Source organism: Neobacillus bataviensis (assembly GCF_019969725.1).
Window position 1 is genome coordinate 1 of sequence record NZ_JAHXYW010000011.1, and the last position, 212,826, is coordinate 212,826.

The 212,826-nt window shown below is 40.8% G+C and carries 172 protein-coding genes and 1 riboswitch; of the genes, 33 read left to right on the plus strand and 139 right to left on the minus strand.

From position 1 onward, the window contains the following. Window positions 1-471: 471 nt before the first annotated feature. On the minus strand, window positions 472-912 hold the full coding sequence (locus tag LC455_RS22740) for an SRPBCC family protein (RefSeq protein WP_223594287.1): 441 nt from the start codon (window positions 910-912) through the stop codon (window positions 472-474). A gap of 23 nt (window positions 913-935) precedes the next feature. Continuing rightward, a complete protein-coding gene (locus tag LC455_RS22745) occupies window positions 936-1,733 on the minus strand; it encodes an SRPBCC domain-containing protein (protein WP_223594289.1) in 798 nt (265 codons plus the stop codon). Between the two features lie 241 nt (window positions 1,734-1,974). On the opposite strand from LC455_RS22745, the gene LC455_RS22750 reads away from it, so the two are divergent. After that, window positions 1,975-2,169 (plus strand): hypothetical protein, encoded by a 195-nt coding sequence (locus tag LC455_RS22750; RefSeq protein ID WP_223594291.1) that lies wholly within the window; start codon window positions 1,975-1,977, stop codon window positions 2,167-2,169. A 363-nt stretch (window positions 2,170-2,532) separates the two neighbouring features. Here LC455_RS22750 and LC455_RS22755 read toward each other — a convergent pair whose 3' ends face one another. The 5 genes from LC455_RS22755 to LC455_RS22775 all read right to left on the minus strand — a co-directional run bounded on the left by LC455_RS22755 (window position 2,533) and on the right by LC455_RS22775 (window position 8,923). After that, the gene (locus LC455_RS22755) at window positions 2,533-3,585 is read right to left on the minus strand and encodes a flavin-containing monooxygenase (protein WP_263297876.1); all 1,053 of its coding nucleotides are present in this window, start codon (window positions 3,583-3,585) and stop codon (window positions 2,533-2,535) included. 100 nt (window positions 3,586-3,685) lie between these two features. Beyond that, window positions 3,686-4,555 (minus strand): hypothetical protein, encoded by an 870-nt coding sequence (locus LC455_RS22760; protein WP_223594293.1) that lies wholly within the window; start codon window positions 4,553-4,555, stop codon window positions 3,686-3,688. A gap of 150 nt (window positions 4,556-4,705) precedes the next feature. Continuing rightward, on the minus strand, window positions 4,706-5,215 hold the full coding sequence (locus tag LC455_RS22765; protein ID WP_223594295.1) for a hypothetical protein: 510 nt from the start codon (window positions 5,213-5,215) through the stop codon (window positions 4,706-4,708). Between the two features lie 872 nt (window positions 5,216-6,087). Then, the gene (locus tag LC455_RS22770; RefSeq protein ID WP_223594297.1) at window positions 6,088-6,735 is read right to left on the minus strand and encodes a response regulator transcription factor; all 648 of its coding nucleotides are present in this window, start codon (window positions 6,733-6,735) and stop codon (window positions 6,088-6,090) included. Beyond that, window positions 6,716-8,923, minus strand: a complete 2,208-nt coding sequence (locus tag LC455_RS22775; protein ID WP_223594299.1) for a sensor histidine kinase — start codon at window positions 8,921-8,923, stop codon at window positions 6,716-6,718. The genes LC455_RS22770 and LC455_RS22775 overlap by 20 nt, the downstream gene beginning before the upstream one ends. A 177-nt stretch (window positions 8,924-9,100) precedes the next feature. On the opposite strand from LC455_RS22775, the gene LC455_RS22780 reads away from it, so the two are divergent. From LC455_RS22780 to LC455_RS22795, 4 genes are all read left to right on the plus strand, one after another. After that, window positions 9,101-10,774 (plus strand): ribonuclease J, encoded by a 1,674-nt coding sequence (locus tag LC455_RS22780; RefSeq protein ID WP_223594301.1) that lies wholly within the window; start codon window positions 9,101-9,103, stop codon window positions 10,772-10,774. 199 nt (window positions 10,775-10,973) lie between these two features. Beyond that, the gene (locus LC455_RS22785; protein ID WP_223594302.1) at window positions 10,974-12,047 is read left to right on the plus strand and encodes a BMP family lipoprotein; all 1,074 of its coding nucleotides are present in this window, start codon (window positions 10,974-10,976) and stop codon (window positions 12,045-12,047) included. A gap of 45 nt (window positions 12,048-12,092) precedes the next feature. Then, entirely contained in the window at window positions 12,093-13,184 is a 1,092-nt protein-coding gene (locus LC455_RS22790) for a carbohydrate kinase (protein WP_223594577.1), read from the plus strand. Window positions 13,185-13,186: 2 nt separating this feature from the next. Next, on the plus strand, window positions 13,187-14,101 hold the full coding sequence (locus tag LC455_RS22795; RefSeq protein ID WP_223594304.1) for a pseudouridine-5'-phosphate glycosidase: 915 nt from the start codon (window positions 13,187-13,189) through the stop codon (window positions 14,099-14,101). A 32-nt stretch (window positions 14,102-14,133) separates the two neighbouring features. Here the strand turns inward: LC455_RS22795 and add are convergent, their stop codons facing one another. Next, on the minus strand, window positions 14,134-15,126 hold the full coding sequence (add, locus tag LC455_RS22800; protein WP_223594306.1) for an adenosine deaminase: 993 nt from the start codon (window positions 15,124-15,126) through the stop codon (window positions 14,134-14,136). A 58-nt stretch (window positions 15,127-15,184) separates the two neighbouring features. Next, window positions 15,185-15,284: riboswitch (purine riboswitch) on the minus strand. Between the two features lie 117 nt (window positions 15,285-15,401). Between add and LC455_RS22805 the strand changes: the two genes are divergently transcribed. The 3 genes from LC455_RS22805 (at window position 15,402) to LC455_RS22815 (ending at window position 18,052) form a co-directional block, all read left to right on the plus strand. Beyond that, window positions 15,402-16,109 carry a polysaccharide deacetylase family protein gene (locus tag LC455_RS22805; protein WP_223594309.1) on the plus strand — a complete coding sequence of 236 codons (708 nt, stop codon included), beginning with the start codon at window positions 15,402-15,404 and terminating at the stop codon, window positions 16,107-16,109. 18 nt (window positions 16,110-16,127) lie between these two features. Then, window positions 16,128-17,093, plus strand: coding sequence for a LacI family DNA-binding transcriptional regulator (locus LC455_RS22810; protein ID WP_223594311.1), 966 nt, complete (start codon window positions 16,128-16,130; stop codon window positions 17,091-17,093). A 167-nt stretch (window positions 17,094-17,260) separates the two neighbouring features. Next, entirely contained in the window at window positions 17,261-18,052 is a 792-nt protein-coding gene (locus LC455_RS22815) for a Cof-type HAD-IIB family hydrolase (protein ID WP_223594313.1), read from the plus strand. 42 nt (window positions 18,053-18,094) lie between these two features. On the opposite strand, the gene LC455_RS22820 is transcribed toward LC455_RS22815, so the two are convergent. The 3 genes from LC455_RS22820 to LC455_RS22830 form a co-directional block, all read right to left on the minus strand. After that, the gene (locus LC455_RS22820; RefSeq protein ID WP_223594579.1) at window positions 18,095-19,168 is read right to left on the minus strand and encodes an LLM class flavin-dependent oxidoreductase; all 1,074 of its coding nucleotides are present in this window, start codon (window positions 19,166-19,168) and stop codon (window positions 18,095-18,097) included. A gap of 23 nt (window positions 19,169-19,191) precedes the next feature. Further along, entirely contained in the window at window positions 19,192-20,037 is an 846-nt protein-coding gene (locus LC455_RS22825) for a VOC family protein (protein ID WP_223594315.1), read from the minus strand. A gap of 212 nt (window positions 20,038-20,249) precedes the next feature. After that, on the minus strand, window positions 20,250-21,572 hold the full coding sequence (locus LC455_RS22830; RefSeq protein WP_223594317.1) for a S8 family peptidase: 1,323 nt from the start codon (window positions 21,570-21,572) through the stop codon (window positions 20,250-20,252). Window positions 21,573-21,724: 152 nt separating this feature from the next. On the opposite strand from LC455_RS22830, the gene LC455_RS22835 reads away from it, so the two are divergent. Continuing rightward, entirely contained in the window at window positions 21,725-21,916 is a 192-nt protein-coding gene (locus tag LC455_RS22835; protein ID WP_223594319.1) for a hypothetical protein, read from the plus strand. 39 nt (window positions 21,917-21,955) lie between these two features. Continuing rightward, window positions 21,956-23,191, plus strand: coding sequence for a M20/M25/M40 family metallo-hydrolase (locus LC455_RS22840; protein ID WP_369075765.1), 1,236 nt, complete (start codon window positions 21,956-21,958; stop codon window positions 23,189-23,191). 104 nt (window positions 23,192-23,295) lie between these two features. Here LC455_RS22840 and LC455_RS22845 read toward each other — a convergent pair whose 3' ends face one another. Then, the gene (locus LC455_RS22845) at window positions 23,296-25,017 is read right to left on the minus strand and encodes an alkaline phosphatase D family protein (RefSeq protein ID WP_223594583.1); all 1,722 of its coding nucleotides are present in this window, start codon (window positions 25,015-25,017) and stop codon (window positions 23,296-23,298) included. 380 nt (window positions 25,018-25,397) lie between these two features. On the opposite strand from LC455_RS22845, the gene LC455_RS22850 reads away from it, so the two are divergent. Genes LC455_RS22850 through LC455_RS22860 form a run of 3 tightly spaced genes read left to right on the plus strand, consistent with a single transcriptional unit; the run spans window position 25,398 to window position 28,453 of the window. Further along, on the plus strand, window positions 25,398-26,741 hold the full coding sequence (locus LC455_RS22850) for a UDP-glucose dehydrogenase family protein (protein WP_223594323.1): 1,344 nt from the start codon (window positions 25,398-25,400) through the stop codon (window positions 26,739-26,741). Between the two features lie 12 nt (window positions 26,742-26,753). Next, window positions 26,754-27,284, plus strand: a complete 531-nt coding sequence (locus tag LC455_RS22855; RefSeq protein WP_223594325.1) for a phosphatase PAP2 family protein — start codon at window positions 26,754-26,756, stop codon at window positions 27,282-27,284. A gap of 23 nt (window positions 27,285-27,307) precedes the next feature. Beyond that, on the plus strand, window positions 27,308-28,453 hold the full coding sequence (locus LC455_RS22860; protein ID WP_223594327.1) for a glycosyltransferase family 4 protein: 1,146 nt from the start codon (window positions 27,308-27,310) through the stop codon (window positions 28,451-28,453). Window positions 28,454-28,524: 71 nt separating this feature from the next. Here the strand turns inward: LC455_RS22860 and ebgA are convergent, their stop codons facing one another. From ebgA to LC455_RS22945, 17 genes are all read right to left on the minus strand, one after another. Continuing rightward, window positions 28,525-31,578, minus strand: coding sequence for a beta-galactosidase subunit alpha (gene ebgA / locus LC455_RS22865; protein WP_223594329.1), 3,054 nt, complete (start codon window positions 31,576-31,578; stop codon window positions 28,525-28,527). A 19-nt stretch (window positions 31,579-31,597) separates the two neighbouring features. Next, window positions 31,598-32,416, minus strand: coding sequence for a carbohydrate ABC transporter permease (locus LC455_RS22870; protein WP_223594330.1), 819 nt, complete (start codon window positions 32,414-32,416; stop codon window positions 31,598-31,600). Further along, entirely contained in the window at window positions 32,413-33,270 is an 858-nt protein-coding gene (locus LC455_RS22875; RefSeq protein ID WP_223594585.1) for a carbohydrate ABC transporter permease, read from the minus strand. The genes LC455_RS22870 and LC455_RS22875 overlap by 4 nt, the downstream gene beginning before the upstream one ends. A 140-nt stretch (window positions 33,271-33,410) precedes the next feature. Then, window positions 33,411-34,706 carry an ABC transporter substrate-binding protein gene (locus LC455_RS22880; RefSeq protein WP_223594331.1) on the minus strand — a complete coding sequence of 432 codons (1,296 nt, stop codon included), beginning with the start codon at window positions 34,704-34,706 and terminating at the stop codon, window positions 33,411-33,413. 35 nt (window positions 34,707-34,741) lie between these two features. Beyond that, window positions 34,742-36,316, minus strand: coding sequence for an aminomethyl-transferring glycine dehydrogenase subunit GcvPB (gene gcvPB, locus LC455_RS22885; RefSeq protein ID WP_223594332.1), 1,575 nt, complete (start codon window positions 36,314-36,316; stop codon window positions 34,742-34,744). Between the two features lie 16 nt (window positions 36,317-36,332). After that, window positions 36,333-37,721, minus strand: a complete 1,389-nt coding sequence (gene gcvPA / locus LC455_RS22890) for an aminomethyl-transferring glycine dehydrogenase subunit GcvPA (RefSeq protein WP_223594333.1) — start codon at window positions 37,719-37,721, stop codon at window positions 36,333-36,335. Between the two features lie 46 nt (window positions 37,722-37,767). Beyond that, complete coding sequence (locus LC455_RS22895; RefSeq protein WP_223594334.1) at window positions 37,768-38,547, minus strand: SDR family NAD(P)-dependent oxidoreductase; 780 nt, start codon at window positions 38,545-38,547, stop codon at window positions 37,768-37,770. Window positions 38,548-38,562: 15 nt separating this feature from the next. Further along, a complete protein-coding gene (locus LC455_RS22900; RefSeq protein WP_223594336.1) occupies window positions 38,563-40,245 on the minus strand; it encodes an amylo-alpha-1,6-glucosidase in 1,683 nt (560 codons plus the stop codon). Between the two features lie 15 nt (window positions 40,246-40,260). Continuing rightward, window positions 40,261-41,091 (minus strand): carbohydrate ABC transporter permease, encoded by an 831-nt coding sequence (locus LC455_RS22905; protein WP_223594340.1) that lies wholly within the window; start codon window positions 41,089-41,091, stop codon window positions 40,261-40,263. A 33-nt stretch (window positions 41,092-41,124) separates the two neighbouring features. After that, the gene (locus tag LC455_RS22910; protein WP_223594587.1) at window positions 41,125-42,024 is read right to left on the minus strand and encodes a carbohydrate ABC transporter permease; all 900 of its coding nucleotides are present in this window, start codon (window positions 42,022-42,024) and stop codon (window positions 41,125-41,127) included. 61 nt (window positions 42,025-42,085) lie between these two features. Further along, window positions 42,086-43,351, minus strand: coding sequence for an ABC transporter substrate-binding protein (locus LC455_RS22915; RefSeq protein WP_223594342.1), 1,266 nt, complete (start codon window positions 43,349-43,351; stop codon window positions 42,086-42,088). Window positions 43,352-43,488: 137 nt separating this feature from the next. Continuing rightward, window positions 43,489-44,613, minus strand: a complete 1,125-nt coding sequence (locus LC455_RS22920) for a response regulator (RefSeq protein ID WP_223594343.1) — start codon at window positions 44,611-44,613, stop codon at window positions 43,489-43,491. Continuing rightward, the gene (locus LC455_RS22925; protein WP_223594345.1) at window positions 44,613-46,325 is read right to left on the minus strand and encodes a sensor histidine kinase; all 1,713 of its coding nucleotides are present in this window, start codon (window positions 46,323-46,325) and stop codon (window positions 44,613-44,615) included. Before LC455_RS22925 ends, LC455_RS22920 begins: the two co-directional genes overlap by 1 nt. A gap of 141 nt (window positions 46,326-46,466) precedes the next feature. After that, window positions 46,467-47,639, minus strand: a complete 1,173-nt coding sequence (locus LC455_RS22930; protein WP_223594347.1) for an ABC transporter substrate-binding protein — start codon at window positions 47,637-47,639, stop codon at window positions 46,467-46,469. Between the two features lie 381 nt (window positions 47,640-48,020). Continuing rightward, window positions 48,021-48,833 carry a VOC family protein gene (locus tag LC455_RS22935; RefSeq protein WP_223594349.1) on the minus strand — a complete coding sequence of 271 codons (813 nt, stop codon included), beginning with the start codon at window positions 48,831-48,833 and terminating at the stop codon, window positions 48,021-48,023. Between the two features lie 46 nt (window positions 48,834-48,879). Beyond that, window positions 48,880-49,278, minus strand: coding sequence for a hypothetical protein (locus LC455_RS22940; RefSeq protein WP_223594352.1), 399 nt, complete (start codon window positions 49,276-49,278; stop codon window positions 48,880-48,882). 113 nt (window positions 49,279-49,391) lie between these two features. Continuing rightward, window positions 49,392-51,578 carry an alpha-galactosidase gene (locus LC455_RS22945; protein WP_223594354.1) on the minus strand — a complete coding sequence of 729 codons (2,187 nt, stop codon included), beginning with the start codon at window positions 51,576-51,578 and terminating at the stop codon, window positions 49,392-49,394. A gap of 112 nt (window positions 51,579-51,690) precedes the next feature. On the opposite strand from LC455_RS22945, the gene LC455_RS22950 reads away from it, so the two are divergent. After that, entirely contained in the window at window positions 51,691-51,933 is a 243-nt protein-coding gene (locus LC455_RS22950; RefSeq protein ID WP_223594356.1) for a hypothetical protein, read from the plus strand. A gap of 98 nt (window positions 51,934-52,031) precedes the next feature. On the opposite strand, the gene LC455_RS22955 is transcribed toward LC455_RS22950, so the two are convergent. The 15 genes from LC455_RS22955 to LC455_RS23025 all read right to left on the minus strand — a co-directional run bounded on the left by LC455_RS22955 (window position 52,032) and on the right by LC455_RS23025 (window position 69,514). Beyond that, window positions 52,032-52,787, minus strand: coding sequence for an NRDE family protein (locus tag LC455_RS22955; RefSeq protein WP_223594358.1), 756 nt, complete (start codon window positions 52,785-52,787; stop codon window positions 52,032-52,034). A gap of 38 nt (window positions 52,788-52,825) precedes the next feature. Further along, on the minus strand, window positions 52,826-54,451 hold the full coding sequence (locus tag LC455_RS22960; protein ID WP_223594360.1) for an ATP-binding protein: 1,626 nt from the start codon (window positions 54,449-54,451) through the stop codon (window positions 52,826-52,828). A 153-nt stretch (window positions 54,452-54,604) separates the two neighbouring features. Next, the gene (locus tag LC455_RS22965) at window positions 54,605-55,126 is read right to left on the minus strand and encodes an RNA polymerase sigma factor (protein ID WP_223594362.1); all 522 of its coding nucleotides are present in this window, start codon (window positions 55,124-55,126) and stop codon (window positions 54,605-54,607) included. 12 nt (window positions 55,127-55,138) lie between these two features. Next, window positions 55,139-57,103: a multidrug ABC transporter permease gene (locus LC455_RS22970; RefSeq protein ID WP_223594364.1), complete on the minus strand. Its 1,965-nt coding sequence runs from the start codon at window positions 57,101-57,103 to the stop codon at window positions 55,139-55,141. Continuing rightward, complete coding sequence (locus LC455_RS22975; RefSeq protein ID WP_223594366.1) at window positions 57,078-57,980, minus strand: ABC transporter ATP-binding protein; 903 nt, start codon at window positions 57,978-57,980, stop codon at window positions 57,078-57,080. Before LC455_RS22975 ends, LC455_RS22970 begins: the two co-directional genes overlap by 26 nt. Next, window positions 57,973-58,362: a GntR family transcriptional regulator gene (locus LC455_RS22980; protein WP_223594368.1), complete on the minus strand. Its 390-nt coding sequence runs from the start codon at window positions 58,360-58,362 to the stop codon at window positions 57,973-57,975. The genes LC455_RS22975 and LC455_RS22980 overlap by 8 nt, the downstream gene beginning before the upstream one ends. A 365-nt stretch (window positions 58,363-58,727) precedes the next feature. Continuing rightward, window positions 58,728-59,411 carry a beta-phosphoglucomutase gene (gene pgmB, locus LC455_RS22985; protein ID WP_223594589.1) on the minus strand — a complete coding sequence of 228 codons (684 nt, stop codon included), beginning with the start codon at window positions 59,409-59,411 and terminating at the stop codon, window positions 58,728-58,730. Window positions 59,412-59,482: 71 nt separating this feature from the next. Then, window positions 59,483-61,711 carry a glycoside hydrolase family 65 protein gene (locus LC455_RS22990; protein ID WP_223594370.1) on the minus strand — a complete coding sequence of 743 codons (2,229 nt, stop codon included), beginning with the start codon at window positions 61,709-61,711 and terminating at the stop codon, window positions 59,483-59,485. Further along, the gene (locus LC455_RS22995) at window positions 61,708-62,745 is read right to left on the minus strand and encodes a Gfo/Idh/MocA family protein (protein ID WP_223594372.1); all 1,038 of its coding nucleotides are present in this window, start codon (window positions 62,743-62,745) and stop codon (window positions 61,708-61,710) included. Before LC455_RS22995 ends, LC455_RS22990 begins: the two co-directional genes overlap by 4 nt. A gap of 13 nt (window positions 62,746-62,758) precedes the next feature. Beyond that, the gene (locus LC455_RS23000; RefSeq protein ID WP_223594374.1) at window positions 62,759-63,553 is read right to left on the minus strand and encodes a sugar phosphate isomerase/epimerase family protein; all 795 of its coding nucleotides are present in this window, start codon (window positions 63,551-63,553) and stop codon (window positions 62,759-62,761) included. A gap of 89 nt (window positions 63,554-63,642) precedes the next feature. After that, on the minus strand, window positions 63,643-64,698 hold the full coding sequence (locus tag LC455_RS23005) for a zinc-dependent alcohol dehydrogenase (RefSeq protein ID WP_223594376.1): 1,056 nt from the start codon (window positions 64,696-64,698) through the stop codon (window positions 63,643-63,645). Window positions 64,699-64,732: 34 nt separating this feature from the next. Next, window positions 64,733-65,581 (minus strand): carbohydrate ABC transporter permease, encoded by an 849-nt coding sequence (locus tag LC455_RS23010; RefSeq protein ID WP_440446419.1) that lies wholly within the window; start codon window positions 65,579-65,581, stop codon window positions 64,733-64,735. Then, the gene (locus tag LC455_RS23015; protein WP_223594379.1) at window positions 65,574-66,455 is read right to left on the minus strand and encodes a carbohydrate ABC transporter permease; all 882 of its coding nucleotides are present in this window, start codon (window positions 66,453-66,455) and stop codon (window positions 65,574-65,576) included. Before LC455_RS23015 ends, LC455_RS23010 begins: the two co-directional genes overlap by 8 nt. Window positions 66,456-66,521: 66 nt before the next feature. Then, a complete protein-coding gene (locus LC455_RS23020) occupies window positions 66,522-67,817 on the minus strand; it encodes an ABC transporter substrate-binding protein (protein WP_223594380.1) in 1,296 nt (431 codons plus the stop codon). An 11-nt stretch (window positions 67,818-67,828) separates the two neighbouring features. Next, on the minus strand, window positions 67,829-69,514 hold the full coding sequence (locus LC455_RS23025) for an alpha-amylase family glycosyl hydrolase (RefSeq protein ID WP_223594382.1): 1,686 nt from the start codon (window positions 69,512-69,514) through the stop codon (window positions 67,829-67,831). Window positions 69,515-69,971: 457 nt separating this feature from the next. Between LC455_RS23025 and LC455_RS23030 the strand changes: the two genes are divergently transcribed. Next, window positions 69,972-70,994, plus strand: coding sequence for a LacI family DNA-binding transcriptional regulator (locus LC455_RS23030; RefSeq protein ID WP_223594384.1), 1,023 nt, complete (start codon window positions 69,972-69,974; stop codon window positions 70,992-70,994). A gap of 93 nt (window positions 70,995-71,087) precedes the next feature. Here the strand turns inward: LC455_RS23030 and mglC are convergent, their stop codons facing one another. The 7 genes from mglC to LC455_RS23065 all read right to left on the minus strand — a co-directional run bounded on the left by mglC (window position 71,088) and on the right by LC455_RS23065 (window position 81,736). Continuing rightward, window positions 71,088-72,110: a galactose/methyl galactoside ABC transporter permease MglC gene (mglC, locus tag LC455_RS23035; RefSeq protein ID WP_223594386.1), complete on the minus strand. Its 1,023-nt coding sequence runs from the start codon at window positions 72,108-72,110 to the stop codon at window positions 71,088-71,090. A 12-nt stretch (window positions 72,111-72,122) separates the two neighbouring features. Continuing rightward, on the minus strand, window positions 72,123-73,625 hold the full coding sequence (gene mglA / locus LC455_RS23040) for a galactose/methyl galactoside ABC transporter ATP-binding protein MglA (RefSeq protein ID WP_223594388.1): 1,503 nt from the start codon (window positions 73,623-73,625) through the stop codon (window positions 72,123-72,125). A gap of 221 nt (window positions 73,626-73,846) precedes the next feature. Continuing rightward, window positions 73,847-74,911, minus strand: a complete 1,065-nt coding sequence (gene mglB / locus LC455_RS23045) for a galactose/glucose ABC transporter substrate-binding protein MglB (RefSeq protein WP_223594390.1) — start codon at window positions 74,909-74,911, stop codon at window positions 73,847-73,849. Window positions 74,912-75,134: 223 nt separating this feature from the next. Beyond that, a complete protein-coding gene (locus LC455_RS23050) occupies window positions 75,135-76,715 on the minus strand; it encodes a response regulator (protein WP_223594391.1) in 1,581 nt (526 codons plus the stop codon). Further along, window positions 76,687-78,171, minus strand: coding sequence for a sensor histidine kinase (locus LC455_RS23055; protein ID WP_223594591.1), 1,485 nt, complete (start codon window positions 78,169-78,171; stop codon window positions 76,687-76,689). The genes LC455_RS23050 and LC455_RS23055 overlap by 29 nt, the downstream gene beginning before the upstream one ends. Then, a complete protein-coding gene (locus tag LC455_RS23060) occupies window positions 78,171-79,172 on the minus strand; it encodes a sugar-binding protein (RefSeq protein ID WP_223594392.1) in 1,002 nt (333 codons plus the stop codon). The genes LC455_RS23055 and LC455_RS23060 overlap by 1 nt, the downstream gene beginning before the upstream one ends. A 149-nt stretch (window positions 79,173-79,321) precedes the next feature. Further along, entirely contained in the window at window positions 79,322-81,736 is a 2,415-nt protein-coding gene (locus tag LC455_RS23065) for a beta-glucosidase (protein WP_223594394.1), read from the minus strand. Window positions 81,737-82,109: 373 nt separating this feature from the next. Between LC455_RS23065 and LC455_RS23070 the strand changes: the two genes are divergently transcribed. Together LC455_RS23070 and LC455_RS23075 are read left to right on the plus strand one after the other, a co-directional pair. Next, window positions 82,110-84,473 (plus strand): glycoside hydrolase family 3 N-terminal domain-containing protein, encoded by a 2,364-nt coding sequence (locus LC455_RS23070; RefSeq protein ID WP_223594395.1) that lies wholly within the window; start codon window positions 82,110-82,112, stop codon window positions 84,471-84,473. Window positions 84,474-84,529: 56 nt separating this feature from the next. Next, window positions 84,530-85,852, plus strand: coding sequence for a prolyl oligopeptidase family serine peptidase (locus tag LC455_RS23075; RefSeq protein ID WP_223594396.1), 1,323 nt, complete (start codon window positions 84,530-84,532; stop codon window positions 85,850-85,852). A gap of 81 nt (window positions 85,853-85,933) precedes the next feature. Here LC455_RS23075 and LC455_RS23080 read toward each other — a convergent pair whose 3' ends face one another. From LC455_RS23080 to LC455_RS23145, 14 genes are all read right to left on the minus strand, one after another. After that, window positions 85,934-86,926 (minus strand): LacI family DNA-binding transcriptional regulator, encoded by a 993-nt coding sequence (locus tag LC455_RS23080; RefSeq protein ID WP_223594398.1) that lies wholly within the window; start codon window positions 86,924-86,926, stop codon window positions 85,934-85,936. 3 nt (window positions 86,927-86,929) lie between these two features. Next, window positions 86,930-87,988, minus strand: coding sequence for an aldose epimerase family protein (locus tag LC455_RS23085; protein WP_223594399.1), 1,059 nt, complete (start codon window positions 87,986-87,988; stop codon window positions 86,930-86,932). A gap of 30 nt (window positions 87,989-88,018) precedes the next feature. After that, entirely contained in the window at window positions 88,019-89,500 is a 1,482-nt protein-coding gene (galT, locus tag LC455_RS23090; RefSeq protein WP_223594400.1) for a UDP-glucose--hexose-1-phosphate uridylyltransferase, read from the minus strand. 4 nt (window positions 89,501-89,504) lie between these two features. Next, window positions 89,505-90,494 carry a UDP-glucose 4-epimerase GalE gene (gene galE, locus LC455_RS23095; RefSeq protein ID WP_223594401.1) on the minus strand — a complete coding sequence of 330 codons (990 nt, stop codon included), beginning with the start codon at window positions 90,492-90,494 and terminating at the stop codon, window positions 89,505-89,507. Next, on the minus strand, window positions 90,494-91,675 hold the full coding sequence (locus tag LC455_RS23100; protein ID WP_223594402.1) for a galactokinase: 1,182 nt from the start codon (window positions 91,673-91,675) through the stop codon (window positions 90,494-90,496). Before LC455_RS23100 ends, galE begins: the two co-directional genes overlap by 1 nt. A gap of 154 nt (window positions 91,676-91,829) precedes the next feature. Beyond that, a complete protein-coding gene (locus LC455_RS23105; RefSeq protein ID WP_223594405.1) occupies window positions 91,830-92,666 on the minus strand; it encodes a DMT family transporter in 837 nt (278 codons plus the stop codon). Window positions 92,667-92,743: 77 nt separating this feature from the next. Then, window positions 92,744-94,984, minus strand: coding sequence for an alpha-galactosidase (locus tag LC455_RS23110; protein WP_223594407.1), 2,241 nt, complete (start codon window positions 94,982-94,984; stop codon window positions 92,744-92,746). Between the two features lie 79 nt (window positions 94,985-95,063). Further along, window positions 95,064-98,282: a glycoside hydrolase gene (locus tag LC455_RS23115; RefSeq protein ID WP_223594414.1), complete on the minus strand. Its 3,219-nt coding sequence runs from the start codon at window positions 98,280-98,282 to the stop codon at window positions 95,064-95,066. Window positions 98,283-98,618: 336 nt separating this feature from the next. Next, window positions 98,619-101,663 carry a glycoside hydrolase family 2 TIM barrel-domain containing protein gene (locus tag LC455_RS23120; RefSeq protein ID WP_223594416.1) on the minus strand — a complete coding sequence of 1,015 codons (3,045 nt, stop codon included), beginning with the start codon at window positions 101,661-101,663 and terminating at the stop codon, window positions 98,619-98,621. A 33-nt stretch (window positions 101,664-101,696) separates the two neighbouring features. Further along, window positions 101,697-102,515, minus strand: a complete 819-nt coding sequence (locus LC455_RS23125) for a carbohydrate ABC transporter permease (RefSeq protein ID WP_223594418.1) — start codon at window positions 102,513-102,515, stop codon at window positions 101,697-101,699. Next, the gene (locus tag LC455_RS23130; protein ID WP_223594421.1) at window positions 102,508-103,437 is read right to left on the minus strand and encodes a carbohydrate ABC transporter permease; all 930 of its coding nucleotides are present in this window, start codon (window positions 103,435-103,437) and stop codon (window positions 102,508-102,510) included. The genes LC455_RS23125 and LC455_RS23130 overlap by 8 nt, the downstream gene beginning before the upstream one ends. A gap of 147 nt (window positions 103,438-103,584) precedes the next feature. Continuing rightward, window positions 103,585-104,874 (minus strand): ABC transporter substrate-binding protein, encoded by a 1,290-nt coding sequence (locus LC455_RS23135; RefSeq protein ID WP_223594422.1) that lies wholly within the window; start codon window positions 104,872-104,874, stop codon window positions 103,585-103,587. Window positions 104,875-105,058: 184 nt separating this feature from the next. Next, window positions 105,059-106,831 (minus strand): sensor histidine kinase, encoded by a 1,773-nt coding sequence (locus LC455_RS23140; protein ID WP_223594424.1) that lies wholly within the window; start codon window positions 106,829-106,831, stop codon window positions 105,059-105,061. Between the two features lie 12 nt (window positions 106,832-106,843). Continuing rightward, window positions 106,844-108,376 carry a response regulator transcription factor gene (locus tag LC455_RS23145; protein WP_223594426.1) on the minus strand — a complete coding sequence of 511 codons (1,533 nt, stop codon included), beginning with the start codon at window positions 108,374-108,376 and terminating at the stop codon, window positions 106,844-106,846. Window positions 108,377-108,550: 174 nt separating this feature from the next. Between LC455_RS23145 and LC455_RS23150 the strand changes: the two genes are divergently transcribed. After that, on the plus strand, window positions 108,551-109,774 hold the full coding sequence (locus LC455_RS23150; protein WP_223594427.1) for an ROK family transcriptional regulator: 1,224 nt from the start codon (window positions 108,551-108,553) through the stop codon (window positions 109,772-109,774). A 45-nt stretch (window positions 109,775-109,819) separates the two neighbouring features. On the opposite strand, the gene LC455_RS23155 is transcribed toward LC455_RS23150, so the two are convergent. From LC455_RS23155 to LC455_RS23280, 26 genes are all read right to left on the minus strand, one after another. After that, on the minus strand, window positions 109,820-111,628 hold the full coding sequence (locus LC455_RS23155) for a glycoside hydrolase family 2 protein (protein WP_223594432.1): 1,809 nt from the start codon (window positions 111,626-111,628) through the stop codon (window positions 109,820-109,822). Between the two features lie 24 nt (window positions 111,629-111,652). Next, a complete protein-coding gene (locus LC455_RS23160) occupies window positions 111,653-112,483 on the minus strand; it encodes a carbohydrate ABC transporter permease (protein ID WP_223594433.1) in 831 nt (276 codons plus the stop codon). A 6-nt stretch (window positions 112,484-112,489) separates the two neighbouring features. Next, the gene (locus tag LC455_RS23165; RefSeq protein WP_223594434.1) at window positions 112,490-113,380 is read right to left on the minus strand and encodes a carbohydrate ABC transporter permease; all 891 of its coding nucleotides are present in this window, start codon (window positions 113,378-113,380) and stop codon (window positions 112,490-112,492) included. A 98-nt stretch (window positions 113,381-113,478) separates the two neighbouring features. Then, a complete protein-coding gene (locus tag LC455_RS23170; RefSeq protein WP_223594436.1) occupies window positions 113,479-114,747 on the minus strand; it encodes an ABC transporter substrate-binding protein in 1,269 nt (422 codons plus the stop codon). A gap of 227 nt (window positions 114,748-114,974) precedes the next feature. Then, window positions 114,975-115,337, minus strand: coding sequence for a VOC family protein (locus tag LC455_RS23175; RefSeq protein WP_223594437.1), 363 nt, complete (start codon window positions 115,335-115,337; stop codon window positions 114,975-114,977). A 208-nt stretch (window positions 115,338-115,545) separates the two neighbouring features. Further along, entirely contained in the window at window positions 115,546-116,694 is a 1,149-nt protein-coding gene (gene dgoD / locus LC455_RS23180) for a galactonate dehydratase (protein WP_223594439.1), read from the minus strand. Window positions 116,695-116,719: 25 nt separating this feature from the next. Beyond that, window positions 116,720-117,346, minus strand: coding sequence for a bifunctional 4-hydroxy-2-oxoglutarate aldolase/2-dehydro-3-deoxy-phosphogluconate aldolase (locus LC455_RS23185; RefSeq protein WP_223594441.1), 627 nt, complete (start codon window positions 117,344-117,346; stop codon window positions 116,720-116,722). 21 nt (window positions 117,347-117,367) lie between these two features. Then, complete coding sequence (locus LC455_RS23190; protein WP_223594443.1) at window positions 117,368-118,315, minus strand: sugar kinase; 948 nt, start codon at window positions 118,313-118,315, stop codon at window positions 117,368-117,370. A 143-nt stretch (window positions 118,316-118,458) separates the two neighbouring features. Beyond that, window positions 118,459-119,376, minus strand: coding sequence for an NAD-dependent epimerase/dehydratase family protein (locus LC455_RS23195; protein ID WP_223594445.1), 918 nt, complete (start codon window positions 119,374-119,376; stop codon window positions 118,459-118,461). Between the two features lie 66 nt (window positions 119,377-119,442). After that, window positions 119,443-122,187, minus strand: coding sequence for a glycoside hydrolase family 2 protein (locus tag LC455_RS23200; protein ID WP_223594448.1), 2,745 nt, complete (start codon window positions 122,185-122,187; stop codon window positions 119,443-119,445). Window positions 122,188-122,206: 19 nt separating this feature from the next. Further along, window positions 122,207-123,040 carry a carbohydrate ABC transporter permease gene (locus tag LC455_RS23205; RefSeq protein WP_223594449.1) on the minus strand — a complete coding sequence of 278 codons (834 nt, stop codon included), beginning with the start codon at window positions 123,038-123,040 and terminating at the stop codon, window positions 122,207-122,209. Between the two features lie 18 nt (window positions 123,041-123,058). After that, window positions 123,059-124,012, minus strand: coding sequence for a carbohydrate ABC transporter permease (locus LC455_RS23210; protein ID WP_223594451.1), 954 nt, complete (start codon window positions 124,010-124,012; stop codon window positions 123,059-123,061). 82 nt (window positions 124,013-124,094) lie between these two features. Next, window positions 124,095-125,378 carry an ABC transporter substrate-binding protein gene (locus LC455_RS23215; RefSeq protein WP_223594453.1) on the minus strand — a complete coding sequence of 428 codons (1,284 nt, stop codon included), beginning with the start codon at window positions 125,376-125,378 and terminating at the stop codon, window positions 124,095-124,097. A gap of 129 nt (window positions 125,379-125,507) precedes the next feature. Beyond that, the gene (locus tag LC455_RS23220; RefSeq protein WP_223594455.1) at window positions 125,508-126,425 is read right to left on the minus strand and encodes an ArsR/SmtB family transcription factor; all 918 of its coding nucleotides are present in this window, start codon (window positions 126,423-126,425) and stop codon (window positions 125,508-125,510) included. A gap of 734 nt (window positions 126,426-127,159) precedes the next feature. Next, the gene (locus tag LC455_RS23225) at window positions 127,160-128,548 is read right to left on the minus strand and encodes a sensor histidine kinase (RefSeq protein WP_223594457.1); all 1,389 of its coding nucleotides are present in this window, start codon (window positions 128,546-128,548) and stop codon (window positions 127,160-127,162) included. After that, window positions 128,538-129,212 (minus strand): response regulator transcription factor, encoded by a 675-nt coding sequence (locus LC455_RS23230; RefSeq protein ID WP_223594459.1) that lies wholly within the window; start codon window positions 129,210-129,212, stop codon window positions 128,538-128,540. The genes LC455_RS23225 and LC455_RS23230 overlap by 11 nt, the downstream gene beginning before the upstream one ends. 105 nt (window positions 129,213-129,317) lie before the next feature. Next, the gene (locus tag LC455_RS23235) at window positions 129,318-129,986 is read right to left on the minus strand and encodes a PspA/IM30 family protein (RefSeq protein ID WP_223594463.1); all 669 of its coding nucleotides are present in this window, start codon (window positions 129,984-129,986) and stop codon (window positions 129,318-129,320) included. A gap of 1 nt (window position 129,987) precedes the next feature. Beyond that, window positions 129,988-130,386: a hypothetical protein gene (locus tag LC455_RS23240; RefSeq protein ID WP_223594465.1), complete on the minus strand. Its 399-nt coding sequence runs from the start codon at window positions 130,384-130,386 to the stop codon at window positions 129,988-129,990. Window positions 130,387-130,656: 270 nt separating this feature from the next. Continuing rightward, a complete protein-coding gene (dmpG, locus tag LC455_RS23245; protein ID WP_223594467.1) occupies window positions 130,657-131,685 on the minus strand; it encodes a 4-hydroxy-2-oxovalerate aldolase in 1,029 nt (342 codons plus the stop codon). A 21-nt stretch (window positions 131,686-131,706) separates the two neighbouring features. Beyond that, entirely contained in the window at window positions 131,707-132,591 is an 885-nt protein-coding gene (locus tag LC455_RS23250; RefSeq protein WP_223594469.1) for an acetaldehyde dehydrogenase (acetylating), read from the minus strand. A gap of 47 nt (window positions 132,592-132,638) precedes the next feature. Beyond that, window positions 132,639-133,418, minus strand: coding sequence for an IclR family transcriptional regulator (locus LC455_RS23255; RefSeq protein ID WP_223594471.1), 780 nt, complete (start codon window positions 133,416-133,418; stop codon window positions 132,639-132,641). Between the two features lie 161 nt (window positions 133,419-133,579). Then, window positions 133,580-134,812: a Zn-dependent hydrolase gene (locus LC455_RS23260; RefSeq protein WP_223594473.1), complete on the minus strand. Its 1,233-nt coding sequence runs from the start codon at window positions 134,810-134,812 to the stop codon at window positions 133,580-133,582. Between the two features lie 266 nt (window positions 134,813-135,078). After that, a complete protein-coding gene (locus tag LC455_RS23265; RefSeq protein WP_223594476.1) occupies window positions 135,079-136,371 on the minus strand; it encodes an AAA family ATPase in 1,293 nt (430 codons plus the stop codon). A gap of 77 nt (window positions 136,372-136,448) precedes the next feature. Then, complete coding sequence (locus tag LC455_RS23270) at window positions 136,449-137,075, minus strand: histidine phosphatase family protein (protein WP_223594477.1); 627 nt, start codon at window positions 137,073-137,075, stop codon at window positions 136,449-136,451. A gap of 198 nt (window positions 137,076-137,273) precedes the next feature. Then, window positions 137,274-138,656 (minus strand): L-cystine transporter, encoded by a 1,383-nt coding sequence (locus LC455_RS23275; protein ID WP_223594478.1) that lies wholly within the window; start codon window positions 138,654-138,656, stop codon window positions 137,274-137,276. An 844-nt stretch (window positions 138,657-139,500) separates the two neighbouring features. After that, the gene (locus LC455_RS23280; RefSeq protein WP_223594480.1) at window positions 139,501-140,550 is read right to left on the minus strand and encodes a LacI family DNA-binding transcriptional regulator; all 1,050 of its coding nucleotides are present in this window, start codon (window positions 140,548-140,550) and stop codon (window positions 139,501-139,503) included. Window positions 140,551-140,791: 241 nt separating this feature from the next. On the opposite strand from LC455_RS23280, the gene LC455_RS23285 reads away from it, so the two are divergent. Then, complete coding sequence (locus LC455_RS23285; protein ID WP_223594482.1) at window positions 140,792-142,552, plus strand: DUF4185 domain-containing protein; 1,761 nt, start codon at window positions 140,792-140,794, stop codon at window positions 142,550-142,552. 47 nt (window positions 142,553-142,599) lie between these two features. Here the strand turns inward: LC455_RS23285 and LC455_RS23290 are convergent, their stop codons facing one another. From LC455_RS23290 to LC455_RS23360, 15 genes are all read right to left on the minus strand, one after another. After that, complete coding sequence (locus tag LC455_RS23290) at window positions 142,600-143,691, minus strand: glycoside hydrolase family 172 protein (RefSeq protein WP_223594483.1); 1,092 nt, start codon at window positions 143,689-143,691, stop codon at window positions 142,600-142,602. Between the two features lie 46 nt (window positions 143,692-143,737). After that, on the minus strand, window positions 143,738-144,814 hold the full coding sequence (locus tag LC455_RS23295; protein ID WP_223594485.1) for a glycoside hydrolase family 172 protein: 1,077 nt from the start codon (window positions 144,812-144,814) through the stop codon (window positions 143,738-143,740). A 22-nt stretch (window positions 144,815-144,836) separates the two neighbouring features. Continuing rightward, window positions 144,837-146,015, minus strand: a complete 1,179-nt coding sequence (locus LC455_RS23300; RefSeq protein WP_223594487.1) for a DUF4185 domain-containing protein — start codon at window positions 146,013-146,015, stop codon at window positions 144,837-144,839. 209 nt (window positions 146,016-146,224) lie between these two features. Continuing rightward, entirely contained in the window at window positions 146,225-147,031 is an 807-nt protein-coding gene (locus tag LC455_RS23305) for a carbohydrate ABC transporter permease (protein WP_223594489.1), read from the minus strand. Window positions 147,032-147,047: 16 nt separating this feature from the next. Continuing rightward, the gene (locus LC455_RS23310; protein ID WP_223594491.1) at window positions 147,048-147,932 is read right to left on the minus strand and encodes a carbohydrate ABC transporter permease; all 885 of its coding nucleotides are present in this window, start codon (window positions 147,930-147,932) and stop codon (window positions 147,048-147,050) included. Between the two features lie 84 nt (window positions 147,933-148,016). After that, the gene (locus LC455_RS23315; protein ID WP_223594493.1) at window positions 148,017-149,294 is read right to left on the minus strand and encodes an ABC transporter substrate-binding protein; all 1,278 of its coding nucleotides are present in this window, start codon (window positions 149,292-149,294) and stop codon (window positions 148,017-148,019) included. Window positions 149,295-149,417: 123 nt separating this feature from the next. Continuing rightward, a complete protein-coding gene (rbsK, locus tag LC455_RS23320) occupies window positions 149,418-150,359 on the minus strand; it encodes a ribokinase (protein WP_223594494.1) in 942 nt (313 codons plus the stop codon). Between the two features lie 21 nt (window positions 150,360-150,380). Further along, window positions 150,381-150,971 (minus strand): KpsF/GutQ family sugar-phosphate isomerase, encoded by a 591-nt coding sequence (locus tag LC455_RS23325; protein WP_223594495.1) that lies wholly within the window; start codon window positions 150,969-150,971, stop codon window positions 150,381-150,383. Window positions 150,972-151,271: 300 nt separating this feature from the next. Beyond that, window positions 151,272-152,267, minus strand: a complete 996-nt coding sequence (locus LC455_RS23330) for a LacI family DNA-binding transcriptional regulator (protein ID WP_223594496.1) — start codon at window positions 152,265-152,267, stop codon at window positions 151,272-151,274. Between the two features lie 92 nt (window positions 152,268-152,359). After that, on the minus strand, window positions 152,360-153,652 hold the full coding sequence (locus LC455_RS23335; protein ID WP_223594497.1) for an ABC transporter substrate-binding protein: 1,293 nt from the start codon (window positions 153,650-153,652) through the stop codon (window positions 152,360-152,362). Window positions 153,653-153,796: 144 nt separating this feature from the next. After that, the gene (locus tag LC455_RS23340; RefSeq protein ID WP_223594498.1) at window positions 153,797-154,657 is read right to left on the minus strand and encodes a 6-phosphofructokinase; all 861 of its coding nucleotides are present in this window, start codon (window positions 154,655-154,657) and stop codon (window positions 153,797-153,799) included. A 120-nt stretch (window positions 154,658-154,777) separates the two neighbouring features. After that, window positions 154,778-156,397 carry a M20/M25/M40 family metallo-hydrolase gene (locus LC455_RS23345; protein ID WP_223594499.1) on the minus strand — a complete coding sequence of 540 codons (1,620 nt, stop codon included), beginning with the start codon at window positions 156,395-156,397 and terminating at the stop codon, window positions 154,778-154,780. A gap of 37 nt (window positions 156,398-156,434) precedes the next feature. Then, the gene (locus LC455_RS23350; RefSeq protein WP_223594593.1) at window positions 156,435-157,835 is read right to left on the minus strand and encodes an amino acid permease; all 1,401 of its coding nucleotides are present in this window, start codon (window positions 157,833-157,835) and stop codon (window positions 156,435-156,437) included. A 270-nt stretch (window positions 157,836-158,105) separates the two neighbouring features. Further along, window positions 158,106-158,867, minus strand: a complete 762-nt coding sequence (locus LC455_RS23355; protein WP_223594504.1) for a dimethylarginine dimethylaminohydrolase family protein — start codon at window positions 158,865-158,867, stop codon at window positions 158,106-158,108. Between the two features lie 18 nt (window positions 158,868-158,885). Continuing rightward, window positions 158,886-159,752 carry a dimethylarginine dimethylaminohydrolase family protein gene (locus tag LC455_RS23360; RefSeq protein WP_223594506.1) on the minus strand — a complete coding sequence of 289 codons (867 nt, stop codon included), beginning with the start codon at window positions 159,750-159,752 and terminating at the stop codon, window positions 158,886-158,888. 147 nt (window positions 159,753-159,899) lie between these two features. On the opposite strand from LC455_RS23360, the gene LC455_RS23365 reads away from it, so the two are divergent. Continuing rightward, the gene (locus LC455_RS23365; RefSeq protein ID WP_223594595.1) at window positions 159,900-160,643 is read left to right on the plus strand and encodes an IclR family transcriptional regulator; all 744 of its coding nucleotides are present in this window, start codon (window positions 159,900-159,902) and stop codon (window positions 160,641-160,643) included. A 23-nt stretch (window positions 160,644-160,666) separates the two neighbouring features. Here the strand turns inward: LC455_RS23365 and LC455_RS23370 are convergent, their stop codons facing one another. Both LC455_RS23370 and LC455_RS23375 read right to left on the minus strand, forming a co-directional pair. Beyond that, window positions 160,667-161,320, minus strand: coding sequence for a DUF4352 domain-containing protein (locus tag LC455_RS23370; protein WP_223594508.1), 654 nt, complete (start codon window positions 161,318-161,320; stop codon window positions 160,667-160,669). 84 nt (window positions 161,321-161,404) lie between these two features. After that, entirely contained in the window at window positions 161,405-162,754 is a 1,350-nt protein-coding gene (locus tag LC455_RS23375) for an alkaline phosphatase (RefSeq protein ID WP_223594597.1), read from the minus strand. A 351-nt stretch (window positions 162,755-163,105) separates the two neighbouring features. On the opposite strand from LC455_RS23375, the gene LC455_RS23380 reads away from it, so the two are divergent. After that, window positions 163,106-164,314, plus strand: a complete 1,209-nt coding sequence (locus LC455_RS23380; RefSeq protein ID WP_223594510.1) for an MFS transporter — start codon at window positions 163,106-163,108, stop codon at window positions 164,312-164,314. A 46-nt stretch (window positions 164,315-164,360) separates the two neighbouring features. On the opposite strand, the gene LC455_RS23385 is transcribed toward LC455_RS23380, so the two are convergent. Genes LC455_RS23385 through LC455_RS23400 form a run of 4 tightly spaced genes read right to left on the minus strand, consistent with a single transcriptional unit; the run spans window position 164,361 to window position 168,233 of the window. After that, window positions 164,361-165,344, minus strand: coding sequence for an NAD(P)/FAD-dependent oxidoreductase (locus tag LC455_RS23385; RefSeq protein WP_223594512.1), 984 nt, complete (start codon window positions 165,342-165,344; stop codon window positions 164,361-164,363). 26 nt (window positions 165,345-165,370) lie between these two features. Further along, entirely contained in the window at window positions 165,371-166,195 is an 825-nt protein-coding gene (locus tag LC455_RS23390) for an ABC transporter ATP-binding protein (protein WP_223594514.1), read from the minus strand. 14 nt (window positions 166,196-166,209) lie between these two features. Further along, on the minus strand, window positions 166,210-167,220 hold the full coding sequence (locus LC455_RS23395) for a FecCD family ABC transporter permease (protein ID WP_223594599.1): 1,011 nt from the start codon (window positions 167,218-167,220) through the stop codon (window positions 166,210-166,212). Between the two features lie 8 nt (window positions 167,221-167,228). Then, complete coding sequence (locus LC455_RS23400; protein WP_223594601.1) at window positions 167,229-168,233, minus strand: FecCD family ABC transporter permease; 1,005 nt, start codon at window positions 168,231-168,233, stop codon at window positions 167,229-167,231. A 298-nt stretch (window positions 168,234-168,531) separates the two neighbouring features. On the opposite strand from LC455_RS23400, the gene LC455_RS23405 reads away from it, so the two are divergent. Next, complete coding sequence (locus LC455_RS23405; protein WP_223594516.1) at window positions 168,532-169,479, plus strand: iron-hydroxamate ABC transporter substrate-binding protein; 948 nt, start codon at window positions 168,532-168,534, stop codon at window positions 169,477-169,479. Window positions 169,480-169,591: 112 nt separating this feature from the next. Here the strand turns inward: LC455_RS23405 and LC455_RS23410 are convergent, their stop codons facing one another. The 3 genes from LC455_RS23410 to LC455_RS23420 all read right to left on the minus strand — a co-directional run bounded on the left by LC455_RS23410 (window position 169,592) and on the right by LC455_RS23420 (window position 172,225). After that, window positions 169,592-171,046, minus strand: coding sequence for a phospholipase D-like domain-containing protein (locus tag LC455_RS23410; protein WP_223594518.1), 1,455 nt, complete (start codon window positions 171,044-171,046; stop codon window positions 169,592-169,594). A gap of 184 nt (window positions 171,047-171,230) precedes the next feature. Beyond that, window positions 171,231-171,701 carry a nucleoside deaminase gene (locus tag LC455_RS23415; protein WP_223594519.1) on the minus strand — a complete coding sequence of 157 codons (471 nt, stop codon included), beginning with the start codon at window positions 171,699-171,701 and terminating at the stop codon, window positions 171,231-171,233. Window positions 171,702-171,853: 152 nt separating this feature from the next. Further along, a complete protein-coding gene (locus LC455_RS23420; protein ID WP_223594521.1) occupies window positions 171,854-172,225 on the minus strand; it encodes a TfoX/Sxy family protein in 372 nt (123 codons plus the stop codon). Window positions 172,226-172,715: 490 nt separating this feature from the next. Here LC455_RS23420 and LC455_RS23425 point away from each other — a divergent pair, with 490 nt between their 5' ends. After that, window positions 172,716-173,729, plus strand: coding sequence for a GGDEF domain-containing protein (locus LC455_RS23425; protein ID WP_223594523.1), 1,014 nt, complete (start codon window positions 172,716-172,718; stop codon window positions 173,727-173,729). A 116-nt stretch (window positions 173,730-173,845) separates the two neighbouring features. Here LC455_RS23425 and LC455_RS23430 read toward each other — a convergent pair whose 3' ends face one another. Both LC455_RS23430 and LC455_RS23435 read right to left on the minus strand, forming a co-directional pair. Then, window positions 173,846-174,772, minus strand: a complete 927-nt coding sequence (locus LC455_RS23430) for a phosphotransferase family protein (RefSeq protein ID WP_223594525.1) — start codon at window positions 174,770-174,772, stop codon at window positions 173,846-173,848. Window positions 174,773-175,297: 525 nt separating this feature from the next. Continuing rightward, on the minus strand, window positions 175,298-175,684 hold the full coding sequence (locus LC455_RS23435) for a DoxX family membrane protein (protein ID WP_223594527.1): 387 nt from the start codon (window positions 175,682-175,684) through the stop codon (window positions 175,298-175,300). Between the two features lie 407 nt (window positions 175,685-176,091). Here LC455_RS23435 and LC455_RS23440 point away from each other — a divergent pair, with 407 nt between their 5' ends. After that, on the plus strand, window positions 176,092-178,488 hold the full coding sequence (locus LC455_RS23440; RefSeq protein ID WP_223594528.1) for a M14 family metallopeptidase: 2,397 nt from the start codon (window positions 176,092-176,094) through the stop codon (window positions 178,486-178,488). 103 nt (window positions 178,489-178,591) lie between these two features. On the opposite strand, the gene LC455_RS23445 is transcribed toward LC455_RS23440, so the two are convergent. Further along, window positions 178,592-180,979, minus strand: a complete 2,388-nt coding sequence (locus LC455_RS23445; RefSeq protein WP_223594529.1) for a M14 family zinc carboxypeptidase — start codon at window positions 180,977-180,979, stop codon at window positions 178,592-178,594. A 308-nt stretch (window positions 180,980-181,287) separates the two neighbouring features. On the opposite strand from LC455_RS23445, the gene LC455_RS23450 reads away from it, so the two are divergent. After that, window positions 181,288-181,791: a DinB family protein gene (locus LC455_RS23450; protein ID WP_223594530.1), complete on the plus strand. Its 504-nt coding sequence runs from the start codon at window positions 181,288-181,290 to the stop codon at window positions 181,789-181,791. A 103-nt stretch (window positions 181,792-181,894) separates the two neighbouring features. Further along, window positions 181,895-182,431, plus strand: coding sequence for a ribonuclease H-like YkuK family protein (locus tag LC455_RS23455; protein ID WP_223594531.1), 537 nt, complete (start codon window positions 181,895-181,897; stop codon window positions 182,429-182,431). 55 nt (window positions 182,432-182,486) lie between these two features. On the opposite strand, the gene LC455_RS23460 is transcribed toward LC455_RS23455, so the two are convergent. After that, window positions 182,487-183,947 (minus strand): PAS domain-containing sensor histidine kinase, encoded by a 1,461-nt coding sequence (locus LC455_RS23460; protein WP_223594532.1) that lies wholly within the window; start codon window positions 183,945-183,947, stop codon window positions 182,487-182,489. Window positions 183,948-184,186: 239 nt separating this feature from the next. Between LC455_RS23460 and LC455_RS23465 the strand changes: the two genes are divergently transcribed. Then, on the plus strand, window positions 184,187-185,443 hold the full coding sequence (locus LC455_RS23465; RefSeq protein ID WP_223594533.1) for an ATP-binding protein: 1,257 nt from the start codon (window positions 184,187-184,189) through the stop codon (window positions 185,441-185,443). Window positions 185,444-185,466: 23 nt separating this feature from the next. Here the strand turns inward: LC455_RS23465 and LC455_RS23470 are convergent, their stop codons facing one another. The 4 genes from LC455_RS23470 to LC455_RS23485 are packed head-to-tail and all read right to left on the minus strand — an operon-like array spanning window position 185,467 to window position 189,827. Continuing rightward, window positions 185,467-186,480 carry a DUF418 domain-containing protein gene (locus tag LC455_RS23470; protein WP_440446420.1) on the minus strand — a complete coding sequence of 338 codons (1,014 nt, stop codon included), beginning with the start codon at window positions 186,478-186,480 and terminating at the stop codon, window positions 185,467-185,469. Continuing rightward, entirely contained in the window at window positions 186,477-187,031 is a 555-nt protein-coding gene (locus LC455_RS23475) for a histidine phosphatase family protein (RefSeq protein WP_223594535.1), read from the minus strand. The genes LC455_RS23470 and LC455_RS23475 overlap by 4 nt, the downstream gene beginning before the upstream one ends. A 13-nt stretch (window positions 187,032-187,044) precedes the next feature. Beyond that, window positions 187,045-187,713 (minus strand): response regulator, encoded by a 669-nt coding sequence (locus LC455_RS23480; RefSeq protein ID WP_223594536.1) that lies wholly within the window; start codon window positions 187,711-187,713, stop codon window positions 187,045-187,047. Then, window positions 187,710-189,827, minus strand: a complete 2,118-nt coding sequence (locus LC455_RS23485; RefSeq protein WP_223594538.1) for a GAF domain-containing sensor histidine kinase — start codon at window positions 189,825-189,827, stop codon at window positions 187,710-187,712. Before LC455_RS23485 ends, LC455_RS23480 begins: the two co-directional genes overlap by 4 nt. A gap of 186 nt (window positions 189,828-190,013) precedes the next feature. Here LC455_RS23485 and LC455_RS23490 point away from each other — a divergent pair, with 186 nt between their 5' ends. Then, window positions 190,014-190,589, plus strand: a complete 576-nt coding sequence (locus tag LC455_RS23490; protein ID WP_223594540.1) for a hypothetical protein — start codon at window positions 190,014-190,016, stop codon at window positions 190,587-190,589. Window positions 190,590-190,619: 30 nt separating this feature from the next. Here the strand turns inward: LC455_RS23490 and LC455_RS23495 are convergent, their stop codons facing one another. The 6 genes from LC455_RS23495 to LC455_RS23520 form a co-directional block, all read right to left on the minus strand. Then, window positions 190,620-191,225, minus strand: a complete 606-nt coding sequence (locus LC455_RS23495) for a methyltransferase (protein WP_223594541.1) — start codon at window positions 191,223-191,225, stop codon at window positions 190,620-190,622. A gap of 178 nt (window positions 191,226-191,403) precedes the next feature. Continuing rightward, a complete protein-coding gene (locus LC455_RS23500; RefSeq protein WP_223594543.1) occupies window positions 191,404-192,849 on the minus strand; it encodes an HD-GYP domain-containing protein in 1,446 nt (481 codons plus the stop codon). 111 nt (window positions 192,850-192,960) lie between these two features. Continuing rightward, on the minus strand, window positions 192,961-193,689 hold the full coding sequence (locus LC455_RS23505; protein WP_263297880.1) for an amino acid ABC transporter ATP-binding protein: 729 nt from the start codon (window positions 193,687-193,689) through the stop codon (window positions 192,961-192,963). Beyond that, entirely contained in the window at window positions 193,686-194,330 is a 645-nt protein-coding gene (locus LC455_RS23510; RefSeq protein ID WP_223594544.1) for an amino acid ABC transporter permease, read from the minus strand. Before LC455_RS23510 ends, LC455_RS23505 begins: the two co-directional genes overlap by 4 nt. Before the next feature lie 63 nt (window positions 194,331-194,393). Then, window positions 194,394-195,170: a transporter substrate-binding domain-containing protein gene (locus LC455_RS23515; protein ID WP_223594545.1), complete on the minus strand. Its 777-nt coding sequence runs from the start codon at window positions 195,168-195,170 to the stop codon at window positions 194,394-194,396. Between the two features lie 278 nt (window positions 195,171-195,448). Further along, on the minus strand, window positions 195,449-196,030 hold the full coding sequence (locus LC455_RS23520) for a vWA domain-containing protein (RefSeq protein WP_223594546.1): 582 nt from the start codon (window positions 196,028-196,030) through the stop codon (window positions 195,449-195,451). A gap of 94 nt (window positions 196,031-196,124) precedes the next feature. Between LC455_RS23520 and LC455_RS23525 the strand changes: the two genes are divergently transcribed. Then, on the plus strand, window positions 196,125-196,625 hold the full coding sequence (locus LC455_RS23525; RefSeq protein ID WP_223594547.1) for a hypothetical protein: 501 nt from the start codon (window positions 196,125-196,127) through the stop codon (window positions 196,623-196,625). 26 nt (window positions 196,626-196,651) lie between these two features. On the opposite strand, the gene LC455_RS23530 is transcribed toward LC455_RS23525, so the two are convergent. From LC455_RS23530 to LC455_RS23565, 8 genes are all read right to left on the minus strand, one after another. Continuing rightward, complete coding sequence (locus LC455_RS23530; protein ID WP_223594548.1) at window positions 196,652-197,359, minus strand: M48 family metallopeptidase; 708 nt, start codon at window positions 197,357-197,359, stop codon at window positions 196,652-196,654. A gap of 13 nt (window positions 197,360-197,372) precedes the next feature. Beyond that, window positions 197,373-197,870: a DUF1456 family protein gene (locus LC455_RS23535; protein ID WP_223594549.1), complete on the minus strand. Its 498-nt coding sequence runs from the start codon at window positions 197,868-197,870 to the stop codon at window positions 197,373-197,375. 113 nt (window positions 197,871-197,983) lie between these two features. Beyond that, complete coding sequence (locus LC455_RS23540) at window positions 197,984-198,379, minus strand: VOC family protein (protein ID WP_223594551.1); 396 nt, start codon at window positions 198,377-198,379, stop codon at window positions 197,984-197,986. A gap of 157 nt (window positions 198,380-198,536) precedes the next feature. Beyond that, entirely contained in the window at window positions 198,537-200,609 is a 2,073-nt protein-coding gene (locus LC455_RS23545) for a sigma-70 family RNA polymerase sigma factor (RefSeq protein WP_223594557.1), read from the minus strand. A 135-nt stretch (window positions 200,610-200,744) separates the two neighbouring features. Next, entirely contained in the window at window positions 200,745-203,915 is a 3,171-nt protein-coding gene (locus LC455_RS23550; protein WP_223594562.1) for an ATP-binding cassette domain-containing protein, read from the minus strand. A 143-nt stretch (window positions 203,916-204,058) separates the two neighbouring features. Beyond that, window positions 204,059-204,526: a phage tail protein gene (locus tag LC455_RS23555; protein WP_223594563.1), complete on the minus strand. Its 468-nt coding sequence runs from the start codon at window positions 204,524-204,526 to the stop codon at window positions 204,059-204,061. A gap of 50 nt (window positions 204,527-204,576) precedes the next feature. Beyond that, entirely contained in the window at window positions 204,577-204,963 is a 387-nt protein-coding gene (locus tag LC455_RS23560; RefSeq protein ID WP_223594564.1) for an SRPBCC family protein, read from the minus strand. A 2-nt stretch (window positions 204,964-204,965) separates the two neighbouring features. Continuing rightward, window positions 204,966-205,289: an ArsR/SmtB family transcription factor gene (locus LC455_RS23565; protein ID WP_223594565.1), complete on the minus strand. Its 324-nt coding sequence runs from the start codon at window positions 205,287-205,289 to the stop codon at window positions 204,966-204,968. 246 nt (window positions 205,290-205,535) lie between these two features. Here LC455_RS23565 and LC455_RS23570 point away from each other — a divergent pair, with 246 nt between their 5' ends. Then, on the plus strand, window positions 205,536-205,673 hold the full coding sequence (locus LC455_RS23570; protein WP_223594566.1) for a hypothetical protein: 138 nt from the start codon (window positions 205,536-205,538) through the stop codon (window positions 205,671-205,673). A gap of 718 nt (window positions 205,674-206,391) precedes the next feature. Continuing rightward, window positions 206,392-206,589: a hypothetical protein gene (locus LC455_RS23575; protein ID WP_223594569.1), complete on the plus strand. Its 198-nt coding sequence runs from the start codon at window positions 206,392-206,394 to the stop codon at window positions 206,587-206,589. Between the two features lie 400 nt (window positions 206,590-206,989). Here LC455_RS23575 and LC455_RS23580 read toward each other — a convergent pair whose 3' ends face one another. Continuing rightward, window positions 206,990-211,609: a S8 family serine peptidase gene (locus LC455_RS23580; protein WP_223594570.1), complete on the minus strand. Its 4,620-nt coding sequence runs from the start codon at window positions 211,607-211,609 to the stop codon at window positions 206,990-206,992. Window positions 211,610-211,947: 338 nt separating this feature from the next. On the opposite strand from LC455_RS23580, the gene LC455_RS23585 reads away from it, so the two are divergent. Further along, window positions 211,948-212,403 (plus strand): recombinase zinc beta ribbon domain-containing protein, encoded by a 456-nt coding sequence (locus tag LC455_RS23585; protein ID WP_369075766.1) that lies wholly within the window; start codon window positions 211,948-211,950, stop codon window positions 212,401-212,403. A 25-nt stretch (window positions 212,404-212,428) separates the two neighbouring features. Then, entirely contained in the window at window positions 212,429-212,680 is a 252-nt protein-coding gene (locus LC455_RS23590; RefSeq protein WP_223594574.1) for a hypothetical protein, read from the plus strand. Between the two features lie 57 nt (window positions 212,681-212,737). Here the strand turns inward: LC455_RS23590 and LC455_RS23595 are convergent. Continuing rightward, window positions 212,738-212,826 (minus strand): IS3 family transposase (locus LC455_RS23595; protein WP_223588723.1); only part of this gene is annotated, 89 nt, incomplete at its 5' end.

The window sequence follows — 212,826 nt, forward strand, 5'->3', positions numbered from 1 at the left end:
GTATTAGGCACGCCGCCAGCGTTCGTCCTGAGCCAGGATCAAACTCTCCAAGAAAGTTGATTAGCTCATAAAATAAAACGTTGGCTTCGTTTCAAAAGAAACGAATATTATTGTTTGTTGACGTTTTGTTTGTTTAGTTTTCAAAGAACAATTTTTCGAGACAGGATATTAATATATCATCTCGTCTTCGTTGTGTCAATCTTTTTTTAAAAAACTTTCAAATCAACTCAGCGACAGTTATTAATATTATACTAGAATATTAATCTAGTCAAGAGTTTTTTTGAAACCTGAAATAAGAAACATTTAATGCGGCGTTTCCCTCTCAGGGATTACTATATTACTATCATGCCACGGCAATGTCAACAACAGTTTTAAATTTTTTAAAATAAACTTCTAAGCTACCAATTTGTCCAATAGTCTATCCATAAAAAAACCTGACCACCATTAAGGGGCCAGGCACTACTTTAATAATCAATTTTGATTTTCAAGAATGTCCTTTATTTTCTGGAGATCTTTGTTGTTTGCTCTTTTCATCATGGTGGACATGAAGGGGGCAGCTATTTTTGAAAAGCCGGTCGGATTTCCTTTGTTCCTTAATTTCATTAAAGTACTGTTGTCAGAAAGAGTTTCCCACGTATAGGTGGTCTCCATTGGAAAAGGACCATCCGCTGTTCTCATTACAAGCTTCTTCCCAGGAATATACTCAGTAACTTCATAAACATAAGCTAATTCACGTCCAAGAAATTGAGCTTTAAAGGCAACTTTTGATCCAACTTTCAAGGGCTTAGGAGTTTGCCATTCCGCTGATTGGATATTTACATACCACTCTGGTGCATTGTCCGGATTCGTTGCGTATGCTGATACGTGATCAACTGAGCGCTTAATTTTTATTTCTGTAAAAACATCTACCAAGTATGTTCCCCCCTAAGTTCCTCTTATGATTGTTCACAATATTTTTTAAGCAAAGTTCCAAGCAGGTATTTCCAACCCTCTGCATGGTCTTGTTTCCAGCTATCTCTAAGGACTCCCGATGCAGTATGAGAAAGCTGCAGTAAAGTTGCTCCTTCTTTTTCTAGAAGTCGATAGGTATAGGAACTGTTTACAGCCCCTTGCATTCCTAAGTGGCCATGCAAACGGATTTCTTCCGGGGCGTTCACATAATAAACATTTCCCCAGACAGCCCCCTCATTTTCACGCCATCTCTCGATAAATTGACCGCCAGGGACTGGATCGAATGTAAAATGTGATGGTACTCCTTTGGGAGCGATACGGAATTCCCACCAATCACCCGCATTTTCAGTTAATGCCTTGAAAACTTGTTCACGTGGGGCATTGATAAGCACCTCTTGCTCGATACGAAAAGCTTTGCTTTGTTCTTGATTGGTTATTTCCACGGCTGACTCTCCTTCTATTTTATTAGTTTCAACTACTGTACGCAGATTTAGTAATGAAGTGGCCGTTGTCTGCATATATTTCCCAACCCAGCGGTTATGCACTTCCTGAAGCGGGACCGCGTTAAGAAAATTCCGCCGGTATTTCCCCTCACGCCTGACGATGACCAAATTTCCTTCTTCCAAAATTGATAAATGCTTCATAATCGCAAATCTTGTGACTTCTGGAAAATATTCAATTAGTTCGCCTGTTGTTTTGGCTGATTGTTTAAGGATATCCAATATCTGTCTTCGTATGGGGTGTCCTAAAGCTTTGAATAAAGTTGAAAGTTCGTCACTCATTACAACGATCCTTTCTATACTAACTCCAAATTTATTATATGTGAATAAATGGTCACATATAATATGTGACCAAATAGTAACATGTAAAATATAATGAGTCAAGTTGCAAAACAGATAGCTTTATCATATTTTAATTTACCCATTTATTATTTGAATCACAGTGAAACTTGGATGGCCTGCATAAGTTCGGCTTCCTGAAAATATGATTAAAATAAGAATCTCCAATAAAGGGGTTGTACGAATGAACATTTTTAATAAAATCGCTTTATTTTTCGTTCTTCTATATTCAGTTTTCATTATTATCAATACTTACTTAGGAGAAACCGAACGGATCCAATCCAATGTTGTTTACCTCTTTATGAATGGATTTGCCTATATTGTCTCAGCTTTAGAACTTGAAAAAGAAAAGCAGAAAATTGAAGTGAATTTGCTTTAGTTTCTATTGGAATATCTATAACGAAATGAAAAAACTAATCAAACGTTTGATTAGTTTTTTCAAATTTCGCCATTATGACCCCACCGCCCATTTCAATTCGTCCTTCGAAGTATTTTGTTTCGAATAAAGCTCTTTATAATAACCATTCCGTTTTAACTGACCCAAAAGTGGGGGAAGCACGCGGTTCGGTCACGTAGGCGGTGTCTACGTGACCCAAAAGTGGAGGAAGCTCGCGTTTCAGTCACGTAGGCGATATCTACGTGACCCAAAAGTGGGAGAGGCAAGCATTTCAGTCACGTAGACTCCCCATTAAACAATTTAAATACATAAAGCCCCAAAAAAGATTCTACCGTTTTGATAGAATCACAATTTCTTCATTAATAAGTTTTTCGCAATGTAGGCCGCATCCTCTCCTACTCCCAAAAGAAGAGCAGAGCCCCGGCGATGCTGCCATGGCAACCCAAGGAAGTAGAGTCCATCAATCTCCGTTATACCTCTATGATGCTTAACACCCCCATTAGCAGCCACAAGATTCTTAACATCAATCCATGAATAATCTCGAAGGAAACCAGTAGCCCATATCACATTCTCTACTCTAATGGTTGAAAGATCATCAAATTCAATCTCATTCTCATTTTGTACAATTGATTTTGTTCTGCTCTTTAACTTAACCGTATGATTTTTTATTTTCTCCTTCAGTTCATACCCAAATATCGGATCAGGTTGACTTTGCACCTTTTTTCCGATCCAAGAGTCCCGACCGGCCTGTAAAATCCCCAGTTTATCAAACCACCAAAAGATACTCCTGCCAGCAATGGTTAAAGGAAGAAATCGAATTTTTTGGCCAATAGATAAGTACGTTTCATGATGTTGTGATACTTCTACTGCTATTTGCGCGCCAGAATTCCCGCCCCCGACAACTAAGACGGATCCTTGGTTAAGTTGGGCTGGATTTTTATATTCAGATGAATGAATCTGAACAACGTGATTGGGCAGCTTTTTTGCAAACGGGGGAATATTAGGGGTTTGAAAAGGCCCTGAGGCAACGACCACTTTCTTTGTTCTTATAACAGAGTTACTAGTGAATATAGTAAAGGAATCATTTTCTTTCTGTACTTTTTGAACATGACAGTTCAAATGAATCAGTAAATCAAATGTTTTGGCATATCGCTCCAAGTAATCAGCAATTTCATCTTTAGTTGGAAACCCGGCTGGGTCCCCTTCTAATGCCAAACCTGGCAAAGAACTATAAGCACGTGGTGTGAACAATACAAGGGAGTCATACCTTTTTCGCCACACTTCCCCTATCGCAGCATGGTTTTCGAGAATGATAAAAGATAAAGAGGTTTGCATAAGGTAATACCCCATAGATAATCCCGCTTGGCCGGCACCAATAACCACCACATCATAGATCATAAATATCTCTCCCCTACAAGATTACATAAAAAACTACTGGCAGTTTCCCAGTAGCAGGTGTTAATACTATTCATACATACTAATTTCCATTTTTCCATGCTTATTCTTTTATTTCGATTACAAACGGGAAGGCTCTTACTTTCCCCTTTTGCTTGAATTCTGCCCAAATTTTGTAGATGCCTGGCTTTTCAAACTGTGTTTCAAAAATTGGTTCCTTTTCATTTGATGGATGAACATGGAGAAACTTTTTACCATATTCATCAAGAATTACAACATGCCCCATTGCTCCTAAATATGGTGTCAAATTTGTTTGATCTAAATCAAAGGATAGTGTTACGGGTTCTCCTGCCTTAAAGGAGTTCACACTTAATGTTACCGTTTCATCATCTATCGTTTTGCTAAAATTAGTGTCAAGCACCAGCGCATGACCGTGTACTGAAGCGCTCGGATTGCCCACGATAAATGGAACTGGCTCTACCTCATATGCTAGATTCTTTGGTTTAATATCGATAAAAGCTTTGTAGAATCCTTCAGGGAGATTCTTTTCTATTGTAAATTCGCCTTTTCCTGTTCGTTCTGGGTGTACGTGGTAATACTTCTGCAATTGTTCATCTACGATAATTAGATGCAAAATCTTCTCATGATTTACTTCTAATTCATCAACCGGGCTTCCTGCTTTATCTTTTAAGAAAATCTTGATCTTTCCTTGATTGTTTTGCACAAATGCATTGACTTGGCTGCCTTGCTGGTGTGCATTGCCTTCATGTGCATGGCTGCTTCCAGTTTCATCACCGTTATGTTTTCCATTCTCTTCTTCCTCGGTACCATGCCCTGCTTTTTGAGCCATTGATCCGTGGCTGTCTGCCTCGGCAGCCATTCCTTTATCATCTGCAATCCATTTATCATAAGCACCGAATCCAAGCACGACTAAAGTAACGTAAAGAATTCCTGCAATTGCCCATTTTCTCATCCTTTTCACTCCTAAAGGTTTTCACCTGTATTAGATGATTACATTGTACGTCGTTTTTGTTTCTTTCAAACCGCAGATATTTTGAGTGAAACCGCAGAATTTTGTGGTAGGTGCCGCACTGTGATTATTATTTAGAAACCATGATAAACCTTAACTGGATGTGTTAAGGTCATTAATGATGGTTTTTTTACTTCTTTTTTGAAAGGTAAAAAATACGATTCCCATAGAAATTATTACTGCAATTAGGGTGATTTTCAAAAACAAAGGCAGAATCAGAAATGCTATGGCAAACCATGCAAACAGAAGTGCAATCGGGCTGGTTGACCTGAGTATTGTATATATAACCTTACCCAAACCTGAACGAATGATTGACGTTGCTTCTAATAACAATATCGTCGGATTCATGATCGCCCCAAAGACCAACGGGATAACAACATATAGGGAAAACTCAGTTTTTAAGGCTAGCTCCAAAATATACGCAAAGCCCAATGCAAAAGCTTGCATGAAATAGTCGAGGTGTGCTGATTTAAGTTTCCTTGCATTGGTAAACAGCTTTGTCATTGGAGTATTCCTTTGATAATGGACCGCTGCAACCGGGAGGGATAAAACAATCCCGAGCATAAAAGTGAATAATCCCCACTGTAATAGGTGAACATTCATTTAACTTCATCCTTTCCATCTTTTTTTAATTAGCTTAAAATTAATAAACCTGCTCTTATCAACCGTCACCACACTTTTTCCGGTCTAACGGGCTTTATGAATCGCTCTTATCGACTGCATTACATTTTTTCCGGTCTGCCGGGCTTTATGAACCGTTTTAATCGACCGGCACTACACTATTTCCAGTCTATCGGGCTTTATGAACCGTTTTTATCGACTAGCACTACACTTTTTCCAGTCTGTCGAGCTTTATGAATCGCTCTTATCGACCGGCACCGCACTTGTTCTAATTTGACTGGCACTCTGAACCCCTCAGAGTGACCGGGACTCTTCTTCTTCAACCTTGACGAGCACTCTGAATCTCTCAGAGTGACTGCGGCACTTCTTTTTCAACCTACATGGTCACTCTGGGCCCATCTGAGTGACCACGATTCTTCTTTTTCAACCATGACGGTCACTCTGAACCTCTCAGAGCGACCGCAACTCTTCTTTTTCAACCTTGACGAGCACTCTGAACCCCTCAGAGTGACCACGGCACTTCTTTTTTAATCCTGATGGGCACTGTCCAAAAAAGTACTAGTCTATTTAAAACCGCGTGAATAGCACTACTGAAATAATTGTGGCTGCTAAAAGTCCAACGATCGACCAAATGACAATCTTCTTTTTACCCTTCTTTTTTTGTTTTGTATTCATTTCCTTACCTCCATTAATTGATGTTCATCAGAATAATTTCATTTTATTTCCAATTGATATTTTCAAATCCGCACACTTTTGGAGAACTGCCGCAGATTTTTGCGGTAGCCCCCCCAGCAATTTGCATCTCAAAGGGTTTTTGCTCGAAAAAAAAGACCGGTACATTGTACCGGTCCCGCCTAATATAAATCTTCTGCTGGCAGAATCCCCAGGCTTTTCGCTTTTTTGATGGCTTCCACCCGTGAATTCACATTTAGTTTTTGAAAAAGCTCTGTCAGGCTATATTCCAATGATCGCTGGCTGATCAGCAAGGTCTTGGAAATTTCCTTATTGCTATGTCCCTTCGCCAATTCCCGCAGGAGTTTTTCTTCTTTTTTTCTGATGGTGGTCTTTTCAGTTGTGTTCTCGCCTTGGACCACAATTTCTTGGCGTCTCAACTGTTTCAGCAGCTGCATCGGGATGATAGCCTCTTTCCTAGCTGCACTTCTTATTGCCTGAACCAATTGCTCCCGGGTGGAGGTTTTGGAAATAAAGCCGGAAACACCTGAATCCATGAGCAAATTAAAATGCGGTGCAATATCGAATCCGGAATAAATCAATATGATGGCATCCGGGGCATCGGCAAGCACCTTTCGTGCCAAATCGGCTCCGTTAATATTCGGCATATATAAGTCAAACAGAATCACATCAAAATTCTTCAGACGCACAAGGTCAGAAACCAGATAGACATCTGTCTCAATTGTGACCTTCATATCCGGCTCTGCTTCAATTAACATTTTGGTTCCTTCGACAACCGACCTATGATCATCAACCAATAGTATTTCCATAGTAATCACCTTTTTGCTGCATAGTTGTTGGGATATAGATATTTACATGAAACCCTTTTTGAGGAGCAGAATTAAGTTCCACTTTTCCTTCTAAACTAAGAACTCTGTTTTCAATACCGGCAATCCCCATATGTTTAAATGAACCCCCAAAGCCGGATAAATCCATTCCTATCCCATTATCAGCATAAGAAAAATGAATGATTTCCTCATTGCTGGTCAAATTCACCGTTACTTTCGTCGCCTTTGAATGCTTATTCGCATTATTTAACAGCTCTTGTACAATCCGATACAACCCCAGTATCTGATCTTCCGTCAGCGGATTTTGTAAGTCCGTTACTGAAAAATCAATTTCATAATTGGAAAACATTCGAGCGTATGAAAAAAGACTTTTTAACGATTCGACCAGACCCATTTTCAGGAGAAACGGAGGCCGCAATTCATTACAAGTAATTCTAATTTGGTGAATCGCATCCAGCAGGCCTTCTTCTATTTGCATCAGTTCACCCTGTGTTTCCTCATTAAAATAAGATGAGGAGCGTAATGATTCAAGCTTGCGGTACCAGATGATTAAATCCTGCAAAACAGAATCATGCAAGTCGCTCGAAAGCGATGCCCGTTCCTTTTCCGATAACCTATACAAAAGTTTTAATATCCATTTTGGGGTAGTGCTATAGGTGACCATATCCTCTAGACGTTTCATCAAATCTTCAGTCCGCTGCAAATTATCATAAAGGATGGTGACATAATGAACGGCAGTTTCAAGCCACTCTTCCTCCATTTTTAGCAACGGTTGCTTGATGCCAATCCTTAAATAAATCCATTGCTCTTTTTCAGTAATCTTAACCCATTTTTCATTCTTGCTGCTCGGAACCCCTTCATGGTCTCTCGGTACTTCTTCAATAGATACTTCAGTAACTGGGAGTACCTGCTTTACTTCATCCATTAGCCGATTCTCAAGATCTGTTACTTTCATGACGTTGGCAAGGTCGTTAGAGAAACGGTTGATGCTTTCTGTGAGTGACTTATATCTTTCTTCACTTTGGATTAACTCCTGCTCTTCCTTTTTTCGCTGGGTAATGTCTTTTACGATTCCATGTACACCATTGAGTTGTCCAGAAAGGAAGATAGGAACAAAGGTAATATTAACGATGCGCTGATCAGCATGCCTTGACCGAAGGATCCGACATTCGACATCCTTTGGCTCCCTCTTTTTCATAACCTCTGAAAGAACTTGATAAACATCGATATGGTCCTCATCATAAATCAACCCAAGAAAGCACCGGTCAGTAAGATTAGCAAACTCGATACCTGAAATTTTTTCAAATGACCGATTAGCGTTGACAAAATCCCCATTTAAATCAATGGAAAAAACCCCATCCAAATTATTTTCAAATAAGGACTTATATCGCTGTTCGCTCTCTTCTAATGCCAGCTCAGACCGTTTTTTCTCGGTAATATCCAAGCTTATGCCATCAAGGCGTTCAATCTCGCCCACATTATTCATATAAGGTTGGATGATCATTTGATTCCACCTTGTTTCTCCTTCTACATGGATGAATCGGATTTCGCTATTGACCGCCATACCTTGATCTAGTTTATTCTTCGCTTCTCCCATGAGCATCTCATTATCATCCGGATGGATATGGTCATGCATACGTATCGGACTATTGACAATCTCATGTCTTGGGAGGCCAGCTAATTTTTCCATGCTTCCCGAGCAGAAGGTTAAGCGGGAAAAATCCTTATCCGTTGACCAGACAGCTGCGTTTACACTTTCCAAAATATTTTCGAGTAATTGCTCCGTCTTTTTTCTCTCCGTTATATCTCTCACAACGGCTACAACATATTTTACATTCCCAAAACTATCGAAAACAGGCTTAACCTTTGTTTCAACATAAACGGTTGTACCCTGTGGGTGCAGCAAGCGATATTCCAAATCCATTGGCATTTTAGTTTGAACCACTTGAACGTGTAAGGAGCGGACGCGTTCTCGGTCCTCGGGATGAATAATTTCGAAGGCATCCATACCCACATATTGTTGAACGGTAAAACCTGAAATTTGTTGAATCGATGGTGATACATAACGAACAATTGCCTGATTATCAACAAGAACTATACCGTCAGATGTGTGATCAGCCACAATTTTGTACCTTATTTCTTCATTAAGAAGATCCGATTCACTTTTCATTCTCTCTCCCCTTTGCTCTCCGTCTCTATTCTTTAATAATTATTATAATAGAAGAAAAATATCGAAAACACGCAAAATTATGGGGAAGGAACGCAATTTATTAAAAGAACTTCCTAAATAAAGAAATTCTATAAGGGGATACTAATGTTAATCAATGGGAATTAGGAGGGTATCAACTTGCAAAACAATGAAAACACATTATCCATTTTCGCCTTGGGCGGCATCAATGAAATCGGTAAAAACATGTACGTGGTTCAATATGGTGACGATATTATTGTCGTCGACTGCGGCGGTAAGTTTCCCGATGAAAGCTTGTTAGGTATCGATTTGATCATCCCTGATTTAACCTACTTAGAAGAGAATCAGGAAAAAATAAGAGCCTTAATTGTGACGCATGGACACGAAGACCATATCGGCGGGATCCCTTACTTTTTAAAAAAATTAAATGTACCCATTTATGCGACCCAATTTACTTTAGGGTTAATCGAATTAAAAGTGGATGAGCATCGCCTTAAAGGGGATAGCAAACTGATCCCAATTGACTCGGAGTCCAGGCTTGAGCTGGGGCAGATAGATGTTTCCTTTTTCCGTGTCAGTCACAGTATTCCTGACTGCCTGGGCATTGTTTTTCATACACCTGAAGGAAACGTTGTCCATACCGGGGATTTCAAATTTGATTTAACACCAGCTAATAACCAATTTTCAGATATTCATAAAATGGCCGATATCGGCAGCAAGGGTGTATTAGTTTTAATTTCGGAAAGTACCAATGCCGAACGAACTGGACTATCCCCATCAGAACAAATGGTAGGACACCATATGGAAGAGGCATTTATGGATGCGCCAGGAAAAATAATCGTATCGACCTTTGCATCTAATGTGAATCGAGTTCAGCAAGTCGTCCAGGCAGCTATCAAAACAAACCGGAAGCTGGCACTTTTAGGCCGGAGCATGGTGAATGTGGTTTCCGTCGCCATTGAACGGGGATATCTCGATGTGCCGGAAGGAATGCTGATCGAGGCAATGGAAGTTGATAAACTTGCTCCTGAAAAGGTCGCGATTCTCTGTACCGGAAGTCAGGGGGAACCAATGGCCGCCCTAGCCCGCCTTGCAAGCGGCAACTATCGTGATGTAGCGATTTACCCTGGAGATACGGTTATTTTAGCGGCATCCCCGATACCCGGTAATGAAAAGGATGTTTCAAAGATCATCGACAACTTATTTCAACTGGGGGCAAAAGTGATTTATGGTTCTGGCAGTACCACCGGAATGCATGTTTCCGGACATGGCTATCAGGAGGACTTGAAGCTGATGCTTACCTTTATGAAACCAACCTATTTTATCCCGATCCATGGTGAGTATCGAATGCTGCACCATCACCGACTCCTCGCCGAAGCGATTGGAGTGGAGAAAGGAAATACCTTCATTATTAAAAATGGAGATGTCGTCGATATTGAAAACGGGGTGGCCAGGCAGACTAGGAGAATACCTGCTGGAGATACGTATGTAGACGGAATGGGTGTCGGTGATATTGGAGAAATTGTGCTGCGCGACCGGAGGCAGCTTTCTGAGGACGGAATGCTTGTGATTGTTGTAACCATTAGTAAAGCAGACCGGAAAATTATTTCAGGTCCTGACACCATTACCCGCGGTTTCGTTTATGCGAGAAATTCCGATGAGCTCCTGAAAGAAGTGAATCGTCTTGTAAAGAAAACCGTCACCGACCTGCAGGAAGAAAACAGACATCAATGGAATGTCATGAAACAAAGCATCAAAAAATCTGTCGGACAATATTTATTCACCCAAACAAAACGCAAACCAATGATCCTCCCCATCATTATCGAAATTTGATACGGTACCCCCGTATAGCGGTGTCAGGCACCACCCGTGGACAAATGTCCACGGAGGGTGCCTGACACCTTTTTTAATTCCAAAGTGGTTGACCGAAATAATAATTCGCAGTATAATCTAAACATAAGTTTAATACTTAAACAAAAGTTTAAAACGAATTACCGCATCATAAATCAATCATCCTAAGGGGGAACATAAAGTGAAAAAACGTAAAATTGGAATAGCATTATCACTTGTTCTTGCAGCCGGCACGCTATTAGGTGCTTGCGGTAAAAGTAATGATAGTAAAGGTAACGGAGCAGATAATAAAAAGACTTTCTCTGTAGGTATGGTAACTGACATCGGCGGTGTTGATGACAAATCCTTTAACCAATCTTCTTGGGAAGGTCTCAAAAATTTTGGTAAAGAAAATAGCTTAAAGAAAGGCAAGGGCGGCTATGATTACCTTCAATCCAAATCGGATGCCGATTATACAACAAACTTAAATACACTTGTCCGCCAAGGATTTGATTTAGTTTATGCGATCGGATTCTTAATGCCATCAGCAGTTGAGGAAATTGCTAAACAACAAAAAGATTCTAAATTTGCGATTGTCGATGCCGAAGTAAAACTGCCAAACGTTGCAAGTATTTTATTTAAAGAGCAAGAAGCAGGATTCCTTGCGGGTATAGCAGCCGCTAAAACAACAAAATCCGATCATATCGGTTTTATTGGCGGGATGGAGATTCCTGTTGTCGAGCGCTTCGAAACTGGATTTTTAGCCGGAGTAAAAGCGGCTAAACCAGAGGTAAAAGTTGATGTTCAATATGCAGGAGCATTTGACAAGGCGGAGGTTGGTCAAGCGATCGCTTCTAAAATGTATTCTTCTGGAGCGGACGTAATCTTCCACGCAGCAGGAGCATCCGGTGTCGGTCTATTCAAAGAAGCCAATGACCGCAAGAAAAAAGATCCGAGTAAAGACATTTGGGCCATTGGTGTAGACCGTGACCAAGCAGACATGGGTCAGGATGTTGTCCTTACCTCCGCTTTAAAACGTGTTGACGTAGCCGTTAAAGATCTTGCAACCAAAACAAAAGCTGGCAATTTTCCTGGTGGAGAAGTCGCGTTATACGGTTTAACAGAAGATGGTGTAGGCTTAGCACCAATCAATGCAAAAGCTGCTAACAAAGCTGAAATTGAAGCTGTAGTTAAAGAATGGATTGAAAAGATTAAGTCTGGTGCAGTAAAAGTTCCTGAAACACAGGAAGAATTAAAAGCCTTCAATCCAAAGTAATAGCTTATTTACAAGATAAATGGGGTGATTTCTGTGCCTGAAAGTATGACAGAAAAAGAACAAACGATTTTGGATTTAATACGCAAGAACCCCTATGTTTCACAGCAAGAGCTTGCTCAAATATTAGGATTATCCCGGCCTTCTATTGCCAATATTATTTCTGGTTTAATTAAGAAAGGAAATATTTTAGGCAGAGCTTATATTTTAAATGAATCACAGCACGTAATCTGTATCGGCGGGGCTAATATTGACCGTAAATTCCACGTCAAGGAAAAAGCCCAGTTAGGTACCTCGAATCCGATTTATGCTACACAAAATGCAGGCGGGGTTGCTCGGAATATCGCCGAAAACCTTGGACGGCTTGGGTTAGAAGTGTCACTTATCTCTACAAGCGGCGCCGATAAGGACTGGTCAATTATTGAGGAAGCATCCTCTCTTTACATGAACTTAGAAACGGTGACCCAATTCCCTGAAAAATCAACTGGCTCCTACACGGCTGTATTGGACTCGACCGGAGAATTAATTATTGCGTTAGCGGATATGGAAGTATATGAGGCGATTACACCGGATCTGCTGCTTAAGCATGATGTCATCCTGAGTAGATCGAAATGTATTATGGTCGATTTAAATTGTCCGAAAGAAACGGTCCAATTCTTGTGTCATTTCGCCAAAAGCCATGACATTCCGATCGTTTTAATTCCCGTTTCTTCTCCAAAGATGAATCGGTTACCTGATGATTTAGACGGTGTTACATGGCTTATTACGAACCGGGATGAATCAGAATCCTACTTCCATATGGAAATTAATAATGAAGAAGATTGGAAAAATGCTGTAGGAAAGTGGTTATCACTTGGGATAGCCAACGTGGTCATAACCAATGGAAAAAAAGGATCAATGATTGGGAATAAAACTGAGGGGATTTTTCAGGTACCTTCTATTGAAACGAAGGAAATTGTCGACGTAACAGGGGCAGGGGATGCTTTTTCCTCCGCAGTTATTTACTCCTGGTTAGAAGGTAAATCTCTAATTGAAATTGCTAAAGCCGGAAGCATTAATGCATCGAAAACACTGCAATCATCTTATACCGTAAGACAGGATTTATCCGCAGAAAAATTACAAAAAGACATGGAGGAATAATCATGAAACAATATATTACATTATCAGAAGAAGTACGTGCTGCTAAGGAACAAGGAAAACCAATCGTTGCCCTGGAGTCTACGATTATCTCTCACGGTATGCCTTATCCACAGAATGTGCAAACTGCCCGCGAAGTGGAACAAATTGTCCGTGATCATGGAGCCGTACCAGCTACTATTGCGATTATTGATGGGAAAATTAAAATCGGTCTATCCGATGAAGAGCTTGAAATGTTCGGTAAAAGTTCAGATGTTGCCAAAGCATCACGACGCGATTTAGCCTATTTAATCGCGACTAAAAAACTTGGGGCTACAACGGTTGCCGCAACCATGATTTGCGCAGAAGCAGCAGGAATTAACATCTTCGTAACGGGTGGTATTGGCGGTGCGCACCGCGGTGCTGAGACTACGATGGATATCTCTGCAGACCTTGAAGAGCTTGGTCAAACAAACGTCGCGGTTATTTGTGCGGGTGCCAAATCAATTTTAGATTTAGGTTTAACCATGGAATATCTTGAAACAAAAGGTGTGCCTGTTATTGGCTATCAAACTGATGTGCTCCCTGCTTTCTATACACGCAGTAGTGAATTCGCGCTAAACTTACGTGCTGATGATGTCGACACAATCGCCTCTACGTTAAAAGTAAAATGGGATTTAAACCTTAAAGGCGGAGCCGTTATCGCCAACCCAATTCCTGAAGAATTTGCTATGGATGAAAAAGTCATTAATGGTGTCATTGAAGCAGCCTTAAAAGAGGCTGAAGAAAAGCATATTTCTGGTAAAGATGTAACACCATTCTTACTAGGCAAAGTCAAAGACTTAACAGAAGGCAAAAGCTTGGATGCCAACATTGCTTTAGTGAAAAACAATGCCGTTGTCGGAGCTAAAATAGCAGTTAGTTTCAATGCAATGAAATAATTTATTTTGGGGAGCGGATCGCTCCCCATTTTTTATAGATACTTTCTGAGCTTTTCCTTAGTTTCTTGGTCAGCAAAGGATGCTTCAACACTGTTGATGTAGATTTGTCTATATTCCTCGTAATTAGCCTTAAATTCTTCAAAAACGATATTGCATTCATTCGTCATCGTTGTATTGGAAACGGTTCTGTTGTCTGTATTTACGGTGACTTTGATGCCATCCTTGTGGAAATCATAGATGGGATGATCGCTATATTGATTCACTGCTTTTGTTTGGACATTGCTTGTCGGGCACATTTCCAGCACGACTTGTTTTTCCTTAACGATGTTATAGGCCGCCTCGCAGTCTCTGATAAAAACCCCATGGCCGATTCTTTCAGCACCTAAAAGCTCAACGGCTTCCAGCACATTTTCGCCGATTCCCGTTTCACCTGCATGAATGGTGACTCTGTAGCCATATTCTCTGGCAAGAGCGATTGGTTCTACGAATTTTCTAGAGAATCCAGCCTCTTCAGAAGCACATAAGTCGATCGCCACTACCCCTTTACCTAGGAATCTCTTTCCTTTTTCAACAACCTCAAAAGCACTTACTGGAGACATCGTTCTCATGCATGACAGGATTAGGTTTCCCTTAATATCGAATTGGGCTTCTGCATCCTTCATTCCCTCTATCACACTTTGGATGATTTCTTCAACGTCTAATCCTTTTTTCGTATGAAGTAAAGGTGCATACCGAACCTCCATATATTTCACATTTTCCTTTGCCGCATCTTCAAACAGCTCAAACGTAATTCTTTTTAGATTTTCCTTTGACTGCATGACCAAATTGGGGATTGCAAATTTCTCCAAATATTCATCGAGTGATTCGCATTCCAATGGTGCAATGAGATCCCTTTGGAGTTTTTCCGCTTCAAAAGACGGAAGTTGTATGCCCTCTTTCTTTGCAATATCAATAATCGTTTCCGGTCTAAGACTGCCATCTAAATGGCAATGTAGTTCTATTTTAGGTAAAGTTTCGAAGTTCATTGTGGACCTCCTTAAATTTTTTTAAAATAAAAAAAATTCCTGATTACGAAGAAAATACAGTTACGTGTACCTTCTTCGTAATCAGGAATTATTGGTTCCTGGTAGAAACCTCCAAACCATATTATTGGAGTTATACGAAATTTTTTTCATCAATTTTTATAAAGGATAATAGAATTTATTTTTATTGTCAAGCAGCTCACTCAAACAAGTAATGTTTACTAGAGCATTCTGCTATAATTTTTATAACAATATTAAGAATAAGAAAGGCTGACTTTATGAAAAAAATAATACTCTCTTTCGGAGTAGCAATTTTTATTATTTTCCTATTATTATTTGGTACCTATAAATTAATGAATGCTAGAACATTCCAGCTATTCGGCGGCTTAACCAATCAAGTGGTGACCAATCAAAAAGTGGTTGCCCTAACGTTTGATGATGGTCCTACCAAAAATGTTGAGCAAATCCTTCCTTTATTAAAAAAATACAATGCGAAGGCTACCTTTTTTCTAATTGGTAACGAGATCGAGAAATCTCCTGAAGAGGCAGCAATGATTGTGAAAGCTGGCCACCAGGTTGGCAATCATACTTATTCCCATAATCGAATGGTCTTTAAGTCTCCTTCTTATATCAAAGAAGAAATTGAAAAAACCGATCGATTATTACGGAAGGCTGGGTATAAGGGAGAAATCGATTTTCGACCGCCAAACGGAAAAAAATTATTCGGGCTTCCCTTTTACTTAAGCAAACATGATCGAGATACGATTACTTGGAATCTGGAGCCAGATACCTACTACACCACTGCCTCTGATAAAGTAAAGTATGTAGCGGATCGTATCAAACCAGGTTCGATTATCCTCATGCATCCGATGTATGATAACACTGGCAGCGAGCTGGAGGCTATCGAAGGGATAATTAAGTCCCTGACGGAAAAAGGATATACGTTTGTAACTGTTAATGAACTTCAGAATATGGGAAGCAAATGATTTTAAAAAGGTGATACCATGACAAATATTAGAGATTTAGCAAAAATGGCCGGCGTATCTGTAACGACTGTATCCCGTGTGCTAAATAATCATCCATATGTGAGCGAGGAAAAACGGAATGCTGTTTTTGATGCCATCAAGCAAAGTAACTACCAGCAAAATATTAATGCCGTCCATTTAAGTATGGGTAAGACTTTCCTAATTGGCGTGGTAGTTCCTTTTATTGAGCATCCTTATTTTTACTTGCTTATAAAAGGAATGTCAGTTGAAGCCTTAGAAAACAATTATAAACTGGTTTTAATTCAGACGAACTACATGGAATCCAGAGAACTGGAAGCCATGCAAATGTTAAAACAAAAGCAAATTGATGCGTTAATTATTTGTTCAAGAAAATGCGATTGGCAAACTGTCGAAGAATACCTGCCATATGGACCCATTATTTTATGTGAAGATACACGAGGGAAAAACGTCCCTTCCACCTTTGTGGATCATTACAAAACCTTCCTGTTTGCTTTCGACTATTTATTTCAAAAAGGGCATAGAAAAATTGGCTACTGTATTGGCCGGCGATCTGGTACAAATAGCAAACATAGAGAAATGGCGTTTAAGGAATTTACAGCGAACCATCATTTTCCTTATGAACCTGATTATATTTTTAATCATTGCCTTCATTTTGAAGATGGGGAACAAGTCATTCATCGAATAACACAAATGATTGATCCTCCTACTGCCTTATTGGTGACCAATGATGATGTCGCTGCCGGCATTGTCATGTGCGCCCAAAACCGAAACATTTCTATTCCTGGTGACCTTGCCATCATTGGCTTCAATAACCAGCCTATCGCGAAAATGATGAATATCACGACAATCGAGATCCCACTAGTGGATATTGGGAGAAAACTGTTTCAACAAGCGATAAGACAAAACAGCAAGCTTGTCTATGATGAAATACCCGTGAAACTAATTGAGCGTAAAACTGTTTAGACTTGCAGCCATAAGTGGCTGCAAGTCTTTTTTTCCTCAAAAACGCTTGACCTGAAACGCGTTTCATAAATTATTCTCTAAATTGTAAGACATGCAACACCAAGCCGGCGTGATCAGGAATCCCTGAGCGTAACGGCGGTGTTGTATTTTTCCCGGAGGTGTATGAAATGCAAAAACCAATTGTGTTTTTTGATATTGATGGAACATTATTAACCGAAGAAAAAACCATTCCCGATACCACAAAAAAAGCCGTTCGCTTGCTTCAGGAAAAAGGAATTCACACCGTTATTGCCACTGGGCGTGTGCCAAAGATGTTTTATTGGATTCAAAAGGAATTAAATATTGATTCCTATGTATCTATGAATGGACAATATGTTGTCTTTGAAGGGAAAGAAATTTACGCAAACCCAATTGATCCGGAAAGACTGCAATCACTATCGGAAATGACTGAAAGCAACGGTCATGCATTGGCTTACTGCAGCCATAACGATTTTAAAGCAAGCGTTAAAAATCATCCGTTTATCGAATCTGGTTTTGATGCCTTAATGATGTCCTATCCTGAGGTAAACTCCGAGTTCTATAAGAATACTTCCATTTATCAAGGACATCTATACTGCGAAGGTCATGATGAGAAAATGTATGCCGACAACTTCCCTGATTTTAATTTCGTAAAATGGCATGATTGTGCTTACGATATTCTCCCTAAAGGTGCATCAAAAGCAGTTGGCATCCGAAAAATGCTTGAAGTATTGGATATGAAGATTGAAGACAGTTTTGCCTTTGGGGATGGGTTGAACGATTTGGAGATGCTGACAGAGATCGGGACGGGAATCGCGATGGGAAACGCTGTACCTGAAGCTAAGGCTGTCGCCGATATCATCACCACTTCCTCCTCCAATAACGGCATTCTCAATGGTCTTATTCATGTTGGATTATTAGAGAGAAATCTTGTTTTATAAATAAGTAAAGGGTACCCACGGATCAAGCAGGTACCCTTTTCATTATTTTGCTCCAATTTCCCGGCGGACGACTGGCACTACTTTTGTGGCCAAAAGCTCGATGCTCTTCGCCACTTTTTCAAAAGGAAGACCTCCTATATCCATTTGGGCGATAAACCGTTTATGTCCAAATAACTCATATTGTCTGAGGACCTTTTCTATAATCTGCTGCGGACTTCCTACAAACAGCGCGGTTTCTGGACTCGCCAACTGTTCAAAATCAGCTCTCGACATGCTGGCGTCCCTGCCTAGTTGAAAATTGAAGTATTCCCAGTAGTTAGCGTAATAAGGAAAAAATTCTTCTTTCGCCTTTTGAGTTGTTTCCGCTATATAGGTATGACCTGTCACACCCACCTTTAACACCTCAGGAGCATGACCTGCTTCACTTGCGGCCTGTCGGTATGCATCGACTAAAGGCTTAAACCGAATTGGATCACCGCCGAGGATTGCTAATGCTAAGCCCGTTCCTAATCTGCCAGCTCTTGCAGCACTTTCAGGGGTCCCGCCAACTCCAACCCATAATGGGATATTCTTTTGAGCTGGCCGGGGGGCAATTTCGGCATTGTACAATGGTGACCGAAAACGTCCTTTCCATGTAACCCTTTCGTTTGCGCTCAACTCTTGAAACAACTTAATGTTTTCTTCAAACAAATCATCATAATTTTCAAGGTCATATCCAAAAAGTGGGAAGGACTCAATAAAAGCCCCACGCCCGGCCATAATTTCTGCCCGCCCATTGGACAAGAGATCGAGTGTTGCAAAATCTTCGAATAAACGAACGGGATCTACGGTACTTAATACTGTTGTCGTACTTATCAATCTAATTCTTTTTGTAACTTGAGAAATAGCAGACAAGACCACCGGCGGTGCTGATACTGCATAGTCTAGCCGGTGATGTTCACCAACACCGAATAAGTCGAGACCTGCCTGATCAGCGATTTTTGCTGCTTCGATGATTTCTTCGAGACGCTTTTGGGCACTTATTGTTTTACCTGTATGTGGGTCAGGACCTAAATCAGCTAATGTATAAATGCCAAATTCTATTCCAGAATGTTCGTCCTGTTGCTTAACGTCCATCATTTGTTATCCCCCAAAATATGTTAAATCACTAATCGAATTTGGTTTCCGGATGGATCACTTGTTACATAATAGTCGGCTTCTTTGGTAATTGGGACACCTATATGCATCAATTGGTTTATGATTCCCTCCCTAGTATATTCGTTCGGAAAAACAAGTGTGTACCAATTTAAACCGACACTGTTTTGCGGCGGAGCCTCTACACCCACCCCCTGCCACGTATTGATGGCTATATGGTGATGGTAGCCGCCAGTAGAAAGGAACGCAGCCTGTGGATAGTAGCTAACAACCTTAAATCCAAGGCCTTTTGTATAGAACTCTTCTGCCTTTTGCAAATCACCTACGTGCAGGTGAATATGCCCCATAAGCGTCCCAGCCGGAAGGCCCTTCCATTCTGCATCGCTTTCGGCAAGGATTCCTTGCCCGTCAAGTTCTTCAGTAGCCATTGAGACGAATCCGTTGTTCCAGGTCCACACTGATGAAGGGCGGTCGCGGTAAACCTCAATCCCATTTCCGTCTGGATCGTTCAGGTACAACGCTTCACTAACATAATGGTCTGCAGCTCCTAATGGGTAGCCTGTTTGGAGCAAGTGCCGTAAGAAAACGGATAAATCCACACGGGATGGCAGCAAAATCGCAAAATGATAAAGCCCGGATGTGCGTCCTGCTTTTGGAATGACATCTGCGGGCTGTTCCAGCGTCAATAACGGTGTTTTCCCGTCGGTCGTTAGGACTGCTTTCCGCTCCGTTTTCTCCAAGACTTGAAAACCGATAATATTTTGATAAAAATTTAGCGAGTAATCTAAGTTTTTCACCTTAATATTGACCTCGCCAACATATATATTTGGTGATTGATGAAATTTCTCCATAATCGTCACACCTCTTCCTATATTTTCATCCATATGGATATTTTTCTTTTTCCACATTATTCATATTCATTATACCTTGTATTTATCTCGAATTCAATTATTTAAAATTCAAGATAAACTACGAACTACTGATAGAAAATCGAAAAGACCTGAAGGCCGTAATGAGTAGAGCGGCCTCCAAGTCCTTGTTTATTTATATTCGCTCAATCCACCTATGAAGGAATTGAGTTATCTGCGTCGATATAACCTGCACCAAATGTATTGTAAGGATAGACTTTCTTGTCTTTCCATAAAACCGTTCCACCTGTTAATAATGTTTTTATATCCTTTGGTTTTAATTCGGGATTGTGCTGTTTCATTAATGCGATGATTCCGGCACAAATTGGTGTTGCCATCGAGGTACCGGATAGAACAAAGTAATCATTCTCCACACGGCTTGATTTTTGCAGCTTGTCTAAATAGGAATTAGGCGACCGTAAAGAGACAATATTTACCCCCGGTGCTAAAATATCTGGTTTTTCCAGTCCATAAATCGTTGGTCCCCGACTTGAAAAATCAGGTACAACATCATTACCTCTATCCAAAGTATTCCCGTCGTCTAGAGCCCCTACTGTTATGACTTCACTGCTGACACCGGGACTTGCAATCGTTCTGCTATTTGGGCCTTCATTTCCAGCTGCCACACAGACAACAATTCCCGCTGTCCATGCTGCTTCTACTATTTTCACCATAGGATCAGCATCATCACTGCCAAAGTTCTCTGCCTTACTGCCCAATGACATACTTATGATGTCTATTTTTTGAGGTGGATTAGCTTCATTGTATTGAATACACCACTCTACCCCGTCCATGACTGTCTCTAAAGAACCTGAGCCCATTTTATCCAGGACCTTTACACCAATTAGAAAAGCATCCGGTGCTGGACCCTTGTATCTTGCTCCCGATGCCGCTGCATCTCCAGCGCAGTGCGTCCCATGGCCATTATCATCATAAGGAACCTCTCGATTATTGATAAAATCCTTAAAATCAATAATTCTATCACCCAAATCCTTGTGTGGATATATACCTGTATCTACAATTGCAATGGTAATTCCTTGTCCTGTTAATTTAGTATTATTTCTTATCACATTATGGGCATTCGCGGAAGGTACGGCCACATCAAGCAGTGCATTAACTTCTTTGTTTAAGTATATTTTTTTAATATGATTACAGCTTGAGAGCATTTCTTCTAACCCTTTTGGAGTGACGTGAGCACTTGCACAGGAAACTCTAGAGTATTCCCGTCTAAAACTATTTCGGAAGTGTTTTCCCAAAATATTTTTTACTTCATCACATCCAGCCACATGGCACTCCTGTTCAAATTCGATAATAACTGAGAGTTTTTTTCCATGTTTAAGGGTTCCTTCAAACATGTTATGCAAAAAACACGGTGTCCATTTAAAAGGGCGATAAAGATTCAAAAGCTTTTCACGTAAAGGCTTTTCCAACTTACCAGCATGGGCCCGGACCATTTGAACCATAGAAAAACCAAACAACCAAACATCTCTTCCTTTCATTTTTTTAATAGACTATGAAAGATTGAAAAAATAGTAAGGGTGCTTGTCCTCTTTTTCAAAAAAAGAGGCTTCTGCCTCTATTGAAACAAGGTTACTATTAAAGTAATGTTGTCCTAAAAGGGGGCTTTATAGTGAAAAAAAGAAATCTAGCATTGCTTGTATTTGGCGGCATAGTTTTGTTATTCATAATTGTAACCGGTTACAAAACATTGGCCATTAAATCGAAACAACCTTTGCCACATTCTTCGAATGCGACAATAAACCAAGATGAAGCGGTTCAACATTTATCCAAAGCGATCACATTTAAAACCGTTTCTTATTAAGACCGCAGTAAATTTGATTTTAAGGAGTTTAATAGGTTTATTACTTTTTTACAAGAAAGTTTTCCAGAGGTTCATCAGAAGCTTTCGTTTGAAAAAGTAAATGGCTATGCCCTAGTCTATAAATGGAAAGGTTCCGATGCTAGTAAAAACCCTATCGGCCTGACGAGCCATTATGATGTTGTCCCTGTATTAAAAGGAACGGAAGCCAATTGGGAGCAGGATCCCTTCAGCGGTGCAGTTGTTGACGGCCGAATTTGGGGACGGGGAACCTTAGATGACAAAATTGGCGTTATTGGCATTCTGCAAGCTGTTGATTATCTATTAAAAGAAGGTTATGAGCCCGACCGGGATATGTATTTAATGTTTGGCTTCGACGAAGAAATCGGCGGTGACGAAGGGGCAAGCAAAATCGTCGATACTCTTAAGGCTAGAGGAATTACGTTTGAATATGTTTTAGACGAAGGCGGAGCAATTGTTGAAAATATGGTACCAGGTGTGACTCAGCCAGTTGGTGTGGTCGGTATTTCTGAGAAGGGATCTGCAACGGCCGAATTATCGATTGAAAGCAGCGGCGGTCACTCCTCCCAGCCAAAGGATCACACTAATATTGGAAGAATAGCCAGTGCGATTGCTAAATTAGAGGATACCCAGTTTAAAGGCGACCTTAGAGGTCCTGGGGAAGACATGTTTGAATTCGTTGCTCCTGAAATGAGCTTCGGAATGAAATATGTATTTGCCAACAAAGCGATTTTTGAGCCGGTTATTGAAAAAATTTTACTTGGTCAGCCTGCATCTGCCGCTTTAATTCGGACTACAATTGCTCCAACGATTTTTCAAGCTGGAGAGCAATACAATGCCTTGCCTGAAAAGGCCACTGCCATTATCAACCTTCGGCTTATGCCTGGGGATTCTTTGAATGAAGTAAAACGATTCATTGAAGATACGATTGAAGATGATGATATAAAGGTAACAGTGACTGGGAGCGAAGCCTCAAAGGTATCCTCTGTTAACAGCTGGCAATTCAAGTCGATTCAGCAGGCGGCTAGAAATGTTTACAGTGATGCTGTTATTGCACCCTATTTAATGTTTGCTGGCTCTGATGCGCGCCAATATGATCCTGTCTCCAAAAATACCTACCGGTTTCTCCCTGTGCAAATTACCTCCGAGGACCTGAACCGGATGCATGGTACGAACGAACATGTTTCTATTGAAAATTACATCAACGCGATTAAGTTTTATGTGGAAGTGATTAGGGAAAGTAATAAAGGACTGTAAAGAAATTTTTGTTATTGAGGACACGAGGCTTTTGTTTTTAGCTGGCCGTGTCCTCTATCGCTTTTATTACAGACTCGGCTCTCCCTTTTTGGGATCCAGTGTCCTTAATGATTCGGAACTTTAGCTCCTTTTTTCTCTAACTGCTTTTGATGGGCACGGCTATGCGCTTTACTTCGATCCTCCTCCACTTCCGTTGAAAGCTGAATGCCCAAAGGAACTTTTGTTGTAGATACCTGCTTGAGTCCCTGCTCATCTTTTTCAAAAATAAACGAGGCTCTTGTTGAAACATCTGCTCCTGTTGAGGATACATACGGAACCACGCGGTAGTCTGCCTGCCAGCGCTTAGGTGTCACCCGGCAGCGAACGTAGCCGCGATAATCGTTAAAGAATTTAATATGCGGGTTAAGGCCTAAAATTTTGTCGGTATCTGCCCGCTTATCGGCACCGTTCCCACCTGAAGTGATGGAGCTACCTACGAATTCAGCACCAAAGATTCTTGAGTTTAAATCATTAAAATCTTCTATTAAGTTAGATGCCCAATTTGCATGAACATCCCCCGTTAACACAATCATGTTATTTAACCGGTTGGCTTTGGCATAATCGAGCACATGCTGGCGTGCCGCCGGATAACCATCCCATGAATCCATGCTGTATTTTGGTGAAGTGGCTGTTCCGTAATTGCGCTGGGCAAAGAAGATTTGCTGTGCCAATACATTCCAGTCTGTGTTGGAGCTATCGAGTTTGTTAAACAGCCACTCTTCTTGTTCCGCTCCCATTAATGTCCGTTTCGGATCTAGAGATTCCGCAGTCTGCGGCGAGCTCGTATCTCCGTTTGCCTGGTCATCACGGTATTGGCGTGTATCCAGTACGAAGAAGGAAGCGAGATCGCCGTATTCAAAATTGCGATAGATTTTCATATCTGCCCCATGTGGAAGTGACGACCTGCGAAGCGGCATATGTTCATAATAGGCTTGGTACGCAGCAGCTCTGCGGATAATGAATTCCTCAACCGACTGCCCCTTTTCAGGAATGACATTCGCATAATTGTTTTCCACCTCATGGTCATCCCAAGTAACAACCCATGGGAATGCCGCATGTGCCGCCTTTAAATGTTCATCAGAACGGTACTGGGCATATCGGTTTCGGTAATCCTCAATGGTCTTAATTTCAGGTCCGCTGTGGGTACGGACATTTCCTGTTGATGCAACATATTCATTTGGTCCGTATTCATATATGTAATCGCCAAGGTGAAAGACAAGGTCAAGTTCCTCTTTCGCAAGATGCTGGTAAGCAGTATAGTACCCATGCTCAAATTGCTGGCAGGAAACAAAGGCAAAGTTGAGATGCGAAACGCTTGTCCCCGCTTTTGGAAGTGTTTTTGTTCTTCCAACTGGACTTAGTTCATTGCCACTTTTAAAACGGTAAAAGTACACTTGGTTTGCCTTCAGTCCACTCACTTCGACATGGATGGAGTGGCCGAGCTCAGGCCGCGCAAGTTCTGTTCCCCTTTGAACGATATTACGAAAATACTGATCTGTAGCGATTTCCCATTTTACTGGAACACTATGCGGCGGCATCCCCCCACCATTTAATGGATCCGGAGCGAGCCTTGTCCAAAGCACTACGCCATCAGGAAGCGGGTCGCCGGAAGCAACGCCAAGTGTAAAGGGATAGCCACTAAAGCTTGGGGCCGCATTAACCTCAAATCCTCCCATTGATTGAGCTATGGCTAATCCTAGTGAAATGCCGGCGATTTTGCTTGCTCCCTGTAAAAAACTGCGGCGGTCAATATTCTTTTGCAGACCTTCCGTATTAAAGTTCTTCATCCATTCGTTCAAAGGTATCTCACGCAACATGTTTTATCCCCTCTCAGAATCAATTATTACTACGGTTTTCATTATAGAGGGGGAATTTTAAGCACATGTAAAGATTTGTAAAGCAAGTGGGCTTTACCATTGCTAAAATTAGGTATTTTTTAACAGATCATAAATTCATGAAACTGGATTAAACTGATTTTTATGTCATTCTATGACTCTGTACATAATGCTAAATTCCTAGTTTTCTTTATCATTTCTTCATAAAAATCGAACAAAACACTTTTGTTCATCCTTCTATACATAGACTTTACACTCTCTTAACACCGGGTTAAGAAAAAATTCATCATTACCTAATAAAATGGAATTATCAAACTCATTGGAGGGATTGGATGAAGATTACCGTTGCTGGAGCAGGATATGTAGGACTTGTCACAAGTGCAGGTTTAGCAGATATAGGACATAACGTAACATGCATAGACATTGAAAAAGACAAAATTGACATGCTTCAAAACGGCCGTTCTCCGATTTATGAGCCTGGACTGGAATCACTCATTGAAAAAAATCTGCTTAACGGACAGCTGCAATTTACCATGAATCCCGAGCAGGCCTATTCAGGAGCTGATATCATTTTCATTGCGGTTGGTACTCCTGAACAGCAGGATGGTTCAGTAGATTTAAAATACATTCATGTGGTTTCACATACGATTGCTCATTATATCGATAAGGATGTAATTGTCTGTACAAAAAGCACAGTCCCGGTTGGAACGAATGAGTTAATTAAACAAATTATTCACAGCCGCAAGTCTTCTGCTATAAAAGCCGAGGTGGTCGTAAGTCCTGAGTTTCTCCGCGAGGGATCTGCTGTCCTTGATTTTTTTCAAGGAGACCGGATCGTGATTGGTGCTGATGATCCTGATGCAGCATCGATTATGGAGCAAATTTATCTGCCATTGAAGATTCCCATAATGAAAACGGATATTCGAAGTGCAGAAATGATTAAGTACGCCTCTAATGCCTTTTTAGCTGCAAAGATAAGCTTTATCAATGAAATTGCTAATCTATGTGAAAAAGTTGGCGCCAATATCGAGGAAGTAGCATTTGGAATTGGTCAAGATAAACGGATCGGCCATGATTTTCTTAAGGCCGGCATTGGGTATGGGGGCTCTTGTTTTCCAAAAGATACGAGAGCACTTGTGCAGCTTGCGGGAAATGCTAAGCATCAATTCGAATTGCTCGAGGCCGTCATAAAAGTAAATAATCGGCAGCAAACCCTTCCGGTTATAAAAGCGAAGGAAATGCTTGGCTCGTTAAAAAATAAAAAAGTAGCTGTGCTAGGTTTAGCCTTTAAACCTGATACCGATGATGTTCGGGAAGCTGCTTCGTTGAAAATTATCAAAGAACTCCTTGAGGAGGGCGCTAATGTTAGAGCATATGACCCGATTGCAATCCCGAATGCTAAAAAGGTTTTAGGGGATAGCATCGAATATGCATACAATATTCACTACGCTCTTTATGAAGCCGACATAGCTATGATTCTGACAGAGTGGGAACAAATAAAGCATGTACGGCTGAATATGTTTCAAACTTATATGAAAGAACCTATTGTTATCGATGGGAGAAATTGTTACTCACTTGAGGAAATACAAAAGTATCCAATAACGTATCTTTCGATTGGAAGACCTGATGTTTATAGAGATAGACCAAAAGATGAGTTGCGTATTATTAATTTATAAGGGGAATTGGCGATGATGAGATGGATCAATGTGTTTTATGGCTTCGACTGCCGTGTGTTTCAAACGGTGAATCGGCATTTTGATAAAAAGCTGTTAAATCTATTTTTCCGTGTAGTCACACATTTTGGCGGAGCGGACATTACCATCGCTGCATCCTTCGTTCTGCTTCTCATCTCACCAGGGGAAACTAGATTGATTGCCATTGCCAGTGCTCTCGCTTTATCGGCCAGCCATATTCCTGTACAGCTTGCTAAGCGGCTGCTGCCAAGAAAAAGACCCTATTTGATAATCGAAAAAACAAAGTTCTCATCCAATCCATTACAGGATCATTCGTTCCCTTCGGGACATACAACGGCGTTTTTTGCCGTTGTGACCCCTTATATATTATTCCTGCCGCAGCTTTCTTTTTTCCTCATCCCTCTAGGGCTGTGTGTTGGAATATCAAGAATTTACTTAGGTCTCCACTATCCTTCTGATGTTCTTGCAGGCAGTATTCTTGGAATTGGCTCGGGAATTTTATGCTTCTGTTTATTATGGTTGTGAGAGATTCGGTGAGGAGGGATTTTATGAAGATTGCTATTTTCACTGATACCTTTTATCCCGATGTCAATGGGGTTGCCAGGACACTTAAGCGGCTGACGGATTATTTTGAAACGAAGGGGATTACTTTTAAAATTTTTGCACCTGATTCGAATGGCAGAGATTATGTCTCTAACAATTTTCATCGCTTAAGGAGCCTCTCTTTTTTCCTTTATCCTGAATGCCGTTTGGCTTTTCCAAATCCTTTTTCCCTCAAATCAGAATTACAACGTTTTTCGCCAGATTTAATTCACGTGGCTACTCCGTTTAGTGCCGGGCTCTGTGGCGTCTATTATGCAAAAAAATTAAACATCCCCCTCGTTGGTTCCTATCACACCAATTTCGATGATTATTTGAAATACTATGGCCTTCAATTTCTTACCACTATCGTCTGGAAATATATGCATTGGTTTCATCGATCATGTGAAAAGCTTTTCGTTCCCTCTAGTGAAACATTAAGGCTTCTCAAGCACCGTGGATTTTCAAACTTAGAAATATGGCCTCGCGGCGTGGATTGCCAGCTTTTCCATCCTCATTATAATAAAACTGCAGTTTATGAACGCTACGGCCTAAATCAAAAATACCTGCTGACTTTTGTTGGCAGATTGGCCCCAGAGAAAGATATCGAAACACTACTTGCTATTGCAAAGTCAATGCCTGCAGACTTTAATGAAAAAATACATTGGCTGATTGTCGGGGATGGTCCGTTACGCGAGGAAATGGAGGCTCGTCAAACATCCTCCAACATGACGTTTACGGGATACCTAAGCGGAAGTCGTTTAGCTGAAGTCTACGCAGCTTCCGATTTATTTGTATTTCCCTCCCCTACGGAAACATTCGGGAATGTTGTTCTTGAAGCGCTCGCAAGTGGAACCCCCGTAATCGGGGCGAATGCTGGAGGTGTGAAGAACATTATTCAAACTGGGGTTACTGGCCATCTATGCCCAGCGGGGAATGTGGAGGAATTCAATAAATCCATAATCCATCTATTAATAAATAACGAGCAAAGGAAACAAATGGGGATTGAAGGAAGAAACTACGCCCTAAAACAAAGTTGGGATCAAATATTCGAAAACCTAACCACGCACTACACCAAAACACTCAAAGAACATAACCAACAAAAATATGCCTAAAAAGTGAGTAATGGTGTCAGGCACCACTTGTGGACAAATGTTCGCGAGTGGTGCACACCATTGAAACTATATTAATATTCGCGTCCTAGTTCTATTGCGGCTCCTTTTTCACTGTTAAAGTGGGAAATCCGGAATGCAAGGGTGAAGTCTTCGAATTTGCAGCGGTATTTTTCTAGTTGGTTTTGGCCGCAGGAGTTGCTGCCGAGTCCATTTTGTTTGTAGTCCAAATTCAAAACAAGATAATCCCTAGGCTTCAAATCGATCGTGTGCTTTGCTTTCTCAAGGTCACCAATTTCAAAATAAGAAGCACTAAAGTTGAACGTTTCATCTGCGATAAAAATGAGCCCATTTTTTTCTTGATCCGTAAAGCTTACCCAGTCACAATCTGAACGGTTGCCGTTTTCTTGCGGCTTAACATAATTAGTAAACAACCTATCCACAGATGAACTGAAAACTCCTAAATGGTTTGCCTCCTTTGAATCGGGATAACTCTCACCCGGACCTCTGCCGCGCCATTGTGCTTGAACAAAATCTCGATTTAGATGCATGTGTACACCTAAACGCGGGATCATAACCGGAGCATTTTCCTTCAGACCGGAGGCAGCCCCATTAATACGGCAAACAATATCGCCGTCAGGATAAATACTATAATGATATTGAATTTGATAATACCAAGAGCTGTTTGTAGTACCGTAAAGGGCATCCGTATGCCACTCAAATACTCCGTCTTTCCATTCACATCGGATATCCTCAACGATTTCATGGCCTAAGTGCAAAAAATACTTCTGGCGATAATCATCAAGAAGATACATATCATTATCAATTGGCGCCCGCCAAAAATTAAACTGCGGTCCCTTTTCAATCACTACCACACCATTACGGATCACTTTTTTTAAAGTTCCTTTGACACAATCAAATGTTGCTGTAAAGTCGGAACCGCTGACATTTAGAAAGGCGCCTTCCCTTATAACCTGAAGCTCTCCATCTAAATGCACTTTAGGCATTTTCGCTTTCCCTGGGAGCACGAAGGAAGCATTTGCTAATTCGTGGCCCTTCGCTGCCCATGGTGTATCCTGATTTAGTTTATATGAAAATACTAAATAATAATGGGCACCGCTGATTTTCTCCATATCCTTCCCCACAGTCAGCTGAATCTCTGCTGTTTTGCGCCCAGCCAGCCTCGGAAGCTCTACTAGAAAGCTTTCTAATAACCTATCATCCTCATACAGTGAACAAGTTAATTCCAAATGATCTAATGAGAGAAAATCATATCTATTAATGAGACGGAACACACCATTTTCTCTATCGATACATTCCGTTTGAACAGGCTCAATCACCTTCTTATATTCAAATAAGCTTGGTGACGGCGTTCCATCAGGCATAATCAATCCATCAATACAAAAGTTGCCATTCGTCGGATCATCGCCAAAATCTCCGCCATACCTGTAGTAAACCGAACCATCCTCCGCCACGGTTTCAATTCCGTGATCAAACCATTCCCAAATAAATCCGCCTTGCAGTTTATCATGTTTATAAAATAAATCCTGATATTCTTTAAGATTGCCAGGTCCGTTCCCCATCGCATGGGCGTACTCACAGAGAATATGCGGTTTTGTTGATTTTTCAATCACCTGATCCATGGTCAGCCTTTGCTTAAAAGGCTCGAGCCACGTATACATCGTGCTGTATACATCAGTCACTTCTGCCTCAAAATCTCCTTCATAATGGACAAGACGAGTCGGATCCATTGCCTTCGCCCGTTTGGCCATCGCACGGAAGTTACAGCCAAATGAGGATTCATTGCCAAGCGACCACATAATAATACACGGATGGTTTTTATCACGTGCAATCATCCTCTCAAGCCTTAAAACATAAGCCGCTTCCCAAGCAGGGTCATCGCTGATCCAATCAAATTTTCCAGTCAATTCAAAGCCGTGGCATTCTAAATCCGTTTCATCAATAACATACATGCCATAAAAATCGCATAGGTCATAAAGATAAGAAGCATTCGGGTAGTGTGCTGTTCGGATGGCATTAATATTGTTCTGCTTCATCTTCTTGATGTCCCGCTCAATCTCCTCTATCGTCACCACACGCCCGGTCTTGGGATTATAGTCATGGCGGTTTACCCCCTTTAACTTGATCGCCACCCCATTGACGAGGAATGTATCCCCGGACATCACAATCGAGCGGAATCCTACAGGCTGGTGAATCACTTCTATTATTTTTCCATTTGCCTTGACTGTCATATAAATATGATAGAGAGCCGGCTGTTCCGCACTCCACTTTAAAGGTGCAGTAATATTTTTACTTAAAGCTTCATCCGCCCTTTGTTCCTCAATAAAAACTTGATTCCCTTCCGGGTCAATTAATTCATAAACAATCGTTTGCTCCTGCAGTTCAGTCAATTGAACAGACACGGATAGTGTTGCATCCTCCCATTCCCGATCAAAATCCGTTTTTACGGTATAGTCATAGAGTCCGAGAATTGGTCTAGAATACAATTCAACATCCCTGAAAATCCCACTTAACCACCACATATCCTGGTCCTCTAAATACGTCCCATCTGACCACTGGAATACCCTTACAGTCAAGGAGTTCGCGCCTTCACGGCATAATTCGGAAATATTAAATTCAGATTGAATCCGTGCACCTTTACTGTAGCCGGCGAATTCCCCGTTGACATACAATTCGAAGGCAGAATCAACGCCATTAAAGCGAAGGATCAATTGCTCTGTGCAAAAGCTGCGGTCCAATATAAATTCACGCCGGTATATCCCTGTCGGATTATCAGTAGGAACACGTGGCGGGATGATTGGAAAGTTATACCATAAATCCGAATAATGCATGTTTCCGTACCCCTGCAGCTGCCAGTTCCCAGGAACTGTAATATCATCCCATTCCTTGAGGTCCAAATCATCTCGATAAAAGCCATCCGGACCATATTCCGGTGCTTCTAGGAAAATAAACTTCCACGTTCCATTTAGATTTTGATAATAGTGGCTTTGTCTTGCATCACCCGTTTCCGCTGCTGAGCGAGTTGGGTAACTTACATAATGAGCGCGGGCGCTCAAACGGTTAATCCCGTCTGTTTGAATGTCTTCCCATCTTTTTACTTTTTTCATAAGTTTCACACCTTGATAGTTATTCTTTTACCGATCCACCTAAAATCCCGGAGATAAAATGCCTTTGCAGCAATAAGAAAAAGATCATGATTGGAATTGTCGATAAAGTGGTTCCAAGCATGAGCTGCCCATAATCAATCCGCGCCATTCCAATTAAGCTCGATAACGCGACAGGCAGTGTAAACATTTCCTTTGAATTCATCGTAATAAGCGGCCAAAGCAAGCTATTCCACTGGGACATAAACAGAAAAATAGAAACGGCCGCGAGAGCTGGCCTTGTTACTGGGAGAATGACTGTAAAGAATATTCGTAATTCCCCTGCCCCATCCACCCTCGAGGCCTCAATAATCGAGTCTGGCACAGCCTTCATATTTTGCCTCATTAAATAAATCGCAAAGGGGGAAGCAAGCGTTGGCAAAATAATTGCTTGATACGTATTAAGCCAATTAAAGGAGACCATCATTTCAAACAATGGAATTAAGGTTACCTGTGAAGGAATCATTAACGTACATAGAATAATGAAAAAGAATACCTTCTTCCCCTGAAATTGAAATTTGGCAAAAGCATAGCCAGCCATGGCGCTAATCAGCGTGCTGACGAATGTATAAACCAGGGCAATAAATAAGGAATTCCAAAAAATCTTCGCAATCCCTAATGACTCATTCAGGGATTGAAAATTTTTCGCGAAGTAATCCCCTGGGAGTAGCTTTGGCGGCAAATGAAAAATATCACCTGAAGGTAAAGTCGAACCGACCAGCATCCAATAGAAAGGTCCAATCGATAAGATAACCCCCGCAATCAATAAACTATAGATCCCTATTTTTCTAGTAGTGATCATTCCTCATCACCTACCAGCTTCATTTGAATCCAGGAAACGATGGCCGTAATGATAACAAGAACATAGGCAATCGCGGACGCATAGCCAAAATCGAAAAACTTAAATCCTGTTTCATATAGATAGAGCGTAATCGTCATCGTAGCGGCATTTGGACCGCCATTGGTCAAAATAAACGGCTCATCAAATAGCTGCAGCGTTCCAATGGTGGACATCACAACGGTAAAAATAAACACCGGCTTCAATTGCGGAATCGTAATCATGAAAAATTGCTTCACTTTTCCTGCTCCATCAATACTCGCTGCCTCATATAAATCATCCGGGATATTTTGCAAGCCCGCTAAAAAAATCACCATGTTATATCCGGTCCATCTCCAGGTCATAACGAGAATAACTGAGACCTTTGCCCAAAATGGGGTGTTTAACCAAGAAATGGCATCCAATCCTAGGAATGATAAGAAATAGTTAACAAGCCCGAAATGCTCATCTAATAGAATCATAAAGACAATCGAGGCGGCTGCTAGCGCTGTAATCGCAGGCATGAAATAAGAGATTCGAAAAAAAGCCTTGCCTCTTAACATCGAAGAATGGAGCCCCACCGCGATTAATAATGATAAAAAGAGCATGATTGGGACTTGGACAATCAAAATCTGAAAGGTATTTAAAAGAGATTTATAGAAAATGGGATCATGGAATAAGCGAGAATAATTAGCAAATCCCACAAATGATTTCTGGACACCACGAACCTCTTGAAAGCTTAAAATAAATGAAGAGATAACCGGATAGACAGTAAATATCAAAATTAATAGAAATGCCGGCCCGATAAAGAAATAGGGAGCATTTTTTGGAGTTAACACATTTTTTCTCGTTTTGACTCGAAGGTTTGCCGTGGTATTTACCACCTTTTCTGTTTGATCCAAACGAGCCACCTCCCTAACTTAGGTAAAATGAGAAAGCTGAGAGGAGTGGGAACACCGCCTCTCAGCTCTCCTTAAAATTATTTTTTGACTTCATTTTCTAATTGTTTTTGTGCATCCTTTAAACCAGACTCTACCGATTTATTTTCAAGTAAAATAGCTGCCTGGGCATTACTTGTTAGGGCACTTGCTTTTGCTAGGTGTTCATTTACATTGATTTTTGGTACTTGATCGACAATATCGGCAAACTTTTTGAAAATCGGACTATTATGAAAGTACTCGCTATTGGCTGTAAATTGTGGTGCACTATAGGTCTCCTTCAAGGATGGGAAAAGTCCATATTTTTCAAAACCTAACAATTGTGATGCGTGATCGGTCGTAAAAAATTCGACGAAGGCATAGGCTGCTGATTGATTTTTGCTTGTTGAAGGAACCAACAAGGACGAGCCTCCGACGTTCGCAAACCTCGTGCCGCCCTTTTCAAAGCTTGGTAAATAGAAGACATCCCATTTCCCCTTTAAATCTGGAGCTTGGTCCATAATCGAACCTGCATACCAAACACCATAAGGAACAGTGGCGACACTTCCATTTACAGTGGCGGTCACAATCCCATCCCAGCCTTTATTATTCAGGATTAGATCAGCATCATGAAGCTTTTTGATGACCTCCATTGCCCTGATGGCTTCTTTGGACCCGAGGGTAATTTTCCCGTCCTTATCAAAATACGAGAGCCCTTGCTGCTGCATCATCATTTGGAAAACACCGTCATAATTCGGGATATCAATCGGAAGCAGCTGAGCACCCGTTGCGGCTTTAATTTTCTTACCTGCTTCAATGTAATCATCCCAAGTTTGGATGGAATTAGGGTCCACATTGGCCTTTTCAAAGTAGTCTACACGGTAAAACACACCTGCCGGGCCAATATCCCATGGAGCCGCAATGAAATCTCCATCTTTATTCTGAACAGCCGCTACTTTTGCTGGATTGAATGAATCCTTGTATTTGTCATACCCAAGCTTGTTTAACTTTAAAAATCCTTCAGGAAACTGGTGCAGGTAGCCTGGGATTCGTTCATCCTCCATCAACACCACATCAGGAAGTCCGGAGCCACGTGCCGCCAGACCAACCGTTAACTTGTCATAAAGGTCAGAGCTATTAAAATCCTCCACCTTCACTTTTACGTCCGGATATTTTTTCTGAAAGTCCTTTACCGCTGCTTTCATCGTTGCAGCCGCAACGTCCCATCCCCAGACTGTAATAGTTCCAGCTGGATTTTTTGAATCCCCTGATTTCCCTTCATTCCCTGCTGTTTTATTGGAGCAGGCGGATAACAATAACAAAAGCAAGACTAGCATCATCGACATGTACTTTTTCATTTTATTGCCCCCTATTTTCTAAAAATAATGTCGTTTTATTTAACCGATTCACAGGCTTCCGTATTTTTTAAATACGTGCGCCAGGTGATGCACCATTTCTCAGGATGATCCAAGTAATCCTGCTCGTCGATTTTGTGAATGGTGCTATTATGCGGGGCCGTTTTGACGATTGCTGGATTGTCATAAGCTTCTTTAGAAATTTGCTCGAGCGCATGGATATATTCATCTAAATCTTCTTTGGAATACGATTCCGTTGGCTCAAGGGTGAATGGCTGCTTGACGATATATGGATGATGGCTGGTCCAATAATGGAGGCCAAAATCCGTCATTCGTAACGTAACATCCTCAGTGGTTACTCCTGTTTCCTTTGTCAGCTGCTCCCAGCTGTAGCGCACCTGCTCAAGGCGGTGTCCTTTGACATATGGTGCACCTGCGCCGCGAATCGCCAAAACCTTGTGATACATATAGTTATTGTTTAATACGGCTATTTTCGCCACTTCCTTCAGACCGTCTGCACCGAGGGCGCGAATCCAGGCATAAGCGCGCAGCACCGTTTGGGCGACACCGTGGAAGGAGCGGACCTTTCCAATCGAATGCTCTAAATCGTTCTTCAGAGTGTATTTTCCATTGGCAAATTCCACAATCGGCGCTGGCAAAAACTCTTTCAATTCTGCTGTCACTCCAAGGGCGCCGGTTGCCGGCCCGCCGCACATATGGGGGGCTGCAAAGGTTTTGTGCAGATTAAAGAAGCACATATCAAAGCCTGCCTCTTTTGCACGGGTGATTCCTAAGAGACCGTTGGCATTCGCCTGATCGTAAAAACAAAGACCGCCGGCTTGGTGAATAATGTCAGTAAACTCTTTTATCTTCGAATTGAAAATGCCTGTATCTTCTGGATTGGCTACAACAAATCCCGCTGTCCGTTCGGATACTGCCGCTTTTAATTTTTCAATATCAGGAAAGCCGTTTTCGTCTGGATGCAGAGTAATAATCTTATAGCCCTTTACCGCTGCTGTTGCTGCTTGAGATGGGTGGGAGAAAATCGTTGTAATGATTTCATCCCGCTTTTCGCCCTCGCCCTTTTGTTCATGATATTTTCTAACGATCGATGCCATGGCAAATAGCGCCTGCGTGCCGCTGCTCGGCTGGAAGGAGAAATAGTCCATTCCGGAAATTTCCCTCATGCATAGATCGAGCTTATGGAAAATCTCCAGCATTCCCTGAACGGTAACTTCAGGCTGCAGAGGATGCAGCTCCATCATTTTCGGATCACGAATCAGCAATTCATTGATTTTCGGAATGTATTTCATCGTACAGGTCCCTTGCCCGATTTCGACGTTAAAGTCGGAACCAAGCGTTTCCTGTGAAAGTCTTAAGTAATGTCTTAATACACGGGCCTGGCCAATTTCCGGAAGGTTCGGCTTGTTTTTCCGCTGCATTGACGCCGGAATCGCCGATGTCCCATTACCTACTGCCAAGGCAATATGTTCATTGACAGGCGGCAGCTCTACTCCCTTTTCCCCAGGCTGATGAAGTTCGAAAATAATCGGTTCATTCCATTTTGCCTGATGAAAGTCGCGGGTCTTGCTCGTACGTTGAATCCTTTGCATGTGAAAAAACTCCTCTCTATTTCGTTAAAATCTCTTGAATGGATTGAACGAGATGGTCGATATCCTCTTTTGTGTGAACCTCTGTTACACAAAACAATGCCGACTGGCCAAACTCAGGAAACTCTTGTGAAAGATCTTTGCCGCCAAAAACCTTCTTTTCTAGCAGCCTTTGATTAATTTGTTCTACTGTGCAGCCCGTTTGATTGAAATCAACAATAAATTCTTTAAAAAATGGTGAGTCTAAACGGGAGCCTTTTACACCTTCGATTTGGTTTAATTGCTGTACCGCATATTGGCTATTTTGCATAATGGTTTGACCCACTTCCTGCATGCCATCTGGACCCAGCAGCGCTAAATAGACCCCGGCCGTAATTCCCCATAATGCTGTCTGGGTTCCCACCGATTCTTTGCCCTTCTCTCTTTGGGCGAATGAGGTCCGCTCATAGGCGACATCGCCAAAGCCATATTCTCCTTCCTTCACAGTAGGGACGATCCCAAACAATCTGGATGGATATTCATGAACAAACTTCTCCTCATTACGGGATGCGATGAAGCCTGCCTGACCGCCGCTGTAATTCATGTGCATGCCAAGCGGCTGCAAGTCGCCGCAGACAATATCTGCTCCATAATGACTTGGCGGTGCAAGAACACCAAGTGAAATTGGGTCAACCCCAACCACCATTAAACTCCCATTTGCCTTAAGCAGTTTAGAAATTTCCAAGCCCTGCGCCTCAATAAAACCAAGATAGGATGGATTTTCAAAATAAACGGCGGCCACATCTTCGGTTAATTTTGACTGTAGGTCTCCTAAATCCATCGCACCGGATGTTGTATCAAATTGTACAAATTCGAATTCTAATTGCGGTGTGCCGTAGTTAATGATAATTTTACTCCGTTCTGGTGCAACCGTTCTCGCTAATAAAACCTTCTTCCTTCCCGTAATACGGGCAGCCATTCTAATAGCCGTCGCTGCTGCCTGACCCCAGTCAAAGGTTGGAACATTGACCACATCCATATCAACTAATTCGGCTACCAAGCTTTGATACTCAAAAAGTGCCTGAAATCTTCCATGATCCTCATAAGGCTCGCCTGCATAGGCGGTTAAAAATTCGGAGCGCTGATTAATTTCATCACAAACCGCCGGAATAAAATGCTGCCAGCAGCCGGCTCCGAGGAAGTTGATATATTCCTTTGTACTGGTGTTTTTACCCAGAATTCCTTCAATATGCCGTCTGAGCTCGTATTCCGTTAAAGCCGGCGGAAGGACTAGCGCTTCCTTTAGCTGAAGCTCCTCAGGAATACAAGAATATAACTCCATAATCGATTCGGCTCCGATGACCTTTAGCATCTCGGCTTGTACTTCTGGTACCATATTCGGTATATAAGGGTGCACCTTTTGTGCCATGACCATTACCTCCTGTAGTGGATTTATTTTTGAATTTTTAGAAAAATTAAGCTAGTCCGCCGCCGTCCACAATTAAATCTGTCCCAGTTACCCATGTTGATAGTTCACTCGCGAGGAATAAAACGCCTTTGGCAATATCCCTTGGGGTGCCTAGTCTTTCCAGTGGCCGGCCTTTTGCCGATGAAACTAGGAAAGCATCCTCTTTAAGGTTTAATTGCTTCGCTTCATCCCTTAATAACGGGGTATCAGTATCCCCTGGACAAATACAATTCACGCGGATATTTTGAGGGCCATGGTCGATCGCCATTGCTTTTGTTAAATTGACAACCCCTGCTTTGGCCGCACAGTAGGCTGCTGCTTGATCGCCGCCCTTGATTCCCCAGCCAGAGCCTGTATTGATAATACTGCCGCCTCCGCTCTCTGCCATTAATGGAATGAGGTATTTGGATAGTAAATAGATTCCTTTTAAAGAAACGTCAATCACTAAATCCCAGTCAGCCTCTTCCAAATCCACAACCGTTTTTCTTCTAATAACACCGGCATTGTTAAAAAGAACCTCAACCGAACCGTGTTCTTTTTCAAGATAGTCTTTTACGGCAATACAATCCGATGCCTTGGTTACATCACAGCGGAAAAACGCAGCCTTATAATCTTTTGATTGCAGGTCAGCCGCTGCCTTTTGGCCATTTTCTTCATTAATATCTAACATCACTACCTTTGCGCCGACTTCTGCTAACAGAGTAGCCGTTGCCAATCCAATCCCTGATGCTCCTCCTGTTACGACACATACTTTATCCTTTAAGCCAAAATAATCATTCGTCACCATCGTAATACCTCCTGTTTAATCCATTAGTGAATGAGCCAAAAGCAGAAAGACACTGGATGTCCACGTGAAAGCCGGGTCCCGTAAGCCTTCACCCGTAATGGCATGGAAATTTTCAGCCATTCCTGACTTATTAGCCATAGTGCAAAACTTTTCAGCAATTTCTCGGGCCAATTCCGTTTCACCTGAATCTATTAAACCTTTGTAAATCAGCAAAGTAGTCGGAGCCCAAATCGGTCCTCTCCAGTAGCCATCCTCCCGAAAAAATGGGCTGCTAGGCTTTTCGGTAGCCAGACCAAAATCGGTTAAAAAGCCATTTGAAACCAATTCTTCAACTAAACTTTTTCTAAACGATTCTGGTAATCTTTTACCTAGAATTATAGGAACATAGAGAACTAGGCTGTCGGATTGAATTTCAGCGTGATTTCCAGACCTAACGGCGATAAACCGATCATCCTGCCAAAACATCCCTATCATTCGTCCTAGCAAGTGCATAGATTCACTTGTCCATTTTTCTGCTTCCTCTTTTTTTCCTAATTCTTCGGCAATCTCTGCCAGCACTTCCATTTGTATAAGTAAGAATGCTGATAAATCCGGGCTTTTCACCGGTGTTCCTTTATGAAAAATCGTGCTGTTATCCCAGCCGCTGTCATTGCCATGATTATAGTGCGGGAGCCCTTCCCCATCATCATCCCTATACTTGAACCACCATTCCGTCCACTTAACTAGTGGTTCATATACCTCTTGAAGTTTTTCCTTTGTTACGAAAGCACGATTTTTCATTAGCTGCTTTAATGTCCAGCCATGGATCGGCGGTTTCGTAAAATTCCATAAGGCAAAGCGGTTATTCAGAAAATCAGGCAGCATTCCCGATTCATCCTGATGGTCGAAAAATATCATGAATTGGTCCCATGCTAATTCCGGTGAATTCTCAGCAAGTGCCAGCGCGTTAAAGCAATGGTCCCAGCTCCAAATGTTCGTCATCCAATTTTTTGACATATACATAGCAGGCCTGTTTAGCAGTCCCTCAGGCTGCACCACACAGGACCAAGTAATATAGGAAGCTAGCTCTCTCCCATTTCTCCACCTAGAATCACATTCAAGAACGTGTTCAATCCAGGTCTGATATTCCTTCTGGACCAATTTTTGTCCCTCTGAAAAAGACAGGTAGGAACGTTCGGTGTTTACCGTAAAGAACTCCTCTATCGCTCCCTCCATTTCCTGCGTTTCGGGATCTGGTAAAAAGTCAGCGGTAATTTCTAAACAGCGTTGTTCTTGAAAGGGAGCATCCACCAGGAGAGGACCTTTAATCGGCGTTAACAAATAGCGGATTTCCTGACTGGAATGGTTAACCTCCCATCGACCGCTCCGGGCTGGAACTGCATAATCGTAGGCTCCAGTCATTCCGGTTAGGCGGAGTCCTGCCCCTAGACCTCTAACCTGTAACACCCTTGCTTCAGAGATAATGATTTCTACAAAGCCCCCATCAGCCTCCAGCCTTAAAGCATCAGGGGACATTTGGGATTGATAAGGTAAAACCTGACCTTCCAATAGAAGCTCGAGGCGAAAAACTTCCCCTAAACCGTTATCTCCATTTCGGATATTACGCAAATAAAGATGGTTTTCATCCTTTCCATGCAGCGGGGAAATCACGATATACGAACCGTAACGGCTGAACGGAACCTTTGAAATATCAAACATGTTCTTTCTCCTTTCTTATCCCTTCACACCAGATCTTGAGGTATCTTCGACAATATAGCGCTGGGCAAAGAAGAATAAGATCAGCGGCGGAATGCTGATTAAGAATGTGACCGCCATGATGCCCTCCATATCGACGCCAAACATTCCCTTAAATTGTGCCAAACCAAGCGTCAGCGTATATTTACTTTGATCATTTAAGAAAACCAGCGGACCGAGATAATCATTCCAGCAGGTTAAAATATTAAAGACCGCCACCAGTATCAAAGAAGGCTTCATTAATGGCAGATAGATTTTATAGTAGATCTGAAACGGATTCGCTCCGTCCATTCTCGCTGCCTCATCCAGTTCCTTTGGAATTGACATGATGAATTGGCGCATTAAGAAAATATAGAACGGGGCCCCGAACCAGGATGGAACAAACAACGGCTTCAAGGTATTGATCCAGCCAAGATAATTAAATTCCATATACTGCGGAATCATCGTTACCTCCCATGGAATCATCATCGATGAAAGGAGGACGATAAATAAAAAATCCCTTCCCTTGAACTTGAATCTAGCAAAGCCATAGGCTACTAATGAAGATGAAAGAAGCTGTCCAATCGTCGACATTCCTGTCACGATCACGGTATTCATAAAAAATTGATTAAACGGCTGCGACATCCAAGCCTCTTTAAAATTGCTCCATTCAAACGTGGACGGAATCCATTTTGGCGGGAACAGGTAAAGTTCCTCCGGCGATTTCACTGAAGTGCTCAGCATCCAGAAAAACGGTGCTAAAAACAAGAGTGAAAAAAAGATTAATAGGATATAAATGGTTGTTTTTTCAATTCTTCTTTTAGTTTTCATGAGACGCTCCTGCCTAGTCTTGGGTCATGCCGACTATTTATTTTTGACTTCTCCTTCGTAATACACCCAAGCAGATGATGACTTAAATACAATAAGCGTTAACACTAAGACAATGACAAACATAAACCAAGCATTAGCAGAGGAATAGCCCATTTTAAAATACTTAAACGCATTCTCATATACATACATCGCATAGAAGTAGGTGGATTTGAGCGGGCCTCCTCCCGTTAATACAAGAGCCAGCGTTAATTGCTGAAAGGCGCTGATGATCGTTGTTATTAAATTGAACAAAATCGTCGGCGTAAGCATCGGAATCGTAATTTTGAAAAATTGCTGAATTTTATTTGCTCCATCAATCGAAGCCGCTTCGTATAACTCGCCGGGAATCGCCTTTAGTCCTGCTAAAAAGATGAGCATCATCGTGCCCTGTCCCCACAGGCTGGCAATAACCATTGCGATTAAAGCCCAGTTCGGGTCATTGAGCCAATCGGGACCCTTTACCCCGATAAGGGACAAAAAGTAATTGAGAATCCCATATTCTCCGTTATAGACCCATGCCCAGATCATCGCGAGAGCGACACCTGAGATAACTGACGGCAAATAGAAGAAAGTACGGAAGAACGAATATCCTTTTACCTTTTGGTTTAATAAAATGGCCAAGAAAAGAGCGGTAATGATATTAAGCGGGACAAAAAGGGCAGCAAACTTTATTGTTACCCCTAGTGACTCCCAAAATAACGGGTCTTCGGTAAACATAGTCTTATAGTTATCTAGACCAATAAACTTTGCCTCGCCAACGATCGGCCAATCAAAGAAACTAATAAATAGGGAGTAAAGCAATGGTCCGAGCGTGAAAGCTAAAAATCCGATGATCCATGGTGCGATAAAAAGGAGGGGGACAATGATGTCCCACCGTTTTTTTGTTTTTTTGATGGTTTCGACAGGTGCAGCTGCGGCATAAACGGGTTTCAAAAAAAACACCTCTTTTTAATTTTTACTGCCCAACGTATTTCTCTGAGTCCTTCACTGCTTTGTTCATTAATTTATCGGCGTCCTGGCCAAGCATGACGGCATTTATGGCAGCTGATAGATTTCGGTTGATTTCATCCCAGTTTTTGTTTAACAGGAATGCGGGTGTATCATTGGATCTCTCTAGCATTTTGTAGAAAGGACTGATTAATGGGTCTTGTTCCGTTTTCATTTCTTTTACGACACTGATGCGAACTGGTAAGTCTGCTGTTCTCATTTTGATCGCTTCAGCGGAGGAATAGAATTTGACAAATTCCCATGCTAACTTTTTGTTTTTAGAATCCTTTGCAACGGAAACTGCTGAAGAAGCAATGACCCCTTTGACTGGTTTCCCTTTAAAGGCTGGCATTTCCACTGTTCCAAAATTTACCTTTGCTTCTTTAAAGCCCTCTAATGGCCAAATTCCGCTTTCCCACATTGCAAGCTTCCCTGCTTTAAAAATATCGTCGCCGCTTTGTTGGTTTTTGCCGCCAACAAGTACAGCACTTTTATCCTTCACCATATCTCCGAACATTTTGATGGATTCAATCGTTTCCGGGCTATTCATGTAGCCATTGATTTTCTTTCCATCTTCACTGATAAAGCTTGAGCCATTGCTCCATACAAATCCTTGAAGATCATAGGTATCCGGCTCTGGTCTTACCCCAAATCCATATTGCTTCTTCGCTGGATCGGATAATTTCTTAGCTGCTGCTTTAAAGTCATCCCAGGTCCAGCCATCCTTAGGGTAAGGAACACCCGCTGCATCAAATAAATCCTTGTTGTAGTAAACTACCCTTGTCGTAAATCCAGCCGGCATGCCGTATACTTTTCCATACATGCTTGAATAGTTGAAAAGGCCTTGGTAAAAGTCGTCCATGTCCATTTCTGCATCGCTTTTGATAAAGTTATCGAGTGGCTCAAGCGATTGAAAATAGGCCGGAAAATTCCACATATACATAACATCAGGAGGATTTTTCGCTCCAAAGGATGCGGCCAGCTTTTGATCAAATCCATCGCCGTACGCTTCAACCTGCACTTTTACATTCGGATTTTTTTCTTCAAATTTCTTTGCAATTTCTTCTTGAATTTTCAAGGCTTCACCTGAATCCCAGGTTGCAAAACGAAGGGTGGTTTTTCCTTTGCTATCCTTTGCTGTTTGGTCAGATCCGCTGCTTGATTTATTGTCTGAACAAGCGGCTAGAGCAAAGACCAAAATTAATACCAGTAATGTCGTGAGCCATTTTCTCATCTAAAATCCCCCTTTTTTTCTGTAAACATAATAGAAACCGCTTTCATTGTAACGTGAATGAAAGCGGTCTTGAACTTAATTTCATCTTATTCTTTTGGTAATATTGTTTGAATTTTCCCAAAATCGAGGGAAATTTGTTAGCTTCTATTCGTCTTTTTGTTTTGCCGGTAATCCGATGGGGTAACACCGATACATTTTTTAAACCATTTGCTTAAATATTTTCCGTCCTGAATGCCTATTTTCTCCCCGATTTCCTGAAGGGTCAATGACGTATTTTCAAGCAGGTCGCAAGCTGCCTGTATTTTTAGTTTTTCAGTAAAGGAAATAAAGCTTTCCCCAACCGTTTTTTTAAACATCGTACTAAAGTGACTCCGGCTTAATCCAACTTCATTTGCGATAAAAGTAGAGGAAAGGGATTCATGCAAATGCTCCATGATGATTTGCACAGCTTTTTGGATTGGCTGCGGCCAGTCCTTCATCGAAATCTTAAATTGTTTTTCAAACTTTAACTGCCGGTATAGGGCTGATACTCCGTTCATCCATTCCGTTATCCCTTGATTAGGGCCATTTACGTTCCAGCGGATGGAGGCATCTTTACTTCTGGCTTCAACCAGTTGATGTTCAAACACCTCTTTGGCTGTTTCCGGGATAAAGATAAAGGCTTGGTCTTGCCCGCAATGAATCTTTGCCAATTGTTTTTCCCCAACAGGCCACTTTTTATGAAAATTTAGTCCATTTACGAGAAAAATGGAAAAGGGTTCCTTCATCCATTTCCAATCCTCATGAAATTTCTCGTCTAATTGTTCGAGAAAGGAGTTTTCAAAACCACATAGCCATTCATAAAAATCCTTTTCTAATGATGTGGAAGATTGAGTTTTCCCGGAACCTGTTAATTCATTTTCAAAACGTTCGAGATATTCCTCAAACTGCTGGTCTTGGAAGGCTGTTTTCAAAATATACCCGGAAGCACCAATATTCATCCCTTCTTGTGCATAAGTAAAATCCCGGTGACAGCTTAACAATAATATTTTTACAGCAGGGGAAGTCTGTTTTATTTTTCTCGCGAGTTCAATTCCAGTCATTTCAGGCATGACAATATCTGTTATGACTACTTCAGGGGAATGCTCCTGAAAAAGCTCCCATGCCTTTTGCCCATTTGGGGCATCGGCAATAACCTCCATATTAAATTTTGCCCAATCCACTGTGGCGATTAATCCCTTTCTTACAATCAACTCATCATCTGCAAGTAATACTTTGATCATCACAGCTGCCTCCTTTTCGGCCATTTAATCCTAAAAATTGTCTTTATTCCTACTACAGATTCAATAGATAAGCCATACTCTGATCCAAAATGGAGCCTTACACGCTGATCGACATTATAAACGCCAATTCCTCTTCCTTTATCATCTGGATGTGCCGGGGCTAACAGTTTCGTTGCCGTTTCTTCATTCATGCCCTTTCCATTATCCGTTAAGGTTAGTTCTAAATGGTCAGGTTTTTCGGATACCATGAGCTCGATTCTTCCCTGCCCGTCTTCAAAGGCATGGAAAAAGATATTTTCAAATAGCGGCTGCAGGGTCATTCTCGGGATCAAATCGTCCAAGCATTCAGAATCGATTTTTTCGATATATTCAAAGGTAGGTCCATAACGAACCTCTTGAACTTTCAAATAATGCTTTATCGTCTCAAGTTCTTTTTTCAACGGAATTAACTCGTCCGAAAAATTTAAATTCTCATGGAGAACCTCTGTCAAATGATAGATCATTTCTTGAACCTCTTTTGTTCCTGACAGCCTAGCCTTCCATTGAATCGAGTTTAAGGTGTTAAATAATAAGTGCGGATTAATTTGATAATGGAAAGCCCGCAGCTCCGCATGTCTTTTTAGCCGCTCTGTCTCGCTCATTTGCTCGATTAAGCCTTTAATTTGATTGACCATGTCATTGAAGCTTTGAGCCAATACCCCTAATTCATCCTTTGATGTAACCGCTATCTGGGTATTTAAATCCCCTTTACTTACTCGCTCCATCGAGAACTTCAGGCGTTTGATTCTTTTCGACAGCGGGACTGAAAGAAATACCGCCAGAATACAGACTAAGAGAATCGAAAATAAAATGGCCAATAATGTATATTGGTAGATGACATTGGAAGATTGATAATAGTATTTTTGCGGTATCCGGACAACGATATCCCAGCCATAGGCTTCAAAATGATTATTCCAGACAATATCGGACTTTAATTTTTTAGGAGCGTTTTTTGTTTGATATACAACCTGATGCTTTCCATTTTTAAGAGTGATAGAGGCATGGAGTTTATTTTCTAAAAAGTTAATATAAGAAAACAATTCCTCTGCGTTTGTTTCGACCAACAGTTTACTTCCCTTTAATACACCAAACTGACTTTCAATCGGAAAAACAAGTCCCATAATCTTTTCATCTTTTCTTCCGGTATAATAATGGTCAGAATTATAAAACCCGATCCACATGTCCCCCTCTTTTAGGCGATTCGCTTCTTTCCAGAAGGGCTTTTGAACGAGCTTATGAATATCAACACGATCATTGCCATAATAGTAGCCTGTATTGGTGATTAAATAGATTCCCTTCGTATTAAACGTCTTATGTGCCTCTAAATACCTTTCAAAATTCTTATTTTCAATAAATCCCGCATACGTACGGGGGATTTCCTCTTTTAATATGACAAGGGTAGGATCTGATAAATAGTGGTTAATATCCTTTGAAATGACATACATTTGCTCAAAAGTATTTTCGATTTGTTTGTCGAGCTGGGAGACAGAAAACTTTTCATACTCGTTATATTGTTTATTTACGATTTCCGAGGATTTTTCATAGGATAAATACCCAAAAAGCCCTAATGGAATTAAGGCTACCATCAGGAAAAACAACACCATTTTTGTACGAATGCTGCCAAAAGACAGCTTTTTCACCTTTAAAACTATAATGTTTAGAAAATTTTTCATCGGAATCACCTTGAGGTTTCTTTAAACCTAATAATATCAAAAACATTAAAAATAGAGTGAAAATATTATTGTGGAAAAAAAGGGGAAATAGAAAAAGTGAAACAGAAGGACGAACCCTTCCATTTCACTTTTCACGTTTCTTTAAGGATTAACTTTTGTGTTAAATACTTGTTTGCCGTCTTTATATTCTAAAACTGTTGCTGATTTTACTGGGTTATGATTTTTATCGATTGTTACAACACCGGTAACTAGAGATAAGTCTTTTGTTGCTGCTAAAGCATCTTTGATTTTAGCTGTATCTGTGCTGCCTGCACGCTTGATGGCATCTGCTAATAGATAAACAGTATCATAGCCTAGAGCGTTGAACGCATTTGGTGCTTCGCCATTGTACTTTTCTTTGAAGGTAGTAACGAAATCTTGAATCTTCTTATCTGGGTCTTCAGAAGAATAGTGGTTTGTGATGAATGTGTTATTTAATGCATCAGCACCAGCTAATTCTACTAGCTTTGGAGAATCCCAGCCATCTGCACCCATTAACGGAACATTAAGACCAAGTTCACGAGCCTGCTTAATGATTAAGCCCACTTCTTCATAGTACCCTGGAATAAAGACGAATTCCGGATTCTTGGATTTGATACGAGTTAATGTAGCACGGAAGTCTGTGTCCTTCGCAACATAAGCTTCTTCTGCTACAACCTTGCCGCCTTCTTTTTCAAATGTTTCTTTGAAAGAAGCTGCCAGCCCTTTAGCATAGTCACTCGCACTGTCAGCAAAAATAGCTACATTTTTAACCTTTAATTCTTTCGCCGCAAAGTTAGCAGCTACTGTTCCTTGGAATGGATCAATGAAAGAAGTACGGAAAACGTATTCGTTTAATTTCCCTTTATCTGTCACCGTTACATTTGGGCTTGTCCCAGATGGAGTTAATAGAACTGTTTTTGTATCGTTCGCAATCTGCGCCTGTGCCACTGTATCGCCGCTTGTTGCAGCACCAATAATTGCAGTTACTTTGTCCTGGCTTGTTAGTTTCACTGCGCCGTTTGTTGCTTCGGCTGCTTCTGATTTATTATCTACCTTGACAAGATCTATCTTTTTGCCATCTACTCCGCCTTTTTTGTTGATTTCAGCAACGGCAATATCTATTCCTTTTTTCAGTGACTCCCCGTAAGAAGCAACACCGCCTGAAAGCTCTAAGTTTACACCAACTTTTATTGTTTTGCCCCCCCCTGCATTTTCCTTTGGAGCGGAACAACCTGCTAATACACCGGCCAATAATGCTGAGGCCATAAACGTCTTAGCCCATTTTTTCTTCATGTATGACTCCTCCTTATCTGATTTTTCTGACAAAACAAATCGTGGTATAGTACCCTATCATTTTATAAATATTTTTGTTTAGTCAATTTACTTAATCTATAAATAGTATTCTAGTACAAGTTATTACTTTCGTCTAGTATATTATTTTATTTATTTAAATATTTCTGAAATTATTGATTTATCTGTTATTTTGGTAGCGTTTTCATTTGGAATTGCTATATAGAAATCATATCAGTCAGGGATTTCCATTTATTCAAAAAACACCAAGCCTATTTCTAAAATAATAGTTTCATTATGTAACGTTATCGAATAGAAGCGTTTTTATTATTGCATAACACAGAAAACCCGCTGAATTAGATTCAGCGGGCTTCCTACCTTAAATTATTGAAAACTCAAATATCCATCTAGCTTTTTAAAAAAGCGACTCTGATTCGTTCCAAGGAGGTTTACCAAAAATGGTGTTTCCCCTTTTTCTTTTAACACCTCTTCTACATAACCTTCTCCTATAGGCGTACAGAACAACAGATTTGTTCCAGACAATTCGATTTTTCTGCATCTGGCATTTAATTCTTGGTCAATAAACTCGGCACCTGGGTGAAGGTCCAGCATCCGCCCCCACGTTTTCATCGTTTGTTCTAAATCCCGGACGGCAAAACCGACGTCCGCAAATTTTGGCTGTCCCAGGCTATGATTTCCGATTAAACCTTGCTTCTCTAATTCGGACATTCTCTGTTCATCCGACTTTTCCCATTGAATAAAAAAGGGAAGAGCAAGCTCATTGCCGGTGATTTCCGGGAACAGCAGTGACCATTTAATGATTTCACCATCTGCCCGAGCTCTTTCTCCTGGGATTGGGCCATAAACTGAAAACCCATCCGCTTTCAGCTTTATTGCTAATTTCTCAATGCTATCGGTACGAATAGCTATTCTAGCAGGACCCTCCCCGCTTGCTTTTGGCAGTTGTTCGACGATATGGGTAATCAACCTGTTTTCATCATGTTTTTCAGCAATCGATTCATTTTCAATCCCTAAAAACTCGATATAGCTTAAGCCAAAATAGCTAAGCGTATTATAGGTCCCCCATTTTTCATGCCGGCCGCCATTCGCTGCGTGAATTCCCATTTGTTCAAGAATAGGAATCGCTTCTTCAGGCTTCTTAGAAAACCAGACTAGATGATCAAAAGAGAATTTCATTGCTTATTGCACCTTCTTTATTTTTCTAATTCAAATTGATAGCAGGTTACACCCTCAACCTGTTTAAACCCTTCCTGAATGTATAAGGCCTGTGTAATGGCTTATTTGCCAATGGGATAAAAATAAACACCTTATTTAATCCGCTAGTATGTTTTATAAGTGATTCTAGCAGCTGATCGTAGAGTTTTCGATCATCGATTTCTGAATGAAAAATACGAAAACGCGCCCTTTTGCCTCTTCGATTGTACTCATCCATTATCAGTGAGGCTGCGGCTCGGATCTCCCCTTGTTGGTTGGTCGCAATGTATGTAGGACTTTCGGAATCAGGCTCAAACTTTTTTAAATGCTCATCATATAAAAAGGAATCATCGACTTCTTTTCTATGCCTCTTACAGTATTCAACGAAATCCTTTACTCTGGCACTTTGCAAGGCTTCTATTTTCATTTGCCCCTCACCCCTTTTATCGTTAAGCCATCACCATTTTATCACGAATGAATTTTATCAAAAACACTAAAAATTGCGAATAAAGATGGAGCGTGAATACACGCTCCATTCGATTAGGAGACTATGAGCTGAAATATAAAGGAAGCATAATCATGTTTAATCAATGGAAGTCTGATGCCAATTTTCATTAGTTCATCACCAGAGTATTCGTTCAAGCCTTCGTCTATTCTGTATTTCATCGACGGATGAAGTCCGGACAGTTTAAGACGCATAAAGGGCGGGTTCGGTTCTGCCAGTGTTTTGTAGTAAAAAACAACCGCCTTTTTCTTATTTGGTGCTACATACATCCATGCTGTATCCATTCCTTCGAATGGACTTAACAGCCTGAACAGGTCGCCAAAGCAAACGAGATCTTTGATTTGATGATAGAGTTTGATTTGCTCGGTAACGACCTGTTTATCAGGGCTGCTAAGCTTATCTATATTTAATTCAAAGCCAAAATTGGCGGCCATGGCCACATGGCATCTCATTGTTAATGGAGTTACTCTGCCTACCTGGTGGTTCGGGACATCGGAAACATGGGCCCCCATTGTAATCGCTGGGTAGACAATGCTTGTTCCATATTGGATTTTTAACCTTTCGACAGCATCGGTATCATCACTCGTCCAGGTTTGCGGCATGTAATAGAGCATGCCCGGATCAAAGCGTCCGCCGCCGCCGGAGCAGCTTTCAAATAAAATATGTGGAAAACGCGTTGTCAATGTTTCTAGTATCCGATACAGCCCAAGCATATAGCGGTGGGCTGTTTCCTGCTGTCTTTCAGGTGGCAGTCCAGCTGAGCCCACTTCGGTCATGTTTCGGTTCATGTCCCATTTCACATACGAAATACGTGCACTGGTGAAAATGTTGGTGAGTATTTCAATTATATAATCGCATACATCTGCCCTGCTTAAATCTAAGATTAGCTGATTTCTTGAAAGTGTTCGGTTCCGTCCTGTCACATGTAGACACCAATCGGGGTGTTTCCGATATAAATCACTATCAGGCGAAACCATTTCCGGCTCTACCCATAGGCCGAATTTCATTCCCTTTTTTATGACATAATCAGCAAGTCCAGCTAAACCATTAGGCAGTTTTTTCTGATAAACCTGCCAATCGCCGAGCGAGGTCTTATCATTGTCACGATGCCCAAACCAGCCGTCATCGAGGACAAACAGTTCGATTCCAAGTTCTCTTCCGGCATCAGCAATTACCTTTAATTTTTTTTCGTTAAATTGAAAATAGGTAGCCTCCCAGTTGTTGATGAGAATCGGGCGTATTTTATCGCGGTAAACGCCGCGGCATACTCTTGTGCGCATTAATTTATGACAGGTTCGCGACATTCCGCCAAGGCCCTCTGAAGAATAAACCATTATTGCTTCTGGTGTTTGGAAAGCTTCTCCTGGGTTTAACCGCCATTGAAAATTAAAGGGGTTAATGCCGATGGATAGTCTCGTGGTTTGAAATGGGTCTACTTCAATGGAGGCTTGGAAATTCCCGCTGTAAACCAGGCTGAAGCCATAAACTTCCCCCTGCTCCTCGTCGGCGTTTTTGGAAAGTAGGGCAACAAAAGGGTTATGCTGGTGGCTGCTCGCCCCTCTTGACGAGGAAATGGATTGAATTCCATGGGTTAATGACTTTCGCTCGATATGACGCTCGCGTCCCCATGTTCCATATAGATGGAGCCAGTCCCAATTCGATTGATGGAAATCGACTGACATGCTCATACATTTCAAGATTTCAACTTTCTGGGTGCCAAGGTGTTCAAACGAAACCGATCTAGTGACCACATCAAGGTCGCGGTAAATCGAATAATGGAGATTCATCCCCACTCCTTGCATGGAATCTACCAAGTTGATAATTAGAGTTTCCGCCTCAGACTCATCTTCGATATATGCTTGCGGCAGTCCCTTTAGTCTCGGTTTCCCTTGAATGATCTCATGTGAATCATAGACAAATTCCGTAACAGTAGAACCATCTGCTGTACGAAGCTGGTATGCTGGTGTCCTGAAATCTCCGTTACCAGACGCTGGATATTCCTGTGGCAGGGTGTCGAGTGAAAATGCCGGTTTACTTGGTTCTGTTGTTGGCGAAAATGCCCTGCCTTTATATTGAAGGATGGAAGATGGCTGCAGCACCTGCACCCGCTTACCCCAGTATAAATGTGCCGGATACTTTCCATGAACAATTTGAATGAGATAGCTTATCTTGTTATTGTATAAATGGAAGATTCCTTCCTTTTCATTCCAAGTGATTGGCAATCGGCTTTTTCCCTCCTATTGTTAATTTATATTTAAAACAATGTAATATTATCTGTTTATGTTACCTGCTTTTTGTATATGCTATGTTCGATATGAATTTGGAGGTGTTTTTATGTCAGAACTAGAGCCAGTGGAATATGAAACAGGAACTGCCGTGCGTGATTATGACATTATTGAGGTTACCCAAACGGCAATGGGCTATGAAGTGCTGCTGGATATTAACTTAGACAGCGGTTATTCATTAACCGGCACAAAGTTGGAAATTACGCATGAGGATTTACAGGGATATGAGACGAATGAAGTGGAAGAAGGCATTAAATATGCGCTAGGGTTTTTTGGGCATTTATCTCATTAAAAAAAAATGTAATCAAACGTTTGATTAGTTTTTCTACAAACAAAAAACCGTTGTGTACCAAGGGTTTAAGTCTATTTAATCAAACGTTTGATTAGTTCTTAAAGTTCAATTGTAAAGTGTTGGTCATTGACCTGACCATTTGTGAATACCCGCTCAATATACTTTATTTCTTTATCTGACATTAGCATAATGGTAGAACTTCGAGTTCCATAATGCTCGCTTTTGATAAACAAAGGAGAGAGCATTCTTTCCAGATCTAATGGAACACCTGTGTTTGGTAGAAGTTCATCAGAGGCCGCTTCGGAATATTGTAGAAGCGCAAAGAGATTTTCAACCATATCCTCTTGCTTTCCACCGATAATTTTTGATAAGCCATCCTTACCTATCTTAACTTTAGGCCACACGGTATCTAGTAAATGATTGCTGACACCATAAATACCAGGCTCTAGCTTTTGGAGCTCCTGCCCAATATTTGAATAATAATAGAGCTCATCAGCGTCTCCTGCTAGTAAGTTATAGCCGGGATACTGGGCATTGTTTTCCGCAAGCATTGCCATATAGTTCTCTAGAACACCATCGTATTTGAGAGCATCTGCTACCAATTCACCTCGAGATCGTTTTCCCTCAGTTAACTCTTTGGGGTTGCGATAATTGGTTAAAGCAGCGAAACGACCTTGATCGGTCACTCCCATCCACGTTCCCATCTTTTCTAAATCCCTTCCGGCAAGAATTTCCGGGCTATCCTCCCAAAAATGAGCCGGTGCAGTAGGCCGATTATAAAACTCATCTCGATTTGCCGCCACAATCAACTTATATTCCGGATGAACATTGTAAGCAAACAAAATTAAACACATTAACAACCACAGCCTTTATGTCAATTTTACAAAAAAACTTATTTTACCAGTGGCAGCTTGATTCGAACTAGAGTTCCTTCATTTTCCTTACTAGTGTAGGTGATGGTGCCGTTGTGCTGTTTGATGATTTTGTGGCAGATCATGACGCCGAGGCCTGTTCCTTTTTCTTTTAGGCTATAAAATGGTTCACCTAATCTTGGAAGCAGATCTTCAGGAATCCCGCAGCCTTGGTCCTGAACAGAAATAACACAATCTCCTTCTGCCCCCTTTGAAAGACTGATGTGAATATCGCCGCCATCCTTCATGGCTTCCATCGCATTTTTAAGGATGTTTAGAATCACCTGCTTTAATTGATTCTTCTCACCGGTAATAAAATAAGAGGATTCTTCGGACTTTAGCTGAAATTGAATGCCGTACATTAAAGCCTCCGGAGCCATCAACTCAAGAGTATTTTCAATTAAATCCCGTACATTTATCCGATTAAGCTGGACCGCTTGCGGCTTTCCTAATGATAACAGTTCAGTCGTAATCGATTCAATCCGTTCTAGTTCACTCAATAACAATTCATTAAAATCAAAGGTCTGAATTCCGCTTTTATAAAGCTGAACAAACCCTTTTATCGTTGTAAGAGGATTTCTGATTTCATGCGCCACTCCGGCCGCTAACTCTCCAACAATCGATAACTTTTCAGACTGTAGAAGAATTTCTTCCGATTTTTTTCGTTCAGAGATGTCTCGGCTAATGATCACAATATGCTCAATGGTTTGTCTGTTACCTTCTACTGGCATACACCGAGACTCAAATTCGATCCAATTTCCTTTACGATGCCGGAGACGGAATTCCATCGAGTAAGACTCTTTATTGTCAAACATCCTATTTAAAGCAGTTTTAAACAGGCAGACATCATCCGGGTGGATAAACTTACATAATTCAACCTTTTCCAGTTCAGCACTTTGGTAACCTAACACTACCTCATGGGAAGGAGAAAAATAACTAATGCTATGATCTTGGTTCATCAGCATGATCAGGTCTGATGTGTTTTCGGCAATCAACCGGTATTTGGATTCACTCGCCGCAAGTGTCATCTCCATTTGCTTTTTCTCTGATATGATTCTGTACAATTTCATATAGGACTCGATTAATAGTCCCCCAAGGATAACTCCCAGCATCACAAACAACATATAAGTAATATGAAAAAATGGCTTATCCCTAAATACATTAAAAATGAATGGCACCGTAATGACATATATGGCCACATACGCACTAAATAAAATGAAGCATCTTTTTACTGGTGTAAAACGCTTACAGGAGAAATGGACAATTAAAAAAACAATCAAAATGAATAGCCAGCCACTAATGGCAGGTGACCAATGACCGCTGGAAAACAGCCTTGCCGCCAGTGCACAAGTCCCAGCAAGCGCTCCTGCTGCTGGCCCTAGGTAGGCAAAGGTTAAAATAACCGATGCATATCGTATATCATATGAATACCCTTGCTGTTGAAACGATAACATAACAAGAATAATTGATACCAATCCGGCATATAAACCGCCCCAAAGGCGTACCTGCTTTATCAGCTTGTCATTAAAGATTGACTGGATCACTAATGGAGCGCTTACCAGTAGTGAAAAAATTGAGAGATTACTAATATAGTCTAATAGAATCAACAGACTCCCACCCATACTTCGTTGAATTCATCGTATTTTCTTTAATGATAAACTAGTGAATTAACTATTTCCATACTATTTAACAGCTTTTATCTGGTAACTTATAAAAGCAAAAAAGGGGCACTATCCTTCTTTGGATATGCCCCTTTTTCCTTATGCGGATTCCTTCACTGCAAAGACCTGCTTTAGTTGTTTTCTAGCCCGGTAAAGCCGGGTCTTCACGGTTGCAGCCTTCAAATCGAGCAGGCTGGCAATTTCATTTTCCTTTAAACCATATGTCACTTTTAGAATAAGCACCTCTTGGAATTCTTTAGATAGGTGCTCCATCGAACGGCCTAAGTCCTCTTGGAAAAGGCGGATGCCAACTGCTTCCTCCGTGTTTATCCCGTTATAATCATGTCCCATCATAAGTTCTATATCAGCGATGTCAACAGGTATCCGTTTGTTTCTTTTTTCTGACCTTAGAAAGTCGATGGCCGTCCTGGCAGTGATGGCAGACAGCCAAGCACCTAATTTTCCAGTATCTTCTATTGTATCTATTTTTTTAAAGGCTTTTATAAATGATTCCTGGACGATATCTTCAGCCCAAAGCCAGTCTTTTGTATATTTATAGGCAAGACCGTGCAGGCGCTTCGCGTAAATAGAATACACTTGATTAAAATCGATGGAGTTCAAACTGCTGCCCCCCTATTTAAAATGTTCTTTAATAAAATCCGGAGCATGCTTTTCATCAAAAAACATGACCTCAAAATAATCGCCAAAATGATAATAAAAGACAGCCATGTATTCGTGCTTAGAGTTCGGGCTTGCGTTATCTAACATTTTTTGAATTTGTTCCTTATCGGTTATGTCTAATTTATCCGTGCTTTTTTCCACTTCATTTTTTATATTTTCAAGCTCTGCCGTTTTGGACGTATCCCTTTTGGCAACAAGGACATGAGTGATATCATCAGCCGTTACCATCGTTCCTTTTAACAATTCTTTTTGTTTCAGCCATTCGGTAAAGTGCTGATAAGTAGGCCTAATTTCAAAGTTTAAATAGTGGTCGCTGCCTACATATACCTCCACCATAGAGCCTTTTCCTTCAAAATATAGGCTGTCTTCATAGGATTCTGCCAGAACATCTTGTCTTAATGCCGTAATCGCTGCTTTAATTTCGTCTGGATTCGATAAGGTAACACCTTTTGTAATCGGGCCATTCCCGCCAATAGTAAGCTTCTTAATTTTATTATCCTTTAATTTAAAAACCTCTTTATTCGTCAGCTTATATTCCTTTGATTCATAAATAGGCTTGAAAAAGTCCTCATAAAGCTGCTCATTTATGGTATATCCTCTAGTTATATAGCTGCCATCTTTCATTTCATAGCGAAAAAAGAAATTTACTGATCGATCGTCTTGCCTTTGCTGATTGATTTTTTTATCTGCAACAATCTGCTTATGAAGTTTCCGAACTGCCTCAATGTTGGCTTTTTCCTTCATTGGCAACGGAGAATAGTACTCTGAATAAACATCATCATTGGCCATATAATAACCGAGATTATTACTTAGAATAACGTTCTTAATTTCAGCCTCTTCCGGTATTTTATTTTCATAGATTCCAAGAATTCGTACACCTATCCCGACAACGGCAATGATTGCTAAATAGATGATTAGCCCTTTTACACGGCCGAAAACCCTCCAGGTTTTTTGCAAGATCATTTCAGCGGCTAAATAGCCAAGCACAGCCCCAATGGCATACCCAAAGATCGTCCAGTTATTATTGTTAAAGGAAACTTCATGAAAGTACGAACCCCCAAGCAGCATCATGCAAAACGTAACCCCATATTTAAAAACGGAACGTAATTTTGGGAAAGCAATCGCTTCTGAGGCTGTTTCTAGGTTTCTTTTTTTATAAAAAAGCATCGCGAGTCCATACAGGACTATTATTAAAATGATGTAGAGCACCCCATCGTTCCAATGAAACGTTTTGCTGTCAAGGACAGCCGCATACGTAATCGGGGACAATTTTTCTAACTGCCGACTAATGAAATAGTCGCTAGGAAATCCATATAGTAATATTTTCAAATTATAAAACATCAATAACGTTATCCCTACTGGAAAAAAGAGAAACACATACGCTAAGACTGCCTGAACGGTCGACATTCCGGTCATCATCGCGATAAACACAGCTGCTGTGTACAAAAGCAGGGTAATTACAGTTGTCGTGCCTGCCCAGTAAAATATATCCTTTACACTAAACAAGCTGCTTAGGTCTAGGGTGGTATGCATAAGAAGGATAATAAAAGTGACGGCGGCGACAGGTATGATTAAAAATAGCATCCCTGTCAGAGCATAATGATGAAAAATCCTGTCTCTTTTTAGCGGGAGGCTGTGCATAAGGTCAGCAGCCTGTTTTGCATGCAAAAAGCGGAGCAGGAACACAGCCAGGATGACTGGCACAACCGCAATAATTCCAATTTGAAATTCAAAATTATAGCGGAAGAGATTGTCTGTATCTTGGTGAACCCAATTTGTCTCATCGGAGTAAATCATTAATAGTTGAATGGGAAGGATAAAGAGCAAGCCAAGGAAGTAGACAACGGAAACCCAGCCTGTACTTCGTCCAATTTGAAGCATTATTTCTTTATTAAACCATGACATTTTTGATGGCATAGCCGATATCCCCCATTTCGTAAATAAAGATCTCCTCGAGCGTGAGAGGCAGCAAGTCAAAAATGACAGGGTTCGTCTGACGAATTTGTTTTGTGATGGCTGCCTCGAAGCCTCTGACAATGAAAAGGTAGACGCTTCCCCTTTTCTCTGTATGAAGTGGATTGAGATTTAGAAGCAGCTTGTCTGGAGGAGTTCCGTCTTTATACGCCACCTGTATTTTATGAATATCAGCTTTCAGGTCGTCCAGTTCTTTTTCCATTAAGAGAGTTCCTTTATGGATAATTCCGATATAGTCACATATGTCTTCTATCTCGCGAAGATTATGTGATGATATGAGAATCGTCATTTCTCTTTCGGCGACATCATGAATTAATAGGTTCTTGACCTTTTTCCTTACAACAGGATCAAGGCCATCCAGCGGCTCATCCAATATGAGAATTTCGGGATTGGAGGAAAGGGCGAGAATGAAAGCAATCTGTCTCTGCCAGCCTTTTGAAAAGGTGTGGATTTTTTTGTTCAGGTTCACTTCAAATAGCTCAACAAGTCTCTGAAAACGGTCCTCTTCCCAGCCTGGGTAACAGCTTTTATAAAACCGGGCCATTTGCTTTGTTGTATATTGCGAGAAAAAATAGGGCTGATCTGGTATGTAAAAGATCTTTTGCTTTATGCCGATATTTTCATAGACTAGTTCATTATTAATGGTCACTTCCCCGAAATCCTGGCGGTAGATCCCTGCAAGAAGCTTAATTAATGTCGTCTTTCCGGCCCCGTTTGACCCGATAAGACCGTAAATCGATCCTTTTTGGATGGATAAATTGACCTTTTCCAGTGCGGTAAAACGGTCAAATTTCTTGCTAACCTCTCTCATTTCAATCATTGCTTTCCCCTCCCCCTTTTGATGCGTCCAGCTCTTCGATTAATTTGATAAGCTTACTTGCCGGGATTCCAAGATATAAGGCTTCGATGACAAGTTTTTCAAGTTCCTTTTTAACTGTCTCTATTTTCTCCAAATCCTTTATTTGATTGTTTGGATTAACGAAGCTTCCTTTGCCTTTAATGGAGTAAATAAATCCTTGGGTTTCAAGCTCCCGATAAGCCTTTTGGATGGTATTCGGGTTAATGGTAAGCTCTGTTGCTAATGTTCTAACTGATGGCAGCTGTTCATCCGGCTTGATTACCTCATTCATAATTAGCTCCTTCATTTTATCCACCAACTGTTCATAAATAGGTTTTCGGCTCCTCATGTCCAGTTCAAACATAACGGGAGGCCCCCAATCTGTACTAAGTGTACTATCATTCGTAATACAGTTTGTATTATATTCCATCTCTTACCAAAAGAAAAGGGTTTTTAATAATATTTTTTTTAGTCTCTGTTAAACTTTGTTGTTGATTTGCGCTCCAGGTGCGAGCTTTCCGCGGGCGTGCCGGGGAGCCTCCTCGGCGCTTTGGCGCCTGCGGGGTCTCCCCTGCCCCGTACTCCCGCAGGAGTCTTCGCACCTTCCGCTCCAATCAACTGTGTTAAAAATCAAAATGGCCCTTTAACAGAGCCTTTTATTGATATAAACATCAAAAAACCCCCATCCGGTTCATGTTCGGATAGAGGCTGTCAAAATTGATATTGTGTTTATTTAATAGAATTTTTTAACCACTCTTCGTATGTTTCCTTTATTTTATCCCAATCCAACTGATTGGTGGAATCGACCAAATAATCCGCACCCTGAAGGGATTTTCCAACGCCAACAGCAAACATTCCGCTTGCTTTGATTGCTTCAATTCCAGCGGCAGCATCCTCGATTCCGATGGCCCTTACTGGTGCGGCCCCCAGTCCTTCACAGGCAGTCAGGAATATTTCGGGATCTGGTTTGGATCTTTTAATTTTTGCCGCATCGGCAATGAAATTAAAAGCATCTTCCAACTCTAATGCCTTTAATACCGTCCCTGCATTCTTCGAAACAGATGCTAAACCAATAGGAAGTCCTTCTGCTTTTATTTTGGCGAGTAATTCTAAGATTCCTGGCAAAACATCGTTAGCTGTCAATTGCTTCAAAAGGTCACAATAATGGAGGTTTTTCTTTGCGGCCATCTCTTCCTTTTCCGTTAAGGTGAAGTCGTTTTCCCGATTTCCTTCTTGCAAAATTAATTCAAGGGAATCCATCCGGCTTACGCCTTTCAGCCGTTCATTGAAAACCTCATCAATCGTAATGCCCACTTCCGCCGCAAGTTGTTTCCACGCCAAATAATGAAAATGGGCGGTATCCGTAATAACACCATCGAGATCAAAGACGACTGCCTCAATCTTATTGTTTATCATTTTCAATTCATCTCCTCTTCGAAGCAGCGATGCAATATTGCGGGCTGTTCTCTCAATATTGGCAAAGGTTATAAAGTCACTTCAATTTTGTCTGTCAAATAGTATTCAGTCCCGTTAATTTCTAGTAAAAGTTCAGGACCTAAATACTTTGAAACTATTATTTTCTCATGCGTTAACTTTATTTCTAAACGAGACCCGAGCAATGTGACCGGAATGACAAGCTCTGCCCAATTTTCAGGTAATTTCGGATTGAGTTTTATACGATTATCTTTTAAAGAAAGATTGGCAAACCCAAACATGGCTGTGAGCCAGATCGCTCCAAGGGAAGCAGCATGAAGACCTTCATCAGATGAATGAGGGTTTGGCCCCAAATCAATCAGGCATGCCTCTTGGAAAAATCGATAAGCTGCCTCGCTCTCATCACATCTTGCAGCAACGATCGCATGAATGGCTTTGCTGAGTGAAGAGTCATGAATGGTGTGTTCTTCGTAATAGTGCAAATTTTTCGCAGTGACATCACTGGAGAAAAGTTCTGGGAACAAATACAATAACATGACAACATCCGCTTGTTTCAGGATCTGCATTTCATTGACTTCCGCCCGGGAATGATCCAATAATATACCTTGGCTGCCTTGATTCTTCTTATATTTGGATAAGTCAATCTCCGGCTTGCTTAAGAAGGTATCATCCTGTGGAAGGATGAATTGTTCATTCGGCTTCGGTAAATACAGACGGTTTAAGAACGTCCGTCCTTTTTCCTGCAGTACATCGTCAACATCCTTCAGCTTCTCCATAAAATAAAGAGCCTGTTCGACATTGTAATAAGCCATATAGTTTGTATAGGCATTATTATCAATATGCTCCGTATACTCATCAGGACCGATGACATTTTTGATGGAAAGCTGTCCATTCTCTTCGACGGCTCGGCTGATCCAAAAGCGGGCCGTTTCTTTCAGTAACGCAAGCCCTTCTTTTTTCATAAATTCTTCATCAAGGGTTGTTTGATAATATTGAATAACGGCATACGCAATATCTGCTACAATGTGATGTTCGGCAATTGCGGACGCCACTTTTTGCCTTTTCCCCGTCCTGATATTGATGGCGGCAAATTCTGGAGTCTCTTCTTCTCCGGAATATGCGCTTTCCCAAGGGAACAATGCCCCTTCATAGCCATTGCGTTCGGCCTTTTCCTTTGCCTGCTGCAAATGTAAGTATCGGTAGGTTAATAGTTTTTTAGCCTTTTCAGGATTTGTGAATAGATGAAAAGGGGCAAGGAAGATTTCCGTATCCCAAAACACATGCCCCTTATACCCTTCTCCGGTCAAACCTTTTGCCCCAATACTAAATCGCTCGTCATGTCCAGGTGTCATGATCTCGATATGATAGATGGCGAAATCCATTGCCAGCTGGTCAAATGGGTTGGCCGACGTAATTTGAACACGTTTTTCCTTCCAAAACTCCTGCCATTTAAGGGCGGATTTCTCGAGTAAGGCATCATAACCGTATGGCGCATTTACCTTTAACTCCTGAATACTTGCGGCTTCAGGATCTTGTCCTGCCTCACCTTGATCCAACGAGGTGAAAACAGTTGCGAATTTTTCAACCATGAATGGAGTTTGTATTTCCAAGTCGTGCCTAATAGTAGTTAGCAGCTGGCGATTTTTCGCTGCAAATGAGACATCACTTGAAGCTGAGCATTGACAACTTACTGCAAGTGCAATCGTATGTCCGGATTCCGTCGTTTTATAGACTCCCAGCATCACTTCTTCATCGATTACACGAACTTTATCTTCCAATACATGCTGTTTTCCAAAGTTTGTTTGTTGAGCATTGATACCGGTAATAATTTTGAGCGCTGCGTTTGTATCCAGGCTCGTTACGGTCATTCTCGATGCCAGTAAATGCAGATTGTCTTTCGCAACAAAGCGTTGAAAAACAAATTGGAACCTGCTGCCTTGATTGCTTTTCCATGTCAGCTCGCGTTTCAATTCCCCTGTTTCCAGATTCAAACTGCGTTGATAGGAAACAATTTCACCGCTCATCATCGAGAAAATTTCACCGTCAATTTCAATTTTCATACCTAATAAATCAGGCATATTTACTAAATCGGATGGTTCATTTACAGAAGCTTTATTGTAAATGCCCGCGACATACATCCCGCGGGTTTGCTCAAAATAATCTTCCTCAAATGTGCCACGCTGGCCGAGGTAACCATTTCCCAAAGTCATTAAACTGGCATATTTATTTATCGCATGTAAATCAAATTGATTGTCGTAAATTACTTGATTTCTTTTCATAGGGATACACTTTCACCTTTTTCAGCAGATTGATATAGAGCTTCGATTAGTTGTTGGATGATGTATCCTTGTCTTGCATCCGCGACCAATGCCTTTTTCCCCAAACATTTGTCGATAAAAGCAGCCATACTTTTTTGATGGCGGTCCTGGTCGGCCTCTTCTCTTGATAAAAGTGTCACTAGTTCCCCGCTTTCATCCGTATAAATGTGGGCAGGGAAAAGAGTTGCTCCTGCTTGATCGCCGCAAAACTCTACATTCATGATCGAGGTTTCTTTTATATTTAAGGCAAATGATGTTTCCAGCTGTAACAGCCGACCGCCTTCGAGCTCAATAAACCCAAACAGGGAATCCTCGACTTCAAATTTTGCCGGATCCCATTCGCCAAGGGTTCCATGAGATTTTTTTGTGCCGATTTTCTGGAACATCTTTGCTGTTACCTTCTCAATTTTCGGGTAGCCAAGCACATATAAAGCCGCATCAAGCATGTGGACACCTAAATCAATAAGTGGTCCCCCGCCTTGAATCGCCTTATTCGTAAAACTGCCCCAGCCAGGTATTCCACAGCGGCGCAATGCTTGTACTTTGGTGACATAGATATCACCAAGGACCCCTTCTTTTACTTTTTCGCGAAGGATTGAAACATCCTCAGCAAAACGATGATGAAAATTATAGGCGAGGAGGCAGTTATTTTTTTCAGCCGTCTCCTGCATCAATTTTGCTTCATCAGCCGAGATGGCTGGAGGTTTTTCACACATCACATCACAGCCGGCTTCCAAAGCCTGCATAACATTTTCAAAATGAAATCGATTGGGCGTACAGACACTAACAATATCCGGCTTTTCAACTGCATACATTTCGGCAGCATCTGTATAAAATCGAGGGATGCTATTTCGCTCCGCGAAACTTTTCACACGCTCTAAGGTTGGGCCAACAGCAGCGACTATTTCTAATTCTTCATTAGCCTGATAGTTAGGAACATGGACCTTTTCTGCTACCTGTCCGGCTCCAATGATCGCGACTCTCTTCTTTTTCACAATAGATCGCCTCTCAAATTAATGATTCTTTTAGGTGATGTAAGGCTTTTCTATATTCAGCTTCTGGATCATTGCCTCTGACACGGCACTCAATCGTTAAGAACCCGTCATACCCATCTTCCTTTAACTGATTAAAATGCTTTTTGAAATCAAGGGATCCGCTTCCTGGCTGATAACGGTGATTATCTGCTAGGTGGATATGGCCAATTAAATCACGGTGTTGATGCAGGGCTTCCGAAATGCCATCTTCCTCGATATTCATATGATAAAAATCAGCTATGATTTTTACATGTTTTAAGTTATTCTCTTCGATATAGCTTCTTGCATCGGCAAGAGTGTTAATCATATGGTCTTGATAGCGGTTTAATGGTTCGAGGAAAATCGTTGTTCCTGTTTCTTCCGCCATCCGATCCAAATAAATAAGGGAATCACTGACAGCCTTTCGATCACCTGCCTGGCTCCGGGGTGACGCCATCGGCGGGAGGCGGTATGTGAACATGCCCCATGCGGCAGGCACGACAATTCCTTTACCTCCGACTTCCTTTAGTGCTTCAAGTATTTGTTTTATTTCTTTTAAACCGTTCAGTCTGCGTTCTTCAATGAAATCCCCGATCCAGCCGCTGTAGCCGCCGCAGGCTGTCGTAACAGGAATTCCTGTTTCCGCAATCGCTTCTTTTATTTCATCTAAATGGTCGACTAAAAATTTGCCGTCGATTTCAAAGCCTTCAAAGCCAACTTCTTTTAAATAACGGAATTTTTCTCTTATATTCTCAGGAAAAAACGCCTGGTTTTGTGTACCGATTTTCACGATAAATTCCTCCCAATTACGGAATTCCAGCTAAAACCCGTTAAAATGGATCTTAGCTGGATGATATGGTGATGAATCTTGAAACCAGATTATTTTTTATATTCGATTCCCATCTTAATGCTTAGCTCCGGATGCTGGTCTACATATTCCATGTACGCTTCTGCACTACTCTCAAATGTAACAATTGGTTCAATGATATCTTCGCAATTAAGGTATCCGTTCATTAACATTTCCCAGCATGTATCTTCAATTCGCTTGCGGTTCCAGCGAGGGTAATCTGGGTTTGGTTCGCTGGCAGCACGTGAGAAGACAATTTTTGCATTATTAAAATGGGCTTCACGTCCAAAGTTCAAGTCTGTGAAAGGTTTGGCAAAAGCCACATAGGAAATCGTTCCCCCATAGGCGATGCCTCTTAATGCGCCTTGAAGGGCAGCAGAATTACCGCTTGTTTCAATGATGGAATCAGCACCCATTTTGTTTGTCAGCTTTTTCACTTCATAGCCCACATCACATTTAGTTGGGTCAAGACAAACATCTGCTCCATTTCGAAGTGCGATATCGCAGCGATGGCTGATTGGGTCAATCCCAACCACTAGGCTTGCCCCCGCTTTTTTCGCTAATTGGATCGCGATTTGACCAATCGCACCCAGTCCTACAACCACAACATAATCACCCGCACGGACATTGGCATCCCGCACACCGCTCAAAGCAAATTGAGCTGGATCGTAGCAAACGGCATTTTGCCATTTTGCCCCTTCAGGCATTTTACGCAATCTGTGATTATTAATGGCATTCACAATCACGGTTTCCATGATTGGACCATAGGTACACACGGTTTCACCCAATTGGTAGTCTGTCACTTCACCGCCGATTTCAACGATCTTTCCGACAACCATATTACCAAGCTGGAATTCACCAAATACGATTCCAGGTGCAGAACCTTCTTCACGAGGCATGAACATGCGCCATTCTTCATTGAAATTTTCATCCATAAAAGGAGTTAGTCCTCGGAAATCAATAACTTCCGTTCCGTGCTTAGGTGCCGCAAATTCCACATCAATTTTCACTTCGTTTGGCTGTACATGGCGATCTTCGTATTCTAACAATGCTGCTTTTCTTGGTTCTACGGCAACTAGCTTTTTCATGATTTCATTACTTCCTCTCGTTTTATAAAAATAATTAGCCTTTAACTCCGCCTGCTGTGGCGTCTCCTTTAATAAAATGCTCCGAAATGGCGTACATGATGACAACTGGCAAGGCTGTGACGAGCGATGCTGCCATCATACGACCCCAAACATAATCTGGAGTGCTAAAAAGCGCATATAATCCAATTGGTAATGTGAAATTGACGGAATCCGACAAGAAAATGGATGCAAATAGATAATCGTTCCATGCAATCATAAACGCATATACAAATACTGAAATGATCCCAGATAGCGATAACGGAATAATGATATGGAAAATGATCTGTACCCGATTTAATCCATCAATCATGGCTGCTTCTTCCAAATCAACTGGAATGGTATCGAAGTAGCTTTTCAACATGAAAATGGCCGTTGGCAATGTTTGCACAATCATCGTAATGATTAAAGAAGTTTTTGTATCATATAAACCTAAACCCGTGATGATTTTAAATAATGGAACGACAAGCAAAATACCTGAAAACATATAAACTGCGTAAAAACTAGCATTAATAGTCAATCGGCCTTTAAAGTTAAGTTTTGAAAGAGCATATGCTCCAAAAATTCCGATGGCAACCGACAAGATCGATGCAGTTAAAGATACCATTAAACTATTTTTAAAATAGGCAAGGTATGGAAAAATATCCGGATTGAAAATATCTAGATAGTGCTGTAAAGTCCATTCTTTTGGAAGGAAGGTCGGACTTGTTGAAACCGCCTCCTTTGAACTTTTAAAAGATGTCATTAACATCACAAAAAATGGAAACAGACAAACAATTAAAATGGCTAAAAGTGCCGCATAAAACCCTACTGTTTTCGTTACTTTATTCTTTTTGCTGCTAGCCATTGCCATTTAAATTCACCCGCTTTCTTGCAATCATAATGACAATAAAGAGAATAATGAACAATATCACAGAAATCGATGCTGCTTTGCCTAAATCGTTAAACGCAAAGGCTGTTTTATACAAGTAAATACCGAGTATATCTACTTTATTTGTTAAGAGATAGACATCTGTGAACATATAAAACATCCAGATCGAACGTAATGTTACAACCGTTAATAGGACAGGCATGATCGCCGGCAGCGTGACAATTTTAAATTTCTCCCATGCATTGGCCCCGTCAATCTCAGCCGCTTCGTACAATGTAGAATCAATCGTTTGAAGGATGGCCAAAAAGGAAATAAACGCATAAGGGAAATATCTCCAAATCGCAAAGAGTGACACTAAGAAAAAGCTGCTTATCGGATTGTCAAACCACAGTGGGGCCTCCTTAAACAAGTGAAGAATATCTCCACCAATAAAGTTGACAATACCGTAACCATTATTAAACATGTATTTCCAAGCAAAGATTAAAGAAATCGATGGTGTTACATACGATAAAATAATTAATGAACGGGCAGTTTTACGAAATTTAAAGGGACGATTAAAAAAGATGGCAATTCCTAATCCGACCGCTGTACTTCCTCCAACCGTCAAAAGCATGTACAAAAGTGTAACCCCTAATGATGTAAAGAATTCCGGGTCTGTCAGGATATCCATATAATTTTTTAATGCTACAAAAGTGGCACTTAATCTTGGATTTATTGGCTGGTCAAAGAAACTGAGTTGAATATTTGCGACCATTGGATATGCAATAAGCACCAGGAGCAAGAAGATACTTGGAAAAAGTAAAGCCAATGCCAATTTAATATCCGACTTTTTACTTATATTCGTTTTCATGGTACCCTCCCTTTGGGAAAATCTTTAAAGCGGGGAATTACCTGATTTGGTAACTCCCAGTGTTGCTTATTTTTTGTTTAAAACCTCTTCGAGTGTTTTTTCAGCATTTTTTATTTCTCGATTAACATCTTTTTTACCGACTGTAACGCTGTTAACCATTTTAGGAATCGCTCCTGAACTAGTTACGTCACCCATTTTCAAGAAATTTTTACTATCTACTAAACCAAATACTTGAATGTCATTAAAGGATGCCGCTATTTCAGTTGATAATTCACCAAAAGCTTTTACCACTTCATTTGCCTGATAGTTTTGATTTTCTGTTACGAGTTTACTTACTGGCTGCGCGCCGCCTGGGGACATTAACACCCATTTTGTCATGTTTTCAGGCTGAGACATGAAGGCTACAAATTTTGCAGCAGCCTCTTTTTTATCCTTATCTAAGAAAGAAGAAATGGTAAGTGCCGAAACTGTTCCGAAAACTGCCTTTTTCTTCTCAGCTGGAATCGCAAATCCAATATTCTTTGCATTTCCTTCTTCAAATACAGAAGGAAGAATGTAAGTAGAATAAATCGCCATTGGCGCCGTTCCATTCATGAAAGCATCTTTTACTTCGGTGGTATCATTCGATCCTGGCATCGTATACTGAGATAATTTTTTATAATACGTTAATGCCTCTTTCATTTCTGGTGTATTCATATTTAACTTGCCTTTGTTGTCTAACACATTCGCATTATTTGAGAGAGCAAATTGAGAAAAGGCTTGTTCAGAAAATCCGCCTTCAACGGTAGGCATGGCAATTCCATATTTTTTATTCGCTTTATCCGTAAATGCTTTGGCAATCGTAACTATATCATCCCAATTTTTCGGCTCCGCAAATCCTTTAGCTGCAAGCATTTCTTTGTTGTACCAGATCCCCTGAACCCAGCCGCTGATTGGAACACCTGTGTAGCTTTTTCCATCTTCGGTACTCATTAACTTTAAGGCACCTTCATAGAAGTTCTTTTCCCCTATTTGAGTAATAATCTTTTTAACGGTTTTCTTGTCAATCAGTACTTCTTTATCCATTACTTTTGCATAATCCTGGCCCACTTCGAGAACAGTTGGTAGTTTGCCAGCACTTGCCAAGGTAATAATTTTCGTATTGTAAGAATCTTCTTCTACAGGTATCTGTTTTATTTTTATATCCGGATTTTCCTTTTCGAATTTTGCAACCAATTCGTTAATGACAGCCAAACGCTCTTGTTCAACAGAGGAGTGCATAAATTCGATTGTTGTTTTTCCATCGGCATTCTGTTTTCCGCATGCAGTTAATGCAAATGCAAATAACATAATAAATACGAAACTCAGGCCTTTTTTTAACATTCGTTCTCCCCCTAAATAATTGGCTTTAACCAAACAAATTGATATGGAGCTAAAGTAAAACTATTATTAATTACTACTGTTTCACCAGAAATGATATTTAAGAATGTACCATTTAAGCGGCAATCAACCGGTTCGTTTGTTATATTGTGTACGACAAACAGGCTTTCATGTTTTGAGTTCATTCGATCAAAGGCAAATATTTCTTTTCCCAAATTCATGACTGCCATAGTTGAATTCGGATGGAAGAGTGGTTCCGATTTACGAATTTGAATTAATTTAGTTAATTCACGGAAAATTTTACTTCTTAATGACTCAGGATTCGTTAATTCCTCTTCGATTTCTATTACTTCATATTTTTGTCGATTGATTGAGCGGTTCATTCCCGTTTTAGAAACTCCATTATAATCATTTCGGGAACCTAAAATGCTTTGGATATAAACTGCCGGCACCCCTTGAAGAGTCAGGAGAATAGAATGCGCCGCTAAAAAGCGCTTCACTCTTAAATCATCATCATCTGTCCGTTTATTTAACGCATCAAGGTACGTCACATTAATTTCATAAGGACTTTCACTGCCGTCAGGGTTTTTCTTATAGTTGACCAGTGCTCCTTCTTTTTTCAAGTCCTCTACCATTGCCAATATCTCTTCTTCAGGAATGATGCCGCGAATCGGATTTAACCCAATTCCATCATGAGAGGCAAGGAAATTAAAGAATGTTGTCTCCCCTTCTGTTGGTCGCAGATCACTGGCCCATTTGGAAAGGGCACTGGCATCCCCTTTGTGAATGGCATTTAACACGAGAGGCGGCAGCGGGAACTGATAAACCATATGTGCTTCATCCGATCCATTTCCGAAGTAGGCAATATTATCCTTATGAGGTACGTTTGTTTCTGTAATGATAACCGTCCCTTTGGCTGCCTCATCGGCGACATCACGGAAAAGCTTAACAATCTCATGCGTTTTTTCATGGTGTATACAGGTTGTCCCAATCTCTTTCCACATAAATCCGATTGCATCCAATCGAATATATTCTGCCCCTTGCTCCAAATAAAACAGTAATACATCGATCATGCTATAAAGGACGTTTGGATTGCTAAAATTCAAATCAATCTGGTCTTCGCTGAAGGTTGTCCAAATATACTTTTCCTCGCCATTTGCCAATGTAAACTTTGTTAATAATGGAAGAGCTCTTGGTCTTGTAACAGCACTTAAATCTGTGGCGGGATCCATCTCGATGAAGAAATCCTGATATTCAGGGTTTCCGTTTAAATATTCTTGAAACCATTCGCTCTTTGCCGAAATATGATTGCAAACATCATCAAACATGATTCTTGCTGATTGAGACAAATGGTCGATTTCCTTCCAATCTCCTAAGAGTGGATTTACTTTTTTATAATCGACAACAGAGAATCCATCGTCAGATGTGTAAGGATAAAATGGAAGAAGATGCACAATTTCAAATTTGTCTGCAAGATGCTTATCAAACATTTTTTTAAAGGTTTCTAAAGTCGGACGATCTGGTTCTTGAAATTGATCTCCATACGTAATCAGCACAACATCTTTTTCATCCCAATTTTGTTTTCTTTGCTTAAGAGACATCTGTTTTGTTATGGCAATGCGTTCCTCGATTCGCTGTAAAATTGAATCGATATTTTGGTTTTCATAGATAAATGAAAGTCTTTCTTTAATTTTCTTCATAAATTCCTCCATTTGTGGTACCGCTCCCAGTGTAATTAAAAAAATATGATTCTATTAAATATTTTGTTTGTGGTACCGCTCCCAGAAAGATTAAAAAAATTTTTGAACATTAATTATTAATTTTTGGTACCGCTCCCAGCAATGTTAAAAAAAGAGAGTTTTACACTTTGCTAGTCTTTGGTACCGCTCCCACGACGTAAATATATTACAGAAAACGTTTTCTGTCAACAGATAAAAGTTAATAGTAATTAGCAAAATATTTATATTGCTACATTGGACAATCATCAATATAATGTATCGTATATTGCTCTCACCTCAAATTATGTAATTAAACTCCCACTCATACAAATACATGTTGGCTGCTGGATTTTTGCCGCAACCTTCAATTCATATTTCCATCAAATGATAAAAAAAATATTTTTTCTTTAGATACTATTACAGAGGGGGCGAAATATTCGTGCACACTATTTATGATATAGCCCGTGTTGCAAATGTTTCGAAGTCTACTGTATCTCGTGTACTTAATAATCAAAGCAATATTTCTGAGGAAGCCCGGGAACGTGTATTAAAAGCGATCGAAGAATTAAATTACCAGCCTAGCAAATTGGCCCGTGCACTTTCTACTGGGTTTGATGCTATTATGGTTGTTTCTCGATCGGCAAAAACGACCGCTAATAACCCCTTTTTCTCTGAAATCATCCACAGAATTTCTTCAAAAGCGGAGGAAGAAAATTTTGATGTAATTATTCAGACATCGAGAAACAGTAAAGATGAACTAGAAAAATGCATTACTAAAATAAAAGAAAAAATGATAAAAGGAATTATTATGTTAAGTTCTCCTGCGAACGAGAACTTTTTCAAACAACTAGATGTTTTTAACATTCCCATTGTCGTTATTGGAAGAGTAGATGGGGAATATAACAACATTTTTTCGGTTGACACGAATAACTACCAAGACAGTTACGACTTGACTAAGTATTTAATTGAACAGGGCCATCGTGACATCGCATGTTTGCATTCACCACTGGATTATCATGTTTCGGTAGACCGATTAGAAGGATATAAGGACTGTTTAAAGGAATTTGGATTGCCCGTTAAAGAGGAATGGATAATTAATAGCGGTTATACAGTGGATTCAGCCTATGAATCAGCTAAAAAGCTGCTGCTTTCTCCCAACCGGCCGTCTGCCGTCTTTGCGACAGATGATTTAAAAGTTATGGGTCTTTATAAGTCAGCGATAGAAAATGGCATTTTGATTCCTAGTGATTTATCGATTGTTGGTTATAGTAATCCGAGTATTTCCGCATTCCTATCGCCATCACTGACGAGAATTGAAATACCGGTAAATAAATTAGGCGATATGGGATCTAAACTCCTTTTTGCCAAGATTAAAGGGAACAGACCAACAAGTAGTCGAACGATTGTACCTACCAAAATGATTATTCAAAAATCCGTAACACAAGGATTGAATAATTCCTAATAACGAGAAAGAGCCAACTAACAGTAAGTTGACATAAAAAGGTGTCAGGCACCACACTTGGACAAATGTCCACGTGTGGTGCCTGACACTCTTTTATTTTTTCTTTGCATGTTTGCGCATGTCAAATGCGACTGCGACGATGATGATTAGACCTTTGACGATGAATTGGATGTATGGGCTTACTCCTAGGAAGGCTAATCCGTAGTTGATAACTTGGAAAATGAGAACCCCTGTGATTACGCCGGGAACGGATCCGATACCGCCTGATAGGGATACGCCGCCGACTACGCAGGCTGCGATCGCATCTAGTTCGTACATGTTACCAGTGTTGTTTGTTGCACTGCCGACACGGCCAGCTTCAAGTGTACCAGTTAAGCCGTAAAGAAGACCGGCAATCGTATAAATAATGATAAGATTTCTTGCGACGTTTACACCAGATACCTTAGCTGCTTCTGGGTTACCGCCAATCGCATACATGTTTTTACCAAGCTGTGTTTTATTCCAAATCACCCAAATAATGATAGAAACGATAATGGCATAAAGAATGAGATACGGGAATTCATATGAACCAACTTTAATTCCGCGCTGGGCAAAGGTTGTAAATTTTTCACTTAATCCGCCGATAGGCTGTGCTCCATATGGCGGGCGGTCAAAGTAAATCGAAGTTAAACCATATACACCGATCATCATACCTAATGTAGCGATGAAAGGAGGAACATGAAATTTAGATACAATCACACCATTTAAGGCAGCTATTAGGCCAGTTGCAGCCATTGCGATTAAAATCGGTACAAATAGCGGCAGATCAGGCAAGTTAGGATACATCTTATACGCATAATCGCCAGCCTGCAGCATGGATGCTGAAATAACGGCGGCAAGACCGACCATCCGTCCAGCAGATAGGTCCGTACCGGCTGTAATCAAGATACCGGCAACCCCAAGTGCAATGATGATCCTTGATGAAGATTGGGCCAAAATATTAATTAAGTTGGTCATCGATAAGAAATCAGGAGAAGCAACGACGATACCGACTACCAATAGGATTAAAACTACATAAATAACATTATCAACAAGCCATTTTGATACATTCGATTTTTTTGAAGCTTGTGTATTCATTTCCATCGCCTCCTAATACAATGCTGCTAATCGCATGATTTCTTCTTGCGAAGTTGTAGACGTCTCCACGATTCCAGCTGCTTTTCCATTACTCATTACTAAAATTCTATCTGTAACCCCTAAAAGCTCTGGCATCTCGGAAGATATCATGATGATGCCTTTTCCGTCTGCTGCTAATTGGTTAATAAGTTGATAGATTTCGAACTTAGCTCCTACGTCAATTCCCCGTGTTGGTTCATCGAGCAATAAAATGTCCGGCTTAGTTAACAGCCAGCGGCCGATAATAACCTTCTGCTGGTTACCGCCAGAAAGACTTCCGATTGATGTTTTTTGTGTAGGTGTTTTAACCTTCATCGAATCAATCACCCATTGTGTATCTTCCTTCACCTTACTATCAGACAAGAATGGACCTTTACGGTATTGACCCATATTAGAAATAATCGAGTTAAAGCTGATGCTTAATTCAGGGAAGATACCGGTTGACCTTCTTTCTTCCGTCACAAGGGCAAAGCCGTTTTTAATGGCATGCTGCGGTGAATGATTGTTGACCGCCTTACCATGTAATTCAATCGTTCCGGATTTCAAGGCTCTCATTCCAAAAATCGATTCTACGACCTCCGTCCGCTTCGAGCCTACGAGACCTGCTATTCCTAAAATTTCTCCTTTTCGGAGTTCAAAGTTTACATCCACAAAGGAAGGCTGCGTTTCTGCGGTTAAGTTAGAAACCTTTAAAATCATATCTCCCGGCGTGTTGATTTTTGCAGGGAAGCGCTGTGATAAATCACGACCAACCATCAGTTTAATGATTTCGTCAGTCGTTAGTTCTTTCGCGCTTTTTGTCGCAATGTACTGACCATCACGCATGATGGTGACTTCATCGGAAATCTTTAAAATCTCTTCCATTTTGTGCGAGATATAGATGATGGCAACATTATCACTTTGCAGCTTTTTGATGATTTTAAAAAGATGGTTAACTTCATTCTCTGTTAGAGATGAGGTAGGCTCATCCATTACGATGATTTTAGAACCGTAAGAGACGGCTTTGGCGATTTCCACCATCTGCATCTCGGAAACGGAAAGCGTGCTGACCTTGCTTCGCGGATCGATGTTAATATCAAGGCTTTTGAAAACCGCTTTCGTGTCCTCGTACATTTTCTTTTCATCTATAAAAATACCTTTTTTCGGATAACGGCCGAGCCATAAATTATCCATTACATTTTGCTGGCGTACCTGGTTCAATTCCTGGTGCACCATGGAAACGCCGTTTTCAAGCGCCTGCTTTGAATTGACAAAGGAAACCTCTTTTCCATCAAAAAGAATTTTGCCATCATCCATAGAATAAATTCCGAATAAGCATTTCATTAAGGTTGATTTACCTGCCCCGTTTTCACCCATCAAAGCATGCACAGATCCCGCCTTCACTTTGAGAGATACATTATTAAGGGCGATAACGCCAGGGAATCGTTTCGTTATATTCAGCATTTCAAGTAAATTAGTTGAACTAGCTTCTGACATGAGCGAACCTCCTCACTTAACCATTTAAAAAATATGAGACCCTGAAAGTTCGTCTCATATCTATTCATTAAAAGGATTCTTTTATCAAATATATAGGGCGAAGTCCTGCTTCAAAGGGGGTACTCTTTGAAGCAATGCCCCGAACGAAGGAAAAGCAGCTTCTTTTCCTTCGTTCGAGGAGCGCCTGAGGGCTAAGCCCTGGACTGGCGCTTCCACTTTTCTTACTTATAAGCGTCTTTACCAACTTGGATGTTGTCTTTTGTTACTTCAACGTAAGGAACGCGGACTGCTTTCTTATCGTCAAGCTTCCAAGAAGTTCCGTCTAGAACATCCTTGCCTTTTGCTGCATTCGTAGCAAGCTCGATTGTTGCTTTACCTTGGTTTTTCGCGTCATTTAAGACTGTACCAACCATTTTGCCTTTTTCAATCATTTCAAGTGCTTCCGGAATCGCGTCAACACCTACAACTGGCATGAATTTGTCGCCAGAGAAGAATCCAGCTTTTTCAAGAGAAGCAATTGCTCCAAGTGCCATACCATCGTTATTAGCGATAACAAATTCAATTTTGTCGCTGTATTTTGCTAACCAAGCATCCATTTTCTCAGTTGCTTTTGTTGCATCCCACATAGCTGTATCCATTGCTAATTCTTCAACTTGAATACCTTTTTCTTTTATAGTATCAACTGCGAATTTCGTACGTGCTTCCGCATCTGGGTGTCCTGGCTCACCTTTTAGTAATACGTATTGAAGCTTGCCATCGCCGTTTTTATCCCATTTAGCTTTGTTTGCTTCCCAAGCTTTTGCAATCAATTCACCCTGGATGACACCTGATTCAGACGAAGTTGTTCCTACATAGTAAGCTTTGTCGTAGCCTGCTAAAACATTGGCATCCGGCTCTTTGTTAAAGAAGATTACTGGAATATTTTTTGGTTTCGCTTTGTCAATAATAGTTTGTGCTGCTTTAGGATCTACTAGGTTAATAGCAAGAGATTTTGCACCTTTTGCGATCAGTGTGTCCACTTGCTCAATTTGTTTTGCTTGGTCGTTTTGCGAGTCGTTCAGCATTAGGTTTACTTTGCCTTTTGCGGAATTCTCCATCGCACGGCGTACATAGCTCATGAAATTATCGTCAAACTTATAGATGGTTGCACCTACTGCAGGAAGTTTACTGTCTTTGCTGCCTGCAGAATCGCCAGACCCGCTGGTTGAACTGCTGCAGCCTGCAGCTAATAGAATACTAGATGCAATTGTTAATGATAGAACTAAGCCTTTTTTCTTTTTCAACATGTAATCATTCTCCTTTTACTTTTTATAAAGACTCTGGTAAGCACTAAGAATCTGCTTAACTCAGTCCCCCTGTAAGCCCTTACACATATGTTAGCATCAGGAGAATGTTAGCAATAGTTCAAAACTATAGCACATATTTGTGATTATCTAGATTATTTTGTAATCGTTTGCAACAATACTGTAATAAAAAAAAGACCAATCGCGAATTGGTCTTTTTTAGAGATTAACTTACTGTTACTTTTCGAAATTCTGTTGGGGATAGGCCTGTTGCCTTCTTAAATACACGGCTGAAATAGTTAGGATCCTTGTAGCCTACTGAATAGCAGATTTCTTTTAAGCTTTTGGCCGGGTCGACCATTTCAGCCTTGGCATGCTTGATTCGGATTTCCGTCAAGTAATCAATAAACGTCATCCCGAATCGATCTTTAAATAGCTTGCTAAAATAAAACGGGCTGAGTTCTACATATTCTGCTGCAGATTCCAAGGTAATCGCTTCGGCATAATGCTTTTCAATATATTCCTTCGCTTTATGCAGCATTCCCTTGGCATGATTGTTGCGCCAAATCTGAACCTGCTGCACGACCGCAAGTAAATGTTTTTTCCCTTTTTCAAAAATCAACCCGATATCCTCCTGCCCTTCGATTACAGGATTTCCTTCATAGATAATGCCTAAATCATGGAGCATTCGAGATATGAGAATAAACAATTCATTAAAGGATTTTTTTACCAATGAAGCTTTTAAATCCTTGTTCGTTTCGACCTTTGTCACAAACGAATCAAAAATGAACAGCACCTGATTGACATCCCCTTGCCGAACGGCATCTAACAGCTTCTTTTCTATCTCAAGAAAACCAGATTCAGCAGGCAATTCAAAGGCATTTCCCTGCTTATCGCAAAATAAATACTTACGATTAGGTGTTTTAGCAAGCTGCTCCAACGCCAAAACCGCCTCATGATATGATTTATTGAGCTCTTTTGCCTGGCTGTATGGATGTCCGATTCCAATCCGTATATCTCCTGAAAAGTTTTCTTTTTTGAAAAAATTAATCAGGTTATCACAGATAAGTTGAGCATTCGTTTTGAAATGGAGTTTTTCTGATGTTAGGAATAAAACTGGCACTTGTAGGTCTGTAATGGGTCCAATAATGATCTCGTGCTTTTTCACAGCGGATTTAAGGGTATCCTTGAGCCATGAATACCAATTTTGTTTTTCATTGTTTGTGAATTCAGATTTACCTGCTGGCTGCAAAGAAAAGAGCATCACGTTGCCCGAAATAATTTCTGCCCCCAGCAACTGCCCCCATTCATCAAAGGTAATATCCTGGACTTGGTTCATTAACAGCGATGTTACCCATTCTTTTTGGGCAATCGAAACAGCCCGGTTCAAGCTTTCCCGCAAGGTGTGCTGCTCTTCTGTTTGTTTTCTCTCTGCATGGATGTCATCAGCTACACGCTTAAGGCCATCAAGAATATCCTGCTTGCTGCTCGGCTTTAAGATGTACTCCTTCACTCCCTGCTGCATCACTTCTTTGGCATATTCAAAGGTATTAAAGGCAGAAACCATGATAAAGCGGATGCCCGCATCGAATTTTCTAATTTCCTTCACGGCTTGTACGCCATCAATTCCGGGCATTTTGATATCCATAAAAATGATATCCGGCCGCAGCTCCGCTGCCATTTCTATCGCCTTTCTCCCATTGGGGGCCTCGCCAATCACCGTTACGTCTTCTGAAGAGTTTTTTAAAATTTTGGCAACTGCTTTTCTTTCAAGAACTTCATCGTCCACTATAAGAACTTTCAACAAGCTCGCTTCCCCCTTTGGCCGCGACAGGAATTGTCAGTCTAAAGTTTGTTCCTTTTTTCAATTCTGACTCAATTTCAACTATGTCTTTTCGCTGGTAAAAAAGCTGTAGTCTTCTAATTACATTTTTCACGCCAATCCCATTGGAATGCCCTTTTGATTTTTCACGTTCATATCCCTCTTCAGTGATGGAGCCCTCCGCATATTGAAGCAATTTGTTTTTCGTGGCGGTGTCCATCCCTTCGCCGTTATCAATGACTTCCACATAAATCCGGTCCCGCTGCCTGTATATATTTAAGCGAATTTCGGCATTTTCTTCATATTCCTCAACACCGTGAATAAAAGCGTTCTCGATGAGCGGCTGGAGCGTTAAACTTGGAATCTCGATATCTAAACAATCATCCTCTATATCCGTGATAAATTGAATCCGCTCCCCGAATCTCGTTGTTTGGATAAAAAAGTACTCTTTTACAATCCGGACCTCATCTCTAAGCGTTGCCGCTTTATCTAAATCACTCAGATTATACCGCAGCAGGGCCGCAACGGCTTCAATCAATCTCGAGGTGTGTTCCGCTTCCTCCAAGTAGGCCATTTTTGAAACCGTATTCAATGTATTGAATAAAAAGTGAGGATTAATTTGGTTTTGCAGACTCTTTAACTCCAATTCTTTTAAAAGTTTATCCAGTTCTCCCTGTTGTTTGATTTCTGTCACGAGCTGCCTAAGGTTTGCCCGCATTTGGTTAAACGTTTCCGTTAATGGCTTGAGCTCGTCTTTTGTGGTGATTTTAATATCCTCGCCGGATAGGTTTCCTTTCGAAATTTGCTTCGCTGCCTGTGATAACAATCTTATCGGCTTGGTAATCCCGCCAGATATCCATAACGCCAGCAAAGTGCTAAGGAAAAACGCAGCCGCAAACAAGGAAATCGACATAAGCTTATAATAATGGTTTTGCTGTTCCATTTGATTATAAAACTTTTGATAGTCCGTCAGCTTATTATTTAACAATGCTAGTGTGCTTTCTTGAAGGAAGGAGTTAATTTTTAATACTTCATTAAAATGACTTGAATATTGGTTAATCTCATCTTTTTGAGATGCGCCAACAGTCGCATCACCTTCATCTAAAAAGCTATCAATCATATTGTTATAATTTGAGAGTGTAATATCATTTGTGTTAATGACTTTAAAAAGCCGCTTTTGGTCCTTTATCAGCTTTACCTTTTCTTTTCGATAGTCTTTTAGATAGGATTCATCTTTTTCTAAAATATAAGCGTGGAGCTTTTCGGTAATTAAATTTGTTCGTTGTGAGATATTGTTCAGCAGGAGAAATCGTTCAAAGCTGTTATCGTATTCATTCACTAATTTTTCACTGCTGTTATAAAAAAAGAATCCTACAGAAGTTAACAACACGACAAGGACAATAAAATAAAGGAGTAATTTCGATCTTATCCTAAATAACATCATTTAACCTCCCGCATTCTGCCGGGATTACTCACTGGTAGGTCTGTTATTCTCATTATCCTAGTGTTCGTATGAACAATAGGCGGTACTTTAATCCCCTTGATGAGATTAATCATCATTCTTACAGCTTCGTATCCCATCTGATAGGGCTCCTGAACAACTGTTGCCTTAATCGTCCCTTTTCGAATATAATCCAGAGTTTCAGGAAGAGTATCAAAGCCAATGATATAAATTTTATTTTGCATCTTATATTTCTCCACGACATGTGCGATTTCGATGCCATCCAAAGCACTTGTCCCGAAAAAGGCGTTGACCTCAGGGTAATCTTGTAAAATTTGATTTGCCTTTTCTGCTGCTTTTACTCTGCTAATCTCTGACTCTTCAATCGTAACAATATGGATTCCTTTTTCTCCTTTTACTGCATCCTGAAACCCCTTTACCCGTTGTTGCATATGATTAGCGTAAAAACTTCCCGTGATGATAGCGACATTGGCTTTTCCCTTTGTATCCGCTATCAAAGCTTTTCCAGCTAAAAACCCGGAATAATAATTATCCGTTCCAATATAAGCTAATCGCTTGCTATTAGCTGCATCCGTATCGACTGTAATGACAGGGATTCCTTTGGCAACAACCCGATTAATCAGCGGGGTAAATTGTTCGTCACTCAGCCCCTGCGTCATAATTCCATCGACTTTAGAAGCTGCAGACATTTCAATCGTTTTTACATGGTCTTCAATGTTTGCCTGCTTTGGCCCTGCATACTCTAGCAGCACCCCGTATTCTTTAGCTGCAGCCTTTGCCCCTCTTTCAACAAGTCTCCAATACTCGTTATCTAGTTCCTCTGGAACAAGGACAAGGTGATATTGAAACTTTTCCTTAGTCATTTCTTCTTTTGGCAATTCATGTGTGACTACTTTATATCCATAAAAACTTGCAAAAGAACAGCTTACTAAAAAAAATAGAATACCAAATGTATAAGCTATTAGGGTTATTTTGCTCATAAAACCTCCCAATCCCTATGCCTTCCAATTAAGGCTATTATACGGAACATACCAAAAATCGACAATGACCTTTTATTGGGCAGAAGAAAACCAGCCTTCACTTTTCATTCATGAAGGCTGGTTTCGTAAACTTTCTTAATAACACCCTTTTATTTCGTAAGGCGTTCAAAATCCACTTTCGGAGCCAATGCATCACTTACTTTTTCGACAATCATATCATGATCGACGGTAAAGGCAGCCGTTCCATTAATGTTTTCTGAAGAGGCCCCCACCTTTACTGTATAGGTGCCTTTTTCAAGAACCCATGCGTTTTTCTCCTCATCAAAAGAAGCAAGGTCCTTCGCATTAAGTTCGAATTGGAGCAACTGACGCTGGTGTGGCTTAAGCTCCTTAGTCTTTCCAAAGGCTTTTAGTTCAACAGCTGGTTTTTCAAGCTTCCCATCTGGAGCGGAAACATATACTTGAACTACTTGCCTTCCAGAAAGCTCACCTGTATTTTCTACTAAAGCTGATACTTTAAGCTTGTCATTGAATTTCTTGCCTTCACTAATATTCACATGACCAATGTTGAAGTTTGTATAGGACAATCCATACCCAAATTCATAGGCAGGCTTCACACCGAACGTAGTATTGTAGCGGTAACCGACAAAAATATCTTCGGTATATACGACCTGTGTTGGATTCTCTGCAGGTGTACCTGGGAAGCTATTGGCCGATGCCACATCACTGTATTTTACAGGGAAGGTAGATGCTAATCTTCCGGACGGGTTGACTTTACCGGAAATAACATCGGCAACAGCATATCCTGCTTCTTGGCCTGGCTGCCAAGCTAAAAGAATAGAGTCAACTTTATCCCGCCAGCTGGCTACCTCGATAGGTCCGCCAATATTCAAAATAACAGCTACTTTCTTCCCCTGCTTATGGTACTCCGCTGAAACTTTTGAAATCATGTCTTCCTCTGCATCACTTAATAGGAAATCCCCTTTTACAACTGTACGATCAGCACCTTCTCCAGAATTTCGACCTATGACAATGATGCCGATATCCGATTCTTTGGAAGCAGTGGCAATTTCGCTATCTGCTAGAGGCTTTTCAGGGATTGCTGGGATAAGCTTGCCAAAATCCTCGCCCCATGGACTTGGTTTAATCTTATACTGATCCTGTGAGCGCAAGTTATCAATATATGTCTTGTATTCCTGCAATATTCCTTGATTTAGTTGGTATCCGGCACTCTTTAATCCATCTACAATTGAAGTGATATAGGCAGCATTAACATCACCGCTGCCGGTTCCGCCTTTAACTGTTTCAATTTGTGTATTACCGAATAATGCGATTTTCTCATCCTTGCTTATTGGCAATGGCATCTTGTTATTCTTTAAGAGAACCATACCTTCTGCAGCGGCTTTTCGAGCGGTTTGAGCATGTGCAGCCAAGTCAGGCTTGTCTGAGTTTTGGTACTTTTTAAACTCAGGAGTTTGGATCAGAATCTGAAGGATGTTCTTAATATTGCGATCAAGCACCTTTTCTTCCAAATTTCCACTTTCCACAGCTGTTTTAATCAGATCAGATTGCGCTGTGGAACCTGGCATGATCATGTCATTACCTGCTTTCATTTGTTCAACCGGATTATCTCCGCCAAACCAGTCTGTCATAACAAAGCCTTTATAGCCCCAGTCCTTACGCAATACAGTTGTTAATAAATCTGCATTTTGAGAAGTATACGTTCCATTGAGTTTGTTATAGGAACTCATAACAGACCATGGATTCGATTCCTTGACAGCGATTTCAAAACCTTTTAGATAAATCTCCCTTAATGCTCGTTCAGATACGACGGTATCAATACTATTTCGTTTTGTTTCCTGATTATTAGCAGCGAAGTGCTTAATTGTTGCTCCAACACCGTTTGATTGTACTCCGTTCACCATTGCTGCAGCCATTTTCCCTGCGATTAAAGGATCCTCCGAATAATATTCAAAGTTTCGTCCGTTCAATGGGTTACGATGAATATTGAGTGCCGGTGCTAATAAAAGGTCGACACCATATTCTTTCACTTCATTTCCTTGAGCTCTACCTACAGCTTCTACTGTTGCAGGATCCCATGTCGAAGCTAGTGCTGTAGCGATTGGGAAAGCGGTTGCATAATAAGTTTGTGTTTGGCCTGGTCTTGATGGCCTGATTCTAAGTCCTGCCGGCCCGTCAGCGAGACGAAGCTCAGGTATTCCCAATCGAGGGATTCCATATGTACCACCTACCGCACCAGTTACTTCAAATGGAGGTGTCCCTCCGAATCCAGGCATTCCTACACCCACTACAAATTTTGCCTTTTCATCAACGGTCATGGCATGAATGACGCTGTCAATAGATGCCGCGTCTGTTAAGTAGGGGGCAGCAGTTGTTGTAATTTTAGATGATGTTTGGCTTTGATTCACTGTTTCTGAAGCATTTGAAGAGGTCGGAACTTGAGCAGAAGCAATGTCATAGGTGAGTCCTGAGAGAGCTATTGTTGAGGCAACCGTAAAAGCTAGTAATTTGGTTCTTTTTCTCTTTTTCCAATTTTTTAACATTATAAATCTCCTTTCAAATTTGGTTTTGGTTTCTAAAACGCTTTCAAATGCTAGTTTAATCTATTTTTGATTATTTTGAATATTAGTAATAATCTGGATTAAATTGTGTATTTCTTCATTTTTTTGTCATCTATTTCTAAAAAATTGCCATATTACAAGGTTCGACAAAGCTAGGATAATAGTCATGTCAGATATTGTAGACAATTCAGGCGGAAATATGCTTGATTTTTTTATTTATAACCGAATTTTCAGATAACAGCAAAATAGTTTAGATAATCACAATTTAATGCTATTTTTTGAACTTATGGAAGAATCCCCCTGCATGCTAACCTTTTTCTTGTAAGCACTTACATTTTTTGATGGGGGAATATTTGTGAAGAGTTACTACAAGGTTCTAAGTACTTCTATGTTCAGTCTTATGCTTCTATCATCAGCAGTACCCGGAAGTGTGTTTGCGGCGGAACAGCCGGCGGCGCAAGTTTCATCTTCTACTGAAGTTGCAAAAGATAACAGCAGTACACAGAATGCTGATGCATTGCAGGAGCAGACACCGATCTTGGTTGACCAAGCTTCCATTCCAGCAGTTATCCAAGCGATGACGCTGGACGAAAAGGTCGATTTAATTGGAGGAGCGGGTGCAGCGGTAACAGGTGCTGCTGGAGGCACGTTTGCTATTCCACGTCTCGGTATTCCAAAACTAACGTTTGCTGATGGTCCTGCCGGGCTCAGGTTTGGATCAACAGCCAATAAGTCAACAACAGGTTTCCCAATTCCAACCGCTCTATCTTCTAGCTTCAATAAAGATTTAATGTATAATGTGGCCTCAGCAATGGGAAAAGAAACACTAGATTATGGTGTGGATGTTATTTTAGGACCTGCCTTGAATATACATAGGGATCCTCGTGGCGGCAGGAACTTCGAATATTATTCAGAAGATCCAGTTCTAAGTGGTGAAATGGCTGCACAGTTCACTAAAGGGGTCCAGGACCAAGGTGTTGGTGTAAGTATGAAGCACTTTGCCGCTAATAACCAAGAAACGAATAGACAGTCAGTAAACGAGATTATTTCAGAGCGAGCTCTAAGAGAAATATATTTAGCTGGATTCGAGCGTGTAGTGAAAGAAGCAAAGCCATGGACAGTGATGAGTTCCTATAATTCTATTAACGGCCCTTTCTCAGCCCATAACTCCTGGCTTCTAAATGATGTATTAAGAAGTGACTGGGGCTTTAATGGGATGGTCATGACCGATTGGGGCGGCTCGAAAAACAATGGTACTGCCATGTTAAACGGCGGTAATGATTTGTCCATGCCAAGTTTAAATGCCGTTGGTAAGGCAGCGGTAAAAGCGGCAATTTTAGATGGTTCACTCCCTGAGGAAAAACTCGATACAGCAATTGAAAATATTCTTACCTTAGTTGTCAAATCCCCAACATTTAAACAATTAAGTACAGTAGATAATTCGAAACTAAGCGTAAGCTCGGACCTTGCTGCTGCGGATGCAAAACTTTCACGAGAAGCAGCACCAGAAGGTATGGTTTTATTAAAAAATGAGAATAAAGCGCTTCCTTTCGATAAAAAGGTCAAAAAGGTTGGTATAGTTGGTAACTCTTATACGATGCCAAGCTGCGGATTTGGTACGCCTGCATCAGCGTGTACCACAGATAATGCGGCTTCTAAGATGTTCCTAATGGGAACCGGAAGCGCCTATGTTACACCAACCCATTCTGTTCAACTTCCAGAAGGTTTGATAAATGGTGGATATATACCAGTTAAAACGAACGCCGGTGGTGCAGAAATCAATGAAAATCTTACCGCTGAAGATTCTGCATATATGGCTCAGAATTCAGATATTGGTGTGATAGTAATTGCCAGGGGATCTGGAGAAGGGGCAGATGGAAATGCGACAACCTTTGAACCGTCAGCAAAAGAATCAGCTCTAATCCAAAAAGTTTCTGCTGCCTATCACGCTGTTAATAAAAAGGTGGTAGTAGTCTTAAACGTTGGTGCTCCGTTTAACACCGTAAGCTGGAGAGATTCCGTTGACTCGATTTTATTATCTTGGCAGCCAGGGATGGAAGCTGGTAATGCTCTTACAGATGTTCTTTCTGGCAAGGCCTATCCATCTGGTAAACTTCCAGAGACTTTCCCAGTTCGTTTGGAGGATGCGCCAAGTTATGCAAACTTCCCAAGCTCTGACGGCAATCCAAACTTAGTAAAATACCAAGAAGATATTTACGTTGGCTACCGCTACTATTCTACTTTTAATGTCAAGCCTGCATATGAGTTTGGCTACGGACTTTCCTACACGACATTTGATTATAGCGACTTTAAATTAAATAAAGACAACCTATCTACTAAAATCAAAGTCTCGTTTAAAGTAACGAACACTGGTACTAATGCCGGTAAAGAGGCACCACAATTATATGTAAGTGCACCTGATGGGAAGCTGGAGAAACCAGCCCTTGAGCTTAAAGCCTTCGGAAAAACGCGCGAACTAAAGCCAGGACAAAAAGAAACATTCAACTTCTTTATTGATCCAAAAGATATTGCTTCGTTTGATCAATCTACTTCCTTATGGATAGTTGAAAAAGGCACATATAAATTCAAGATTGGAGCTTCTTCTGCCGATATCAAAGGGACAATCGAATTTAAAGTCGACAATAATATCGTTGCCGAAGTAGACAATAACAACGGACCTGATGTGCTATTAGATAGAATATCAAAGTTTAACCAGTAGTTTATAGGTTTATCACGATTTACGAAACGGATAAAACATTTGGAGGTAGAGTGGAAATGCTAAAAAAAATCAAAAAAAAGGCAATGTTAGCCACGATGGCGGCAACCTTAACTTTATCTTTCAATACAAACGTTTTTGCTAAGCAAATAGAAACACAGCCAACATCATATCATACTGTTACAGAAATTGAAGATTGGGGAGCAGCGATTACTAAAGTAATCATTAATGTAGGAAGGCCAATTCCTAAAGACTCCGTGACAACAGATACTTTCAAAGTACATGTTGTTAGAAGTGATAAAAGGTTGAAAACACCGTTCTTAGAGGAAGGCGACAGAACCGTTACAAAGGCCTATGTTTCTGATAAAGATGGGAATCCCGTTGTAGGAATGGGGAAATATGTAGTTTTGGAAATGAAAATTGGACCAAACGTATCCTTGGGATCACCTCTTAACTATGATTTTGCCGGTACTCGATTTAATGATTGGATTGATAGTAAATATACCATCACCCAGCAAAAAGATATAGAAACCAGTGCCGGAACAGTCTCTGGATTAGTGGTTGATACATTTGCCGGAGAAACAAGGGAACTTGTGGATGATTTTACAACAGGTAAAGCCACTTATGATAATGTCTCCTTAACCTATGCAAGCCTTGCACCGGAAAAAGATAAGGAAAGGAATCCATTAGTCATCTGGCTGCATGGAGGTGGAGAGGGCGGCACAGATGCAACCATCCCGCTGGCTGCGAATAAAGCTGTGACCTTCGCTACGGATGAAGTTCAATCTTATTTTCATGGTGCATATGTTTTAGCACCTCAGGCACCAACCTACTGGATGGATGGTTTGAATGGAAGAGCAGATGGAACTTCCAAATATGAGCAGGCCCTTATGGCGTTAATCAATGATTATGTTGCCAAAAATCCGGACGTTGATCCAAACAGAATCTATATTGGCGGAGCGTCCAATGGCGGTTACATGACCATGCTTATGGTCCGTGATTATCCAGGATATTTTGCAGCAGCCTATCCCGTTTGTGAAGGATTAAATGATTCATTGATTTCAGACGCAGACATCGAAAAAATCAAGCAGACACCAATATGGTTTACAGCTGCAAAAAACGATACGACATTGCCAGTTGCCATCAACACAGTCCCGACCTATAACCGCCTAGTCCAAGCAGGAGCAGCTGATATTCACTTATCACTATTTGATGATGTGCACGATACAACCAGCTTATACCAAAATGCCGATGGAACCCCATTCCAATACAACGGACATTGGTCATGGATTTACGTTTACAACAACAAACCAACAGACACCATTAACGGCAAAACCACAACCATCATGGAATGGCTGGCAGTCCACTCTCTAACTAAATAAGGGTGTCAGGCACCACAAAAAGACAAACAGGCCAATTTGTCCACCTAGGGTGGACAAATTGGCCTGTTTTGGATTAGAAAATTAGAAACTACTATTTCTAATTATGAGTTTTGTTGCGATGAGTATTTTTTTGGCTGTTTTTCTGCCTTCTATTCTTTCCAACAATGTATCGACTGCGGTTTCTCCCATGAGTTCAGTATAAACCTTTATGGTACTGAGTGAAGGAAATACATATTTGGATATGCTGATGTCGTTTACACCAATGATGTTCACACGATCTGGAACTGAGACTCCTTCCTCCAGTAAAGCCCTGAGAGCACCGACTGCAATCGAGTCATTCCCGGCAAAAAAAGCGGTGGGCAGGTTTTCTCCGTGTTCCTGGATGGCTTGTTTCATCAAGGTATGGCCGGCATCCACGGTGAAATTACCAATGTACATAAACGCTTCATTTAATGAGTCTTTTTCTGCTAAATAGCGCTTGAACGCCCTTTCCCTAGGGTCTTCTATTTTGGAAGTTTTATCTTTGAAAACTTCCCTGCCGCCAATATACCCAACTCGTTCATGACCTTTTTCTAGAAAATAGTTAAGGATCTTTTCGGTTGCCTTCTCAAAGTCAATCACAACGGAATCAAATTTCTCTTCATCAGGAGAAGAATCGACAAAGACAATATTTTTCGTAATTGCATGCAAGTCCTTCACTTGCTTGCTGCTGTACTTGCCGATGGCGATGAGCCCTTGAATCTCATCTTCTCTCAAGTCCTCGTAATTATCTTGAAAATACTTTACCACTTGAATTCCATGGTGCCGGCAGCGGTTCTCCACCCCCAGCCGGATGGACATATAGTATAAATCCTCCAGCTCTTCTTTTTCTGAATGCCATTGCAAGAGAGCAATCCTGCCTGACTCCTGTTTTCGGGCCGAGGGTTTCTTCTTATAAGAAAGCTCTTCGGCAACCTCGAAAATCCTTTTTTTCGTTTCATCGCTGACTGAAAGCGTCGTATCATAATTGAGCACCCGTGAAACAGTGGCAATCGATACCCCCGCTATTTGTGCAATATCCTTAATGGTAGCCATATTTTAATCTCCTAATGTGTTGGCAAAAAAGCGATACTTTGTTGTGGAATAGTAAACATCCTCTGGATTTAAAATTACAGATGGAAACTCCGCATGATGAATGGCATCAGGCAGGCCTTGTGTTTCCAGGCAGACACCCAGATAATTTCTGGCCCGGACACCTGAAATCGAAAACGGCCCTTCTAACTGATTCGAGGTATAAACAACGACACATGGCTGGTCCGTCGTAACCATCAGCGTCCGTCCACTTTCTTCATCGCTCAATACGATGCTATTTTCACCTTTTTCCGTAAAAATAAGCGGATGATCGTAGCCGTTTCCGGCGAGCACATTTTGTGGATGTTCGGAATTCACTCCTGAAAGGATTCTACGGCCATGCTGAAAATCAAAAGGAGTTTTCTTTGCCGTAATCATTTTTCCAGTCGGTATCAAATCTTCACCCAGTTCTAAAAACCGGTCGCTTTCTAATTGAAGGATATGCTCGGTACAATCTCTTTTTAAATTGCCGCTCAGATTAAAATAGGAATGATTCGTTAAATTGACCAATGTCTTTTGATCGGTTTTCCCTTCATAGGTAATAACCAATTCGTTCTTATTGTTTAATAGATAGGTTACAAAGATGTCCAGATTTCCTGGATAGCCTTCTTCCCCATTTGGACTATGATAATAAAACTTTAGACCGACTGCTTCATCTTCCTCTATCTTTTCCACTCTCCAAACCACTGAATTAAAGCCCTTTTTCCCACCGTGTAAGTGGTTAGGATGTTCATTGTCTGCGAGTAAGTATTCTTTTCCGTCTAATTCGAACTTAGCACCTTTAATTCTTCCAGCTACCCGGCCGACAACGGAACCAAAGTAAGGGGACAAATCAAGATAGTCCTCAAATTCCTCAAAACCGAGCACCACATTTTCAAAGTTTCCTTGCCGGTCTGGAACGATTATTTTGGTGATCACACATCCGTAATTAAGACATGAGACCGTCACCCCGGAATCGTTGATAAGCGTATATTCAATTACAGACTGGCCATCATAATTGCCAATTAATTTATCAATTATCTTCATCAAATCTCACTCCATTTTTTCGAGAGCTTGTCATGATAAGGTTTCAATAAACCTGCGGAATCCAGCAGCACCTTCTTCATTCCATTTAAACACGCCGGCATCCTCTAAGCATTTTAAAAATTTATTTCCTACTTCTTTTCTTACCAGTGATTCCACATTTGATTCTTTCGCAACAGCTTGATAGCGGTCTCTTAATTCTACTGCCCAGTTCAAATGATGCTCTTCAACCATTGCTTCTTTCCCTAGAACGAAATCCTCCACCTCTTTGAGCTCATCCTTTAAGCGGGCTGGAAGCACAGCCAATCCCATTACTTCAATTAAACCGATGTTTTCCTTCTTAATATGATGAACATCGCTGTGCGGATGGAAGATGCCAAGCGGATGCTCCTCACTTGTCCGGTTGTTTCGTAATACTAAGTCGAGTTCATACACGTCACCCTTTTTGCGGGCAATCGGCGTAATTGTATTATGCGGAGTCTCTCCCGTCCATGCTAAAACTCCAACCGCCTCATCGCTGTAATTTTTCCAATTAGCTAAAATATGGTCCGCGGCCTCAACGAGGTCGGCCTTATCTTCTGACCGGAGACGAATCACAGACATTGGCCATTTCACAACTGCACCTTCTACTTTCGGGCATCCTGCCATTTCAAATGTCCAATCAGATTCCGCCTTTGCCATCGTAAATTCATAATTACCGCCTTGGTAATGTTCATGCGATAAAATTGAACCGCCCACAATCGGAATATCCGCATTTGAACCAAGAAAATAATGCGGGAACTGCTCGACAAAGGATAATAATCGTTGAAACGTCGTCCGGCTTATTTTCATATCGGTATGCTTTTCCGATAAAACAATACAATGCTCATTGTAGTAAACATAGGGAGAATATTGGAGATACCAATTTTCATCCAGCAAATTCATCCGGATTATGCGGTGATTAGAGCGGGCTGGGTGGCCAATCCGCCCTGCATAACCCTCATTTTCAATACATAGCAGGCATTTTGGATATTCATTTTTCACCGCTGCCCGTTCGGCCGCAATACTTCTTGGATCTTTCTCCGGTTTCGATAAATTAATCGTAATGTCCAATTCACCGTATTCCGTTTCAGCCTTATATTCAATATTTTTTCGAATCCGGTTCATTTGAATGTAATTGCTGTTTTTACTCAAATCATAAAAATACTGCGTTGCTTCCTGTGGATCCTGTTGATATTTTTCATAAAAAAGCTGATTCACAGTGGATGGCCTTGCCATAAAGCAGTTCATGATTTTACTTGAAAAAATTTCTTTTTCATCAAAGAGATCCTCAATAATACCGTGTTCGCAGGCATAATTAACGATTTCATCAAGCACATCCGGAATGGACAGATTCTTTCCAGATTTGGTTTCCTTAAAGTCTGCTAATTTCAGCAGTGAAAGAACTTGATTGCGTGCAAAAATTTCATCTTCCCTTTCAATCAGCTGTGCTTCGAGCGCTTTTTCCACTAGTTGTTGGACCAATTGATAAATCATTTCCTCACCTCTGATATCCGTTCGGATTCTGCTTATGCCAGTTCCAGGCATCGTTAATAATTTGATGGATGGATGTTCTTGTTGGATTCCAGCCTAACACCTGTTTTGCTTTTTCCGAAGAAGCAATTAATGTACTTGGATCACCAGAGCGCCGTTCACCCATTTTTACTGGAATATCAATTCCTGTTACCGCTTTAGCGGTCTCGACAATTTCTTTAACAGAGAAGCCTTGACTAGAACCGAGATTGAAAATACTGCTTTCTCCACCTTGCTGTAAAAATTTCAGTGCTAAAATATGGGCAGCAATTAAATCCTCGACATGGATATAGTCACGGACACACGTGCCGTCTTCTGTTTCGTAGTCATCTCCAAAGATGGTAACTGCCGGTCTTTTTCCCAATGCTGCTTCTAGGACAACGGGAATGAGATGTGTTTCAGGGGTGTGATCTTCTCCAATTTGCCCGTCTCCTCTGGACCCGGCAACATTAAAATATCTTAAGGATACGTATTTGACTCCAAATGCCTGCTCGCACCAGGAGATCATTTTTTCCATTGCCAATTTGGTTTCCCCATAGGTGTTGGTCGGCATTGTCTGGGCTTCTTCTGTAATCGGCACTTCCTTCGGCTCCCCGTACACGGCAGCTGTGGACGAAAAGACAATGTGCTTAACGCCAAATTCCTTCATCATTTCGAGGACAATTTGTGTGCCGTACACATTGTTATCAAAGTATTTTAACGGCTCAACCATCGATTCGCCAACAAGGGAGTTGGCGGCAAAATGCAAAATGGCTTCAACTTTTTCTTTTTCAAATACGGATCGCATAAACTCACGGCTGCGGATATCTCCTTGATAAAAACGCGCCTCAGGATGGACGGCACCCAGGTGACCCGTTTGCAGATTGTCAATCACCACTACCGGATAACCTTGATCGATTAACTGGTAAACAGCATGCGAACCGACATAACCGGCCCCGCCTAAAACTAGGATATTCATTATAGTGCCTCCTCCATTTCGATTTCCTTCGCTCCGTCCCCAATGCTGGCAACATAAAAATCGGCTTCGTAACCAATCTTGTCAAGATAGGCTTCGCCAACGTTTGCAATAAAACGCTCAACCTCTTCATTGGCAACAATGGCAATTGCACAGCCGCCAAAGCCTGCTCCTGTCATCCGCGCTCCTAGAACTCCTGGAAGATTCCAAGCCGCTTCCACTAACGTGTCGAGTTCTACGCCCGTTACTTCATAGTCGTCTCGCAAGGAAATATGCGATTGGTTCATCAATTGGCCAAAGGCCTCCACATTCCCGGCTTTTAGTTCCTTCAATGCCTTCAGGGTTCTAACATTTTCATAGACGGCATGTTTCGCCCGCTTACGGACGGTTTTATTGGTAATCAAGGTTTGATTTGTATCAAACTCCTCTTCCGATAGCTGACCAAGCGCTTCAATCGGGAGCTTTTGCTGAAGCTGAGCTAATGCCTCTTCACACTCGGCTCGACGCTCATTGTATTTAGAATCTGCCAGTTCCCGGCGTTTGTTTGTATTCATGATTAAGATTTTGTGATTTTCAAGATGAATCTGTGCGTATTCATATTTCAAAGTTTGGCAGTCTAATAGAATTCCTGCATCTTTCACGCCCATCCCAATAGCAAACTGGTCCATGATCCCGCTGTTAACACCAATAAATTCGTTTTCCACCTTCTTACCAAGCTTGATGAGATCAAGTCGAGGTATCTCTAGGTTAAAAAGACCGTTCACAAGCACTCCTGTTAACAGCTCAATCGATGCTGAAGAAGATAGTCCCGCTCCATTTGGAATATTCCCTTGGATTACACACTCAAATCCGGTTGGAATCTCGTATCCAACTTCTTTCACGTAGCGGATCATGCCTTTTGGATAGTTGGCCCAATTATGATTATTATCGTATTCAAGTTCGTTTAGGTTAAATTCGATGATTCCTTTTTCGGCGAAGTTCATGGAATATAATCGTACAAGCTGATCCTCGCGCTTCCTTGCAACCGCATAAGTTCCGTAGGTAATCGCACACGGGAATACATGGCCGCCATTATAATCGGTATGTTCGCCAATTAAGTTAATCCGGCCAGGGGCAAAAAAGGATCTTTCAGGTAAAGTATGGAATACGTTTTCAAATGTTGTGTTTAGCTTCATCAAGTTCATGGGTATTGTCTCCTCCAGGCAAATTATCTTTAATTCAATTTTACTCTCATCAGTAAAATTAAACAATTATTTTTACTAAAATTTTTACTAAATAATTAACTAGTTTTTTGCTAAATATAAAAAAAAACAGCCCCCAATGGAGCTGCTTCCAATCTCATATTTTTGTAAAAATAATTCCTAGAATAGCAGAAAATATGCCTACGAGCTGATATCGTTTTAATTTTTCTTTAAAAAACCAGCAGCCTGCAAGGATCACAACGAGACAATTCAGGCTGACAATTGGGAAGATGATACTTGCGGTCCCAATCTGCAAAGCATAAAAATAACAGCTATACCCTATTACACTGACCAATCCGACAAGGGAACCGATATTGACTTCGGATCGCTGCCAAGTTTCCTTTTCCCGAATACCTGTTATTCCTAAATACACGCTTCCTACACCGTACATACAAATGATTGTATTGAACGAGCTGATGTGCAAATAGGACGTTGTTTTCATTAATATGCCCAGGATACCGAAGGACAGGATAGCCAAAAGTACCCGGAATAGCCATGGACCGTACTCTGTGCCCCGGCTCTGCCCCGGAGAATATTGAATGGCCATTGCCGATCCTAAGATAACCGCAATCCCTATCCAGTGGAGAAGGGTGATATTTTCATGAAAAATAATCGCTGCCCCGAAGATCGGAAGGATAGCATTTGCGCCAATTAGCGGTGAAGTTAGACTCGCTGGCCCTTTTTCAAAGGCCTTTGACATTTGAATATTGCCATTGGCATTTAAGATTCCAATCAGCCCGCCAAGGATGATGGCATAGAGATTAAATTGGAATTTCCCTGTAGAAATCCCATACCCGAGCGTAAGCAAAAAAGCCGTAAAATAAAAGAAAAACTGAATATGCACCTTTGACAAGCCACGGCTTGTACTCCATTTAAATAGAGTATTGTTCGTTCCGAAGCTTAAGGTTGTTATCAATGCTGCAGCAATCCACATGCTGAAACCTTCTTCCCTATCTTGTCTTAATACATACTCATTTTAAATCCAGTAACAAAAGATTCGCAATCCTTTTTTTAACCAATCGGGCCCTCTATACTTGTCAAATGAAAAACATGTGATTGGAAGTCCCCGCCACGCTCGGCACTTTGGCTGTTTACACCATTGAACTCGGTTGGAAGCTGAAGGCCTGCGTGCATCAGTTCATCTCCATAGCAGCGCTGGCCGCTCTCAGCCACTTGATAAAACTTTGCCTCGTCCAGCCCATTCAGCTTTAATGTTTGCTGTTTGGGAGAGCTCGGGATTGCCAAAACCTTGTAGTAGCCGATTAATGCTTCTGATTGATCTTGACTGACGACCATCCATGCTGTTTCATTTCCATCGAACGGACTTTGCAGGCGATAAAATTTACCGTCGCGGATTAACCCTCGGCGCTTTTTATAAAAAGAAACCTGCTCCTTGATTTCCAGACGTTCCTCTTCTTTTAAATGAAGTGGATCTAGCTCATAGCCAAAGGTTCCAAAGTAAGCCGTATTCGCTCTCGTCGATAATGGCGTTGTCCTTAATGTTTGGTGATTCGGAACGGCCGAAACATGAGATCCCATGCTGTAGACCGGATAAGCAAATGATGTTCCGTATTGGATCTTGAGCCTTTCGACGGCATCCGTATCATCACTTGTCCACGCCTGTGGTGCGTAGTACATCATTCCCGGATCAAACCGTCCGCCCCCTCCCGCACACGATTCAAACAACACCTGAGGAAATTCACTGGTTAACCGTTCGTATAGTCGATAAACGCCTAAAATATAGCGGTGGAAAAATTCCCCTTGCTGATTTGGAGCTAATTTTTGCGAAAAGGCTTCTGTAATATTTCGATTCATATCCCATTTAATGTAAGCAAGGTCTGTCCGTTTAATAATATCGGCCATTTTTTTGTATAGATAATCAACGATTTCCGGCCTTGAAAAATCAAGCACCAGCTGATTTCGGCCAAGTGTACGCTGCTCCGGCATACCAACCGCCCAATCCGGATGTTCTCTAAATAAATCACTGTCAGGGCTGATCATCTCAGGCTCAAACCAGAGACCAAACTTCATGCCGAGAGCAGTAATTTTTTGAGCGAGACTCTCTAACCCATTGGGAAGCTTATTTAAATCCATGTGCCAATCACCGAGTGAAGATGTATCATCGTTTCTTTTGCCAAACCAGCCATCATCAAGTACAAACAATTCGATTCCTAATTCACTGGCGGATTTTGCGATATTCACCAGCTTTTCCTCATTGAAATCAAAGTAGGTGGCTTCCCAGTTATTAATCAAGATTGGCCGTTCTTGTTTCTGCCATTGAGCCGGGATTAAATTTTTGTGATAAAGATCATGAAAAGCCTGGCTCATTCCATTTAGCCCTTGATCAGAATACACCATCACTGCTTCGGGAGTTTGAAAGGACTCCCCCGGTATTATTGACCACCGGAAGCAAAATGGATGAATTCCAACTGTCAGTCTCGCCGTGTCATAATGGTCCACTTCCACTTGCATTAGAAAATTACTGCTATAAACAAAATTAAAGCCGTATACCTCACCTGCATGCTCCGTCGCAGATGGTCTTTTTAATGCTAAAAATGGATTATGATGGTGAGAGCTTGCCCCGCGCAGACTTGAAATGGACTGGATTCCAGTTTCAAGTTTTCTTTCCTTTACATGACGTTCCCGTGACCATGCCCCAGCTAAATGAACAAACTGAAAATCCTTATCAGGCAAATCAAGCGATGCACTCATTATTCTTTCAATCGACAATTCCTCTTGACCGTTGTTTCTCAAGAAAGCGCTTCTCGTAATCACTGGCTTTTCACGGAAAATAGTATAATTTAAGGTTAATTCTGCTTGTAACACCGCATCCTTTAAGATTATTTGGATTGTGTGTGCATCGCTGAAGACTTCTGTATAAGTTGCCGGAAGCCCCTCAAGATGAGGTTTACCTTCCAGCAAACGAAACGATTCATATTTAAAATCAGGAACATGGTTTACGTTCTGTTTGGTCAGACTGATGGCAGGTTCCCGGAAATCTGAATTTCCATAGGCAGGATATTCCTGCCGCAGTGTTTCCAGAGAAAAGGCTGGATCATCCGCATAAACATGACAACTGGCGGCTGTGGGGACATCATACCGCTGCAAATGGGAAAAATCGCTTCGATGCCTTATTGCTTTGCCAAAATAGAGATGACCTAGCTGCCCATTCTTCATCACGTGGAAAATATAACTTACCTGACCATTTGTCAAATGAAATTGCTGTTTTTCTAAATTCGTATGTATTTGCATAAAACTTCACCTTCTTCTAAATGGATGTCGTTTTGAAAATAGGGGGTTCATCATAAACACCCCCTATGAATCTCCTATATCATTGAACTAATAAGGTTCCATCTTCATTAACAAACTCAATTGTATAAGTTTCCTTATGTTTACGATCCTCAGAGGTTACGATAATTTCCGCTTTGCCAGGCAAAGATTCAGGAAGGTTGATTTGTGCATCTGCGAAAAGGTCGTTTGTAATTGCCTTTATATTTAAATCCTTATGCACTCGGCCATTCATCTCCACTTGATAGGTGAAGGTATCGGCTTTAAAGTCTTTAAGTGGCTGCTCATTAATCAAAACATTTTCAAGCGTCGCATCCTCCCCTGCACTTGGAACAGAAGTTTCTCCAACACCCCATACCATTAGTTCTGAAATGGCAATACATGTGTTCGGCATTGCCTGCATCATTGCCCGAATCTTTGAAGTTTTGAGGGGCTCAAACGAAAGATTGATTTCTTTTTTAGCCGCCACCTCAGTTTGAGTCCCTTCAATATCAACCCATGCACTGCCATTCCAATATTGCAGCACGAATGATTGTGCTGGTCTCGTACCGCCGCCATCATCATAGAAATGGAAATCTACTTTGGAAATGGTCTCTTCTTTGCCAAAATCAATCGCAACCCAGTCTTCTTTTCTCCAATTGTTTGGATCCCAGTTCGTCCAGCGGACACTGGAAATAATTCCATCATTTATGTTAGAGGCACTGTCGTACATTCCCGTGAAGGAAGCACTTGCTTTCGGGAACTCATTTCCAGATTTCTTCAAGGCAAGGTTTTTCAAAGCGGGCTTTACAACTTGGACCTCTGCTAATGCTTTAACTGGGCTTTCTGGATTTTTTCCTCTCACTGTAAATTTGCCTAGACCAGCATAAAGCGAAGGATCGATCTCATCCCATAGAATGGCCACCTTACCATGAGAACCGTTGGTTAATTTGGCAGTTGCTTCTTTTGGTAAAATTGGTGCTGCACCTGGTGTAGTTTTAATTTTGACAGGCTCGATACTCTCAATCTTAGAAACAATTACCGTTGCATTGGCCTTTATTTTTGTACCCTCTACCTGACCCTCAACAGTAAAGACATTTTCTCGATCATAGAGGGCTGGATCAATTTCATTCCAAACGACACCTTTCAAAACTCGATCCCCATCACCGTATACTGCCGTTACTTCATTAGGCAGAATGGGTGCCGTTTTTTTCTTTGGCACAACAACCTCTACCGGTTCAATCTTGGTAATTCCCGCTTTAACCAGCTTCCATACCTGATTATTTCCGGCATTCGGCAGCCACACCGTTGCCCGGGCATCCTCGGCTTTGGATTGTCCGCCTATCTCAAGCAGTTTGCCATCTTGTACATTGACAAATGTATATTCTCCATTTCCATAGGTTGATAGAATCCATTTTTGACTTGGTCGATCCTCATCCTTCTGCAAAATGGCTGAACCATTTTCCACACCAAGTACCTTGCCGCTTGACGGTTGGATAATTTGATAGATCTCCTTGTTGCTGTTGCCATTTGTGACTTTTTGAATTCTCCAGCTTTGACTATCTTTTTCATGAACCTTCGTTTTTTGTACAATCGCCGCTTGATCCTGGGCGATATCCAGTACTTTCCCGCTGTTTTTATTGATGATATTGTAGTCCTCATCGGAATCCACAACACTTTGATCCGGGGCAACGCCGGATACCTTTGAAACTACAAAAGTAGTAATCGATTGGGGTTTAACGACAGCTGATAACTTTTTATCCGAGATTTTTATGGCAGATCCCTTAGCAATATTATCCGTTGCTGACGTTACATAAGGAACAGCTTCCGCATTATCTTTTACAGTTTCAAATCCTGATAAGTCAAAGTTCAGCGCCTTTTCGTCTGTCGTGCTGTTTGTATAAACTAAGACAAGTGATTCATCCTGTTTATTGATGGCTGCTAATGTACTGCTGCTGTTCGAATTGATGACTTGAGAACCTGGGCGGATAAATTTGCTGTAGTTCCCCATTGCATAGTATTTTTTATTTTTATAAATTTTTACATTGCTGAAATCCTTAGGATCAAAGTCCACTTGGATTAGTCCCCAGTTTGCATTTTCGTGTTCTGGATTCATATTGACTTCATCTTCAATTGCCTGCCATAGCACCCATGCCTCTGGTTCAAGCTTTTGAATATCACTGGTAATTCGTTCAGACAGGCCAAGACCTGTTCGAATGTCGGTATGACTTTGCCCAATGCCTCCCGGACTGAGATCCACCTCTGACATCCACAGTCTCTTGCCAGAAGATTTGGCAATATCCCGCACACCTACTTGCTGTTCAGGCCAGTACGTATGTACATTTAATTGCCCGACATTGGAGCGTGTTTCAGCATTATATTGCTCCCAGTTTTCTCTAAATCTTTGTGGATGTGTCTCATCCATTGCAGAAACAACCGTACTAAGTTGTTTTTCATCTAACTGCTTTTTAACCTCATTAATGATTTTCGACTGAGAAGCACGGGACCAGTTAGAACCTTCCTGTCTGCCCTTTGCGCCCCAATAGCCAGTGAAAGGCTCATTGATTGGGGAAAGCGTTTTAAATTCAACATCTAAATCTTTTTGTAAATGATCAACGACTGTTGTTAAGTATGTTGCAAAGTTTTCGAACTGATCTGCCTTTAAATTGTCATCCCATGAGTTCCAATTACCAGATACATATCCACTTTGAGTCATAAAATATGGAGCTGAATTGGAGAAGGCTTCGAACGTGTCTGCACCCCTTGATTTAGCAGCCTCCAACCACCAGCGCTGATTTGCATCGGCATTCCAATTCCAGTGGTCAGGATTCTTTGAATCCCACCAATTTGCTTGCTCCTTCCAGCCAGTTGTATTTCCTTGTGGAGGACCAAATTCTGCCGGACGATTCCAGTAGCCGGGGACCGCCCCGCCTTTACGCATATATGGTGCCGTCTCCGGCGAATCACCGCCGCCAATATTATAGCGGGCAATATTAAAATTCAGCCCATCTTTCCCGAAGAGATCATCTGCCAGTTCATTTCTAAGTTCATCCGGCCAGCCTCCAGTAACATTTGCAAACCAGACAAGCGCTGTTCCCCAGCCATCAAAAGGCTCATGCTGATAACTTGGGTCTAATTCAATCGTTTCTTTATTAGAATTTACTTCAACAGAATTTTCCTCAGCATAAGTCTTCTTCGTTATGGTAGGTGAAACCACCCCCATGACAAGTAATACAATCATGCAATAGGCAGATATTTTTCTTCCAAGCCCCTTTGGCAACATAACACAAATCCTCCCCTTTAATAGTTCTGACATACTTCTCCTGACAGTTAAGGAATTCGATGTTTACTCAAAAATGGATGATACTAAATCTTCATATCCTTGACTGATGTCCATAATTCCGGGCATTACGGAAACAGTAGTGTAATAATTCAGATCATGACATCACCCCCTATATCCAGAGAGTCACTCCAAATCCTTTCTAAAAAATGGTCAATCTATTAGTGGAGCACTCATTTATAGTTTCAAAAAATACTATACTAGGGTAAGGTTTATTCTATTTTGATAACATACTAATCTAGTAAAGAGTCCGGTTCGAACTCTTTACTAGTAAAATATTCAAATTGGCTGAATCATAAATTCAAATTCCAAATTTTGACCTGCATGGATGAGGTGCTCGTCGTGAACTGGCGCACCCCAGCTGTCGTCCCCGCCAACACCCATCTGCCTGCCGGCCGCCGTCACCACGGTATAATGAACATTCGGCAGCTCGAAAATATGCTGAGCATTCTCAAGCTCAAATGCTGTATAAGGGGAGAAATTGCATTCAAGCGGTTCTGTCACTGAAGTAATTCGGATTCCTTTTCCCTCTTTGTCCGTCACGCTCACACGGCGTACTCCGGTTCGGTTGCCTGATTCCTGCGGCATCACATAGCCGGAAGGATTGTCAGCTACATGATTTTTATAAATACCTAATCTTGCTCCCTTGTTTCGGTCAGAGTAATTCTCTTCTGGCCCCATTGCATACCATTCAAGCCGGTCATAATTAGCTGGAAGCTTAAAGGACACCGCGAAAATGGGCAGCTGTGGTAATTTCTCAGCACCTTTATACTTAGATCTAACCTTGACGCTTCCATCTGGATAAACAGTGAAAACAGTAATTACTTCAATATCATCGTTAATTGAGAATTTATAAGTAAATCCAACGCTTACATAACTTCCTCTTTCTTCCAATTCAATCTTTACACACTTTCGAGCCAGGCTCGCAGCATACCAAAGCCCGGAATGGTAGCTCTGAGAAATGCCTCGATCATTATCCGTTGTCGCTCTCCAGAATAATGGTGCCGGTGGAAGAGCAATCATTTCTCTGCCAGCATAGTTCAGTGAAATTATACTTCCAACTTGCTTCGAAAACATCACCGTAAAATCACGGCCGTGAACACCAATATTGACGTCACCATTGACTGCCCGCAGCTCTCCCTTAACAGGAACAGTTTCCCTTGAACCCGCCTGATATACAAACTGTCCAAAGGCAATCTCATACCCTGCATCTGCCCAAAGTGTGTTTTCCTGCAGCTTTAGTGATGCTTGAACAGAATACTCACCCGAAAGGTTATCAATGTTATCAGGTAAATTGAATTCATAGTACCCCTGACTTTGAGGTTCTACAGCCGCTTCAAGAGTGTTTCGGTATAATTCCTCGCCTTCAAAGAAAAGAGCATATTCAAGCACAAAGTCTTCTGTATTGGAGAACAGGCTTTCATTTTTGATTGTAACCCCGTTCTTATCCGGAACCAGCTTGAAGTTTTGATATAAAAATTTTACTTCCTGCATTTTTGGTGAAAGCTCACGATTCGCATACACAATGCCATTCGTACAGAAGCCGTAATCAGTCGGACGATCCCCAAAATCCCCCCCGTAAGCAAGGAATTCCCTGCCATAACTGTCATTCTTATATATCGCCTGATCAATGTAATCCCAAATAAATCCACCTTGGTACATTGGATACTTTTGCTCTAAGTCCGTATATTTGTACATGCCTCCAAGCGAATTTCCCATCGCATGCATGTACTCACAGCTAATATAAGGCTTTTCTGGATTTTCCGTTAAATACTTTTCGATGTCCGCAGGCTTTGCATACATACGGCTTTCCATATCACTTGTGTCATTGTAAGTCCGATTGTGAAATACACCTTCATAATGGACAAGCCGGCTTGGATCTGCTTTCTTGAAATATTTTGAGACATTTAGGATGACTTCCCCGGCATAAGATTCATTGCCGCATGACCAAATCAAAATCGATGGGTGATTCTTATCCCGCTCAACCATCGAAATCGCACGGTCCATGACAATGGCCTCCCATTCCGGCTTATTGCCCGGAATGTTCCAGGATGGCTCAACTGCCCCCATCTTTTGCCATGACCCATGTGTTTCCAAATTCATCTCGTCAATGACATAGACTCCATACTCATCACATAACTCGTACCAATAGCTTTGGTTCGGATAATGCGAGGTACGAACTGCATTAATATTGTGACGCTTCAGGGTTTTAATATCCCACAGCATATCTTCCTTTGTAATCGCCCGTCCGCGGCGTGGATTAAATTCATGACGGTTTACTCCTTTAAACACAATCCGTTTCCCATTTAAGCACATAATCTTATCCACAAGTTCAAACCGTCTAAAGCCGACCTTTTGTGGTATTACCTCTGTCAAACTTCCTGATTCATTATAGAGTTGAATATATAATTTGTATAAATATGGACTCTCTGCACTCCAAAGCTCTGGATTGTCCAGTTGAAGTGTTACCGTCCATTCGCCATTATGCTGTTCACCATTTGTGCTCGCCACCTGAACTCCATTGGCATCAACTAATTCCGCGGTGATTTTGGACGCAGTCCCTTGAATCTTGATATCCGCAGCAAGTGTACCTTTTGTAAAAGTTAAGTCCAACTCCGGACAGACATGTAAATCTGTAACATGTACCTCTGGGACGGTATAAAGATAGACATCACGGAAAATACCTGAAAATCTCCAAAAATCCTGATCTTCCAGCCAGCTGCCCGTGCTTCTTTGGTACACCTCTACGGCAAGCTTATTTTCACCTTCTACAAGATAAGGAGTAAGCTCAAACTCTGAAGGGGTAAATGAGTCCTCACTATAGCCGACAAATTTACCATTCAACCACACATAGAAGGCGGATTCCACTCCTTGAAAAGAAATATAAACCGGCTTATTTTGCATATTGGCTGGAATATTAAAAAATTTCACATAGCTGCCGACTGGATTATGATCCGCAGGAATCTCCGGCGGACGGATTTCATTGTGCCCATCCCAAGGGTACATCGTATTAACATATTGCGGTTTCCCATACCCTTGGAGTTGTATATGTCCAGGAACGGAGATGTTTTCCCAGCCTGAACAATTAAATTCGGGCTTATAAAAGTCTGCCGGACGGTTGTTAGGATTGATATTGTAAGTGAATTTCCAGTCTCCGTTTAAATCATAACGCCACTTCATTGGGGCTGCATTTTTCGCTTCTTCCATTGTCTCGTAAAAATAGTGATCAGAGTGTGCCGGGAGACGATTAACAGCGAACACATTTAAATCGGTCAGCCAGTCTAATGATGGAATGGTTTTCTTTATTTTTGAAATCGTTGACATAATCTAGTACACTTCCTAACTATTTTTATTCCACTATTTCACAGACCCCATCATACCCGCAACAAAATGTTTTTGCATAATGAAGAAAATTAGTGCTGCCGGCAGGGTCGCAATCACAATCGCAGTCATAATCACTCCAAAGTCAGGAGAGTAGCTGGAACCCAGATTTGAAATCAGCAAGGGAATCGTTTGATTTTCAGGAGATTGCAAGATAACAAGCGGCCATAGATAGCTGTTCCAGCTCGCCATGAACGTAATAATCGCTGCTGCCGCATAAGTTGTTTTCATCGTAGGAACATAAATTCTAAAAAAGACACCCAATTCGGTTAATCCATCAATTCTTCCTGCTTCCAGTATTTCCTTCGGAAACATTTTTGTGCTTTGCCGAAAGAAAAAGATAAGAAAAGCAGTGGTAACGGTTGGCAAGATAACGGCTGCCAATGTATCAATGCCAATCATCGGAACCGATTGGGATATTGTCCCAAACATCCGGAATAACGGAACCATCAGCGCTGCGAAAGGAATCATCATGGAAAGGAGCAAAAAGTTGAATAAAAAGTCTTTTGTCCTGCTTTTAAAAATCTCAAATCCATATCCAGCCAATGAGGCAATCAGCATCGCAAGAACCGTTGTAATAATCGAGATTTTAGTTGAGTTGATTAATGCCGGGATTAGATCGACCGTATCCAACAGATTTTGAAGATTCTCGATAAAATGGGTGCCTGGCAGCAATCTTCCTTTCGTTACATCCACTGACTTATTGGTGGAACTAACAATCATCCATAAAAATGGGAATACTGAGACAATGGAAGCGATAATAAGGACTGTATAGCTAAAGATCCGTTTACTCATTTTTATCACCTGCCACTTTAAACTGGATAATAGAGAAAATGACAATCATGATGACGATGGCATAGGAGACGGTAGCTGCATAGCCAAAGTCAGGTGTATATTTAAATGATAGATTATAAATATATTGAGAAATCGTCATCGTTGCATTTCCCGGTCCACCCTTTGTGATGTTCATGACTTCATCAAACAATTGAAGCGTACCAATTGTTGAGGTAATCGACGTAAACAAGATAATCGGCTTAAGCATCGGAATCGTAATTTTGAAAAACTGCTGAATCGAAGAAGCACCATCGATTTTCGCTGCTTCATAGATTGATTCATCCACGTTTTGCAAAGCAGATAAATAAAAGATCATGTTATAGCCAGTCCATCTCCATGTAATCGCCACAATGATGGCAATTTTTGCCCAGAAGGGATCTGTCAGCCACTGGATTGGTTCTGAAATAAGCGAAAGCTTCATTAACATAATGTTGATAATGCCATCCTGACCAAACAAATATTTAAAGATAACCGAATATGCTACAAGCGAGGTTACGCATGGTAAAAAGATAGCCGTTCGGAATATTCCTTTCAGTTTCAGTGTTTTATTGTTCAATAAAACTGAAAGGAATAAAGCGAGAATAATCATGATTGGAACTTGAATGATAAGATAAATAATCGTATTTTTTACTGTCGTTAGGAATGTTGGATCCTTAAACAAACGAGCATAATTATCAAGGCCTGTAAAGGTTAGATTCACTCCCGTTCCGGATTGAAATGACAAGATGAGGGCTTGAACCATTGGATAGAAATAAAATAAGCAAATCATTGCGGAAGCAACTATCACAAAGGACCAACCGATCAAAGCGTTCTTTGCTCGAACATTCTTTCCTGATTTTGCTGTTTGTAAAGTGCTGTTTTGGTTTGCTTTAGCTGTTATCATGTTTATCATCTCCTTACCTTGTGAAAAAAGAACAGCCTCGGAACCATTCGCCTGACTGTTAGTTAGCTCCGTTACCGTTAAACCCGTATAGGAGAAGCCGGCGAATTTCCGAGGCTTACTTCTTTATTATTTTTTTAGATGTTAGGTTTATTTAATTTGTTCTTCAGCTTGTTTTTGAGCGTCTTCTAACACCTTATCAAGGTCTTTTCCTTTAAGGTAGTCCTGCATTCCAACAGCTAAAATATCTTCAATGGCATACGTATGCAAACCATAGTTCACTTGTGGAATTTCCTCTGTCCAGTTTGCGAAATCAGTAATAATTTTTTGTCCTCCGAAGAAATCATCTGCTGCCTTATACGCTTCCCCTTCAGCTGCTGGCTTGTAAGTACCAATTGCACCAATTTCTTTATTTAAAGTCTGGTAAAAGTCAACATTGGAACCAAAGGTTTTAGCAAGGAACTCAACTGCTTTTTCTTTTCCTGGAACGTTAAGGACGTACCAAGAGCTACCACCTAAGTTTGAAGCGTTAACTGAATTTGCAATTCCAGATTGTTTTGGCATTGGTACAACTGCCCATTTGCCAGATTGGGAGGCTTCAGATTTAATGGATGGTGTAATCCAGTTCCCTGTTGGAACAGTTGCAACATCCCCGCTGTTAAAGCCTGCTACAAACTGGCTCCAGTCAGAAACCGGCTTCACTAAATCAGCGTCTAAAATTTCTTTGTATGTTTTGAATGCTTCTTTTAAAGCTGCATTACCAGCTAAGTCAGGTGTAACCCCATCCTTCTTTAAATACCAAGCACCACTTGTCTGAATCATCATGCGGATAAGTCCAAGGTCTTTTGGATCCTGTGTCATCATGACTTTACCAGTTGCTTCTTTTACCTTTTTACCAATCTCAATATACTTATTCCAGTCGATATTTTGTAAATCAGCTACTTTGTAGCCGGCCTTTTCTAAATAATCCGTTCTAACGTATAATCCAGTTACGCCAGTGTCGAATGGAAGTCCATAATTTTTTCCGTCCAAGCTCGTTGGGGCCATTTTATACTGAGCAAAGTCTTCTGGTTTGAAAGAACCAGTCAGTTCCTGGAACATGTCCGGATAGGCTTTCAAGAAGCTTTGCGCCCGATAATCCTCAATCAACACAATATTCGGCAAGCCTTTCGTCGTTCCAGAGCTTAAGCTGGTGTTTAGCTTTTGAACGATGTCTGCCTGAGCGTTTTCAACTACTTTAATCTTAAGATCAGGATTTTCAGATTTATAGGCTTCTTTTGCCAGATTCATCGCTTTAATGTTAAAATTCGGGTCCCATGCCCATACGGTAATTTCTTTCGTATCTTTTGACTCGCCTGAAGCTTGTTTATCCTTTGATCCAGAAGAACAAGCAGCTAATAGTAAAATACTTACTAAAAATAGTGCTAATACTTTTTTCATTCGATATTCCCCCCAAGCTTATCTAATGTGTTTTTGTAAGCGTTATCTCCTTACATGTACTATCGTAGCACCTGCTGGGGCTTTACCGTTAGGACGATATTTTTTAGAGTTGGTAATATTTTTACGAGTTGAATACGCTTCCATTTTTCTAAATTTGTACTATTCTTAGATTCTATGATTTTTTTTACAAAGTCGAACAAGGAAGCGTGATCCTTACTTTTGTCCCTTCACCCAGTTCACTGGAAATGGTTACACCGAAGGCTTCCCCATAAATAAGCTGAATACGTTCATGGACATTCCGGACCCCAATGCCGGAGAAAAGCGCTTGCTTCCGCTTTGTATTCGGAAGTTTATTTTCTGCGGAAACTTCCATTCCGTCTCCGTTATCGACCACTTCGCAAATTAGATTGGCATCCTCCTGCCAGACAAGGACATTTATATATCCACTTGCCTTTTTATTAAAACCGTGAAAGAATGAATTTTCGATGAATGGCTGTAAAATCAACTTTGGGATTTGATAATCCCTGCAATCCGGCGAAACGAAGTAGTTCACTTTTATTCGATCCCCATATCGCTTTTGGTTTATTAACACATAATTTTTTAAGTTCTCCAATTCCTGTTCAACTGTAATTGTCTCACTGACATTGCCAATCGTATTCTGCAGCAAGGAAATAAGGGCATTAATCACTGCCTCTGTTTCTTCTTTCACACCCTGCTGAACCATGAATTTAATGGAAGTCAATGTATTGTATAAGAAATGCGGATTAATTTGCTGCTGCAGTGCAGCTAGTTCGGCGTTTCGCTGTTGTTTCTGCGCCAAAACAAGTTGTTCAACATAATCATGTAGTTCATCAAGCATCGAGTTAAAGGCGTTGCCAATTTGTCTTGTTTCATACGTTCCTGTAACAGCAACATATTGGTGGAAGTTGTGTTTTGGAGCATTCCCAATTTGCTTTACCAGTTTCGAAAGCGAATTTGTTACACGTCTAGACGCCAAAAACACGATAATCAGGGCTGCAAAAACGATCCCCATCGAGATCAGGACAATCGCCTTTTTATTAATTAAATCGCCGACTGCCTTTTGCTTATCGATGATATTGAAGAGGAACATATCGAAGGATGGAAGGTACTCCATCGTAATAATTTGTTCCTTTCCCATGAATTTATCGATGATGTAATTGTTAGAGCCTTTTTCGATTTTAGCTGCATATTTTACAAGCTGGTCATCTCTTTTCCCGATGAGTTTTGAAAGGTTACTAGACACAATCACTCCCCGCCTGTCTGCCATTACAACATTATTTCCGGGTGCCGTGTAACTCGAGTAAAACTTTCTAAACTCCTTCTCCTGGATCGCAAAGTACATCGAACCATAAATCTTTCCTGTTAGACGGTCCATCAATGCTTTAGAGGCAACAATCACATTTCCATCACCGGCCTCTAAAGTTTGGCTAAAACGGTGGTCATATTGATATAAGAGCCTTTTCGGATTGTTAAACGTATTACGGGTTAATGTACTATTCTTTAGATCTTCATCTGTTATGGGCCAATAATTTCGGTCGGTTGCGTAGCTAAGCCCATTTTTCCCAGTAACGATGATTTCAACCTCGTAAGCGTCCAAATTGGATTTAATATGCTTCATTTGCTGGCTCATCGTAAAAATGGCATTCATTTTTTCTGTATTCGAGCCTTCTTCCGTTAGGATTTTCTTGAGATTTCCGCTTTGCAGGAGGTTGTTTGACGCAATTACGTTTGAATAATGAAACGATTCGAAGCTCTCTTTTACTTGATCTATCACTTTCGAGTTCGTAATACTGAACTTTTCAAAAAAGAATTGCTCCGACATGCGAATTGTTGTCCACGTGATCGTGACAGATACAATAACAATCATCAGAACAGTAATAAGGAACATGATGATAAACAGGTTGTTATGTTTAAAACGATTTGGAATTAGCCTCATGAATATCAACTCTTATCTTAAGGTTTGTTTTCGTTTGTATTGGCTTGGAGATAATCCCTTAATTTTCTTAAATACCTTACAAAAATAACTGTGATCCGAGTAGCCTACCAATCCACTTATTTCAGAAATGGATACTGTCCCTTTGATGAGCATTTTGGCCGCTTCCTCGATCCGGATCTTGTTCAAATATTCAATAAACCCTTCATTATTATGGGTGGAAAAATAGTTTGACAGGTACGAGGGATTAAAATGAAATTGCTTGGCCACATCCTTCAGGGTAATGGGTTCTGCATAATGGTTCCGTATATATTCCATTATCTTTTTCATGTTTAGATTGTCAGGCTCCGTTTGGGTCGAAAATATACATGTTTTGGCTTCCTCGATAAACTGATTCAACAGGGTCGCAACTTCCACTGCATTACTTGCATCTTCAATCGATTTAAAATAGGAATACCTGGCATTTTCTAATTGTTTAACGTTATATTCCATATTACTTAGCAGGATAGTTATGTTAAAAATAATGTTTCCAAAGAAAGCTTTATATTCATAAACATCTGTTGTGTAACACTTTGATAAAGAGGAAACATGATCATGTAAATATCGGATAGCCGCATCAAAATTCTTCCGTTTAAATTCTTCCGTAAACCAATCCAAATTAAAATTTTCTTTCTTGATCGGAAGCTCCGGCAAATCCTTTTTCGATAAGAATGGCATTTGAGGGAAATAAAAACGATAATTTATTAGTTTTAGCAAACTTTCTTTGTAAATTGTTCCTATTTGAGAAAAATCCAAAAATTCTTCGGTCAGCACTAAGCCGATCCCAGGATTCGCTTTTGCAAATGTTGAGGCGAAGTTCATCACTTCGGCTATATTTGCTTCGTTAACATTTAATAAAAGGACATGAATTTTGGGGTCTACACTAAATGAATAGTGTTCAACTTGACCGATAGAATGGAGAAGCGCCTCCTCTAATTTTTTTAGTTTGTCAGTTTGCAGTTTTTTTAAGTCAACACTTAATAGGCAGTAATGGCTGTATGGAAAGGCTTCTGATACTGAATCCACATCAAAATTTGCTTCATACCCTGAAATTAACTTTTGGATAATTTGACCGATTGAGAGTCGGGCATCTGCTTGTTTGTCTTCTTTCTGAAACACAGGAATTCTACTTGAGGCTGTCTGCAAAGCTTTTAATAGGCTTTGTGCATCCAGCTTCGGCTTCAGAATGTAATCAACCACACCATTTTGGAAAGTGGAACGAACATAGTCGAATTCACCAAAACTACTCAGGATGATGATTTCAATCTGAGGGTATCTTTCCTTAACGATTCTTGTTAATTCTTCTCCATCCATGATGGGCATGACAATATCGGTAATAATGATATGGGGATTAGTCAACTCTATCAATTCAAGTGCTTCTTGTCCGTTTGAAGCTTCCTCTACAATCGTGAAACCTTCCTTCTCCCAGTCGATATAATGTTTGATCCCTTGTCTGATTAGCATTTCGTCGTCTACAATTAGAGTTCTGCAAAGGTTCACTGCTGTCATCCCAATCCCCCCTGGTGGTACCTTGTTTATTGAAATATCTAATATTTATTTTATAATACAATAATCATCTGAAATAGCGTTGAAAAAATTCCCACCATATGGAGGGCGTTACTTTTTAATGCTTACATGTGATATGATTATAGGAAGGTAATGTAAAAAAAGGCGTGATGTAATATGAGTTACGATACCAAAACCGGAAGCTTCGAAAGAATGAAATCGCTTAATCAATCCACTGTTTTAAACATGATTCGATTAAGAGAACCGATTTCGAGAGCGGAAATTGCCAAATTAACCAAACTGACCCCGCCGACCGTCAGCTCCTTAGTTAGTGAACTAATAGAAAAAAATCTAATTACAGAAGAGCAATCGATTAGCTCAAAGGCAGGCGGAAGAAAGCCAATCCTGCTTCGAATTAACTATACAGCTCATTATATTATCGGAGTCTATGCAGCCGCCGAGGTTATCCGTGTTTTTTTGACTACAATGGATGGAAAAATTGTATTTGATTTTAGTAAGGATATTATTGAACTGCCTTCTAAAACCGAATTCATGAGCATGGTAATAGAGAGCATCCAATATGTTCTAAATAATACGCCTATAAAAAAAGAGCTAATTTTGGGCATCGGATTTGCTATGCATGGATTAGTGGATCCTGATAAAGGTCTAGCCATTTTTTCTCCCCATTTACATTTAGATAATATCCCTATAAAGGAAAGCTTGGAGAAAGAGTTCAACATTCCTGTTATAGTCGAAAATGATGTTCGAGCATTAGCCATTGCAGAAAGCTGGTTTGGACAAGGACAAGGGGTTGCAGATTTTATCTGCCTTAGTGTGGGACGAGGGATTGGTTCAGGAATCTTTATCAATAATGAAATTTATAAGAGTTCTTTTAATACGGCAGGGGAAATTGGACATACCATATTAGATGTAAATGGTCCAAAATGCCAGTGTGGAAATAACGGCTGTTTAGAGGCTTACGCTTCGGAATCCGCTATTCTTAAAAAGGCAAAGGATGCCTTAAAAAATAATCATGATTCCATCCTCCTATCATGGTTGAAGGGTGGAAAAGAAGAACTCACTCTAAAAATGGTGTTTAAAGCTGCGAGGGAAGGCGATCGCCTTGCTGGATTGCTATTAGAGGAAGCCGGTCAATCACTTGGATTAGCGGCAGCCAATATGATTAATATTCTAAAGCCTTCAAAGCTGATTGTTGAGGGAAGTATTTTTGAAGAGGGAGATTTTGTTTTAACACCACTTCAAAAAAGGATTGAGAAATTTACTTTTAAAAGTTCCCATGAAGACATCTCCGTTGTTTGTTCAAAACTAGGCAAGACCGGGATGGTATTAGGTGCCGTGACGTTAGTTTTACAAAAAATGTTCAAAACAGATGAAATATAAAAAAGAGTTGGATAACGATGATCCAACTCTTTTTAGCATTAATATTTAGATTTTCACAATATTGGAATGCCACATTTCATTAATTTCTCTTATTTTGGCTAAATCACACTTTGGTTCACGGTCATAGGACAATAATCCATTAATTTCTTGTTCTACATCCGTTAACTGCGTATAACAATAGCCATGTAACGCTTTTGAAGAATAGACTGCTTCCATCACTCTGCGATAATCGGCAATAAACTCAGATTCATCTCTTACAGATGTATAGCCCCAGCCATTTTCTTCGCCCACTTTAAAGCCAATTCCACCGAACTCAGTTAAAAGAATTGGTTCGCCCTTATGCTCAAAACCATCGGCATAAATGCCACGGTTAGCTGGCTTAGAGTTTAGAAGATTTTCTTTTGTAGCCAATGAATCTTTAAAAGCTTCATATTTTGCTTTTTCATCGTTTGAACCATGATTATAATTATGGATTGCGCAAATATCTGTTTCGGTCAGTTCCCAGCCATCATTAGAGATGACTAAACGGGTCGTATCTAGTGAATGAATCAGATGGTACATTGCTAAAGAATGGTGTTGCTGCTGTTTGTTTCCTTTAATAAATGGTACTCCCCAGCTTTCATTTACAGGAACCCAGGCGACGATAGATGGATGATTGTAATCCCGTTCAATGATTTCGAGCCATTCTTTTGTTAAACGTGAAGCCGCATCTTCACTATAGGATGGGAATGCTGCACATTCTCCCCAAACTAGGAAACCCAGCCTATCTGCCCAATAAAGGAAACGCGGATCCTCTACTTTTTGATGCTTTCTGCACCCGTTAAAGCCCATTTCTAATGCTAATTCAATATCCTTTTTCAAATCTTCATCCGTTGGAGCCGTTAATAACCCCTCCGGCCAATATCCTTGATCAAGGACTAACTTTTGATAATATGGCTTGTTATTTAAATAGACCATGCCATTTTCAATATGAACCTTTCTCATCCCGAAGTAGGAATCTACTTCGTCTAAAACGATTTGATTGGCTTTGTCCTTTAGCGTGACTTTAATGTCAAATAAATTTGGATTCTCAGGTGACCAATTCCAGCCAATATGATGGAAAGAAGTTCTGAAAATTTGGCGGTTATAGAGGTTAATAGCACGCTTGTTATAGGATTCAAATAGTTCAATCGTATCCTTTGCTACCTTTTCCCCTTTAAAACTAATTTCAATTTCTGCTGTTTTGTGAATAAAGTCACCTGCAGCCTCGAACTCTACAATAATATCGCCACGGTCTATGTCCGGCGTTAATCTCAATTTAGAAATACTTGTAGGGCTTACCGGTTCCAACCAAACGGTTTGCCATATCCCCGTTGTACGTGTATACCAAATTGAATCCGAATGTTCCACCCAGAATTGCTTTCCTCGTGGTATTGTTTCATCTGTTGACGGATCTTCCACTCTTACTGCCACGGTCTCATTACCCCAAGTTAAAAGATTGGTAATATCTAGTGAGAAGGAAACGTGGCCTCCTTCATGAAAACCAGCATACTGCCCATTTACATATACCCAAGCGCGGTAATCTACTGCTCCAAAATGAAGGAGTACCCTTTGATCTTTCCAGTTTTGAGGCACAGTAAAATCCCGGCGATACCATACAAAGTCATGGAAGGATGGATCCTGGATTCCACTTAATTTTGTTTGATAAGCAAAAGGTACATTTATTTTTTTATCAAATGGAGCTTCTATTTGAAACCATTTATTTTTTAAGCCAACATTATCATCATCAAATGCGAAGTCCCATTCGCCGTTTAAATTGACCCACTCTTTTCTCACCAATTGTGGTCTTGGGTACTCATTGCGGGGTGTAGACATATTATCAATCCTTCCTAAACAATCCTATTTAATTCCTGATTGCGTCACGCCTTTAATAAAGGAACGCTGACCTATAATAAACAATAGTACGGCTGGTATGGTTGCAATCGAAGTTAGGGCCATCAACCTGCCAGGTGAAGAAACAAAGCTTCCTTGCTGCATGATGGCAATTCCTGTTGTAATCGTCCTCATTTCTGGAGAATTGGTTGTTACAAGAGGCCACAAGAAGTCATTATAGATCCCCATAAAGGTAAAGATAGCTAAAGTCCAAATGACTGGCCGTGCAGAAGGCAGAACGACTTTTACAAACACCTGCCATTTATTTGCGCCATCAAGAAATGCAGCCTCCTCCAGCTCTTTTGGAAAACCGCGGAAATACTGATAAAGAAGAAATACACCAAATGCATTGGCAGAATACGGAAGTATCAATACAGCATACGTATCTAAAAGCCCAAGCTTATTAAACTCCATATATAATGGTAAAAACGTAATAACCCACGGAATGGTTAAGGAACCAATAAAGATACTAATTAGCAATTTTTTAAAAGGAACATCTAAACGGGCGAGACCATACGCTGCCAATGTATCGACAAAAAGAACTATTAACGTCCCAACAATACCAACAAATAGAGAGTTACCCATCCATTGAATTACTGGTGTATCTGAATTTCCTGCTAGGCTGTACTGGTAATTTTCTAGTGTAAATACTTTAGGAATCCACTTAATACCGGCTGTAAAGGCTTCCTGATCGGTTTTAAAGGAAGTAGCCAGCATCCATAAAATTGGTACGATAAAAATTAAGCCAACAATAATCGCTATTATAATAATGAAGACTTTAAACCCTTTACTTTGCATGCTGCTCTACTCCTTTCGATTAGAAATTTTGAATTGAAATACCGAAATAACAATCATGATTAATGCCATAAGTAATGACATCGCGGCTGCATTTCCTAATTGCCGCTGCTTAAACGCTTCATCTACAATGTTCATTAAAAGCACTTTTGTAGAAGTTCCCGGACCTCCGCGCGTCATCAGGAATGGTTGACCGTAAATGTTAAAAGAGGCAATCGTTGATGTAATAACGACAAACAACATGGTTGGTTTAATGCTCGGCAAAGTAATGTAAATAAATCGCTGCCAACGAGATGCGCCGTCCAGGGAACCCGCTTCATATAACTCTTCGGAAACATCATTTAGGGCATTAATGAAAATGACCATGTTAAAGCCGATTGTCCACCAGAGTGTTGCGATTACAAGTGAAATCCAGGCCCATGGTATATCTGTCAACCAAGGAATCATCGGCAAATCAAGCTTTTGCATGTATTGATTAATCAGACCGCTGTTTGTATCAAGGAGCCATAACCAAATTATCGCCACAACTGAAACGGAAACTGCGTATGGGATAAAGTAAACGGTACGGAAAAATCCTTTAAATTTTCCTGGAAGGGCATTCACCAGCAACGCCAGCCCTAATCCCACAGCCACCAATAAAGGAACACTAAAAACAACGAATTGGAACGTATTTTTAAGACCTTCCAAAAACAAGTCATTTAGATAGGAAGAAGAATCGAAAATTTTAGCGTAATTTTTAAAACCAACAAATTCATGGACAGGGTTTAATAAATCCCAGTTGTGTAAGCTCATCCAAGCCCCGTACCCAATAGGAATCAATAGAAAAACAACAAACAATATCAAGTAAGGAAGTACAAATAAACTAGAAGTTAATTGTGATTTCCAGCCTGAATTTCTCATTCACCTTCCTCCTTTCGAATACTTTTTTCTACGTTATCTGGTAATAAAACAAGAGACGGAACAGGTCGTAATATCCTCCCGTCCGCCTCCTTTCATGTTTATTTATTTAATAATTGTTCAGCCTTTTTATTTGCATCGTCTAATGCTTTTTGTGGATCTTTTTTGCCTAGAAGGGCAAGGTTTACTTCCGCCCATAATGGGTCAGATAATTGTCCCCAGTTAGCAACGGCAGGAGCGAATTTAGCATAATCAAATTCTTTCGCTACGATAGGCTGCTGCTTCATTTGTTTAAATTCTTCACTTTGTTCATAAATCGCTTTTGAAGCTGGAGCTTGACCAGATTTAGCCCACTCCATTGTGTTTGCGGCTACATATTTCAAGAAATCAGTAATACCATCTAATTTTTTGCTGTCCTTAACAGTTGCTGGAATAACGAAATTATGTGCATTTGCATAAACCGCTTGTTGTTTTGTGCCAAGCTGTGGAACAGGAGCTACACCATAGTTGATGCCCGCTTTATCCCATTGTTCCATCATCCAAGGACCATTCAGGTGCATGGCGTTTTTACCTTGTAAGAATAGTGTCACTTCGCCATCCTGTTGTACATTTGCAGGAGAAACTTTATCTTTTGTGATTAAATCCCGATAGAAAGTTAGAGCTTCAACCGCTTCAGGGCTGTTATAGTTTGGCTTACCATCCTTCATTAGCTCTCCGCCATTTTGGAATAAAATAGTCGGGAAAATGAATTGGTTTGGCCATAGGGTTGGTACAACGAAACCATATTGGTTTTTAGAAGGAACAGTTAATTTTTTAGCAGCGGCCAGGAACTCTTCACGGTTGGTTGGCGGCTTCTCCGGATCTAAACCGGCTGCTTTAAATAAATCTTTGTTATAATACATAACTAGCGGGTGGATATCTAAAGGAATATTATAGTGTTTACCGCCAATGTCTCCGGCTTTCCAAGCAGTTTCTGAATAATCTTCTGCTTTAACGCCTGTTTTTGAAATTGTATCAGTTAAGTCTTTTAGTAGGTTCTTATCAGCATAATTCTTTAGCTGGTCAGTATGCATGATTAAAACATCAGGTGCATTTTTTTGACCAGAAAAAGCTAGGTCAACAGTTTTATAATAGTCTGATTGTGGAACAATTTGAAAATCAACTTGATACTTAGATTGCGACTTATTGTAGTTTTCAACAATCGTCTTCATACGGGGGCCATCCGCACCAGAGAATGGAGCCCAATAAGTAATCTTTTCCCCTTTTCCCCCGTCAGATTTACTTGTGTCCTTCGCGCTTGAACAACCTGCCAATGATCCGAGTGCAATAGCAGCTGTCAAAGCAATCCCAAGCCATTTCTTTTTCTTCAACTTTTTCTCCCCCTTAGGTGAAAATGGTAAGTTTACTTCTAGAATGAGGAAATTGTTCCAAATTATACATTACCTAATAGTTAATTAAATTAATTTACTAACTATCATTATCATAATCTTGTAAGCGCTTTTTGTCAAATAGATATTTTTCGATTTTTAGAATTTTAAAAATAAACAAAGCCAAATAAAAAGATCAACCGGAATCCGGCTGACCCTCATTTCGAAACTTATCCTTTAAGCAGGAATTCATTTCCATCTTCATCGCTAAAATGAACGAAGGTGCCCCATTGCATTTCCTTCGGCTCATCTTTAAACACAACACCGTTTGCTTTCATTTTTTCATATGTACCCATTACATCTTCACAGTTAAAAACGATGGATGCCTTCAAATTTTCATGTCCTGGCATCATGGATTTTGGATAAAGCACTAAGTGTGATTGGGCATTTGCAGGGGATACTTCGAGCCAAAAGGCATTGGGCCCCATTGGAAATTCCGCTTTAACTTCAAAACCAACCTTCTCCGTCCAAAATTCTTTTGCTTTTTGCTGATCTTCCACATAAACAGCAACCGTTGCGATATTCTTGATCATCTGGATTCCCTCCAAAAAATATTTTTCCTTCTCCCTCATTTAATCAAACGTTTAATTAGTATTTCAATTGGGGTTTTATTAAATTCTTATAAATTCTTAATTATCAATGGTTAAAGCAAATTTGTCGAGTACCGGACAAGCTGGATTCACTATGGAACCAGCCTCTTATTGTGTGTCCAATAAATTCCGGCGTTGACGGCAGCACCTTCTACCATTCTGCGATAGAGCCATCTTTATGGCGCCAAATTGGGTTACGCCAGTTATGTCCAACTTTGGCAAGCTCTCTGACACGATTTTCGTTAATCTCGATTCCCAGCCCAGGGCCTGTCGGTATCTTGACATATCCGTCTTTGTATTCAAAAACAGAACGGTCGGTTATGTAATCAAGCAAGTCGCTTTCCACATTGTAATGGATGCCAAGGCTTTGTTCTTGAATGAAGGCATTATGCGAAGTAGCATCTACCTGCAAACATGATGCCAGTGCAATCGGTCCTAATGGGCAGTGAGGTGCAGCTGCAACGTCAAACGCCTCTGCCATCGAAAGGATTTTTTTGTTTTCTGTAATCCCGCCCGCATGTGATAAATCTGGCTGGATAATATCCACATATCCATCAGTCAGCAATTGTTTGAAATCCCATCTAGAATACATCCGCTCGCCAGTAGCAATCGGGATAGAAGTATGCTTAGCGATTTCCCGTAATGCCTCATTATTTTCAGGGAGGACTGGCTCCTCGATAAACATTGGGCGGTACTGTTCAAGTTCTTTTGCCAGTACTTTCGCCATCGGCTTATGGACCCTGCCATGAAAATCGATTCCGATTCCAACGCTAGGGCCCACTGCCTCCCGTACAGCAGCGATTCTCGCCACAGCCTGGTCAACCTTCTCGTAAGAGTCAATATATTGCATTTCCTCGGTTCCATTCATTTTTACAGCTGTAAAACCTGCTTCAACAATGGCTTTTGCTGCCTCACCAACCTCAGAAGGCCGGTCGCCGCCGATCCACGAGTAGACCCGGATTGAATCCCTGCAGGCTCCTCCCATTAGTTCATGAACCGGCGTATTGTAGAACTTTCCTTTAATATCCCATAAAGCTTGATCAATACCTGAAATGGCGCTCATAAGAATAGGTCCGCCCCGGTAAAATCCTGAACGATACATCACGTTCCAGTGGTCCTCAATCCGCAGCGGATCCTTGCTGATCAAATTCTCCATCAGTTCATGAACAGCAGCTTTAACGGTAGCAGCCTTCCCTTCAATAACAGGTTCTCCCCAGCCTGTAACCCCTTCATCTGTTTCTATTTTTAAGAACAGCCAGCGCGGCGGCAATTGAAAAAGTTCATATCCCGTTATTTTCATTATTTTTTCCTCCGATCAAATTCCTTTAATGTATTTCTTCAACAAATCTTCTTGCTTTTATTGTTAATTGTTGCAAGGAGGATTCATTTACATCCTCTTTTAGATTTATAAGTGCGCTCCCCAGTCCAACTCCGGCTGCTCCAGCCTTGATGTAGGCTCTGATGTTGGTGAGATCCACTCCACCGGTTGGCAGCAGCGGAATTTGCGGGAGAGGGCCATGTATGTCATTAATAAATCCTGGCCCCATTGTGGAGGCAGGAAAAACTTTGATTATATCTCCGCCATTTTCATAGGCTTGAAGAATTTCAGTCGGACTAAACGCACCTGGGATACTGACTGCTCCATACCGTTTTGTTATTTTTATCGTTTCAATATCTACTGTGGGAGATAGGATAAACTTTGCTCCTGCAAGAAGGGCAGCTCTAGCCGTTTCCTTATCCAGCACAGTACCGGCACCCACTAACACTTTATCGCCTAATTCACCCGACACTTCCTCAATGACGTGTAACGCTTTGGGGGAGTTCATCGTAATTTCCAGCACTTTGATTCCGCCCTCATAAAGAGCATTGGCAATCGAAAGGACTCGTTCAGGTTTAGATCCTCGAATAATCGCAATTATTTTGTTTTCTAAAATTCCGGACAGTATTGGCATATTTTCCACCCTTTCTAAGGACTAGCGGCTCACATCTTCACCTTGTTGTATGAAGCTTGCCAAAAGGTCTCTGTCAGGCAGGCCTTCAATATCGCCATTCACAGTGGTAACAACGGCACCTACTGCATTTCCCTTTAGCACAGCCTCTTTAATGGGAGCTCCATCTAAAAGCCCCGACAAGAAACCAGCAGCAAATCCATCACCAGCCCCAACTGGATCGACAACTCGACTTACCTTATAGCCAGGTACAAGCTGTGCTTCATGGCGAGTCGAGAAGTAGGCACCCCTTTCTCCTAATTTCACAACCACAACGGATGCACCTAGCTTCAGAAACTCCTCAGCGATATCTTCATAACCAGCTTTGTCAAAAAGAAACTGGCCCTCACTAATTCCAGGAAGGACAATGTCCGCCAGGGCTGCAATGGTCAGCAGCGTTTTCCTGGCTTTCTCTTCCTCCCATAATTTTCTTCTTAAGTTTGGATCAAACACAATTTTCACGTTACTCTTCTTAGCTAATTCAATGCTGCGGAAAACCGTTTTTTCACAAGACTCGCTTAACGCCGGGGTAATGCCAGTAAGGTATAAATACTTCGCCTTCCGGATATAATCCTCTTGCAAATCTCCTGGGCTTATTCGACTTGCCGCTGAGTGTTTACGATAATAATAGATTCGAGCAATGTCCTCATTCACCAATTCTTTAAAATAGATGCCAGTTGGAGCATCACTGTCTTGTTTTACGTGATCAATATTCACGCCCTCTGCCCGAACCGCTGCCAGAAGGGCTGCGCCAAATTCATCTCTTCCTACTCGGCTGATCCATCCAGTACAATGCCCTAATCGAGAAAGGCCAATAAGTGTATTGGTTTCGGCACCCGCCACTTTAGAGGAAAAATGGCTCGCATAGCGCATCAATCCCTTCGACTCAGGGGTAAACAGAATCATAGACTCGCCGATACTTACTACATCCATACTTTCCCTCCTAACCTCTTTTTTCTTTATAGCTTCGAGATGCTAGTTTTATTTCCTGCTATGATAAATGTACGTAGCCAGATAAAAACCAGCCCCCTAAAATGCTTTAAGGGGCAATTCATAAAAACTATACTTTCCGTCTCTCAAACTCCCCACCACGGAAGCCCAGCATATGGATAATAATCTTTATTGTGTTCCTGTAACGCCTTCAGATAACCGTCGAAATTATATTGAGGATGATACCCGAGTTCACGTTTTGCTTTATCGATTGGCCAATAAGTATTGCCCCAGACTCCAAGCATCTTTTCGAAATCTATTCCTCTTTGTTCAAAAACGGCGCCAGCACCCGGATAATATTTTTCAATCACTTTTCTTGGATTGGAAACCAGATCCTTTTCATCTTCCACCGTAAATGGAACTTCAGACATAATATTAAACCAATCCAAGCAAATGGTTTCATTTTCCAAGGCTAAAATGAACGCGGCAGCAACATCCCGATCATCGACACCGCCTTTTAAAAGGCGGAATCCATATGGAACAAAATCTTCCGGGACAAACATCCCCAACCGCAAGGAGATCGTCTTGATCCCTTGTGTCCGATAGTAATACTCGGCCATATTTTCCCCTAGCTGTTTGCTTAAACCGTAAATATCTCGCGGCTTCAGTGCTAGATCTTCCGTAACAGCAACATAAGCATCTTTACGGTGAGGGATGCTTCCACCGTACACACCCATCGTACTGCAGAATAGCACTTTTGAAATCTGATTCTCTACAGCTGCCTGATATACGTTGTGCGTGCCAGTGACATTTAAATTCCAAAAATCGTCTTGTTTGTATTTCGATAGGTGGATGCCATGAAGGGCTGCCCCGTGCACAATGACATCCACATCCCTTGTCACCATTTTGATAAATTCACCGTCTCTGACATCACCCTCAACAAATTCGTAGGGCGTATCTATATGCCTGTAGTCCATAAGAACAGGTTCATGCCCATGATCAGCCAATGCAGGAGCCAGAACCCTGCCAAGATTGCCGCCTGCCCCAGTAATGAATACTCTCATATTTCCTCTCCCCTTACCTTGACTTTTTTTCCTATTTATCGAGCCGGCGGAATCACTAAATGGTAATTAATGCTCGACAAATTCCGGGCAGTGACAGGCACCGGAATCAAAAAGTTGCTTAGCATCCACCCTAGACAAATGATCAAATACCTGGGTTGCAATGGGGTGTTTCCCATAATTCTCATTAAGTTTCCATGTAGTCAGTGTGATGGTTCCTTTTCCGTACCTTTGTACCATCATTGAAACACCCATTTGGCCGACCCATCCCTGAAAGTAACCTGAGATAATCTTGGAGGACAAGGCGAGACCGGGGCTTCCAAACATATGAATCGTCCGGCGGCCGCTAGCTTTTTTGTAATCGCTGACAGGTACCACAAAGTCCGGAATCAATCGGTCTACTTCCCAGCCCATCTCTGGATTTAAAGGAATCCCCGGGAAAAATTTCTCGTTGACGAAATTAAAGGACGAGGCGCGCGGCCAGCTTTCTCCCTTCGGCAGCTCCCTGAAGGTGAACTGCCCCTTCTCCTCGATTCGATCCCCATCTTCCGCAAGAAAGATTACGTCCCCGCCTTTATGAACAAAACGTAGAACTTCTTCATCCAGACGATTCGTTACCACCTTTACATCAGTGTCCAAATTGTTTTTGATTTGGTACCCATTCAAAGTGAGCTCTGATTGGAAGCGTTCTGGCAAGCTGTAAACTGCAATTTCTTCTTTTTTCTTGTCCAATTTTGGTGTAATGGTCAGTTCTTCAGTATTGATTGCCACTGTTTGACCGACCACCTTTAATGCAAGCTTCAACTCATAAAAACCGGATTGTTCCACCTCCGGAACTTGGAAGGAAACGGCCTCTTCAACACGGATAAAGGCTTCTCCGGCAGAGTGTACCGGTAGGATCCCGCTTAACTTCAATCCCGGAATAGACCACTCAACCACACCATGAAAAGACTTTAAGTTGTCATTGCAAATGATGAGGTCCATCGTCACCCTCTCGCCTGACCAAACATTGTTTGTCACTTTATCTGCCATCACGGCTAACGGTCCGTTAAAATCAATCAGGCGCTCAAAACCTTCTTTCGGATTTCTAAGGTAATCCAGCCAGCCATTGGTTTCCCATTCAATATCGGAAAATTCTGTCACTACATAGCCTGCAATTTCCGGACGTTTTCTCATTTCTTCAATAACCGATTTCACGGCTCGGAACATCCTTTTTTGTGATGCAGCAGCCAAGTCCTCGAAGTCCTTAAAAGAATCTTTTAATTGATATCTTGTGAAATTGGCTTGTCCAGTTGTTGGTTTCTTGTAGTCCTCCTGATGCGATTCTTCGCCCTGGTTGACGAACCACCAAGGCTCCTCTCCGTAATAATCCTTCAGCTTTTCCACACTTGGCAGTCCCCACACACCAAACTCAGAAACAATAATCGGTTCGCCATTTGACTGATAACCATCCACAAAGTTTTTATCAGGTTTTCCAATCACAAACTCATCCAAATCTTTCTGCCATGCTTCCAGCTGGTCCGGGCAGACAAAATAACGGTGATGATCATTGATGTCTGTTTTGACATGTGTCCAGCCGGAGTTATCACAAATCAGTCTAGTAGAATCGAGCGCTTTAACATAATCATACATTTCTTCTACATGCTTTTGTTTGAGAGGGTCATTGGCCAAATCCCATTCCAATCCCCATTCCTCGTTATAGATCGACCAAATCACAATAGAAGGATGGTTAAAATCTCTATGAATCATGGCGGTTAATTCGTTTTGAAATCTTTTCGTCGCCTGTGGTGTAAACTTGACATAGTTTGGCGGTTCGGCCCAAATCAGCATGCCCATCCTGTCAGCCCAGTATAGATATCTTGGAATTTCTACTTTAATATGTTTTCTTAGCATATTAAAGCCCATTTGTTTAGCGAGCCTAATTTCATTTTGGATATACTCATCTGACGGAGCCGCATAAACCGTATCCGGATAAAAGGCCTGATCCAATGCACCGCGGATATAAACCGGCTTGTTATTGAGCATGACTCTGCCCTTTTCAAACGACACCTTTCTCATACCAAAGGTCATCGTCTTCACATCATCGCGGCAAGTCACTTCAAGATCGTAAAGGTGCGGGTTCTCTGTATCCCATAAGATGAAGTTTGGAAGCGGCATAATGGTTTCGCTATGGTTTTCCGTTATATTCATCATTTGTACAGCATCTGGTTGACCGGCAGATAGGTGGCTGCGGACAGCAAATTGAACTTCTGCTCCACTTCCTAACTCCCCATTCAAACGGAAGGCAATTTTTATTTGACTGTTCTCCAGGTCCGGTGTTACCTGAACGGTTTCAATATATATATCGGACCTTCTTTCTAAATGAACGCTTTGCCAGATTCCGCTTACCCTTGTGTACCAGCTTCCTTGCTTGCCAATGGGAATTTCCGCGTTGTCCTCGGGATCATAAACTCTGACCGTTAAGATATTTTCACTATCCTGAACCAAAAGGTCGGTCATTTCAAATTCAAAAGGGGTGAATCCCCCCTCATGTTCACCAGCATACTGTCCGTTAAGCCAAACTCTTGCATGGTAATCTACAGCACCAAAGCAAAGGAATATTCTCCCTCGTTTTTTGGGAAAATGAAATCTTTTTTCGTACCAGGCTGCCCCATTATAGTTAACGAGGTTTTTTCCATCTCTTTGCCAAATATGCGGCACCTCTACATCGCGGCTGTTCGGAATACCTGCTGCTTGCCAGTCCAGCCATTCCCCTTCATCTTTCGGGTCCAGTCCGAATTTCCAAATCCCGTCCAAGCTTATGCTTCCCCTCATCTTGACTTCCTCCATATTCTTATTTAATTCCTGTCATCGTGATGCCTTTGATAATGTGCTTTTGGAATATGATAAAAACGATTAATGCAGGCAAACTTGCCAGCATATTGGCAGCCATCGGAATCGTAAGCTCCGCTGCATAACCACTTTGGAAAAGAGGGATCCCAATCGGCAGGGTCATCATCTTTTCGTCACTGATAGCGAGAAATGGCCATAAAAAGTTGTTCCAGGAACTAATAAAGGTAAATATCCCAAGCGCAGCCATTGAAGACCTAGACAGCGGCAGGAATATACTCCACCAGATCCTGAGCTTATTGGCGCCGTCCATTTCTGCCGCTTCCACTAGCTCCTTCGGAATTGCATCGTAAAATTGCTTTAGTATTAAGACACCAAGCGGCGCCGCTACACTTGGAAAAATGATCGAGCTGTAACTGTTAACAAGACCGTTATCGACCATCATCAAAAACAATGGAACAATCGTTGCCTCAGTTGGCACCATTAGTCCTGCGATAATCACCCAAAAAACAAGTTTACTGCCCTTGAACGGGATTCTTGACAAGACATATGCTGCCATTGACGTCAACAGCAACGTCAACGCCGTTGTAACAATGGCAATATAGACGCTGTTCCACGTCCATCTCCAAATCGAGGCGTTTTCGGAAACAAACTTATAGTTGTCCATAGTAAAAGGAGGTTTGATCAGTTCCGTCAATACCGTTACCGGGCTCCCATCCGGTTTAATGGCGGTCATCACCATCCATAACATTGGGACTAACCAAATTAGTACGAGCGAATAGCTAAAAATATACAGGAGTGTTCTCCCAGGTTTCATTCTTGGCTTTACTGCTTCCATGTTTTCTCCCCTCTTGTCCTAGTCTTTTTTTGCCATAAATTTAAATTGTACTACAGCAAATAAGATCATCACTAAAAAGAGCACGTAAGACATCGCGGATGCGAGTCCCATGTCATTCGTACGGAAGCCCGTCTCATAAATGTACTGAACAAGTGTCCGAGTCGAGGTTCCAGGTCCTCCATTGGTCATCATGTAAGACTGTCCGAATAATTTAAATGAACCAATCGATTGGAGAACAACAACTAATAAAATGACACTTTTTAAGGAAGGCAATGTGATATATCTGAAGCAGTGCCAGCTGTTGGCACCATCGATTTTTGCTGCCTCGTATAAATCATCTGGAATTTCCTGCAATCCCGCTAAAAACAAGACCATGTTGAATCCGATTGTCCACCAGACGGTTGCCAAAAGAATGGAGAACCAGGCAAGATTTGTACTGTTCAACCAGAAAATCTCGTTTGTCACTCCTACTGACTTGAGAACGGAAGTCAACAGACCTGTATAGGGCTGCAGGACAAATACCCAGATACTGCTAATAACAGAGATTGATAGAATATGAGGAAGGAAAAAAGCAGATCTAAGAAAACCTGTGCCTTTTAGCTTTGCATTTACGATTAATGCCAGTAAAATTCCTATTATTACAAGTGTCGGAGTTGAAATTAAAACGAAGTAAAGCGTGTTTCCCAACGCTTCCCAAAAGAAGCTGTCTTGAAACATAGTCTTGTAGTTTCCGAAACCTACAAATGTTCTCTCATTGCCGATCGTCCATTTGTACAAACTGATGATGAACCCTTTAATAATCGGATAAAGCATAAACCAGGAATAAAAAATCAAATAGGGGGCTAGAAACAGCCATGCGAATAAATTAAGCGATAACGTTTTTTTGTTTGCCAATATATTGGTAAATTTATTTTGCTTTTTTGATGGTACAGGTTCGTGTTTCCCTTTGCTTGCTGATACTGCTGGTTCCATCTTTAAAACCTCCTCCTTAAGAGAACTTTTCCCCTTTAAGAAAGGAAGCCCCATTTACAGGGGCTGCCTTTCAAAACAGATTTTATTTGGAAAGCAATTGATTTACTTCCTTTTCCGCCTTGTCCATCACTTCGTCTACAGAAGCCTGACCGTTCATAACCAGATCAAAGTTTGCACGAAGAATGTCACCAATCGGGAACAGCTTGTCCGAATTAGGCATGAAATTTACATCATTAACAACTTCGACATAGTCATTACGGTACTTCTGTTCTGTAAATTCCTTTGACTCGGTAACGGCAGGCTTACTTGGAACGTGACCGGCTTTTGCCCACATAGCACCATGGTCAGCCAGCCAGTTTGCAAATTTAACTGTAGCTTCTTGTTTTTTCTTATCTACGTGTTTTTGGATTGGCAATACAAGTGTATGTGAGTCTCCCCATGTCGCCTTTTGCTCGAATAATTGCGGAAGTGTCATTACACCAAAATCAAGGTCCTGGGACTTTTCAAATGACCCAGTCGACCACACGCCATTGAAGTTGACGGCAGCCTGGCCAGCTGAAAAGATTTCTCCGCCGTTTTTCACGTTTTTCGGCCAGAACTTATACTTATAGACCATATCCGAAATAAACTGCAGCGCTTCCTTTCCTTCCTTATTGTTGAAGGCCGCTTTCTTACCGTCTTCACTTAGAAGTTTGCCTTCCATCTGGCTGTATAAAGACCACCACATCCAGTAAGGAGCATTTCCATTAGAAGTTCCAACATATGGCATAACATTTTTAGGAGCTTTTTCTTGAACCTGCTTTAGGAATTGGACAAATCCTGCTGCACCCGGGTCCATTTTCGGCTTGCCATTATCATCTAATAATCCGGCGTCGCCAAGAATTTTTTTGTTATAAAACATAACCATCGCGTGTGTATCAAGCGGAATCGCCATATGTTTATCTTCGAAAATCGTCGCATTTAGAATGTTTTCGTTAAATGAATCCCATTTAACCCCTGCTTTTTCCGCAATTGGATCAAGCTCTTGAATCATTCCTTCAGGAACAAGTTCTCCAAGCTTTGAGGTATGGGCCACAGCTACGTCTGGCGCTTGCTTGGAAGCAACCGCTGTACGGAGCTTCGTGTAATATTCTTCCCATTTAAGATTTAACATTTTAACTTGAATGTCAGGGTTGGCTTTATTGAATTCCTCTACCATTGCTTTCATGAAATCACCGTCACCGCCGCTGAATGGAACCCAGTAATTCAATTCTACCTTTTTGCTAGCGGTTTCATTTTTGCCGGCTGTTTTTTCTGAACTGCTGCAACCTGCTAAAGCCGAAACGACCAAAAGTAAAAGGACCACAAATATGTTTAGCTTTTTCAATTCATTTTCCCCCTTAATTATTTTATAATATTTCGAAAATTAATATAACATGTTTTATCATTTTATTACAATAAACATTGTAATAATAATTTAAAAAATAGGTCCTTAGGACCGTTTTTTCTTTTTGTTCTAACTTTTATTAGAATAAAGTAACTTCATAATAATGCCTTGTTCATAATTCCCAAAACGATGTCCAAATAAATTCATCCCCCCGGCATTTACTGCATCCTTTTTTACTCCAAACCGGACCGAAATAAATGGCTTTAACTGAAGGCCGAGTTCAGTAATGGTTACGTCGGATTGTTTAATCCCGTCAATAAAGGACCCCTCTTTATTTATGCTCCAATTTTTCAAAAGACCATATTGGGTATTTTCTGTATGCCACCACCCAGGTGTCAGGAAGCCTCTTTGTCCTCCAAAATCCCCCGGGCTCGTCCAAGTTCCTACTTCAATATTATTTACCCATACCGTAATATCCGAGGGCCAATCGAGTTTGTGATAAGGGGCTTCTGAGCATATTTCAGCCACAATCTCCAAATTTTCTTCTTCAGCCCCATAAGGGATTCGATTTGGAAAACGATACTCCACAAATCCCCTTCGAAACCATAACAGCTCCGCGTTTTTTCTGTCAGGCTCATAAAAAGTTCTTGGTTCATCCTGCATGCCAATCAAGCCGGTTTCGCTGACCAGACCGCATGTTGATTCCACATCGCAATCTACGTATTCCCCTATTGGCATATCGATTGTTATGATATTTTCATCCAATGGTTCTTCCTTCCGAAGATTGATGACAATCCGATCGTATTTTTTTGAACTTACCTTTTGCATCCCGCGGCCTGGAATTAATTCCGTTGAAATAAGACCTGCATCCTCCAGCTTTTTAATATTCACTGCGGCTGTAGAAAAGGGCAGGCTCATGATATCGGAAATTTCATTTACATTCATCGGTCCCTGTGAAAGAATTTTAAGCATTTCCATCCGATGTTCGTTCGAAAGAGCCTTGCATATTTCAATCGCTTCCTCCAAAGTTAATTGCAGTGTCCTCATGTCGTGTACTCCTCTTCGAGTTAATGAAAATATATTACCATAAAACGTCAAAAGATACCTGTTCTCTGCCGGTTGTTACGGAACAGCAATTCAAGTAATGAAAAAAACTACGCCTACGGTGAAAAAGAGTTGTTCATACGACATTGATGAGGGAAATGGATGCCGACGATTTTCCACAAAATACTCTTCTACCAAAACTAATCAATCGTTTGATTAAAATGCTTCAAATATTTGTAAGCTGAGTAAGTCTCAATAAAGGATTTCTAAACATTTTCCCCAAAAAACTGCAAAAGCAGTGCGATTTCATTGGGAATGAACTGCACTGCTTTTTTAGTTGTTTATATATGTTTTTTCCTATGGCAGACCTAAAAAGAGAACGGCTTAAACATATGTCATTTGGATTTTAATATATTCATAAAGAAGATAAGGTGAAACAATGCTATCATTCTGCCGATTGGGCTTGAGATGTCATCACCCCTCATTTTAATTTTATTAAGGTAAAAACTACCTTGAAATTGTTAAATTGCTTAGTATATTTTTGGTTTAATCCTCCAACTGAGTTATAAACTAAAATTAGTTTTTTAATGTTCAAATAAGAAAAAAGGCGACCTTCATCTTGAAGAATCGCACCTGTTGGATTAAGTTCAATTTTTAACATATCATTATTAAACTAGATTTTGTGGTTTGTTGGTTGTCTTTTCCACCAATGGACCATTTTTGGTGTTCTAAGTTTTTTATCTTTTTAGTCCATATGGAATCCTTACAATAAAGGTACTTCCTTTTCCAATTTCACTGGATACTTTGATTGTTCCTTTATGTGTTTCGACAATCCACTTGGCGATGGAAAGCCCCAAGCCATGTCCGCCCGTTTGCCTGGTCCGTGATTTATCAGATCGAAAAAAACGTTCGAAAATTCGCTGGCAATCCTCCTTCTTGATGCCGATTCCGGTATCTTGAACAGCAATCCCGAGCTCGGTTTCATCTCCTGAAAGGAACAGCTTGACTTCCCCTCCATTTGGCGTGTATTTAATAGCATTGTCTAAGAAAATATATAAAAGCTGAGATAGACGCTGCGGGTCGCCAATTACCATACGTACAGGCGGGGCATTTAAGCTGAGCGAGATTTGTTTGGAAGCAGCCAGCGGACTAACGGACTTCAAGGCCTTTTCTGCATGCGGGCAAAAGTCAAATGTTTCTGTTCTAAGCTCGACTGCATTGGAATCGGATCTGGCCAATGTTAAGAGGTCACTGACAAGTTGAGTCATCCGCTTTACTTCCTGTCTCATATTCGAAAGCATTTTCCCAGAAAAGTCCTCTTTTTGCGGTTCAATCGTCATTTCCATCGCATCTACCGATGAAAGCAGAACACTTAAAGGTGTTCTCAGTTCATGGGAGGCATCTGCGACAAATTCCCTCTGCCTTGAAAAGGCTCCGCTAATTGGAACCATCGCCCTTTTCGACATGGACGTACTAATAGCGATTGCAATTCCGAAAAAGATACCACCTAAAGCAACTAGAATAATGAGAATCCAGTGAAACAATTGATAGACAAATGATATGTCTTTTCCTGCATAAAGCTGACCAATGAATTGGCCGTTATAATAAATGGGCTTACTGGCAATGATCAATCGGATATCCTGATTCGTTTCAGAAGGATGGAATTCGCCTTTATTGCCCCTGCTCTCCATACGCAGAGTTTTTTTCTGTATTTCATTTTGATGACCTTCCTGCAAAATTCGGAGAATATCGGGACGGATGCGGCGATTAGCTTCTTGTCCCATTATCACTTCCCCATTAGTGCCTACTACATAATAGAAATATTGATTCACTCCAGCGAAGACAACCTCTTGATTTTGCATGTCATGCAAATCCGTTTGATTATTTTTCAATAAATATTCTTCAATGTAGGCGGCTTCCTGATTTACTAAAGTTTGAAGCTCCTTTTCCTGATTTTGCATGATTACAAAATGGAGCACAAAATACACGATGACGATAAAAACGATGAGAAATAACACCAAAATTCCGCTATAAATCCGGGTAAGTTTACCTTGTGTGCTCTTAAAAACGTCCTTTTCCCTATGACTGGTAACTGAACGAATATATGATAATGGGTTAAGATTCAAATTTATACCCTACCCCTCTAATGCTTTGCAGCTGTTCTTGTTTTCCAAGTGGAACCAGCTTTTTGCGGATCAATTTGACGGTCGCATCAATCGTTTTCATGGCCACATCCGCATCAAAGCCCCAAATCCGTTCAAGTATGACCTCGCGCGGCAGGACTTGTCCTTTATTTTGCACCAATAAATCCAAAAGCTGAAATTCACGGGGACTTAATAGAATCTCCTTTCCGCTTGAACGTACGACGTGACTCATCCGATTCAGAATCAAATCTTCCATTTCGATTTCCTCTTCTAAAATAGGCGCATAGTTGCGGCGGGAAAGTGCCCGTAAGCGGGCTAGCAGCTCGTCAATTTCAAAAGGTTTGACGAGATAATCATCAGCGCCGGAATCCAGACCTTCGATACGGTCCTGAACCGTATCCTTTGCGGTTAACATGAGGAGCGCACCGGAATAACCATTTTTTCTTAGGCGTCTGCAGATTTCTACTCCGCTCCCGTTTGGCATCATCCAGTCCATAATTATGACATCATAAGGTAAGGAAGTGGCATAATAGTACGCATCGTCCCCTTCTTGAACCCACTCAACCTTGTATCCGGCTTTCTTCTTTAACATATATACGATTAATTCGCCTAGGCGTGAATCATCCTCTGCTAATAAAATATTCATTGCTAAGACTCCTTATAGAGTTTTTTCTTTACCAATAAAGCCTAACTTAGCAAGCTTAAAATTCACTTAAAAAGAGCACCTCATATTCAGGTGCTCTTTGGTCTACTAAATTGTTACCTTTTCATTTTTTAATTTTTCAATTTCGTTATTTAGTTCCTCATCGTTAATGAAATTATCATAGGCTGTATCAAATTGTGCTAAAGGGGCGGCGAATTGGCTGCCTGCTTGTACTTCTGCTTCCATTAACAAAATCCTCTCTTCGGCACGGGCTACCCCTCTTGCAATCGTGTCAGTCTGGAAGGAAACAGTTGCTTTCTGAATTTGTTTCATAGATTGTGCCACATTAGCACGAGAGGCTAATAAGATTTTCTTTTGCTGCATTTGGTTGTATGTTTCTTTCAACTGGTCTAATTTTTCAACTAAGATTTTCGTCTGAGTTTTTACTGCCTCATATTGTTCCTGATAGAGAGCGGCCTGCTTTTCTAGGGTGAGCTTTTCCTGCACGGCCAGTTTTGCCATTCCCTCTTCGCCTTTTTCTATGGCCAGCTTCGCCTGGCGGGTACGCTTGTCCTCTAACGCCTGTGTTTCAGATATGAGAGCCGCCTGTTTATTTTCTACAAAAATTTGTCGTGCTAGCGCTTTTTGACCTTTTGCAATTTCTTGCTCCATTTCTCTGGAATATTCATTTAACATCGCGATCGGATCCTCGATCCCGTCCAATAGTCCGTTAACCTCTGCCATGGCAATTGTTTTTACTCTTCTAAAAATACCCATTTTATTCAGTCTCCTTTTTAGTAATAATATTTTTTTCCCATTGGTCTAAAATCGCTGCATTTTGATTCATGACCGGTGTATGTGAACCCACAATAGATGTGTCAATAAACTGCTTCATGGAAGAAGTCTTTGCTTTTTTTCTAAGCCATCTTACTAGTAGAACGAGGACAGCTAGTCCAATAATAAGGGCGAGCCATGGGAATCCGCCTTCATGATGCGGACCGTTCATGAACTGGTTATGACCGAAGCCTCCACCTCGTGTTCCCATTCCTCCATGGCCTTGTCCATGTGGACCTCTGGCAAAAGCGCTATGCCCTCCTAAAAGAAAGTGGAGTACATTGATCACCAAAACTGAAGCGGCAATGATAATACCCCAGAAAACAACTTTGTTCTTTTTCATATATATTTCCTCCTTTCGTTCCTTGATGATATGAATTCTAATAGAGAATGGTGAAAACTTGGTGAAAGAAAAGCTAGTTATGAAATTCTTTTTGTAAAAAAAATATATAGTAGGTTTCAACTAAATTGTGGAGGGAGTGGAGGGATTCTACAATTTTTAGGGTACTTCCTACAAATCTGAGCGGGGATTCAACAAATTTCCAATCCACTTCTACAAATAAAAAGGACCTTCCCGATTTACAGGAAAGTCCTTGATTGGTGCCTGGCACCGTTATCGTACTGTTTCTACACTCTTAGCTTTGGCAATTTCTGCGGCCACATCTACGATCATGTCCTCTTGTCCGCCGACAACTTTGCGTTTACCCAACTCTATTAAAATATCGCGTGAATCGATGCCGAACTTGGACGCCGCCCGTTTCGCATGAAGTGCAAAGCTTGAATAAACCCCGGCATAACCAAGCACAAGACTGTCTCTTGTAATCTCTTGTGGAGTTTGTAAAATGGGTGCGACAATCTCTTCAGCCAAATCCATCATTTTATAAACATCTACGCCTGTTTTGATGCCCATCCGGTCAAGCACGGCAACAAGTACTTCCGTTTGCGTGTTACCTGCTCCGGCACCTAAACAGCGGACACTTCCATCAATTCTAGTAGCGCCTTCTTCGATTGCCACCAAAGTGTTGGCCATAGCAAGGGAAAGGTTGTTATGACCATGGAAACCAATGTTTACACCTACATGCTGTTTCAAGGCACGGATGCGCTCTCGAACCCCATCAGGAAGCAAGGCGCCCGCAGAATCGACTACATAAATCGAGTCTGCTCCATAGCTTTCCATTAACTTTGCTTGCTCTACTAATTTATCAACCGGCGCCATGTGTGACATCATCAAAAATCCGACGGTTTCCATCCCTAGTTCCTTCGCGGCATGAATATGCTGCAGGGAAACGTCTGCTTCCGTTACATGGGTGGCTATACGCGCCATCTTTGCCCCTAATTTCGCTGCTTCCTTTAGGTCTTTAACCGTCCCAATTCCTGGCAGGAGAAGGACCGCAATTTTAGCCTTGTCTGCAACCGAAACAGCCGCCTCAATTAATTCCAGTTCATTTGTTCGGGACAGGCCATACTGTAAGGATGAACCTGCTAAACCGTCACCATGGGATACTTCAATATAAGGAACGCCTGCATCGTTTAATGCTTTTGCTACCTTTAAAACCTGTTCAACTGTAAATTGGTGGGCAATGGCATGGCTGCCATCCCTTAATGCTACCTCTGTGATAAAAATATCTCGGGCATTTGTCATTGTGTTGTTCTCCCCTTTCTATTAAACTAGCTGATTCGCTTTTAGATTTTTCGCAAACTCTTCCGCTACCTTTACGCCTGCGGCTGTCATAATGTCCAGGTTTCCGGAGTATTTCGGAAGGTAATCACCCGCGCCTTCAACTTCGATAAAAATAGTCACCTTATTGCCATCAAAAATAGGTTCGGTACGCAAGCGATATCCAGGCACATAAGACTGAACTGCTTTTTCCATTTCTTTAATAGATTGGGTGATCTTCGCTTCATCCATCGTTCCTTCTTCTACAAGGGCATAAACGGTATCACGCATTAATATTGGCGGTTCGGCAGGGTTAAGGATAATGATTGCTTTTCCTTTCTTCGCTCCCCCAACTTCCTCGATTCCTCTTGATGTTGTGACCGTAAATTCATCAATATTAGCACGCGTTCCTGGTCCGGCACTGCGGCTGGAGATGGTTGCAACAATTTCCGCATACTCTACCGGGCTTACGCGGTTAACCGCATGAACCATTGGAATCGTTGCCTGACCGCCACAAGTAATCAGGTTGATATTCTCCGCTTCGATGTTCGAACCCATATTTACTGATGGAACGACAAATGGTCCTCTTGCTGCCGGAGTCATATCAATCACTTTTTTCCCTGCTTCTTTTAGAAGCTTTGCATGGCGGATGTGGGCTTTTGCTGAGGTGGCATCAAAGACGATATCTGCTAATTCAGGCTGCTCAAGAAATCCTTCTAAACCTATATCGATGGCTGTGTACCCTAATTCTTTGGCACGTCGCAATCCATCAGAATCGGGATCAATACCAATGACAGTCGTGAGTTCCAAAATTTCAGAACGCCCTAATTTAATCATGAGATCGGTTCCAATATTACCTGAACCAAGAATGGCAACTTTTACTTTTGACATGTTCGTTCTCCTCCTTTAATTTCTAAAAATAATTTATGTAACCCCGCCTACGCTAACGCAGGTTGGGTTTTAAATCCCATATTTGTTGAAATCGCTAATGCAGCCTGTTTAATTTCTTTAATCACTTTAGCCAGCTTGTCTTCGGTAAGCCTCACTTTTGGTGAGGCACAGCTAATGGCGGCAATAACCTTCCCTTGATGATTAAAAATGGGAGCGGCTACACATTTGAGACCTAATTCAATTTCTTCATCATCGACAGAATAGCCCTGCTCCCGAATCGTTTGAAGCTGTTTTTTTATCTCTGCCTTGTCCGTCAAGGTATACTCGGTAAACGGTTCCAAATCCTCGTTCGCTAAGAGTCTATCAATCTCTTCTTCCTCTTGAAAGGCAAGAATGGATTTCCCTACCCCTGTACAGTGGATTGGAGCTCTTTTACCGATTTGTGAGTAAATTCTTAAGGAGCGGGGACCATCCAATTTTTCAATATAAATGACTTCACCGCGTTCAAATACAACTAGGTGGACGGTTTCCATAAGTGATTCGACTAATTCTTTCATAATCGGACGGGCAATATTTCCGATATCAAATTGGTTGCTTACTTTGTTTCCAAGCTCGAAAAGTTTTAAGCCAAGCTTATATTTCAAATCATCGGGATTCTGTTGAAGATACCCTCGATATTCGAGGGTTTTGATGATTCCATGAATCGTACTTTTTGAAAGACCAAGCTTTTCACTGATTTCTTTTACACTGAGTTCTTGATTGGAGGCTAAAAACAATTCAAGGACGTCTGCTGCTCTTTCGATGGATTGAATGTATCGTTCAGCCATTTTCGATTCCTTTCTGTTCGACATTGTCGTATGCCGTTCGTAAATATTTAACTTATGTCTTTATAGTAACCAACAAGCAATATATCTGTCAATTCAGAATTGTTGTTTTTCAAAAAAAAAGACTCTTCCCCCTTTGTTGGTGGAAAAGTCTTCGAGTTCATTTATTTTGATAATAAAGCTAACACTGTGTCTAAAATTACATTTACTCCTTTTTCGCAATCTTCCCAAGTGGTTAGTTCCTCTTCGCAATGGCTTTTTCCGTTAATGCTTGGAACAAACAGCATGGCAGTAGGGACGTAGCTGGCGATGAACTGGGCATCGTGGCCGGCGCCGCTGACCATTCGTTTATTGGAATACCCTAATGAGTTTGCGGACTGTTCTAATTGGATGCAGATTTCCGGTGCAAACCAAACGGTGTCACGGTCCCATAGCTTGGTTGTTTTGATCTCACAGCCCTCATTGTCTTTAAAATTTGCCAATCCCTGAATGAAATCTTTGACGGTACCGACAATTTCCATATCTTTGTGCCGTGCTTCAAGAGTAAAGACGACTTTATTTGGAATGACGGTATGGATGCTTGGATACACGTTTACTCTTCCAATCGTAAAGACCAGATCAGGATCTAAAGAGCCTAAACGTGAGCGAATTTCATTGATTAAATTATTGGTGGCGAAAAGGGCATCCTTTCTCATATCCATTGGAGTCGTTCCCGCATGGTCGGATTCACCTGTTACTTCAATTTCATAACATGCCATCCCAACGACACATTCGACGACACCAATTGTAAGTGATTCCTTTTCGAGAATTGGGCCTTGCTCGATATGTAGCTCTAAAAAGGCGGTTGCTTCTTTTAGACGATTGGATGCTTCTCCTTCATAGCCAATCGATTTAAGTGCTTCTTCAAACGTCATTCCGTCAGCATCTTTCTTTTTCAGCATGACAGATTTGTCAAATTTGCCCGAGAGCACACCTGAAGCCATCATCGAAGGCTCAAATCTTGCTCCTTCTTCATTCGTAAAGTTGACAATGGTAATCGGAATCCGCGGCTTAATGTTATTTTCCACTAATGTTCTCACCACTTCCAGCCCGGTGACAACACCTAAAACTCCATCAAAGCGGCCGCCTTTTTTGACAGAATCAAGATGGGAGCCAATGAGAATCGGCGGTTTATTTTCCGTGCCTTCAAGTGTGGCATACATGCAGCCCATGTCATCCACCTTGACTGTCATGCCTAATTCCTCGCAGCAGGTTCGGAAATAATCTCTTACGCGGCGGTCTTCCTCTGACAATGACAGGCGTGTGACCCCGTTATTTTCTGTACGTCCAAAGTCGGCGAACCGTTCTAGTTCCTTTTGCAGTCTTTCCCCATTAATCAATAACTTTTGTTTCTGCATTTAAAACACTCCCTTTTAGAAAATAAGTTCAACTATTTTCTTTTAATGTTTATAAATCTCTTAGAGTACAAAAGCGGGAAAATTCAGTCATTTTAATCATATCTTGGACGACCCTCATTTGTCACTAGACAAAATATCAAATCCTTCACATCAATTGTTTTATAGTTTGTATGATTCACAGTACACGCCACAAAAAAACACCCAGCATAACGCTAGGTGTCCACTGTATACGTACAAATGTCCACGAATGGTGCCTGACACCATTTTTAATCACTTGTAAAGCCGGTAAAGCCCATGGAAGCGGTTGAGAATGATTCATCCCATTTTTGTTTGCGTTGTTTGTGCTGGTCGGATTTTAGGTCTGCGCATAGACGGGTGATTTCGACCTTCTGATCATAATGCCATTCTAACGCGATGGAGGCATAAAGCTCATTAAGCTGGGCATACGAGAAATCCTTTGTTGCCTCGATGACTTCCTGAATCTCTTCCTCAGAGAGGATACGATCAATTTTTTTACGAACCAAATACTGATAACGCAGCTCCTTCGTTGGCAATTTGATCTCATAAGCGCGGTCAAATCGGCCGGAACGGTTCATCAGTGCCGGATCAATCTTTTCTGGGTAGTTCGTCGTCCCGATAAGGAAAATTCCCTCTTTAGAAGTCGCCCCATCTAATATGTTTAAGAAAACAGACCGAACACTTGCAGGCATGGAGTCGATATCCTCAATTACCAATACCAATGGCGTCAATTTTAATACAGAGGTGAACACCTCTTTAATCGTATAGCTAGAGGTGAATTCGGTAATCTGCCAATAGGCGACAGGCGCGTTAATGCTGCTGGCAATGGATTTCACGAGTGTTGTCTTTCCATTCCCCGGCTTTCCGTATAAGAGGATCCCCCGCTTGTATGGAATATCATAGGTTTTGAAAAACTCGCCGCTCTCGGAGAAAAATTGGTCAATTGAACGATAGATTTCTTTCTTTAATGATTCCTCTAAAAAGACATCTTCTCGGGTTACTAAGCTAGTAATGCTTTCAATCTCGGTTTCCACACCGTCATCCGTGTCCGTGAAAACCGTGACATAATTTTTGATATATTCCCGTTTTCTCTTCAGAACATATTTCAGAAACGACACTAAACAAGCATCATTTTTGGCAAAAATAAGATCTCGGTCCATATCTCCGTCACTTTGAAAAATCATCACTCTCGATAGTGCCACTTCATAGTTCGGATAATAGTAAAGACCGTTTTCTACACGCGGTTTTACAATGAATTCCATCGTTTTATCGGTATGGTTCGACGAAATCGTTTTCGTCTCGCCTTCCTTATAAATATAGCTAATCAGCTGCAATTCCGAAGATTCCTCTTTTAAGTCTTCTTCGAGGATATCCCAAATTTCATTGGAGGTATCTGAATCAGAGTACATTTGAAATTCGATTCCCGTTTCAGCTAAAAGCTTTTCTTGAATAGTAGAAACAATTTTGCCAAAGTCATAATAATATGGCAAGGCTTCTCGGTCTACTTCCCCTATTTGAAAAAGAACATTATTATTTTTCATTCAGTTCTCCTTTTAAAAAATATACACCTTTATTATCTCTCTATTATGCTAATAGTCTAGTGGATGATTTTAGCATTTCATTCCTCTACAATTGGAACAAAAATCTTTTCATATTGGTAATCCCAATCCGCTTCGTGAATCTTAATGACTGATGCATTTTCTACTGGTTTAAACTTCGCTAGTGATTCAATAGGCCAATTCATTAGGAACGTAAGGAACATCTGAATAAAGGCTGCATGCGTGACGATCACGACATTTTCGTGCCGCCCCTGCTGTTTCACGCGTTCTAGGACAGTGTTCATAAACATGGTTGCTCGCAGGTACACATCGGCTAATGATTCTCCATTTTTGTAGCGGAAATAAAATTGTCCCGCTGCTTTAAATTCCTTCTTTGCCTCCGGAGTGCGATTGTTAAAATCGTATAAATTTCCTAACTCCCACTCTCTTATCAGCGGATTCTGGAAAAGTGAAACTTGCTCGGGCAGTAACGAATGAATCGACTGCGCCGTTTGCATTGTCCGTAAATAGGGAGAACAAAATAGGACTGACTTTTCATTCACAATCTCTTTCATAAATTCAGCTGTCATTTGTGCTTGCTTATGGCCAATCTCCGTCAAACTATGCTGGGAATCATGAGTATGTGCCATCAAGGATTTATCCACATTATGCTCTGCTTCTCCATGGCGAATTAGATAAATATTCATAGTCTCCACCCCTTATGTATTTAATCGCAATCTCGATTATCTTAAAATCTACTTTACCAAGTTCCTAATGATTGGTAAAGGAAGATATCTAAATAATCTGAATTGTACATTTGAAAAACCAAGAGGATCCGTCGGAATCGGCATTAAAAAAACTGGATAGCTTTTAAATTGCTATCCAGCTTTGTTATTATTCTTTTTTTATGCCTCTACGATATCAGGCTGTTGATATACTTCGGTTTCAAATTCACCTGTCGCTTTACTTGTTAAGATCCCGGCAGTCATGGCGCCGCTGACGTTTAGGGCTGTGCGTCCCATGTCAATCAAAGGCTCAACAGAGATTAATAGACCGACAATGGCTACAGGCAGGTTCATGACAGATAGGACAATCAGGGCTGCGAAGGTGGCGCCTCCGCCAACACCTGCTACGCCAAATGAGCTGATGGCCACGACTAAAATAAGCGTTAGGATAAAGGATAAACTTGTTGGGTCTACCCCTGCTGCAGGTGCGACCATAACAGCTAACATTGCTGGGTAAATTCCAGCACAGCCATTTTGACCGATGGTAAGCCCGAAGGAGCCTGCAAAGTTGGCAATTCCTTCAGATACTCCTAAATCCTTCGTTTGCGTTTTAAGTGTCATCGGAAGTGTTCCGGCGCTAGTTCTTGAAGTAAAGGCAAAGGTTAAAGTTGGCAATGCTTTTTTCACATAGTTATACGGGCTAAGTTTTGCTAGCATTAATAACAGTAAATGCACAATAAACATGATGATCAGTGCCACATAGGATGCAATAACAAACTTACCTAATTTAGCAATGGCATCGTAATCACTTGTCGCGGCTACCCTTGAAATAATTGCAAGGATTCCGTATGGCGTCAGCCGGAGAATGAGTGTAACCACCCTCATGGTTATCGAATAAAGAGTATCTATTATTCTCGCAAACGATTCTGCATGCTCTGAATCCCTGCGTTTGACACCAAGATAGGCAATTCCAATTAAGGCAGCAAAAATGACGACGGCAATGGTAGAGGTTGGCCGGGCTCCGGTTAAATCCTGAAACGGATTGCTTGGGATGAGCTCAATTATTTGCTGCGGCAGCGTCATATTTTCTACACCGGCTACCCGCTCTTCTAATTGAGCATTCCGGGCTTTTTCCGCTGCCCCTTCTGTTAACTGAACACCATCAAGGTTAAATCCTAATGCTGACCCAATCCCAATGGCAGCAGCAATGGCAGTGGTTCCAAGCAGAATTCCTATCACTAGGAAACTGATTTTACCAATGTTTTTCGTCAATTTCAGCTTTGTAAAAGCTCCAACGATGGATATGAATACTAGCGGCATTACGACCATTTGCAACAGTTTTACATATCCGTTGCCGACAATATTAAACCAATCGATTGAACCAGTGGTTACTTCGGATGTTGTTCCATAGATTAAATGAATGAGATAACCAAAAATAATACCTAAACCCAGCGCAGTAAAAACACGCTTTGAAAAGGAAACGTGCTTTTTTTGCATCATGAACAAACCAACCATGAGTAATACCAAAACGGCAATATTCACGATGATTAAAAAGGTATTCATATTGTTCCTCCTCAAAATTTTGTGGAAATCACCAATCCATACATTCCCATCAATCAAGTCGGAATTGTAAATTACAACCTTCATCAAACGTTTGATATTTAATAGTTATGTAACATATAAACTTTATATACCAAGCCTTTAGGACTATTTAATCAATCGTTTGATTAATTTTTCTGTAATATGACAAATAACAGACGCAGTATGACTTCAGACCCGTTTAATCAATCGTTTGATTAGTTTTTTTGTAACATGGCAAATATCAGTTTCGGAATGACTTCTCCCTAGGTTAATCAAACGTTTGATTAGTTTTTCTGTGACATGACAAATATCAGAGCCGATATGACCCCAGCCCCGTTTAATCAATCGTTTGATTAGTTTTTCAGAAACATGGCAAATATCAGGACCACTATTACTTCGGCCCCGTTTAATCAAACGCTTGATTAGTTTTTCTGTAATATGGCAAATATTCGGCCCAGCATGACTTCAGCCCCATTTAATCAAACGCTTGATTAGTTTTTCAGAAACATGGCAAATATCAAGACCAGTATGAATTCGGCCTAGTTTAATCAAACGTTTGATTAGTTTTTAAGTAATTTATTTAAAACGGGACTAGAAAGCCCTCTTAGCAGCTCAGATATTATTCGCTGATAAATCCTTTAAATCCGCTGATATTTTGTATTTTTCCGCTGATAAACGGCTTATTATTAGTTTCTTAAACTTCTTAATTGCGAAAAAACAGCTCTTATTTGCGAATCCGAGGGTTTTATTTACGAATCGAGCACAAAAAGCAAATTCACCAACCATTTAAAATGAAAAGACTGCCCCATAAGGACAGCCCTGATATCTATTTTGTCGATTCCCTAATTATTAATGTTGGTTCCAGTTGTATCTTTACTTTTTCCGTTAAAGGAATTCTGCCTTCGATTTTATTTATTATTATTTCACATGCTTTTCTTCCCATTTCTTCGATTGGAGTAGAAATGGTTGTTAGGGGAGGGTCGATTATTGAACCTAAATATACGCCTTCAAACCCGCCAATAGAAATATCCTCTGGGATGGAGAGCTTCAATTTTTTTACGATAATATAAACAAAGGAAGCGGTGATATCATTACATACAAATAAGGCGGTCGGGCGATTGGTTTGTTCTAAACAAGCTATTAATTCCGGATTTTCAGCGCAAATAGAATCAGAATTAGTCTGATTATAGTTTGCCAAGTGAAAGGGTACAAACAAACTCTCATCTATAGGCAGCCCGTTATCCTTTAACGCCTGCAGGTACCCCCTTTTTCGATTAACGACTTCTGAGGAAGATTCAAGGTAATCATCATAAACGAAAGCGATTTTCTTATGTCCTAAATCAATTAAGTGTTTCGTCATGGAATAGCCGCCTCGAAAATCATCACAAACAACATAATCCGCCTCAAGCTCTTCAAAGTATTTCGTATAAAATACAAAGGGAATATTCGTTTTTTGTAGTTGTTTATAGGTTTCCACTTCATTGCAATGAAAGGCTAAAAAGCCATCCACCATCATATTTTTATAACGATCAATAAGCGACTTCTCTACTTTGCTATCACATTCAGATGGACCAATGGAAACAGTATACCCCCGTTCCATTGCATATGGTATGGCACCCTTAATAAATTGATTTTGATAGTCATCATGCAATAAACCGCCTATTAATAGACCGATTGTATGGGAACGCCCTGAATTTAATCCCTGTGCCATTCGATTCGGAATATAACCTAAATCGGCAGCGATTTCTTTTATTTTATTGGACGTAGCCTTACTGATGGAGGGATCATCTCTTAAGGCTAAAGATACCGTCATTTTAGATACTCCGGCAACCCTTGCAATGTCTTCTAATTTCACACGCTTATTAATGGAACTCACTCCCAGACCCTTAATGGTAAAAACATTGTATTATATCTAGTTTTTATTGACAATGAAATCAGCAGTTTTTGTCATATGATAATTTTTTAAAAATTTAGAATTCCATTGAAAACACTACCAATCTATTATAAAATAAAAGTGTACTTTACCGTTAAAGTAAAACTCTATTTAATGCGAGTTTTATTTTTTTACATTTTTATTTTACCGGTAAAGCAAACAATAAATAAGGGGTGTTTAAGGTTTGAAGGCTAAATGGAAAGGTGCATCTGTTTTAGTTACCAGTGCAGTTTTATTAGGATCTTCGTTCTACAATATTTCACCGCTAGATGCCATTGCAGGAATCACCGGAAAAATTGATCAGCAATATGGGAAAGACAAGCTAAACAATGATAAACCTTACCCAAATGCTAGAAAAAGCAATCAAAAGGATACTATTGTAACACCTGAAGAGAGTACCTTTTTCTCAACTGTTTCAATAGAAGAAAGCGCTACCTATAAAACGGCAAGTGATGGGGATTTATGGCCGACTGCCTGGTCAGATGATGATAACTTATATGCGGCAAATGGCGATGGTAAAGGGTTTAATTTAGGGGGTCCATGGGCAGATATTGTTGTGAACAAAATCACCGGCGGACACCCTGCTACAAAGAACATAACAGGAGCAAGACTTTCAAGCGGGGATCAAGTAGGTTCCGTTTGGAATGACCCCAATGAATATAACCGGAAGCCAACAGGAATGGTTTCAGTGGACGGTAATTTATATCTCGCTGTTCAGGATCTGAATAAAGGCGGCGGCTGGCGTGCCTTCAATGATGCTCCATCTGCTACTATCTTAAAGTCTACCGATAAAGGAAAAACATGGACATGGGATAAGGAAAAGCCGATGTTTGACGATTATATTTTCACTACCATTATGTTTTTGGATTACGGAAAAGATAGTGAAAACAATTCAGATGGATATGTGTATGCATATGGCTTAGATTACAATTGGCGTGATTCCTTCATCGATTCTGTACCAGATCCAACCGGCCTTTACCTTGCGAGAGTACCGAAAGACAGTATTCAAGATCGCTCTAAATGGGAGTTTTATTCCGGAGACTTAAAGGGCGAGGCGAAGTGGACGAAAAATATTAAGCAGAAGAAACCAGTATTACAGGATGAAAGAAGAGTTTATAGCAATACCCTATTTGCAACGAATCCTGACAATTCCACTGTTTTATCGCAAGGAAGTGTGGTTTATAACAAACCTTTGAACCGCTATATTTATACTTCTTGGACAGAATTCACATTCGAGTTCTATGAATCTCCTACCCCTTACGGTCCATGGAAGAGATTTTTAACGAAGGACTTTGGTGTTTATCCTTGGTTTGATAATCATAACGGCGGATATGGCGCTGTCATTCCGTCAAAATATATTAGTGATGATGGTAAAGAAATGTGGATGAACTCTAATACATTTATGGGGGCGGCTCAAGTCTATAATCTTGCCTTCAGAAAATTAAAAGTGACACCATATGTAAAAACAGAGCCAACCAATGAAAGCAGTGATAACAACTTAGCGCTCCCAACCAATTCAAAAGATGTAACACCAGTTTCAAAGTACAGCGCACATGGTTCCAAACTAAACATTTTAAATGATGGCATCAAAGCGAATCAAACGGAAGATGATTGGAACGGTGAAAGAAAGCAGGAAGACTGGTGGGGCTACACTTGGTCTCGAGCCTACAACATGAACAAAGTCGTTTATACAACTGGTAATATGTACCCCGATGGCGGCTGGTTTAATAATATCAAGGTTCAAGTAAGGCAGAATTTCAAATGGGTAGATGTTGAAAACCTGCAAGGCACTCCAGCCTATCCTAACAACAATAGTGCTGGCAAAAACCAATCCTATACCTTTACTTTTGATAAGACCTGGGGAGATGGTGTAAGAATTATTGGTACTCCAGGTGGCGGCGCAACGTTTACTTCCATTGGCGAGTTAGAAGTTTACTATAAATAATAGAAAAATCCCACCAACATTTTATGCTGGCGGGATTTTTTTATGAATTAATAATCAAAGCACTTCTTCATATCATCTTCATTAAACCCTAGAATATCGGCCAGAGGCAGTCTTTTAGCAACCGGAAGAATGATTGGATGATCCTTGTGCGGCTCAGTCTGATACCAATAGGCCGTGCTGGAGTAGTCATCACTACGATTATTATTGTGGCCATGCTCGATTGTGACCTTTATGGACTTATCAAACATAATCGGATCTTGAATATGGAAGCGGTAGTAAGAGACTTTGCCTGACCAGTTTGGCCCTCCTCCTAAAATAATTCCATGATATGGTGAATGGTATTCTTGTGTTGGGCACCAAGCAGTATTAAAATAATCTTCCATCCCTGTGCCATGCAGTGAAGGCGGCCAAGGCTCTCCATCAATGAAAATCATGTCATCGCCTTCACCATACCAGTTCCATTCTCTTGTCATCCTTAGGTTATGAATATTTAAATTACAGCCAACATAATGACCCTTACCCTCTGCTTCAAAGAAAACGTAGTTTCCATCACCTGTGGTATTTTTACCGCCAAATTCAAACAAAGCATTCGAGATATTATCTTCGATTCCATCTGTCAATTCTCTTTTCCAAAGAGCATGGAAACGCAGTGGGCTGTCAATTTCTTCGTCATAGATTTCATGATCGATGTAGTAGTAAAATTTAATCGGTGCATCAGCATTAGACTCGATCTCAATGCGTGCAGATTTTCCAAACGGCATTGGGAAGAAACAGTTTAACGATCTTCCATCCTCTGGACTCATCGCCAAAGGGGCAGAGCTGAAATTTCTTGTAATTCCGTGACCCATTCCAAAAAAGTCGCCAATTGGCGCTTGAACGCTAGGATTGGTTTCGCCGTCCCAATACATTCTGATGACAACCTTGCGATGTAAAAATTCCTCCAGCTTATCTTCCAAAGGAGCCATCGTCATCCAAATATGGGTGATACAGCCGGATCCTGTCAAATTGCAAACATCCACGACATCGCCAGGATATACTTTTAAATAATCGCGATTGCCTCCAGTTGTGTCATAGCTCGAAGCACGCTTGCTTTTCCCTTTTCTTTGTTTGTATAGATCTCTTAATGAAGTTCCAATCATAAACAATTCCTCCGTAAAAAGATTAATTGACTAGTATACCGCTAACTTATATTACTTCGAGTTCATCCTTCCCAGGAATCTGTGGAAATAGATTGTGCGGTTCTGCCTGATACCAGTAGGCGACAGAAGCAATATCATCCTGCAATGGTAAATATCTTCCTTCAGAACGCCACCCTAATGCCTGGATGGTTACTTTTAAATCTTGTTCAAACCGGATTGGATCCATGACATGCCAACGATACATCCCAAATCTTTGCTGACTGCGATATAAACCATCTGGCTTAATGACTTGATGCATGCCTAAATATGCTGTGGAATAAGTGCCATATTCACCCTTTGGCTGCTCCCAGTTCCAGGCCCCGCCAAAGTAATCCTCTGTTCCCGTTCCGCAAATTGTCGGGAATTCCTGATCCCCATCGAGGTAAAATTTAATTTCACCCTCTCCCCACCAGCCACAGCTGTTAACCTGCCAGGCGATATAGGTACCAACATAATGACCATGACCCTTCACGCCATCAATGATGATATGAACATCCTTGTATGAAACCGGATTGCTTCTATTCCACTGAGCATGAAAATAGGCTGCATCTTCAGGCACTTCCGTTAAAGCATAGTTAACTTGATAATAAAGAATAACATCGTCGTTTGAAATATTCTCCACTGTAATCTTAGCGGACTTACGGAATGGCATTTCCCAATAACTGTTCATTCCTCCAGCAGGGTTTACGGCAATTGGCAAGGAATTAACGTTGCTGCGCTCACACCAGCCATTGCAAAAGAAATCACCAATCGGCACTTCAACAGAAGGGTTTTCCTCCCCATCCCAATACATTCGAAAGATAAGATTTCGCCAGGCATCAGGATGACAGGTTAGCCAAATATGCTGGATGACTCCAGGTTCATTAATTTCCGCCATTGTAAAGGTGGAGAGCTTTTGGACATTAACGGAAGGAGAGACTTTCCAGCCCAAACCCAAATCTCTAGCACAGGCGGCACCCGTACCCTCCGTAGCCATTCCTCCTTTTCCTTTTTCTCCAGTAAAATTTTCAGGGCTAATCGAACGAGTTTTTGCCTTTGATAAGCGGGATAGAGACCCTAATCCCATACCAAAACCATTAAACATTATAGGTTCCTCCAATAAATATTTATTTTGGTTCAACCACTAATTTTCTTAGTGAAAAATTGTAGTTATTCACACCACCCATGAAGGTATTCGATTGAACATACATCGTTTTTCCATTTGAGCTGATAAATTTGGAAGGAATCGTCGCGGCATAACCGCCGTTATGGGTATTTGACCAAGGATATTCCCCAAAGTCCTTTGACATAAATAACTTCCATGGCCCCCAAGGATGGGCCGCCTCATAAAATTCAAAGGTATACTCCGTCCAAGAGGTATAAAGAAAGCGGTTAAGGGGTTCATTATAAACCACACTGCCTTGAGATAGGACCGTTAAGTGATTGGGCTCTGACGAAGAATCCCGAAAAAGGACTCTATCATCCTGTAAAACTGGGACTCTCTTTTTTATATCACTAGTCCAAATTGGTGAATCCTCTTTAAATCCTGAATAAAATTCCCATGAAGAACGATCTAATATACTCGCTTTGGGCACCCTCGCTAAATAAAGCTTATCAGGGTCCTTCACCCGATTATTGAAGGAGTCCCTCCAATTGTAGTCCAGACCATAGGCATAAACATAATCATCCGGTGCATTTTCATAGTCTTTTCCATAATCAAGAAACATGATGGTGGTAAAAATATGATCATCAAACATTGGTGCCTTTTTGTCCCATGTCCATGTTTTCCCCTTATCTGTTGATTTAACAATGGTAGCCGCTGGAACATCATTAAAATCTTTATTCAGGTCTTGAACAGCGAGATAAAGATTGCCATCTACACAGGCCATTCCTGTAGGCTTTCGATTATAAGCTGCAGGATTATTCCAAATTTGACTGATTTGATCGCCGCTAGAAACCGTCTCACCCGATAGCTTTCCGGGGTCTCCGCTTATTTTACTAATGGCAATATCCTTTATTAGATAGCTGCCAGGGTTTGGAGGGGTGTTTGCAAGGTTGGGCGGCTCGACAGTAAATCCATCACCATCGCCATTCGCTGCGTAAAGATGATCATCATCAGACCAGCAGGATGCCCATAAATCTCCTTGGCTTTGCGTGTTAATGGTATAGGATTCTTCTATTATGGCCGTCTTGAAAAATTTACTTTTTTCAATTTTAACCGCACTCTCTTTTTGATCACGAAGTAAAAAAGTAAAAATGAATCCGATAACAATAATGGATACAATGGCCAGCCATCTTTTTTTCATTTGAACTCTCACCACGCTCATAAGAAAGATCCTTATAACTATCCTTCATTTAAAACTAAAGATAATCAAAGGATCTCGGTTCGCTTAAACTTGGTTGTTGATTTGCGCTCCTGGCGCTTCGCGCACCTTAGGGCGTGCCGAGGAGTCTTCGCGACTTCCTCTCCAATCAACAATGTTAAAATATCAACAAATGCCTTTAAACCAGCAATTTACTTAATACCAGTTGTTTTAATTCCATCAACCAAATATTTTTGCATGGAGAAGAAGACGATAAAGGTCGGTATTGCACTCATTAATGCCGCAGCGAGCACAATGCTCCATGATGTTTCATAACCGCCTCCGACGATGTTCGCCAAGGCAACCTGTACCACCCAAAGCTCTTCCTTTTGGTTAATAATCAATGGCCATAAGTAATTGTTCCAGTTCGCTGTAAAGAATCCGATTGTCAGCGGGATAATCATTGGTTTCGATAATGGGAGGACTAGCCGAAAGAAAGTGCCCGTAATCGATAAGCCTTCCATATAAGCTGCTTCTTCCAGTTCTTTCGGAAAATCTTGATAAAACTGTTTGAATAAGAAGATTCCATAGGCATTGAAGATCATCGGGATAATTAACCCGCCATAGGAATTAGCCAGTCCTAAATTTTTTGTCACCATGTAGAGTGGAATCATGATGACGGTAAAAGGAACCATTAGTGTACTGATCATCCATCCAAACACGATATTTTTACCTGGAAAGTTTAAACGGGCTAATGCATATCCGCTCATGGAGTGGAAAAGCATCGCTACAACCGTTACGGTGATGGAAATAATTAAAGAGTTCCAAATAGCTCGCAAGATATTGGTTTCCAATACAGCCTTAAAATTGTCGAGTGTTAAATTTGCTAAGTTAAAATTAAGCTTAAATACATCTTCCGGAGTTCTAAATGAACTTAATACCAAGAAAACGATAGGAAGAATCATTAGAATTCCACAAGCGAGTGTAAATACAGTTAAAGACTTCTTAGTTTTCCCCACGCTGCTTGTGCACCTCCTAATCCTTTTTCGCATACAATCTTAGTTGCGCAAGTGATAGAACAAAAATAATTAAGAATAATACAACAGCTAATGCTGATGCATAGCCCATATTTAAGAATTCGAATGCCTGCTTGTATATATAAAGAACACTCACCATCGTAGAATTGGCAGGTCCTCCCTTTGTCATAACCATGATTTGGTCAAATACTTGGAACGAACCAATCGTTGTAACGACCAAAATAAACACACTAGTGGGGCGCAATAGCGGGAGCGTAATATGCCAAAAAGCTTTCCAGCCTGTTGCACCGTCAATAGAAGCTGCTTCATAATAATCGCCCGGGATTTCTTTAATAGCAGCCAAGAAAATCATCATATTGTATCCAAGGTTTATCCAGAGAATAACGATAATAACGGAAACCAGCGCTTGACTGGTTGATCCCAAAAATTGTTGGTGCGGAAGGCCAAATAGATCAAGGAATTGGTTAATGAAACCGTTTCGTGGATCATATAAGAACATCCAAATTACCGCTGAAATAACAGACGTTATCGCGAAAGGCAATAAAAACATCGTTCTTGCAATACCTACAAACTTTTGCTTTATGCTGTTCATAATTACCGCTAAAAATAGCGATCCTGCAAAGAGCATTGGTACATAAATGATCGTGAAAATAAATGTTTTATATACCGAATTCCACCAATCTTTATCTGATGCCAGCCTTTTATAATTATCAAAACCGATAAAAACTTTCGGGCTTAATGCATTCCAATCGTGAAGACTAACATAGAACGCATACACCATCGGTACAAATATAAATACGGTCAATCCCAGTAAATTGGGGAGTAGGAAACCATATGCCGTCAATGCTTCATTTCTTTTACTTCTTAAACCCTTTAGCTTCATCGAATTGTCCTCCTCGTCTTTATCGAGGTATTAAGATTGTAAGTCCGAGAGACTTATAGAAAGCCGCTCGGACTTACGCAAAATTTACTTCTTCTTTAGAGCCTCTTCAATTTTCTTCTCTGCTTCTTTCGCAGCATCTGCACCTTTGACTTTACCGAACATTACCTTTTGCATGGCTTCACCAACAGCGTCTACAACCTCTGGGCCGTAACGTGGTTCTGGAATAGCAGAATCATAGATTTCATCTGTAAATACTTTACGTAAGCCTTTGTCGTAGATGGCTTTCCCCTCTTCAATAACGGATTGTCTTGGAGAATAAGCAAACTTAACTTCAGTAGCCCATTTCAATGGACGAGATTTATCTTCAGCAAAGCACCACATGATAAATTTAGCGGCTTCTTCTACATTCTTACTTTTTGAATTAACGGCCATCTTCCAGCCGCCAGCGTCTGTTGCAGCTTTTCCGCCATCTGGAGTCGGAATTGGCGCAAGTCCAATATCAGTATCTTTAAATTGGTTTTCAAGCACAGGAATCGCCCATGTACCTACAATGGTCATCGCAGCAGTACCAGTTCCGATATTTGCTGCATCCCATGGTCCGTACTGTAATTTAGACGGTGCTGAACCATTTTGGAAGAAAGATCCCCAATAATCTAACGCTTTTACAACTTCTGGAGAATTAAAGGTAGATTTTGTTCCATCCTCGCTTAATACATTACCACCTTGCTGCCATAAGAAAGGATACCAAATGAAGTTTAGGTATGGTCCTTTATCGGTAGGAAGAACTAGACCAGCCACTTTATCAGTTGTTAACTTTTTAGCAGCAGCTTGTAATTCATCCCAAGTTTTAGGTACTTCAACCCCTTTATCGGCTAACATCTTTTTATTGTAATATAAACCTAATAATTCTAGTTCATAAGGAAGGGCAAGGACTTTGTCCTTATACGTTACAGCATCGATGGCTGCAGGAAGGAAATCCTCCTTTGCACCTTTAGGAAAATATGGATTTAAATCAGCCATTATCCCTGATTGCGCATACTTTGTGAAGTCCCCAGGGCTTACCATGAAAATGTCTGGTCCTTCTTCGTTCGCAAACGCTACTGGTAATTTTGTGGTTGTGTAATCACTTTGGTTAAACGCTGTGTACTCAATCTTCACTTTGTCTTTATGTGCGGCGTTGTATTCCTTGACTAAGTCTTGGAAGAATTTCTTTTCAGCTTCGGAGTGGAAATCCCAAAATTTAAGTGTCACAACACCATCTTTTTTTCCATCTCCTGAAGATGATTTTGAACTGCTGCAGCCTGCCTGAACAACTAGCAATAACACGATACTAAAAATCAAAAACGACTTCCAGAATTTCATATCAGTTGCCCCCTCTTTAATTACATTTTAATAGATTTCTGCAAACGTTTACAGGCTAATTATGTTTTTTGTCGAAATTCCCTCCTTTCAATTGGTCTGATAACATTCAATCAATTAATCTACTTAATTATTATTTTTCACTGAGTCATCAACATGATGTCTCAGGAATTCTACTACCTCTGATCTCCTTGGGAGTGATGGAATGGCTCCTTCTCTTGTTACCGTAATGGCGCCAACTGCATTGGCATATTCAACAGCATCCCTCAGCGGCCTTCCATTGATGATCCCTACCGCAAGGGCTCCATTAAAGGAATCCCCTGCTGCTACCGTGTCCACGGGCTTTACCTTTAAACTTGGTACATGGATGCTTCCTGCCGGATTAACAATTAATGCTCCTTTTTCTGCCAGTGTGATAATTACATTTTGGACTCCCTTTTCCACTAGGACCTTTCCTGCGGCTTCTGCATCTTCAAGAGTAAGAACCTTTATGCCCGTTAGTAATTCCACCTCAGACTCATTTGGAGTTAAGTACGTTACATTTCTTAGTAATTCATCACTTAACCTTCGGGCCGGTGCCGGGTTAAGTATAACTGGCACTTGAACCTCGGCAGCATAGGCAACAGCTTGTTCAATCATGTTAATATTCATTTCAAGCTGAACCATTAATAGCTCCGAACTTTGAATAAGGCTTTTAATACTGTCCAGTTCGCTAGAATAGTAGTGTAAATTGGCACCTGGAACGACTACTATACGATTATTTCCATTTCCCTCCAGAGTTATCGATCCAACTCCAGTCGGATATTGAGTGTCGCGCAAAATATTCGCTGTATCAATTCCTTCATTCTTTAACGTTGTAAGAAATTCATCCCCGAATGGATCAGAACCAACTTTTCCAACCATTGTCACATCTGCTCCAAGCCTTGCTGCAGCCACAGCTTGATTAGCCCCTTTTCCACCTGGAAATTTGGCAAAGCTCGAACCAATGACGGTCTCTCCGCTATGCGGAAAACGTTCTGTCCGAACGACTAAATCCATCATGAAACTTCCGATCACTAAAATCCCCATATTTTTCTCCATCCTTTAAGATTATTGACTCGATAATTTTTTCCCTAAGCTGCCACCGGGATGGTATAAATGAAAATCTTCTTTTTTGAAATTTTTTGACATAGACAGTGCAACGGCAAGCGCATCGCCAATGACAAGGGTAACGGTTGAGCTAGTTGTAGGCGCTAACCCCAAATGGTCGGCTTCCGAAGTATATTGATAGTTCAGGGCAACATCACAGAATTGTGAAAGTGACGAATCAGTTCTAGAAGTAATGGCGATCGTTTTACAGCCAATTTTCAGCAGCGATGGAAGGAGGCCTAATACCTCGGATGTTTCACCGCTATTTGATATTAGGATGACAACATCTTCCTTTTGAATCATCCCCAAATCGCCGTGCAATCCTTCTGTACTATGAACGAAAAATGCCGGTGTTCCCGTGCTGGCTAGAGAGGCGGCCATCTTTTTTCCAATATGACCGGATTTCCCCACTCCGCTGACAATCACCTTTCCCTTACACTCTGCTAATAACGCCAATGCTTCGGTAAAACTCGGTCCAATTTGCTCGGACAATGCTTTTATCGAAGCGGCCTCTACCTCTATGACTCTTTTTATTTCATTTAATAGATCCATACTCTGGCTCCTCTCAATATTTTGTCAGATTATCAGATAATGTGTAATCGTTTACACATAACTTAAAAAATTTTTCCTCGAACTAAAGGAAAGATAAATACTTTAATCGACAAATTGTGTAATCGTTTACACATCAATCAAAAAAATATACACAGGTTCATTCAAATGTATTCCAAAAGACCTGTAATCGTTTACACATTCATCTTATAAAAATTTTTTAAAAATTTCAATACTTTTTTATAAATTTTTGCACATTCAAATTTTCGAGGCTGACTCAGAGGCGATAAATCGCCTCCGAATTTAGCACCCATTATTAAAAATTGGCGTTATCGTCTCGAACACTGATGTTTCATCGTTATTTACCAACCTATCCAGTAAAATCTCGCCTACTCGAACTCCCATTTCATAAGGAGATTGTTTAATACTAATGATTTTCGGCTTCTGGATAAGCTGCTCTGCGTCATTTTCACCATAGGAGGCAATAATGAGATCTTCAAAGTTGGCAATCCCTCGCTCTGCTAGCTTTAGAAGAACGCCAAATGTCATAACGTTATTACACGACAGGATGGCTGTTGGCATTTCTGGCAAGCTTAAAAAATATTCAGCGGCTTTAAATCCACCTTCTGTAGTGAATTCCCCATCATAAATAAACTCAGGTTGAATTGATACCCCATATTCTGCCATGGCCTTATTGAACCCTTCGAAACGTTCATAACCGGTACTTACCTCTTGAGAACCATTTACTAATCCAATTCGCGTATGCCCATTCTGAAGTAAATAGGCTGTTAGTTGGTATGCCCCTTGAACGTTATCCTCTACAACATAATCTAGGTCTAAATCATTTTTTATCTTTCTGTCTACTAAAATAATCGGTACACCTGTACTTTTTATTTTTCTGATTGTTTCTTCATTGCCGCCGGATGTAGCTATAGCGATCGCATCTACACGCTTTTCAAATAAGACCTGGAGCATTTTTCTCTCTTTTTGAGGATTTTCATCTCCGCTTGCGAAAATTAAATTATATCCTTTCGGCAGAACAACATCTTCTATGCCTCTGGATATTTTCATAAAGAAAGGGTTAGAAATATCCGGGATCACAATCCCGATGGTATTCGTCTGATGTTTTTTTAAACTTCTTGCGATGGCATTGGGACGATAATTCAATTTTTTTGCTGCTGCTAGTACCCGCTCTTTCACTTCTGGGCTTGCATACCCGCTATTGTTTAATACTCGGGATACAGTTGCTATGGATATATTTAATTCTTTTGCGATGTCTTTAATTGTGGTATTACTCAAAATATCTCACTTCCAATTTGTGTTCCATGTGTAATCGTTTACAGTTATTTTAACAAAAAAATGTTAATACTTTCAATTCTTATTTCATACTTTTACTTACTATCAAGTACTTGCTGAATTTTTTCATCAGCAATTTTCGCTGCTTCCTTACCGCTCATTTTACCAAACATGACATTTTGTAATGCTTTTCCAATAGCATCCACAATTTCTGGACCATATTGCGGTTCAGGTGTTGCCGTATTGTAAATTTCGTCTGTAAAGATCTTTCGTAACCCTGTCTGGTAGTAATCTTTCCCTTCTTCTATTACGGATTTTCTTGCAGGATAGGCCGATTTTGTTTTTGCCCATTTCAATGGACGGGATGTGTCCTCGGCAAATGCCCACATAATAAAGTCTGCGGCTTCCTTAACATGCTCGCTTTTAGCATTTACTGCTAGTTTCCACCCGCCGCCATCCGAAGCGTGTTTTCCCCCATTTGGTATTGGGATGGGAACTAAACCTGCTTCAAAATCCGGAAATTTGTCTTCCAAGGCAGCAATCGACCATGTACCGCTAATTTGCATCGCTGCTGATCCAGTCGCGATATTATCAATATCACCTGCACCATATTGTAATTTAGAAGGAGAATAACCTTTTTGGAAAAATGATCCCCAATAATCTAAGGCTTTCACATTTTCTGGTGAATTAAAGGTGGATTTGGTGCCGTCCTCATTTAATACACTGCCTCCCTGCTGCCATTGGAAAGGGTACCAGATGAAATTTAAGTAAGGGCCGATATCCGTTGGCAGAACAAGGCCGGCAACCTTATCAGTTGTAAGTTTACGGGCAGCATCTGACAACTCTTCCCAAGTTTCTGGAACCTTTACATTAGCATCTTTGAGCATTTTCTTATTGTAATACAAACCTAATAATTCTAACTCGAATGGCAGCGCAAGGATTTTGTCCTTATAGGTAACTGCCTCTATAGTTGAAGGAAGGAAATCATCAATGGCACCCTTTGGAAAATATGGTGTTAAATCTGCCATAATTCCTGCATCTGCATATTTTTTAAAGTCGCCTGCACTTGTCATAAAAATATCCGGGCCTTCATTATTTGCAAAAGCGACAGGTAATTTTGTATTAGAGTAATCATTGGCATTACCCGCAGATGAGTACTTAATTTTCACTTTATCTTGACTAGCGTTATATTCATCCACTAGTTCTTTAAATAATTTTTGATGAATAGGATACTGGAAGTCGGTAAATTGTAGAGTGACAACTTTTTTAGATTTAGCTGAGGATTCTGATTTAGATACATTAGCAGAGTTGGATGAACAGCCAGCGATCATAATAATGAGCACTAGTGCCAAATTAATTACAGCCACTATTTTTTTATTCCATTTCATATTTTCTCCTCCTTTTATTTTTCATATTTATATCAACGACTATGGTCCCGCAATCCTCATTCATTATCACCTCCTTAAATGTGTAAACGTTTACACATTCTTTTAAAAAAAATAGTTACTACGTGATCGTTATTCAATCGTTTTCTATTTAACAAATTTTATTTCGTTCTTTCGTTCAAGCTGGACTTTTTCCATGGATTTTCCGGATAATGTCCACTGTGCCATTTTTTCAGCTAATTCAAATGCAAAGATTCGATCACTAGCAGTGGGCTTTCCTCCGATGCATTGAGCTTCTTCAATCATGACTGTACGGAAATCTAAATTTCTCCCGGCTGAAATATGTTTTTTTACTTTCTCTTCTTCCACCGTCTCATTGACTAGTAAAAGAGCATAGCTTTTTCCCTCATGATATTTCTCTTCCAGATTCTGTGTTATCCTCTGAAGTTCGGATTCTGTTTCTTCTTCAATTAGTTCGCATTGAAGGGCAGCAGCCGTAAATTTGAGGAAAACCCCCGCTTTTTTCCCTGGAATTTTTATTAGAAACAGTCTCTTATTTGGAAACAACAATGAACCTGCTGTATCCTCTACTTTATAAATATTGTTAACTACTTCATTTAACGCGCTATCAAACCCTAGATGATATATATTTGGATTTTGCTCATTAAAAAGATTTATTGGCACCATCAAGATTTTGCAAGTAGAATTTATCCTTAGACCATCAATGTTGATTGTCTCTTCCTCATTATAAAAAACTATTAAAATATCGCATTTTTCAGCCAAATTTGCCTGATGGCACTTCCAATTGGCAAGGGAAATCGAAGGAAGCCTATTTCCTTTTTCTCCGTCATTTAAGGGCAGGAATACTAACTTTTCTCCGGTTGTTTGAATTCCGGTTATATGCTTGTGATTCATTTTTTGTAGAAGGCAGACTAATTGATTAATCACAACATTAACCACTTGTGGAATCGTCCCTATTTTTACAATTCCTATCATTTTATTTTCCATATAAAACTCCAAAAATAATATTTTACACCCGCGATGTGTAATCGTTTACACATTTAAATATATTACTTTTTCCATTTTATTTCAATACTTTTTAAAAAAACTGATTCCACTTTATGTGAATCAGTTTTTTTGTTTCATCTTCATAATCATTTGGATCATAGCTTCAACTAGTGCAGGTACTTCCTCAAAAGCGCTTTTCATATGGAGACGTTCCGTACGTTTATGTGCGTCTTTTCCAAGGGGGCCGACATTTAAAACCGGGGCTTGGAGCTGGGCCATCTCTGTGAATGGGATGCTGTAGCTGCTGCCCCATACTGGGGTGTTTGCTTGGAAAGTAGTCCATCCTTCACCTTCATCCCGATAATTCACATAGCTTAAATCGCTGATACCATTGAAATAATGGATTTGTTTTACCGGCAAATCAAATTTTGCGAGCCCTTCCTTCTTTACGTAATCTACACATTGTTTCACGAGTTCATCCTCCGATGAATTGACCGCAGGATAATAAGGGGGTGCAAAAAGCAGGACAATGGCCGGTGCAAGTTCCTGGCACTGGATCATCAATGTATCGGCAATTCGGAAGGATTTTTCCCGGTCATCCCAATCTGGGTTTGCATGAATGCCAGCCTTAATTGCCTCGACTACTTTTTCCCCAAACTTTTGGGTGGCATGCTTTAATAAATCTTCGTAACGTAATACACGCACGCTTCCAACTGGCTCTGCAGATAGTTCTTGGCAGACTCGCTTATATGCTGCGTTACAGGCATCAGTGGCATCTTTGGCGACCTTTTCAAAAATCCTCATGATCTCATCGGCATTCCGCTTCATTAAAAACACATTATATAAAGCTGATGCCCGGTAAGGTGTTTGCACTGAATATTCCAGTTTTAAATCCTTTTGCTGAAGCGTGACAGGAAGAGGAGTAGTTTCACCCATTTCCCTTTCTTGCAGCATTGGATTCCATTCCATTCGCTGCGTTAAAAAAGAGGCGATATACGGCGCTGTAATGCCGCTAAGCGGTTCTCCAACATGCGTCTCTTTCCCATAAAATAGTGCGGACGGCATGATTTTGCCGATTGAACCTGAGTAAACATAATAATTTTTATCACCCGGTTCTTGCGTAAATACTGGCTCCCCATTCAGGAATAGTTTATATGTTAGCTGATGCTCATCCTTTAATTCCAAAAGCTTAGTCACTGCTGCACGCATTCCTGACGAATTGACCTCCTCGTCCGGTACGGTCAACAGAAGAAGATTAATCTGCCACTCCTCGGCCGCGGCTTTTTCAATCAAGCCCATATGCATAACAAGACCCATTTTCATGTCCATCGTGCCTCTTCCGAATAGATACTCTCCTGATTGAAGATCGTTCCTTGCATCCTCCGGCAGCTCATTTTTTCTGGTCAGAAGTAGCTGGGTTAATTCTTCTGGCTGATAGGCGTATTCCTCAAGATCCCCATACTCTTCTGTATTCACGGTATCAAAGTGACTAATAAGGACGATGGTTTCCTTTGCACTTGGGTGCTTGTATAATGCCGTTAAAAACCTCCGGCCTAAGTCGGCATCATGAAGCTCTAAATAATTAGGGTTCTCTCGAAAATAGGTTACTTCTGCGAGCTTTGCTTGTACTTTTGAAGGAAATTCTCGTTCTCCCTCCGTTAATGTCATGCTTTTCCAACTCACTACTTCACATAGGAGCTTTCGAAGCGCATCCGGCGCCCCCCATCTAAGTTGTTCCATTATATTAATACCCCTTTAAATTTTGTAATAGTGTTAGTTAAAGGCCTGTTTTTATGTTCACTTCGGTGTTTTTCTTATTCTTAAAGTGGTAGAAAATGAAACAGACCACCAAAAATCCTAACCCTGCCAGTAAACCGACTAGCTGTGTTGGGTCGAAGGCCAGGAATATTAGGATTGACACGCAGAATACAATACAAACTATTGGGATAAATGGATAAAACGGTACCTTGTATTGTAAATCCTCTAATTTACCGCCTGCACGCAAATATTTCTTTCGAAACATCAATTGGGAAAGAGCGATCCCAATCCACGAAATGGTCACCGATATACCTGCAATCGACATTAATAATACAAACACCGTGTCTGCAGCAATTACGCTTGTTAACAAGGACAAAAGCGAAAATATCATTGTAAACACCAGGGCTGTGAAAGGAACTTTACGTTTTGACAGCTTTCCAAATACCTTCGGTGCCATTCCATCATGCGCCATCGCCCACAGCAGGCGTGTCGATGCATAAATACAAGAGTTCCCAACCGAAAGAATGGCTGTCAGGATGACAAAATTCATAATATCTGGTGCGAATGGAATGCCCGCTAAGTCCATCAGGGTGACGAATGGACTTTCCAATAATCCTAATTCCTTATTTGGAAAAATCGCTGATAAAATAACAATTGAAGCTAAATAAAAGACGATAATCCTAAACAGGACGTTCCGAATCGCACGTGGGATATTCTTTTGCGGATCCTCGCTTTCACCTGCTGCAATCCCAATCAATTCCGACCCTTGATAGGAAAAAATAACGTTCATCATGGTCACAAAGAGAATGACAAAACCCGCTGGAAACAATCCTGATGGAGCCAAGTTCTCTAAAAAGGGAGCCGGACGGTCTTCCAATGGAATAATCCCAAAAATCGCGCCAAAACCAATAATGATAAAGAAAATGACAGCTACTACTTTAATACCCGCAAACCAATATTCCGCCTCTGCAAATCCCTTCGTCGTCAGGGCATTGAGCACGAATAACAATGCAATAAAAACAGCACACCACACCCAGACCGAAATGTCTGGGAACCACCGTTTCATCAATATTCCTGCAGCGGTGAATTCTACACCTGCCGTAGTCGCGGATCCAATGAAATACATCCATCCGAGCGAAAATCCAGCAGATGGACTAATGAACTTACTGGCATATGTTTGAAATGACCCAGTTACTGGCATATGGACCGCGAGTTCCCCTAGGCACACCATGACAAGGTATAAAATGATTCCTCCAAATAAATACCCGATTAATGCACCGCCCGCACCTGCCTGGTTGATGGTATAACCAGCGTTTAAAAACAACCCCGTTCCAATGACTCCCCCTAACGAAAGCATAAACAAATGCCTGCGTTTCATGGATCGATTTAATTGATTTTGCGGTTCCCCTTGTTCGACCATACCTCTTTCACCCCTTGTATTATACTTGCCTGTTGATTTCCACTCCAGGCGCTTCGCTTTCCGCGGGCGGTTCGGGGAGCCTCCTCGGCGCTTCAGCGCCTGCGGGGTCTCCCCTGTCCCGTACTCCCGCAGGACATTGAATTTCATCCTCGAATCCGCCCACGCACGTAGGAAATGCGATAGCATTTTCGAGGAGTCTCGCGCCATCCGTTCCAATCAACGCGGGCACATGATCAAAAATGTTTAACACAGCCAAAACCTAAAATCCTCTTAAAAGCGCAGCGACAAGCAGCTTAATCCTCCATCTAGCTTACGGAATTCTGACATATCTAGCTCTATCGTTTGATAGCCCGCATCGTTAATCTTTTGCTTTGTAATTGGGTATCCGGCAGGGATGATGACATAATCGTTTACTCGAATACAGTTTGCCGCGTATTCCTCTTCCGGTGGGACAATAATTTTTGTATATCCATTGAAATCTGGATGGTCGATGAATTCGCCTGCCACGACAACGGTTTGATTTCCTAAATAAGAGATTCCTGTTTTTAAATGAAAGAACTTTTCCAGCGGAACAATCGTTGCCTTATAGTTTTCTAATTCTAAAATCGTTTTTAATTGTTCGGCCCCCTCCTGATTCGTCCGCGTTGAAATTCCGATATAGAAATGGTCTTCAATTTGAAGAATATCCCCTCCTTCAAGTGTTCCAGGCGCTTTAATATAATAAATATTTTCATAGAAGGATTTGATAGAGGGTTCCATTGCATGGATTTCTCCATTCCTTGTTGGTGCTCCGGGATTGGAAATGACTGCGAATCTAGGTGTCAAAACGGCGGTGTCCTCAACGAAGGTAGAATCCGGGAAATCCGCGTGACTCTGAAGGACTGTTACCTCTGTTCCGCATTTTTTCAAAGCTTCAATATAGGCTTCGTGCTGCTCTAGAGCTTTTTCTAGTAAAGGTGTTCCTAAATCGGCTGTGGTTATGCCGTTGATGTAGTTCTCTCCAGGTACTCTGACAATTGTGTTATTAAACATGATTATTTCCCCCTTTTATTAATTACGAACCACTGGACATGTTAGACATGTCGGCCCGCCCGTTCCTAAATAAGAAATTTCATTGCCTTCATATTCGTAAACCGTTGCCCCGGCCTCTACTAATTTTCCCTTTGTGTAAGGGTTTCCAGAAACCATCAAACAAACACGCGGTGCTAACGCAAGAACATTGCAGGCAAGCCGGTGATATTCCTCATGGGGCACTTCAATGAGCTGAAAGCCGCGTTTGATGAGCAGCTGTCGTAAAAAGACCGGCATCAACCGAGAATAAACAACAGCCAAATTGTCGTCGACAATACTTATAAATGACATGAGATGAAGACACTCTTCTTCCCCTTGATCATGAGGGAGCTGAACCACGATACATTCATCGACTATATCCCTAGTCATTTCCTTGATTTGTTCAATTGCTTCATCATTCGTTCGATAGCCGCGCCCAATTAATAATGTGCGATCATCGAGCCAAACAAGGTCCCCCCCGTCTGCTGTCGCCTCTCCCGTGAGTTCTCCAAGAATTGGAATATCCTTTTCTAGCAAAAATTTTTTATAGGCTTCGGCCTCAGGCTGACGTAATTTTTTCCCTGATTTTAAAATAATCGCGCCCTTTTTCGTAAATTTAACGGGATCATGGGCATAAAGCGAATCTAAACCAACACCTTCTGAAGCAGGTAAATATTCAATGTTTTCCACATGATTGTTCATAATCTCTAGAAATTGTTCATATTCCCGCTCTGCCTTGGTAAAATCAGGTTCACTGATATAATTGAATCTCTTCCATTCCTTATTTAAATGCTCCTGATTAAGAAAAGCGTCTTTGGGATGCTTGACGATTACTCGGTTAAGCTTTTTATGCATTGATGCTAGCATGAATTTTTATTTCCCCCTTTCATTTTTCCGCATAGTGGAATATAATTCTTATTAACGGAAAACTTATATTTATGATATTAATGCAGCTGGTTTTGCATGTCAATATATTTAGAATTGACTGAAAAATTATTTTTAGGGGTTGAAGTGATGCAAACAATTGATCGAGCCATGCAAGTAATTAAAGTTCTTGCCGGAAATGACACGAAGCGCTGGTATTCCATTACTGATTTATCTAAGGAATGCGAGCTCCCGGTCAGCACGATGCATCGTTTGTTACATTCGATGATGCAGCACGGATTAATTCAACAGGAAGCCGAAACAAAACTGTATTCAATGGGCAATGCCTGGTTGGAGTATGGCTTGCAGATGTATGATACCTTTGATTTTGTCGGGCTTATCCGCCCTGAAATGGAGGCATTGATGCACGAGTGCGAGGAAAGTGTTTATTTTAGTAAACCCATTGGCCTGGAATCGTTAATCGTAGAAAGAATTGACTGCCCGCATAACCCGATTCGCATTTATGACCAACTGGGAATCCGCATTCCGATGAATATTGGGGCCGCCAATAAAGTCATGTTAGCCCATATGCCCAAAAATGAGGCTGTAAAGATCATTAAAAAGCTGGGACCTATCGAAGAAGACAAAGCGGACTTTTTAAATTTATTGAACAAAATTCATAGCAATGGATTTGCCGAAAGTCATGGTGAAAGAACGAAAGGCACTTCATCTGTCGCTGCCCCAATCTTTGACCATTCCAATGAATTGATAGGTGCCATCAGCATCGGGTATGTCAGCTTTAATGTAACAGAAGAAAGAGAAAACTTTTTAAGAAATAAAGTGATGGAATACGGCATGCGCATTTCTACTAAATTGGGAAGAAAAAGAAGTTAGTGGTTATCCACTAACTTCTTTTTTCATGAAATAGGAATTTGGATAGTTTGTGCTTCTTCAAGTCTTTCCTGTTTAACGTTATAGACATCGCTTGTTAAGACTTTTATCCAGTCAATCTTTTGGCTTTTTGTATCCTTTACAATAAAACCAAGGCTGCCACGTTTTACTTCATCCCCTTCTAAAACGCCATTGAGATGTTCGAGATACATATCCTGATTCCAGTCTGCCTTTACACCCGTATTGGTCTCAAATAGTGCAACAGGAGCAAATTGCCGTTTTTCTTTTGAAAGGTTTTTAATATCGACGCTTATTTTTATAAAGTCAAACTCTTCGGCTTCTGTTAACGGATGAAAATAGTCAATTAAACTGTAATCTGGGCGGTAATGAAGCAGCTTTACTTCCCTTATTGTGTACTCAATATCGCCAAAATGATAAGTCTTGTTTACCTGCTTCATTGCTTTTAGTGTGGCTTCCCCTTTTTCATCCGTAAAGGACTGGCCTGGTCTTTGCAAAGTGGAGTCATCCGTCACCTGAGGGCTGTTATAATAGGCGTCATGCTCCGCTTCTGAAATCTTTTTTTCATGGGGTTGTTCAGCTTTCGAATTAGATTGAATAGATGATAACGAACAGCCTGCGAGAAGAAAAACAAATGAAAAAATGAACATAATCTGTTTCACATTGACTCCTCCAATCGGGTAGAAAGGACCTTTTTGAAAAAGAATCCCGCCGCAAAGAGCTGCGGGATTTTTTATCATGAAAACTTACTTATCTTCGATTACAGTTTTTTTATTGCCTTTTTCAAGGAGGTCAAAAATGATTTTGGCATTATCGGTGTTGTCGATTTGACCTGCAAAGCGTTCGCTGGCAGGACCAAATGCATATACATTTACGTCCTCACCCGTGTGACCGCCAGTCGTCCAGCCTGTGAATGAACGGGTGTCAATGATTTGTTCAATGGCATTATCGATATCTACCACTCTTTTGAAATCAGCAGCATCTTTGACTGACTGAATTTCTTTATCGGTTAATGGAAGATCAAGATATTTGGTCAACGTTTCTTTCACATCGGAACCACCTGCGATTTGCTCAGCCATAAAATCCGGTGTGCGTTTCGCTGCCTTAATAGGAGCACTGAACCAGTTGTACTCGCCACGGGCACCAATGGAGTAACCGCCGGTAGAATGGTCGGCCGTTGCTACAACCAGCGTATGCCCGTCCTTTTTAGCGAAATCAATCGCTGCTTTGAATGCTTTTTCGAAGTCATCCATTTCACTCATGGCACCGACGATATCATTGTCATGTCCGGCCCAGTCAATTTGGCTTCCCTCCACCATCAAGAAGAAGCCTTTTTTATTTTGATTTAGACGTTCAATGGCCGCATTCGTCATATCAGCAAGCGAAGGCATTTCTTCTGTACGGTCAATCATTTTCGGCATGCCGCGCTTCGCAAAAAGCCCAAGCACCTGGTCATTGTTGTCCTTTTTCAATTCCTGAAGGTTTGAAACAGCGCTGTAGCCATCCTTTTGGAATTCCTCAACAAGGTTACGGTCTTTGCGAATAAATAAATCTGAACCGCCGCCTAGAAGGACATCAATTTTGTGTTTTCCGTTAACCCTTTCATCAAAATAATCATCCGCTATCGCATTCATATTATTACGGTTTACATCATGCGAACCGAAGGATGCTGGCGTTGCGTGCGTGATTTCGGAAGTCGCGACTAGACCTGTTGCTTTTCCCTGTTCTTTCGCAGCTTCAAGTACTGTTTTCACTTCTGATTGATCATTGTCGACCGCTATGGCGGCATTGTAGGTTTTTACTCCCGCTGCCATTGCTGTCGCAGCCGATGCCGAGTCGGTTACATTCTGTTTTGGATCTTCTGGGTATGTAGTTTGCTGCCCGACGAGGTATTTATCTAACTCAGTAGGTTCAACGAATTTAGTAGCAGGATTATCCTTTAAATAACGGTAGGCTGACGTATAGGAAACACCCATTCCATCACCAATAAGAAAAATTACGTTTTTAATTTCAGCATTGGTGTTTACTGGTTTATTTGTTTGCGCCTTCACAGCGTTTGTACCTTCAAAACCCGCAAATGCTAAAGTTGAGACCATAGCTAATGGAAGAATCTTTTTAACTAGGTTTTTCTTAAACAATTTAATTTCCCCCTTAAAAATAGTTATCGTACGATTTTCATTATAGAGAGGTAGTTTTAAGACAATGTAAAGAATTGTAAACATCCGAAAATCAAAAAAGAGAATTATTAGGAATTTTACCCCAGTCCTTTTAAAAAAATTGATAAAACTTCTAATTTCTAGCGCCCTCTCCCCCTACTTATTACCTACTTTTCTTAATCATTTCTTTACAAAAAACGAACAATTGCTGTTTCTCATTTTTTTCTTTTAATATTTGAAATATTGTTGTATCTTTGATAGGAATGAATTAAATTTCGAAAGGCGAAACGTATGTGGAAAAACAGAAATGTATGGATTTTATTAACGGGAGAATTTATTGCTGGACTGGGTTTGTGGTTTGGCATAATTGGTAATTTGGAATTCATGCAGGACATGCTCCCCTCAGACTTCTTAAAATCACTCCTTCTAGCAGGTGGACTGCTTGCAGGAATTGCGGTTGGGCCATATGCCGGCAGACTTACCGATCATTCGAGTAAGAAAAGGGTCATGCTTATCGCTGGTTTTGTGAGGGCTGTCAGTGTAATCTTTATGCTCATTGCCATTGCAACTAAATCAATATGGTGGATGGCCATTTTTCTAGTTTTGCTTCAAATTTCAGCCGCTTTCTATTTTCCTGCCCTTCAAGCAGCCCTTCCAATGGTCGTTTCTGATAAGGAACTGCTCCGTTTAAATGGAGTTCATATGAATGTCTCGACTCTTTCCCGTATTATCGGAACAGGATTGGCCGGACTTTTGCTGGTCATCATGCCGCTATCAATGCTTTATGTGAGTTCTCTGGTTGCATATATCGGATTATTCATCCTTACTTGGTTCTTGGATATTGATGAAAGCAAGGGAATTCAGCAAGTTAAGAAAAGCACTTTAGAAAAGACCAGTTTTAAAGATGTTTTTCCGATTATAACAAATCTGCCAATTGTTTATATGACCCTCATCATGACACTGGTCCCCGTTTTGTTTCTCGGAGGATTTAATCTTATGGTGATTAATATCAGTGAAATTCAGGATAGTTCCGCCATTAAAGGGTGGATTTACACGGCGGAGGGTATCTCCTTTATGATTGGTGCTTTCTTCATCAAACAAATCAGTGACAGAATTACTCCCTATTTCATTCTGTTTGCTTGTTCATTTTTGATTGGGTTATCGGAGGTAATGCTCTATTTAGCAAACCTTCCGGTGGTAACAATTGCCGCCTTTGTGTTATTTGGATTTTCTGTCGGCTGTTTTTTCCCGACAACGGCCACTATCTTCCAAACAATGGTACCGAAGGATTTCCATGGACGATTCTTCTCTTTCCGAAACATGCTTGACCGAATTAGCTTCCAGATTGTTCTTCTTATTAGCGGATTTCTGTTAGATTTGATTGGTCTCCAGCTCATGTGTGTCCTTTTCGGAAGTCTATCGCTTATCATGACCGCTATCTTTTATTTAAGGCACCACCACATTCAACCCCCGACCCGCACAATAAAACAAGAAAAATAAAAAAAACGGCCCCATCCACTGTTTGTGATTGGGGCCGGTTTATATTTTAAAAGTGATTGGTGGAGAAGATTGGTTTTAGTTCTTTTTCTGGTTCGATATAAGCTTTGGCGCTGTTAACGGCGGTGGGGCCTTCGGAGAAGCCGCCAGCGATTAGGTGCAGTTTGTTTTGATAGCTGGCGATATCCCCTGCAGCAAAGATTCCAGGTATATTCGTTTGCATGAAACTGTCCACTTTAATACTGCTATTTTCAAATTCCAGCCCCCACTCCTTAATGGGGCCCAGGTCAATCGAAAATCCATGATTCACAAGAACTTCGTCAACAACAATGTTCTGTATTTCTTCCGTTTCAAGATTCTTCACACGAACGCTGCTCAGCTGGTCGTCTTCCCCAGACAGCCCTTCCATTACAAACGGTGTCAAAATGGTTGCCGTTGAGTTCCGGAGGTTCGAAATATTTCTTTCCAAGCCTGAAAATTCCTTACGGCGGTGAACAACCGTTATATGCTTCGCAATCGGAAGCAGTTCATTCGCCCAATCCACAGCTGAATTACCGCCGCCAGAAATCAGTACATGTTTACCGCTAAAATTCTTCAGTGTTTCCACCGTGTAATGCAGATTCCGTCCTTCATATTTCTCTGCCTCTTCAAGGTCAAGCCTGGCGCTCTTCAACGTGCCGAAACCAGTCGCTAAAATAATGGTGCGAGTATGATGCTTTTCGCCATTATGGCTGGTCAAAAGAAACGTTCCATCCGTTAATCTTTCTAACCCAACTACCTGCTCGTTCAGAACAATCGTCGGCTCAAAGGTTCTGGCCTGTTCTTCCAGCTGCCGGATCAATTCCTCCCCTGTAATGGCAGGAATGCCCCCGATATCGCGGATCATTTTTTCCGGGTAGAAATAGGAAACCTTACCGCCCAAATACGGCAAAAATTCAATAATCTTCGTTTCCATTTCTCTCATGCCACAATAAAAAGCGGTGAATAGGCCAATAGGACCTCCGCCAATGATGGTTACGTCGAAAAGCTTCATCACATTCCACATCCATTTCCACTGCTCTATATATTCACTACCTTTTGCTTCACTGTCTTGTGCTCCTTTTGAATTAAATCATAGGAAAGACAGACCGGCTTTTGCGTCCGAGAATCTTTGACAATCTCGGCATCAATTTGAAAAACGATTTTTAAAACTTCATGGGTCATAACTTCGTCAGCTGTACCTTCTTTTACTAATTTCCCCTCCCGCATAGCAACCATATGGTGGGAAAAACGGGAGGCATGATTAAGATCGTGAATGACCATCACAATAGTCCGTCCTTCTTCCCGATTCAATTTTTCCAGCAGCTGCAAGATCTCCAGCTGATGCGCCATGTCCAGATAGGTAGTAGGCTCATCGAGAAGCAAAAGGTCCGTTTCCTGCGCAATGGCCATCGCAATCCATGCCCGCTGTCGCTGTCCCCCAGATAGTGCATCAACAGGATGATCGGCGAATGCTGATAATCCGGTGACATCCAACGCCCATTGGATCACCTTTTTATCCTCATTCGACAGCCTGCCAAAGCCGCTTTGATGCGGGGAGCGGCCGAACGAAATCAATTCGTAGACCGTTAAACCGCTTGGTGCTTCAGGACTTTGCGGAAGCACAGCCATCTTTTTAGCGATCTCTTTAGTCGGAATTTTGTGTATCATTTTTCCGTCCAGGTAAACAACCCCCGACTTTGCTGGATGAACTCGAGCGATCGTTTTTAAAATCGTCGATTTCCCGCAGCCATTAGCACCGATGATAGTGGTTATTTCCCCTTTATTTATGTTCAAATTCAATTCTTCTACAATGATTTTATCTCCATATCCTATTTGAAGATTCTCTGTTGAAAGTGAGACCACGCTCAGCTCCCCCTTTATTTTGCTTTCATAAGCAGGTAAATAAAATATGGTGCACTAAACACTGCCACTACAATTCCAACCGGTATTTCGGTTGGGGCGAGCAGATTTTTGCCAATCGTATCTGCCAATAGCACCAGTAACGAACCTAAGATGGCGGTCACCGGAAGAAACAGCTGATGCCTTGGGCCGATTAATCGTTTCGCTATATGCGGTGCAACCATTCCAAGGAAGACGATGCCGCCCCCTGCCGCTACACTAAATCCTGAAAGCGCCACGGCTGTGACAAGGAGCAGGCGCCTTTCCTTCTCTACCCTTACCCCAAGTCCTGTCGCGACCTGATCACCTAAATTTAAAAGATTTAAGATATGCCCTTTATATATCGCAAATGGCAGCAGCACTAATATTAACGGGGCCAGGACCCCAACCATTTTCCAGTTCGCTCCCCAAATATCACCGGAGAGCCAGACCGCCGCTTGCATAAAGTTTTGCGGATTCATTTTTAATTGAAAAATCATAATCGCGGCACCAAAGCCGGAATTCACACCGATACCAACTAAAATCAACCGGACAGGATCAATTCCTTTTTTCCAAGCTAAAACGTAGATAACCAGGGCCGCAATACATGCACCGACAAAGGCGAAAAGCGGCATTAAAAAGGTGCCAAAAGTACTAATACTGTTCATGGAGCCTTGGAAAAAATAGATAAATAAAATGACAGCGAAACCAGCTCCGGTGTTAATTCCCAAAATCCCCGGGTCAGCCAGATCGTTTTTTGAAACTCCTTGGAGAATCGCACCTGCAACGGCTAATCCGGCACCGATTAATAAGGCTAAAATCATCCTTGGGAGGCGGAAATCTACCAGAACGAGCTGGTCACGAGCCGTTCCCATACCGATCAATGTCTTAAACACATCGATTGGAGCAATCCGTACCACACCTAAATTCAAGCTGATGATAAAAAGAATGATTGTAAGCAGCAATAAAATGCTGATGGTTGCGATAAATTTATTTTGCTTTGCTTTCAATACGTTCATTAAAGCCCTCTCCTTTCTCCACGTGCTAGATAGAGGAAAAAGGGAACTCCGATGATAGCAGTAATCGCACCAACCGGTGTTTCAAACGGTGCGTTCACCATTCTCGCCACAATATCCGCCAATACGAGCAATAATCCTCCTAAAACAGCGGATATCGGGATAATCCAGCGGTAATCCGAACCGATAATAAAACGGGTAATATGCGGGATGACCAGCCCAATGAAGCCGATGGCCCCTGCAACCGAAACCGCTGCCCCAGTCAGCACTAAGACAACGATGACTCCAAGTGATTTGATGAGAAGTGTATTTTGTCCAAGTCCTTTTGATACTTCTTCTCCAAGACTCAAAATTGTAATGGACCTTGAGATATACATAGAGAGCAAGAGCCCAATACCTCCTGCGATAAGCAGAATCTTCACGGAGCCCCAATTCATGGAGGTTAACCCGCCGGCATACCAAAAGCTCATGTCCTTCGCTACTTGAAAATGAAGAGCAATCGCGCTCGAGAAGGCGCTCAGCATCGCTCCGACTGCTACTCCGGCAAGGGCAAGCTTAACCGGTGTCAAACCTCCTTTTGAATAAGCGCCAATCATGAAAACGAGCATAACGCCCAGTCCCGCTCCAACAAACGAAGAAAAAGTAAGACTTAAAAGGGTCGCTGCAGGGAAAAATGCCAGTGTAATGACTAAGGCAAAGGCAGCTCCATCGGTCACTCCCATGATTGATGGTGAAGCGAGCGGATTCCGTGTCAGTCCTTGCATGACAGCACCTGATACAGCAAGCAAGGCTCCTACCAGAACGGCACCTATGGCCCTTGGCAAACGGATTTCTTGAATGATTTGATGAGAGGTAACATCAGGATTAAAGTGCGAGACTGCTTCCCACACAGTCGCTAATTTGATATTTGCCGCACCGTAAGCAATCGATAAGCCCATGGATAGGATAATTAATATAAGTCCAAAAATGATAATACCGGTTCCTTTTAGGGAAGTTCTTTTTTTCATATAGGGTAAAGAACTACCTTCTTGTTGTATGTCATTTTCACGCAAAAATGAACACCCTTTCTAATTCGAAAAAAGCTATAAAAAGCTCCAGAAGTAATGATAATCATTATCATTAAGTATAAAGAGCAACTACTGATATTTCAATATATTAATAGTAGAAATACCACTTCCAGAATAATCCTTCGAAATCTCTTCACAAATTTCAAAGAATCTTAGTGTTTTGATTATTGACTATCGACTTGAAAATGATTATCATTTGCATTAACAGAAGATTTTCACTATATCAGGAGGAAAAACAATGTTTAAAAATCGCTTTTATTTATCTATTACGTTCTTACTTTTGTTAGTATTTGTAACCGCGTGTGGAAATACAGATAATACGGAACCTAGTAAGAAAACAGAAGACAAAAATGTGGAAGTCAAATTACAGGACGCCATGGGTGAAGTGACGATTCCAGCGAATCCAAAGCGCATCCTTGCCCCATATTTAGAGGATTCATTATTGGCATTAGGGGTAAAACCAGCGGCTCAATGGTCGATTGGCGATACCGTGTTAGATTATTTGCAGCCTGAATTAAAGGGTGTTCCAAAAATCGGCTGGGATCTTCCATTGGAACAAGCGATCAGCAACGATCCTGATTTAATTATTTTCAGTTCTCCTACAGCGATTCAAAAAGGACAGTACGAGGAATATAAAAAGGTTGCTCCAACTTACGTGTTCAAGGACGAGGTTAGTGCAGACTGGCGTAAACAAGTTACCCAGATGGGTGAGATTTTAAATAAGCAAAAGGAAGCCAAGGATGCCTTAGCTAAGTATGATACCAAGGTTTCTGAAGCGAAGGCCAAAATCCAGGATGCTATTGACGGGGAATCAGCCGCCATTATTTGGGTAATGGCTGACAAATTTTATCTAATGGAAAACAATCGTTTCAGTGCAAATGTCCTTTATGGTGATCTAGGCATTAAGCAGCCAGCCTTCGTCGAAGGATTAGGAAAAGCTGCAGTCCAGTGGGACCCAATTGCGCTTGAAAAATTACCTGAAATCAAAGCAGACCATATCTTCTTAGTCAGCAAAAAAGGGGAACCTGGATTAGACATCTTAGCGAAAAGCTCCATCTGGAACGGTCTTGATGCAGTGAAAAACGGACACGTATATGAAATGAACGACCCAAGCAACTGGACCATAAACGGACTGATTGCTAGCGAAAAAACATTAGACGAAGTCGTCAAAGCTTTAACAAAATAGCAACAGTGTAAAAAATAAATGGTGTCAGGCACCACAAAAAGACAATTGTACTTCCCGGGAGGACAAATAAAAATACCTGCTCCTTTTTAAGGGCAGGTATTTTTATGCTATTTTACTGGACACTTATGGTTGCAGCTTGGTAGTTTACTGGTAAGTAATCGTATAGGTCAGCAGCAGTGGTTGTGATGGTTTGGGCATACCAGCTATAGTCTCCAAGAATAGTTGGTGATTGCCAATTGGTAAAGGTAAAGGTGATGCTTTGGTTTCCTGCCAATCCTGCAGTATCAGTATATACATAATTACCTGAATATTTTAGTTGGCTGGTCAGATCGGTTCCATCGCTCTTCCTAGCTGTAACTGTTGCCGCAGTTGGATCGGGCCATTTAGGTGGTGCCATTAGTTTAACCTTTTGAATCGGATAGGTGGACGGAGCACGTAGTGTTACATTAATGGTTTGGGTGCTTCCTGCCGAAACCGCGCTCTTATCGATCGAAACAGTGCCCCTTCCATAAGACCCTCTAATTCTTAGAAACTCATTATAATACTTGTCAGCGGTTGCTTTATCGTGGATGACCATTAAGTTCTCACTGTTTGTGTCATTGGCATTATCACTGGCATTAAAGGACCCTGTTACCACGGTAGCAATGGTGTATCCCTTATCCGCAATCAGAACCTTATCATGCATTTTGCCGTCATAAGGGTTATCAGCAATGCTGACTGGGATACCGGCATGTGCCAAGTAGGCAAACTCCCCGTACGGACCATTGCTTCCATATTGGCTGCTATCAAAGATCCCTTCGACATTCACTCCTCGGTTTTTCGCATTTAATAATGCTGTTCTCACGTTATCATCTGTTAAGGAAAAGTAGTCAAAATATACATTATATTTAGCGTTATTAATCACATCGATCAGCGCTGAAATGGGGTTGTCTTCAGGAGCAAAATAAACTTCAACAGGTATGTTTCCTGCTTGTGTTGAAACCGTTACCTTTTGGGTGCTAACAGTGGATGGCGATGCTGTTTTTGTAAATTGATTGTATACGAACATCTCTTCAAAATCAGTTTTATATATTGAGGCTAACGAAGATGAATTCCATAGAATTGTATTGTTATAGTTATTGGCATTACACGTATCTGTCACATTTGCAGACCCCATCCATACTTCTTTTCCATCAATAATCGCATATTTGTTATGCATTAATGCCGACCGGTTGTCCCCTTTAACGGAGATACCAGCGTCAATAAGCTGCTGTGTAAAGGTGTTGGATATATAATCGGAATCTGTTACGATACGAATCGCAACGCCGCGATTTTTCGCCTGAATCAAAGCGTCGACAAATGGCTGATAGCGGATTTCGTAGAAGGCACCATCAATCGTTGAGGTTGCTTTATTTATTTCCGCAATAAGTGCATCCACCAGGTTAACCGTCTGACCCGGCCCAAAAGAAACTGTTTGAGAATCATAGGTTACTGCTTGAGCTTTCTGTTGCAGATCGGGAACTAGATTCAATGTCAAAAAAGTTGCAAAAACAAGCTGGGTAATTCTCCTAAACAAAATCTTCTTCATATACTGGCCACCTTTCTTTTATTCACACCCCTTCATCGTATCAAAATATACCAATTGCAAACAATGGAAAATCAGTGAAAAACTTCAAAATACTTCGTAAACAAATTGGGAAAATTAAAAAGGGTGTCAGGCACCGCCCGTGGACAAATGTCCACGAGTGGTGCCTGACACCCTAATATACTATCTAGTATTCTTTTTTTTGCCTTGAGTTTGTCCATGCTTGGAAAGGGGAGTAAGTGTTTTCGGGGAGCAAACAGATCATTGGGATACTTCTTTTTTCCACCTGCAGTGCTAGTTGATCATAAATGAACTGGTCGTCGAAACCAATTTTTGCTGCATCTTCTTTTGTACAGCTATAATAGATTGTCTTAAGTCTAGACCAATAAATGGCTCCAAAACACATCGGGCATGGCTCGCAGCTAGTGTAAAGCTCACAATCGGTTAGTTGGTAGCTATCTAAAAATTCACAGGCCGCTCGAATTGCTTGAATCTCGGCATGTGCAGTGGGGTCATTCTTTGCCGTTACCTGATTACGGCCGACACCTATAATTTGGCCATTTTTTACCACTACTGCACCAAATGGCCCGCCGCTGTTAGTGATCACATTTTCATGAGCAATATCTACGGCCATCCTCATAAACATATCTTCACTCATATAATCCCCCCACCCTTTTCAAATTCCCTTAACATAATTTATTATCCCGATGGAGGAAAAAGAATTATAAATTTATTACATACAAACACTTTTATAACTAAAAACTAACTTTCCCATTTAGAGAAGCTAGTTTTTTCTACTTTTAACATCATTTATTTCTCTTTACTTTTCTTTTTCTTTGGTAATTTTTCAGGCATAGTTTCTACCCATGTTACTGACAGCTGAATCCATTTCTTTATTTTATCAGGCTCTTCCCCCCATTTTTCCGGCAGAGCAACATACTCTTTCATCGGCCTGCCTGGCATAGGTGAAAACTCCATTGCCCCTTCTTCCGCTAAAAGACGAAGACGATCTTGTTCCTGAAGTCTTACAAAAATTTGCGGGCCAAATAAACCTGCAAACATATTCCCGTTAATGAAACTTGCCAGGTTGCCGAACATCGGCTTAATAGTGATGCGGGGATCCACTGGTATAACAGAAGAAAAAAATGCTTTTAGCTCCTCATCTGGCCGTGGAAAGGACATATTTACTCACTCCTATTTTTTCGTTCTTTTTAGCATTGCTGTTCTAACATCAAACTATCCTTAATGGGCGAGCATTGATAGCAGAACGAGCTCTATGAAACAATATTATTACTATAAATTCACCAAAAAAGTAGTTCGTATAAGTCTGAAATTTTGTACAATGGTATTATAGGTTTATTTTGCTCAAAAATAAGCTTTCAGACAATAATTCTAGTGCTATATTTTTGATAACATTTGGTGAGAGGACTTGAACGATTATGCTGAAAGCTAGGGTATACGACTTATCGTTATTTTTCATTTCATTGGCCATAGCTTTTGGAGCATCTGAAATTCTGAACATTAATTCCTATTTTATAAAAGCCCTGATTATTTTCTGGTTTTTCTCTGTTCTGTATTTTCGCCTTCGGGTATTTTATAAAAATGGCAGTAAAATATTGAATATGGCATTAACTATGACTTATCCATGGTCTTGTTCGCTGGCCCAATAGGTTTGCTAATATTTGAAACGCTTTTTCGTTTTACCGTTTATTCTTATCGAAAATGGACCAAAACGGCGGATCCTAGTGAATTATCGGATACTTTTTATAACATTGGCTGCTTTGTCATCACGAACTCAATTGCCTATTTCCTGTTCCAGCATTTTATAGGAGGTTTTCAAACCGTCCCCTTTGGCTTTTGGATCCTGATGTTTCTCTTAGTCTGCATTTCCTCCTATCTTTCAGGTACTTTTATGGTGGTTGTTTTTGTAATATTGGGAGAATTAAAATCCTTCAAAGAGGGAATCAATTTTATTTTTAGAGGGATTAGCTTCCTCGACTATGGGAAGGTGGCCGTTTCGAATGGTATGCTGCTCATTTTTCTCCAAAATAAAAGCTGGGAAATGTTAATTATCGTATTTATTTTAAATTACATCGTTAGCCGTTACTTTTACTCTAAATCCCAGAGTATACAAAACAAGGTTGAACGGGATCAATTCGAGCAAATGGCCTATACGGACTTTTTGACCGGGGTATTTAATCGGACCTTTATGGATAAAAAAATGGCTGAGCTCAATCAGACGGGTGAAAGTATTGGAATTGTAGTGGCTGAAATTGATAAATTTAAAGGCATTAATGACAGCTACAATCATGCGGTGGGCGATAAGGTCATTCAGCACTTTGCTGCAACCTTAAAAAGCTATCTGGATGGTGATGATTTTCTGTTTCGAAGCGGCGGCGAGGAGTTCACTCTCTGCATCAGAAGAAGAAATTTCGATGAAACGTTGACTTTGATAAATACAATGCTTGGGGGGATTGCTAACAATTCCGTCGCAGTTGAATATAACGGAGAACAGCTTTTTATCTCCTATACCGCTTCATTTGGACTTTACTACTATAAAGTAAACGAACACATCTCGATGGAAAAAGGCTATATCCTTGCCGATGAACTCATGCTCCAATCCAAACAACATGGCAGAAACAAAATATCCGTCATCAACGGCTTACTAAACGAAAAAGTGATCTAACCTATGTAGAATAGTTAGACCACTTTTTTAAATTGTTGATGGTGTCATTGATGGTGTCAGGCACCATTAAAAGACATTTTCACGTTTTTGTCCGCGTGGGATGGACACTTCAAAACTTAGTCTGCCAGCAGGCTATGTATGTATTGGTCCGCGCGTTGAATCATCATTTCGTCGGTTAATCCTGTGATTCCAAATGCTGTCCAGCCGGAATAAACTTGTGGTGGTCCCGGGAGTATTTCAATTAAGGACAGGATGTCCCAATAGGGATCATAGTTGAAGCCTGTGGAACCTGCGTGCCTTTGATATGCTGCTAAGAATGAGTCCGCAATGTGAGTGCCATATAAAAGAGCTAGATTCAACCGGCAGTGGCCAACATCAATCCCAGCAGGACCCCGGCAGGCATTTACCCAATCGACTACCCCGCTGACTTCATTCCCTTCCCACAAAACATTAGCCGGATGATAATCTCGATGGATGAAGCACTGCTTAGTGTAGGGACGAGGTCCTCTCATTCGATTAATAGCCTTTTTCCAGAAGTATGGACAGCTTGTCCAAGTGGGGATATCCAAGGAGTTTATATCAACGTAGGGGTTGTAGGACCATGGAAAGTCTTCTGCGTCCACGGAGTGTATCTGAACTAATGTTTCAGCAAGACCGTCCAGCCATAGATTCATGTTTGCCGGACTTAGGTCTACAATGCCCGGGAGCCTCGTCATCAGCACGGCTGGCACTTGACAGGAAGTCCCAGTTATATCATATGCAACGATTTTTGGTGTCTGAATGCCCGTTGGTGCTGCTCTTTGCAGACTCTCTGCTTCATGTAGGGCCAAATCTGGCTCTGCAAATACCCATTCTTCATTGTCGAATAACCGTAAAACGAGCTCTGAGACTCCTTGTTCACCCTGAATTGATAGGCCGTATACACCAGAAGACGTTCCTCCTTTTAGCAGACTAATAGAGTGCACCTTTGCCTTCCAATCCACTGAATCTATGACCCATTTTAAATCGTTATCCGATAACCCGTATGCATAATCATCGAACACAAACAGTCCCCCTCATATGAATCTTCTTCCAATTCTATTCTTTAAATTAATATAACAATGATGGAACAATCAAACAAACTACAAAGTAAAAGAAAATCGGTGTCAGGTACCTAATGTCCATCCACAGAGGACAAATGGAGAAATTTGTCCACGAGCGGTGCCTGACACCATAAGACCGTTTAATATTTTTTTTCACGGCAGTTTTTACAGACTTTGATTTTTTCGTTTGTTTCTGTTGTGTGTGGGTACAGAAGTTTTATTCTTGTTCTCCCGCACAATGGGCATGTCCCCCGGCCGTTTGAAGGCAGGTAGCTGATTGTTTTTCCCCGGTTTCTCTTCGCCATTTCCATCCATCCCTATCCAAAAAAATCTCGTTTCTATATCTAATGTTGAAAAGGCATAAAGATTGATAGGCATTTAATTGTTTTTGTAACTAAAGGTAAATATTGTGATGCCATTCAAAAAAAAAAATTACTCTACCCTTTAGGCGGAGCACCCTATTAATGATATTTCAAGTTCCATTTATCAAGGCCGTAATTTTTTTTCAAAGAGACTTACATAGTTCCTTCGATAATAAAATAACAAGGCACCATGAACAAAGACTAAGACTGCTGCCAAAGCCAATAGCGAGTGATCTTTAAATAAATGAAGCAAGAAAATGTTTGCTAGAATTGGCGATAGTAGTGCAAGCGCCAGCGGAACATATCGGTTTGAAAGGAGTAGTACTGCACAGATAATTTCTAATGACTTTTCAAAAATCAAGAGGTACTGAAACTGAAATAATTCCATTGCTTGCGGGCTGGTTTCAATAAAAGGCTCCAGCCCAAGGATTACGAAATAGCCATTGATTCCGGCTATTAGAAAAACGGAGCCCAAAAAAATTCTTAAAATATGTACCAGCGGTTTATTCAATGAATACACCTCCTCTTTCCATCATATTTTCGATTCACCATAAAAATGATCCTCACTTTATTCAATAAATAGCTTCCAAAAATATTGTAATATTCTACAAGAATCTACATAAAAAATAACAAGTCCCATAATTAATCACTGTTTAAGATATTTAAAAATATAGACCCTTGTTCTACAAACATTAATATCCCCATAAAACTCCTAATCCTTATAAAACTTTTGTAATAGGGATTTATCCCTATAAAAATACTATTCTAGAATTATTATAAATATTTCGATTTCTGAAATTTTTGTAAAACGAATATACTTTTTTATTCTAAATTTCCGACAAAATATACAGAATATTGAATTTACAATAGGCATGTATCATTAAAATTTGATGAGAAAATTTTTGGGGGTGCAAGTATTTGGTTAAAAAGAAATGGAAACGAAATCTAATGGTCATGTCCGCTATCACCGGACTAGGATTCACGACTCTATATCCTGGTCTCACCACGAAGACCCAGGCGAGCGGGCTGCCCGTTCAGCCTCTGCCAAAGGAGGAATCTGTCTCTGTTGTTCAGCTGGAGGTCCCTAATCAAAAAGCAAAGGACAAGCTGCTAGAACTTGGAATTGACCTTGCACACAGGGCCAGCGAACACAGTGGAATTTTAGAAGTAGACGCCGTTGTTACACCCACTGAGCTTGCCATGTTAAAAACCTTTGGAATCAAGGTAAAGGACACCTTAATCACAGAAAAGGAATGGAAGGCTAGAACAGCAGAGAGACAGACTGCTGTACAGCAGGAGGTGAATCTGACAGCTGCTGAAGATTCTGTTAAAATTCTCCGGGCAAACCATTACACGAATCAATCTGAAACCTTCCTATACGTTGAAGCAAAAACAAGTGCCGGTGCTGCAGCAAGTACTGCCCTTACTGCCACCTGGACAGAAAATGGAGTTGAAAAATCAGCAACCCTTGAAAGGTTTGTTGACTTAGGTGAATATATGTACCATTGGCTTGAAATACCCGTCAGCTCCATTCCATCATCTGTAAAAATCACAAGCAATCTTGGCGGATCCGCTTTGAGCTCCGTTACCGAGTGGCTAGGTGTAGACAAGCCTGGAAGTCCAAAGAAATACTATGTTAAAGATTTTGTCGACCATTATATGGCACCTGCAGAACTCTATGAGCGGGCCAATAAGTTAGCAAAAGAATTTCCTGATTTAGTAGAAATCATTGATATGCCGAATAAAACAAACGGATACCGCCGCCTGGCACAGGTAACATTAGGCAGCACCAATGGCACCTCTGTTGTGGTAACTTCAAAAGCATGGGGCCATGAAGGCGGAAATGATATTTCAGTAGAGTTCCGAAATCCTGAAACCAGCAATTCTCCTTTGAAAGTAACAATAGACGGTAAAAAGATTTTAGTGGATTTGGCTACAGATTCTTCCGCTAAGGTTACAAGTACGGCAAAACAAGTAGTGGATGCCCTTAATTCTGATGCCAAAGAACTCGTATCCGCCACTACATATCGCGGTAATGCTGGTGCAGAAACGGTTTCTCCGCAAACCGGAACGTTAACTGACGGATTAAAAGCTCCTGCTAGCGTTTCCCGTGATCCTTTTACAGTGAAAGCAATCCGGATTGGAAAACACCGTGATGGTTCAAAGCCAGGTGTCCTTGGGTATGCGCAGGAGCACGCCCGTGAATGGGTAACACCTCTCGTGACAATTGAAACGGCTGAACGTCTGCTCCGAAATTATGCCCATGATGGAGAAACGAAGCAACTCGTTGATAACCTGGATATTTTCCTTGTACCAACCGTAAATCCTGACGGAGCTAATTACAGCTTCTATGATTACAATATGCAGCGAAAAAATTTGACCAATTATTGCGGTCCAACCGAGTCTGACCCAGGTTACCGAAATTCTTGGGGCGTTGACCTAAACCGTAACCACTCAATCGGATCTGCTTTTGATGGGTTTATTGGCGCATCAACATCACAATGCCGAAGCGGCACTTATGCCGGAACAGCAGAAAACTCCGAACCAGAAGCTAAAAATATTGTCTGGCTCGCTGATAAGTTTTCAAATATCAAATTCGCAATGAATATTCATAGCTATGGCGGGTATTTTATGTGGTCACCAGGTGCTTATGATGCAAATCGTACAACGCTGCCGCGTCCGACTGCAGGTGAAGAAGCCTTCTATTGGGCAGCCTCAGATACCATCCTTAACGATATTCAGGACCACAGGGGCACAGTCATTCTTCCAAGCCGTACAGGTCCAGTACCAGATGTTCTATACTCTGCAGCAGGCAACTCTGCCGACTACCTATGGTATGCAAAAGGCATTTATGCCTGGGATTTTGAAGTCGGAGCAGATTTATGGAATAAAGATAAGCAAAGATGGGAAGCAGTAGGATTCCAGCCTGCATTTTCAGAAGGCCATGAAGAAGCCATGGAATTTGCCAACGGTTTAATAGGCATGATAAAAGTGGCTTACAATAATTCGAAGGATCACCAGCCGCCTTCCTCAAAAGCCGTGCCTGGTAATGGTAAATTCTCCGGTCCGGTTGAGGTCAGCTTTGAAACGAGTGAGGCAGCAACTATTTACTATACACTCGACGGCAGCCGTCCAACTTTTGAATCCGAAAAAATCAAGTTAAGTGGAATCCGTGAAGATGCGGAAACGTTGAAGGTTGATAAAACCACTACTATCAATTGGTTTGCGGTTGATGCGGCCGGAAACATTGAGAAAAATTACAATCCACTTAGCAAAGGAAATAACTTTAACTCTGTAACCTTAACAATAAAGTAATAATTGATTGGGTGGTTGGCCTTTTGCGGTCAACCTTTTTATCATATCAAAAAGTAAAAACCCGGTTCTCAGCTGAACCGGGCTTTTTTTAAACGATAATGTTTTATTTTTCAAAAATTGCATTTGATAACAGGCGGAATAGGTAATCGGTGTGATCACGGAAGCCGGCTTCTAAACCAATCAAGGTAACGTCTTTATTTTTCTCTTTTACCATTATTGCCTGTCCTTTTGCAGCACTATTGTTTTTCCAGTGTCCTGCCATAAAGAAATCGTCAGAGTTTGCTAGTGTTGCTACAACCTCATCATTATCGGTTCCTGTAAACCAAACTGGACGATATACGAAACCAAGGTCAGTTTGCTTGTAACCAGCGGTTAAACCGGAACCTTCATAGTTCACTTTTACAATTCCGTTAGAGTTAGAACCGCCAGAGTTAATCGTGTCATCGGTAAGGCCGAGCTTGTACGTTGCACTTGAAGCACCTGCACCAACCGCAATGTACTTACCCTCTGCATTCATAAAATTATTAAGATTAGCTTTAAAGGAATCTAGTTGGCCGGCATTTTGGAAACCAAATTCTTTGTTCGCTGCTGATAGGTTCGTAGAAATTAGACTCTCTGTACCGCTATATACAAAAACATCGAAGCCATTCAAGCCATTTTCTGCAACTTCAACCGGTGTGACCTCTGTCACCTGGAAGCCAAGTCGTTTTAAAGCAAGCTTTGTTCCGCTGTGGGATTGTTGTTTCCCCATCCCGCCGTCTTTCAAAATGGCCACTTTTAAATTCGTAAGTGCGGCTGCATCCGCAGGAATATTAGCTGTTGATCCCACCTGTAAACCTGACGCTTTCACAGCGGCAGAGATTTGATTTGCAGTGGCTTCTGTGTAGAAATTTCCCTGTTGGTCTCGCTTTACGGCAACACCTAGTTGAAGCAATGTATTTACTAGATTAACAGCTTTTACGGAACTATTCGGAATTAGATATGGGCCTTTACCGATAACAGCACCTTGTTCTGTCACCTGATTTACTTTGGTTGTTGTTACATCTACTGAATTTTGTGTTGGCAGCGCTTCAAAGCCCCAAAGTTCTGGCAGGCTCCATGCCGAGATATCATACATGGCTGGTGTATCGTCCGTAATGTCTTCCCCATCCCAAAGCATTGTATTGGCCAACCCAGCTTTCGCTTGATCCATTTTTACAATATACGTTCCTTTAGGATAAGTTTTTCCATCAGCATCAAATGCTTTTGCAGCTTGGACCACTTCGATATCGTTGTTTAGTAAGTGATTAACAGCTTTATCTGTTACTGTAGGGTCTTTTTCATCAACAGGCAGGATATAAGCTTTCGGGAAGAATCCATCTGGATGGAAAGGATGGTCAAAATTGATGCCGCGTTTAAACATTTCGATTTGGTCCGTAATCATTGCTTGTTTATTTGCGGTAGCAAACTTTAGAGCACCCATAATGGCATTATACTGCCAGCGGACACCGTCCAGGTCATTTGTTGGCGCCTCTAGCGTATGACCATAAGCACCATGGTACATTGCATACATTGGTGTAAAGATTGGCGGATAATCATCCCAACCTGCCTGATCATCACGTTGTGGAACGTAAACACCTTCCATGTTCTTATAAAGATCGCCTGTAAATTCTGTTTTATCTGCCATGATATTGGCTTCCATTGCCTCAGCCTGCTGATAAGCCCACTTGTTATATAGGTCATACTCATAGTTTGGATTATGCGGTGGTGTACAAGGTTCAATTAATCCTTGATGGTTGGGTGCGTAATTCTTTACATAACCATGGGTATCTAGGAATACCATCGGATTCCATTCTTTAATAAGCCCCACGGTTTCCCTCGTTTCAGGCTGTGACTGTGTGATAAAGTCACGGTTCAAGTCGATACCTTCACCATTAAAACGAGTGGCATTAACACGTCCATCAGGGTTTTGCACAACATTAAAAATGAGAATATTATTTTCTAAAATTCCCTTTGTTTCCTGGTCATTTTGTGTGGCAAAACGTTCTATTAATTGCAGAACCGCATCGCTTCCTACAAATTCAGTCCCATGAATGGAGCCATTAATCATAATAGGAACTTTAAAGTCTGGATTTGCCGCAATCCAATCCTGGGCCTTCCCTGGATTTTTAAACATCTGCTTTCTTAGAGCTTGGATTTTGCCAAACTTACCCTGTGTAGTTGGATCGGCAATCGTGACAACATATAGTGGATGCCCATCCGCTGACTTTCCACGGACTTCAACTTTCATTCTATTAGATTGTTTTGCAATTTCATTTAATTTTGTGCCAATTTGTGAGAACTTCACAAAATCATAGTTCTCACTATTAAACTTGCTGCCATCCTGTTCTTCGTATGTATTGACGTTTGTCCATTTTGGGCCTTCAGCAAAACCTGTTGACCACGGAACCATTGAAATTAAACTAACAGCCAAAACACTGGCAGCAGCTTTTTTCTTAGTGTTTTTCTTCATGATTAACCCCCATAAATGTATTTTTATAACCAAATATGTATTTTTATTACAAATGTTATTATATTAATAATTCCAAAATATAGCATCCTACTAATTCCCTGTACAAATAAGGAAAATTTTTAGGCACAAGGACATATATAAATATACAATCATCACGGCCATTAATAAGAAATACCATGTCCACCGTATACACACAAATGTCCACAAATGGTGCCTGACACCACTTTAAAAGGAATATTTTCAAAGCAGGCGAATATAAACAGTAGGGAATCTATATGGACATTTAATCATTTGAAGGGAGATTGTTTATGAATCAAATCATTTTTGGAAACCTGGTAGAAACGAGGAAGCAATTATTAGATGAAATTACTACATTAAGTTTTGAAGAATTGAATACTGTTTTACGAAGTGACACGTGGAGCGTGGCTCAAGTATGCCACCACCTTTATTTGGCAGAAAAATCATTTGTACATGGGATTAATTATGCCCTGAAACAAAAGGACAGCCCCAAGGTCGAACCAAAATCAATCGGTCGCATCTCTGATCGTACAAAGAAAGTAGACGCACCAAGCTTCATCATACCTGGTGAAGAACCCTTTGAAATTCACCACATCCTCAATATGCTTAAGGAATCGAGAACGATGCTGCTAAATGTTTTAAACAAGATTGAAAGCGATTCCATTTTGCGTGATAAATCAGCAAAACATCCTCTATTTGGCGAACTCCCCCTTATTCAATGGATTGAACTTATCTATTTACATGAACAGAGGCACATCGAACAAATCAACGAAATCAAATCGCAAATTCTTTGATTTAATGGTGTCAGGCTGCACGACTATAAATTCCTTCCCATATGATAGGAATAAGAACCGAAACAAAACTTTCTGATTGGAAGGGAAAGATGTGGTGCTTTAAATGAAAAAATCCCAAGCTTATCATCATTCGTTTCAAAATCTTCAGGAGAATGGGATGTCGTTTGAACAGGTCTTTGAACGGATTGTCGAGTTCATGAAGATAAATCCAAATGGGAACTACCGTTTAATGGTCGGCACAGATTCACAAGTTCATAGGTCCACGACCATATTTATAACTGGCATCGTGATTCAAAATGAGGGACATGGCGTATGGGCGTGCATTAGAAAAGTGATTGTTCCAAGGAAAATGACGCATTTACATGAGAGGATTTCCCTCGAGCTTTCGTTAACAGAAGAGATTGTGTCCATGTTCACGGAAGATAGAAAAAATGAATTGATTAGCATTGTCCTCCCCTATCTTTATCAAGGGGCTACATTTACAATAGAAGGTCATATCGACATCGGTGCCGGCAAACGCAATAAGACCAGTGAATTTGTAAAAGAAATGGTCACGCGAATCGAATCTATGGGAGTCGAACCAAAAATCAAGCCGGACGCCTTCGTTGCCTCCAGCTATGCGAATAGGTACACTAAATAAGGTGTCAGGCACCGCAGATGGACATTTGTCCAAGGGCGGTGCCTGACACCCTTTATTATATACACTCTAATTCTACTTTAACTATAGTGCCAACACCTGGGAGGCTTTCGATTTTCATTATACCGTTATGTTCCTGTATAATTTTGTTGCTGACGGTTAGACCAAGGCCGATTCCTTTATCCTTTGTGGTATAAAATGGAGTTCCTAGAAAACCCATGAGCTCTGTATCGATCCCTATACCTTCATCCCTAAAACTAACAAGTACCCTTTTGTCCTCCACTTTTTGGATACCAATATGTACATTTCCTCCGTTTGGCATCGACTCAATAGCATTCTTTAGGAAATTGACAAATACTTGCTTTAATTGGTGCGGACTGCAAAGTAACTCAATATCATCCAACGGATATGCTTTTTTGAATTGAACATTATGTAATAACGCTTGCGGGTGCAGAACATTAATCGTACTATCTAAAATCCCTATTAAATTTTCCTTTTCAAATTGAATGGCCTGCGGTTTTGCTAAGGACATAAACTCATTTACAATCATATCAATTCGGTCTAGTTCGTTCATAATAATAGATAAGTAGTTATCTTGCTTACCCTTCTCACTCGTACTTTTCAATAGTTTTGAAAAGCCCTTTAATGAGGTTAAAGGATTGCGAATTTCGTGTGCCACACCTGCAGCCAGCTGGCCAATGATTGATAGTCGGTCTAAATTACGAAGAGCATCGTCGTTTTTTACCCTGTCTGTTATGTTTCTTCCAACTGCCACAAATGAATCAATTTCTTTTTGCTCGTTATAAATTGGTGAAATATTAGTTTCCGAATAGATTACATCGTTATCAGCGGTTTTAATCCTAATTTGAAACAGCTGTGGTTCTCCAGTATCGATTAAGTTTTGAACTACGGTTTCAAAATATTCTTTATCCTCAGGAAAGATAATATCATAGACATTTCGACCAACTAATTGCTCTGGAGTATACCCAATCCCTTTCTCGTGAGATGGTGAAGCATATAGAATCTTTTTATCTTTTGTATAAACCTTGATCATATCAGAGGTGTTTTCAGTAATTAGTTCATATAGCTCCCGTGTTCTTTTTAATTCCCTTTCAGTATTCAGGTGCTCTGTTATATCACGGTAAATGGCCATTATCGCGATTATATCTCCATTTGAATTCCGAAAAGGTGAATAGGATACAGCGATATCAAGAACGGTTCCATCTTTATGGAAACGCTGAGTTACCGTATTATAATAAGCTTTACCTTGCTTGACGGCTTCTATTATTTCGATTACTATGTCAGGATTAGGGAATTCAGTAAATCTCTTCCCAATGATATCTTCCTCCGTATAACCAAATATTTTGGTATACATCCGGTTAATACGAATAAAACGATTATCCATATCGACTAAACAAATTCCATCGACTGTACAATCAAGAAAAAGATCGATTAACTCATCAGGATTATAGATGACAGAATCATTTGCTTCGCCAAATATCTGAAAACTCTTCGACATAGAGATCTCCCCAAACAATCAATTATTCTCACTCATCATATCCATTTTACAGAATTATACGATAAAGAAAAGAGAAATTTTTGAATGTGGTGTCAGGCACCACAAAAAGACATTTAACCAGTTTTGTCCACTGCAGGCGGACATTTTTTCATTTTTGTCTTCTATTAGGGAAATTTATTATTGTTACGGGAAAGGATAAGATTGGGAAATGTGTCTATTAATAACATGGAGGATATTTCTTGCTTAATTTAATCAAACCACTATTAGTGAACATCACGATTTTATTTTCTTTTACTTTTAATGCAAACCTGTTTTTTCCGTTTCAAACGAAGATTCCTCTTACCTTTAAGCAGCAAATCATTTATGGTTTTATCGGTTCGTTTGGTGCCCTTTTTTGTATGTTTTATCCTATTGAAACTTTAGGGGAAACCCATTTTGATTTAAGAATGTGTGCAATTATCATTCTCACTCTATATGGGGGATGGGTTCCAGGGAGCATAGTTCTTTTTTTTGCATGCATTTTTCGGTATATCATCGGAGGGAAATTCCATATCATTGGAATCATTGTAAATATTGCCTCCCTCGTAAGTGCCATTTTACTTAGAAGCATTTTTCTTAAAGCAAAGTCGAAAGTTTCCGCAGGGTCCCTGGTCATCCTTTGTTATTTTATTGTATATATCACGATTCTTTATTTTACCGTCCACTTATTAGACTTAGCTTTTTATCTTGTTTACTTTATTGCCTTTTATTTAACTACCGTTGCCTTAATTTATGTGATTGAACACTTGATAAAAATAAACAAGCAGTTCGAGGAGATGGTTTATCTCGACAAATTAACCATGATTGGACAATTGACGGCATCCATTGCACATGAAATTAGAAATCCGCTTTCAACAGTCAGAGGATTTATCCAATATTTAAGTACAGATACGAAGGATGAACAATTAAAAAAATTCTCCCCTTTAATTATGGAAGAATTGGACCGGACCAACAGCATTATTACAAATTATTTAAAACTGGCAAAGCCGGAACCCTTCCATCTAGCAATTATTTCCCTAAATGATGTCATAAGTGACTGTGTCCAATTAATGAGGCCTCTTGCTTCCTATTCAAATGTCATCCTTGACTATGAAAGTAATGAAAAATTTTATGTGCAAGGAGATGAACACCATTTAAAGCAAGCCCTCATGAATGTGATAAAAAATGGGATAGAGTCTATATCTAAAAAAGGTACCGTTCATATCAATTTAAATGCAGATCCTCTCAAAAACATGGTTGAGATTAGAATTAAGGACAACGGAAAGGGGATGACACCTGAACAGTTAAAGATGATCGGCCTCCCCTTTTACACAACGAAGTCAAAAGGCACTGGCCTAGGCAGTATGGTTACCAATAAAATCATCCGTGAACTGAATGGGTCAATAGAATATGGAAGTGAAGTCGATAAAGGGACTGTAGTCAAAATTGCTTTTCCATTACTGCAAGAAAAAAAATGAGGCGGTTTCTATTAAAAATGAAACTAGCCTCTTTCTTTTATTCGTATTGGGGGTACTTGAAGATATGTCACCATCCGCCAAATCCACTCGAGCGGGCCGAATCGAAAAAAACGGAGCCATAAAGTGCTGAAAATCAGCTGGATAATATAAATGGCCATACACAGAAAAAGGGACTGAACATAAGTGATTCGGTTAAATAAATTAAGGGCCTCCCCTGCTAGCAAAATTAGGGCTGTTTGCGAAACATAGTTCGTCAGCGCCATCCTACCATAGCTTTTTAAGGGAGAGAGAACCTTTCGCACAATTGGAATTTGCAATAACAAAATGAATACCCCAATATAAAAAGCTGAGACAATGGGACCGATTGTAATTCCAATATTGTAGAACCTTTGCACCTCGAGGTTATTTGGAGCCGTCATTACCGACAAATGCTGATACTGATAAATCAATCCCATTCCACTTAAGACAGCCATAATACTTGTAAAAATAACAATTCCTTTCAATCGATGAGCAATCCTTTCAAACACCTGAAACTGACCGGCAGCGATTCCTAATAGCATAAGTGGAACAACCATGAAGATTTTGTTCGAAAAAATGCTTAATACAATTAGCATGACGGTTCCGAACACAAGGTTAACGATTTTATTAGCTTTATAAAAAGGTAAAATAAAAAGGCCGCAAATAGCATAAATGGATAAAGCTTCCCCCTGTTGAAACTGGACATGGATTAAGCCAAAAATAAACAATGCGAGGATCCTTCGCATAAACAATACATAGCCATTTTTTCCTTTCGCATTGGCCCTGCTAATAAAAAGATAAAATCCAACTCCAAACAAAAAAGTAAAGATGGTGTAAAAACGGCCCTCCACAAACAAATAGAGAAGTCTCCAATACGAGACATCCAGTGAAGTAGGTTCCGGCGGCGTTACCGAAAGCAAAGGAATAATATTGACGAGGATAATACCCATAAGGGCAAAGCCTCGCAAATAATCAAGCGTATCAATCCGATTACTTATATCCATCGCATTTCTCCCTATACGGTATCTGACACCCATAATCGTTCAACTTTCACTTCATTATTGTCCAAAAACTGCAAAAGAAACACGTCTGGGTTACTTAAATTCCGCCAATCCTCAAACCCAAAATCGGGCTGGAATTTCTTTAGAAGTAACGCCATTAAATTCCCATGTGTCACAATAAGAGTATTTTCCACATCACTTTGCCTAATTTCCTCAACCACGCTTGTCACACGGTTCATTGCATCCCTGCTTGATTCTCCGTCATCAAATTTTAAATCTAGGTCATCAAAGGCCTCCCTAAGTTTTTCAAGCCAATCAGGTAAATTTCGGGTGCTCAATATCTTTTCAGATAACCGATCATCGAGTTCAAGTTTCTTATCTTTCCGCTCTGCCACAGGCTGTATCGATTCAATGGCCCGAACAAATGGGCTCGATATGATTCGGTCAATATCCATATTTGAAAGGAATCCCGCTAATGTCTCTGCCTGTTGCACCCCTTTTGCCGTTAAACGTGCTTCCCGTTGTTGTCCCTTTGCCTCACAATGCCTAATTACATAAATACTTTTCATTCCCTATTCACCCCTAAAACTCATCACCCCCATCTTGAGAGTCCACTGATTTCATTGATACATTGTAGAGCCTCTTTGCTTCGTGCCGATCCGCCACTTGTAGTTTGTTGAGGATGTTGGAAATATGATTTGCCACGGTTTTTGTGCTTAAATGCAGCCGCGCAGCAATATGGGTGTTGGTATGGCCCTGTGCAATCTGCTCTAGTACCTCGATCTCCCTTCCGGTTAACTCGCTAAGCGCGGGATTCAAAACCTCTTTTTTCTCCGGCATAGAAAAATAGTTCATCATCCGCTCCGCAATATCTGCACTAAATACGGCACCGCCATTTCCCACCATCCGAATCGCCTGCATGAGCTCCATTTCGCCCGCATCCTTTAAACAATAGCCCCTGGCCCCCATCTTCATTGCCGTGAATACCGACTTATCATTCTTCAGCATTGTGACAATTAATATTTTCATATCTGGCAGTTTTTCTTTAATGACCCGCGTCGCCTCGATCCCGTTTAAACCGGGCATGCGAATATCCATGACTATCACATCAGGCTTAAGCTTCAAAGCCATTTCGACTGCCTCATCACCAGTCGCTGCCTCTCCAATCACTACCAAATCTTCTGTTGTTTGAATAAGATTCCGGACCCCGCTGCGAAATAATGGGTGATCATCCGCCAATAAAATTTTCACGTTATTTCCTCCCCTTGTAAAAATGGAAGCAGGGCTTTAACCCGCGTCCCGCCTGTATCTATTTTTTCAATAGAACAATGACCCCCGAGCTCGGAAGTCCGCTCCCAAATCGATTTCAATCCGATCCCGCCGCTGCCCGACGGTTTAATGTGGGAAGGGAGTCCAATCCCATCATCGATTACTGCAATCTCCAAGTCTTTTTCTGAAATCACTCTAATCAACACTGAGCATCTGGCTGCCCTGGCATGCTTAACCACATTGACCAAAGCTTCTGTAATGATTCGGTAAGCTGCAACCTCAACAGCAGCCGGCAACAAAGGCATTTGGTCAGGGACACTGAAACTCACCATCAATGGAACCGACGATTTTTTCATTTCATCGATTCTAGCTTGAATGGAACCAATTAAACCAAATTCATCTAAAGTCGGGGGCCGTAAATCGTGAACCATTGTGCGGATTTCAGTTACAGTCGTCCTTATAACATTTCTTAGATCGCCCAGTAATTCTAGAGTTTTATCTGGATTCTTTTTCACATACTGCTCAGCCGCTGCCACATTAAAGGATAAAGAAAGTAGTTTCGGGGCAAGGTCGTCATGCAGATTTCTCCTTATTTGCAAACGCTCTTCCTCACGTGCAAGCACCAATCTTTCTCGGGATACCTGTAAATCAGACGCAAGTGTCTGCATTCCCCACGTCATTTTTACGGTTTGAAGTATTGGTCCAGTCTGTCGAAGCATGACATCCAACAGCCTTAAATCCTCTGCCGTGAAGACTTCTTTATGCGAGCGGCTGGAAACTGTCAGAATCCCCAATTCCTCACCCCCATGAACAATAAAAAAATAATGTTCATCATGGATGGTGCCACCCGAGGAGGCAGCCAATTTTTCTTCGCCGTTCATCCGAATAGAAATGCCGACAAAAGGGAGCCTTAGAGCACCTTTGACTGTCTCCGCTACTACTTGAAGAACCTCTTCCGGTGCTAGCGGTTGACTGAGTTGATCGCCTAATTCCTTGAGGACTGAATAAGGATCATCATGTCTTCCTTTCATCAGCCGATTCAAAATCCGCTGCAGCCGATCTTTTAAGGGAGAAAAAAGAACTGCAACAACCGCTGTAGAAATAAGCGAAATGATAAAACTTCCTTCTGTTTTAAACAAACTGCTTAAATACATGACTAAGCCGGTGTATAGGAGAATAATAGATAAGGACAATACCCCGTATAAAATAGTGCGGTTTACAAGTGGATCGATATCCCACAAACGGCGCCTTAAGATTGCCAGCCCCAAGGTTAACGGAATAATCGCCACAACCGCATACAACAAAGCGCTTAAATAAATATAGGAAACAGGGTTTTCAGCAGACATGGGGTAAACAAAAAAACCACTGAGAATAATTGATCCAATGAAAGAAATGGCTACCCCGTAAACGACCCATTTGGTTTGCTGCTGCTCTACTGACCCCGATACTCTTCGATAGCGAAAAATCTGCGAAAAAATCGTGACACTAATCATAAGCAAATAGTAAAGAAGTCTCGCTGTATCCGGCCACTTCAACAGCTCAAATCTCGAACCTGGCATTAGTAAACTTATAAATTGGATGACGCAAAACGGGACAAACACAAAGAGAGTCCAGCGCGGGACAAGCCTGCCATTTGGAAACAGCAGCAAAAAGAGAAATAAGGACATTCTTCCGATTGCCGCAATTGTCTCAGGAGCCCAAGCCATAACGCCCCCCTCTGACCCTATATAAACGAGTGAAGTGAACGTCGTCCCATAGGCCACAAAGGCAATAACGGCGAGAAGCCCCATCCCATCACGCTTATTTTTTAAAAAAATAATCAAAGCGGCAAGGTAAAAAAGTAAGGCTAAAGTACTTTCTATGATGACAAACCATAAGGAGTAGGTGTCCGGTGTTAAGTGATAGACTGCTAACTTCTTTAACGTTGTCGGCGGCGCAGGTGCCAGCGAACTGCATGTGTCTAATACACACTCCGAACGAAGTATTTCGTAATAATGGGGAATGTTATTTAGAAAAAAAACAATCGTTAAAACGCTAAACAGGAAAACGAATGATTGCAAGAGCCGTAATTTAAGATCCTTCCTTTTTCGCACCATTCTTCTACCTTCCCCTTTTAACATATAGGAAAATTATAGCAACTGCTGACCCTAATTGTATAGGTTGTATCCCGATTATACCTATAAAAGTTCCCGATGCTTTTAGGTATAGACTCCTCTCGAAAATAGGAATAGCCGCTTGATAAGATTAACTTGTAAATAAGGAACAAAAGGGAGCTGGGAAAAATGGCGTTAGAAAAAGTAGTTAAGTGGCTAGGATTGATTTGTATTTTGGCAGGAATCGCAAGAATAGGGATGACACCGGCAGGACTGATTTTTGGCGGGGACAGTAAACACGAAATAACCTTTGCCTTAATAGCTAGTTTATTAATGGGGATTAGTTCAATTAATCTATTTTTATCACAATCACGGCAAACAGGAGTTTTGGGTTTTATTGCGGCCATCCTTCTTTCAGTCGGCAATATCATATTAGCAAGCGGCTTTTATGGCTTCTTCGCCTATGGACATTTACCGAAACCAGGAACGTTCGTTAATATCGCGGAATCGCTCACCTATCCTGGACTATTACTTGGCACACTCCTCCTAATGATTGTCACCTTCCGTGCCAAAGTCTTTCCGCGCTGGTATATCGTGATTTTTGCTTTAATGCTGCTGTCGTTAGGAATACCGTTCCTCGGCGACTGGTTTGCCTTCTTTTGGGGACTAACTTACGTTGCGATGGGCTATACCATTTTTACAGGAAAGTACAAAAGCATAACTTCACAGACAGACAAAACAACATCTAATTTAAGTGCTAATTAATGCCAAAAGCCCCCATTCCAAAGGGGCTTTTTAATATTCCAATCGATAGATTAAAAATCTCTCATTTGGATTATGTTCATAAACATGAGGCAATTTGATTTCCATGATCATTTCAAAGGCCGTTTGGTTTTCTAAAAAATAAATATAATCTTCCGATGGATAATATAAAACCAAATCGATACCCCGTTCTTTCTCTTCTACTGACCGCAATATATTATTAACAATCGTTCTAAAAACTTGAATCGAAAACGGATTAAAAAAATAAAATCGGTTTTCCAGCGGCCCAATCTGATACTCTTCTGCCAGGCAGCAAACAAAGTGAATATGCTCCGAACCTTTATGTTTTTTTCCATAACTTTTTCTATTTCCTACTGCTTCTTTAAAAAGAAGTTCGTTCATTTCCACCCCGACAACCGAAGAATGGAAAAAATAATGAATAAAAAAATTCAATCTGCCTTTCCCGCAGCCAAAGTCAACAATATGGTCACAGCTTTCCAATTCATATAGACGAAACAGCTCTTCGAGTGCACTATAGGGGGTCGGCTCATACCGATGATAATGTAACGATTTATGGACGTCCTTTTGGTATCCTCCCGTTTTTATGTTTAGCAGCTTATCGTAATAATGTTCTTTCATAATAAACGCTCACCTATTTTTAATTTGTAAGGCCTTCGCCACTGTAATAAAAAAAATAAAGTGTGGTTCGTTTTCACCTTACTCCTATGTTGTACATATTTCAATGAATTAGCAATACTGCCCCTTCCCAAAGAAAAAACGGCATGATTCCTATTGTTCGGAGTCATGCCGTTTTTATTTATAATGAAGAAATCTGGCGGATAGCCAATTCATCCTTGATTACCTGCGCTGGATATTGATAAACAGATGGACTTCGCAAACAAAGCTTTTCCCAGGCTTCTACACAAATCGGATCAAAATGGGTGCCCTTGTTTTCGATTAAAAATTTTATCGCTTCCGAATGCGGCCACGCTTTACGGTAAGAACGTTCTGACGTGAGAGCATCATAAACATCAGCAACAGCCATAATCCTAGCAAACAAGGGGATGTCTTCGCCTTTTAATTGGTCTGGATAACCGCTGCCATCCCATTTTTCATGGTGGGAGCGGATAACTCCCAGCTCCTCCATCATAAAGCCAAGTTCCCTGCAAATCTCGTAGCCATCTACAGGGTGCTTTTCGATAATAGCTCTTTCGTCCGGCTCTAGCTTCCCAGGTTTATTTAAAATCGCATCGGGGACACTAATTTTTCCGACATCATGAACAAGCCCCCCCTGTACAACCGTGCGCAGCTGTTCCGGTTTCAATCCAAGTTCTTCTGCAAGCTGTAACGCATACAAGGTAACCCTGAAGGTATGGCCTACTGTATAAAGATCCTTTTTTTCAGTCGCATTCACTAAGGCTTTGACACTTTGTCCAATACTGTTCATCACTCGTTCGAAAGGGTCGGTTGTATAGAGGGAGCGAATCGATTCCGCCAGAGTCCCCTTCACACCATACTGTTTGATGAGTCCGGTAATCATAACAATCATCGAAGCGAGTAATAAGAAATGATAAATCCACCAGCTTAGGTTCCATTCCGTCCCTCTTACCATAATAAGCTGCGAGGCCATGAACCAGCCGGAACTATATACAATCGATAATTGTAACGGAAATCGTGTAAATAAATAGGATTGATAATAGCGATAAGCTGCCGCGCCGTTTAATAACAGAATGACAATCGTCAAAATCATATTTAACGGCATTACATGTAATGGAATAGCATGAGTAAGATGAGGATTCAGGAACCCAATGATCGAAAAGACGACTAAAACTGGCGTCCATAATGGAAGCAGCCATCGCTGCCGTTTTGCTAAAAAAGTTACTAGAGGGTTGTCCGAAGGCAGTGAGGACAACCATATCCAAACCGTTGCTAATAACACGCTTAATTGGGCTGCAATGGCTGGCAAATGGTAGGCATCGAGAAAGAAATCCGGAGTTGCCAGTCCATGAATCGAAAACATAACCCCAAGAGAGAAGAAAGAAAGTGACAGAAAACTAACTTTTATATTGCGAATTCTCACACCAGCAATCCCAACAGCAATTGAGATAATACTTGCCATAAGGGATACGAAACTGACGATATAAAAATGCCCCCTCGGCACCCGGAAAAATTCATCCTTTAGTATGCCTTGATGAAAAGCCTCAAATAATATGTAGGGAAATGACGCTGCAATCAACGGCCACAGAAAGCTGTAAGACTTCATAACCATCCTCCAAAAACGAATAGATATTCAATCATATGCTAAAGCACTCTAATTAAAACTAAAACCCAGTCAAATGACTGGGTTTTTTTGAAAATATTCAATTATTCAACCTTAAAGCACCTTACTTAAAAATGCCTTGGTACGCTCATGCTGAGGGTTACTAAATAGTTCATTTGGTATATTTTCTTCTACAATATATCCCCCATCCATGAAAATAACTCGATCGCCAACCTCTCTGGCAAAGCCCATCTCATGGGTAACAACCACCATGGTCATTCCTTCTTTTGCGAGCTGTTTCATGACCTCCAAAACATCTCCAACCATTTCTGGGTCTAGTGCAGAGGTTGGTTCATCAAATAGCATGATTTTCGGATTCATAGCAAGTGCTCTTGCGATAGCAACACGTTGTTTTTGTCCCCCGGAAAGTTCTCCCGGATAGCTGTTGGCCTTTTCACGCAGGCCAACCTTACTTAATAACTCAAGGGCTATTTTTTCCGCTTCTGCTTTCACTGTGCCGAGGATTTTAATTGGACCCATCGTGATATTTTCTAACACCGATTTATGCGGGAAAAGATTGAACTGCTGGAAAACCATCCCAACCTCTTGCCTAACTTTATTAATATTGATTTTCGAATCGGTGATATCATGTCCGTTAATAACCACCTCGCCGCCTGAAATCTCTTCAAGGCGATTTAAACAGCGGAGGAAGGTACTTTTCCCCGAACCGGAAGGGCCGATTACACAAACTACCTCTTTTTCTTGGACTGTGGCATTAATATCTTTTAAAACCTCTACTTTTCCAAACGATTTTCTTAAGTTTTTAACAGTGATAATACTCATCGAAGCTGAATCCTCCTTTCGATGAAATTAGCAAGAATGGTTAATAAATAGATAATAATAAAGTAAATCACACCGACTGCCAGCCAAATTTTAAACGCTTCAAAGGTAGCCGATGCCTGAATTTGTCCTTGCTGTGTTAAATCGGCTATGCCGATAACAGATAAAAGAGACGTATCCTTTAAGCTAATAATAGACTGGTTCGTAATGGTAGGAAGCATTCTTCTAAAAGCCTGAGGAAGCACGACATACCGCATGGTTTGGGATGCCGTGAAACCAATCGATCTTGCGGCTTCCGTTTGCCCCTTATCAATTGACTGAATTCCAGCGCGAATGATCTCAGCAAAATAAGCCCCTGCATTGATAGCAACCGTGATAATCCCTGCTGTTGTACTATTCAATGACACTATATGAAGGGAATTGACACCGAAATAAATAAAGAACAATTGAACAATAAATGGCGTTCCGCGAATCGCATCAACATATATCTTTGCAATCCAGTTCAAAATCTTTATTGGGGCTAATCGTAATAAGGCTACGACCAAACCAATTAAAAAACCTAGAATAATAGCTATGACAAATATATAGAGGGTTACTTGAAGCCCTTTTAATAACATAGGCAATGCTGCTGAAATTATATCCATCCTTATCATCCCCTTTCAAAAAGAAAGCGCGCAGGTTCGCGCGCATTAAGTTTGGCTTATCTATTATTCACCAAGGTAAGTTTTAATGATTTTATCGTAAGTTCCATCCTTTTTTAGCTCAGCAAGACCTTTATCAATTTTTTTCAAAAGATCTTGGTTTTGACCTTTTAATACGGCAATTCCATATTGGTCTCCATTTAAGCGGTCACCAACGATTTTTAAGCCAAGGTCTTTTTGGGCAATAGCATAAGAGATTACTGGATAATCTTCAATAAGTGCATCAGCATTTCCGTTTGATACTTCTTGGAACATTGCCGGGCTGTCGTTAAATTGAACAACATTGATTCCTAGCTTAGCTGCATTATCCTGTGCATATTTCGCACCAGTTGTTCCTTTTTTAACTGCAACAGTTTTGCCTTTTAGGTCATCAACAGATTTAATAGTTGAATTATCTTCTTTTACAATTACTGTCAGTCCTGCATCAAAATACGGTGTTGAGAAATCAACTACTTTCTTTCTTTCATCCGTAATACTCATACCAGCAATAGCAACATCCAATTGATTCGCTTGCATAGCTGGAATAATTCCGCCAAAATCCATTGGGGAAAGTTCAATTTTAAAGCCTTGGTTTTTCGCAATCGCATTGATTAAATCAATATCAATTCCTTTATATTCGTTACCTTCTTTAAATTCAAACGGAGGATAGGTCGTATCGACACCAACTTTATATACTTTGCTGCTGCCTTTTTCTTCTTTCCCACCTGCTGTATCACTGCTTCCACAAGCAGCAATAAAGATTGATAGAATCAGAAACAAGCTTAATAAACCCAATTTCTTCATTTAATTCACCCCTATATTTTTTGATAATTCTTTTTAGCAGAATATATTGAAATTCCATTACTAATATAGCATAGTTATTAATCATTTAAAAAGTATAAATTATTGGAATATAAATTCTCTTTAGTGAATAAATATAACAAGGGCATGCCGCACCATTGTCGCTGCTATATTTTAAGAGGTTTTAAAAATATTGATTTGAATACAAAATAAATTTTGAATAATATTGTTAAATTAAAAGCCCTACTACTTTTTATGTAATAGGGCATTTGTTTACTTTTTCATTGTCTCATTTCAGATACTGCTTTACATACCACATCGTACATTACTTCGACACCTTTTTCTGAGGCCTCAAAGCTAAAAGCATTTTCCAGGTCAATTCCAAGACTTTCCGCCTCTTTCTCCGCGTCAATGTTGGCACCAAGGAAAATGAACTCCCAGTTATATTTCTCCTGTTGGTGCTGGATTAACTCTTTCACTTTTTTATAGGTGTATTCGCGGCTGGCATTTTCCATCCCGTCAGTTGTGATGACAAAAATGACTTGACCAGGTCTTTTATCCTCGCTTGTGCTGGATAATCGATACCCTACATCCAAAATTGTCTTCCCAACTGCATCCAGCAGTGCGGTACAGCCTCTAACATAATATTCCTTATCCGTTAATCTGGCGTTTTGGGCTTCAATGCCATTCCATAAAATTTCATACTGATCATCGAAAAGCACAGTCGTCACGATGGTTTCGCTTGCCAATTGTCTCTGTTTTTCAATAAAAGCATTAAACCCGCCAATCGTATCACTTTCAAGACCACTCATCGACCCGCTTCGATCCAACAGGAAAATAATCTCTGTTAAATTCTTGTTCATTTCTATCATCCTTTCCATTTGTTTATACTATAATATTATTTGAGTTCATCCATTATTTGGTCGCTTCACAGGCGACATTTTTGGAGGGGAAGTTATGCTAGATAAGAAGCTTTTAATAGAATTGCAGGAATATGTTGTAGCTCACTTAAACATATTGATTTTTAAAACGGAAAGTCATATAGAAGGAATTATTTTTTCTGAGGATCTACAAAATAGCGAGATTGAAGATTTTATTAAAATTAAGCGTAAGCCAACCTTTAATCAGACATTGTTCACCCTTATTGATAAAAAAGGAGCTAGTGACTCTGAAGTCTATAAAAAGGCAGGAATTGACCGCAGGCATTTCTCCAAAATTCGCTCGAACCCCGAATATCGGCCAGGGAAAAATACCACGATCGCTTTGGCGCTGGCTCTTGAACTAAATAAAAAAGAAACCGATAAACTGTTAAGTTCAGCCGGTTTCTCTTTGTCTGACAGTGAAACATTTGATTTAGTCATTCAATTTTGCCTCGAGAAAAAAATATTTAATATCCATACTGTTAATCAGGCCTTGGACTACTTCAGTTTGAAACCGTTAGCCGGAGTGGCAGATTGAAGGGGTATGGCCCTTATCCCTGTCTCCTAAACCGTCATTTTCCAGTTTGATAAAGTCAGCCAGTTTTCTTGTTCCTTGTAATCAGGCATGATCTTTCCAACAAGGCGCCAGAAGGAGCGGTCGTGATTCAGATGGACCATGTGACACATTTCGTGCACGACCACATAGTCGATTACCTTCTGAGGTGCCATTGCCAGCCTCCAATTAAAGGTTAACTGCTGCCTTGAATCACAGGTTCCCCAAGTGGTTTTACTATCCGTGATACGAATAGAGCGAGGTTTTGTTTTGAAGTGGCTTTGATAAAAAAAGATACTCTTCTCTACCAAGGCCTTGCACTGCTGATAATAGAAGCGCCTCAATGCGTGTTTTATTTTCTCATCTTCTAGCTGCTTCACATATATATGTAACTCTTCACCCTCAAACACCACATAGTCTTCATTAATATTTTTCTCTTGAAAAATCTGTATTGGATAGGTGTTTCCTAAATAAAGAAAGCTCTCCCCAGGCTCATAGATCTTTTGCTGCGGCCCTTGCAGCCTATCCTTCATTTCTTTTAATTTTTGCTGAATGAGATCCCAATTATCCTCTAATAACTGAAGCACCCTTTCATCAGGCGTCCCTTTTGGAGCCTGGACTTCCACATTTCCATAACTATCTATCATAATACCTATAGAGGTTCGGTTTTTGTACTTTATCTCAAAACGTATCGTCTTACCAGCGTAAGTATGTATCATAACTTTAATGCCTTTATCCCCTGTATTTGATAGCTAGACCCTTTAAGAAATTCCTAGCGAATTTATCACCGCACTCTTTATAATTCTTATGTCCTTCTTTTCTTAATAAAGCGCCGAGTTCTCCTTTTGACACTGTGATTCCTGCTTTTTCAAATATATCCAGCATTTCCTCAGTAGTTAACGATAGAGCTATCTTTACTTTCTTTAACAGGAGATTATTAACGTTTACGCTCTTTGGCGACACCGGTAAAGGTGTTTCAGGCTGTCCTGGTTTGGGTTCTTGTTTTCCTCTTTTAAAAATAATAAAGCCATTTAAAAAGGAATCGAACATACTGTTATTACATTTGATTTGATCGTCGTTTTCCGGTTCATCATCATCTGATTTTGTAAGAATCTTTATCACTTCTGGCACTGTTACTTCCACGCCGCCAAGCTTAAATATTTCAGCCATTTCTTTATTTTTCAATTCAAGTGCATATCTTAGGCGAATTAATATATCGTTATTATCCACAATAGACCTCCGATTTTAAAATAGTGCCTGTCACCAAGGCAACAGGCACTATTATATCAAGCTATCTTGGTGCAATCCAGCAAATGAAAAGGATCAATGCCTATGAAGAAACCCTATTTCGCATTCACATCCGGCTGATGAATCCCAAATACATTTCCCTCGGTATCAATATAGTATCCTTGCCACGCCATTCCAGGCAGGGCATATTTAGGCATTGCGACCTTACCGCCGTTCTCCAGAATTTTAGATTCCGTTACATCGTAGTTTTCCACACCCATTGTACAAGCATAACCATTTAGCGCCTGGTTTGGTTCTGGCGGAGCACTTTGGCGCTGCATTAATGCACCATTGATTCCAAGTTGATTTTCATCGCCGGTCACGGCTCCAAAGTAAGGCATACCCGCATAATCACTCCAATCTTGGAATGTCCAGCCGAATACCTCACCGTAAAACTTCTTAGCCCGTTCCATGTCACTCACATGGACTTCGAAATGTACTAATCTCCCCATAATTGCCTCCCATTTTTAATAAAAAATTCTCTTAAATCATTCAATGCCCGCTTTCAATTTCCTCTCTATTATCGTGAAAAATTTGTAAAAATATTCAATTTTATTAAAACTTAAATATGAAAGGCAGTTCCCTCATCTGAGGGCAAACTGCCTAATGTTATTTCAACGAAATCTTCACAACATCATCCAAATATTTCGTCGTATTATATCCATAAATCTCCAGCCTTTTAGGAATCACTTTTTCTCCAGTATTGTTACCCCGTAACTCCATGCTTTGAACGGTTAAGAAATAGCGAGGCTGCTCGATTTTATCGTATGGGACAATCGCATCGTTACCATATTCCACCCCGTTTTTATCAACTAGTACTCCTTCAGAATTCATCTCCATGGAACTAGGCTCATTTTCATCCTCACCCACAATATTGAAGTTAAGTGCCTCATACGCTCGATTCTTAGTTTCATGATTGCTTATGACAATAATGGCAGGCTGTCCAACTTCCAGCTTGTCGATGGAGATTGTACTGCCCGCATATTTAAAGGTTTGAGGATATTTCTTAGAAGCATCCAGTTCGATGGTTTTTGGATCTTCAAACGTTAAATTTACAGATTCAAATTGAACGGTAACATCTTTAGGTTTTTCTCCAATAAAAGGGTCAAAGTGTGTTTTAAGAGTAGTCCAATTCATGTCTTGCTGTGAATCCATAAACGAGCCGCCATACATATCTGCTTTCACTTTTTTATTATTCACTTCTAGATTGTCAAAATTAAGAACCTCAATCCGCTTCCCTGGCTGTTCATTACTAATAGCATATTGCAGAATCGTCGCTGTTGGAGCAATGATTAGTTTATCAAATCGAACCGGGATCCCCACGACTTCTGTTTCTTGATTCAATGCATATTCGATTGAAGGCTTTTTTGTTACGGGGATCTCAAAGTTCCACTCTCCTGTTTTATCTTCCATGTTCTCGTAAGCCCTCAAACCATTCCGGTCAGAAGAATCGCGACTCAATTTCTGAAGCTTTGTAATCTTAAGTTTGATGGTCCCATTATCCAATTTGAGTGGCAGCAGACCAATTTTTCCTTGATACACATTCTTTTCTTTATTATTTTCTTCCGATTTAAGGTCAGGAGGATAATACCTTGGATATGTTTCATGAATCATGATTTCATGTTCGTTCTCCACAGAAACACCCTCTTGAGACTCTATCACATATTGATTATCTTCACCTGTATCTTCTATTTCATAAAAAACAACCGTTTGAACATCATCAGCAATCGCAGTCTTGATTTTAATTTTCACTCCATCGCTTTCCGCTTCCAGGTTCAGCCTTTCACCCAGGTCCTGTTGCAGAAAGGCACGCAACTCTTGATCTTCTTCAGTCCAAGTATAGTAGACGTTGGTAAATACCCCAGTAAAAACCTCTATACCTATTAATATTGCGAAAACACTTGCAAGAACGATGCCCATTCTTTTACGTTTCTTGTTCTTCTGTTGTCTGAGCCCTTCTTTTTCTCCCAGCCTAGCTTTGACGTTATCTATGAGATTAGATGGAACAGGTAAATCCTCCAACCTTTCATAAAGTGTCGACATGGTTAACATGACATCCTGAAAGGCAGCCAAATCCTCCTGACAATCTTGACAATGAAAAATATGTATCTCTAAATCAATCTTTTTTGACCGATCCAGGGTTCTTTCTAAGTAATCAATGTAATCCTTATGATACTCCCTACAGCCATTAAAGGGTGTTCCATACCCCATTTCTTTTCTAAGTGACTGGATTCCGGAAAACAAAAGCTCTTTCAGCTTTTCCACTGAAACTTGGAGAAGAAGTGCCGCTTCTTCTTGAGGGATTCCCTTTACATATGTAAGGAAAACCGCTTCTCTCTCGGACACTTTCAATTGATCAAGTGCTTTAAATAAATCCTGACGCGGTTCACTTTCCTCTGAAGCTTGTAAACTTCTATTATCAGAAAGCTCCCTGCAGGCATGAATGAAAATGGATGTAACCCATGTTTCGAATGATGTTTCCCGTTTAAATCGCGGCAGCTCCTTGTGGACTTTTATAATGGACCGGTAAAAAAGCTCTTCCATTTCCTGCTGATTTCTAAGATAGGACCAACCCAGGGTATAGAACGAATGTTTATGCTGATCGAACCAATCGAGGATGGATTCCACACCTTTTTCTCTTATCGGAGTGATTGAAATGGGATCTGTTTTTGCTGGGATCATAAATGTGTTCCCCCCTTTAAAATTCTCTTTAAAAACAAGAGCATGACTCAATTTTTCCAATCTTTACCTTCATAATAGCATAAAAACTCATTTGCAATTCATTATTGCAAATGAGTTTTCTATTACTGACTGAATTTATTGATTCCGCTCAAGGCATTGATAAACCGCCACCATATCTCGTTTATTCAACTCACGAATACGATTAAAAATTGGAATATCAGCAACGTCCTCCGTTTGTAAGCTTTCAGCCACCACATCACTTACCTTGCCAGTGAGCCAGGTTTGTACAGCTATGCCTTCAACGATTTCCTTCCGCCCCTCTTCATTGATGCCGCTTGCATAACAGCTGACACATGGAACCGATAATTTATACACGCCATCATGGAGATTATCTTCTGAAATGACCTTCTTCCCTTTACAGAACGGACATGGATGACTCGCTTTAATCTTATTAATTTGGGTAACAATCTTTTTGTAACCAAACGCTTCATAGACATATGTTAGTTTTTTGTATTTTCCATTGGTGAAGTACTTGTCAATAATGGTTTCTCTCGTTTCCGTAATATTGGCAAAATCACAGATGGTAACCTGGTTTTTATTGCATATGGCTTCGATATTGCCTTTAATATTGTCCCAGAATGGCAAGGTATTTTGTAAAACCACTTCGTAGCCAGCAAAACTTGCCAGCTCAAGTTCCAGCATTTTTAGCCTTACTTGTGTCTCTCTTGGCAGAAAAGAAACATCCTCAGTCAGCACCATATCTCCGCCAACAATGGATTTCAGTTTTTCCAGTTCTGGCAGCTTCCCTACCGTTTTGATGACCTGAGTAATCGGTTGTTGGATAATCTCACGGATATCCATGTCACCAAATCTTAGCTTTTTATGATGGTTCAGCACGGTTCCTTGACATACTGGACAAGTAATCATCTCTTTTGAAGCTTTCATATGCTCCTTAATAATGGATTTCGAAATGAACATATACCGCCCAATGATGATATTGAAGCCCTCCCATGTTCTTTGTGCCTTGCCTGCTTTATCATAAAATGACTTTTCCCAATAACCATATAAAAAGGTATGCCTTTCTGCCTCTGTCATCTCATTATAGCTTTTACTAATATCTTGCCCTAGCTCGTTCTTGATCTCATCAAATAGGAATTGCAATTTTGGATATTGATAGTATTTTAATACTTCCATCACGTCAGGATGTAATAAGCCCTCCCAAAATGGCGCATTCTTATCTTGGATGACCACTTCAAAATCAAATTTTTCAATTACCCTTCGCCCAGAACAGCTTGGACAATGATTTTCTTGACTAAAGAAATCGAAGCTTCTTGTATCTTTATTGGTCGGATGTGCAGCCACAATATGGTTAATCAAACCTCCAATTTCATAGAGAAAACTATATTTACTATACAAGTGACGTTCAAGATCAATGGCGATGACAGGTGCGATTTTATCAGATTCATATTCACCATAAATCAAACGGGCCATGGATGATAAGCTTTTTAAGATGCCGCCCTTATAGACGTTTTCTGCATTTTTAAAATAGCCAATATGATTTTCTATCAAGTAGTTAAGGTCATTTTTTGAATTTAGGGTTGAAGAAATATGCAATGGCGCAACACTTTTGGTACTGTTATGTTGATTAAAATAATCATCATGACTGACAACTTCAAGATGTTGAACTGGTTCAACCTGTCTTTTACCAAAATCAATGATAAAATCAGAGCTTTCTAACATATAGGCATTATGTTCAATCATCATGATCGAGACCGATTCATCTTCCAGAATGACCCTGACACTATCAATGAATTGATTTAATATATTTTGAGAAAGACCTTTTGAAGGCTCGTCAAATATAAACAGCGTATGCGGGTTTCTTGAGTTAGAAAACAGCTCCGAAACTAAATGGACACATTGAAATTCACCCGTCGATAAGGACTGTGTCTTTCTTTCCAACGTCAAATAACCAAGTCCCAGTTTGATCAGCAAACTCAAGCGTTTATGAGCGATGTCTTCCTTCGGCAGTTCCTCAATAATATCTTCAATCGAGCGCTGAAAAATATCATCAATCTCTTCACTATATTTTGTCAGTTTCTTTTTAATATCAAGAAACGTCGCTACCGTTGACCGGCTGGTAATCGATTGATTTCGGTCCTGGCCAACCATGACCAGTTTTTCTTTTGGATATCGCTTTAGAAAGTCTTTGGAGATACACTCATTTACAAGAGTCGATTTCCCACATCCAGACTCACCCGTAAAAGTAACCAATCTATTTTTAGGAATTCGGATTTCTTCCATTTGAATATTACGACAGTAAAGATCTTGAAATTGATAGTATTCAGTTGGCATGGAGGGGTTGCGTTCCCAATAGATTGGTTTTGGACGCGGCGATTCTTCCACAATTTTTCCGCCATATTTCCCGCTTCCAGGCCCAAAGAACAATTGCTCATCTGCTGTATCGAGCACCGTGTCGGAATGATCAATCAGCCAAATTTGATTCTTATAGCCCAATTGTCTAATCTGTTCTAAAATTTTCAATAGGGTGTGGTAATCAAGACCAACTGAAATTTCATCAATAATGATTACAGTATTTTCACTTGCCGCCATGAATTCTGCCAAGTAAAGCCGTGTTAATTCCCCTCCTGACAATGTACCCATAATTCGATTTAAGGTTAAGTAACCAATATTCATATTGATGATATTTTGGAGAATATGCTGTTTTGCTTCACTAATATGTAATTCCTCCGCTAAGGAAAGGATGGATTCAATGCTAAATTCATTGATATCGGAAATACTATGAGGTTTTTCAAATAGTTCGATTTGTTTCTGTTCAACTTCTTGATTATAGCGCCGGCCGTTACACTTTGGGCATTCGACATTTTTGGTAGTTCCGCGTCCTTTACATGCCGGACACCAGCCTAATTCATTATTAAAGGAAAAAACTTCTGGCGAAAGATGAAAGTTTTCTGCAAGCCGCTCTCGAATCTCTTTAAATACACCGGTATGGGTGCCAATCGTTGAACGAGGATTCGATGAAATCGAGGATTTCCCTAGAAAAAGTACTAAAGGCATGTCTTCCATCTTTATGGCACTAAAATTCGTTTCCATTATATTAGAAAACAAATACTGATATTCAGCCTTTGGCAATAAGGAAACGAGACGCTTCTTGGATTCTTCGCCAATGGTTTGACAAAAGGTGGTCTTACCAGATCCGGACAAACCAGCAATTCCGAGCGATTGATCCTCCGATAATAGGCAATCTAAACGATTAATATTGTTGGCAATTAATTGATTTATTTTCATCGAATATCCTCTCTCTCCATTCTCTAAATCTAGTATTGCCATGATAGCACAACTTCAAATAAATCAGGCTGAGTTTTTTTCGAAGCAAAACGGCTCAGTCCTATACCGAGCCGCTTGCTTTTTCCTATTCACTTTTAATTACTTTAATATTCTCCTTTAATTACAAAAAACGAGCCCCGAATTGTTCCAGCTAGCTTAGACTTCTGCCTGGCAAACTTAAACTTGCCTTCTAACTCCTTTGGAACCTCCATTCCCTCAGAAAGCTTAAAACCGACAGCCCGCTTCGGCTTAGGGTCATCAACCGTATACATGACGTTGACCTCAAGGCCATCCTCATAAAAGACGTAGGCCATTTTGATATTTTCTACTTGAAAACGCGACGTTTCTAAAGGTGTGGCCGCAAACTCAATATCACGTTCTTCTTTCAAAATTCGGTTCACATAATCAAGGGTCCCCTGGCTTTCGCTAGCTGGTACAACTGTAAATTCATGCTTGTATTTGTTCATGAAGTAACGGGCTTCATTTGCACGTAAACCCGCAAGCGCTACTGCTACAGGTGAAGACTCTAAACCAACCGTAGACACATTTTTAAAATCAACGATATAGGACATATCCATCCCTCCTTTTATCTCTGTATTTCCTAACAACAGGATTGGCCTTACTATGCTTCTAACACCTTTTTAAGTCCTTCAACCATATTCGCCCAACCGTATTTCGCACCATTGAAGGCTTGATCTTCTTTTTCGAATCCAGTTTGTTCGAGGTGTAAGTAGGTGGTTCCATCCTCTTCCCTCAATGTCCATGTGACTATAGTGTTGATCGGACCGCCTATCCATGTGTAAGATAACTTGTTAGGCTCGTCGACCACTAATACTTCACTATCTACAATTAAATTCCACTGCGGATTTCGGAATTGACATTTATGTCCGACGACCGGTTTAAAGTCATTTGCCATAATCCATTTTGCAAGAGTTTCCGAATCTGTTAATGCATTCCATACCGTATTGATTGAACTTGTAAACTGAAAATCTAATGATATTTCTGCCATCACTATTCCTCCGCTAATAAATTTTTTAAAAGTGCCACTCTTTCATTCCAAAATTTTTCGTAAAAAGATACCCAATCTTTAATTTCCTGTAGGGGAGCTGCAATTAGTCGATATCTTGTTTCTCTGCCAACTTTACGGTCAGCAACTAAGCCAGCTTCTTTAAGAATAGCCAAATGTTTAGAAACAGCGGTACGCCCCATTTGAAATTGAGCGGTTAATTCGTGAAGTGGTAACTCTCCTGCATCTGCTAACAAACGCAGCAATTTACGTCTTGTTGGGTCAGCGATGGCTGCATACACATCACGCTCTTGATTTTTCTCGTTCAAAATCACCCCCCCCTTTTAATTGGACACCAATTGGTGTCTTAATTATATGACACCAATTGGTGTCCTGTCAATTCTCATTTTAATCCTAGGGTAACCATTCTTTTCATTTGTCTTTCATATAGAATTTAAATTCCGCTAAAAAATGAATCGTTTTATTAAATATTTTAAAATTCCTTTGTTTTTGCAAAATCGATGTATACCTCAGCATGTTTTCTCAATAAATATGAAAAAAAGGTGGTAATTACATTGTTTGACTTGCAATTCATTTTATCTATTGTGATATTGTTAGTACTGATTGGAGGATTACTTTATACGTTACGAATTGGGAGATTGGCAAGTGTAAGGCAAAGCGAATTTGATTCTGAAATCAATGAAAAGACCTAGAAGACATCCTATAGTGCTAAATCCAGTTTTTCTTGCTTATATTATTGGAATTGGGCTTATCATTTTATATATCATATATCATACTTCTGTGCCCTATTGATTTAAGTATTCAAACAACGCATATAAAAAAGAAGCACCTCCTGAAACGATGGACGTATCTATCAAAGGAGGTGCTTTTCATATGCAACAACAAAAACTATACAATTAGGAAAGGGTTTGATGTTTAGAAATGATTTTTTTACTTAGAAGTGTTTATTTATTTGTTACATCTTTAAAATAAGCTGTGCCACGCACTCCACATGTGCAGAGTGTATGTGGCAACACATAAGGTGTTGGTGAAGTTAATAAGAATAAAAAAAGCAACCCTCCTTACCATCCAAATTGATGTGGTAAGGTAGTTGGTTACTTTTTTGTAGCTTCACAATTTTTACAGAATGCAACTGCTCTTTATGCATTATTATGGTTTCCAATTAATTTCTTTTTATACCAATGTAATCAATAGTATAGTAATTTGAAAAAGAAACAATAGTTAAATCTTGCATTCAATTTCTCATAAGGTTTTATTTATTTCACGATAAGTAAATCCCATAGGGTCAGAGACTCACCCTCTGTCAAAAAGCTGTCGTTTAGTAGACTCGACATGGAAAAACTACGAAAAGAATAACCGTGGGAAAAGCTCTTAAGTCACGATAAATAAGAGGTAAGGCGAGTTGAGCCGATGCAGAAAATCAACGTAGCAATCATTAGGCAAAGTCTTTACTGCTGTTTTCAGACTGGATTGCAAGACTTAAAGAAGCGGGAACGGCTTCTTGCAGTAACGGTTCGGATGGAGTTTCGATTGGTTACGGCCAATGTTGCTTGTCATTATGTATGTGGGCGAACTACGTACGCTTGTAAAAAGCAAATGACAAGTTGAAGAAATTTGGCAGCCTACTTCCTTCACTTCATCAATTCAAAACAACATCTGTGGAATAAAGTGTGAAACAAGAAAATTCGGGGAGTGACAGGCACGGGAACTAAGTACTTTTGATTGAATAGCTCTAAATTAATAGAAAAACCGTACCTATTTATGGTACGGTTCACCACACTTTTTTTAGAGGCGGTTTTTAAAAATCACTTGCTAACGACGACCTGCCTTCTTTTTAAAATTTATCTAAAATAGTTTGTTTCTTTTCAACCGATGTTCCAGGACGGATATAAAGGATAAGTGTGCTGTGCCTCAGTTCCACTTTTGGTGCAAAAAAAACTCGCATTTTCCTCTCATGACGAAAGATCATGAGTTTCCAATGCGAGATAAAAAGACTACGGCTTTTTTCTTACTTTACGGTGTTTACACTCACAACATTTGAAATGCCCCCGTTTAATCCACCTGTTACTCTTACTCGGAATTTGTAAGATGTATTTTCAGTTAATCCAGTGACAACTGCTGTACTCGAATCAACCGTTACAGGATTTGACGTGGTAGACTTCGTCCATGTTGCGCCATTATCGTTCGATTGCTCAATTTTTACTTCAGTTGCATTGACAGCGGCAATCCAGCTAAGTGCGGCCGTATTTTTAGATATAGTAGTATTTTTCAACGTGTTAACGGTAGATGCAATTCCTAATTCATTGAAGTAATGTGTACTGTACTTACCGGCAACTTGTTCTTTCGGCTTAACGGTTGCATCAAAATTCGATTTATATAAGTTCTTAACGAGGAACTTCATATCCGTCTCATTGATAATGCCGTCTTGATTCAAATCTTCCACTTTAAAATCGTCTTGATCCTGCATGCCAATCTTATTGGCTATTTTCTTGACGTCCAGGACATCAATCACGCCGTCACCGTTCAGATCGCCAGCTGGACCATTCGGCTGCTTGGATGTTGCTCCAATATAGCCGGCATACTGACCGACATTATCGCCCCATGGAGTCTGCCCCAGCATCGTGATGGTCTGAACGCTCTTTAAGTGCCCCGGCGCTTCGATGATCACTTTGAATGGATCTTTCGATAATGGGATGCCCTTGATATCGACATATCCCTGCGGATCAATCGTTCCAGGATATTTGCTACCGTCCGAAAGTAGTGCATATGCTTTTGCATTCAGAGTGGTATAGTCCATTGAATAGTTGTTAGCAAACGCTTCAAGCCTCACAAAAGTTTTAAGCGCATTATGCGTCGAAATGAGTTGGAAGCTGTTCAATCGGTTGAATGCTGTAATGTTGGTTGGCTGAGTTTGACCATACTGCATCATGCTGAAATTGGTCATGACATCATCCTGTACCATATTCGAATATAAAATATTCGCAGCCGGAGTTGTCGGGTCATCGTTGTTCACTTTTAGGGTTACGTTCAAAAATGGCATCTCATCGCCGCTGAAACCTTTAAAGTCTTCTCCGCCGCTTAAATGTGCGCCTACATTGATCATGGTTTTAGCTAAATAAAGAGGGTCACGCGTTCCAACCGGTGTATCCACATTGACCTTCACGCCATGATCATCTGCCCATTTTTGGAATTCAGGCGCTACTGTCACTCCTTGCAATTCGAAGTTGGTGTTAAAGTACGTTGCATTATAGGTCCCTGACATCATTTGCTGAACATTGTGTAGATTCAGTGTCATCGTGACTGTATCATTCAGGTACGCTTTTTGCTTGTCATACGTCGGCACCATATACGGCGTGCCTTTTTTAACAAAGACATACTGATGGAAATCATTGACGAGCTCTGCATTTCCTGCCACATCCCTTGGGAACAGCGTGACGACTGCCGGACCGTTTTCAATGTCCGATTTTTCAATCCCGAATTTCGTATCTCCATTGGCGTCCGTCTTAAATTCTCCTGCCGGTAAGTCGATTGCATTGTAGTAATAAAACAAATTGTTAGACGATTGGTCGATGCCAAGAGGAGCCAGTTTCGCCGTTCCTTCGTCGTAAAGGTTCGCGTGAACCCAGAACGAATGGTGCATATTGCCGCCCATTTCTTCATCCGTAAAGTCCGAATCACTCAGCTCGTACAAGCCCGGAGCATGGTCTTTATAGGTCAATTTCGGCAATTTGTTGTCCACGATAAACAGCATCGACTTCTCATACGTTTTCGCATACATGTTTGTCGTATCGGTTGCGCGGAATTTGATCGTGTAATCCCCTTCCGGCAAGGATGCTTTTGTGAACTGGCTCGTTAATTCTTTCGCTGGGTCGCCGATAAACGGATAATAGATACCCGCGTTAAACGAAAGCGATAAGAACCTATCGGTTGGCGCCGTACTTGCACTAATCGGTGATGGGAAAACTGCGCCAAGCGCATTGCCGTTTTTGTCATAAATCGTCGCCCAGACCCACTTCATCGGGCTGTTTAATTTAAAGCCGATATTACGGTTAGTGCCATAATTAAAAATTGAAGGAATGACCGGATTTCTTGTGCTGACGGCATTGTCATCCATCAGCAAGTCGCTGAATCCTTTTTCCACCATTCGAGCAGCGAACGGAATTCGGAAATGTTCGCTTGGATTGTCATGATTTACGATGTTGACATATCCTTCATATCTTCCAAATTGAGCGCTTCCAGGAATGGTAATCGCCGCATTGAAATTCGTCGTCTGTCCTGCACTAACGGTAACAGAAGCAGGAGTCGTAACCGTAACATTATTCGCTGAGCCGTCATTCACATTGGAATTCGGCTTAATGAATTCATAGCTGAGATCAAAGGTTTTATCCTTCGAGCCACGGTTGGTCACTTTGACGGTACGGGTGCTGTTCATCGAACTTCCGATGTTTTGGTAAACAGAACCGAACGTTAAGGAACCTTTTTCATAATTGACTGTCTTCAGGTTTCCGCTCGCATCCCCGTTTTCCGTCGTATCCTGTACTTTGAAGGAAACATCCGCATGTACGGCTTCTGCGACATCGACAAGTCCTGCCCCTACTTCATAAACAGAATAGTTGCCATTCATTTTGTCAGCCGTATTGGTTAGCGCTGTTTTGACATCAAACGGCGTGTAATCCGGGTGAGCCTGAAGAATGAGCGCGGCAATCCCTGCTACGTGCGGAGAAGCCATTGATGTACCTGAAATACGCGCATACGCTTGTGAGTAATCAATTCCTGGTTCTGGACTGTGGATATATTCTGGATACGTCGAGTAAACAGATACCCCAGGCGCCACAACGTCCGGTTTAATGTCATAGCTTGTTGTAACCGGTCCCCTTGAACTGAAAGCTGCCAAATGGTTTCCTTCTGTTACTGTTGACCCGATTTCAGTAAACGTAATCGACGCAGTTTCTGCTGCTGCTTTTAAGCGTTCGCCGTCTGCTTTTGAGAGGCGGAATGTTGGGATAAACCCAATATCACTTGCTAAATAGTTATCGATGTCGCCGTCGATATTGTTATACATAATGGCCGCCACTGCGCCTGCTTTTTGTGCATTCACAATTTTTTCACTAAGCGCATACGTTCCACGCTTAATCAATGCCACTTTTCCGTGCAAATCAAGATCTTTCACATCATCTGCGCCACCTAAGCCAACAAACACAACTGGATACGTTTTGTTCGCAAGGGCTTCCACGTGGTCATTGTATCCTTTTCCAAGTAACTTAAAGTTGGTGAACGTTTCGTTTCCGACTGTCGCCGTTGCGGTCGGAATCGACATCGGGAAGTCACTTGCACCAACCGTAATTGGTAGAGCGGCTGCTCCAGGTGTGCCAAGTGTCCCTTCGTTCGGACCTGAGTTTCCTGCTGAAATGACGCATGTTACACCAGCGAGTGTCGCATTGTTAACTGCGATTGCTTCTGCTGATAGTGGATCGTTACTCGGTGCGCCAAGAGACATGTTAATGACTTTCATTCCGTCACTAACTGACTTGTCAATCCCGCCAACGATACCACTCGTATAACCAGAACCGTAAGGACCTAGTACACGATAGACATATAAATCGACGCCAGGGGCAACCCCTTGTGCCGGATTTTCGACATTGGCTTTCGATTGTGCTGCGATTGTTCCAGATACGTGCGTACCGTGATATGTTTCGTACGTATGGCCTGGTGTTACTGGCTTACCTGCATTCACCCAGTCATCAGGGGTTGTTTCCATCGGATCTGCATCGTTATCGACGAAATCCCAGCCCTTAACTGAACTCGGGCTAATCGTACTTGGATCAACGCCTTCTTGTTTTCTGAACCCTTTATACACATCCGTTAAATCCGGATGATTGTAATCAATCCCTGTATCTAACACGCCGACTTTCACGCCGTTTCCTTTAATTCCTTCGTTATGAAGTGCATCAATTCCTGGAAGTGGGATCGTATTTTCTTTTGGTGCTTCACCTTGTTCGCTTTGCTGCTTCACTTGGCCCAATTCACTCGGGTCAAGTTTGACGATCTCATCTGAGAGGACATGGCTAACAAGGCCAGATTCGAATAGACTCTCGACCATGTTTCCTGGAAGCGTCATGGCTACCCCATTTAACGCGCTCTTGTATTCACTTGTAATTTGAATGTCAGATGAGTTTTCAGCATCTTCTTCACTCGCTGCAGTTTGCGCAGTGACTGCATTCACACTTTTGCCAGCTTTGTGCTGAGATAATCCGTCCACAAATGCACGAAACTGTTTATGCGAATTGTTTACGTCACTTGTTTCTTCTTTTAAGGTTGTGCTGTTTCCAGCCAACTGCTCTTGCATCACCGCAATTTTAGCCGGTGCTTGTTTGAATTCAACAATGACGCGAACAGGCTCCGTTGTTAACGTATTGATCTTTGACGAAATTTTTTCCCTACCAGCTATGCTGATCTTATTTAAGGCCGCTATCTGTTCGTTTGTCAACTGTGGAGCGCTCGCTTCCTGACGAATAGGATCGATAGGTGTTGATGTCGCCGCCAACACATTGTATGGGATGACCGAGGACATCAATAGACAGCTCATGGTGGTATTTGACAATATTTTCTTTAATTTACTTTCCCTCAATTCAATTCCCCCTATTTTGAATCTTTCGACAAATTAATCATAGTTTTAATTATCCATGTTGTACATTGGGGGAATTTCGCTAAAAATCGATAAAAAAACCAAGTGAAATCCTTGTAAAAATTTCGTTAAATTTTTGTAAATCTTCATTTAACAGTTTTTTTAAAATTATTTTTATTGGGCGAATTTTTAATATTTCGTGATTTTTTTATACTAAAATACTAATTTAGATTTCTATGTAAATTTTGCCATAGAAAAAACTGCACCTCTAATTGTTAATGGTGTTTAACAATTGGGGTGCAGTTGCATAAGTTTTTTTGAAATAGTGAATAAAAAGGGAGATAAGGGAAGAAGATTTTGTAGTCATTGAGAATAATCATGAAGCCTTTATCCCAAAGGAAACCTTTAATGCAGTACAAGCGATGATGCAGAGTCGTACCAGAACAACTACCGCTCCAAAAAAACATCTTTTTACGAACATCCTCTATTGTGAGGAATGCCAAAAAGGAATGTGGTATAAAGCCAATCAAAAAGGTTACCGTTGCGGTGGAAATATCAAGCACGGTAACACCTTCTGCATTAGTAAAGTTACAGTTCGTGAAAAAGCACTAATGCATGTGATTATGGAGGATTTACAAACGCTTTTTAACTCATTAAAAGAAGAAAGCTTCTTGAACACGCTAATGAATAAGCTAAATGTGAAAAAACGCAAAGTTCTCAAAGAGCTAGAAGCAGTTCAATCCGATATGGAAACCTTAAAAAATAAAAAGCTGGAATATGTAAATCTGTACAACTGAGAATCTCCTTTCAAAAGAAGATTTGGTGGAATACCGTCAGCTAACAGACAACAAGATAAAAGATCTTCAAATTAAAAAAGATCAACTTGATGAAAAATTGAAGGAATGCGAAAACGAGAGTTACTCCATTAATATCGGAAAAAAATTAAAAGATGTACTGAACCTAAAGGAATTAACTCCACCGATCCTTCATTCACTCGTTGAGAAGATCACTTGTAAAAATGATGGCACTGTCCATATTCAATACAGCTTTGTTAATCCGTTACAAGAAACATAAAAAGGCAACACCCAAATTGTAAAGTGTACCCGTTGTAAAGGACATTTTTAAAAAAGGTCATGCCACATCGAGAAGATGATTTCTGTATTCTACAGGGGTCATCTTCTTTAAATTCCATTGATATCTGTAATTGTTATAGTAGGTCA

What these genes read in the sequence shown, in the direction of transcription:
- LC455_RS22990 (WP_223594370.1), bottom strand. Translation starts at nt 61,711, where the DNA reads ATGAAAAGAAATCAAGTAATTTACGACAATCAATTTGATTTACATGCG.
- LC455_RS22980 (WP_223594368.1), bottom strand. Translation starts at nt 58,362, where the DNA reads ATGTTTGAACTGGACATGAGGAGCCGAAAACCTATTTATGAACAGTTG.
- LC455_RS23195 (WP_223594445.1), bottom strand. Translation starts at nt 119,376, where the DNA reads ATGAGAGTATTCATTACTGGGGCAGGCGGCAATCTTGGCAGGGTTCTG.
- LC455_RS22880 (WP_223594331.1), bottom strand. Translation starts at nt 34,706, where the DNA reads ATGAAAAAGTACATGTCGATGATGCTAGTCTTGCTTTTGTTATTGTTA.
- LC455_RS23260 (WP_223594473.1), bottom strand. Translation starts at nt 134,812, where the DNA reads ATGCAGAAACAAAAGTTATTGATTAATGGGGAAAGACTGCAAAAGGAA.
- rbsK (WP_223594494.1), bottom strand. Translation starts at nt 150,359, where the DNA reads ATGGGGATTTTAGTGATCGGAAGTTTCATGATGGATTTAGTCGTTCGG.
- LC455_RS23110 (WP_223594407.1), bottom strand. Translation starts at nt 94,984, where the DNA reads ATGCAAATACATACGAATTTAGAAAAACAGCAATTTCATTTGACAAAT.
- LC455_RS23100 (WP_223594402.1), bottom strand. Translation starts at nt 91,675, where the DNA reads ATGAACTTGATGAAGCTAAACACAACATTTGAAAACGTATTCCATACT.
- LC455_RS23355 (WP_223594504.1), bottom strand. Translation starts at nt 158,867, where the DNA reads ATGTTTAATAACACAATTGTCAGAGTACCTGGAGAGAACTACATCAAC.
- LC455_RS23560 (WP_223594564.1), bottom strand. Translation starts at nt 204,963, where the DNA reads ATGGCAGAAATATCATTAGATTTTCAGTTTACAAGTTCAATCAATACG.
- LC455_RS22900 (WP_223594336.1), bottom strand. Translation starts at nt 40,245, where the DNA reads ATGTTTGATATTTCAAAGGTTCCGTTCAGCCGTTACGGTTCGTATATC.
- LC455_RS23150 (WP_223594427.1), top strand. Translation starts at nt 108,551, where the DNA reads ATGAGTTACGATACCAAAACCGGAAGCTTCGAAAGAATGAAATCGCTT.
- mglA (WP_223594388.1), bottom strand. Translation starts at nt 73,625, where the DNA reads ATGTCAGAAGCTAGTTCAACTAATTTACTTGAAATGCTGAATATAACG.
- LC455_RS22745 (WP_223594289.1), bottom strand. Translation starts at nt 1,733, where the DNA reads ATGAGTGACGAACTTTCAACTTTATTCAAAGCTTTAGGACACCCCATA.
- LC455_RS23515 (WP_223594545.1), bottom strand. Translation starts at nt 195,170, where the DNA reads ATGAAGAAATTGGGTTTATTAAGCTTGTTTCTGATTCTATCAATCTTT.
- LC455_RS23055 (WP_223594591.1), bottom strand. Translation starts at nt 78,171, where the DNA reads ATGTTATTTAGGATAAGATCGAAATTACTCCTTTATTTTATTGTCCTT.
- LC455_RS23385 (WP_223594512.1), bottom strand. Translation starts at nt 165,344, where the DNA reads ATGAAGCTTTTCGACGTAACCATCATTGGCGGAGGTCCTATTGGCCTA.
- LC455_RS22850 (WP_223594323.1), top strand. Translation starts at nt 25,398, where the DNA reads ATGAAGATTACCGTTGCTGGAGCAGGATATGTAGGACTTGTCACAAGT.
- LC455_RS22915 (WP_223594342.1), bottom strand. Translation starts at nt 43,351, where the DNA reads ATGAGAAAATGGCTCACGACATTACTGGTATTAATTTTGGTCTTTGCT.
- LC455_RS22860 (WP_223594327.1), top strand. Translation starts at nt 27,308, where the DNA reads ATGAAGATTGCTATTTTCACTGATACCTTTTATCCCGATGTCAATGGG.
- LC455_RS23175 (WP_223594437.1), bottom strand. Translation starts at nt 115,337, where the DNA reads ATGATCAAGAATATCGCAACGGTTGCTGTTTATGTGGAAGATCAGCAA.
- LC455_RS22770 (WP_223594297.1), bottom strand. Translation starts at nt 6,735, where the DNA reads ATGGAAATACTATTGGTTGATGATCATAGGTCGGTTGTCGAAGGAACC.
- LC455_RS23450 (WP_223594530.1), top strand. Translation starts at nt 181,288, where the DNA reads ATGAATCAAATCATTTTTGGAAACCTGGTAGAAACGAGGAAGCAATTA.
- LC455_RS23190 (WP_223594443.1), bottom strand. Translation starts at nt 118,315, where the DNA reads ATGGATGTAGTAAGTATCGGCGAGTCTATGATTCTGTTTACCCCTGAG.
- LC455_RS23345 (WP_223594499.1), bottom strand. Translation starts at nt 156,397, where the DNA reads ATGGAACAACTTAGATGGGGGGCGCCGGATGCGCTTCGAAAGCTCCTA.
- LC455_RS23005 (WP_223594376.1), bottom strand. Translation starts at nt 64,698, where the DNA reads ATGAAAAAGCTAGTTGCCGTAGAACCAAGAAAAGCAGCATTGTTAGAA.
- LC455_RS22820 (WP_223594579.1), bottom strand. Translation starts at nt 19,168, where the DNA reads ATGGACGTTAAGCAACAGGACGAACATTCTGGAATAGAATTTGGCATT.
- LC455_RS23220 (WP_223594455.1), bottom strand. Translation starts at nt 126,425, where the DNA reads ATGAGGACACTGCAATTAACTTTGGAGGAAGCGATTGAAATATGCAAG.
- LC455_RS23510 (WP_223594544.1), bottom strand. Translation starts at nt 194,330, where the DNA reads ATGGATATAATTTCAGCAGCATTGCCTATGTTATTAAAAGGGCTTCAA.
- LC455_RS23255 (WP_223594471.1), bottom strand. Translation starts at nt 133,418, where the DNA reads ATGGCTGAACGATACATTCAATCCATCGAAAGAGCAGCAGACGTCCTT.
- LC455_RS22810 (WP_223594311.1), top strand. Translation starts at nt 16,128, where the DNA reads ATGACAAATATTAGAGATTTAGCAAAAATGGCCGGCGTATCTGTAACG.
- LC455_RS22870 (WP_223594330.1), bottom strand. Translation starts at nt 32,416, where the DNA reads ATGATCACTACTAGAAAAATAGGGATCTATAGTTTATTGATTGCGGGG.
- LC455_RS23165 (WP_223594434.1), bottom strand. Translation starts at nt 113,380, where the DNA reads ATGAGAAATTCAGGCTGGAAATCACAATTAACTTCTAGTTTATTTGTA.
- LC455_RS23060 (WP_223594392.1), bottom strand. Translation starts at nt 79,172, where the DNA reads ATGAGCAAAATAACCCTAATAGCTTATACATTTGGTATTCTATTTTTT.
- LC455_RS22855 (WP_223594325.1), top strand. Translation starts at nt 26,754, where the DNA reads ATGATGAGATGGATCAATGTGTTTTATGGCTTCGACTGCCGTGTGTTT.
- LC455_RS23250 (WP_223594469.1), bottom strand. Translation starts at nt 132,591, where the DNA reads ATGTCAAAAGTAAAAGTTGCCATTCTTGGTTCAGGTAATATTGGAACC.
- galE (WP_223594401.1), bottom strand. Translation starts at nt 90,494, where the DNA reads ATGAATATCCTAGTTTTAGGCGGGGCCGGTTATGTCGGTTCGCATGCT.
- LC455_RS22925 (WP_223594345.1), bottom strand. Translation starts at nt 46,325, where the DNA reads ATGAAAAATTTTCTAAACATTATAGTTTTAAAGGTGAAAAAGCTGTCT.
- LC455_RS23230 (WP_223594459.1), bottom strand. Translation starts at nt 129,212, where the DNA reads ATGAATATTTTATTAGCAGAGGATGATTCACGCCTAGGCGAATTAATC.
- LC455_RS23420 (WP_223594521.1), bottom strand. Translation starts at nt 172,225, where the DNA reads ATGTCCTTTCCACGGCCAGATGAGGAGCTAAAAGCATTTTTTTCTTCT.
- LC455_RS23160 (WP_223594433.1), bottom strand. Translation starts at nt 112,483, where the DNA reads ATGCAAAGTAAAGGGTTTAAAGTCTTCATTATTATAATAGCGATTATT.
- LC455_RS23125 (WP_223594418.1), bottom strand. Translation starts at nt 102,515, where the DNA reads ATGAGTAAACGGATCTTTAGCTATACAGTCCTTATTATCGCTTCCATT.
- LC455_RS23025 (WP_223594382.1), bottom strand. Translation starts at nt 69,514, where the DNA reads ATGAAGAAAATTAAAGAAAGACTTTCATTTATCTATGAAAACCAAAAT.
- LC455_RS22895 (WP_223594334.1), bottom strand. Translation starts at nt 38,547, where the DNA reads ATGGTGACGAATGATTATTTTGGCTTAAAGGATAAAGTATGTGTCGTA.
- LC455_RS23310 (WP_223594491.1), bottom strand. Translation starts at nt 147,932, where the DNA reads ATGAAGCTAAAGGGTTTAAGAAGTAAAAGAAATGAAGCATTGACGGCA.
- LC455_RS23300 (WP_223594487.1), bottom strand. Translation starts at nt 146,015, where the DNA reads ATGAAAAAAAGATGGCTGGCCATTGTATCCATTATTGTTATCGGATTC.
- LC455_RS22905 (WP_223594340.1), bottom strand. Translation starts at nt 41,091, where the DNA reads ATGAAAACTAAAAGAAGAATTGAAAAAACAACCATTTATATCCTATTA.
- LC455_RS22950 (WP_223594356.1), top strand. Translation starts at nt 51,691, where the DNA reads ATGTCAGAACTAGAGCCAGTGGAATATGAAACAGGAACTGCCGTGCGT.
- dgoD (WP_223594439.1), bottom strand. Translation starts at nt 116,694, where the DNA reads ATGAAAATAACGGGATATGAACTTTTTCAATTGCCGCCGCGCTGGCTG.
- LC455_RS23155 (WP_223594432.1), bottom strand. Translation starts at nt 111,628, where the DNA reads ATGTCTACACCCCGCAATGAGTACCCAAGACCACAATTGGTGAGAAAA.
- LC455_RS23445 (WP_223594529.1), bottom strand. Translation starts at nt 180,979, where the DNA reads ATGAAGAAAAACACTAAGAAAAAAGCTGCTGCCAGTGTTTTGGCTGTT.
- LC455_RS23405 (WP_223594516.1), top strand. Translation starts at nt 168,532, where the DNA reads ATGTTTAAAAATCGCTTTTATTTATCTATTACGTTCTTACTTTTGTTA.
- LC455_RS23075 (WP_223594396.1), top strand. Translation starts at nt 84,530, where the DNA reads ATGCTAAAAAAAATCAAAAAAAAGGCAATGTTAGCCACGATGGCGGCA.
- LC455_RS23380 (WP_223594510.1), top strand. Translation starts at nt 163,106, where the DNA reads ATGTGGAAAAACAGAAATGTATGGATTTTATTAACGGGAGAATTTATT.
- galT (WP_223594400.1), bottom strand. Translation starts at nt 89,500, where the DNA reads ATGATTTATCAATTGGTCCAACAACTAGTGGAAAAAGCGCTCGAAGCA.
- LC455_RS23240 (WP_223594465.1), bottom strand. Translation starts at nt 130,386, where the DNA reads ATGAAAAAGAACAAAGTTGTTTTCTGGGGTATTATCATTGCCGCTTCA.
- LC455_RS23140 (WP_223594424.1), bottom strand. Translation starts at nt 106,831, where the DNA reads ATGAGGCTAATTCCAAATCGTTTTAAACATAACAACCTGTTTATCATC.
- LC455_RS23200 (WP_223594448.1), bottom strand. Translation starts at nt 122,187, where the DNA reads ATGAGGGGAAGCATAAGCTTGGACGGGATTTGGAAATTCGGACTGGAC.
- LC455_RS23325 (WP_223594495.1), bottom strand. Translation starts at nt 150,971, where the DNA reads ATGGATCTATTAAATGAAATAAAAAGAGTCATAGAGGTAGAGGCCGCT.
- LC455_RS23210 (WP_223594451.1), bottom strand. Translation starts at nt 124,012, where the DNA reads ATGGAACCAGCAGTATCAGCAAGCAAAGGGAAACACGAACCTGTACCA.
- LC455_RS23525 (WP_223594547.1), top strand. Translation starts at nt 196,125, where the DNA reads ATGCTAGATAAGAAGCTTTTAATAGAATTGCAGGAATATGTTGTAGCT.
- LC455_RS23065 (WP_223594394.1), bottom strand. Translation starts at nt 81,736, where the DNA reads ATGTTAAAAAATTGGAAAAAGAGAAAAAGAACCAAATTACTAGCTTTT.
- LC455_RS23185 (WP_223594441.1), bottom strand. Translation starts at nt 117,346, where the DNA reads ATGCCAATACTGTCCGGAATTTTAGAAAACAAAATAATTGCGATTATT.
- dmpG (WP_223594467.1), bottom strand. Translation starts at nt 131,685, where the DNA reads ATGACAAATGCCCGAGATATTTTTATCACAGAGGTAGCATTAAGGGAT.
- LC455_RS23545 (WP_223594557.1), bottom strand. Translation starts at nt 200,609, where the DNA reads ATGATCCCAGCAAAAACAGATCCCATTTCAATCACTCCGATAAGAGAA.
- LC455_RS22760 (WP_223594293.1), bottom strand. Translation starts at nt 4,555, where the DNA reads ATGAGAAAATGGGCAATTGCAGGAATTCTTTACGTTACTTTAGTCGTG.
- gcvPB (WP_223594332.1), bottom strand. Translation starts at nt 36,316, where the DNA reads ATGCAAAGGATTCAACGTACGAGCAAGACCCGCGACTTTCATCAGGCA.
- LC455_RS23135 (WP_223594422.1), bottom strand. Translation starts at nt 104,874, where the DNA reads ATGAAAAAAGTATTAGCACTATTTTTAGTAAGTATTTTACTATTAGCT.
- LC455_RS23205 (WP_223594449.1), bottom strand. Translation starts at nt 123,040, where the DNA reads ATGGAAGCAGTAAAGCCAAGAATGAAACCTGGGAGAACACTCCTGTAT.
- LC455_RS23270 (WP_223594477.1), bottom strand. Translation starts at nt 137,075, where the DNA reads ATGAATATTTATCTAATTCGCCATGGAGAAGCAGAGCATAATGTGGAT.
- LC455_RS22845 (WP_223594583.1), bottom strand. Translation starts at nt 25,017, where the DNA reads ATGAAGAACTTTAATACGGAAGGTCTGCAAAAGAATATTGACCGCCGC.
- LC455_RS23350 (WP_223594593.1), bottom strand. Translation starts at nt 157,835, where the DNA reads ATGGTCGAACAAGGGGAACCGCAAAATCAATTAAATCGATCCATGAAA.
- LC455_RS22935 (WP_223594349.1), bottom strand. Translation starts at nt 48,833, where the DNA reads ATGAAATTCTCTTTTGATCATCTAGTCTGGTTTTCTAAGAAGCCTGAA.
- LC455_RS23080 (WP_223594398.1), bottom strand. Translation starts at nt 86,926, where the DNA reads ATGGCTACCATTAAGGATATTGCACAAATAGCGGGGGTATCGATTGCC.
- LC455_RS23505 (WP_263297880.1), bottom strand. Translation starts at nt 193,689, where the DNA reads ATGAGTATTATCACTGTTAAAAACTTAAGAAAATCGTTTGGAAAAGTA.
- LC455_RS23490 (WP_223594540.1), top strand. Translation starts at nt 190,014, where the DNA reads ATGGCGTTAGAAAAAGTAGTTAAGTGGCTAGGATTGATTTGTATTTTG.
- add (WP_223594306.1), bottom strand. Translation starts at nt 15,126, where the DNA reads ATGAACTTCGAAACTTTACCTAAAATAGAACTACATTGCCATTTAGAT.
- LC455_RS22825 (WP_223594315.1), bottom strand. Translation starts at nt 20,037, where the DNA reads ATGGAGAAATTTCATCAATCACCAAATATATATGTTGGCGAGGTCAAT.
- LC455_RS23400 (WP_223594601.1), bottom strand. Translation starts at nt 168,233, where the DNA reads ATGAAAAAAAGAACTTCCCTAAAAGGAACCGGTATTATCATTTTTGGA.
- LC455_RS23540 (WP_223594551.1), bottom strand. Translation starts at nt 198,379, where the DNA reads ATGGGGAGATTAGTACATTTCGAAGTCCATGTGAGTGACATGGAACGG.
- LC455_RS23115 (WP_223594414.1), bottom strand. Translation starts at nt 98,282, where the DNA reads ATGTTGCCAAAGGGGCTTGGAAGAAAAATATCTGCCTATTGCATGATT.
- LC455_RS23020 (WP_223594380.1), bottom strand. Translation starts at nt 67,817, where the DNA reads ATGTTAAAAAAAGGCCTGAGTTTCGTATTTATTATGTTATTTGCATTT.
- LC455_RS23460 (WP_223594532.1), bottom strand. Translation starts at nt 183,947, where the DNA reads ATGTCGAAGAGTTTTCAGATATTTGGCGAAGCAAATGATTCTGTCATC.
- LC455_RS23475 (WP_223594535.1), bottom strand. Translation starts at nt 187,031, where the DNA reads ATGAAAAGTATTTATGTAATTAGGCATTGTGAGGCAAAGGGACAACAA.
- LC455_RS22930 (WP_223594347.1), bottom strand. Translation starts at nt 47,639, where the DNA reads ATGAAGAAAAAATGGGCTAAGACGTTTATGGCCTCAGCATTATTGGCC.
- LC455_RS23085 (WP_223594399.1), bottom strand. Translation starts at nt 87,988, where the DNA reads ATGAAGATAATTGATAAATTAATTGGCAATTATGATGGCCAGTCTGTA.
- LC455_RS23455 (WP_223594531.1), top strand. Translation starts at nt 181,895, where the DNA reads ATGAAAAAATCCCAAGCTTATCATCATTCGTTTCAAAATCTTCAGGAG.
- LC455_RS22815 (WP_223594313.1), top strand. Translation starts at nt 17,261, where the DNA reads ATGCAAAAACCAATTGTGTTTTTTGATATTGATGGAACATTATTAACC.
- LC455_RS23375 (WP_223594597.1), bottom strand. Translation starts at nt 162,754, where the DNA reads ATGGTCTCAACTTTAGCATTTGCGGGTTTTGAAGGTACAAACGCTGTG.
- LC455_RS22795 (WP_223594304.1), top strand. Translation starts at nt 13,187, where the DNA reads ATGAAACAATATATTACATTATCAGAAGAAGTACGTGCTGCTAAGGAA.
- LC455_RS23415 (WP_223594519.1), bottom strand. Translation starts at nt 171,701, where the DNA reads ATGAGTGAAGATATGTTTATGAGGATGGCCGTAGATATTGCTCATGAA.
- LC455_RS23555 (WP_223594563.1), bottom strand. Translation starts at nt 204,526, where the DNA reads ATGTCCTATATCGTTGATTTTAAAAATGTGTCTACGGTTGGTTTAGAG.
- LC455_RS23120 (WP_223594416.1), bottom strand. Translation starts at nt 101,663, where the DNA reads ATGTCAACGATTTCAAAAATAAAGAAAACCATTCCATCATTAGACTGG.
- LC455_RS22755 (WP_263297876.1), bottom strand. Translation starts at nt 3,585, where the DNA reads ATGATCTATGATGTGGTGGTTATTGGTGCCGGCCAAGCGGGATTATCT.
- LC455_RS23340 (WP_223594498.1), bottom strand. Translation starts at nt 154,657, where the DNA reads ATGGAAAATAAAATGATAGGAATTGTAAAAATAGGGACGATTCCACAA.
- LC455_RS22775 (WP_223594299.1), bottom strand. Translation starts at nt 8,923, where the DNA reads ATGAAAAGTGAATCGGATCTTCTTAATGAAGAAATAAGGTACAAAATT.
- LC455_RS23290 (WP_223594483.1), bottom strand. Translation starts at nt 143,691, where the DNA reads ATGATTGGAACTTCATTAAGAGATCTATACAAACAAAGAAAAGGGAAA.
- LC455_RS22955 (WP_223594358.1), bottom strand. Translation starts at nt 52,787, where the DNA reads ATGTGTTTAATTTTGTTTGCTTACAATGTTCATCCGGAATATAAGTTG.
- LC455_RS22790 (WP_223594577.1), top strand. Translation starts at nt 12,093, where the DNA reads ATGACAGAAAAAGAACAAACGATTTTGGATTTAATACGCAAGAACCCC.
- LC455_RS23105 (WP_223594405.1), bottom strand. Translation starts at nt 92,666, where the DNA reads ATGTGGATTGCTGCAGCATTGATAACAACCTTAAGCTTCGGAACGAAC.
- LC455_RS23010 (WP_440446419.1), bottom strand. Translation starts at nt 65,581, where the DNA reads ATGGCTAGCAGCAAAAAGAATAAAGTAACGAAAACAGTAGGGTTTTAT.
- LC455_RS23520 (WP_223594546.1), bottom strand. Translation starts at nt 196,030, where the DNA reads ATGAACAAGAATTTAACAGAGATTATTTTCCTGTTGGATCGAAGCGGG.
- LC455_RS22805 (WP_223594309.1), top strand. Translation starts at nt 15,402, where the DNA reads ATGAAAAAAATAATACTCTCTTTCGGAGTAGCAATTTTTATTATTTTC.
- LC455_RS23365 (WP_223594595.1), top strand. Translation starts at nt 159,900, where the DNA reads ATGCAAACAATTGATCGAGCCATGCAAGTAATTAAAGTTCTTGCCGGA.
- LC455_RS23275 (WP_223594478.1), bottom strand. Translation starts at nt 138,656, where the DNA reads ATGAATACCTTTTTAATCATCGTGAATATTGCCGTTTTGGTATTACTC.
- LC455_RS23295 (WP_223594485.1), bottom strand. Translation starts at nt 144,814, where the DNA reads ATGTTTAATGGTTTTGGTATGGGATTAGGGTCTCTATCCCGCTTATCA.
- LC455_RS23500 (WP_223594543.1), bottom strand. Translation starts at nt 192,849, where the DNA reads ATGAAGTCTTACAGCTTTCTGTGGCCGTTGATTGCAGCGTCATTTCCC.
- LC455_RS23235 (WP_223594463.1), bottom strand. Translation starts at nt 129,986, where the DNA reads ATGGGTATTTTTAGAAGAGTAAAAACAATTGCCATGGCAGAGGTTAAC.
- mglC (WP_223594386.1), bottom strand. Translation starts at nt 72,110, where the DNA reads ATGAATACACAAGCTTCAAAAAAATCGAATGTATCAAAATGGCTTGTT.
- LC455_RS23410 (WP_223594518.1), bottom strand. Translation starts at nt 171,046, where the DNA reads ATGAAGAAGATTTTGTTTAGGAGAATTACCCAGCTTGTTTTTGCAACT.
- LC455_RS22765 (WP_223594295.1), bottom strand. Translation starts at nt 5,215, where the DNA reads ATGAATGTTCACCTATTACAGTGGGGATTATTCACTTTTATGCTCGGG.
- LC455_RS23485 (WP_223594538.1), bottom strand. Translation starts at nt 189,827, where the DNA reads ATGGTGCGAAAAAGGAAGGATCTTAAATTACGGCTCTTGCAATCATTC.
- LC455_RS22970 (WP_223594364.1), bottom strand. Translation starts at nt 57,103, where the DNA reads ATGCCATCAAAAATGTCATGGTTTAATAAAGAAATAATGCTTCAAATT.
- LC455_RS23015 (WP_223594379.1), bottom strand. Translation starts at nt 66,455, where the DNA reads ATGAAAACGAATATAAGTAAAAAGTCGGATATTAAATTGGCATTGGCT.
- LC455_RS23335 (WP_223594497.1), bottom strand. Translation starts at nt 153,652, where the DNA reads ATGAAATGGAATAAAAAAATAGTGGCTGTAATTAATTTGGCACTAGTG.
- LC455_RS23130 (WP_223594421.1), bottom strand. Translation starts at nt 103,437, where the DNA reads ATGATAACAGCTAAAGCAAACCAAAACAGCACTTTACAAACAGCAAAA.
- ebgA (WP_223594329.1), bottom strand. Translation starts at nt 31,578, where the DNA reads ATGAAAAAAGTAAAAAGATGGGAAGACATTCAAACAGACGGGATTAAC.
- mglB (WP_223594390.1), bottom strand. Translation starts at nt 74,911, where the DNA reads ATGTTGAAAAAGAAAAAAGGCTTAGTTCTATCATTAACAATTGCATCT.
- LC455_RS22750 (WP_223594291.1), top strand. Translation starts at nt 1,975, where the DNA reads ATGAACATTTTTAATAAAATCGCTTTATTTTTCGTTCTTCTATATTCA.
- gcvPA (WP_223594333.1), bottom strand. Translation starts at nt 37,721, where the DNA reads ATGGCACAAAAGGTGCACCCTTATATACCGAATATGGTACCAGAAGTA.
- LC455_RS23360 (WP_223594506.1), bottom strand. Translation starts at nt 159,752, where the DNA reads ATGCTAGCATCAATGCATAAAAAGCTTAACCGAGTAATCGTCAAGCAT.
- LC455_RS22920 (WP_223594343.1), bottom strand. Translation starts at nt 44,613, where the DNA reads ATGATCAAAGTATTACTTGCAGATGATGAGTTGATTGTAAGAAAGGGA.
- LC455_RS23550 (WP_223594562.1), bottom strand. Translation starts at nt 203,915, where the DNA reads ATGAAAATAAATCAATTAATTGCCAACAATATTAATCGTTTAGATTGC.
- LC455_RS22940 (WP_223594352.1), bottom strand. Translation starts at nt 49,278, where the DNA reads ATGAAAATAGAAGCCTTGCAAAGTGCCAGAGTAAAGGATTTCGTTGAA.
- LC455_RS23145 (WP_223594426.1), bottom strand. Translation starts at nt 108,376, where the DNA reads ATGACAGCAGTGAACCTTTGCAGAACTCTAATTGTAGACGACGAAATG.
- LC455_RS23575 (WP_223594569.1), top strand. Translation starts at nt 206,392, where the DNA reads ATGCAGAAAATCAACGTAGCAATCATTAGGCAAAGTCTTTACTGCTGT.
- LC455_RS22975 (WP_223594366.1), bottom strand. Translation starts at nt 57,980, where the DNA reads ATGATTGAAATGAGAGAGGTTAGCAAGAAATTTGACCGTTTTACCGCA.
- LC455_RS23495 (WP_223594541.1), bottom strand. Translation starts at nt 191,225, where the DNA reads ATGAAAGAACATTATTACGATAAGCTGCTAAACATAAAAACGGGAGGA.
- LC455_RS23530 (WP_223594548.1), bottom strand. Translation starts at nt 197,359, where the DNA reads ATGATACATACTTACGCTGGTAAGACGATACGTTTTGAGATAAAGTAC.
- LC455_RS23265 (WP_223594476.1), bottom strand. Translation starts at nt 136,371, where the DNA reads ATGAAAAATAATAATGTTCTTTTTCAAATAGGGGAAGTAGACCGAGAA.
- LC455_RS23315 (WP_223594493.1), bottom strand. Translation starts at nt 149,294, where the DNA reads ATGAAATTCTGGAAGTCGTTTTTGATTTTTAGTATCGTGTTATTGCTA.